Source organism: Primorskyibacter aestuariivivens, assembly GCF_028023675.1.
Taxonomy (GTDB): Bacteria; Pseudomonadota; Alphaproteobacteria; order Rhodobacterales; family Rhodobacteraceae; genus Marinovum; species Marinovum aestuariivivens.
On record NZ_JAQIOZ010000006.1, the window covers coordinates 1 to 223,123 of the forward strand.

Consider the following 223,123-nt stretch of genomic DNA (forward strand, 5'->3'; position numbering starts at 1 on the left):
CGGCAAACCCCCAGCCGTGGTCTACTGGCTAAGAAAAGACGAAACCCAATCAGGTCAGCAGGAGCAAAGAGTAGCTTAATTTACGCTGAACACTGTCCAAACACTGGGGAGTAGCTCAGTTATCTGGTTGCCTGTGATAAGCACGTATTGCACTCCAAAGGGACGCCGAAGCATGGAAATTTTCAACTGTGATAGATGGGATGCCCGGTTCTTTGCAATGGCAGACCTCGTCGCGTCGTGGAGTGAGGATCGCAGCAGACGGGTCGGTTGTGTTGTCGTCGGCGATGCCAACGAGGTCAGATCGACCGGCTACAATGGCTTGCCGAGAGGTGTGAATGCAGAACACTCGGAGCGCCATTCACGCGACAACGGCGAAAAGTACCTGTGGTTCGAACACGCCGAGCGAAATGCGCTGTTCAACATGCTCCGTGCTGGCGTGTCCACGTCGAACTGCCGGATGTATTGCAACAGCTTTCCCTGTGCTGATTGCGCTAGGGCAATTATCCAATCTGGGGTTGGCGAGCTTCGGACCTTTGCGCCAGATTTGAAGGACAAGAAGTTCGGCAGACACTTTGAGGTCGCCTTGGAGATGTTCAAAGAAGGTGGCGTGACTGTAAGATTTTACTCGCGAAACGACGATTTGATATCCGGTGTTTTTGGTGTCTTAGAGGAAACACGCAACCCAGACAGCGGTTTTTTTCGATAGTTTGTTCGGGCAACCACGCATCGAAATGCCTCTTTGAGGCTAAGTGCCTCTCGCTTGGTCAAACCAGATCAGAAAAGACGGGTAACAGAGCCTCCGCAATCTGCCGCGCAAGAAACGGCGGCACTGCATTGCCAACCTGCACGAACTGCTCAGTGCGATTGCCCATGAAGTGGTAGTTGTCTGGGAAGGTTTGCAGCCGTGCGGCCTCGCGCACCGTCAGGCTGCGGCACTGCGTCGGGTCGGGATGAATGAAGTAGTGCCCGTCCTTCGAGATGTGGCTCGTTACCGTCGAAGCCGGAGCATTACCGACCTGCACACGGAACCTGTCGTTGAACTTGCCCGTTTTCCAGTTCCTGTGGTTTGGCGCCAGGATGTCTGGAAACTGGTGCGCGCGCGGGCTCTGACCCTCGGCCTTCGCGAAACAGGCGGCATAGAGGTAGCGGGCAAGATCGGATGGCATATGACCTCGAGTTTGATGACCCGAAACTCCGATCAGGTTCGGGTCGTCGAGGAACGCGGCAAGCTCGGGCTGCAGTTTCATTGATAGGGGTTTTCGCGCGTGGTTCGTTCGGCCCATCTGCGACGTTGCCAGCAATCGCTCCTCGACACGATCCAACTCATCTCGAAAACTGCGAAAGTTCTCACCTGGGTATTCCCGAGTGATCTGACCAACGGCTTCGATCGCATCTACAACAGCGTCATACCAGGCATGTTCGTCGTCGCGTCTGCTCAATCCGCTTCTCAGCCGCGGCAATCCGGTCAACATGTCCTTGACCTGGACCATCGTGCTCCGCCGATGAAGTCTGGGCGCGGAGACCGCGTCAATATCCGATCTGATGCCAACGATGATCACCCTGTGGCGTGCCTGCGGCACTCCGTGGTGTTCTGCGCGAATGACGAAATCCTTCGGTTCGGGATGATCGCCCGGCTGGATGTTGGCCGTCAAGGACACGAGTCTGTAGCCGGGACCAGCATGTTGGAGATCAGACAAGACCTGTTCGAAGATCGCCAACCCCTCGACAGACGAAGAGAGCATGCCCTTGACGTTCTCCATTACGAAAACAGCGGGACTCAACTCATTCAAGACACGACAATATTCGCGGTAGAGGAAGTTGCGCTCATCGTCTTTCGGTCTGTAGTCCTCAATGCCTGCGTTACGTGAGCGCCCGGCAAGGGAGTAAGCTTGGCAAGGCGGGCCACCGATCAACAGCGTTCGATTGCCCGCCGTTCTTTTTGTTTCGGTAATCCTCTCCGACAGGAGCGCGGCGGTTTCTGGCTTCCCGAGCTCTGCGCAAACGGTCTCATTCTCGGCGGCATTCCATTCACGCGGATAGAGATTCTTCCAATCCGGGCAGTCGTGCTTCCCGGAAATCCATGAATAATACTCGGGTGGCAACTCGCTGAACTGGCGCAAGAACGCGCGAAGTCGGAGTGTCTTGTGCGCAGCACTATCCTTCTCAATCGAGACAGAAATCTCGTAGGCACGAGAACCATCCGCGTGCATGCACGATGAAAATCCCTCGCCAAGGCCGCCCGGGCCGGAAAATAGATCAATTATCTGAACGGGTTTTGACACTGCATTACTCCTCGATCTCCTCTTTCCAGGTTTTCGGACTCATGGCAAGGAGTAGGAATGGTAGACATCGTTGATGCCAGAACCCGCTCACGGATGATGAGCAACATTCGCGGCGAGGATACAAAGCCCGAGCTTGCTCTCAGAAGGGCTCTTCACGCGCGAGGATTTCGATTCCGGTTGCATGTGAGGGATGTCCCCGGAAGGCCTGACATCGTGTTTCCAAGGTATCGCGCGGTCGTGTTCGTTCATGGGTGCTTCTGGCACCGTCATGCCGGTTGTCGATATGCAACCGTTCCCAAGACCCGCGCGGACTTCTGGAACAAGAAATTTGCCGCAAACGTATCCAGAGACGCTGCCGTCCACGAGAAGTTGACCAGCAAGGGGTGGCGAGTTGCGACCGTTTGGGAATGCGCTGTCCGGAACCCTGACGCATTGACGCAAACGGCAGAGAAGGTGGCAATTTGGCTCAAGTCAGATGAGCTTGGAATGGAACTCGGCGAACTTCAGGTTGAGCCGGATTAGACAATGGCGCACCGGGCCGTTGTTGTTGCCCTGTCAATATGCTTGAAACATCTGGATCGAACGCCGCCCCATAAGGTTGTCGATTGACAACTTAATTCAGAAAGCCTATATCATGTCCCGAAAGCCGCACAAGTCCAAGGAGATCGAGGCGGTCTTGCGTGAGCTGGAAGCCTTGGGGTGGACGGTCACTCTGCGTTCCGGGCGCGGGCATGCCTGGGGCCTGATCAGGTGCCCGAACAACGATCCGGACTGCCGGTGCGGTGAGTTTTGTCAGATGGGGGTCTGGTCGACGCCCCAAAATCCGAGCCGGTTTGCCCGGCAACTGAGGAACCGAGCGCTAGGCTGTACGAAGCTCGACAATGCCGATGATGGCGCTCAAGAGGATGAATGAGATGGCAGAAATCGAATTCGAACTGGTCTTCGCTCTTCCCGAAGGCGATCACGACGCATTCGATCTGATGGACGCTGTCTTCGAGGCCGGGTTCGAGGACGCCATCGTTGGCACTGGAGTCCCTAGTATGATCGGGATCGCACTGGAAGCAGCCAGCGATAATGCCGAAGACGCCATTCTAGACGCTGCACGCGCGATCCAGAAACAGCTTCCCGCTGGCTCTGTATTGCGCGAAGTGCGCCCGGACCTTGTCAGCCTTGCTGATGTCGCAAAGCGGCTCGACGTGACACGCCAGTCGCTCCAGAAGCGTAAAATGCCGTTGCCCAGCCAAGGCGGCCTTTTCCGCATGGAAGAGGTTGCCGTCGTCATCATGGAAGCTGCGCAAGGTAAGGGCGCAGGAACCCGCAAGGGGCGTTTCTCCGTCGAGAAGGCTGCTAGATGGCTGAGTGCTGGCAAGCCCGCGCGCAGGGTCAACGCTGGTCTTGCCGTTGGCGTCATTGACGGTACGACGCTGGAAATCCGTGAAGATGCCAAGCACCTCCTCTACGCGGACAATCCGGCAGGCGACTCACTGAATAGTGCTGGTGCGGCCTGAACTTCCAAAAGCTCGTGTCGGGGGAGGCGCGCTTGCTATACCGTAGTTTGGCAAACGGTCCCCATTTGCCAACCCACGGCTTGGCACCAAACTCAATGCGTCAGCCCCCGGTCCATGTCCCGATCCCGCGCCTCTAGCTCTGTCTCAGCCACTCTTCGGCGTGCCTCGCTAAGCTCAAGCTCTCGTTCAACTTCGCGTCCAGCGCGTTGTAGGTGGCCTCTTCGCTCAGCAAGCCACGCAACGCCTGCATTGACGCGATCTGCGAGCGTATGAGCAACGTCGCGCAGCCCGCGATACCATCCAACTGGGCTTGCAGCCTCTTCGTCGAGCGCGCTTCCAAACCGCTCAATTCCTGCGCTGAGGTTTCGCAGGCCGTCACCAACCGTTCGACGCAGGCGAGCAAGTCGCGCTCCAAGGCTGTCAGGGGTGTCGTCATTCATTTCTCCTCGATCTTGATGCAGATGACCGGCGTCCCGGCCAGTGTGCAGGTCTTCAACTCGGTCCTGGCGGGGTCCAGCGTCAGCCAGGTCTGCTCCCCCTGGTCGATCCGCGTCAGGCCCAGTTCCGTCAGCTCCGAGCGCGTCAGCAGCGACGTCCAGAACCAGCTCGCGGCCATCATCGAGGCGATCCCCGTTACGATCAGCCCCGAGATCAGCCAGGGCGAGATCGTCAGCCAGCGCCTGATCTGCTCGGTCCGCGTCTCGAACAAGCTCCTGTTCTCGTTCAGGAAGCGGCGCGTATCGTTCTCGATGATACGCCGCGCGTCGTTCGCAATACCCGTCAAATCGCTCCTGAAGCTCTCCAGCTGGGATGCCATCGAGGCGGCGTAGTCCTGGCGTATCGTGTCCAGCTCCGCGTTCAGTTTCTCGCTCAGCCGGGTCGGCTTGCCAGTCTTCATGGAAAATCTCTCCTTTCAGGCGCCAGCGTTCGCCGGTTTCGGGGTCCTGTGCGGTCAGGTAGGCTTTGCCGACGCGCGGCAGGTCGAAGCCTGCGTCCGTGAGCACGTCGATCATGCTGGCGCGATCCTCGATCAGACCCACCGATATCTGATCGAGGATCCACGCATGCAGCTCGTCGCGGCCTTGGGCGCGGGTCGGGGCCTCGATGGTGTCGCGCACTTCTTGGGCGCGTTCCAGCTCCATCGGGTCGGCCCAGCCGTGGCGCTGGTTCATCATGTCGCGCAGACTGTCAAAGGCGTCCTGGTAGCCCGGGGGCGCGATATTGAGGCTGCGCCCGGTGGTCAGCTCAAGGCGCGGGGTGCAGAAGTGCAGCTCGATGCGGTCCTCGTGGCTGTGACGGACCCAGAGCATGTCGTATTGCTCGCCGTCCAGCCCTGCGAAGGCGAGTAGCTCGAAGGCGTCCATCACCTCGGCCTGCTGCGCCTCGCTGGGGGCGTCCTGAGCGGCGAAGCTGATCACGCCTGCGCGGTAGGTCCATCGGTGTCGGCTGGCGTCGATCAGCGCCTCGGTGCGGCTGGGATCACCTCGCAGCACCTCGGGCAAGGGATCGCGCGTCACCATGAGGGGCTGGCCCTCGGCATCGCGTATCAGGTCGCGGTTGTCGTCATAGGCCAGCACACGCTCGGCCACGAGATAGCCGACCGGCCCCGCGCCCGCGCCCTTGCCGTTTGGGAAGAACTTGATCAGCACCGTCGCGCCTCTTCGAGAAGCTGGGCGAGCTGGCGTTCGATCACCAAAAGGCGGCGCGCGACGGTCAGACTGTCGAGGTCGGCGCGGCCCACCAGCATCGCGCGGTTCAGCCAGCGCGCGATCTGGTTGAGGTTGCCGCCGATGCGTCCGACGGCCAGCACCAGCGCCGGATCGACGCGCGGGACCGGCTTGCGTCGGCGCGCTTCGGTCAGACCAAGCGCCTCGCGCAAGAGCGTTGCGGCGGGCAGGCCTGCGGCTTCGGCCTTGGCGCGCAGCAGGGCCTTCTCTGCCGCCGTGCACCGGAAGACGAAGGTCTCCGTCAGCGGCTCCTTTGCGCGGGCTTTTCCCGCGCCGGCGGGGTTCGAAGGGGAGGCTTGCCGCCCCTCGCAAGGTCCCGTGTCAGAAGCGCCAGCGTGTGACATGGGTCGCCTTGCTGTTTCCTCAGACCGCATGGCGGTTCTCCCCCACGGTCGGGGCGACATCCTGCGGAAGACGTGAAGCGCGATGCATCTGGCGTGGTGCAAAGGACGTGATGCGGGGTGCTGACGACGCGGCGCATGCACCAACCTGCGCCTGACGGATGACATCCCGCAGAAGACGCAACTGCGCCTGCCATGCCGCGCTGTCCGCCGGGGCCGGTGTCCGTGCTGGAAGCCAATAGCCCAGGTGATGCTCATGCGGTGACAGGGGCAGGCTGCGCTCCAGCGTGGTCATCCCTTCCCGGGCCAGCCGTGCATCCCAATCCCGGACAAAGCAGATGCCCCTTGGGACAAAAACCAACTCCGGGCGCGTTCCGCCGGATTGCCCTTCATCGGGCAAATCCGGCGCGGACGCGGCCCCCTGTTCTTTTCTAAGTTCTTGATCTCTGTTCGGGGGGCGATCCTGTCCCCCTTTGCCGGACAGGTCTGTCCCGCTTTGCGGACAGGATTGTCCCCCTTTGCCGCGGCTAAGCGGGACAACCTTGTCCCCCTCCCGGCGGCGCTCGGTGGCCATTCTCAGGGCCGCTTCGGTCGGGCGGTAGCGCGAGGATTTCCCCTTGTTGGTCCCGCGCTCCACGGTCATGTAACCCGCCGCCTCGACCTTGTTCAGCGCGCGTTTGACTGACTTGGCGTGCTTGCCGATGGCTGCGCCGATAGTCTCGAAGGACGGGCGGCTCTCGCCGGTCTCGTGGTCGGCATGGGCCAGCGCCAGGTAGAGGGCCACGCGCAGGGCGTTGTCGTCCAGCTCGTGGTCGGTGACCATCTCCAGCAGATATTGCAGCTTGATCTTGCAGAAAGGCAGAACCTCAGACATCAGCCCCTCCCGCGATTGCGATCACGGGCGCGATCTGGTATTCATACCGTGCAAACTTTTCGATTTGGCCGTTGACGGGGGTTCCAGCCCAGTCAGCGGCTTTTCGGTTTCTGAGGCGAAGAGACTCACGAAACCGCCGCCGAAAAGCCGCATAATCCGGATCAAATCCGGACCGGCCCTGACTGAAGGCCGGAACAGCACACGCTAAATCATTGAAATTATTGGTCGGAGTGAGAGGATTCGAACCTCCGGCCCCTGCCTCCCGAAGACAGTGCTCTACCAGGCTGAGCTACACTCCGACCGTGACGCGCGGAGTATATAAACTTCTGCCCTTTGGCAAGGGTCAGTTTGGCGTGTTTTTGTTGCGCAGAAATGGCGAGATCCGGAATGACGTCGGATAGGCGCGGGAGCGGGTGCGCAGCACCGGGGTTTGCGAGTCCGGGCCGCGATGGCTTTCGCGGGCGACGATGTAGATGCCCGAGGCGATGATGATCCCGGCACCGATGACCGTGGCCACATCCACGCTTTCGCCAAAGATGAAATAGCCAAAGATCGTGGCCCAGATGATCTGGGAATATTGCATCGGGGCAACCAGCGCGGCCTCGGACCGTTTATAGGCTCCGATCAGGAAGATACCGGCGATAAAACCCATCACCGAGATCAGTCCGATGCCGCCCATATCGAGCAAGGGCATGGGTTCGTAGACCGGGATCATCAGCACCGCCATCAGCAGGAAATTCGCCGCCAGCGGGTAGAGCAGCAAGACCACGGAGCGTTCTTCCCGCCCGACTTTGCGCACGATGATCGAGGCCATGGCCCCGAACACCGCTGACCCCATCGCCGCGAAATGGCCCGATGACAGCGGCGCCGATCCCGGGCGCAGCACCACGATCACACCGATCAGACCGACGAGTACGGCCAATCCACGCCGCCAGCCGACCTTTTCCCCCAGCATCGGGATCGACAGCAGTGTGATGAGCAGGGGTGACGCAAAGAGAATCGCGTAGGTCTGGGCCAGAGGCAGTACCGAAAACGCATAAAAGGCGCACATGCCGTTGATCACGGCGCAGGTAGTGCGAATGATGGTCCAGCCGGGATGAACGGGGCGAAGATTGGCCTGCGCCGTGTCCTTGATCAGCATGAAGGTGACCAGCGGAAAAGACATCAGCGTCGCGAAAAAGATGATCTGAAATGGTGAATAGGTGGCGCCCAGATGCTTGATCACCACGTCATGGGTGGCAAAGATCGCAAAGGCGATAAGGGCGAAGAAAGAGCCTTGCATGGGGCGCGTCCGGAGAATGAGATCACGTTAGCGCTACCTCATACATCATGAGGGGACAAGGCGTCCGGTCAAATGATTTCGCTTATGGGCAGGGATCGACCTGCCAACCGGTCATGTCCCTACGCCCGCATTTCTGGCGGAAGCCATAGGCGACAAGTTCCCAACGCCAATCCTCGGTGCGGCGCAGATCAAAGCGTTTCTGGATCGCGCTGACGGAATCGTCCGCCACCCCGTTTTCGGTGACTTCAACAGTCAGAAGCCCATCGTCGGAGAACCCTGCAGTCACCTGGAGGGACGCATTGCCGCCTTCTTCCGGGAAGGACATCACCCAGTCCTGCACGTAGCTCATGGGCTGGTCGACAATCGTGGTCTCGGGGGTACGGAAATTGGAATAGCCGGGAAGTGTGGGGATGCCATCCGCAATAGCAGGCGTGGCAAGGGTGGCGCAAATAATCAGGGTGCGGAACATGGACTACCTTTCGAAAATGGGCTGGCCCAAGCCTAGCCCATCCCCGAAAGGCAATCCGTGTTTAGATCACAGTCTCAGAGCGATGCGTCCAGCGCGCCAAGGATCGCGTCGCCCATCTCGGACGTGCTGACCGGGGTCACGCCCTCTTCGCCGAGCAGGTCTGCGGTACGCTTGCCGTCGGCCAGCACCTGTTCCACGGCAGCTTCAAGCCGGTCTGCCTCGTCACCTTGGTCGAAGGAGTAGCGCAGCGCCATGGCGAAGCTGAGGATACAGGCGATCGGGTTGGCCTTACCTTGTCCTGCGATATCGGGGGCGGAGCCGTGCACCGGCTCGTAAAGCGCCTTGGGACGGCCATTGGCCATCGGCGCGCCCAGAGAGGCGGAGGGCAGCATGCCGAGCGAACCGGTCAGCATGGCGGCGGCGTCGGACAGCAGATCGCCGAACAGGTTGTCGGTCACGATCACATCGAACTGTTTGGGCCAGCGGCAGAGCTGCATGGCACCTGCGTCAGCATACATGTGGCTCAGTTCGACATCGGAATATTCCGCCTGATGCACTTCGGTCACCACGTCGCGCCACAGGATGCCGGATTCCATCACATTGGCCTTCTCCATCGAGCAGACCTTGTTGCTCCGCTTGCGGGCCAGTTCAAAGGCAGACCGCGCGACGCGGGCAATCTCGGATTCGGTATAGCGCTGGGTGTTGATGCCGACGCGCTCATTGCCTTCCTTGATGATGCCGCGCGGCTCACCAAAGTAGATGCCGGAGGTCAGTTCGCGCACGATCATGATGTCGAGCCCGGCGACCACGTCTTTTTTCAGCGAGGAGAAATCGGCCAGCGCGTCAAAGCATTGCGCGGGGCGCAGGTTCGCGAACAGGTCCATTTCCTTGCGCAGGCGCAGAAGGCCGCGCTCAGGCTTTACGCTAAAATCCAGATTGTCGTATTTCGGCCCGCCCACGGCACCCAAAAGGACGGCGTCCACTTCCTGCGCCTTGGCCATCGTGTCATCATGCAGCGGCGTGCCGTGCTTGTCATAGGCAGAGCCGCCGACGAGATCGTGGCTCACCTCAAACTTCAGCCCACGTTTGTCGCCGTACCAGTCGATGATGCGGGACACTTCGGCCATGACCTCGGGGCCGATACCGTCACCGGGCAGGATAAGAAGGGAAGGCGTGCTCATGGGCTTTGGTCCTTTGTGTGACTACGTTGCGCACCGCCTAGCCAAACCCTGCCCCATGGTCAAGAAACGAAGGGCAGAAGCCCGTCCCGCAGCCGGTCCCAGATCAGCGCGATACGCGGCGATTTTCGCAGGCTCTGATGCGCCGCGAGCCAGAGCGGCAGGCCAGGCAGCGGCATCTCGGGGAAGAGTCGCACAAGGTCAGGATAGCGTTTGGCCACATTGCATTGTGCAAAGCCAACGCCGCACCCCGCAAGCACCAGTTCGAAATAGACCGAATGCAGGTCGCAGCGCGTCGAGAACCAGTCACGGTCCACGTCCCACCCGGCCTGTCGCATGCCCCGGATGATCAGTTCCGAGCGATCATAGCCCACGAAATCCAGCTTGCTCAGGTCTTCCATGCTTTTGGGATGGCCGACATGGTCGAGATAGGCGCGGCTGGCATAAACCCCCAAGGGCGCGTCGCCCAGATGTTGGGTTACGATATCAAGCTGTTCGGTACGATACATGCGTACCGCGATATCGGCCTCGCGGAACAACAGGTTGTCGCTCGCGTCGCTGGGAGCCAGCTCGATCTTGAGCTCCGGAACCTCCCGCCGAAGCTTGGCGATAATCGGGGGGAGCAGGTGATGCGCGGTGAACACGCTGGCGGTGATCCGGACCGTCCCGGCCATGTCACTGGCGCGCCCGGCGGCGGTCAGTTCGATCTGCCGGGCCGCTTCGCGCATGGCCTGTGCCGGTCCAAGAAGCGCGGCCCCTTCGGAGGTCAGGGTCAGCCCCTTTGAGTGCCGGTCAAACAGGGTGAGGGACAGCGCATCCTCCATCTGCCGGATCTGGCGGCTAACGGTGGGCTGGCTGGAGCGCAGGGCGCGGGCCGCGGCGGAGAAAGACCCGGTATCCGCGACCGTCACAAAGGTCTCGATCAGGGTCCAGTCAAGTGAGGTGAGGGATTTATCCATTCATATGTGAATATCATAGCGTCATATTTTGGCAATATCCATTCATATGATGCGCACCTAACGTCTCCTGAGATTTTGCAGGAGAGCATAACATGTCTGGTACAGCACTCATTCTTGGCGGCTCGGGCCGTTTCGGGCGTCACATGGCGGCGGAGCTTTGGAACAAAGGCTGGACCGTTCGCCAGTTTGATCGCGCACGCGATGAGCTTGCGCAGGCGGCTCAGGGTGTTGATGTCATCGTCAACGGCTGGAACCCGCCCTATCACAAATGGCAGTCCGACCTGCCGGGACAGACCGATGCCATCATTGCCGCCGCACGCGCCAGCGGCGCGCGGGTGGTGCAGGCGGCAAACGTTTATGTGTTTGGCGAAGGCAATGGCGGCGCGTTCGGGCCGGATCATCCGCATAAGGCCACGAACCCGCTGGGGCGCATCCGCATGGAGATGGAAGCCAAGCTATACGCTTCTGACGTCCCGCTCCTGATCCTGCGGTCCGGTGACTACCTTGATACCGAGGCTTCGGGAAACTGGTTCGACCGTTTGATCACCAAGCCGCTGGCCAAGGGGCGGATCGCCTATCCCGGCGACCCGGATGTGCCACATGCATGGGCGTTTCTGCCCGATGTTGCGCGGATGGGGGCAAGCTTTCTGGCGCGGGATGACCTTCCCCATCAGCTTGAGGTCACAACGGCGGATTACACCCTGAGCGGTCGGGACATGGCCGCGGCCCTTGGCGAGATTTTGGGCCGCGACATTCGCGTCACGCCGTTTGCGTGGTGGCAATTGCATCTTGCGCGGCCGGTCATGCCGATCCTGAAGGGTGTGATCGAGATGCGCTATCTCTGGAGTCGACCGCACTGGATGGATGACAGCGCGTGGCGGGCATGGTGCACCGGCTTTCAGCCGACGCCATTGGTCGAAGCGCTGTCGCAATGCGCCGGGGTCAGCGATCTGTTGGCCAGACAAGATCAACCCAGACCAGCCCATGACGGCTTGCCTGTGCAGCAACGCTCTCAGGCTCCGGCCAGATAATACCGTTGTCACGCACGGTCAGATCTGCGGAAGGAAGCACATAGTCCACCCGCAGATCCCCGGGCGCGGGCTCGTCCCAGTTGGCGGTGTCGAGCGCTGGGTCGCCCGACTGGCCCGGCCCTTGCGGCGGGTCGGCGTGATCGCGGCGCGGTTCGGGGTCTTGCAGCCGTGGATCGCTGAGCAGCTCCATAATGGCTTCATGCCGTCCTTCACCGTCCACGGGATCAAGATTGGCGGTTCCCATCAGCGCGTAGGGACCCGGCAAGACCGGCCCAATCGCGCCATCGAGGTAATGCTGCCAGAAGCGGATTTCGTCATGATTGCGCCGCCCGTTGCGGTCCTCTGGCCCGTCAAAAACCGGCGGGGTCGCGTGAAAGGCGAGGATCGTAATAGGGCCGCCGGGGGTCTCGACCGGCACCACCCAATGCGCGGCGCTGGACAGGCGCTGCACGTCGCGCAGTTCGGGCGGAAGAACCGCACCCGTGATCAACGCATCGGGCAAGTCGGCCCAGAGAAAAGACGAGAAATCCTGCGCATGTTCAAGGTTCAGAGGATAGCGTGACAGCAAGGCCATTGCGCCATCACCGGTGAACCGCCCGAACCCGTGCGAATCCTCGGCCTCGCCCAGTCGTCTGTCGCCATCCAGATCCGCGCTGCTGTCCAGCCCGGCGTTTTGCGGGGGCGCGTAGGCATGGGAATAGTCCAGCCCGACATCCGTCAAGGCCGCCCGCAGGGCGTCGAGGGTCAGGTGACCCGCATCGTGATCAAGATCGGTCAGCAGCACGATGTCGGGCGATGCCTTTGCCATGATGTGGACGAAACCGATGATCTGTGGGTCATCTCCGCGCTGCAAGTCCCGCAGCAATAGGCCGGGGCCGTCCCGGCTCAGGTCAGTGTGATAGGTCGCGATACGAAGCGTGTCGGCCTGGGCAATCCCGCCCATCAGGCACAGCGCCGCGATCAGCCCGCGTGTTGTGCCCGCGCATAGGCGCGCCGCCGCTTTTCCTCGATAAGCTCGGCGACGCGGCACATGGCGATGCCGCGCATGATCATGCTGGCGGGGATAAAGGCCCATGCCACCATGGTCCACACAAAGCTTTGGGATTCAAGCAGGGAAAAGTCGTTCACCAGCCCCGAGGCCACGCGGAAGGCGAATGGCATGAGGTAGGGCAGCAGGACTCCCGCCGCAATGTTGACATAGCCATCCCGGCGCAACCGCGGCAACACATCTCCGCCCCGCGTCGGGTCGAACAGGGGCAGGTTCACCCAGACATTGAAGGCACCGTTGCGCGACGGCCAGTCATAGAGATGGACCAACATGACAAAGGACACCAGCGCACAGATCGACAAGGCATAGCAAAGCGCAGCCGCATCACGTGCCAGTTCCAGTTGTGCCACCGATGTATCCGCCGGCATGCCAAGAACAAAGATGCGGACCGGTGAATAAGGAATGTCCAGCAGACGCCCCAGAGTGGATGCGCCTTCGCTGACCACATGGCCAAGAAAGCCGGGAGCTACGGTATTACGGGCCAGAAAAGTTATGCTCAGCACGATCATGAGCAACATGGCAAACCGCATACGGTTGAACGGGGGTGCGTGCCGGAATTCGGTGAAGCTTGGATAGGATGACACGTATTCAAGAAACACGAACATCGCTGCCAGCATGGCCACAAGAACCGAGACTTGGGCCGCGTCAGCATCAATCATGGGCAACATCAGGGCCGGTATCATGACGACACATGCCACAAGCATGCCGCGTATGGCCGCACTGATGATGCGTGAAATCACTGCCCGTTCCCTTCGCAATGGACGGATGCGATACGATGCCGCGTCCTTGTTCCATAGTCTCGCCGCTTGGGTGCGCGGCCTGCCTCATTCTTGCCCAATTCTTGCCCCTTTTCGGTCGCTGTCTCAACCGTCCGTTAAAGGAAACGAAACTTTTGCGGCGATTTCATGGGGTAAGTGGTGCGCGATTGCATCATTGCCGGGGCAGAAAAATGTCAATGATATCAGCCCCCACCATATGTTGTGGGGGTCGTGCAGCTTGCTACAATAAACGATGGCGCAGCCTTGCCGCGCCATCGTCTGAATTCAGGTCAGGGATCAGACCCAGGGACGTGCCTGGCTGGCTTCGGCCTCGAACGCGTCGATCGAGGCGGCCTTTTCCATGGTCAGACCAATGTCGTCCAGGCCATTGAGCAGGCAGTGTTTCTTGAACGGGTCAACATCGAAATTGATCGTGCCGCCATCCGGGCCCTGAATCGTCTGGTTTTCAAGATCCACGGTGACCACGGCATTGGCACCGCGTTCTGCGTCATCCATCAGCTTGTCCACATCTTCCTGCGGCAGAACGATGGGCAGGATGCCGTTCTTGAAGCAGTTGTTGTAGAAGATGTCGGCGAAAGACGTGGATATCACGCAGCGAATGCCGAAATCGGCAATCGCCCAGGGCGCGTGTTCGCGCGACGAGCCGCAGCCGAAATTGTCGCCCGCGATCAGGATCTTGGTCTCGCGGTATTGCGGTTTGTTCAGCACGAAATCCGGGATCTCGTTGCCCTGACGGTCATAGCGCATCTCGTCAAAGAGGTTCACGCCAAGGCCCGAACGCTTGATGGTCTTGAGAAAGACCTTGGGGATGATCATGTCGGTGTCGATATTGACCAGCGGCATGGGCGCCGCGATCCCGGTGAGTTTGGTGAATTTTTCCATTGGTCTTGTCCTTGTCGGGCGGTGCGCCGTGAATGCGCACCCTACGGGGTGGCGTAGGGTGTGCGGTTCCCGCGCACCTGTTCCGTTACATCATCTCGCGCACATCGGTCAGGTGGCCGGTCACCGCCGCCGCCGCCGCCATGGCGGGCGAGACGAGGTGGGTACGGCCCTTGTAGCCCTGACGCCCCTCGAAGTTGCGGTTCGAGGTCGACGCACAGCGCTCACCCTCGGACAGCTGATCGGGGTTCATGGCAAGACACATGGAACAGCCTGCAAGGCGCCACTCAAACCCGGCTTCCTTGAAGATATCGGCAAGACCCTCTTCTTCGGCCTGCGCACGGACAAGGCCCGAACCCGGAACCACCATGGCGCGCATGCCATCCTTGATCTTCTTGCCCTTGAGGATCGCGGCCGCGGCGCGCAGGTCCTCGATCCGGCCATTGGTGCAGGAGCCGATGAACACGGTGTCGATCTCGATATCGGTGAGCTTCTGACCGGGGGTCAGGCCCATGTAGTCCAGCGCGCGGCGTGCCGCGTCCACCTTGCCGCCTTTGAAATCCTCGGGCGCGGGGACATTGGCGGAGATCGGCAGAACATCCTCGGGCGAGGTGCCCCAGGTCACGACCGGTTCGATCTCTTCGCCCTTGAGCGTGATCACCTTGTCGAAATGCGCGCCCTCATCGGTATAGAGCGTTTTCCACCAATCCATCGCCGCTTCCCATTGCGCGCCTTTGGGGGCGTGCGGGCGGCCTTTGACGTATTCAAAGGTGGTCTCGTCGGGTGCAATAAGTCCCGCGCGTGCGCCGCCTTCGATCGCCATGTTACAGACGGTCATGCGGCCTTCCATCGACAGATCGCGGATCGCTTCGCCGCAATATTCGATAACATAGCCAGTACCGCCCGCGGTGCCGGTGGCGCCAATCACGGCCAGCGTGATGTCCTTGGCGGTCACACCGGGATTCAGTTTTCCGGTGATCTCGACCTTCATGTTCTTGGACTTTTTCTGGATCAGCGTCTGCGTGGCCAGAACATGTTCCACCTCGGAGGTGCCGATGCCATGGGCCAGCGCGCCGAACGCGCCATGGGTCGCGGTGTGGCTGTCGCCGCAGACCACGGTCATGCCGGGCAGGGTCCAGCCCTGTTCGGGGCCGACGATATGCACGATGCCCTGGCGGATGTCGGACACCGGGTAGTAGTGAATGCCGAATTCCTTGGCATTGGTGTCAAGGGCTGCCACCTGAATGCGGCTGTCCTCGGTCATCTGCTCGGGGTTCTCGCGGCCCGCGGTGGTGGGCACGTTATGGTCCGGAACGGCAATGGTCTTTTCCGGGGCGCGCACCTTGCGACCTGCCATGCGCAGACCTTCAAAGGCCTGCGGGCTGGTCACTTCGTGAACGAGGTGCCGGTCGATATAAAGCAGGCTGGTGCCGTCTTCGGCTTCGTGGGCGACATGGGCATCCCATATCTTGTCATAGAGCGTTTTGGGGGACATGGCTGGTCCTCTCCCTTGGCTTGTGAAATTCGAATTTTCAGGGGCGGATTGGCAAAAGACCGCTCATAGGCGGGCGAGCACCGTATGTGTCGCACCGTAAAACCGCTCGTTCAGGCGGTCCCGGTCTTGAATATCCATCTGCATTTGCATAGCTGGCCCCTTACAGGTTGAGCGAGATTCTCGCAAGCCTTGGCGGATCTTTCGGACAAATCGTGATCTGGTACGCGCCTTGCGGCGTAACAATGGTGACTTGCCCAATGTTGGGCGGTATTTTTGATGGGCGAAACGACATGAAGAGCAAACTGAACGCCATCTATATGGTTCTCTGCGCCACGATCATTGTGGCCGGTCTCTCTGTGCATGCGTCTTATGCCCATGGTCACGATTCCCTGACGAGCGCGTCTGAAAATGGCGTGATCGCGTTGATCGAAGCTGCCACACAGGTGCACTGACGCTCTTGTTTGCCGTGGCAAACTTGTGCAAGCCTGTATGCATGGCTATGACCCGCATCCGCCGACATGGAACCTGAACCCGATCAGATCGGCGCTCCCGCCACTTTCGAGAATATCGTGACCCTGCTCTGGGCACAGATCGAGGCGTTGCAGGCCAATCTGCTGCGCCCCTGGAACGCGTATCAGGTGCTGATCGCGCTGGCTGTTTTCGTTGCGGCCCATCTGCTGGCCAAAGTCCTGCATCCGCGTGTCAGTGAATGGATGCGCGCGCGCGAGGGCTGGCCCAAATGGCGCATGCGGGTGCTGGTCGTCATCCGCCGCCGCATTCGCATGATCCTGTTTGTCGCGCTGATCTGGGCCGTTGTGCTCCTGATGCGCGAGCTGACCTGGCCCAGCCGCTCTTATCTTCTGGGCATATTGGCGTCGCTGGCCACCGCCTGGCTCTTTGTGACCTTTGCGACCCGGTTGATCGGCAATGCGCTTTTGCGATCGATGGTGCGCTATGGCGCGTGGATTTGGGTGACGCTGCATATTCTGGGTCTCAAGGAAGAGGCGCAGGCCGCGCTGGATTCCATGGCGTTTGAGATCGGGGAATCCCGCTTTTCTCTCTGGCTGGTCGTGCAGGCGGTTGTGATGGTGGCTGCGCTGGTCACGGCGGCACGGTTTGTCACCACCGCCACGGCCGCGCAGATCCGGCGCAATGACGATATCTCGCCCTCGATGCAGGTGCTGGCGGTCAAGATCCTGCAGGTGATCCTCTACACCTTCGCATTTGTGGTGGCGCTGCGGCTGGCCGGGGTGGACCTGACCGGGTTGGCGGTGCTTTCGGGTGCCATTGGTGTGGGGCTTGGCTTTGGCCTGCAAAAGGTGGTGTCGAACCTTGTTTCGGGTATCATCATCCTTCTGGATAAGTCGATCAAGCCGGGGGACGTGATCAGCCTTGGTGAAACCTTTGGCTGGATCAACTCACTTGGCGCGCGCTATGTCAGCGTCGTCACCCGCGACGGGCGTGAATACCTGATTCCCAACGAAGACCTGATCACCGGACAGGTGGTGAACTGGTCGCATTCGTCGGATTACGTGCGGCTCGATATCTTTTTCGGCACGGCCTACGGCGATGACCCGCATGTGGTGCGCAAGCTGGCGATCGAGGCGGCCAGCGGGGTCGAGCGCGTGCTGTCCCATCCCAAGACGCCGGTCTGTCACATCGTGGGCTTTGGCGACAGTTCGGTGGATTACATCCTGCGCTTCTGGATCAGCGATCCGACCGGCGGTCTGACCAATATCCGGGGCAACGTCTATCTGGCGCTCTGGGACAGTTTCAAAGAGCATGGGATTTCGATCCCGTTCCCGCAGCGCGAAGTCAGAATGCTGGAAGGGTCCCAGTTGCGCACTGGTGAAATACAGGACGGGTGACGCGTCCGCAGAGCAGGGGGGCTGACGCATGTCTTTTGAGGAATTCGGTCAACGCGAGCGCGATGGGTGGTCCGATGCAGCGTTGGCGCAAGGATATGTGACCTATTTCGGGCGCACCGCCGAGGAGATCGGAGACAGGCTTATTGCGCAGTGCGCGATTGATGACAGCATGAATGTGCTGGACCTGTGCTGCGGGCAGGGCGCGCTCACGTCACAATTGCTGGATGCGGGGCATCGTGTGACGGGGCTGGATTTTTCGCCCCCGCTGCTGGAAATGGCGCGCCGGGTGGCGCCCGGGGCGGAATTCATCGAGGGCGATGCGCAGGATATGCCGTTTGACACTGGGCGCTTTGACGCGGTGATGTGCAATTTCGGGATGATGCATATCCCCGATCAGGACAAGGCAATGGCCGAGATCACCCGCGTACTGAAGCCCGGGGGCCGCTTTGGCATGGCGACCTGGGCCACGCCGCCGGACAATCCTGCATTTGGCGTGATGATAGGGGCCATGCGGCAATTGGCCGATCTCACTGCGGCACCGAGCCAGCCGGACCTGTTCCGCTTTGCCGATGAAGCGCAGGCCCGCGACGGTTTTGCCGGGGCGGGGATCACGCTCGAGCAGTTCTGCACCGAAACCGACACTTGGTCTTTCGATGCGCCCGACGGTCTTTTCCGGTTGTTCGCGGAAGGTACGGTTGGGGTGGGGATGACTTTGCGGTCGCAAACACTCGAGGTCATCGAACAGATACGTGCACACGTGGCCGATATTTTGGCCCGCGAATATGCTACTGAGAACGGATTTGATGTGCCGGTGCGTGCGGCAATTCTGTGCGGCACTGCGACTTGAACATCTGTGATGCGGCACTGTCATTGAACTGAGACCACTCCTTTGCTACTTTAAGAGCATCCCGGCGCCGGGGATCTGCGGCGCGATTGAAAGGAGGACTGAGTCCTGACACCTACTGTCGATACGGCCAATCCGGCCGTGCAAGGCACGCCCCAAACGGGCATTCCCGCAGAAGTTTCGAGCGAAGAGCTTCTCGCGCGTATCCTGAAATCCCTCGATGACAGCAAAGCCGAAGACATCGTGCAGATCGACCTGCGCGGCAAGACCGCTATGGGCGATTACATGGTGATCTGTTCGGGCCGGTCATCGCGCCAGGTGGCGGCGATCTCGGAAAAGCTGGCCGATACGCTGAAAAGCGATCTGGGTCGTCTGTCCAAGATGGAAGGCAAGGACGCGGGCGATTGGGTTCTGATCGACACGGGCGATGTGATCGTCCATGTGTTCCGCCCGGAAGTGCGCGAATTCTATCAGCTGGAGAAAATGTGGCTGCCCGCCGAAGAGGCGGCGAAACTGGCGACGCCGCGCGCCTGAGCCCGGCTGATGAAAGTGCATATTTGCGCCGTGGGCCGTCTTCGGGCGGGCCCGGAAAAGGCGCTGATTGACGACTACTCCCAACGATTTGACCGTACGGGCCGGGCCTTGGGGCTTGGCCCATTGTCATTGCACGAGGTCGAGGACAAGAAGGGCGGCGGTATGGCGGGGGAAGCCCCACTGCTGCGCAAGGCCATGCCTGATGGCGCGGTGCGGGTGATGCTGGATGAGCGCGGCAAGGTGATGTCGTCGCCGGATTTCGCCAACATGCTGGCCCGGTTCCGCGATGATGGGCGCAGCGATACGGCATTCGTCATTGGCGGGGCAGATGGTATCGACCCCGATCTGAGACGCGAGGCGGATGTGACGCTGTCCTTCGGAAAAATGGTCTGGCCGCATATGCTGGTGCGGGTGATGCTGACGGAACAGCTCTATCGCGCTGCGGCGATTCTGGCAGGAACCCCCTATCACCGCGTTTGATCGCGTGTCCGATAGTGGAGAGGGTGACGTAAGGGAAAGAAAATTCCCCCTCATAGCGGTTTCGTGCAAAAATTCAGGGACATAAGCGCCTGAGCAGGTGATTTCGTTCCGAATAATTGTTGCGAGCCATTTGCAACTTGTGTCTGTACCCCGCACATACTAGCCATGCTGCGGCGCAGCGTCGCCGCGCATCTGAACCGTGACCAGAGAAGGAGGCCGCGTGATGAACATGATGAAATCCGCCGCCCTCGCCGCCCTTCTGGGGCTGACTGCAACTGCCAGCATGGCGCAAGAGGTGACTCTGCGCTTCCAGCATTTCGTATCGCCAAACTCGGCGAACCCGAAATACTTCATCGAACCCTGGGCCGAAAAGGTCGAAGCCGAGTCGGGTGGACGCATCAAGGTCGAGATCTATCCGTTCATGCAGCTTGGTGGCAAAGCCCAGAGCCAGTATGACCTGATCCGCGACGGTGCCATTGACGGCGGCTGGGTGATCCCCGGCTATCAGCCCGGCCGCTTTGCCGAGGCCGAGGCGCTGGAACTGCCCTTCATGGTCACCAAAAGCGCCGAAGAAGCCAGCCGCGCGGCGTGGAACTTCACGCAGAAGCATCTGGCCGACGATTTCAGCGACGTGCACCTGATTGCCGCGCATATGCATGGCCCCGGGCTGGTGCACAAGAAAGGCCCGGCCATTGAAAGCGTCGAGGATTTCAACGGTCTGAAACTGCGTGGCCCGTCGCGTCCCGCAACGCTGCTCCTGGACAAGCTGGGTGCCACGCCGATTGGTATGCCGGTTCCGGCCTTTCCCGAAGCGATGGCGCGCGGTGTTGTGGATGGCGGTGTGATCACCTGGGAAATGTCGCCCTCTCTCAAGCTGGACGAGTTGGCTGACAGTCACACCGACGTGGCGGGCGATCATTCGCTCTACAACCTCTATTTCATCTGGGCGATGAACAAGCAGGTGTATGAGGGTTTGCCGGATGACCTGCGCGCGGTGATTGACGCCAATTCAGGTTACGAGACCTCGGCCTGGGCCGGTCGTGCCCATGACACCGGCGACAAGGACGGCTTGGCCGCGATGGAGGCCAGTGGCAACGAGATTGCCGAGCTGTCCGAAGAAGTAACTGCCAAGATCAAGGAGCTGGGCGCGGAAGTGACCCAGGAATGGATCACCGAGATGACTGATCGTGGCCTCGATGGTGCCGGGCTTGTCCGGGATGCGCAAGGCATGGTCGAAGAAGCGCGGGGCGAGATGTAATCAGTCTTCGGACCGGTCGTCCCATCGCTGCCAGAGCAGGTGGAGCAATGTGCTCCCCTGTGCGGGTGCCACGGCATCGTAGATGAACACTGGCCCACCCTTTGGGGTGGGTCTTTTCGTATTGTCCCGCGCCGTGGCCTGCTGTGCCTGCGGCCACAAGGCCGCTGTGAGGGAGTGGCTTTGCATGAGACCAGCATATCATGTTTTGCGGCGCGTGTCGCGGGTCACGCGGAGGGTTCAAGCATGGTGATATGCGTGTCGCCGTATCGGCGGCTTTCCAGAAGGTCGAACCCGTCAGGCGCGGTTTGCGCGCTGGCTTCTTCCCAGACGATCAATGCATCCGGTGCGATCCAGCCCTGCGCCATCGCGGTGATCAACGCTTTTTCGCCCAAACCCTTGCCATAAGGCGGGTCGAGAAACACCAGATCAAAGGGTGCGCCCTCATTGACCGGCAGCCGCGTTGCATCGCGCGCGATCAGTCTGGCCCGCCCCTGTTCGCCCAGCAGGGCAATATTGGCGCGGATCAGCTTTTGCGATTTGCGCCCGTCATCGACAAACGCCACTTCGGCCGCGCCCCGAGACAACGCTTCCAGCCCCAACGCCCCCGTGCCGGCAAACAGGTCCAGTACACGCGTATCATCAAACGGGTTGCCGAACCGCCCGCCGCCCAGCATTGAAAACAGGCTTTCCCGCACCCGGTCCGTGGTGGGCCGCAGATGGGCGCCCGCATCGCCCTTGCCCACGGGGGTCAGCGCGCGGCCGCGATGGGTTCCGGCGATGATCCTCACCCGCGCATCAGGGCCTTCAGGTCCTTGTCGGACGCGTGAACCTGTTCCCGCGTGGGCGATTTGCCCATCTCGATCAGCCGCTTGCCGATCATGTAACCACGCGGATCGTTCATCGCATCGACCGAGACCAGCCGGTCGCCCTGAAAATACCAGAAGGACACGGAGCCGCCGCCGCCCTCGCGCGTTTCCACATGGTCATAGCCGGTGTTCAGCCCGGCGATCTGCAGTTTCACGTCATACTGATCCGACCAGAACCAAGGCGTTGCCACGTAGTCCAGATCAGCGCCCATCATGTTCTGGGCCACCACTTCTGCCTGATCGATGGCGTTCGGCACGCTCTCCAGCCGGATGCGCGCCCCGTGGAACGGGAAAGATGCGCAATCACCTGCGGCCCAGACATGGGGGGCCGATGTACGCCCGTGGCTGTCGGTCTTGATGCCGTTGTCGATCTCAAGTCCCGCCGCGTCGGCCAATTGCGTTGCCGGGGCAATGCCCACGCCCACGATCACAAGATCGACCTCCAGCTCGCTGCCGTCGGTCAGCCGCGCGCCGGTCACCTTGCCGTCACCCAACAGGGTGTCCAGCCCGACGCCTTCGCGGATATCGACACCGTGGCTGCTATGCAGGGCGCGGAAATAGTCCGAGGTCTGCGGGGCCGCCACACGTTGCAGGATACGGTCGGCCATTTCGACCAGCGTGACCTGCATGCCCTTTTTGGCGGCAACGGCGGCGGCCTCAAGCCCGATATACCCACCACCCACGATCAATGCCCGCGCGCCTTCGCGGACCTGCGGGGCCATCGCATCCACATCCGCCAGCGTCCGCACGACAAAGACACCGTCGAGCGTGCCACCAATCGCGGCAGGCAGGGTCCGGGGGGTGGAGCCCGTGCAAAGCGCCAGTTCATCGTAGTTCAGCACGTCATCGCCAATTGTGACGGTCTTGGCGGACGTGTCGATGCCAGTCACCTCTTCGCCAAGACGCAGAGAGATATTCTGATCCGCATAAAAGCTTTCGGGTCGAAGATAGAGCCGTTCCTGCTCCATTTCCCCAAGCAGATACGCTTTGGACAGCGGTGGGCGCTGATAGGGCGGCACCGCTTCGGCACCGATCAGCGTGATGTCGCCGTCAAAACCCGTGCTGCGCAGCTTGGCCACCAGCGATGCCCCCGCCTGGCCGCCGCCTATCACTATGAAATGCGCCATGGTTTCCCCCCCGTTCAACGAGCCACTTTCTCACTGGCTCTTTTCCGGTCGCAGCCTATATCTCGCTACTGGGAAAACGCAATTCCAATACAGGGAAGAACGGGAATGATTTCAGTTGGTGACAAGTTGCCCGATGCAACGGTGCTGCGCATGGGCGAAAAGGGGCCGGAGCAGGTGGCGCTGGGCGACAAGATCAGAGGCCGCAAAGTGGTGATTTTCGGCGTGCCGGGGGCTTTCTCGGGGCTGTGTTCAACCGCTCATGTGCCAAGTTTCATGCGGACCAAGCCCGAGTTTGACGCGCGTGGCGTCGATGAGATCATCTGCCTTTCCGTCAACGATCCCTGGGTCATGCACAGCTGGGGCGAGGCGACGGGCGGTTCCAACGCCGGTTTGACCTTTCTCGCGGATGCGGGGGCGGAGTTCACCAAGGCGATCGGCGCGGATTTTACCGCGCCAGTTGTCGGGTTCTATGATCGTTCGATCCGTTATGCGCTCTATGCCGAGGATGGCGTCGTCAAAACCGTGCAGCTCGAAGAAGGCCACGGCGTTTGCAATGCCACGGCGGGCGAGGGGCTCCTCGCCGCGATCTGAACTGCTCAGCCCGCAAGTTGCTCCATCTTGCGGGCGAGCTTTACGTCCAGCGACGACAACCCTCCCACATCATGGGTTGTCAGGGTGATCTTGACGGTCTTGTACACGTTGAACCATTCCGGATGGTGGTTCCACTTTTCCGCATAAAGCGCCACGCTGGTCATCCAGGCAAAGGCCTCGACAAAGTTTTCGAATTCGAATGTCTTGGACATGGCGTCGCGTGTCTCGTCTATCTCCCAACCGGCGTCGACGAAGGGCGCCAGCATGGTTTTCCGTCCGGTATCTGACAACTTCTCGGTCATTGCTGTTCCTCCTGTTGGTCGCGCCGGAAAGGCCCGTAGCTGGTGAGTATTTCGATATCATCATCAACCGCCGCGCGCTCGGCCTCTAGATAACGCGCGATGGCGTCGGCAAAACCCGGATCCGCCACCCAATGCAGGGAATGGCAGGGCACCGGAAGATAGCCGCGGGCCAGTTTGTGTTCGCCCTGCGCCCCGGCTTCGACCCGTTTGAGCCCGTGCTCTATCGCGAAGTCGATGGCGCGATAATAGCATGCTTCAAAATGTAGGCAGGGGTGATCTTCGATACATCCCCAATACCGGCCAAAAAGCACATCACGCCCGATGAAATTCAACGCTCCGGCCACGGGCACGCCTTCGCGTTCGGCCATCACAAGCGCCACGTCGTCACGCAGCGTCTCATGCGCGATGTCAAAGAACCGCCGCGTCAGGTACGGCGTGCCCCATTTGCGCGCGCCGGTATCCTGATAGAACATCCAGAACGCCTCCCAATGGGCGGGCGTAATTTCGTCCCCGGTCAGGTTGCGGATCGTGCCGCCAAAGGCGTTTGCCCGCGCGCGTTCCTTGCGGATCGTCTTGCGCTTGCGCGAGGACAGGTCGCCAAGGAAGCCGTCAAAATCGTGGTAGCCGTGGTTCACCCAATGGAATTGCTGGGTTTGCCGCCGCATAAGCCCCATTTCGGACCCGACTTCGGCCTCGTCTGCGGTACAAAAGGTGACATGCAGAGACGACAGCTCGCTGTTCGCCGCGATCTGGACCGCTCCCTGGACCAGCGCGGACATGCCCGTTTGCTCAAAGCCGGGACGGCAGAGGAAACGGCGGCCCGTGGCCGGGGTGAACGGCACGGCAATCTGCAGCTTGGGATAATACCGCCCGCCCGCGCGCTCATAGGCGTGGGCCCAGTTGTGATCGAAGATATATTCGCCCTGGCTGTGCGATTTCGCATAAAGCGGTGCGCAGGCAATGACCTGTCCGCCCAGCGATGCGGTCAGGTAGCTGGGCTGCCAGCCGCTGCCGGGACCAACCGATCCGCTGGCCTCAAGCGCATGAAGAAAACGGTAGGTGGTGAAGGGGTCGCGCGGCCGCCCGCCATCCGCAGTCTCGGGGCAGGCACAGGCATCCCAATCGGCCTGACCAATCTCGGCCAGCCGGTCAAATGTGCTGATTTCAATCTGTTGTTCGCTCATCGCACGTTGCCCCATGCGCGCAAACGTGGCGCATTCGCGGGCCGGTTCAAGGCAAATAGCCTTCAAAGGTGATGTTGTCCGCCACGCGCAGTGCTTCTGCCTCTTCTTCGGGCGACCGGATGGTCCAGCACAGGACGGGATGCCCGTCCTGTTTGATCCGGGTGACGGCATCCGAGTGCAGGTTTCTGGCGTGATGGCTGATGAAGCTGGCACCAGTGCTGGCGAAATCGGGGATGTCGCGCAACCGCCTGCGCGTGGCATCGGGGATCAGAAGCCAGTCGTCTTTGGGAAAGTCACAGGTTGTCAGGCCACGCGGAATGTCAGGTGCGAGCGTGCCCATCAAACTGACGGAATGCGGATTGAATGACATCACAGCGACAGGGCCGGTGTAACCGGACAGAGCCTCTGCCGTCGCGCGTTCCAGCGCGCCGACATTGGGCCCAAGCGTCCCGTCCTGATCCTTGAGCTCGATCAGCAGGGGCACGCGGCCTGCCACAAGGGTCAGCAGGTCTGTCAAAGTCGGAATGCCTTCGGTGCTGCCGGTCAGGGCAAGCGTCCGCAATTCCGCGCTGTCGCGTAGCGCAATCGGTCCCCGCGCCCTGGTCAGGCGGCGTAGGTCGTAGTCGTGAAAGACCATCGCCAGCCCATCACGGGAACGCTGCAGGTCGATCTCGATTCCGTAGCCGTTCTCAATTGCGGCGCGGACTGAGGACAGGGCGTTTTCGGGACGTCCGCGCTCCAGATCATGCAGCGCGCGGTGAGCGATGGGCCGCTCCAGAAATGCCGGGGGCAGCATCATATGATCTCGAATATGCCCTCGATTTCCACGGCAACCCCAAGCGGCAGGGCGGCGGCGGAAACCGCGGAGCGCGCGTGTCGGCCCGCATCGCCGAGGATTTCGACCATCAGGTCGGACGCGCCATTGACCACCTTGGGCTGGTCGGTGAAATCGGGCGTGGAGTTCACGAAACCGGTGAGCTTCACCACCCGTTTCAGGCGCGTCAGGTCGCCCTCGCAGGCTGCACGGACTTGTGCCAGAAGGCCAAGCGCACAGGTCTTGGCGGCCTCGGCGCCTTGGGCCACATCTATCGTGTCACCCAGTTTACCGGTGATGAACCCGTCTGCGTTCATCGAGATTTGGCCGGACACGTAGAGCGTGTCGCCGGTTCGGACAAAAGGCACATAGTTGGCCGCCGGGGCCGGTGCGTCAGGCAGGGTTAGGCCCAGTTCGGCGATCCGTGCTTCGATTGCGTTGGTCATGATGGTTCCCCGTTGCGTTTTTCGGGACGCTAACGGCGGCGCGTGGCGCAAGCAAGAGCCGTCAGCTTTCGCGGAAGGCATGGGCGAAATAGTCGGCCAGCGGCTTCATCAGGTAGGCGATGGGCGAGCGTTCGCCGGTCTGAACAAAGGCTTCGACCGGCATGCCGGGGATCAGGCGGGTGCCACTGGGCAGCTTTTCGATCTCGCCGGGACGCATGGTAATCTCGGCCCGGTAATAAGACAGCCGGGTTGCTTCATCCACGAAAGCATCCGCCGAGAGCGAGGTGACCTCACCTGTGATTTCGGGTGTGTTGCGCTGATCCAGCGAGGTGAAGCGCAGCAGCACATCCTGCCCCACATCCAGCTCGTCGATATTGATCGGCGCGACCCGTGCGGCGATGAGCAGCGGACGGTCCTGCGGGACAAGGAACATCAGCGGTTCGGCCGGGCGCACCACCGCTTCGCGACCGAAAATTGCAAGGCCGTAGACCACTCCCGAGACCGGTGCGCGGATATCCATGCGGCTCAGCCGGTCGCGCAGGCTGTAGATCTCTTCGGCAAGCTCGCGTTCGCGGACCTGAAGGTCGCGCAGCTGGGTGATCGCCTGTTCGCGAAGCTGCGATTGCAGCGACAGGATCGCGATATCAAGCTCGGCAATGCGCCCGCGGGCCCGTGCGCTTTGCGAGGTGAGTTCCCCGGATTGTCCCGCAAGCTGTGCCTTTTGCCGCCGCAAGGCCAACACGCGCGAGGCCTGGGCAAGACCCTTGTCCAGCAGGCTTTGCTGATTGACGAGTTCTTCTTCGATCAGGGCAAGTTGTTCCTGAAGGGCGGATTGCTGGGCTTCGATCCCGGAGATCTGGACCGTGATCTGCTCGGCCTGTTTGCGCAATTGCTCGGTCTCGCGGGCAAGCGATTCCTGCCGCGCGTGAAAGAGCCGTGTCTGGCCATTGACCAGATCGGCGACATCCGGATCGGTCGAGGCGCGAACGGTCAGGACATCGGAAAACTCGGGTTCGGACCGTTCGTCCCGCTCTGCCTCAAGCCGGCCGCGGCGGGCCAGGACCTCGTGATACTGATCCTCGGCGACGACAAGCTGCGAGCGCATGAGCGTTGGATCGAGCCGGATCAGAACGTCACCCTTAGCGACTGTATCACCTTCGTCCACGGTCAGTTCGGCCACCACTCCTCCGTCCGGGTGCTGGATCGCCTGTCGGTTTCGTTCCACCTCGATCTGGCCGCTGGCAATCACTGCGCCGGAGATCTGGCTGAGCACGGCCCAGGCCCCGAAACCGCCCAGAAGCAATGCCAGCGACAGGATGCCCAGAATGACCGGGCCGCGCAGAGGGAAGCTTGGCGTGGTCAATGGATGCCCCCCGATTGCGGGCGTTTAAGCTGCGCCGCGTTCTGCACCGTTTTGGCCAGAACCTCATCCCGCGGGCCAAAGGCGACGCGTGCGCCCTGATCCAGAACCAGCAGCTTGTCGCATTCCTGAATCGCGGCGGGGCGGTGCGCCATGATCAGAACTGACCCGCCCTCTTCCTTCACTTTGCGGATGGCCGAGTTGACAGCGTTGCTGCCCTCGTTGTCGAGATTGGAGTTGGGTTCATCCAGAACCAGCAGGACCGGGTCGTTATAAAGCGCGCGGGCCAAACCAATGCGCTGCATCTGGCCGCCGGACAATCGGCTGCCATGGCCGTCCAGCCGGGTGTCGTAGCCGCCGGGCAGTTTGAGGATCATCTCATGCGCGGCGGCCATCTGCGCGGCCTTGACCACCTTGTCGGCATCCGGGTTGGGCGACAGCCGGGCAATGTTTTCCGCAATGGTGCCGTCAAAAAGCTCCACTTTTTGCGGCAGGTAGCCGATATACTGGCCAAGCTTTTCCGGGTCATATTGCTCCAGCGTGGCCCCATCCAGCCGGATACGCCCCGATGCCGGTTTCCAGAGTCCGGTCAGGGTTCGGGCCAGTGATGATTTCCCGGCACCCGACGGGCCGATCACGCCAATGGCCTGCCCCGGATGGACATCGAAGCTGATCATGCGCAACGCCGCCTGTTGTTCGCCGGGGGCAATCACGGTCAGATTCTGCACATCCAGTCGCGCCCGTGGCTTGGGCAGTTCGGTGCGTGGCATGTCGGGCGGCACATTGCCCAGCAGTTCCGCAAGCGAATGCCAACCCTGATGGGCACGTTGCACAACGCCCCATTGCGAAATCACCAACTCGATCGGGGCCAGCGCCCGACCCAGCAGGATAGAGCCCGCAATCATCGCGCCCGGGGTCATTTCCCCGCGCAGAACCAGCCAGGCCCCAAGCCCCAGCATCGCCGATTGCAGGAGCAGGCGCAGCGATTTCGTCAGCGAGGTAAAGCCGCCGCTGACATCCGCGACGCGCAACTGACCGCTCAGGGTTTCGTTGCGGGATTTTTTCCAACGCGTCAGCGCGGCATTGCGCATGCCCATGGCCTGCACCATCTCGGCCTCGGCGCGGAGTTTTCCGGCCATGCTTTCGGATTGAAACGCCGCGCGGCCATAGGCTGTGGTTGGCCCCTTTTGCATCTGCTGGGAAATCAGCGCGATCACGACCAGCACCGCGCCGCCGCCAACCGCGAGAAACCCCAGCCAGGGGTGGAATAATGCAATTCCGGCAAGGAAGAACGGCGTCCAGGGCAGATCGTAAAACGCGATAAGCACCGGCGACGTCAGAAACCGCTGCACCGATTCCAGATCGCGCAGCCCGGTGGCCGCGGATTCGTCCTGCCGCGTTGCTGTTCGGCTGAGAGACGCGTTGAACACCCGGTCATCAAGCCGAGCCTGAAACCGCGCCCCGACACGCCCCATGATGCGCCCCCGCGTGAGGTCCAAGAGCGCCATGATGCCATAGAGAAAGACGACGATGAGCGACAAGGCCACCAACGTGGCCTCGGACCGGCTGGACAGGACGCGGTCATAGACCTGCAGCATGTAAAGCGGGCCGGTCAGCATCAGCAGGTTGGCAAACAGGCTGAACAGGCCAACGGCCCAGTAATATCCACGGCTTTCGCGCCGCGCTTTGCGCAGTTCAGTCAGCCCGGCCTGTTTTGCGCGCGTATCCATGCTATTGAAATACCTCAAAAACGAGATGCTATGCTACTATGCTATTAGCAGACATCGTCCTACTGTGTCGCCATTGGGTCACAGAGATGTGTGAACCTGATGCGGCCCATGGGCTTTGACGCTGAAATCACTACATGTCATTTATTGCTAACGAATTGAGATTGCCAGTGCTGCCCGAAACTCTCCTCCACTCGCCGATTGCATCGGCCCGCCGGATTATCGCCGGATTGGCCCTTGTTGCGCTTGCTGCCTGCACAACACCCGGACCGGGTGATGCGCCAGACGGAATCTTTGATCCCTATGAGGCGCAGAACCGCAAGGTTCACGAAAGCAGCAAGAAATTCGATAAGAACGTGCTGCGCCCGGTTGCCGTGTCCTATGCTGAATCCGTGCCCGAACCGGCGCAGGAGATGGTCAGCAATTTCGCGGGCAACCTGTCGGTTCCCGGTGCTGTCGTGAACCAGGTTTTGCAGGCCGATCTGGAAGGCGCGTTCCGCAACACGATCCGGTTTGGCCTGAACTCCACGCTGGGTTTTGCCGGGCTGTTCGATGTGGCACGGGAATTCGGCATCAATGAGGATGATGCCGATTTCGGCCAGACGCTTGCGGTCTGGGGTGTGCCAGAGGGGGCCTATCTTGAATTGCCGCTGCTGGGCCCGAGCACCGAGCGCGACGCCTTTGGGCGTGTGGTGGATTTCGTCATCAATCCGACGCGGCTGATCCCTGCGCCGGAATCCTATTACCTCACCGGTACGCGGATTGTTGCGAGGGTCGGGCAACGCGGGCGATTTGCTTCAACAGTCGATTCCATTCTGTATGATAGTGCGGACAGTTATATTCAGACGCGCTTGCTCTACCTGCAGAACCGGCGGCACGAAATCGGCAGCGACGCGGCGCAGGCCGAAGAAATTGACCCGTATGAAGACCTTTATGGAGAGTAAGATTATGGAACGCAGATCCTTTCTCGGAACAGCTCTGGCCGGCGTTGGCGCGACGATATTTGCCCCGGCGCTTCCAGCATTCGCGCTGACGACCGCGCGTGCCAAAAACCTTGTCGACAAGCTGGTGGGTGAGATCAACCGCGTGATCGCCTCGGGCAAGTCGCAAACCGCGATGTATGCGGATTTCGAACGTATTTTTAACCGCTATGGTGATGTTCCGACCATTGCTTTGTATGCGCTTGGGGTGGATGGGCGGCGCGCCACTGCGGCGCAGAAACGCGCATTCCAATCGGTGTTTTCCAGCTATATTTCGCGCAAGTACGGTGCCCGGTTCCGCGAATTCATTGGCGGTCGGATCGAGGTGAACGGCGTCAAGCAGGTCAAGAGCTTTTATGAGGTGAACTGCACTGCGCATCTGCGCGGCGAGGCACCTTTTGCGCTCGATTTCATGGTTTCCGACCGGTCGGGACGTGACCTGTTCTTCAACATGAAGATCGAGGGCGTGAACCTATTGCTGACCGAGCGCGCGGAAATCGGCGCGATGATCGACCGGCGCAAGGGCGATATCGACGCCATGATCCGGGATCTGAAATCCGCAGGCTAAGAAAACCGATGGCTGGGTGTCAGACCCGGCCCATCAACGCGTCTTCTTCCTCGGTGGGGGAGATCCCCAGCGCGTCAAGCCCCGCTTCGAGATTGTCCGACAGATGCGGTGTGCCCAGCAGGTAATCAGCCGTCGGCGTCGTGGCCTCGGCCTGCGCGGTGCGAATCGCCTCTTCAAGGTCCTCGGGTTCAAACGCGCCGCGACCAATCCACATCACGGCCACGAGCGACGTCTGTTCTTCCTCGTTCAACCGTTCGAGAAAGCCGCGCAATTCGCCTTCGGCGCGGCCCAGTTCGCGGGCCATCAGAATGACCTGCGCAACCTTGTGTCCGGATATTTCCAACATCTTCGCGTCTCCTGTCCAAGTGAGGGTAGCATTGGTCAAGCGTCAGGCAAGAGTCTTTGATCTTACGCAAAGAGCCGGTAATAGAGCCAGTCGGGCAGGAATTGCGAGCCGCGAAACACCCATGAAAAGAGCGTGGGGAAGCTTTTCTTGAATCGGTTCGATTCCATGTGACGGAACATGATGTCGGCTGCGTCCGCGGACTCCATGATAAAGGGCATCGCGAAATCATTTTTTTCGGTCAGTCTGGTTCTGATGAAGCCAGGGTTGACCAACTGGACCTGAACGCCGGTCTTGTGCAGGTCGGCGTAGAGGCTTTCGGCCATGGCCATGACGCCAGCCTTGGACGCGGCATAGCCCGTGGCTCCGGGAAGGCCCCGAAATCCCGAAAGCGATCCGGTCAGCACGATATGCCCCGTATTACGGTCTGCCATATCCGGCACCACCTGCGACAGCACCCGCGCCGCGCCGGTAAAGTTCACGTCGCACATGGCGTTGACCTCTTTGGCCTGCCACTCCTGTGCGGGTTGCGGCCAATACACCCCGGCAAGATAAACGAGGCCATCAATGGCCCCGGCCTGGCGCGCCGCCGCTTCGACCGAGGATTGATCGCTTACATCGCAGGGCACCACCTCGGACGGGCCGGGCAGCGCGTTGGACAGGGCGGTCAGCTTGTCTTCGGAGCGCGCCGACAGGATCAGATGCGCGCCCGCCTTGCTCATTCGGTGCGCCAGCGCCTGCCCCAGCCCTTCGCTCGCTCCCACCAGCCAATAGCGTTTTCCGGTCCAGTTCCGCATTATGCGCTACCTTGAAACGTCTTCTGTGGGCGGCAATGGGCGCGTGCGATAGTTTGCTCCCTTCCACCAGAGTTTGAGCGCTTGCCAGTGGATCAGGCCCAGTACGCGACGCGAGCCAAACGGGCGGCGCAGCAGCATGCCCAGCAGCCCCCGATTGGTCATTGGCGCGCGCCGACCGGTGAGCGTGGCGGTGACACCACCGCCGGAATGAGTCAGGTCGATCCAGATCCCGATACGCCTGTCCGTGATGTCGAAACGAAAGGCGTAGTCGCCCTCGATGGGCTGGAACGGCGAGACATGAAAGATTTTGTGCGCCTGTACCCGGTCATGAGGCCCGATGGGGCCGTGATCGGGGCGGTGGCACAGATAGCTGTGGCGGTCGCCAAAGGTGTTCGTGACCTCGGCAATCACGGCGCGCAGGTTGTGCCGCGCGTCATGCGCCAGCCAGAAGCTGACCGGATTGAATACATGGCCCAGCACGCGTGGCTGCGCCAAAAGGAGCAGGGGCCCGTCCTGTGGTATCTGATAGTTTTTCAGCACCTCCCGCGCCCATACGGCCCCCGCGCCATCGCCCGGCGCGCCGCCATGGTCGCGATCATGCAGCGAAACAACGCCGGAACCGTTTCGCTTGAAGAGCGATGGGGCCGCGACCTCTTGTTCGGCGTCGAGCAGCACGTAATCGACGGAATAGCGAAAGGCGTTTTTGATCGCGCCCTTGCGCCCGTGCCAGGTATGGCCGACGATATGTTCGGCCGGTGTCATTGCGCGGCAATCATCGGCTTTTGCACAGCACGCAGGCGTGTCGCCACGTCCAGAGCGCTGCTCAGCCCGTCCTCGTGAAACCCGTTTTTCATCCATGCGCCACAGAACCACGTGTTGTTTGTTCCGTTCATGGCGCGCGCCCGGTCCTGCGCGGCGAGCGCGGCAAGGTCATAGACCGGGTGGCGCAGCGTAACGCGATCATAGATCAGCTCTTCGCGGATGTCGCGGCGCGTGTTGAGCGTCACGAACATTGGATCATCCTTGGGGATCGGTTGCAGCTTGTTCATCCAATAGGTCAGGTCGATCCGGTCCGAGGCCATGGTCTTGTCTTCGGCATAATTCCACGAGGACCAGCACTGCCGCCGTTTGGGCATGATGCTCTCGTCTGCATGCAGCGTGATGTCGTTGTCCTGATAACCGATGGCGCCCAGCACGGCGCGTTCCTCCTCGCTCGGGTCGGCGAGAAGCGACAGGGTGTCGTCCGAATGCGTGGCAAAGATGACCTCGTCGAAATGTTCCCATTCACCACCCCAGGCGCGCAGTTGCACGCCCGGTCCATCGCGGCGCACCGTCTGTACCGGTGCCCGGGTGCGGATATCGGTCCCCTTGCGGCGCAAAGCTGCCTCCAGCCGTGTGACATAGGCCTGTGATCCGCCCTGAACGGTGTACCACTGATGTTGCCCGGTATGGTGCAGCAGCGCGTGGTTTTCGAAAAACTGGATCATCGCATGCGCCGGAAAATCCAGAATTTTTTCAACCGGCGTGGACCAGATCGCCCCGGACAGGGGCAACAGGTAGTAGTCCCGGAACCAATCCCCGGTGCCCAGTTCCTTGAGAAAGGCGCTCAGCGGCAAGGTCCGATCCTGCGCGACATCAAGCGCTTTGGCGTTGAAACGGAAAATATCGCGGACCATGCCAAGGAACCTGGGGTTCACCAGATTGCGTTTTTGGGCAAACGTGGCGGCCAGGGTTTCAAGCCCATACTCGAAATCTCCCCCCCTCAACGAGGCGGCAAAGCTCATATTGCTTTTGCAGACCGGCACATCCAGCTCATCGAACAGAGCCGCCAATGAGGGGTAGTTGGCATAGTTGAAAACGATGAAACCCGTGTCTACCGGTTGATCACCATTGCGGCCCGCGACGACGGTGCGGGCGTGCCCGCCAATACGCGCTTCTGCCTCGAAGAGTGTTACATGATGATCATCGGCCAGGGCGTGTGCGGCCCCCATTCCGGAAATACCTCCTCCGACGACGGCGATACGACGATGCGAGGCGGGGGCAGGGTCAAAAGGCATACGGGGTCCAGTCCATTTTGTCGTTCCTGCTTGTTACGGAACGCGCCTGCGTCCGGATGAAAAAGATTTTTGCCGTTCGAGTGATCCATCCAGCACGCGCCCGCGTAAACCTCACATGTTGGAAGTTCTGGACATTTCGGAAACGTTAGACAATCTGCCGCCTCCCTCCCGGGCCAGTAATGCTGTTAAGTGTCGGAAGGGGACAGGGAAAAAGCATGTTGCGATGACCGAACCAAACACCAAACCCGCGTGGGTGGACCATGTGACACGCATACGGGATCACAAGGATGAAACGGCATTTGCCGAGCTGTTTGCGCATTTCGCACCACGCGTGAAATCATTTCTGATGCGCGGTGGAGGTGACGCCACGATCGCGGAGGAATGCACGCAGGAGGTCATGGCGACACTCTGGCAGAAAGCGCATCTGTTCGATCCGTCGCGCGCAAGCGTGTCAACCTGGGTCTTTACCGTGGCTCGGAACAAGAAGATCGACCATTTGCGCAAGCAAAAGCGACCCGAGCCAGAGGATCTGCCCTGGGGTCCGGAAGTCGAGCCGGAGCAGAGCGACGTGCTTGTCATGCAGCAGGAAACCGAAGCTTTGGGGCGCGCGCTGTCCGAGCTTCCGGAAAAACAACGCGACCTCGTTGAAAAAGCTTATTTCGGCGACATGTCGCATACCGAGATCGCCGAGGTGACGGGGCTCCCGCTTGGCACGATCAAATCCCGAATTCGATTGGCGCTGGACCGTCTGCGCCATGCTATGAAGTGAAAACCAAGATGATGAAACAGATCAAACACCACCTGACGGATGAGCTGATCATGGGGTATTCCGCGGGCACGTTGCCCGAGGCGTTCAACCTTGCCATCGCAACACATGTGTCGATGTGTGATGCCTGCCGCGCCGCGGTGGAAAGCTACGACGCCGTGGGTGGCACCGTGCTGGAGCAGTGTGAAACGGTTGAGATGAGCGCACAGGCGCTGGCCGACACGCTTGCGATGATCAAACAGGATGGCCCGGCGGCACCTGTCGCAGCCACAAGTTCGCGCGCAGCCGACGTGCCGGCACCGCTGGCAGATTACATTTCTGGCTCTCTCGATGACGTGAAATGGAAGCCGGTTGGCATGGGCGTGAAACAGGCCATTCTGGAGACCAGCAAAGAGGCGTCCGCGCGGCTGCTCTATATTCCGGCGGGCACGGCCGTGCCGGATCATGGCCATAACGGGACGGAACTGACATTGGTGCTGCGTGGTGCGTTCTTTGACGAAGAGGATTATTTCGGTCCCGGAGATATCGAAGTGGCGACCGAAGCGGACGAGCATACACCGGTTGCCGATATCGGCGCGGACTGCATTTGTCTCGCTGTGACTGATGCTCCGCTGAAATTCCGCGGGCTGCTGCCGCGTCTGGCGCAACCCTTCCTGCGGATTTGATCAGGGTTTGGACAGGGGGACAACCTTGTCCGCTTCGTCCGGAGCCAGTTCCTCGAAATCGAAATTGTCAAGCTTGCGGGCGCGGCGTCCGGCCTTGTCGGCGCTGATCTTGATGTCCGAGATATCCTTGGACGCCTGATGGAAATGCCGGTCAAGGTTTTCGACCCGCGTGCTCAGCCGATCCACATCGGCAAAAAGTAACCCCAGTTCGCGGCGGATTGCGCCCGCCTGTTCGCGCATGCGGGCGTCTTTGAGGATCGCGCGCATGGTGTTCAGCGTGGCCATGCAGGTGGTGGGCGACACGATCCAGACCCGCGCGGCAAAACCTTCGCGCACGATCTCGGGGAAATTGGCGTGCAGCTCGGCATAGACCGCCTCGGAGGGCAGGAACATCAATGCTCCGTCGGCAGTTTCGCCGTCGATGATGTATTTTCCGGCAATGTCTTTGATGTGCTTGCGCAGTGAAACGCGCAATTGTTGGGCGGCACGTTGCAATCGCTCTGGGCTGTCGGCCCGGCGCAGCGCCTCATAGGCTTCCAGCGGGAATTTGCTGTCGATGGCGATCGGCCCAGGCGGATTGGGCAGATGGATCAGGCAATCGGCGCGTTTGCCGTTCGATAGTGTTGCTTGCATCGTGTAGCTGTCTGACGGCAGGGCCTTGTAGACGATGTCATTGAGCTGGATCTCGCCAAAGGCCCCGCGCGTCTGCTTGTTCGACAGGATGTCCTGAAGGGACAGCACATCGCCAGACAGTTTGGTGATATTGTCCTGCGCCTTGTCGATGGCGGTAAGCCGCTCCTGCAATTCCCCAAGGCTCTTGGCCGTGCGCCGGGCCGAGCCATGCAGGTTTTCATTCATATGCTGCTGCACATCCGCCAGCCGCTGTTCCATCATCTGCAACATCTTGATCTGGCTTTGCGCCTGCGCTTCCGACACGTGATGCAAGCCGCCCGAAAGCCGTTCCTGTCCCTCGCCCAACGCCTGCACACGCTGGCCCAGGGATCCAAGCTGATGGGCCAGCGGCTCGACCGCCTGCGCGGACCGACCCGCTGCGCGCACGGCGGTGATGAGCAGGGCAAGGATCAGAAGGACCAAGATCGCCCCGCCGAGAGCGGCCAGAACCAGCGGATCGCTGAAGGAATAGGATGTGTCGCCAATGGTGATCATGTGCGGCCAAACAGCCTTTCGATGTCAGAGAGCTTCAGTTCCACATAGGTGGGCCGCCCGTGGTTGCATTGGCCGGAATGGGGCGTGGCCTCCATCTCGCGCAGGAGCGCATTCATTTCCTCGGCCTGCATCCGACGACCCGAGCGGATCGAGCCGTGACAGGCGACACGCGACAGGATCGCATCAATGCGTTCGCGCAGCTGGCCGGATTGGCCCAGATCATGCAATTCATCAAGGATATCGCGGATCAGCGCTTCGGCATTCACCTCGCCCAGAATGGCCGGGGTCTCGCGCACGGCAACAGCGCCACCGCCAAAAGGTTCGATGGTCAGGCCCAGATCATGCAGCGCTTCGGAGTGTTCCAGGAGCAGAGCTGCGTCGATGTCGGACAGTTCGACGATTTCGGGGATCAGCAGGGCCTGCGCGGCAACGCCGGTGTCGGCCATCTGGGTCTTGAGCCGTTCATAGACCAACCGTTCATGGGCGGCGTGCTGGTCCACGATCACGATGCCGGTCCCGGTCTGGGCAATGATGTAGTTTTCATGCACCTGCGCCCGCGCGGCCCCCAAGGGGCGCTCTTCAAGCTCTTGCGGTGTGTCGTCGGTCCGGACCGGCTCAACCCGCGCGCTGTAGCTCTCGGTCATCTCGCTGAAACCGGGGGCTTGCGCGGCAAAACTGGCCTCGCGTGCGAGCAGGGAGGGGCGGTCCATCTGGTAGATGCGCGGTTGGCCCACGGGTTCAGGACGCATCGCGCCCAGCGTTGCACCGGCCACCGTGGTGGACGCGCGATGCCCGGCCTCGGCCAGCGCATGGCGAAGCCCCGAGATGATCAGCCCGCGCGCGAGCCCCGGATCGCGGAACCGGACCTCGGATTTCGCGGGGTGTACGTTCACGTCCACCAGATGCGGATCGCAGTCGATGAAAAGCGCCACGGAAGGGTGCCTGTCGCGGCTCAGAAAATCGGCATAGGCCCCGCGCATCGCGCCGATGAACAGCTTGTCGCGCACCGGGCGGCCATTGACGAAGAAATACTGCGCCACGGCAGAGCCGCGCGAATAGGTGGGCAGCGCGGCAAACCCGGTCAGGTGCAGCCCCTCGCGCTCGGCATCCAGCGGCACGGCGTTTTCGCTGAACTCACGCCCCAGAATCTGGCGCAACCGTCCTTTCAACGCATCGAACAGATCGCCGGTCTCGGCGTCGGCACGGAAGCTCACCCGTTCCTTGCCTTCGGTGGTCACGTCGCGCAGCACGAAGCTGACGAAAGGCTCGGCCATTGCGAGCCGTTTGACGGTGTCAGAGATCGCCTGCATCTCGGCCCGGTCGGAGCGCAGGAATTTCAGCCGCGCGGGCGTGGCGAAGAACAGATCGCGCAGTTCGACCGTGGTGCCGCGATTGCAGGCGGCGGGTTTGACCGGGGCCATGTCGCCGCCATCCACGCGGATCATCGCGCCGTCCTGGCCTTCCGCGCGCGTCGTGATGTTCAGCCGCCCCACAGCCCCCAGCGAGGGCAGCGCCTCTCCCCGGAAGCCAAAGGAATGGATGTCGAGCAGGTCACTGCCGTCGATCTTGGAGGTGGCGTGCCGCGCCAGCGCCAACGGCAATTGCTCCGGGCTCATCCCGCAGCCATCGTCGCGCACACGGATTAGCGTTTTGCCGCCCGCGGCGATGTCGATCTCGATCCGCGTGGCCCCGGCATCGAGCGCGTTTTCAACCAGTTCCTTGACGGCAGAGGCGGGGCGTTCCACCACCTCGCCCGCCGCAATGCGATTGACCGCCGCTTCATCAAGCTGGCGGATCACGGGGGTCGATCTGTCGCGGATATTGGGGGGCGTGTCCTTCATGCCCCCAGATGTAGCGGGGATGCGCGATTCTGAAAAGGGCAAAGAAAAACCCCGGGCGCGGACGCCCGGGGCCGTTTCGTCATGGAATGTAGGGGCTGCTCACATCAGCCTTTGGAAAATTCCGGATAGGCTTCCATACCCAGTTCAGCCATGTCGAGACCGTTGATCTCTTCTTCTTCGCCAACCCGGATGCCCATGGTGGACTTGAGGATGAACCAGACCACGCCCGAGACCACGAAGGTGAAGATACCCACCACGAGGATCGAGTAGAGCTGGGTGCCGATCGAGGCGTCACCATTGGTCAGGACCACGGCGATGGTGCCCCAGATGCCGGCGAAGAGGTGCACCGGGATGGCACCAACCACGTCGTCGATTTTCAGCTTGTCGAGGAACGGAACCGCGAAGACCACGATCGCGCCACCGACAGCACCGATCAGGGTTGCTGCACCAAGCGAGGGCGTCAGCGGCTCTGCGGTGATCGACACCAGACCGGCCAGCGCGCCGTTGAGCACCATGGTGAGGTCAGGCTTCTTGTACATCACCTGGGACAGGATCAGGGCTGCAATCGCGCCGCCTGCTGCCGCAGTGTTGGTGTTCGAGAAGATGCGGCTGATGTCAGCGACGTTGCCAGCGGTGTCCATGTAGAGCTGCGAACCGCCGTTGAAGCCGAACCAGCCGAGCCACAGGATGAAGGTACCCAGCGTTGCGAGCGGCAGGTTGGAACCCGGGATAGGAACGGTTTTGCCGTCTTTGTTGTACTTGCCGATACGCGGACCCAGGATCAGCGCGCCAGCAAGAGCGGCCCAGCCACCGACCGAGTGCACAACGGTCGAACCGGCAAAGTCGAGGAAACCCATACCGTCAAGGAAGCCACCGCCCCATTTCCAGGATGCCTGGATCGGGTAGATCAGCGCCGTCAGAACGATCACGAAGATCAGGAAGGGCCACAGTTTAATGCGTTCGGCCAGCGTACCGGACACGATCGACGCGGTGGTGGCACAGAACATCAGCTGGAAGAAGAAGTCCGAGCCAACCGAGGCATAGGTCAGGTCAGGTTCTGCCCCTGCCAGCCCAACGGGCTCAAGCGCGGCGAAGGCAAAGGCACCCAGAATGCCGTCAACCGACCAGCCGTCGCCCGGATACATCAGGTTGTAGCCAATCAGGTAGTAGAAGATCGCAGCAAGCGAGAACAGCGAGATGTTCTTGGTCAACTGCATGGTCACGTTCTTGGAGCGGACAAGGCCCGCTTCGAGCATGGCAAAACCAGCCGCCATCCAGAAGACGAGGAAGCCAGCCACGAGGAACATGAAGGTGGTGAAGATAAAGCCGATTTCAGAGTTCGGCGGCGTTACGTCGGCCTCTTGTGCAAGGCCAAGGCTCGGTGCAGCGATAAGTGCTGCGACAGGAGCCAGTTTCAGTAGCGTTTTCATAAGAGTAATCCCCTTTCGCGCAGCGCTTACAGCGCGTCTTCGTTGGTTTCGCCGGTACGCACGCGCACGGCCTGAGCCACATCCAGCACAAAGATCTTGCCGTCGCCGATCTTGCCCGTCTGGGCGGTCTTGGTGACGGTCTCGACGACCTGATCCGCCATCGAAGCGGAGACGACGATTTCGAGTTTGATCTTGGGCACAAAGTTCACGGCGTATTCCGCGCCGCGGTAAATCTCGGTGTGGCCGGACTGAGAGCCGAAGCCCTTGATCTCGGTCACCATCATGCCGCGCACGCCGATACCGGTCAGCGCCTCGCGTACTTCTTCAAGCTTGAACGGCTTGATCGTTGCAATGATGAGTTTCACGTCTTTCCCTTTCGGTGAGCAGGAGGAGCCTGCGGATTTCGCACCTGCAGAAAGCCGGGAAGACGGGATGTTTTGAAGGCTTTGCCGGGAAATTGGGCGCTCAAGGTGCAGCTAAATGCACAAAATCTGCACAAATTAACCGATTAGCATAAAAAATAGGCAGTAAATTAACCGTGCCTTGGGGAGACGCCCCTCTACATCTGCGCGCATAAAGGGTATTTTCGGTCAAAACAAAAGTACCGAGCAGGTCAGTGATATGAGTGATTCCGGTCGCCGCAAACCGCGCCTTGTCGCGGACAAGCGCTATTCCTCAGCCAAGCCCGCATCCAAGGGGGCGGGGACCAAGAAGCCTGTGCGCAAGCGTCGCAAAGCGCCTGCACGGAAACCCGTTCGGCGGGGGCCCATCGGATATATCGCGCTGTTTGTCGGGTGGATTCTGCGGCTCTTTCTGCGCATTGGCATGACGGTTACAGCCGTCATTGCGCTCCTCGTGGCGGGGGGCGTATTTTACTACTATTCCACGCTGCCGCCGCTGACCGACCTGCTTGATGGGCGCGCACGCGGCTCGGTCACGATGCTGGACCGCAATGGTGAGGTTTTTGCATGGCGCGGCGATCAGTTCGGCGGGATTGTGACCGCAGAAACCGTGTCGCCGCATCTCAAGAACGCTGTCGTGGCGACCGAGGACAAACGCTTCTATCGCCATTTCGGTGTCAGCCCGCGCGGCGTGGCCAGTGCAATCCGCATCAACCTGCGCGAAGGGCGCGGGCCGCTTTCCGGTCATGGCGGCTCGACCATCACGCAGCAGACCGCGAAGCTTTTGTGCCTTGGCACGGCCTATGACGAAACCAAGTGGAAAAGCGAACGGGCCTATGAACAGGACTGCCGCGAAGGGTCGCTCTGGCGCAAGATCAAGGAAGCCACCTATGCCATGGCAATGGAGGCCAAGTATTCCAAGGATGACATCCTGACGATTTACCTGAACCGCGCGTTCCTTGGTGAAGGGGCGCGGGGGTTCGAGGCAGCCTCACAACGTTATTTCGGAAAATCCGCCAATGAGGTGGACCCGGCAGAGGCGGCAATGCTGGCCGGGCTTCTGGTGGCGCCGTCGCGTTATGCCCCCACCAACAACCTCGAACGCTCGCAGCGGCGGGCCGCGACGGTCGTGCGGTTGATGGAAGAGCAGCGCTACCTGACACCTGACCAGGCGCGCCAGGCCCAGGCCAATCCGGCCGAATTGTCCGAGGCCGCTGAAGCAGAGGCTGGCGGCTATTTCGCCGATTGGGTCATGGCGTCGGGCCCTGAGTTCTTTACCCGCAACACGACCGAGGATGTGATCATCCGCACGACGCTGGACCAGCGCATTCAGGCTGCCGCGGAAGAGGCGATGAAATCGGTCTTTGAGAATAAGGTGTCCAAGACGTCCAAGGCGCAGGCGGCGATTGTCGTCATGTCTGCGGATGGTGCGGTGCGGGGCATGGTGGGTGGGCGCAAGACCAAGGTGTCTGGCGTGTTCAACCGCGCGACACAGGCGGTTCGTCAGCCCGGGTCGGCCTTCAAACCCTTTGTGTATGCCACGGCGATGGAACTGGGCTATGACCCCAATGACATGGTGCGGGATGAAAAATATTGCCTGAACATTCCCGGGTCCGGCGAATGGTGCCCCAAGAACTATGTCGACAAGTATCGCGGTATGGTCACTTTGACCGAGGCGCTCAAGGATTCGCTCAATATCCCGGCGGTCAAGATCAGCGAGGCGCTGGGGCGTGACCTTGTGCAAAAGGTGGCGCGCGATTTCGGGATCGAATCCACGCTGGCCGATACCCCGGCCATGGCACTGGGCGCTTCCGAATCCACATTGATCGAGATGGTGGGCGCATATGCCGGTATTCTGAATGGCGGGTCGTCGGTCACGCCTTACGGGTTGGTCGAATTGAAGCTTTTGGGTGATGACACACCGGTCATGGACACCCAGGGCGGCATTGGCGAGCGTGTGATCCAGCGCGAAGCCGCGGGCAAGCTGATCTATATGATGGAAAAAGTCGTGTCCGAAGGCACGGGCCGCCGGGCCCGGTTGTCCGACAGGCAGGCTGCGGGCAAGACCGGCACGTCACAAGCCGCACGCGATGCATGGTTCATCGGGTTCACCGCAGATTACGTGGCGGGTGTCTGGATGGGCTATGACGACAACACCCCGCTCAACGAGGTGACGGGGGGCGGGCTCCCTGCCGAGATCTGGCGCGAGACGATGGTGCGTGTGCACGAAGGTGTGCCTGTCAGACCGTTGCCAATCGTGCCGCCAGAACCCAAAGCCGCACCTCAGACCCAACCCCTGCCACAACGCGGCAGAGACCCCGTGCAGGACGTGGCCGAGACGGTTCTCGAACAGGTGCTGCGCGATCTGTTCGGGAGTGGGAACTGAGTCTCAGGCCCGGTGTTTCCGGTAGATTTCAGGTATATCCACAGGAATCCGGAACGCCCATAAGGTACGGCGCGATGATGGTGCGTGGCCAAGCGAGGTCTGAGCCCGTTGATATCTGAAATCTGATGTGACAAGGGCCGCTCCCTGGGAAGCGGCCCTTGCTCTTTGACGGTCTGGTCCTGCGGGATCAGATTCCCGCGTCGACAATCGCCTTGGCCAGAATTGGAACCGTGGTCTCGTTGAGCCCGGCAATATTCATCCGGCTGTCTCCGATCATGTAGATCGCGTGCTCTTCGCGCAGTTTCTGAACAAGCTCCGGCGCGGCCCCCAGCCGCGAGAACATGCCGCGATGCTGCGCGATAAAGCCGAACCGGTCCGAACCAGAGGCTTTCTGCAACTCGCTTGCCATCTGTTCGCGCAGTTTCAGCATGCCAAGTCGCACATCTTCCAGCTCGGCCATCCAGTCGGCTTTGAGCTCTGCATCATTCAGGATCATTGTCACCAGCCGGGTGCCGTGATCGGGCGGGAAGGAATAGTTCTGGCGGTTCAGATACGCCAAAGTGTCCTGATTGAGCCCGGTCTGCGCGGCATCCTGGGTGATCGCCATGGCAAGGCCCGCACGCTCCCGGTAGATGCCGAAATTTTTCGAGCAAGACGCCGCGATCAAGAGTTCGGGCACCGATTTTGCCACCAGCCGCGTGCCTGCCGCGTCTTCCTCTAGCCCGTCGCCAAAGCCCTGATAGGCGATGTCGATCATCGGCGTGGCCCCGGTCTTGAGCAGCAGGTCAACCACCGCCTGCCACTGGCTCAGGTTCAGGTTGGCCCCGGTCGGGTTGTGGCAGCAGCCATGCAGCAACACCAGGTCGCCGGGCTTGGCGTCCTTGAGATCCTCCATCATGCCGTCGAAATCAACTGCGCGGGTCTCATTGTCGAAATAGCGGTATTCGATCGTGGGCAGGCCCATGAATTTCAGGATCGACAGGTGGTTGGGCCAGGTCGGGTTGGACACAAAGACCCGCAGATCCGGATTGGCCATGCGGGCCATCTCGAAACATTGCCGCACCGCGCCGGTGCCGCCCGGCGTTGCCGCCCCGGCGATATTCTCAGAGGCCACCGCGTCGCCCAGGATCAGCCCGGCCAGCGCATCGCGATAGGCCGGATCGCCGATCAGACCGACATAGGATTTGGTTTCTTCTTCTTCCCAGAGCCTTTTCTCAGCCGCCTTGATGGCGCGCATGATCGGCGTCTTGCCCTCGGCGTTCTTGTAAACACCGACGCCAAGGTCGATTTTCTCGGGCCGCGGGTCATCGCGGTACATCTTCATCAGCTGAAGGATCTTGTCCGCAGGTTGTTCTTTCAGGTTGGAAAACATCAGGCCTCTCCAGTGGCCACGGGCACGGTGGGGAACTGCCCCCACTCGGTCCAGGAGCCGTCATAAAGCGAATGGTCGGTTTTGCCCAGGCGCTCCAGCGCCAGCGACAGGATCGCGGCGGTGACGCCCGATCCGCAGGACGTGATCGCGGGTTTCGACAGGTCCACGCCCGCCGCCTCAAAAACCGCGCGGCAGTCTTCGGGGGTTTTCATCGTGCCGTCGTCGTTGAACAGCGTGGCATAGGGCACATTGCGCGACCCCGGGATATGTCCCGCCCGCAGCCCTTCGCGCGGTTCCGGCACATCGCCCCGGAACCGTTCGGCGCTACGCGCGTCGATGATGGAATGGCTGCCCAGCTTGGAGGCGGCAGAGACCTGCGTCACGTCACGCACCAGTTGGTTCTGCACGCGCACCGTCATGTGGCGGTCGCGGATCATCGGCGGCAGGTCTTCCAACTCGCGGCCCTCGGCTTTCCACTTGGGCAGGCCACCGTCCAGCACGGCGACATTGTCCTGCCCCATCAGCTTGAAATTCCACCACACGCGGGCGGCGGAAAAGATGCCGGTCGTGTCATAGATGACAACCTGATGGCCGTCGCCCACGCCCAACGCGCGCATGCGGGACATGAATTTTTCGACGGGCGCCGCCATATGCGGCAGGTCGGACCGCGCATCGCTGACGTCGTCGATATCGAAAAACCGCGCGCCGGGGATGTGTTCGGCCTCGTATTCGGCGCGTGCATCGCGCCCCTCGGCGGGCATGTGCCACGACCCGTCCAGAATGCGAAGGTCCGGATTCTTGAGATGTTGCGCCAGCCACTCGGTCGAGACCAGCGTCCTGGGATCGTCTTGCGCCATGTGAGTGCCCCCAAAAGCCGTTGGCTCTCTGTACTCAAGGGGCGCTGCGGAAACAAGTGGCCGGGACGTGCAAGAGCCTGTCCCGGCCTGCAATCGCTGGTTATTTGCTCATCGCGCCGCGAATGGCGGAGACAATGGCCAGCACCACACCGCCGCCGACACCGCCGCTGGCGACCTGCCCGATGATTCCCATCAGGTCCATGCCGCCCTCGGCCATGCCGCCAGCACCCAGCATCGACAGCACGGTGCCGCCCAGCCCGCCGCCGACGATCCCCGAGATCGAGTTGATCAGCGTGCCCTGGTCAATCTTGCCCAGCAGTTTGCCCGCCACGTTGCCGCCAACGGCACCCGACAACAGTCCGATAATGAGTTCCATATCCATTCCCCTTGCTCTCCCGGCGCGTTGCACGCCGATCCGGAAACAGAATGCCCCCGGTTGCGCAGATGCTATGGACCGCGCGGAGCGCCCGAAACGGGAATGTATCTGAGCCGTTCCCCGTAACGTGGGATCAGCCGTTCTGCTTCAAAAGCCGCTGTTTCTGACGATTCCAGTCGCGTTTGGATTCGGTGGCGCGTTTGTCATGGATCTTCTTGCCTTTGGCGATCCCGATCTTGAGCTTGGCCAGCCCGCGATGGTTGAAATAAAGCACAAGCGGCACCAGCGTCATGCCCTTGCGCTGGGTATCAGCCCAAAGCTTCGACAGCTCTTTCCGGCTCACTAAGAGCTTGCGCCGCCGCCGCTCTTCATGGGCAAACATGGCGCGATTGTAGGGCGCGATATAGGAGTTGACCAACCACAACTCGCCGTCTTCGACAGCCGCATAGCTTTCGGCAATATTCGCCGAGTTTTCCCGCAGGGATTTGACCTCGGACCCGGTCAGGACGATACCCACCTCGATGTCATCCTCGATGGCATAGTCAAAGCGTGCCCTGCGGTTTTCCGCGAGCACCTTGTAATTCGGGTCTGTGGTTTTCTTCTTGGCCATGGGACTTCCCTATATCGGGCGGGCTTGCCTGTCCATCAAGCCCTTATGGTCGTCATCTCCTTACGAAATCGTATTTGCGACACGGGCGGTCGGCACTGCGCTGGACAGGGGCGCAAAGCCCTGCCAGAATTTGATCAAATTTTGATTCCGGAGGCCATCATGAAAGACGACAACTTCCTGCGTGAAAACAATGCCCGTCACCTCTGGCATCCGATGGGGGCGCCGGGCGTGGCGCAAGCCCATCCGCCCCGGATCATCAAGGCGGCCTGCGGGGTGGAGATCACCGATATCGACGGGCACAGCGCCGTTGACGCGGTGGGCGGGCTTTGGTGCGTGAACCTTGGCTATTCCAATCAGGCGATCAAGGATGCGGTCAGCGCCCAGATCCAGGAGCTGCCCTATTATTCGTCCTTCTTCGGCACGTCGAACCCAGCGGCCATCGAGGCGTCTTATCTGGTGCGTGAATTTTTTGAGCCCGATGGTATGACGCGGGTGTTCTTTACCTCTGGCGGCTCCGACGCGGTGGAAACGGCCCTGCGCCTTGCGCGCCAATATCACAAGCTGCGGGGTGAACCCGCGCGCACCAAGTTCCTGTCGCTGAAAAAGGGCTATCACGGCACCCATTTCGGCGGTGCATCCGTCAATGGCAACAATCGGTTCCGCATTGCCTATGAGCCGCTTTTGCCGGGCTGTTTCCACATCCCCAGCCCTTGTACCTATCGCAACCCGTTCAACGAAACCGACCCGGCCAAGCTGGCGCAACTGGTGGCGCAGGCCATGGAGGACGAGATCGCGTTTCAGGACCCCTCCACCATCGCGGCCTTCATCATGGAACCGATTCAGGGCGCGGGCGGTGTTATCGTCCCGCATGAAACGCTGATGCCGATGCTGCAGGAGATCTGCAATCGCCACGGTATCCTGATGATCGCGGATGAGGTGATCACCGGCTTTGGGCGCACCGGCGACTGGTCCGGGGTGCGGCACTGGGGCGTGAAGCCGGACATGATGACCACCGCCAAGGGCATCACCAGCGGCTATTTCCCGGTGGGCGCGGCGCTGATGAGCGACAAGGTGGCGGATGTGTTTGAGAATGCAGATCCGGCACAGGGCGCAATTTACCATGGCTACACCTATTCGGCGCATCCGGTGGGCGCGGCGGCGGTTGTGGCCTGCATGCAGGAAACCGTGCGGCTGGACCTGCGCGCCAATGCGGCGGCGCGTGGCACCCAGCTTTTCGAGGGCATGCGCGCCTTGGCCGAGCGCTACGATATTGTTGGCGATGTTCGTGGTGGCCACGGGCTGATGACCGGGGTTGAACTGGTCTCGGACGCGGGGGCCAAGACGCCGATGGATGCGGATACAATGAACCGTATTCACACAGCGGCCTATGACGCCGGAGCCATGGTGCGGATCGGAGGCAACAACATTCTGATGTCACCGCCGCTCACCATTTCCGAGGGTGAGGTGGATCGGGTGATTGCCGGTGTTGAAGCGGGGTTGGAAGCGGCCTGATCTCAGCCGTTCAGGGCGCGGTCCAGTGCCGCCTCAAGCGTCGCATCATCCGTGATCTGCAAGCGCACGGGCACGGTGAGAACCTTTTGCCGGAACTCCTGCGGCAGGCGCACGGCGTCTTTCTCGGTGCAGACCAATTGCGCGCCCAGTAGCGCGGCTTCTTTTTCAAGCCGCGCAAGCAGCGCGGGTGTCAGCGGCTGGTGGTCCTCCAGAGCCTCGCCGCGTTTCACATCGGCGCCGAGGCTGCGCAACGTGGCAAAGAATTTCTCGGGGTAGCCGATCCCGGCAAAGGCCAGAACCGGTAGCCCTTCCCAATCCATGCCGGTTTGCAACGGTGCGAGGTGGCCTTGAATATGGGGAACAGGGAGATCAGCCGCCCATTGCCGCGCAAAGCTGTCCTGTGCCGCCTCTTGCCCGATGCTGAGCACCAGATCGGCGCGGGCCAGCCCCACATCCACCGGCTCGCGCAAGGGACCTGCGGGCAGGCAGCGCCCATTGCCGAACCCTTTGACCGCATCGACGACGATGATCGACAGGTCTTTGGCCAGCCCCGGGTTCTGAAACCCGTCATCCATGACAAGGCAATCCGCGCCCTGCGCGATTGCATGGCGCGCGCCCGCTGCCCTGTCGCGGGCGATCACCACCGGGGCAAATGCGGCCAGCAGGAGCGGTTCGTCGCCGACATCTTCTGCAGAGTGGCGGCGCGGATCGACGGTTTCCGGCCCGGTCAGGCGCCCACCATGGCCGCGCGAAATCACGCAAGGATTGCGCCCCCGCGCACTCAGCCGCATCAGCAGGTCCATGACAGTGGGCGTCTTGCCCGTGCCGCCCGCGTTCAGGTTGCCGACGCAGATCACCGGGATATCCGGTGTGAACTCCGGCATTTGTGAAACGCGCCGTTCCGTCGCTCTGCGGGTCAGAGCGGCAAGCGGCGCGAGCAGCCGCGCGGCCCAGGTCGTGCGGTCGGGTGGCGTGTCCCAGAACCTCGGTGCGCGCATCACGAAACCTCGGCCAGATCGAGCGTGTCATGGATCAGGTCCATGATCCGGTCGGTGACCTGTGCGCCTTCGGATACAACCTCCCAGGCGGCCAACGACATCGCCGCCGCCCGGTCCGGGGCGATCAATTGCTTGAGCGCCGAGGCCAAGGTGTCCGTATCGCGCACGATGCGCGCTGCCCCTGCCTCGGCCAGTCGCGAATAGGCATGCAGGTGCCGCCCCGAGTTCGGACCATAGAGAATGGCCGAGCCCAGCGCAGCCGGCTCAAAAGGATCGCAGCCGCCATGACCGGCCACCAGCGAAGAGGCCATGAAGGAGATCGGGGCAATCCGGTACCATAACCCCATTTCGCCATAGGTGTCGGCCAGCAGAACCTCGCAATTGTCATCGGGAAATTCGCCGTCAGACCAACGACAGAACCCCATGTTTCCACGTGACATCCGGTCGGCCATGTCGCCGCCCATCTCGGGGCGGTCAGGGACGATGACCAGCAGCAGGCGCTGGGCAAAGCGCGACACGATGCGGTGGGCGCGCAGGATCGTGGCAAGCTCTTCGGGCTGCACCATTGCGGCAAGCCACACCGGCCGCGTGCCGATCACATCGCTAAGCTCTTCCAGATCGCTTTCATTGCAGGGCATGGCGGCGCTGCCTTCCTGCAATGGCCCGGTGATGGTGAGATCTTCCTCGGGGACACCGATCCGGCGCAACCGGCGCGCGGCATTGGCGTCGGAGGCCATGATCGTGGTGAACAGCGACAGGGCCGCTGCGGTTGGATCCGGCAGCAAGGGCACCGGTTTGCCGGGAAACCCGTCTTCGGAGGCGTCGATCAGGTAGAGCGGGACATGCGCCATGGCCGTGGTGACGATGATCGAGGGCACGAGGTCGCCGGATGTCCACAGACAGAGTTCCGGGTTCCAATAGTCGAGAAAGGACTGAACGTCATCAGGATGCGGACCGGGCAGGTCCCCGAACACGATGCCTTTCTTGGTGCGGGCAGGCGGCTGAACCGACTTGGCCGTCGTCAACAGAACCGAGATATGATCGCGTTGCGAAATCAGCCGCGCAGAAAGCTGGAGCAACGCGGGCAGACGTTCGCTGCGGGCCACGTGAATCCAGATCAAAGGACCTTGCGGACGCGGCGGATCGGTCCGTTCGATGCGGGGCCGCCGCCGCGCCCATGTCATATGGGCCTGAAGCGCGAATGGAAGCTGGATATCGGTCAGTTGTCGATCTCTTGGGTGGCAGAGCCTTCGGCCTCTTCATCCAGCATGCGATGCAGGTGGCTGATGAAATAGCGCATATGGGCGTTGTCCACGGTCTTTTGCGCGTTGGCTTTCCACGCGTCATAGGCCGTCTGGTAGTCCGGGAAAATGCCGACGATGTGGATGTCGTCTACATTCTTGAACGTGGTGCCCGAGGGGTCTTCCAACTCGCCGCCGAAGACAAGGTGCAGGCGTTGCGTCATGGGTCATATCCCTGTGTGTCCGAAGTTGGCCGCAACGTACAGGCCGCACAACACGGGTCAAGGCGTAATCAGGTCACGTCTTGAGCGCGCCCAGCAGTTCAGCATGCAGGACCGGATTGGCGGTGAGTACACCGGCGCTTTTCGGATCGCGTGTGTTAAAGACCAAATCCTGTCCGGAGGGATCTGTCACCCGCGCGCCCGCCTCGTTGGCGATGAGCGTTCCGGCTGCGATATCCCAGTGCCAGGCCGGGCGCAGCGTCAGCATCGCATCAAAACGCCCCTGTGCAATCAGGGCCATGCGATAGGCCAGAGACGGGCGATAGGCGCGTTTGACATCCGGCGGCCCGGCCTTCCACCGGTCGGGGTGAAAGGAGGGTTTGGGGGCCATGAGCGTCGCGCCGGTGACCTCGGTGCGACCGCCAGTGAGAATGGCGGCACCGTTCAACGTGGCCCCCTGTCCCAACGCGGCGGCAAAGGTGAGGTCGCGGGCGGGCAGATGTATCACAGCGGCTGTGACCCGCCCCTTATGCGCGATGGCAATGGAATGCGCCCAGGTCCCTGAGCCTTCGATAAAACTCCGCGTGCCGTCAATCGGGTCGATGATGAACACATGATCGCGGTCCAGCCGCTCGGGCGTGTCGGGTGTTTCCTCGGACAGCCAGCCATAATCGGGCCGCGCGCTGCGCAGAATGTCGTGAAAGACATCGTTGACCGCATAGTCCGCTTCGGTCACGGGTCCCTGTCCCGGTTTGTCCCAGGCACGCGCCGTCGGACCGGAAAAGCCAAGCGCGACCTCTCCGGCCACCTGCGCGGCCCGCAGCAGAAGATCGAGATCGGTTTCCTGCGCCAGAGCACCCGACATGATGTCAGTTTCCGGCAAGCGACATCCCCTCGATCAGGACAGAAGACACAACACGCGACAGATAGGGGCGCGCATCATTGGCGGGGATCATGCGCGCGAACATGTCGCGCAGATTGCCGGCGATGGTGATCTCGTTCACCGCATGGGTGATTTCGCCATTTTCGACCCAGAGGCCCGCAGCCCCCCGGGAATAATCGCCCGTGTTGGGGTTGATCGTCGAGCCGATCATCGAGGTCACGATCAGCCCCGTGCCCATGGCCGCGATCAGGTCGTCACGGCTTTGGTCGCCCTGCGTCAGTTCAATGTTCCAGTTGGAGGGCGAGGGCGGGGCCGATGTGCCGCGTGCGGCGTTGCCGGTCGGGGGCATGCCCAGCTTGCGCGCTGTGGCAAGGTCCAGCGTCCAGCCCGTCAGCACGCCGTTTTCCACAATGGCGCGGCGGGCGGTGGGCAGGCCCTCGGCATCAAACGGCCGTGACGCCGTTGCGCGGGGGCGATGCGGATCCTCGATCACGCTCAGCGTGTCGGGCAGGATCTGTTTGCCCAGATCGTCGCGCAGGAACGACGCACCGCGGGCAATGGCGGTGCCGGAAATCGCGGACAGGAGATGACCGATCAACGATGACGAGATGCGTTCATCAAACAGAACGGGATAAGTGCCGGTGGGCGGTTTGCTGGGGTTCAGCCGTTCAACGGCGCGCTCCCCCGCTATGCGGCCAATCTCTTCGGCACTGCGCAGATCGGCGGCAAAAACCCGGCTGTCGCCGTCATAGTCGCGCTCCATATGCAAGCCTTCGCCAGCAATCGCCACGCAGGACAGCGAGGACCCGGTGCGGGCATATCCGGCGGAAAAGCCATTTGTGGCGGCCATATGGACCTGCCGCGCGGAATAGGCGGCTGAGGTGGCCTGAACCTGGCTGACGCCCGACACAGCCTGGGCCGCGGCTTCGGCCCGTTCGGCCAGCACCTGAAGATACGCCGGGTCGGGTTCATCCGCAGGATCGGCCATCTCAAGCGCCGATGGGGACAGGTCCTTCGCCAGTTGCTCCGGATCGGCCAGTCCTACATAGGGATCGTCAGGCGCTTCGCGCGCCATGGCGACGGCGCGTTCGGCCATGGCTGTCATGGTTTCGGGCCTTGTGTCGGAGGCTGAGACATTGGCCTGACGCTGACCCACCAGAACGCGAAGGCCGATATCGGTTCCTTCGGCGCGTTCAGCCTGCTCCAATGCGCCTGCCCGAACATCCACCGTGACCGATGTACCCTGAAGGGCGATGGCATCGGCACTGTCGGCACCGGCTTTGCGGGCGGCGTCCAGAAGCGCGTGGGTCAGGGTGTCGAGCGATTGCGTCATTTGAAACCTTTCATGTCGCGCATGACCTAGGGCCGCGAAGGGCGTTGCGCAAGCTTGGCGCGGTACGTGCGGATCCTGCTATCGGCAAAGTTCCTTGATCCCTTGGGCAATCTCGGGCGTCGCGGCAAGCGTGTCGGTGGCCAGCGTGCGCGCCTCTTCCATGAGTGCGTCCCCCTCGACAATGCGCTCCACCAGACCAAAGCGCAAAGCCTCGTCCGCCGTCAGTTTGGCCCCGCCCATCAGGATCAACCGCGCCCGCGCCGGTCCGACCAACGCGGTCAGCCGCCCGGGATCGGACGGTTGCGGCAGAAAGCCCAGCTTCATCACCGGGTAGAAGAACTTGGCCCCCGGGACGCAGATCCGCAGATCACAGGCCAGCGCCATGCCGAACGCGCCCCCCGCCAGTGTGCCATTGAGCGCCGCGATGGTCAGGCAGGGCAGGGCGGCAATCGCCCCGGACAGCCGTTCCCAGACATCGGATTTCGCCAAACCCGCTTTTGCAGCCTCAAGATCAGCACCGGCGGAAAAAACCTTGCCGGTGCCGGTCAGGATCAGCGCACGCGCGTCCTGTGCCTCGGTGGCGATGCGGGTGAGCTCTTCCAGCATTTCCAGCGTCAGGGAGTTGGCCTTGTCCGGTCGGTTCAGGGTTACCGTCCAAAGCCCGTCTTCGCGTGTCAGTTCAATCATTCTGTCAGTCCCAGTTCGCGCCGCCAGTTCTCATCACGTAGCGACAATTCAGTTCCAAGATGCGCATCCGCCGCCTCGGAACACATCCACAAAAGCGCCTTGGCGGGCCAGTCGGGCGGAATGTGATCGGACCATTCCAGCTTGCTCACCGGGTTGATGCCGGACGCCTTGATCTCGCGCTGCATCTGTGTGGCGACGGTTCCGGGAGACAGGCCCAGCGCGCGAATGCCATGGGCGCGCCCCTCCTTGTCCGCGCAGCGGGTCAGCATGGCCGCACCCGCCTTGGCCGCGCAATAGTGGCTCCAGGCCTCGACCGGGCCGTTGGCAGCGCCCGACGATATGGACAGGATGGTGCCGCCGCCTGCCTCGATCATCACCGGCATGGCCGCGCGCATGCCGTTGTAGACGCCCTTGAGGTTGATATCGATCGTATGGCCCCAGCTTTCGGGGTCGGAATTGGCCAGAAGGGAAATCGGCTCGATCACGCCTGCGTTGTTGATCAGCACATCCAGCCGCCCGAATGTCTTGAGCGCGGCCTGCACGGCGGCGTCGACCTCCCAGTAGCGGCTGACATCGCAGGGCACGGCCAGCGCGGAGCGCCCGATTTCACCGGCCAGATCGGCAACCGCCTCTTCCGAGCGCGCGACAAGCACGACATTTGCCCCCGCAGCGACGAATTCCCGCGCGGCCGACGCGCCAATCCCCCGGCTTGCGCCGGTGATCATTACGCATTTTCCGTTCATATCCATGGTTTTGCCTCCGCAATCCCGAACCACCCGAATGGGAACAAGAGGTTTGGTAACGGCTTGGACGATGCGCGTCCAGAAGGGGAGGTCATGAATACCACACCATTGCGACCCTTGACGTTGCTCGAGGGGCGAGGGAAGCTGAGTTCAGGACTTTAGACAGAAAGGCGCATTTCAGATGACCTCTTGCAGAGCACTCACGACGACAACAGCCCTCGCCACACTCATGATGGCGCAATCCGCCGTGGCCGATGTCACGCCAGCCGAAGTTTGGGCGGACTTCAAAGGCTATATGGAAGGGTATGGCTACGCGGTTTCGGCAACCGAAACCGATACCGGCGATACGCTGACCGTGACCGACATCACCATGACCGTTCCGCTGCCCGAGGAAGAGGGCACGATGACCATGACAATGTCGGAAATGGTCTTTGCTGCCGATGGTGGCGCGGTGGATGTCTCCTGGCCCGCGGAGATGCCGGTCGCACTCAATATCGAAGCGGATGGCGAGACGGTCGATATCGGCCTGCTCTACAAATCGGATGGGCACCAGATGACCGTGTCTGGCGATCCGAACGCCACGCAGTGGGATTTTTCGGCGGCCTCGCTTGCGGTTGCGCTGGATGGGATCACCGTCGAAGGCGAGACGCTTGGCCCAGATGTGGCGCGGGGGGAGGTCGTGTTGGGCGATGTTGCCTCGACCACATCCATGGCCACCGACGAGATGCGCAATTTCGAGCAGTCGATGACAATCGGCGCGCTCACCTATGACATCGCGGCGCAAGACCCGGACAATGCGGAAAGCAATCTTTTGATGAAAGGCTCCATGGCCGGGGTCAACTACGGCGGTTCTGGCGCGTTGCCGATGGAGTTCGACCCCGAAGACCCGGCGGCAATTTTCCAGGGCGGTTTTGCTGTAAACGGCACGTTTTCCTTTGAAAGTGGCGAAAGCCAGCTCAACTTTGTCGACCGCAGCGATGCGTTTTCCTATCAATCTTCCTCGGCCGGGGGGGAGGGCGCTGTAACCATGGACGCCAAGGCCTGGGGCTATGATTACCTCATGCGCAATCTGGACCTGCAATTGTCCGGATCGGAAATCCCCTTCCCGGTGGCGCTCAAGGCGGCGGAATTCGGCGGCGCGGTGTTGGTTCCTGTGGGCAAGACGGAGGATGCGCAAGACGTGGCGCTTGGTCTGAACCTGACCGATTTCGAAATGAATGACATCATCTGGCAGATCTTTGATCCCGGTGCCCAACTGGCACGCGATCCGGCGACGATCAAAGTGGACCTGACGGGTAAAGCCAAGATGCTGTTTGACCTGTTTGACCCGGAACAGGCAGAGATGATGGCCCGTGCCGATATGCCTGCCGAGGTTTACGAGCTGACGCTGAACAACCTTATGGTCAAGGCGGTTGGCGCGATGCTGACCGGCAGTGGTGCCTTTACCTTTGACAATTCCGATCTGGAGACATTTGGCGGCATGCCCAAGCCGACGGGCGAAATCAACGCGGAACTGACCGGGGCGAACGCCCTGATCGACAAGCTGATCGCCATGGGGCTGCTGCCGGAAGAAGAGGCGATGGGCTTCCGCATGATGATGTCGATGTTTGCCGTACCTGCGGGCGACGATGTGCTGACATCCAAGATCGAGATCAACGAACAGGGGCACGTGCTGGCGAACGGACAACGCATCCAGTAACCGGCGATTATATGACATGAGACGGGGCGGGCCTTTGGGTCCGCCTTGTTCTTTCCGGGTCTTGGCGTTTCCCGGCCTGATTTGGACACCACGCGCTGCCTGTCGCCTTCGGCTCCAACGCTAATACTCCCCCAAGCGGGTCTGTGTTTTCTGGAAACGCTTTAAGCGTTGAAATATCCCGCCATTGCCCGATCCATGCGTTGCTCCAGTTCTGCGCTTGCGCCCTCGCCGCGGGAGATAGCCGTAACAGTGAGGGCGCGGCATATGGCAAGCATGTCTTCTGCGATGGTTTCCGGGGCGTCCACGTAATTCAGCGCGAGAACATCCACCAATTGCGCCGTAATTCGCGTGCGCATCAGGGTGATTTCCGGGGTGTTCCCAAACTCGGCAGCCACGCGCTCAAGCGCCTGTGTCCGTCCCGGCCGTCGCAAGAGCTCTCTCTGGCTGGCACGGGCCAGAGCCTGGAGCGTCTGCAACAGGTCTCCTCCCGTCTCTCCTGCCGATGCGTCGACACCTATATCGACCAGAGCGGCCTCCATGTCATCGACGATGGATTGATACATGTCACCGATCAGCGTGACCAAGATCGCGTGCTTGTTCGGAAAATACTGATAGAGCGCCCCGATCGACACACCTGCTCGGGCTGCGACGCGATTGGTGTTCAGGGCCTCTTGCCCGTCCTTGGAAAGAATGTCCGACGCGGCTTTCAGGATCGCGTCGCGCGTGGCCTTGCTGCGCGCCTGTATCGGTTTTTTCCTGAGTTGGGTTGCTTGTGGGCGGGGCATGGGATCCTCTGGAGCGGTATCGTTCAAGGATGTCCCTCAGCATGTGTCAAAGGCAAGAGGATCGAGCGTGGTAGATGGGCGCAGCGTTTCAGCGTTTGCGCCGCCCTCCGGCAGAGCGCGAGTGGAAATCGGCCGGGCGTTTGGACACCCAGCGAATGAATTTGGCGAGCCTCGGATGCCTACGCAGTGCTTCGGGCGTATTGAAGTCGCGGGCCAGTTCTGCCTCGGTCAGGGTTGCGTGGATTTCATTGTGACATATCTGATGCAACAATACCGTCGGCCCGCCCTTGCCGCCTTTGAGCTTGGGGATGAGATGATGCAAGGATTGTTTGGAATGCGGCGGAATCGGGCGTCCGCAAAGTGGGCAAATCGGGTGGTTTGTGTCTGCTGCGCACATCTGATTGAACGGTAGGCGGTTTTGTGGAGCGTTCAAGGAGTGAAGCAGAATTTCGCAAGGCAATATTGATTTTTTACGCGCGATAAGAAATTCTGAGAGTAGGACGAATGACGATAACACCCGCTTGGGTGTCAACTGGAAGAGAGACATGGGTCAGGTGAAGATCAGGAATATGGAGGAGTTCGCCGCGTTGAGCGGGATTTCCCGACCGACCGTGTCGAAGTATTTTCACGACCCGGACTCTGTCCGTTCGTCCACGCGCAAGCGGATCGAAGAAGCGCTTGAGCAATATGACTACCGCCCGAATGTCTACGCGGTAAACCAGAACCGCAAGCTGACCAAGACAATCGGGATTGTCGTGCCCTATCTCGCAGACCCGTTCTTTGCCGAGATCGCACGCAATATCGAGCAGCGCTGCATTGATGCCGGCTACCAGCCGTCGCTGTTCAGTTCGCATGGCAGCCAGGCGCATGAAAACGATATCCTTGACGGGCTGCGCGCGCTCAAACCCGCCGGGGTCTTGCTGGCGCCGCTTGGCCGGGCATCAGACCGCAAGCATATCGAACAATTCTGCGCCGATGTGCCGACCGTCCTGTTCGATTCGTATCTGGAGGGAATTGGCGAAGCGTTTGTCGGATCGGACAATTTCAGCTTTGTGCAGCAAAGTGTTGAGTATCTCTGCCGAACAGGTGAGGCGCCGTTTCTGTTTGAGATGCGCACCCCGGCGAACCCCAATGCGAACAAACGGCGCAATGCGTATCTGGAGGTCATGCAGCAACTGGGCCAGGAGCCGCATGTGGTCAAGATCGATGGCGAAGGCTGGGCGTTCGAAGAAATTGGACGGCGAGGTGCCCATCAACTTTTCGAAGAAAAAGCGCTGCCGACAAACACCATTCTGTGCAGCAATGACCGTTTGGCGATCGGTTTGCTGTCGGCCTGCTATGAGCGTGGATTGCGCGTAGGTCGCGGAGAAGGCTGCGCGCTTCGCGTAGCGAGCCACGACGATCATCCGTTCTCTCAATTCACTTGCCCGGCGCTTACCACCGTCGCGCATGACTACGATTCGGTGTCGAGTCGCAGTGTGGAAACATTGTTCGAGGTGATTGAAAACGACGGCAAGCTGCCTGAGCGGACCGAGACGCTTTTCCCTGCACGCCTTGTTTTGCGGGCATCCGCATAAATTTTACGCGCGTAAAAATTTAAATTGACACGAGGTAAGCGGCTCGGTTAGCTTGCTCGAGGTTACTCATCCATCACAGGGAGGAATAGGATGACTATGAAGCACGTACTTGGTGCCACAACGGCGCTCACGCTTGGTGCAACGGCAGTCTTTGCCGACAGCCATGCGAAGACCATCACGATCGCCACCGTGAATAACGGCGACATGATCCGTATGCAGGGCTATACCGACAATTTCACCGAAGCCACGGGCATCAATGTCGAGTGGGTGACGCTGGAAGAAAACGTGCTCCGTCAGCGTGTGACTACCGACATCACCACCAAAGGCGGCCAGTTCGACATCATGACCATCGGCATGTACGAAACCCCGATCTGGGGCTCGAACGGCTGGCTGGTGCCGCTGAACGGTCTGTCGGCGGAATATGACGTGGATGACATTCTGCCCGCGATGCGCGGCGGTCTGTCCCATGACGGAACGCTTTATGCGGCGCCCTTCTACGGCGAAAGCTCCATGGTCATGTATCGCACTGACCTGATGGAGAAGGCCGGTCTTGAAATGCCCTCCGATCCGACCTGGCAGTTCATCCGCGAAGCCGCGGCCGCCATGGACGATCCGGAAAACGACATCAATGGCATCTGCCTGCGTGGTAAAGCGGGCTGGGGCGAAGGCGGTGCCTTCATCACCGTCACCGGCAACTCCTTTGGTGCGCGCTGGTTCGACGAAGAGTGGAATGCCCAGTTCGACCAGCCGCAGTGGAAAGCCGCGCTGGAGTTCTACGTCAACCTGATGAATGACTACGGCCCCGAGGGTTATGCCACCAACGGCTTCAACGAAAACCTGTCGCTGTTCCAGCAAGGCAAATGCGGCATGTGGATCGACGCGACCGTTGCGGCGTCCTTCGTGACCAACCCCAACGATTCCACCGTTGCAGACAGCGTTGGCTTTGCGCTTGCACCGAACTCTGAGGGTGTTGAAAAGCGTGCCAACTGGCTCTGGGCATGGGCTCTGGCCATTCCGGCAGGCACCCAGCAGGAAGCCGAAGCCAAGCAGTTCATCGAATGGGCCACCTCCAAGGACTATATCGAACTGGTTGCTGAGAACGAAGGCTGGGCTAACGTGCCTCCGGGTGCGCGCACCTCGCTCTATGAGAACCCTGAATATATCAAGGTTCCGTTCGCACAGATGACGCTGGACTCGATCAACGCGGCTGATCCGACCGATCCGACCGTTGATCCGGTGCCTTATGTCGGTATCCAGTTTGTCGCGATCCCGGAATTCGCGGGTATGGCCACCGAAGTGAGCCAGGAGTTCTCGGCTGCCTATGCCGGTCAGCAATCTGTCGACGAAGCGCTTGAGAAAGCGCAGGCGATTGCCAACGAAGTCATGGAAGCCGCAGGCTACAAGTAAGCCGCAGCTTCTACTCCCTCCCGGGGGCGGCCTTGACGCCGCCCCCGGGGTCTCAAAACACTTCAACATCGTTAAAGTCGAGCAAGATGGTCCCGCATGTCCGTGGTCCGTCAACCGAGGAGATGCACCCAAATGGCAACCAAGGCTTCCCGATCCGCGGCCCGGCTTATGATGGCCCCGGCAGTTGTTCTGCTCCTGGGCTGGATGTTGGTCCCGCTGATCATGACATTGTGGTTCTCGTTCCGGAAATACCTGCCGCTGCGTGGCGGTGATCTGGGCTGGACCGGTTTTGACAACTACGTTCGTTTCGTGTCGTCCAGCGCCTTCTGGCCCGCGGTTCAGACCACCCTGGTCATCGTGTTGGGCGTTTTGGTCATTACCGTGGTGTTCGGCATTTTCCTCGCCATGCTGCTGGATCAGCCGATGTGGGGGCAGGGCGTTGTTCGTATCCTCGTCATCGCGCCCTTCTTTGTCATGCCGACCGTCTCTGCGCTGGTTTGGAAGAACATGTTCATGGACCCCGTGAATGGGCTTCTGGCGCATTTGTGGCGCTTCCTCGGGGCTGAGCCGGTCAGCTGGCTGTCCGATGCGTCGCTCTCCTCGATCATCATGATCGTGAGCTGGCAGTGGCTGCCCTTTGCAACACTCATCCTTCTGACGGCCTTTCAATCGCTGGACAGCGAACAGCTGGAAGCGGCCGAGATGGACGGCGCGCCCAAGCCGCAGCGGTTCATCTATATTATTCTGCCGCATCTGAGCCGTGCGATCACCATCGTGATCCTGATCCAGACCATTTTCCTGTTGTCGATCTTTGCCGAGATTTTTGTCACGACCGGCGGTGCTTTTGGAACAAGAACGCTTACCTACCTGATCTTCCAGCGCGTGTTGGAAAGCCAGAATGTCGGGCTCGGATCTGCGGGCGGTGTCTATGCAATCATTCTCGCCAATATCGTTGCCATTTTCCTGATGCGCATCGTCGGCAAGAACCTGGACGCGTGAGGAGGACCTGACCATGGCACGCGCCGTAAAAACACAACGCAAACTGATCAATACTGCGGTTGCATGGGCAATCGGACTGGTGATCTTCTTCCCGATCCTCTGGACCATCCTGACCAGCTTCAAAACCGAGGCACAGGCCATCGCCAGCCCTCCGATCTTCTTGGGCTTCGACTGGACGCTTGAGAACTACGCCATCGTGCAGGAGCGCTCGGATTATATGCGCTTTCTCTGGAATTCGGTGATCATCGCAGGCGGCTCAACGCTTCTGGGCCTCATCGTTGCGGTTCCTGCCGCGTGGTCCATGGCTTTCGTGCCCTCCAAGCGAACCAAGGACATCCTGCTGTGGATGCTGTCCACCAAGATGTTGCCAGCCGTGGGGGTGCTCTACCCGATCTACCTGATCTGCATCGAACTGGGCGTGCTCGACAACCGTGTCGCACTGGTGGTGATCCTGATGCTGATCAACCTGCCGATCATCGTCTGGATGCTTTATACCTACTTCCGCGAAATACCGGGTGAAATCCTTGAAGCCGCGCGGATGGACGGAGCGACGCTGAAAGAAGAGCTGCTTTATATCCTCACGCCCATGGCCATTCCGGGCATCGCGTCCACCATGCTCCTGAACTTCATCCTCGCATGGAACGAAGCCTTCTGGACGCTCAACCTGACGGCTGTGGATGCGGCCCCGCTGACGGCCTTTATCGCCAGCTACTCCAGCCCCGAGGGTCTCTTCTTTGCCAAACTCAGCGCGGCCTCGACCATGGCCATCGCGCCGATCCTCATCCTTGGCTGGTTCAGCCAGAAACAACTTGTACGCGGCCTGACCTTCGGCGCGGTGAAGTAAGGAATAAGAACATGGGACGTATTCAACTCAAGCAAGTGACCAAGAGCTTCGGTGACGTCGAGGTCATTCCGCCGCTGGACCTGACCATCGAAGACGGGGAGTTCACGGTTTTCGTCGGCCCCTCGGGTTGCGGTAAATCCACGCTCTTGCGTCTGATCGCGGGGCTGGAGGACATCACCTCGGGCCATATCGAGATCGACGGCAAGGACGCAACCGATGTGGTCCCCGCCAAACGCGGCCTGGCCATGGTGTTCCAGTCCTATGCGCTTTACCCGCATATGTCGGTGCGCAAGAACATTGCCTTTCCGATGAAAATGGCGGGCATGGACAAGGCCGAGCAGGACCGGCGGATCGAGGCAGCAGCCAAGGCACTGAACCTGACCGATTACCTTGACCGTCGCCCCGGCCAGCTTTCGGGTGGTCAGCGTCAGCGGGTGGCCATTGGCCGTGCGATTGTGCGCGAACCGGCGGCGTTTCTGTTTGACGAGCCGCTGTCGAACCTGGATGCCGCGCTGCGCGTGGGCATGCGCATGGAGATCTCGGAGCTGCACAAGAAACTCGACACCACGATGATCTACGTGACCCATGATCAGGTCGAAGCCATGACCATGGCCGACAAGATCGTGGTGCTGCAGGCCGGTGTGATCGAACAGGTGGGTAGCCCGCTGGAGCTATACCATTCGCCACGCAACACATTCGTTGCGGGTTTCATCGGATCGCCCAAGATGAACCTGATCGGAGGGGCCGAGGCGCAAAAACATGGCGCCCATACCATCGGTGTGCGTCCCGAACATATCGACGTTGTGGACGCAGATGCCGGAGAGTGGACCGGAACGGTCGGCGTGGCCGAACATCTTGGCTCTGACACGTTTTTTCATATCAACGGAACCGGACTTGCAGACACCATCACCGTGCGTGCGCCGGGCGAAGTCAGCTTCAATCACGGTGACCCTATCGGGCTGAACCCGCGCGCCGAGCTGATCCACAAGTTCGATGCGCAGGGGCTGCGGATCGAATGACGCGGCTGGCGGGAAAACGGGCGCTGATCACCGGCGCGGCGCGTGGTATCGGCGAAGCCTTTGCCACGGCCTATATCCGCGAAGGTGCCGAGGTCATGATCGGCGACATTGATATGGACCGGGCGCGCGAAACTGCCGCTCGCATCGGGGCCCGCGCGGTCCCGATGGATGTGACGGATCAGGACAGCATTGATGCGGCCGTGGCGGAAACGGTTGCGGAACTGGGCGGCATCGACATCCTGATCAACAATGCGGCGCTGTTTACTGCGGCACCCATCACCGAGATCACGCGCGCAGATTACAACCGGGTCTTCGACATCAATGTCGCGGGTTGCCTGTTTACCCTTCAGGCGGTCGCGAAACAGATGATCGCGCAAGGTTCTGGCGGGCGCATTATCAACATGGCGTCTCAGGCGGGGCGGCGCGGCGAGCCGCTGGTCGCTGTGTATTGCGCGTCAAAGGCCGCGGTCATCAGCCTTACGCAATCGGCGGGGCTGAACCTGATCGAGCACGGGATAAATGTGAATGCCATCGCGCCCGGTGTGGTCGATGGCGAACATTGGGACGGGGTTGACGCGTTCTTTGCCAAATACGAAGGCAAGGCACCGGGACAAAAGAAGAAAGAAGTGGGCGAAGCGGTGCCATTCGGACGGATGGGCACGGCTGAGGACCTGACAGGGATGGCGGTGTTTCTGGCCTCGGACGAGGCCCGTTATATCGTCGCACAGACGTATAACGTCGATGGCGGGAATTGGATGAGCTGATGGGATTTTCGCGCGAAGGAGCCAAGGTGATGAAACTGTCGAATGAGACATTGTCGATGTTGCCGGAGAACGTGAAGCGTCCGGCTTATGACCGGACGGCTCTGACGCCGGGGATCGTACATATCGGGCTTGGCAATTTTCACCGCGGCCATCAGGCATGGTATCTTCACCGGCTGATGCAGCAGGGTGAGGCGCTTGATTGGGCCATCATCGGCGCGGGTGTCCGTCAGTATGACGCCGAAATGCGCGGTCGGCTCTTGGCGCAGGATTGCCTGACAACGTTGATTGAGCTGGACCCGGCGGGCACCTCGACCGAGGTCATTGGTTCGATGATCGACTATCTTCCCATCGAAGAGGGCAACAGACCGCTGATCGACCGGATGTCACAATCCGATATTCGTATCGTTGGACTGACCGTGACCGAGGGTGGCTATTACCTCGACCCGACCAGCGGCGCGTTTGACACTGCACATACCGATATCCAGCATGATGTGGCCAACCCGGATCGGCCGAAGACCGTGTTCGGCGCCATTGTGGCCGCGCTCAAGGCGCGCCGCGCGGCGGGATTCACTCCGTTCACGGCGTTGAGCTGTGACAACCTTCAGGGCAATGGAGCGATCCTGCGCAGTTGTGTCGTTGGACTGGCGCGTTTGACGGATCCGGAACTTGCTGACTGGATCGATGGCCAGGGTGCCTTCCCCAATTCCATGGTCGATTGCATTGTCCCGGCCACGGGCCCCGATGTGATCGCCAAGGCAGAAGCGCTTGGCATTTCTGATGCCGCGCCCGTGTCGCATGAAAATTTCCGCCAATGGGTCATCGAAGATGACTTTTGCGCCGGACGCCCGGCATGGGAAAAGGTGGGCGTAACGCTGACTGATGATGTGCACAGCTACGAGTCGATGAAGATCCGCATTCTCAATGGCGGCCATCAGGTGCTTGCCAATGCCGGTGAGATCCTGTCGGTGCCAACCATTGCGGCCTGTATGCAGGATCCCGATATTTCCGCGTTTTTCCGCAAGGTCCAGGAAGAGGGTATTTTGCCCTATGTCTCTCCCGTACCGGGCATGACGCCTGCGGCTTATCTGGACCTCATCGAGCGTCGGTTCTCCAACCCTGAGATTCATGACACCACGCGACGGGTGGCCTTTGATGGCTCGTCGCGCCATCCGGGATTCATCCTGCCAACCCTGCGCGATACGCTGGCCGCCGGTGGGTCGGTCGAAGCGCTCGCGCTGATCGAGGCTCTGTGGGCACGCATGTGCGCGGGGACGCGTGAAGATAGCAGCACGATTGCGCCCAATGATCCGTTCTGGGATGCTTTGCAGAACGTTGCGCTGCAGGCGCGCGATACGCCATCGGCCTGGCTTGCGCAGCGCGACACCTATGGCGATCTGGCCAAGCAAGCTGACTTCGCTGAGGCGTTTAACACATGGCTTGTTGGCTTGTGGCGCGATGGCTGCCGGGCGACGCTTCAACGATACCTTCGGAGCTAGCATTGCCACAGTGTACCGCTGACAGGACGGCTGCCCTATCGTAACGTCCACATCGCCTTGCACCCCGGCCTGCATCGCGGCAACAGTGGTTTCGGGGATGTTTCGATGTAAGGACAGGGTATGGAGTTCGATCTCGAAAGCCAGCCGGAGATAGTACAGCAGGCCGTAGGCTATGCGCTTCAGGGATGGGATCTGGCGAAATCCTGGCTGCTCAGCCCGGAGGCATGGTCGCAATTTGGCTTGTTGCTGGTCGCGTGGTTTGCAGCCCGATATGCCAACAAGAAGTTGCAACCGCTTCTGACCAAGTGGCTGTCGCCCCTGGATGGTGATCTTGGCTATCTTGCCAAGGCGCGTCTGTTCATCCGGCAGTTCCTGCCGCTTTTGCTGCCGCTTCTGGCCTTTGCCTTTACCGGCATTGGCGAACAGGTGGTGCGCTCGATCTTTGAAAGCGGCGCGGTCATCGCGTTCGGCAAACGGGTTTTCCTGTTTATCGCGGTGCGGGCGCTGGTGCGCGACATCATCAAAGATCCGTTCTTTCGGGTGTTGGGCAAGTTCATCCTTGTCCCGATTGCCGCGATTTACGCGCTGGGTCTGCTTGATCTGGTGCAGGACAAACTGGCGGCGACCGTCATTCCCTTGGGCAACCTGTCCTTCTCGCTCCTGTCGCTGGTGCGGTTCATCATTGTCGGCGGCGTCATTTTCTGGCTGGGCCGGTGGTCGAATGACCAGTCCGTCGCCCTGATCAAGAAACAGGAAGACATGCGCCCCGCGACGCGGCAGCTTGCCGAAAAGGCGGCTGAAATCGCTATTTTCGGCGCGGCCTTCCTTGTCTTCATGAACATCATGGGCATTCCGCTCACGTCACTTGCGGTGCTGACCGGTGCTTTGGGTGTCGGGATCGGATTCGGCCTCCAGAAGATTGCGTCGAACTTCATCTCGGGTGTGATCCTGCTGCTTGAAGGTCAGGCCACGGTGGGCGACTATGTCGAGCTTGATGGCGGCGAGGCGGGAACCATCGTCAAGATGACCGCGCGGGCCGCGATCCTTGAGAGTTTCGATGGGCGCTGGATCGTGGTGCCAAACGAGGACTTTATCGTCACGCGGGTTGTGAACTACTCGGATCAGGGCAGCGCAAACCGCTATGAGGCGCCGTTTTCCGTCAGCTACGACACTGATATCAACCTTGTCCCGGACATCATCGAGGAAGCCGTTTCGAAACACCCGCGCGTGTTGAACGAACCCTATCCACCCGATTGCGAATTGCGTGGTTTTGGTGACAGCGGGGTCGATTTCGCGGTGGAGTTCTGGGTCAACGGGCTGGATGACGGGCCGAATAAATTCACCAGTGACGTGCTGTTCCTGATCTGGAATGCGCTCAAGGATAACGGCATCACGATTCCGTATCCGCACCGCGTGGTGGAACTTAAGGGCGAGTTGGTCACCAATAGTGCCGAAGGCGATGCGCCCGCCCGGGTCATGGCGGCCGCTTCCAAGCCGATGCCCAAGACGACACGTTCCGTGACGCGCAAGCGATGAGTGATGCGCGTGCGCTGGTCATTGGGGGCGGTCCGGCGGGATTGATGGCCGCCGAGGCCATGGCGCGGGCAGGTCTGTCGGTGATGGTGGCCGAGGCGAAACCGTCGCTGGCGCGCAAGCTCCTGATGGCTGGAAAATCGGGCCTCAACCTGACCAAGGATGAAACCCTAGAGACGTTTCTTTCGGCTTTTGGCGCGCGCGCCGCGATGTTGGAGCCGATGTTGGACCGGTTTGGACCTCAGGAGGCGATTGGCTGGGCCGAGGCGTTGGGGCAGGAGATGTTCACCGGCCCGACTGGGCGGGTGTTTCCCAAGGCGATGAAAGCCTCGCCCTTGCTGCGCGCATGGCTGGGGCGTCTGGACGGGCTGGGTGTCTCGGTTCGCACCCGCTGGCGCTGGACCGGGTGGGACGGAGCGGAGGCAGTATTTCAAACCCCGGACGGCGCGCGGAAGATTGCTTCCAAGGTGACCATTCTGGCGCTGGGCGGCGCAAGCTGGGCGCGGCTTGGCTCGGACGGGGCATGGGCCGATACTCTGGAAGGTGAAGGTGTCGAACTCGCTCCATTCCAACCGGCGAATATGGGGTTTTGCGTGGGCTGGTCCGACAAGATGCGCGCCCGGTTCGGCGCTCCGGTCAAGGGGGTTGCCTGGCATGCAGGGGCGAAGATGAGCCGGGGCGAGGCGGTGATCTCGGAGCGCGGGCTGGAAGGGGGCGGGATCTATGCGGTCTCGCCCGCGGTGCGTGACGGGGCTGCTTTGCACGTTGATCTGGCCCCGGACGTGGCAGCGGACCTGCTCGAACAGCGGTTATCGCGATCACGCGGCAAGATGTCGGTGTCGAATTTTCTGCGAAAATTCGCGCGTTTGTCGCCGGAGCAGATGGCATTGTTGATGGAGTTCGGGCGACCGCTTCCGGAGGGTCCGAGGGCCTTGGCCGGGTTGATCAAGTCTTTGCCTGTCCGACATGACGGACCGCGCCCGATGGATGAAGCGATCTCGGTGGCGGGCGGTGTGCGCTTTGACGCCGTGACCCCGGGGTTTGAATTGCGTGCCCGGCCCGGTGTGTTTGTCTGTGGCGAAATGCTGGATTGGGAAGCGCCAACCGGGGGCTATCTCCTGACTGCCTGTCTTGCTACGGGGCTCTGGGCCGGGGAACATGCGGCGCAAATCGCCTTGCCTGCGCGCAAGGGCGCTGTATAGCGGGATCAGGTGACAGGAGGCTTTGATGCGCGCCGGATTGGTCCTTTTGACGCTCAGCTATATCCTGAGCCAGTTCTTCCGCTCCTTCCTTGCGGTGCTGTCCGAGGTTCTGGAACAGGATCTGGGGGCATTGCCGGATGATCTCGCCACGGCGTCGGGTGTCTGGTTTCTGGTCTTCGCGGCGATGCAGATCCCCGTTGGCGCGGCGCTTGACCGGGTTGGGCCGCGGCGCACAGCGGCGCTGTTGTTTCTGCTTGGGGGCGCGGGCGGGGCCATTGCCTTTGCGTTGGCACAGACGCCGATGCATGTGATCCTGGCCATGGGCCTGATCGGGTTTGGTTGCTCTCCGGTTTTGATGGCGTCCTACTATATTTTTGCGCGAGTCTATTCGCCCGCCGTCTTTGCCTCGCTTGCAGCGACTGTGCTGGGCATCGGAACGCTCGGAAATCTGGCGGGCACCGTGCCGCTGACGCTGTTGGTCGAGGCGATTGGCTGGCGCGAGGCGCTTTGGGGGCTGGCGGCGGTGACGGCGTTGATTGCGGGTGGGATTTTCGTGACGGTCGAGGACCCGCCCAAGGTCGAAGGTGATCAGAAAGGCTCGGTTCTCGATCTTTTGCGCATGCCTGCTCTGTGGCTGATCTTTCCAATGATGTTCGTGAACTACGCCGCCTCGGGCGGATTGCGCGCCGTGTGGATCGGGCCATACCTGCGGGATGTGTACGGGCTGGATCCGCAATCCGTAGGGATCGCAACGCTGATCATGGGGGTGGCGATGATTGCCGGGACCTTCGCCTATGGTCCGCTTGACCGGATATTGGGCACCCGGAAATGGGTGGTGATCCCGGGCAGTGTTGGTGTTGTTCTGGGCTGCGCCGCGCTGTGGCTCTTGCCGGTGCCCGGCATGGCGGCCGCAGTCGTGCTGTTTTGTGTGGTGGGCTTCTTTGGCATGGCCTTTCCGCTGATCATTGCCCACGGGCGGTCATTCGTGCCGCCGCATCTGGCGGGGCGCGGCGTGACGCTGATGAACCTGTTTGGCATTGGCGGCATTGGCACGTTTCAGGTGGTGACAGTGCGGGTGCAGGACGCAGCCGCCGCCTCTGGCTCGGTGGCCGAAAGCTATGGCCCGGTGTTCGCGGTCTTTACAGTGATCACTCTGGCGGGGCTGATCCCCTACCTCTTCTCGCGTGACCGGCTGGACTGAACCGCACCTGCTGCGGCGCGGCAAATGGACCCTTCCAATGGCCGGGCGAAGCCTGTATCAGGCGCACATTTGAACCCTCTGATAAAGGAAAGGGAAAGATGGGTTATCGTATCGTCGTCGCTGGAGCCACGGGCAATGTGGGCCGCGAAATGCTCAATATCCTCGCCGAACGGGAATTCCCGGTTGACGAAATCGCAGCACTGGCCAGCCGCCGGTCGCTGGGCACAGAGGTGAGCTTTGGCGACAAGACCCTCAAGACCCAGGACATCGAGCAGTTCGATTTTGCGGGCTGGGACATGGCGCTGTTTGCCATCGGTTCGGACGCCACCAAGACATACGCGCCCATCGCGGCGGCGGCGGGCTGTGTCGTGATCGACAATTCGTCGCTCTATCGCTACGATCCGGACGTGCCGCTGATCGTTCCGGAATGTAATGCCGATGCGATCATGGGCTATTCCAAGAAGAACATCATCGCCAACCCCAACTGCTCGACCGCGCAGATGGTTGTCGCGCTCAAGCCGCTGCATGATCGTGCCAAGATCAAGCGCGTTGTGGTGAGCACGTACCAATCGGTGTCTGGCTCCGGCAAGGACGCGATTGACGAGCTCTGGGACCAGACCAAGGCGCAATACAACCCCACCGACGATTACGCGCGCAAGGTCTATACCAAGGATATCGCATTCAACGTGATCCCCCATATCGACGTTTTCATGGAAGACGGCTCCACCAAGGAAGAGTGGAAGATGGTGGTGGAGACCAAGAAGATCGTTGACCCAAAGATCAAGGTCACCGCGACCTGTGTGCGCGTGCCGGTCTTTGTGGGCCATTCGGAATCGGTGAATATCGAATTCGAAGAGTTCCTTGACGAGGACGAGGCGCGCGACATCCTGCGCGAAGCGCCGGGCATCATGGTGATCGACAAGCGCGAGGATGGTGGATACGTCACGCCGCGCGAATGCGTCGGTGATTTCGCGACCTTCATCAGCCGTATCCGTCAGGATTCGACCGTCGAGAACGGCATCAACCTCTGGTGTGTGTCCGACAACCTGCGCAAGGGCGCAGCGCTGAATGCAGTGCAGATCGCCGAGACGCTGGGCAACCGGGTGCTGAAAAAGGGCTGAGCCCTTGCTGACTTATTGAAACGCTTCAAGGAAGGCCTCCGGGCCTTCCTTTTCGTTTGGGCGGGGCGCGTTCGCGTTGTTCACGCTCTCCTCACATTTGCGTAACATCCTGTTGCCCGGTGCGGCTTTCGCGCAACATCTGAAAGGGGGCGCCCCGGTTTCGCCACATTTATGTGCAAGCGTTTCCGGATAAAAAGAGGATACGAGCATGTTGCATCAGTATGAGTTCAAGCCTCCGACACAAACCAAATGGAGCGGGTCCAAGATCAGCAACCGTCTGGATTGTGAAACCGGCGTGCTTTTGCGCTGTGCATTGCGGTCGGAATTTCAACAAGCCACAAGCTGGGTCAACCTGCGACGCAGGTTGGAAGGCAAGGGGTTTGACCTTGGGTTTTATGACGGGCGGCTGGTTCTGATCTGTCGTGACACAGGCGAACGGATTTGTTCCTGCAAATTCGTCGGCTACCCGCTGGCCAAGCTCACAGAGCGGTTTGGACGCGTCCGTGCCAAGGCGCCTGCTGGCGATAGCCATGTGGGGCAGCTTCTGATCTGATCTGCGGGTCCGGGTTACACCGGACGAAACTGTCCCGACGCCACGTCATATTCTTCCAGCGCGCCCTCACCGATGCCGGTCCAGAGACCGTGTAGGCTCAGCGCGCCGGTATCCACGCGTTCGCTGACAAACGGGAAGGTCATCAGGTTCTCAAGCGAAATCACGACCGAGCGCTTTTCAAGTGCGCGTGCCTGATCGGTCGGATTGTTTTCATCTTTCACCAGATCATAACCCGGTCGCAGGATATCCATCCAGCGCCCCACAAAGGAGTTGGGCTTTTCCAGTTCCGGGGCCTCGCCCTTGCACATGTCGATGCAGCCCTGCACCCCGCCGCATTGCGAATGACCCAGCACAATCAGATGCGCCACGTTCAGTGCGGTGACCGCGTATTCGACGGCTGCTGATGTACCATGGTGGTCGCCATCCGGCGCATAAGGCGGGATCAGGTTTGCGATGTTGCGGTGGATAAAGAACTCGCCCTGATCGGCGCCGAAGATCGACGTCACATGAACACGCGAATCGCAGCAGGATACGACCATGGCGCGCGGGCGCTGACCCTCGGTGGCCAAACGCCTGTACCAGGCCGCATTCTCGGCATACTCGGTGGCTTTCCAGCCATGGTAGCGCTGAACAAGGTATTTCGGCAGCGGCTTGGCGTGTTCCATTAGGAGCGTCCCTTCGTTCTTTGATCGAAGGTGATACGGCGAAACTTCTGAGAATTCGAGTGACTTCTTGTCCCGCCCGAAACCTTTTGGGAACCCTTTCGCGTCAGTTTCTCCTCAGCCGTGGGGGCGTGAGGAGAGGTAATACCTTGGAACAGGTAAAGATGCTGGCATATGACGAAGGGGTCCGATTGGATCAGGATCGTTTGACGGAACTCTATCGACAACTTGGCGACGAGGGGGCCGAAGATGTGGTGTGCCGCGCGCTGGAAGAGATTGCGGTGCGGCTATCCTATGCGTCCAAGCTGTTTGGCCGCGGGGATTTGCAGGAGATGCGTAAATGCGTGCGATCCCTTTCGGCGATTTCGGAACAGATCGGCATGGTCGCACTCAGCCGTGTGGCGCTTGATGTCTGCGCCTGCATCGATCAGGGCGACGAGGTCGCACTTTCGGCAACGCTTGCCCGGTTGACGCGGACCGGTGATACATCGCTGACTGCGATCTGGGATTTGCAGGAATTCATGATGTAGCCCCCTTGCGGGTGGCAATGGGCCGGGTAGGCTGCGGGCTGATCAAAGTCCGGAGGCACCCGAATGACCGCTCAAGACCCCAATCTGACTTTTGCCGATGCAAACGCCCCGTCTATCCCGCTGACGCTTTTGACGGCCGAGGCATATGACGCATGGCGCTTGGCGCAGGATCCTGCGGCCCGTGGGTGGGCCGAGGCCAATGGGTTCAAGGCCGGGCTGGGTCAGGTTCTTGTTTTTCCGGATGAAAACGGCGCGCCGGACGCTGCGCTGGGCGGTGTAGGAAGCGCCAGGGACCGGGCGCGTGGCCGATTTGCGCTGGCAGCGGTGGCGCAAAACCTGCCGGACGGCACCTATCAAATCGAAAGCGGATTGCCCGGGGATGCTGCGGATCTGGAGGCGGAATGCCTTGGCTGGCTGCTCACCGGCTATACGTTCAGCCGCTACAAGGATCAATCGGCCAAACAGGTGCGGCTGGTTGCGCCGGAAGACGTTGACGCGGATCGCGTCGAAGCGATTGCCGCTGGTGAGGCGCTGACCCGGGATCTGATCAACACCCCTGCCAATGATATGGGACCGGAGGCTCTGGAAACTGCGGTACGGGACCTGTCGCAGCTCTTTGGGGCAAGCTGCGCTGTCGTGACGGCGGACGCCTTGCTTGATCAGAATTTCCCGATGATTCACGCTGTCGGCCGCGCCGCGGATCAGGCACCGCGCCTGATCGATATGCGTTGGGGCGACACGGGGCCGAAACTGACCCTGGTGGGCAAGGGCGTGTGTTTCGACACCGGCGGGCTGAACCTCAAGCCCGGGGCGTCGATGGGGTTGATGAAAAAGGATATGGGCGGTGCGGCTACGGTGCTGGGGCTGGCGCGCATGATCATGGCGCTGGAGTTGCCGCTGCAATTGCGCGTGTTGATCCCGGCAGTGGAAAACTCTGTATCGGCGGGGGCATTCCGGCCCGGTGATATCTTGACATCCCGCAAGGGGTTGACGGTTGAGATCAACAACACGGACGCCGAAGGGCGGCTGGTGCTTGCTGATGCGCTCGCGCTGGCCTGCGAAGAGCCGAGTGATCTGGTCATCTCCATGGCAACGCTTACTGGCGCCGCACGGGTCGCCGTCGGTCCGGACCTGTCGCCGTTTTACAGCGATGATGACACCGCTGACGCGCTGGTGGCGGGGGGCCGCGCCGCGCATGATCCGCTTTGGCGGCTGCCCTTCTGGGACCCGTATGAATCGATGATCGAGCCGGGCATTGCCGATCTGGACAATGCACCCAAGGGTGGGTTTGCCGGGTCGATCACGGCGGCGCTTTTCCTGCGCCGCTTCGTGAACGAAGACACGCGCTACGCCCATTTCGACATTTATGGCTGGCAACCCGAGGCCAAGCCGGCACGGTCGAAAGGGGGCGTCGGCATGGGCGCAAGGGCGATTCTCGCCGCTCTGCCGGAGATGCTGGAGCTGTGACGGACCGGCGGCGGCTGAAATCCAACGGGCGTGTTGCTGACATTTCCCTGAAAGGAGAGGTCGAGGCCGCGCGTTTTGTCGAACCCACGGTCATGCGCGTCGCCGTTCCGGTCGCCCCGCTTTTTGACTCGGTCGAGCCGGGGCGCTGGCGGCGCGAGCGGGAACTGGTTCTGCACGAGGTCTTCAACGTTTTGGAAGACGGTGGAAGTTGGGTTTTTGGGTATGCTGCACGGGACGGTTATGTCGGTTATATGTGCTCATCCGGGCTGGGTCCCGCAGATATGATCTGCCCTACCCATACGGTGGCGGCGCGGCAGTCCTATCTGACCTCGGTTCCCGAGTTGAAGAACAAGGAAGAGATGATCCCGATCTCATTCGGGACGGCGTTAGAAGTCGTGGCGACCCACGAAAACGCGCGCTGGGCCGAGGTGACTACCCTGCGTGCCGGGGCGCATGAATTTAAAACGACATACACCGATTACGTACCCTTGGCGCATTTGCGCCCTCTGGCAATGCCCGAGACCGATCCGGTCGACGTGGCGGAAAGATTCATTGGCACGCCTTATCACTGGGGCGGGAATTCCGGATTCGGGATTGATTGCTCCGGGCTGGTTCAGGCGGCCTGCCTGGCCTGCGGGATCCGCTGTCCGGGGGATTCGGACCTGCAAGAGGCCGAACTGGGTGAGACATTGACCGAAGATGCCGCGTTGCAGCGCGGGGATCTGTTGTTCTGGAAAGGGCATGTGGCCTGGGTGGCGGGGGACAACCTGCTGATCCATGCAAACGCCCATCACATGGCTGTTGCCTATGAACCGATGGACGAAGCAATTGCGCGAATCAAGGCGCAGGGCGACGGTGCTGTGACGCGGCGGGCGCGTTTGGGAGGAATGTGAGATGGCCGAAGATTTCTTTACGCCGGTGTCAGGAATGGAATTGCCGCGATTTGCGGGCGTCCCGAGCTTTATGCGTCTGCCGGTTGTGCCGCCGGGACATGACAGGTTTGATGATGTCGATATCGGGATCATCGGCGTGCCATGGGACAGTGGCACCACCAATCGTCCCGGCCCGCGTCACGGTCCGCGGCAATTGCGCGATGCGTCGACGATGATCCGCGCCGAGAATGCCGCCACCCGGGTGCGGCCGTTTGAGTTGGTGAACTGCGCGGATTTGGGCGATGTGGGCATCAATCCCGCCGATATCGACGATTCGATGGATCGGATCACCGGTTTCTATCGCAAGCTGGCCTCGTCCGGCATCAGGCCCCTGACCGCTGGCGGTGATCATCTGACCTCGCTTCCGGTGTTGCGGGCATTGGCCGAGGATGGGCCGCTGGGCATGGTGCATTTTGACGCCCATACGGACCTGTTTCATTCCTATTTCGGCGGGACGATGTACACCCATGGGACGCCGTTCCGGCGCGCGGTGGAAGAGGAGTTGCTTGATCCGAAACGGGTCGTGCAAATCGGGATTCGCGGCACGGCCTATGATTTCGAAGACCGCGACTTTGCCGAAGCCGTGGGTATCCGGGTGATTCCCATCGAAGAGTTTTTTGCCCGCGGTGTGCAGGACGTGATGGCCGAGGCCGTGGAAATCGTGGGCGAGGCCCCGACCTATGTCAGCTATGACATTGATTTTGTTGATCCCGTCTATGCGCCGGGCACCGGGACGCCGGAAGTGGGCGGTCCCACCGCCTTTCAGGCGCTTCAGGTTGTACGTGCGCTTCAGGGGCTGGACATTGTCGGCGCGGATCTGGTCGAGGTGTCCCCGCCGTTCGATCAAAGCGGAGCGACCGCCTGGCTTGGCGTGTCTATCATGTTCGAGCTGCTCTGCGTTATGGCCCGCTGAGCGGGCGCGCCCGCATTACAGTTTGGAATCACGCTGGCGCAGCTGGCGCGCGCGGGTCAGAATCGCATCTTCGATGGCGCGCGCGGTTTCTGCGCTGACCGGGCCGGAGCGGGTTTGCAAGGCGACCGAAAGCGACCGCGCATCAAGTGCCGGATCGGTGATATAGATCGTTGCGCGATAGGCACGGCCACCGCCCGGAGGGTTGCCGTAGCCGGTCACGATCACGCCGGTAAACGGATCGACCGAGGTAACCGGCAGGAAATCAAGCACTTCCAGCGACGCATTCCAGATGTACTTGTTAACGCGCCCAACCTTGGAGCGGTCCTGGGGGCCACGAAGCAGATCAAGCAGCGTCGAACGCGGGCGTCCACGATCGCCGTAAAGTTCGTCATCAAGGATTTCATCCGCCGGGCGTGTATTGTTGAACTGTGCACCACAGCCTGACAGCAGCACGGCCAAGGCCAGACAGGTGGTCGCTTTCCTCAATGTGGCGGTCATGTTCTGCTCCTGGCGCGGCGGTGGGTCTTTGATTTGCTGACCCTTCAATACAAGCGCAGGCGAGTGACGACAAGATATTGTCTGGCATTCGGTTTTTTCCCAGTATTCACAGACGCACAGCGCGTTCTTGTCCTTGCGGGACTGTGTGGCTGAAAAAGCTTGTGGCAAATGCGCATCACTCCCTGCCTTGTTGCCATCCCGGTTTCGCCGCGCGCTTGCATCCCGGGGTGGTGTGGGTGCAAGACAATCCCATCAAAGCCGGGCAGCCGGTTTGGTAATGCCTTACAGACACATGAGGGAAACAATGAAAAAGATTCTTTTTGCAACCACAGCGCTGGTCGCAACCGCAGGCATCGCCTCGGCAGATGTTGCGCTGACCGGTTCGGCCGAAATGGGCATCATCGGTGGCGATTTCGACGGCGACGCAATCGAAACTCAGTTCCACACTGACATCGACGTCACCTTCACCATGTCCGGTGAAGCAGACAACGGCCTGACCTTTGGCGCGTCGATCGACCTGGACGAGTCGGACGGTTCCGGTTCGGCCGTTGGCGCGGGCTCCTTTACCTGTGAAACACGCACCGCAGGCGTTGACCTGAACGGCGGCGGCATCATCGGTATCGGCGACGACTACAGCCTTTGCGACGAAGGTACCATCACGTTCGACTTCGACGCAGTTGGTGCATCCGGCGCATTCGGCAACACCACCCAAGACGGCGAGACCATCTTCATCTCCGCAGGTGGCGCAACCCTGACCATGGGTGATACCGACGGTGCGTTCGACGCTGCTATGCGCGAAGTGAACTACGCCGCTGGTTCGATCAACGACGACGAAACCGAGCACGCCGGCTTCAACGGCAACGCAACCTTCGACGGCACCTTTGACGGTCAGATCGCTCGCTTCGACTACGCCTTCTCCGGCGTGACTGCGTCGCTGTCCGTCGAAATGGACGACACCGGCACCTTTGATCCGGTTTGGGGTCTGGGTATCCGCTACGAAGGCGACCTGAACGGCGTTGCTCTCGGCGTTGGCGTTGGCTACCAGTCGGTTGAAGATGTCCATGCAATGGGTCTTTCGGTTGACGCAGGCTTCTCCAACGGTCTGACTGTTGGCTTCAACTACTCCGATTGGGACCTGGACGGTACCGACGTGCAGCACGGCGCAATCGGTGTTGGCTACGAGATGAACGCTCTGGCCATCGGCGTGAACTACGGTCACTTCACCTCCGACGGCGACGAGATCTCCTCGGGCTTTGGTCTGGCAGCAGCTTACGACCTGGGTGGCGGTCTGGCCGCACAATTCGGCTACGGCGCTTCCACGATCGCAGCACCGGGCGACGACATCAACGTCAACACCTGGTCGCTGGGTCTGGCAATGTCGTTCTAAGAACGGCTTACGCCTTACTTAGGGAAGAGCGGTCCTTTGAGGCCGCTCTTTTCTTTTTGTGCTCCGTTTTCTTTTCGCGGTCGCGGTGCTAGCAGGGAAAAGATCACAATGGAGCAGGTCGGATGGTGCCGCTTTCCAAAGCACAGGTTGGTCAGCTGTTTCAGGAGGCGCAGACGCGTCTGAAATCCGGTGACCTGACGGGTGCGGAACGTCTGTTCCAGCAAGTGCATGATGCAGCGCCGAACGCGGCGGAACCCCTGTTCCATCTGGGCCGGATCGCCCGCATGTCCGGTGATCTGGACAGGGCGCGCGCCCGTTTCGAGCATGCGCATCGCGCCAAACCTGCGGAACCCGCGATTTTGCAGGCCCTTGCAGAGTGCCAGTCCATCATGGGCGATACAGACTCCGCAGCCGCGAGCCATGACACACTGATCGCGCTGCAACCCAGGCACCCCAAACCACTGGCCGATAAGGCGCTGTTCTTGCAACAACAGGGGGATTTTGTCGCGGCGGAACGGCTGTTCAGGAAAGCGCTGCGGCTGTCGCCGGGCAATGGCGAACTGTATCGCATGTGGCTGGGCGGCAAGAAGCTGGCCAAGGGTGATCCGACAATCCGCGAGATGCAGAAACTGTTTGCCTATCCCGGCTTGAACGATGCCGGACGGATTCACCTTGGTTTCGCGCTCGCCAAGGCGATGGAGGACAGCGGGCAGTTCGACAAGGTCTTCGCCTATTTGCGGCGCGCCAATGCGTTGCAACGCAAGGCGTTTCCCTATGATCCGGCCGCGCGCGATGCCGAGGTCGCCGCCATCATGGCCGCCTCGGATCAGATCGGGCCACCCCAAGACAGTGATGCCGCCCCGATCATCGTGACGGGCATGCCGCGCTCCGGCACGACGCTGATGGAACAGATCCTTGCCGCGCATGACGATGTCGTGGCGGGTGGCGAATTGGCCATCGGGCTCAAGCTTGCCTATGCGGGGTTCGGCGTGCCGCCGGATATCGCGCCGCTGGAGGCGATTCAGGCGGAAAAGCTGACGACATTCGCGGATGGCTATGCCCGCCAAACGGCGATGCGGGTCGATGTGCAGGGCCGTCGCGTGACGGATAAATCCATCCAGAATCACCTCATTCTCGGGCATCTTCACCGTGCCATGCCAAGGGCATCGCTGATTGTGGTGCGTCGTGATCCGCGCGATGTGGCGCTGTCGATCTACAAGAACTATTTCGCCGGTGGCACCCATCGCTATTCCAATGATCTTGGCGATATTGCCCGTTATATCAAAAGCTTCGACCGTATCGTCACCTTCTGGAAAGCGCGTGTGCCGGTGTTCGAGATTTCTTATGATGCCCTGATCGGGGCACCCGAAGAACAGGCGCGCGCCTTGGTGGCCGCTGCAGGGCTGGACTGGCAGGACCAATGCCTTGAGTTCTACAAGCGCGGTGGCGCGGTCAAGACGCTCAGCATCGCTCAGGTGCGCCAACCGGTTTACCAAAGCTCGGGTGGGGCATGGCAGAAATACGAGAAAGACATGCAACCATTCATTGACGCATGGGACGCAGAGCAATGGGTTTGAACGACATCCTATCACGCATGAACAAGGCTGAACGCGCCGCCGGTCGGCCCGAGGGGGCAACCAAGCTGATTGCCGTCAGCAAGGTGCAGCCCAATGACCGCGTGCGCGCGGTGCTGGAGCAGGGGCATCGTATCTTCGGCGAGAACCGGGTTCAGGAAGCGGCTGGCAAATGGCCTGAATTCCGGGAAAATTTTGACGGGATCGAGCTGCACCTGATCGGCCCTCTACAGACCAACAAGGCGCGGCAGGCGATGGAACTGGCGCAGGCGATTCATTCGGTGGATCGTCCGAAACTGGCCAAAACACTGGCGCGGCTGGCGCAGGAAACGGGCGCGTGCCCGGACCTGTTCATTCAGGTCAACACCGGGGAAGAGCCGCAGAAAGCGGGCATTCTGCCCGCGGATGCGGATGGGTTTGTGGCCGAATGCCGCGCACTTGACCTGCCGATCAAGGGGCTGATGTGCATCCCGCCCGTGGACGAAGAGCCGTCGCTGCATTTTGCGCTTCTGGCCAAGATCGCCGCGTGCAATGGGCTGGAGGGCCTGTCCATGGGGATGAGCGGCGATTTCGAACGCGCGATTGCGCTTGGGGCGACGCATATTCGCGTGGGCTCCGCGATCTTCGGAGACCGGGTGCCGCCCTCAGGATAAGGCGTCTTCCGCCGCGAGTTCCGTGATCACATGAAAGGCCGTTTCCACATCGGCTTCGGTGCAATCGAACTGCCCGACCTGAAAGCGGATGGCTTTGGTCCCGTCCACAAGCGTCTGGGTGAGGTAGATGCGCCCGTCATCATTGATGCGGTCCACAAGCGCCTGATTTTGCGCGTCGCTATGCGTGGCATCAAGGCGGAAGGTGAACAGCGACAGAACCGGTTCGGTGACGATCTCGAAGCCGGGCTCGGTGCGCAGCCGTTCGCACAGTGCCTGTGACCATGCCACGTGATTTCGCAACCGCATGCGCAACCCCTCCAGCCCATAGGCGCGGATCAGGAACCAGAGTTTCAACGCCCGGAACCTGCGCCCCAGCGGAATGGACCATTCGGAATAGTTGATGATCTCGTCCTCGGCAGTTGTCTTGAGGTATTCCGGCTGGATCGCCAATGTCTTGCGCAGCGCGTCGGGATCGCGAATGAACTGGATCGAACAATCGAACTGTGCGCCCAGCCATTTATGCGGGTTGAAGACGATAGAATCCGCGCGCTCGGCACCGGCCCAAAGATCCCGGAACTCCGGGCAGATCATCGCCGACCCGGCCCAGGCCGCGTCCACATGCACATAAAGATCATGCGCCTCGGCCACCTCCATCACCGCGGCGATATCATCACAGGCCCCGGTCGAGGTGCCGCCGGTGCAGGTGATGATCCCCGCGGGCTTCATCCCGGCGGCAATGTCCGCCTCAACCGCTTGACGCAGGGCACCGGCATCCATGGCGCGGCGTGGGCCGGTGGTGGGGATACGGACAAGATTGTCCTGCCCGATGCCGGAAAACCAGATTGCGCGGTCGATGGATGTGTGCACCTCTTGCGAGCAATAGACCCGCAGGACCGGCTGGCCCGAAAGCCCCTGCTCTTTGCCCGCCCAATCCAGCGCGCGTTCGCGCATGGTCATAACGGCGGAGAGCGTGGCGGAGCTGGCGCTGTCCTGAATGGCACCGGTAAAGGCATCCGGCAGGCCTATGGCCTGTCGCATCCAATCCACCATGCGCGTCTCGATCTCGGTCGCGGCGGGAGAGGTCTGCCAAAGCATGCATTGCGGGGCGGTGATCGTGGTCAGGAACTCGGCCAGCATGGATTCGGGGGCCGCGTTGGCGGGGAAATAGGCAAAGAAACGCGGGTGTTGCCAATGGGTCAGGCCGGGCAAGGCGATGTCGTGGAAATCCTGCAGGATCGCATCCATCGGTTCGCCCTGCTCCGGCGGCGTTGCGGGCAATGCGTTGAAGATGCTTCCCGGTTTCGTCTGGGCTCTGACCGGCCTGTCGCGCAGTGTTTGGTGGTAGTCCGCACCCCAATCCGCAATGTCGCGCGCGTGCCGGGCGAAACTGTTCCAATCCATGACGTTCTCCAATCCGGCTCGATCCGTGGCTCGGACCAGAAAAACACCGGAACGCCAGGGCTGGCAATCCGGTGTTGCTGGGATTCGCGAATTGCCGCGACGTGACTGCTATTGGCCGCGTACCTCACGCACCCACGCCACAATGGTGCGGCGCGCCGCGTTGTCCATCTGGATGGCATTGGGCGGCGGCATGGCGTGGCTCAGCCCCGCCTGCAGGTAGATCTGATCCGCATGGCGCGCGACGTCACCGGGGGTTTCCAGATAGACCCCCTTTGGTGCCCATTGCATATTGCCCCAGACAGGTTCGCGGGCGTGGCACATGGAACAATTGCCCAGCACCGTGTCGTAGGCGTCCTGAAACCCTTCGGCCGAGGCGTATTTCTGTTCGTATGCCGTCAGTTCACGCGCCTCGGCCTCTTCCCATGTCTCGCCGGTTTTAATCGTGGACAGCCACGCGATGATGATCATCAAAAGCACGGTCACACCCCATGTCCAATGCGGCCCCTTGCCGGTCTTGTGCATGGTGTTGAAATAGTGCCGGATCGTCACCCCGGTCAGGAAGATCAGCGATGCGATGATCCAGGCATATTCCGTGCCAAAGGCCAGCGGATAGTGGTTCGACAGCATCAGGAACACGACCGGCAGGGTCAGATAGTTGTTATGGGTCGAGCGCACCTTGGCAATCTTGCCGTATTTGGCGTCCGGCGTGCGGCCCGCCTTGAGGTCTTCAACAACGATGCGCTGGTTCGGCATGATCTGAAAGAACACGTTGGCGGTCATGATCGTGGCCGTGAAAGCACCCAGATGCAGCAGCGCGGCACGGCCAGTGAAGATCTGGTTATAACCCCAGGACATGATCACGAGGATCACGAACAAAAGCAGCATGAGCAGGGTCGGGTGGTCGGCCAGCTTGGATTTGCACATCTGGTCATAGAGCAGCCAGCCGATGGTCAGCGATCCGCCGGAAATCAGGATACCTTGCCACAGCGCAAGATCGGCCTTGGTCGGGTCGATCAGGTACAGCTCGCCCCCCACCCAGTAGATGATCATCAACAGCGCCGCACCAGAGAGCCAAGTCGTATAGCTCTGCCATTTGTGCCATGTCAGATGCTCGGGCATGCGTGCGGGCGCGACGAGGTATTTGACGGTGTGATAGAACCCGCCACCATGCACTTCCCATTCCTCGCCATACGCCCCCTGAGGCAAGTCGGGGTTGGGCTTCAGCATCAAATCCAGCGCAATGAAATAGAACGACGCCCCGATCCACGCCATCGCGGTGATCACATGCAGCCATCGCACAGAAAATGCGATCCAGTCCCACAGAATTGCCAGATCATACATGGCGTTTCTCCCCAGTTTCGATGTTACGGCCACCCTAGGCGAGTTCAGTTTCTTCTGGTATTGCTATCAAACGCCAAGCAGCATCAAAATAATCAGAAAAATGTCCTATATCGACAATATCCGCACATTCGTTCGCGTCTATGAGCTTGGCAGCATGTCCGCTGCGGGGCGAGATTTGCGTGTCTCTCCAGCGGTTACATCCTCCCGGATTTCGCAATTGGAGGAACATTTGGGCGTTCGATTGTTCCAGCGCACAACGCGCAGCCTGACGCCGACAGAGCAAGGGCAGAGTTTTTATCGTGGTGCCATTGAGATTCTGGAGGCGATCGAGACCGCCGAGGCGCAGATCGTCAATATCACTGAAAACCTGCGCGGTTCTCTCTATGTGGCCGCGCCTCTTGGGGTGGGGCGGAGGTTGATCGCGCCACAGGTGCCGGATTTCCTTGCTGATTATCCAGAAGTGAATGTGCGGCTGCGGCTGACCGACAGAAAGGTGGACCTGACCACCGAGGGTCTGGACCTCGCCTTTTTCCTGGGCCAGCCGGAGGACAGCAACCTGCGCATTCGCAAGATCGCCGATGTGGAACGGGTTCTCTGCGCCTCGCCGGACTATGTGGCCAAACGCGGCATGCCTGCCAGCGGCGATGATCTTGTCGCGGACAATCACGAATGCCTGAGTTTGCGTTTCCCCGGGGCGACCGAGTTTCAATGGCGGTTAACCACCGCTTCCGGGCCGAAACGGTTCCGCGTGTCCGGGCGCTACGAATCCGATGACGGGGATGTGCTGACCGATTGGGCGCTGGCCGGGCATGGCGTGGCGATGAAACCCATTTTCGAGATTGCCGACCATTTGCACGATGGGCGGCTTGTTCCCGTGGCCACACAAACGCCGCCGGAGCCGATTCAAATGGCCTGCCTGTTCACGCATCGGCGCAGGCAGGACCCCAAGACCCGGCTGTTCATGGAGTTCATGGTGGACCGGATCGCCGCGACCATCAAGGCGACGGATCGGGGCGCGCCTTAACTGCCGCGATAGGTGGAATAGCCAAAGGGCGAGAGCAACAGCGGCACGTGGTAGTGCGCATCGGGGTCGTCCATGCCAAAGCGGATCGGCACCTGATCCAGGAACAGGATATCCTCTGACACCTGCCCAGTGTTGCGCAGATACGCTCCGGCATAGAAGATCAGCTCATATGTGCCGGTTTCAAACGAATCGGCGGGCAGGATCGGCGCATCGGTGCGCCCGTCATCATTGGTGACCGTTTCCGCGATCTTTTTATGCGAATTACCCGAGACTCGGTACAGTTCGATCCGGATGCCTTCAGCCGGGCAACCGCGCGCTGTATCGAGGATATGGGTCGTCAGGTAGCCGGACATTGATGCGTTCTCCTGTTCCTGTTTCCGTATCTATGCCTGAGCGCGCCTGACATGACAAAGAGCGCTTCTCCGAAGCTGTATTTTGGTTTTTTTGAAAAACATTGACCATTTTATAGTTTAAAGAGAGGCAAAAGGATGAGGGTCCGAATTTGCAACGCTATCCACGAGACATGAGCGGCTATGGCCCGCGGGTGCCATCGGCCAACTGGCCCAACGATGCCAAGATAGCGGTTCAGATCGTTCTGAACTACGAAGAGGGCGGCGAGAATAACATCCTGCATGGCGATGCCGCATCCGAGGCGTTCCTGTCCGAGATCACCGGGGCCGCACCCTGGCCGGGGCAACGGCACTGGAACATGGAATCGATCTATGAATACGGCAGCCGCGCCGGATTCTGGCGTGTGCATAGCCTGCTCAAGGATCTGCCCATTACCGTTTACGGTGTGGCCACCGCGCTGGCCCGTGCGCCGGAACAGGTGGCAGCGATGAAAGCGGCGGGTTGGGAGATTGCCAGCCACGGTCTGAAATGGATCGAGCACAAGGATATGACGCCGGACGAGGAACGCGCCCAGATCGTTGAGGCGATCCGCCTGCATACGGAAGTCGTCGGGGCACCGCCGCGCGGCTGGTACACCGGGCGCTGTTCGATGAACACCGTGGATCTGGCGGCGCAAGAGGGTGATCTGGCCTATATCGCCGACAGCTATGCTGATGATCTGCCCTATTGGGTCAAGGCGGGCGGCAAGGATCAGCTGATCATGCCCTACACCATGGATTGCAACGACATGCGCTTTGCGATTCAGGCGGGCTACACCAATGGCGACCAGTTCGAGAGCTATCTCAAGGACAGCTTCGACATGCTCTATGCCGAGGGTGTCGCAGGCGCGCCCAAGATGCTGTCCATCGGGCTGCATTGCCGTCTGATTGGCCGCCCGGGCCGGGCCATGGCACTGAAACGCGCACTGGAGCACTTCATGGCGCATGACGGCGTCTGGTTCGCCACCCGCGAAGAGATTGCCGATCACTGGGCGCGCGAGCATCCTCCCGTCGCGTGGGAGCGCCCGTCCGAAATGAACGAGGCCCGCTTTGTCGAACTCTACGGCGGCATTTTCGAGCATTCCCCATGGATTGCCGAAGGTGCCCATGCGCTGGAGCTTGGCCCGACGCATGACAGCGCGGCGGGGGTGCATAACGCGCTCTGCCGGATCTTTCGCTCTGCCAGCGAAGAGCAACGGCTTGGCGTGCTGACCGCGCACCCCGATCTGGCCGGTAAACTAGCCGCTGCGGGCCGTCTGACCGCCGAAAGCACGTCGGAACAGGCGGGCGCGGGGCTGGACATGCTCACCGACGAGGAGCGTGAAACATTCACCCGGCTCAACACGGAGTATGTGGCGAAACACGGCTTTCCCTTTATCATCGCGGTGCGCGATCATGACAAGACGTCGATCATGGCGGCGTTTCAGCGCCGGATCGGCAATGACCGCGATACCGAGTTTGCCGAGGCCTGCCGCCAGGTGGAGCGCATCGCGGAATTCCGGCTGATGGACATTCTGCCGTGAGCCAACGGATCACCATGGAGCCGATCACGGCAGAGGTATTTGCCCCCTTTGGCGATCTCATGGATTGCTCCGGGGATCCCGACAAGATCATCAATCAGGGGCTTTGTGGGCGCTTTCATGACCGCGCGGTGCTTGATTTCGACGGAGGCCGTGCGGGCATCAGCCTGTTTCAGGCCAAGTTGCGGGAATTGCCGTATAAATTGGACATGATGGAGCGCCACCCGCTGGGCTCTCAGGCCTTTATTCCGATGTCGATGGAGGCATTTCTGGTGATTGTCGCCCAAGATACGGGCAATCGCCCAGGGGAGCCGAGCGCTTTCGTCACGCAGCCCGGTCAGGCGATCAACTTCCACAAAAATACGTGGCACGGGGTTCTCACACCGATCGCTGGATCGGGGCTGTTTGCTGTGGTCGATCGGATCGGCGCTGGTGAGAACCTGGAAGAACACTGGTTCGACACTGCCTACGAGGTGGTGGAGAACTGAAATCCAGGGCCGTCAGGAGGAGAAACGGCCCATCCAACAGCTATGATGGGGAGACAGAAATGGCTGACACTTCAATCGGGACACCGGAGCAACTCCGCGACCCGAATTACACACCACCTATCGCCAAGGCGATCCCGCTCGGGCTTCAGCACGTGCTGGCGATGTTCGTGTCCAACGTGACACCGGCGATCATCGTCTGTGGCGCGGCAGGCTTCGGCTTTGGCTCGAACAGCCCCGATTTCCCGCAGATGATCTACATGATCCAGATGTCGATGTTCTTTGCCGGTATCGCGACGCTGATCCAGACCATCGGCATCGGCCCGGTCGGTGCGAAACTGCCCATCGTACAGGGCACCAGCTTTGCCTTTATCCCGATCATGATCCCGCTGGTTGCGGGCAAGGGCGTGGACGCTATCGCCGTTCTGATGGGCGGGATCGTCGTGGGCGGGTTGTTCCATGCGGTACTCGGCCTGTTTATCGGCAAGATCCGCTTTGCCCTGCCGCCGCTGGTCACCGGCCTTGTGGTCACGATGATCGGTCTCGCGCTGGTCAAGGTGGGCATCCAGTATGCCGCCGGTGGTGTGCCCGCGATTGGCAAGCCTGAATACGGCTCGCTCATCAACTGGAGCATGGCGCTGATCGTGATCTTCGTGACTCTCGGTCTCAAGTTCTTTGCCAAGGGCATGCTGTCGGTCTCGGCGGTTCTGATCGGTCTGCTCGTGGGCTATGTCTTTGCCTTCGCAATGGGCGAGGTCAGCCTGGCCAATGTGGGTCGCGCGGCACCCTTTGCCCTGCCCAACCCGTTCCACTTCGGGATTGAGTTCTCGGTCGCGGCAATCATCGGCTTCTGCCTGATGTCCTTTGTCTCGGCGGTGGAAACCGTGGGTGACGTGTCCGGGATCACCAAGGGTGGAGCCGGTCGCGAAGCCACCGACAAGGAGATTCAGGGCGCAACCTTTGCCGATGGTATCGGTACGGCTGTGTCCGGTCTGTTCGGCGCGCTGCCCAACACCTCGTTCAGCCAGAATGTGGGCCTGATCGCCATGACCGGTGTCATGAGCCGCCATGTGGTGACCATCGGTGCGATCTTCCTGATTGCCGCCGGTCTGGTGCCGAAAATCGGTGCCGTGATCTCTTCGATCCCGATCGAAGTGCTGGGCGGCGGCGTGATTGTCATGTTCGGCATGGTGGCCGCGGCCGGTATCTCGATGCTGTCCGACGTCAACTGGAACCGCCGCAACATGGTCATCTTTGCCATCGCTCTCAGCCTTGGCCTCGGCCTGCAGCTTGAGCCCGGCGCCCTGCAGCACCTGCCGGGAACCATCAAGGTTCTGGCAACCTCGGGTATCCTGCCCGCAGCGCTGATCGCCATCGTGCTCAACCTGATCCTGCCCGAAGAGCTTTCTGCGGAAGCAACCGAGGAAGTTTCGGGCGGTATGGCCGGACACGGCTCGGGCTCGATGCCCGGCGAATGACCGGAGAATAAACCGGGCGGGCAGACATGCCCCCCTCACAACCAAAAGACCCCCGGGTATCTCGCGATGCCCGGGGGTTTCCTGTTGGCTTGCCTGGAAAGTGTCAGGTCAGAAATCGACCTCGATCGCGATGCCCTTTTCCACGGCAAGGTCGACCACCGCAGCCGCCACAGCAAGGTCCTGAAGGCCGACGCCGGTGCCATCGAACAGCGTGATCTGATCGTCCGAGGTGCGTCCCGGATGGGTCTCGTTGATCACGGCGCCCAATTGGTTGACGTCGCTTTCACGGATCAACCCTTCGGCCACCGCGTGCTGCGCCTCGCCGATGCTGACGGATTGCGCGACCTCGTCGGTGAAAACGGTTGCACGGGCCAGCAGCGCGGCCTCGACCTCCTGCTTGCCCTTGGTGTCGGTGCCCATGCAGGCGACGTGGCAACCGGGGCTGACATGGTCAGCCATGAGGGACGGCGAAAAGGCCGAGGTGATCGAGATGATCACATCCGCTTCGACCATGCCGGGCAGATCGACTGCCTCGAACGGCACACCGGCCTCGGTGGCGACCTTTTCGATATTGGGCAGCATCTCAGGATGATAATTCCAGCCGATGACTTTCTCGAACTGGCGCTGCTCAAGGGCTGCGCGCAGCTGGAACGTTGCCTGATGCCCTGCGCCCACCATGCCCATGACCTTGGCATCCTTGCGCGCCAGATGCTTGATCGACACCGAGGACGCCGCAGCGGTCCTGAGCGCGGTCAACAGGTTGCCGCCCACCATCGCCGAGGGTTTCCCCGTGTCCGGATCAAACAGGAACACGGTGGATTGGTGATTGATCAGTCCGCGTTTTTCGAGGTTGTTTGGCCAATAGCCACCGGCCTTGAGGCCCAGCGTCAGGCCCGCGCGATCAAAGCCGCCCTTGAAGCCATAAAGCGCATCTTCATGCCCGATGGCCTCGCGCACGACGGGGAAGTTATAAGCATCCCCCGCTGCCATGGCGGCAAACACTTTCTCCACGGCATCAAACGCCGCTTCGCGGGTCATCAGACCCGCGATCTCTTTCTCAGGAACAATCCACATCGGGTTCTATCAGGGCGAAACCCTGCCTCTTCTTCTGTTTGAAAATACCTCGGGGGCCGTTCATTGCGGCGCCATTGGTTCAAGCCCAATGGACGGGGGCAGAGCCCCCGCCCGGTCGGACAGGCAACGCCTGTTCGAAATCAGTAAGCCCGCCCGCGCGCCGACACAGGCCAGACGCATTCGACCTTGCCGCCGCGCACGCCAACGTACCAGTCATGCACATTGGCGGTCGGATCGCAGTGGCCGGGCACCAGCTTGAGCTTGTCGTTGACCTTGAGAGCGCCGGTGGGGTCCATGACAACGCCATGTTCGTCCGAACACTTGATGTATTCGACATCATCGCGGCCATAGACGGTGGGCAATCCGCTATCGACCGATTGCGCCTTGAGACCCGCATCCACGATGGCCTTGTCCGCCTTGGCGTGGCTCATCACGCTGGTCAGGATGAAGAAGGCGTTTTCCCATTCGCCTTGGTCGATGCGCTTGCCATCCTTGTCGAGGATGCGACCGTAATCGGCATCCATGAAGGCATAGGAGCCGCATTGCAGCTCGTTATACACGCCCGAGTTCGACTCGAAGTAGTAAGACCCGGTGCCGCCACCGCCAACGATGTCGCAGTCCAGACCCTCGGCCTTGAGCGTGTCGACCGCGTCCCTGACCATGGCCACGGCCACGTCGATCTTGGCCTTGCGCTCGTTATAGTCGTCCAGATGCTGCATCGCGCCCTGATAGGCCTGAATGCCCGCAAACTTGAGACCCTCGGCCGCGTCGATGGCCTTGGCGATCTCCACGACTTCGGGCGTGGTGGTCACACCGCAACGGCCCGCGCCACAGTCGATCTCGACCAGGCATTCGATCTGGGTGCCGTGCTTGACAGCAGCGGCGGACAGGTCGGCCACATTGGCCAGATCATCGACACAGCATATCGTGCGCGCGCCCAGTTTCGGCATACGGGCCAACCGGTCGATCTTGGCCGGGTCACGCACCTGGTTAGACACCAGCACATCGGTGATGCCGCCCCGGGCAAAGACCTCAGCCTCGGATACTTTCTGGCAGCAGACGCCACAGGCGCCGCCCAGCTCTTGCTGAAGCTTCTGCACATCGACGGATTTGTGCATTTTGCCATGGGTGCGGTGGCGCATGCCATGATCCTTGGCATAGTCGCCCATCTTCTTGATGTTGCGCTCCAGCGCGTCGAGATCCAGCACCAGCGCCGGTGTCTGGATGTCAGCCTCATCCATTCCGGGCTTGGCCGGGATGTCGAAACCCACTTCGAAATTGTCGAGATTGTCCATATCTTTCATTCCCTTGCTCCCTTAGGCCGCCAACCACGGCAGTTTGTCCAGATCCACATTGCCGCCAGTCACGATGATGCCGACGCGCTTGCCGCGGAACGCGTCCGGGTTCTTCAGCACACAGGCCAGCGGCACCGCCGAAGACGGTTCCATCACGATGCGCAGATGCTTCCAGGTCAGTTTCATCGCGTCGATGATCTCCTGTTCCGAGGCGGTGTAGATCTCGGACACATGGTGCGACACGAAATGCCAGGTCCGCTCTTTCAGCGGGACCAGCAGGCCATCCGCGATGGTCTTGGGCGCGTCATCGGCGATGATGTGACCGGCCTTGAAGCTGCGATAGGCGTCGTCGGCCTGTTCGGGTTCAGCCGCGATGACCTGCGTTTCGGGGGCCAGCGTCGACAGGGTCAGGCAGGTGCCGGAAATCATCCCGCCGCCGCCAATGGGCGCAACCACCATGTCGAGCCCGCCGGTCTGTTCCATGAACTCTTTCGAACACGTCCCTTGCCCGGCAATGACGCGCGGGTCGTTATAGGGGTGCACGAAATCGCCGCCCGTCGCGGCCTGCACCTCGGCAAAGGTCGCCTCGCGCGAGGTGGTCGACGGCTCGCATTCGGTGATGACGCCCCCATAGCGACGCACCGTGTCCTTCTTGGCTTGCGGCGCGGTGCGCGGCATGACCACGTTGCAGGGGATGCCGCGCAGCATGGCAGCGTAGCTCAGGCACGACGCATGGTTGCCCGAGGAATGAGTCGCCACGCCCTTGGCCGCCTGTGCCTCGTCCAGCCCGAACACCGCATTCGTGGCGCCGCGCACTTTGAACGCACCCGGCTCCTGGAAGTTCTCGCATTTAAAGAACAGCTCCGCCCCGGTCAGCTCATTGAGGTAATCCGAAACCCGCACGGGCGTGCGCCGGATATGCGGTTTGATACGCTCATGGGCTTCGAGCATGTCCTGATAGGTTGGGATATACATGTCCATGTCCTTCATCATGCGGCATCCTTCTGAACTTCGATACCATGGCCGCGGTAATACTCCTGCGCTGCGGCCACACCGGACCCCAGTTTGATATCCAGCCCCAGATCCACCATACACATCTCGGCGGTGGCGATCCCGGACAGCGCCATCACATCGGTGAGCGATCCGAGATGGCCGATGCGGAACACCTTGCCCGCAACCTCGCCCAGACCCACGCCAAAGGCGACGCCGTATTTCTCCGCCGCATGGGTCACGATATCGGTGGCGTTGAAGCCGTCGGGCGTGCGGATCGCGCTGACCGTGTCGGAATAAACCGAAGGATCGGCGGCGCAGAGCTCCAAACCCCATGCGTCCACCGCCGCGCGCACGCCCTCGGCAATACGGGTGTGGCGGGCGAACACGTTTTCCAGCCCCTCGTCCAGCAACATGCGGCAGGCTTCGTTCAGCCCGTTCAACAGGCCCACTGCGGGGGTGTAGGGATAGGCGTTGTTCGCATAGCCTTTGGCCATGTCATGCACGTCAAAAAAGGTGCGGGGCAGTTTTGCGGTTTTCGTGGCCGCCATCGCCTTGGGCGAAAAGCCGACAATGGCAAGACCGGCGGTCAGCATAAAGCCCTTTTGCGACCCGGTCACCGCAACATCGACCCCCCATTCGTCCATGCGGAAATCCATGGATGCGATGGAGGACACGCCATCGACAAAGAGCATGGCGGGATGGCCAGCTGCGTCCAACGCGCCGCGCACCGCAGCGATATCGGATTTCACGCCGGTTGCAGTCTCGTTATGGGTGGCCAGCACCGCCTTGATCTGATGGCCTGTATCGGCGGTCAGGATTTCCTCATAGCGATCCGCCGGGAGGCCATGGCCCCAAGGTGTCTCAACAACCTGCACATCCAGCCCGTGACGCTGGCACATGTCGATCCAGCGATGGCTGAACATGCCGTTGCGCGCAGCCAGGATCTTGTCTCCGGCGGACAGCGTGTTGGTCAGCGCGGTTTCCCAGCCGCCTGTTCCGGTCGATGGGAAAATGAACACCTCGGCCTGTTCGCTTTTCAGCACCTTGCGCACCCCGTCGCGGGCCGGATGCAGGATCTGCCCGAACAATGGCGACCGGTGGTCGATGGTTGGCATGTCACAAGCCTTGCGCAGGCTTTCGGGAATGTTGGTCGGGCCCGGGATGAAAACGGGGTTCTGAAAGCTCATGGCGGTCTCCTTGGATCGTTGGAGGGGACACTAGCCAAGCATCAGGTCGCGCGAAATATTTTTGAAATTGGCTTTCAAAATGGCCACGCGCTTGTTTTTACATTATTGTCAGTAGGTTAAATTTTTTATATTGTGAAAATGGTTTTCAATTATGGAGGCGCCGCCCATGTCCCCGGCAGATTCATCCCAGCGTCGACAGCGCGGCCGACCCCGTGGCTGGCATGACAAGACCGAGCAGAACACCATCAAGTCGCTGGATCGGGCCATGGCGGTGTTCGATCATCTGAGCCAGGGGCCGGGCAAGGCATTGACCGCGCTGGCCGAAGAAACGGGGCAGTCCCCGGCCACGGTTTACCGCATCCTGATCACGTTGGAAGGGCGCGGGCTTGTTGAGTTTGAGCCGCAGGAACAGCTTTGGCATATCGGCCCACAGGCTTTTGTCATAGGCGCGCGCTTTCTGCGCCGGACCAGCCTTGTTGAGCGCGCCCGTCCGATCCTGCGCTGGTTGATGGAGGAAACCGGCGAGACCGCAAATCTGGGTGTCGAACGCGAAACCGCTGTGCTTTTTGTCAGTCAGGTGGAAACGCCCGCCACGATCCGGGCGTTTTTTCCGCCCGGGACTTTGTCCCCCATGCATGCGTCGGGAATTGGCAAGGCGTTGATGGCGCAGATGGACAAGCCCCGGCTGGCCCGGGTTCTGCGGGGGCGTGGGCTGGAGGCGTTCACGCAACATACGCTGACCGACCCTGCATTGCTGGGGGCTGATCTGGCTGCTATCCGGCGGCGCGGATACGCGCTGGATGACGAAGAAAAGAACGAAGGCATGCGGTGCATTGCTGCGCCCGTGTTCGACATGAACGGCGAAGCGGTGGCGGGTATTTCCGTGTCCGGCCCCACCAGCCGCGTGCGGCGTGAAGACGTGGAACGCTTGAGCCGCCCGGTGATCGAAGCAGCCCGGGACCTGACAAAAGCAATTGGCGGGGAGCCCGCAGATTAACGCAGGGGCCGCAGCGGCATGTGCCGGTTCACGTCCTTGTAAAGCAGGTAGCGGAACCGGCCCGGCCCGCCCGCGTAACAGGCTTGCGGGCAGAAGGCGCGCAGCCACATGTAATCTCCGGCCTCGACCTCGACCCAGTCGGTATTCAGCCGGTAGGCGGCCTTGCCTTCCAGAACATAGAGCCCGTGCTCCATGACATGGGTCTCAAGAAAGGGAATCACCGCCCCCGGCTCAAACGTCACGACGGTGACATGCATGTCGTGGCGCAGGTCGGCGGGGTCCACGAATCGTGTGGTCGCCCATTTGCCGTCTGTTCCGGGCATCGGCGTGGGCGCGATATCGTTTTCGTTCAGGATAAGCACATCCGGCGCGTCGAGCCCGTCCACCGCCTGATAGGCTTTGCGAATCCAGTGGAAGCTGAGCGCGTCCGTGCCGTGGTTGTGAAGAGTCCACGCGTTCCCGGCGGGAAGATAGGCATAGCCGCCGGGGGTAAGAACATGGGTTGCGTCCCCAACGCTCAGCGTGGCTTCGCCGCTCACGACAAACAACACACCCTGCGCCTCGGGGTCCGTCTCGGGCCGGTCCGATCCGCCGCCGGGCTGCACATCCATGATGTAATGCGAAAAGGTTTCGGCAAACCCGCTCAGAGGCCGCGCGATCACCCATAGCCGCGTTTCGTTCCAAAACGGAAGAAAGCTGGTGGTGATATCCCGCATCGTGCCTTTTGGGAGCACGGCATACGCGTCGGTGAAGACCGCCCTGTCGGTTAAAAGCTGTTCCTGCCCGGGATGTCCGCCGCGCTGTGCATAGTAGCTGTTATTCATGAGTGCTCCCGGAGGCGATAATTCTCTCCGAATTATATGCGGTTCCGGGCATGCCCGATCCACCCGGAAAGACGCGACAGCTCTTTTCTGAAATGTTTGAAAATAGGAGTGATCTGCGAAAAGAACGGAATAAAGGGCGCGCGGAATGGTGCTGAGGCGCGCAATCGAACCGAATGCGGCGGCGTCAGTAGCAGTCCTCGATTTGGGGGGGATTTGGTGGAGCCTAGGGGAGTCGAACCCCTGACCTCTTGCATGCCATGCAAGCGCTCTCCCAACTGAGCTAAGGCCCCGATCCGGTCGCACGCTGCTGCGTGCCCGTGGCGTGCGGTTTATGCAAAGGCGCGGGCAGGATCAAGCGGAAATCTGCACCGCGCCTCTACTTTTCTATTGATCAGCTATCGTCGTCATCCGACGCGACATCTGCGATTTCGTCGAGCGAGACATTATCCTCGTCGTCGTCGTCATCCAGAACGTCATCGCCCAGATCCACATCGACCGCATCATCATCATCATCGTCCAGAACCACGTCGTCTTCAGATGCAGTGGATTTCTTGACCGATGCGGCATCTTCGGCGTCTGCGGCGATCATGCGGCTCTTGCCGTTTTCCATTTCAACCGTTTCGCCGGTATACGGGCTGACGATCGGATCTTTGTTCAGATCGTAGAACCGCTTGCCAGTGGTCGGGCAAACGCGTTTTGTACCCCATTCTTCTTTGGGCATCGGAACCCCTTTCCATCTTGGGTCTTGCGGGTGATCGCGGCGTCCTGCCATAAGTCCGGAGCGCTGTCAAAGCCTTTGGCACGATACCTGCACATGCATGTTTCAAGGACCTTCATATGGGCTATCTGACCCTCCCGGGCAACCCGCCTCTGACGGTAAAGCTGCGCCGCTCCGCGCGGGCGCGGCGCATGACACTCAGGATATCATCACTGGATGCCACGGTCACGCTGACGGTGCCGGACATTGTGCGGGATACCGAGGCGCAGGCCTTTGCCCGAGACAAGGAAGCATGGTTGCGTCGGCATCTTGATGCCCAGGGTGCTCCGGTTCAGGTTGCGCTGGGACAGACGCTTCCCATTGAGGGGGTGCTGCACGAGATTGTCGCGGGGCAAGGGCGTTCGGTGATCCGCCGGAATGGCAAAATTCATGTGCCCACAAAGGATGACCGTGTGGCGGCACGCTTGCAGGGGTTCCTGAAAACGGAGGCGCGTGCACGTCTTGCCGAAGCCTCTGATTTGTACGCGGCGCGATTGGGACGGTCCTACAACCGCATCACACTGCGCGACACGCGTTCGCGCTGGGGATCGTGTTCGTCCCGGGGGGCGTTGATGTATTCCTGGAGGTTGATCATGGCACCGCGTGATGTGCTCGACTATGTCGTGGCGCATGAGGTGGCGCATCTGGAGCAGATGAATCACTCATCCGCCTTCTGGCAAACCGTTGAGCGGATATACGGGGACTATTCCGCGCCGCGGCGCTGGCTGCGCCAAGACGGTATGGAACTTCACCGCATTCGTTTTGATTGATCAGGTCGCCTCTTGCGGGTCTGCGTTTTTGTGATCACAATGGCGCAATGCTGATCAATCCGAAATCCGATGCCGCCCCGTCCGCCCATGATCGGGTCTATCGCGGTTTGCGGTCGCAAATCATGTATGGCGAGCTTGCCCCCGGTGTGGCGCTGACATTGCGGGGCATCGGGACGGAATTCGGCGTCTCCATGACGCCCGCGCGCGAAGCGGTCCGGCGACTTGTGGCTGAAGGTGCGCTGTCGCTGTCCAGTTCGGGGCGGGTCAGCACGCCGGAACTGAGCAACGAGCGAATCGAGGAGCTCGCCGCGCTGCGCGCATTGATCGAGGTCGAATTGGCCAGCCGGGCAATGCCAAGGGCGCATATCGCGCTGATCGACCGGCTGCAAAGCATCAATGGCACGATTTCCGAGGTGATCTCGAACCGGGATGCGGTTGGCTATATCCGGGCCAATCTGGAGTTTCACAGGACGCTCTACCTGCGTGCGCAGGCCCCGGCGATGCTGGCCATGGCGGAAACCGTCTGGCTGCAACTGGGACCGACGATGCGGGCGCTTTACGGGCGGTTGCGGCGAACAGAGGCTCCGCATTACCACCGGCTGATCATCGCCGCGCTGAAAGCGGGCGATGAGCCGGGGCTGCGGCTTGCCGTGCGCTCGGACGTGACGCAAGGGTTGCGCATGCTTGCGGCGTAAGTCGCCGAAATCTTTGAAAGATTTCGGATCGATTTCCTAGGAGGAAATCGCTACGCGGCCAGACCCTTGGACCCGAGTTCAAGGAATTTCCGCCGACGGTCCGCCCGCAGCGTGCCCGCGTCCTTGCCAGACAACTCGTCCAACAGCTGCTTCAGCGCCCGGCCCACTGTACGGATCGTACCTTCGGGATCGCGCTGTGCACCGCCCAGCGGTTCGGGAATGATCCGGTCGCAGACCCCCAGCTTGTGCAGGTCCTCGGCGGTCAGCCGCAGCGCTTGCGCGGCTTCGCGCATTTTCTCGGCGTCTTTCCACAGGATCGAGGCACAGCCTTCGGGCGAAATCACCGAATAGACCGAATGCTCAAGCATGGCCACGCGGTTGGCCGTGGCAAAGGCCACCGCGCCGCCGGAACCGCCTTCGCCGATGATCACGGAGACAAGGGGCACGCCAAGGCTAAGACAGGCTTCGGTCGAACGGGCAATCGCTTCGGACTGGCCGCGCTCTTCCGCGCCTTTGCCCGGGTAGGCGCCGGGCGTGTCCACCAGCGTGATGACCGGCAGGCCGAATTTGTCAGCCATTTCCATCAGGCGGATGGCCTTGCGGTAGCCTTCGGGGCGCGCCATGCCGAAGTTCCGGCGCAGGCGGGATTGGGTGTCATGGCCCTTTTCATGGCCGATCACCATCACCGGAGTATCGTTCAGCCGGGCAAGCCCGCCCATCACAGCCTGGTCCTCGCCAAAATTCCGATCCCCGGAAAGCGGCGTAAATTCGGTAAAGAGCGCGTCGATATAGTCTTTGCAATGCGGACGCTCGGGGTGGCGGGCAACCTGGCATTTGCGCCATGGGGTCAGCTCTTTGTAGAGCGATTTGAGCATGTCCGCGGCTTTGCGGTCCAGTGCGTTGGCTTCCTCTTCGACATCCATCGGATCATCGCTTTGCCGGGCAATGGCGCGCAGCTCTTCGGCCTTGCCTTCGATTTCGGCGAGCGGTTTCTCAAAGTCGAGGTAATGCGCCATCTGTCGCTCCGTGCTTGGTCTGGGCTATATGGCGCGGGTGGGCCTCGGATGCAACATCTGCGCTACCCGATCAGAACCGGGATCATTGACGCAATCAGTAGGGCCGCCATGGTCCAGTTAAAGAGGCGCAGTCGTTTCGGATCGGCCAGAATGCGCCGGACGCCAGTGCCGAGGGTGACCCAAACCAGCGCAGAGACGGTTCCGAGAACGGCGAAGCTTCCGGATACCCAAAGGATCGAAACCAGATCGCGGCTGGCCGCATAAAGCGTGATCGCCCCCAGCGCCATGGACCATGCCTTGGGGTTGACCCATTGGAACGCCGCTGCCTGAAGAAAGGTCAAGGGCCGTGCCTCGGCATCGGCGTGTTCCGGGGGCGCTGCGTTGGCGATCTTCCAGGCAAGATAGAGCAGGTAGAAAACCGACGCGGTCATCAGGATCGTGTAGGCGGGCGGCCACAGGTCAAAGACTTTCATCACGCCCAGCCCGACGGGGATGATCATCAGCGGAAAACCCAGCGCAACTCCGGTCAAATGCGGCAGGCTGCGATGCAGTCCGAAGTTTGCTCCCGATGCCATCAGCATGAGGTTGTTGGGCCCCGGGGTGAACAGCGTGGCCGCGCAAAAAAGAGACAGGGCAATAAGAAGGTCGAGTGTCATGTCGCAACAATACCGCGTTTCAAGTGGCTTTAGATTGCGAAAATCCTGTTATTTTGAACAATTTCACAACATAATGCTGTCATGGATCAAATAGACGACATGATTGTGCGCGAGCTGTCGCGCGACGGGCGGATCACGAATATCGAGCTTGCAGATCGGGTTGGGCTTTCGCCATCGGCCTGCCTGCGCCGGGTGGCGGCCTTGGAACGCGACGCGGTGATCGAGGGGTATCGCGCTGTGGTCAATCGCGCAAAGACGGGTCGTGGTTTTGTGGCCTATATCGGTGTCGGCCTGTCGGACCATTCCAAGGCGTCACAAGAGGCGTTTGAACGGTCCATTTCGCGCGCGCCCGAAGTCTTGGAGTGCCACAATATCACCGGCTCAATCGAATACCTCCTGCGGGTCGAATGCGCCGATCTGGCCGCCTACAAAGTGTTTCATACGGATGTCCTGGGCACGCTGGCGCAGGTGAATTCCATCACGTCCTACGTGGTGATGGGATCGCCTAAGGATGAGCGCGCCTAAAACAGCTCCAATGCGGCGCGCAAGGCCAGTTCGGGTGACGCCAGCACGCGAGCCCCGCAACCATCGAGCAGATGTTCGGCACCGGCCATTGATGCCTGGGCCAGCACGACGGTCTCGAAATCAGGGCGCGCGGCCAGGGCCTCGATCACGGCGGCGGCGATGGCGGCACAGAAATTGGCGGTGTCGCCGCGCTCGAACAGCGGCCAGAATTCTTCCAGAACCAGCGTCGTGACGGGGGCGGTATTGCCCGCGTCCTTCAGATTCGCTGCCAGCAGATCGCGGCTTGGTTCAACGGTGCTGTGCAGGGCGCAGACCAGCAGGATGGCCCCATTGCCCTCTGCGGCTGCGGCCATCATCGGCTGGTCGATCCGGATCGCGCCCGCCTCGACCGCGGCCTCGCCCAGCGTGGTGCAGGTGCACAAGACCCGGCCGGGGGCCGATTTCACAGCTTTGCGAATCTCGGCGGCAAGCTGCTGCGTCATCCCCTCATGCCGCGCCCGGGCCAGCCAATCGGCGCGCACCTCATGGGTGATCCGTGCGCTGGGGGCGATGTCGTTGCGGAGATCGTCAAAGGTTTTGCAATGCACTTCGGCGGAGTGAAGGAGCGTGAGCGGTGGTGTCATGACGTCGGTCCCCAAAACCCAAAAGCGGCCCGGAACTGGTCCAGGCCGCATGGTGTTAAACCAAATAATCTAAGGATCGGTTATCAGGATGCGGCGATCATTTCGGCCTGACGTACGATCACTTCGGCCTGTTTGATCGAAGCGATATCGACCAGACGCCCCTTGTAAACGGTGGCGCCTTCGCCATTGGCCTTGGCCTGTTCCATAGCGGCAAGGATTTCGCGCGCTTCGGTCACGGCCTCCTCCGACGGGGTGAAGACCTCGTTGGCCAATGCGATCTGTTTCGGGTGGATCGCCCATTTGCCCACCATGCCCAGCGTGGCCGAGCGCAGCGCCTGCGCGCGGAACCCGTCATCATCCGAGAAATCGCCAAACGGTCCGTCCACCGGCAGCACGCCATGGGTGCGGCACGCAGCAACGATGGCGGCCTGCGCCCAGTGCCACGGATCGGACCAGTGTTTTTCGCCGTCGCGCAGCATGTAGTAGTTTTCCTGCGTCCCGCCGATGCCGGTGGTCGCCATGCCCATGGAGGCGGCGAAATCGGCCGCGCCAAGGCTCATCGCCTCAAGACGGGGCGAGGCAGCGGCGATTTCTTCGACATGGGCGATGCCCGCGGCGGATTCGATGATCACCTCAAAGGAAATTTTCTTTTTGCGGCCCTTGGCGGTCTCAATGGCGGTGACCAGAGCGTCAACGGCATAGATGTCGCCCGCACAGCCCACCTTGGGGATCATGATCTGGTCCAGACGCTCATCCGCCTGTTCCAGAAGGTCCACGACATCGCGATACCAATAGGGCGTGTCCAGCCCGTTGATGCGTACACTCAGCGTCTTGTTGCCCCAGTCATAGGCGCCAATCGCTTCAATTACGTTGGCACGGGCCACGTCTTTATCCGTAGGGGCGACGCTGTCTTCGAGATCAAGGTTGATCACATCCGCTGCCGAGGCCGCCATCTTGGCAAAGAGCTTGGTGTTCGACCCGGGGCCAAACAGCTGGCAGCGGTTGGGGCGGGCAGGGGCGGCGGGTTGGATGCGGAAGGACATGCCGGGGCTCCGATGTAATGAAATTGCGTATTTCTCGGCGCTTTCGATATTAAATTACGCTGCGCTGCGCAAGTGGATTTTGCGGATGCAGAAAAATGACGGCTGTCCTCTGTTCCTCCGGATCGGTCACAGATTCTGACGTTGATCCTTGTCCTGTGTGCAAGAATTTCCCGAAAAATCGCAAACTTGCGCAAGAAGCTTGTGAATTGGTCGTCAGGGCTGACGTATTCGGCCATGACTTGCGCGGCAGGAATGCTACCGTTGGGCTATGAAACCGCGACCGGAGGCTGCCCCAATGATCCAGACACCTTACCTGCTTTTCCTCGGCGACGCGCCGGACCAGCTTGCCGCCAAGGTGGCACAGGGCATCAAGGATTGGCGTCCGGAAAACGCTGTTGGACAGTTCCGCATGGAGGGCTGCGGGGCCGATATGGGTCTGACCGATATGACGCTTGAGGAAGGTCTGGCCGCCGGTGCCAAGACGCTGGTCATCGGCGTGGCCAACCGAGGTGGCGTGATCTCGGCGGAATGGAAGGCGGTTCTCGTGAAGGCGCTTCAGATGGGCTATGATATTGCCGCCGGTCTGCATAACCTCCTGCGCAACGAAGACGAGTTGCAGGCCGCTGCGCGGGTGAATGGTGGCACGCTGCACGATGTGCGCATCCCGACCGTGGCCTACCCCATCGCCAACGGCAAGAAACGCAGTGGCAAGCGGGTGCTGGCCATCGGGACCGATTGCTCCTGTGGCAAGATGTATACGGCCATGTCGATGGATGCGGAGATGGTCAAGCGCGGGCTGAAATCCGATTTTCGCGCCACTGGTCAAACCGGTATCCTCATCACCGGCAAAGGCGTGCCGCTGGATGCGGTGATTGCCGATTTCATGGCTGGTGCGGTGGAATACCTGACGCCTGACAATGATGACGATCATTGGGATCATATCGAGGGGCAGGGGAGCCTGTTCCACGTGTCCTATTCCGGGGTGACCATGGCGCTCATCCATGGGGGCCAGCCCGACGCGCTGATCCTGTGTCATGAACCCACCCGGACCCATATGCGCGGGCTGCCGGATTACAAACTGCCCACATTGGAGACTTTGCGCGACACCGCGCTGCCGATCGCGCGCGTGGCGAACCCGAACTGTCAGGTTGCGGGGATTTCTGTGAACACCAAGGCGCTGAGCGAGGATGAGGCCCGCGCCTATCTGGCCGAGGTCGAAGAACGCATGGGGCTGCCCGCAACGGATCCGTTCCGCTTTGGCGCGGACAAGCTTGTGGACGCCTTGCTCGCACTTTAAACCAAGGCGCTTATGGAGCCGCCGGGTGCCTCCGGCGGGGATATTTATCAAGCCAGAGAAGGGGCAGGCATGCTCACAGTCACCAAGGACAGGTTCCCGCTGGCGCAGGTCTTTACCATTTCGCGGGGGAGCCGGACCGAGGCACAGGTGCTGACGGTGTGTGTGACGCGCGGTGGCGTGACCGGGTGGGGTGAATGCGTGCCCTATGCGCGCTATGGCGAGACGCTCGATTCGGTGACAGCCCAGATCGAACAATTGCCGCAAGACGTCACGCGAGAGGCCCTGCAACGGCTGTTGCCCGCCGGAGCGGCGCGCAATGCCGTGGATTGTGCGCTTTGGGATCTTGAGGCGAAACAGGCCGGGTGCCGGGTCTGGGAGCTTGCCGGGTTGCCCAAGCCGGGGCCAGAGATCACCGCCTATACCCTGTCGCTCGACTCACCGGACGCGATGCAGGCACAGGCGGCCCAACATGCGCAGCGCCCATTGCTCAAGATCAAGCTTGGCACGCCGGATGACATGCCCCGGCTGGAAGCGGTGCGCAAAGGCGCGCCAAAATCGCGTATCATCGTGGATGCCAACGAGGGCTGGAGCACCGAGGCCTACGCGGACCTCGCGCCGCAACTGGTCCGGCTTGGCGTGGATCTTGTGGAACAGCCGTTGCCCGCCGGTGAGGATGACGCGCTGATCGGCATGTCGCGCCCGGTGCCGGTCTGTGCCGATGAAAGCTGTCATGACCGCGCGTCGTTACCCGCGCTCAAGGGCAAATATGACATGGTCAACATCAAGCTGGACAAGACCGGCGGGCTGACCGAGGCGCTGGCCCTGCGTGAAGCGGCGCGCGCCGAAGGCTATGACGTGATGGTGGGCTGCATGGTCGGGTCGTCGCTCGCCATGGCCCCGGCAACGCTGGTGGCGCAAGGCGCGACAGTCACGGACCTTGACGGCCCGCTGCTTCTGGCCGAAGACCGGGACAATCCCCTGCGTTTTGATGCGCAAGGGGTCCATCCCCCCGAAGCGGCCTTGTGGGGCTAAGCAAGCGGCCAAGAGAATATTGGAGATGACCATGACCCGTACCGTTTACGTCAACGGAGAGTACCTGCCCGAGCATGAGGCCAAGATCTCGATCTTTGACCGGGCCTTCCTGATGGCGGATGGCGTTTACGAGGTCACCTCGGTGCTCGACGGCAAGCTGATCGATTTCGACGGTCACGCGGTCCGGTTGGAACGCTCTCTGAAAGAGCTGGACATGCCGACGCCCTGTTCTAAGGACGAGTTGCTGGAGATTCACCGTGAATTGGTGCGGATCAACGGGATCGAAGAGGGGCTGGTTTATCTTCAGGTCACGCGCGGCGCACCGGGGGACCGGGATTTCGTGTTCCCCGATCCCGAAACGACCGAGCCGACGCTGGTGCTGTTCACCCAGAACAAGCCGGGCCTTGCCGATAGCCCGGCTGCGAAAGAGGGGATCAAGGTGATCTCGATCGAGGATGTGCGCTGGGGCCGCCGCGACATTAAAACGGTACAGCTTCTCTATCCGTCCATGGGCAAGATGATGGCCAAGAAGGCCGGTGCCGATGATGCCTGGATGGTCGAAGACGGGTTTGTCACCGAAGGCACATCGAACAACGCCTATATCGTGAAGGGCAGCAAGATCATCACCCGCGCCCTGTCCAACGATATCCTGCACGGGATCACCCGCGCTGCCGTTCTGCGCTTTGCAAGGGAAGCGCAGATGCAGGTGGAAGAGCGCAGCTTTACCATTGACGAGGCGAAAGAGGCGGATGAGGCCTTTGTCACCTCGGCCTCGGCCTTTGTCATGCCGGTGGTGGAACTGGACAGTGTGACAGTCGGGACCGGAACCCCCGGGCCGGTGGCGCAGCGCCTGCGCGAAATCTATCTTGAAGAGAGCCGCAAGGCCGCGATCTGATCACTTTTTCGGCGGAAACCGGACAGGGAGAAACCGTTTTGCAACGGTTTCTCGCGCATTTTCCGTTGCCGTATGGCTGACCCTTGCCCAGGGCCGCAACCCGACTGCTATGACTGGTCCTGACACATCCGGTGAGAAGAGGCACTGGATTGGGGGGAGTTATGGTGATTGTGTTTGGGGCCAAACCACGTGGCCAATGTCATTCTTGCATGGGCATGACCCGGAAAACGGGGCCGACATGAGCGTTGGGTCGGTTTTGTGGCTGCTGGCCGGGTTGGTTATGGGCTTGTGCGCAGGATGGGCCATGTGCGCGCGCCGCAATATGGCGCAGGTGGTGTCACGGCAGCAGCAGATCGAGCGGCTCAAACAAGAGCTGTCTGACAGCGTCGCCGCCACGGCGGACCGGGACGCCCGCATTGCCACTCTTGAAGCTGAACAGGAACTGGCTGCGCCCCGTCAGGCATCCCGCGCGCGCTGACCGCGCGGCTTATGGCGTTTCCCGGCCCAACTCAGGCAACATGCGCGGTCTGCCGTTTTCGGCTCCAACGCGCATACGCCCGCTGACGATACAGTGTTTCCAGGAAACGCTTCAGTCCCGCGTGCCTGCAAACCGCTCCTGCCATTCGGCGCGTTCATCATCGGTGATCTTGCGGAACGTGACATCCGGAACCGTAAAGGCATGGCCGGGTTCCAGCGCGGTTAATTCCACTGCAAGATCCCCGGGCCAGCTGGTCTTGTCGGTTTGCATCGCCGTCAGAAGCTCCGCCGAAGCATCGGGGATGAACGGGGATGAAATCACCGCGTAGAACCGGATCAGGTTCAGCGCCAGACGTATCTGCGCCGCCGCTTTGTCAGGGTCTTCCTTGAAGGTCGACCAGGGGGCCACCTCTTGCAGGTATTCGTTCCCGGCAACCCAGATCGCGCGCAGCGCCGCGGCCGACTTGCGGACTTCCATGGCTTCCATATGGGTCTCGTAGACACGCAGCTTGTCGGCCAGATCGGCAATCAGCTTGTGCTCCGCATCGCCGTAATCTGCGCCCGCGGGCACCTCTTCGCCAAACTTGGAGCGGCAGAATTTGGTCACGCGTGAAGCGAAGTTGCCCAAAACATCGGCCAGATCCTTGTTCACCGAGCTCTGGAAATTTTCCCAGGTGAATTCGCTGTCCGAGCTTTCGGGCGCATGGGAGAGCAGCCACCAGCGCCAGTAATCCGCAGGCAGGATTTCCAGCGCCTGATCCATGAACACGCCACGCCCGCGCGAGGTTGAGAACTGCCCGCCATCATAGTTCAGGTAGTTGAACGATTTGATGTAATCGACCAGCTTCCATGGCTCTTCGCTGCCCAGGATCGTGGCGGGGAAGCTGAGCGTGTGAAACGGCACGTTGTCCTTGCCCATGAACTGGGTGTAGCGCACATCTTCGGCACCCTTGTCGGTGCGCCACCAGCGTTCCCAATCGTCGCCCTTTCCGCTGTCGACCCATTCCTGGGCCGAGGCGATGTATTCGATGGGCGCATCGAACCAAACGTAAAAGACCTTGCCCTCCATACCGGGCCAGTCTTCGTCCCCCTTCTTGACCGGGATACCCCAGTCCAGATCGCGGGTGATACCGCGGTCCTGCAACCCATCGCCGTCGTTCAGCCATTTCTTGGCAATCGAGGTGGTCAGGATGGGCCAGCCTTCGCGCGTATCGATCCATTGCTCAAGCTGGTCCTTCATCTGCGACTGGCACAGGTACAGGTGCTTGGTCTCGCGCTCTTCCAGATCCTTGGAGCCGGAAATGGTCGAATAAGGCTCGATCAGATCGGTGGGATCGAGCTGCTTGGTGCAATTGTCACACTGATCACCACGCGCGCTTTCATAGCCGCAATTGGGACAGGTGCCTTCGATATAGCGATCCGGAAGGAAACGGCCATCGGCCTTGGAATAGACCTGGGTCTCGGTGACTTCGCGGATCAGCCCTCTGTCGGCCAGAACGCCCGCGAAATGCTGGGTCAGCTTGTGGTTCTGCGGGCTCGAAGAGCGGCCGAAATGGTCAAAGGACAGCCGGAAGCCTTCGGCAATACGCGCCTGTACCTCGTGCATCTCGGCGCAGTATTCGGCCACCGGTTTACCCGCCTTGGCCGCAGCCAGTTCGGCGGGCGTGCCATGTTCATCGGTGGCGCAAAGAAACATCACCTCATTGCCGCGCGCCCGCTGATAACGGGCAAAGAGATCGGCGGGCAATTGAGAGCCAACCAGATTCCCCAAATGCTTGATTCCGTTGATGTAGGGAATTGCGGAGGTAATGAGATGGCGTGGCATGGGCGTCCCCGTGAAGTGCGTTTCGCCCGGTTTAACGCGAAGCCGCAGGAGGGGCCAGCCTCCATCACGAATCGGGGCCGTTCACCATCTCTTCTATGAACAGGCTCAGAAGCTGCGAGCGCCCGGTCACCCCGGCCTTGCGGTAAATCGCATTGGTCTGTGCTTTGACGGTGCCTTCGGATGTGTCGCGCAGCACGGCGATTTCGGCAGTGGAAAACCCCTTGATCGAGAACAGCGCCACATCCCGCTCGGCGGGTGTCAGCCCCCAGCCGTCAAACCGTTCTTCCACCACTTCCATGAACGCGCCCGATGCCAGACGCAGCGCATCTTCGACCTTGCGATGTTGCCGTGTCACCCGCAGCAAAACCGCGCCACTGACGCCGGTCCCCAACAACAGGCCGACAATGGCTCCGATTTCGAACAGTTCCAGTACGGCCCAGGACACCGGGGCGACTTTCACGCCGATCAGTGGCGGCAGGATATTCCAGATCAGAAAGATGCCACAGCCAAGCTGCAGCACCGCCAGAAGCGCGTATCCGACAAAGCCCTTCAACAGTCGCGCCTGGCCAGTCTGGGATTAGTCATCATCATCATCGCCGCTGTCGTCACGATCATCGTCCCTGTCGTCGTCCCGGTCATCGTCGTCGTCATCATCGTCGTCATCGTCTTTCTGATGATCGTCGAATTCGTCTTTGTGATCGTCCGACCCTTTGTCGTCACGATAGATATAATCCCTGAGAATGGCGCCGGTTGACGGGTTGAGGACGATTTCGCGCCGCCCGTCCGGACCAGTGGCGACGATACGCACACGGCCAAGCAGGGTACGGCGGACAACAATCCGCCGATACCCCTGACGCCTGAGTTGGGCGACAATCTGGTCCGTCGCAGTCTGGGCGTTTGCGGCGGTCGAAACCGCCACAAACAGACTGGAAATACCAAGAACAAAATGTCTTCGTTTCATCCGTCCTCCTGAGATCAAGCGACCCGGACCAATGCCGCGGAACATCCGTCGGCCAGTTTAGCCTAGGTTGTCTTAGTCATCATCATCATCATCATCATCATCATCATCATCATCATCATCATCATCATCGTCATCATCGTCATCATCGTCGTCGTCGTCATCATCGCCGTCATCGCCACCGCGGTCGTCGTCGTCATCATCGTCGTCATCGCGGCCACCGCGCTCATCTTCTTCGATGAAGTCTTCCTCTTCGGTCTTGATCTCGACGCCGGGGGCGGTGTCATCGCCCGGCCCGACGGTTTCGGTTTCCTGCTCCAGGATCTGGCCGGTCGCGTTGTCGTAGATGATTTCCACCTTCAGCGTACCGCGGATCGCTTCCACCTTGGTCTGGGTGGGACCTTCCTTAATCTCGATCGTCTCGAATCCCTGCGCCTGCATCTCGTCAACGATCTGCTGCGTCACGGATTGCGAAAACACTGCGGTCGTCGTCAGAAACGTCGTCGCGGCGATGGCGGTCATCATTTTGATTTTCATGGCTCTCTCCTTGCATGGCCGGGTCGCGTCCGTTTGTGGATCGCGTAGGCTATTGAGAGCCGTGGAGAGATGAAAAGATATGCAAGCAAGGTTTAGGCGGGGTGCCATAAACCCCGGTTTGTGTAAATAAACTGTGGTTTACGGCGCGACACCGGACCAGCCCCGCATCGCCCGGTCCGGAAATCGCCGCGTGACAGAGTTATTCGACCGAGCGGCCCTCGGGGCCTGACATGTCGAAGCCCAGATGGCGGGCGACGGTGAAGATGTCTTTGTCGCCGCGGCCGCACATGTTCATGATGATGATGTGATCGGCGGGCAGCTCTGGCGCGATCTTGGTCACATGGGCCAGCGCGTGGCAGGGCTCCAGCGCGGGGATGATGCCCTCGGTCGCGCAGCTGAGCTGGAATGCTTCCAGCGCTTCCTTGTCCGTGACAGACACATATTGCGCGCGGCCCGTGTCATGCAGCCAGCTGTGTTCGGGCCCGATACCCGGATAATCGAGACCGGCAGAAATCGAATAGCCTTCGAGGATCTGTCCGTCGTCGTCCTGCAACAGGTAGGTGCGGTTGCCATGCAGCACGCCGGGTCGCCCGCCAGTGAGCGAGGCGCAATGCTCCATCTTTTCGTCCACGCCTTTGCCGCCTGCCTCAACCCCGATGATCGACACCTCCTTGTCATCGAGGAAGGGAAAGAACAGGCCCATCGCGTTTGACCCACCGCCAATCGCCGCAATGATCGTGTCGGGCAAACGGCCCTCAGCCGCCATGATCTGTTCCTTGGCTTCCTTGCCGATGATCGACTGGAAATCGCGGACCATGGCCGGGTACGGGTGCGGGCCTGCGACGGTTCCGATGCAGTAGAACGTGTCGCGCACATTGGTCACCCAGTCGCGCAGCGCGTCATTCATCGCGTCCTTGAGCGTGCCACGCCCGGAGGTCACCGGGATCACCTCGGCACCCAGTAGGCGCATGCGGAACACATTGGGGGCCTGACGCTCCACATCATGGGCACCCATATAGACCACGCATTTCAGCCCGAACTTGGCACAGACCGTGGCGGTGGCCACGCCATGCTGCCCGGCACCGGTCTCAGCAATGATGCGGGTCTTGCCCATGCGCCGCGCCAAAAGGATCTGACCCAGCACGTTGTTGATCTTATGCGCGCCGGTGTGGTTCAGTTCGTCACGCTTCATATAGACCTTGGCTCCGCCCAGATGCGCGGTCAGGCCTTCGGCAAAATAAAGTGGGCTGGGGCGGCCCACGTAATGGGTCCAGAGGTGGTTCATCTCGTCCCAGAAGCTCTGGTCGGTTTTGGCCTTTTCGTATTCTTCCTCAAGCTCAAGGATCAGCGGCATCAGCGTCTCGGACACAAAGCGCCCGCCATAGATGCCGAACCGCCCCTTTTCGTCAGGGCCGGTCATGAAAGAGTTGAAAAGGTCGTTGGACATGGATGCCCCCTGATTGCGGTTCCCACTGCGTTTACTGCCTCATGAGATAGGCGTAAAGGCGGCGCGGGCTATGGGGGGCGGGAAAAAGTCCGGGATCAGGAAATCACCCAGTCATCCTCGCCCGCCACTTCGCCCATGGCGGTCCAGTCGGCGCGCATCCGGGCAACCTTCGTGTCGCCCCAGGTGCGGAAGACGATCTCGAACCCGGTTTCGGTCACTTTCTCGGACGACAGGTCGGCACGGATATTGGCGCTTTTGTCCATGTCCCAGAGTGAGAAGGACAATTGCACCACTGGAGGTGAGACAAAGGCTTCGGAAAATGTCACCGATTTGCGGATCTCGCGCGGGCCTTCGCCGGTCCACATTTCACCACCGGAGGCGTAATGGGAAAACAGGATTTCCGTGCCCTGATCGACACCTAGCAATCCTCTTTGAAACTTGCGCATTGCGCTCCTCATCAACAACAGGGTCGACACTCCCTGTTTCAAATCAATCTTAATGTGACCTTAAACAACAAAAAAGGGCACGCCCATGACAGGCGTGCCGCGATTTCCTGTCCATGCTGCTGGACGATCAGAGATTCGGTTGATTTGCCGAAAGTCCGATATGATCACCCATAGCGACCATATCAGCCACCAGCTTGACCGCGTCGTCAACGGCGCCGTGATCGGCCTCGGCCGCTTCCTTGACCGCCTTGTGAGCGGCTGCCGCGTCGGCGATCATCTCGTCGAGATGCTCTTGGGTCATCTCGCTGCGCGGGATGGCGCGTTCGGCCAGCACGGACACACCATTTGCGCCGATTTCAGCGAAACCGCCGGTCACGACATATTCGGTGGTACCGGACGGGCCTTCGGCCTTGAGTACGCCGGGGCGCAGGGTGGTGATGGTCGGGGCATGATCGGCCATGGCCGTCATGTCACCATCCGCACCGGGGATCTGAACCGCTGTCACCTTTTCCGAGGCAAGCATGCGCTCGGGGCTGACGAGGTCGAATTGCATTTCATCTGCCATGTGTAGCCTCCTTTGGGGGCGGGGTGGGCGCGCGATCACTCACGCGCCCGAACCGCTTAGGCCGCGTCGGCAGCCATCTTCTCGGCTTTGGCGATCACTTCGTCGATGCCGCCAACCATGTAGAAGGCGCCTTCGGGCAGGTGGTCGTATTCACCGGCGACAACTGCCTTGAACGACGCGATGGTGTCTTCCAGCGGAACCTGAACGCCGTCGGAGCCGGTGAAGACTTTCGCCACGTCGAACGGTTGCGACAGGAAGCGCTGGATCTTACGCGCACGTGCCACGGTGAGTTTGTCTTCTTCCGACAGTTCGTCCATGCCGAGAATGGCGATGATGTCCTGCAGCGACTTGTAGCGCTGAAGGATCTGCTGAACGTCAGAGGCCACCTTGTAGTGCTCTTCACCCACAATCTGCGGGTCCATCAGACGCGATGTCGAGTCGAGCGGGTCCACGGCTGGGTAGATGCCCAGCTCGGAGATCGCACGCGACAGAACGGTTGTAGCGTCAAGGTGCGCAAAGGTGGTTGCAGGCGCGGGGTCGGTAAGGTCGTCCGCGGGCACGTAGACCGCCTGGATCGAGGTGATCGAGCCGTTCTTGGTCGAGGTGATGCGTTCCTGCATCGCGCCCATGTCGGTGGCCAGCGTCGGCTGATAGCCCACAGCGGAGGGGATACGACCCAGAAGGGCCGACATCTCGGAGCCCGCTTGTGTGAAGCGGAAGATGTTGTCCACGAAGAACAAAACGTCCGTACCCGTCGCATCGCGGAACTGTTCCGCCATGGTCAGGCCGGTCAGGGCGATCCGGGCACGCGCACCCGGAGGTTCGTTCATCTGGCCAAAGCACAGGGCAATCTTGGAGTCGGTCAGGTTGTCAGGCGTCAGAACGCCGGATTCGATCATCTCGTGGTAGAGGTCGTTGCCCTCACGGGTCCGTTCACCCACACCCGCGAACACCGACAAACCGGAGTGCACTTTGGCGATGTTGTTGATCAGTTCCATGATGAGAACAGTCTTGCCCACACCGGCACCGCCGAACAGACCAATCTTACCACCCTTGGAATACGGGGCCAGCAGGTCAACGACCTTGATGCCCGTCACAAGGATTTCAGATTCTGTCGACTGCTCCGAAAAGTCGGGCGCCGGGGCGTGGATCGGGCGGTACTCGTCCGCTTCGACCGGGCCTTTTTCGTCAACGGGCTCGCCGGTGACGTTCAGAATGCGGCCCAAAGTGGCGGTGCCAACCGGCACCGAGATCGGTGCGCCGGTGTCGGTCACTTCCTGACCGCGAACGAGACCTTCGGTCGCGTCCATCGCGATGGTGCGGACTGTGTTCTCGCCCAGGTGCTGAGCAACCTCAAGAACCAGTTTCTTGCCGTTGTTGTCGGTGTTCAGAGCGTTCAGAATCGCCGGCAGCTCGTCGTCAAACTGTACGTCGACAACGGCGCCGATGACCTGAGTCACTTTGCCTTGTGCGTTTGCCATGTTTCGTCTCCGGTTCTTAGAGCGCTTCAGCGCCCGAGATAATTTCGATCAGTTCGTTGGTGATGACGGCCTGACGCGAGCGGTTGTACTCGATCGTCAGCTTGTCGATCATTTCGCCAGCGTTGCGGGTCGCGTTGTCCATGGCGGACATCCGCGCGCCCTGCTCCGAGGCGCCATTTTCCAGGAGACCCGAGAAGATCTGGGTCGCCACGCCGCGCGGCAGCAGGTCGGCCAGGATGGCCTCTTCGCTGGGCTCGTAATCGTAGAGCGTGGAGGCTTCGTCGCCTTCCTGCTCTTCGAACGCCGCGGGAATGATCTGTTGCGCCGTGGGCGTCTGGGTCACCACGTTGACGAACTTTGAATAGAACAGTGTGGCCACGTCGAACTCGCCCGCATCGAAGCGGCCAAGAATTTCGCGTGCGACGCCTTGCGCATCGGCATAGCCGATCCGCTTGACTTCGCTGAGGTCCACATGCCCCACTAAATTGTCGCCAAAGTCGCGTTTCAGAACGTCGCGGCCTTTCTTGCCGACGGTCAGGATTTTGACCGTCTTGCCCTTGGCCTTGAGCTCTTGTGCGCGGGCGCGGGCCAGCTTGGCGATGTTGGTATTGAAACCACCGCACAGGCCCCGTTCGGCTGTCATGACCACAAGCAGATGAACATCGTCGGCGCCGGTGCCCGAAAGCAGTTTCGGCGCGCTGTCGCTGTCCCCCACCGAGGCCGCGAGACCCGCCATCACGGCATTGAACCGTTCTGTATACGGGCGCGACATTTCGGCGGCTTCCTGTGCCCGCCGCAGTTTTGCGGCGGCCACCATCTGCATGGCCTTGGTGATCTTGCGGGTCGATTTGACCGACTCGATCCTGTTTTTAAGGTCCTTAAGACTCGGCATTGCCTCGTCCCTCCCTTAAGCGAAGTCTGCGGCGTATTCGTCGATCGCTGCTTTGAGCTTGTCCTCGGCATCACCCTTGATCTTGGGATCTTCGTTGGTGATCCAGTCGAGCACGTCGGAACGCTTGCCGCGCATGTGGTTCAGCAGACCTGCTTCCCAGCGGCCAACTTCCTTCAGGTCCACCTTGTCGAGGTAGCCTTTGGTGCCGGCATAGATGACGCAGACGATTTCCGCGTTGGTCAGCGGCGAATACTGCGGCTGTTTCATCAGCTCGGTCAGGCGTGCACCACGGTTCAGCAGCTGCTGGGTCGCGGCGTCGAGGTCGGAACCGAACTGGGCGAAGGCTGCCATTTCACGGTACTGCGCGAGCGACAGTTTCACCGGACCGGCGACGGATTTCATCGCGTTGGTCTGGGCCGAGGAGCCCACACGCGACACCGACAGACCGGTGTTCACAGCCGGGCGGATACCCTGGTAGAACAGTTCGGTTTCAAGGAAGATCTGACCGTCGGTGATCGAGATCACGTTGGTCGGAATAAAGGCCGAAACGTCGCCGCCTTGGGTTTCGATGATCGGCAGAGCCGTCAGCGAGCCGCCGCCATTGTCTTCGTTCAGCTTGGCCGAACGTTCCAGCAGGCGGGAGTGGAGGTAGAAAACGTCACCCGGGTAAGCTTCACGGCCCGGCGGGCGGCGCAGCAGCAGGGACATCTGACGATAGGCAACCGCTTGCTTGGACAGGTCATCATAGATGATCAGCGCGTGGCGGCCATTGTCACGGAAGTGCTCGGCCATCGCGGTCGCGGCATAGGGGGCAAGGAACTGCATCGGCGCCGGGTCGGACGCGGTCGCAGCCACAACGATCGAATAGTCGATCGCGCCGGATTCTTCGAGACGCTTCACCAGCTGCGCCACGGTGGAACGCTTCTGGCCCACAGCGACGTAGATGCAGTACAGCTTCTTGCTCTCATCGTCGCCAGCGGCTTCGTTATAGGTTTTCTGGTTCAGGATCGCGTCCAGAGCAACGGCGGTTTTACCGGTCTGACGGTCACCAATGATCAGCTCACGCTGGCCACGGCCAATCGGGATCATCGCGTCAACCGATTTCAGGCCGGTTGCCATCGGCTCATGCACCGATTTACGCGGGATGATGCCCGGGGCTTTCTGGTCGGCGATGGCGCGGTTGGCGGTCTTGATCGGACCTTTGCCGTCCAGCGGGTTACCCAGACCGTCAACAACGCGGCCCAGCAGTTCGTCGCCCGCGGGCACGTCCACGATGGCGTTGGTCCGTTTGACGGTGTCGCCTTCTTTAATGTCGCGGTCCGAACCGAAGATCACGATACCGACGTTGTCGGTTTCGAGGTTCAGCGCCATGCCCATGATGCCGCCCGGGAACTCGACCATTTCACCCGCCTGGATGTTGTCGAGGCCGTACACACGCGCGATACCGTCACCGACGGAAAGCACGCGGCCCACTTCGGCGACTTCGGCTTCTTGCCCGAAGTTCTTGATCTGGTCCTTTAGGATCGCAGAAATTTCGGCTGCTTGGATACCCATTTATCCGACCTCTTTCATTGCATTCTGGAGGGAATTGAGCTTGGAGCGGATCGACGTGTCGATCATCTTCGAGCCCACCTTAACGACAAGACCGCCAATGAGGCTTTCATCGACGGTCGCATTGATTTTGACTTCTTTGCCCACAGAGGACTTGAGCTGCGCGGCAAGCGCCTCGGCTTGTGCCGGGGTCAGGGCCTGCGCGCTGGTCACGTCAGCGGTCACTTCGCCCTTGTGCTCGGCAATCTTGGCGCGCAGTTGCGCGATCAGTTGCGGCAGCACGAAAAGGCGACGCTTGGAGGCCATCAGGCCCAGAGTCTGCACCAGCACGGGGCGCAGCTTCATCTTCTTGGCAATGGCAGTGATTGCTGCCCCCTGCGCTTCGCGCGAATAGAGCGGGTTACCGATCAGGTCGCGCAGCTCGGCACTGTCAGACAGCGCAGCGGCAAGGTCATCAAGATTGGTCTCAAGCTCATCGAGCTTTTTGTTCTCTTCGGCGATCTCAAAGACCGCCGTGGCATAGCGCTCGGCAATGCCAGAGGAAATCGAAGCTGGTTCGGACACGTCCACCCTTCCGACTATCTGGCCCCGATTTGCCACCCAGAAGGCGGGGTTCGGGGACGTTGGTTCGCCCCGAAATGGCTCGGGGCGTGAAAATCAGGGGGGATGTAGCAGAGCAATTGGAACCTCGCAACACACTTGGGTCACTTTGCGACCAAGTACATATCGAGCGTTTTCAATGACTTGCTGCGTGTGCGACCTAATGCGCTAGGCTCGTTGGCACAAAACAGACCAAAAAACGTGATTTTTTACGATTCCTTATCACGTCAGCGCGGCATGCAATTGCATACAACAGTGCGGGTCAGCGCCACCTGCGCCTCCTGTTCCGCCCCGCTCCACGGCCAGCGGTATTGGCGTTCAAACTGGCTTTGCCTCTTTCACCGGTTTGGGGCTGAGCACACCCAGCGGGTTGCGCACCCGGATGCGTTCGCCGGGGCCAGAGGGCGCCTGCACCCGTTTGGTCGCCTCAACCAGCAGCACGCCGCCTGCCATGACCATGCCAAAGCGCTGGCCAAAGCGTTCCGCCATGGCACCGGTCTTCATCCAGAAGCGTTTGGTTGACGGGGGCTGGTAGAGCGCCGCGGCATGGCGTTCAGGCATGAAGCCGTGAATGCGCAACTGGGTTTCCAGCTGTCCCTGCGAATAAGGACGGCCAAAGCCAAAAGGCGTCTTGTCGCTCCGTGACCAAAGCCCGGCGCGGTTGGGGACGATGAAGACAACCTTTCCACCCGGTCCCAGAACCCGGTAGCATTCTTCCAGCAATTGCGACGGCCGTTCCGAGGTTTCCAGCCCATGCATGAGAACCAGTTTGTCGGCGCGCCCGGTTTCGATGGGCCAGAGCGTTTCCTCGCAAAGACAGGCCACATTGGGCATCCCGGCGGGCCAGGGCATGACGCCTTGCGGTCCGGGCATGAGCGCCATGACGCGGCGCGCATCGGCGAGATAGGGGCGCAGGAGCGGCGCGGCAAAGCCGAAGCCGATAACCGTCTGACCATGTGCTTCGGGCCAAAGGGTTAACAGCCGGTTGCGCACGGCACGTTGCGCGGCGCGGCCCAGCGCGCTGCGGTAATAGAAGTTGCGCAGGTCCTGTACGTCCAGATGCATTGCGGTGCCGGGTCCTTTGGTCCAGACTTGACCCTCAATCTAGCAATGGAGCCGCGATTTACCATGCCCCTTGAGCTTGTGACGATCCCCTGCCTGTCGGATAACTACGTTTACCTTGTCCATGACGAGGCCAGCGGTGACACCGCAGTGTTCGATGTCCCCGAGGCCGGGCCGATCCTTGAGGCGTTGAAGGCCCGGGGCTGGACGCTGAGCCATGTGTTCCTGACCCATCATCACTGGGACCATGTCGATGGGCTTGGCGATCTGCTGGCTCAGGCCCCGGCAAAGGTGATCGGGGCCGCAGCGGATGCCCACCGACTGCCGCCACTCGATATCCAAGTGTCCGAAGGCGACAATATGATCATCGGAACCGAGCAGGTCGAAGTGCTGGAAGTGCCGGGTCATACCACGGGGCATGTGGCCTATTATATGGCGGGATCGGGCATTCTGGTGACCATGGACAGCCTGATGGCGCTGGGTTGCGGGCGGTTGTTCGAGGGCACGCCCGAAATGATGTATGCGTCGCTGCAGAAAATGGCCGCCCTGCCTGCCGACACGCTGGTCTGTTCCGGGCATGAATACAGTGAAACCAACGCCCGTTTCGCGATGACTATTGAACCTGAGAATTCTGCGCTTATCTCTCGAACAAACGCAATTGCAGAGGCCCGCGCGAACGGGCAGGCCACTGTTCCCACAACCCTTCAGCTTGAACTGGACACGAACCCGTTTCTGCGCGCCGACCAACCGGGGGTGCTACAGACGGTGGGCTTGCCCGGTTCCGATCCGGTCGCGGTTTTTGCCGAAATCCGCAAGCGTCGCGACAGTTTCAAATGATGCAAATCACGGCGCGATGTCACGGTTGCCAACATTTGTGACTGTCAAGAGGCAGAAAAAACTTGAAGCCCGGGACGGATCGACCAAACTTTAACCTTATGAGGCCATGGTTGGTGACGTTGCACAGACGCGCTGGCCCAGATCAGAAGGAGCACTTATCGTGCCTTCATTCTCAAACAGCTTGGAACAGGCGATCCATTCGGCGTTGGCGCTGGCCAACAGCCGATCCCACGAATTTGCGACGCTCGAGCACCTGCTGCTCGCGCTGATCGACGAGCCGGATGCGGCCCGTGTGATGAAGGCATGCTCGGTCGATACCGAGGAGTTGCGCCAGACGCTTGTCGAATATGTCGATGACGATCTGTCCAATCTTGTCACCGATATCGAAGGCTCCGAGGCGGTTCCGACAGCCGCCTTCCAGCGGGTGATCCAGCGCGCTGCGATCCACGTGCAAAGCTCGGGCCGGACCGAGGTGACCGGCGCCAATGTGCTGGTGGCGATCTTTGCCGAACGCGAATCCAATGCCGCCTATTTCCTGCAGGAACAGGACATGACCCGCTATGATGCGGTGAATTTCATCGCCCATGGCGTGGCCAAGGACCCCGCTTATGGCGAAGCGCGGCCCGTGACCGGCGCGCAGGATATGGACGAGGAAAGCCAGACGACCGAAACGGCGCAGGAGGCCGATCAAAAGGAAAGCGCGCTTGGTAAATACTGTGTGGACCTGAATGAAAAGGCCCGCACCGGCGATGTCGATCCCTTGATCGGGCGGTCCTCCGAAGTGGAGCGCTGCATTCAGGTGCTGTGCCGCCGCCGCAAAAACAACCCGCTTCTGGTGGGTGATCCCGGCGTGGGCAAGACCGCCATCGCCGAGGGGCTGGCGCGCAAGATAGTCAGCGGCGAAACCCCCGAGGTTCTGGCCGAGACCACCATCTATTCGCTCGATATGGGCGCGCTTCTGGCGGGCACCCGTTATCGCGGTGATTTCGAAGAGCGGCTCAAGGCCGTGGTGAACGAATTGGAAGAGCATCCCAATGCGGTGCTGTTCATCGACGAGATTCACACAGTCATCGGTGCTGGTGCCACTTCCGGCGGGGCGATGGATGCGTCCAACCTGCTGAAACCTGCTTTGCAGGGCGGCAAGCTGCGCACCATGGGCTCCACCACCTACAAGGAGTTCCGCCAGCATTTCGAGAAGGACCGCGCGTTGGCCCGCCGGTTCCAGAAGATCGACGTGGTGGAACCGACTGTCGAGGATTCGGTGAAGATCCTGAAAGGGCTGAAACCCTATTTCGAGGATCACCATTCGGTGAAATATACCGCTGACGCGATCAAGACCGCCGTGGAACTGGCCGCGCGCTATATCAACGACCGCAAGCTGCCGGACAAGGCCATCGACGTGATCGATGAGGCCGGGGCGGCACAGCATCTGGTCGCGGAAAGCAAGCGGCGCAAGACCATCGGCACCAAGGAGATCGAGGCCGTGGTGGCCAAGATCGCCCGTATCCCGCCGAAAAACGTCTCCAAGGACGACGCCGAGGTGCTCAAGGATTTGGAGAAGAGCCTCAAACGCGTGGTCTTTGGGCAGGACAAGGCCATCGAGGCGCTGTCATCAGCGATCAAACTGGCCCGTGCGGGTTTGCGCGAGCCGGAAAAACCCATCGGCAACTACCTGTTCGCCGGCCCCACCGGCGTGGGCAAGACCGAGGTCGCCAAGCAATTAGCCGATACGCTGGGTGTGGAACTGCTGCGATTCGACATGTCGGAATACATGGAGAAACACGCGGTCTCGCGCCTGATCGGCGCGCCTCCCGGCTATGTCGGCTTTGATCAGGGCGGGCTGCTGACCGATGGTGTGGACCAGCATCCGCATTGTGTGCTGCTGCTCGACGAGATCGAAAAGGCGCATCCGGATGTCTATAACATCCTTCTGCAGGTGATGGATCATGGCACGCTGACCGATCACAACGGGCGCACGGTGGATTTCCGCAACGTGATCCTGATCATGACGTCCAATGCGGGCGCCGCCGAACAGGCCAAGGCCGCCATCGGTTTCGGTCGCGACCGCCGCGAGGGCGAGGATACCGCCGCGATCGAGCGGACCTTCTCGCCGGAATTCCGCAACCGTCTGGATGCGGTGATCAGCTTTGGCGCGCTGCCGAAAGAGGTCATCCTGCAGGTGGTCGAGAAATTCGTGCTGCAGCTTGAGGCGCAGCTCATGGATCGCAACGTGACCATCGAATTGACCAAACCCGCGGCCGAATGGCTGGCCGACAAGGGCTATGATGATCGCATGGGCGCGCGCCCGCTGGGACGCGTGATCCAGGAGAACATCAAGAAGCCGCTGGCCGAGGAATTGCTGTTTGGCAAGTTGGCCAAGGGCGGCGTGGTCAAGGTCACGGTCAAGGATGGCGAGCTGAAGCTTCAGCTGTCCGGCCCGGACAAACCGCGCCTGACTGGCAAGAAGCCGCCGCTGCTGACGGCGGAATGATCCGCGCGGCCTGCGCCGCTGTTTTTGTCGCCTCGGCCCTTCCCGCAGGGGCCGGGGCGTTTTCATTGTCGCTCCCCATTGATTGCGATTTGGGGGCAACTTGCTACATCCAGCAATATGTTGATCATGATCCCGGCCCGGGCGCACGGGATTTTACCTGTGCCGGGCTTACCTATGATGGTCACAAGGGCACCGATTTCGGCATTCCCACGCTACAGGACATGGCGCGCGGCGTGACGGTGCGTGCCGCTGCGCCCGGTGTTGTGCGCGGGGTGCGCGACGAGATGGAAGACCGCATCTATAAAGGCCGTGATCTTGGTGGCCGGGATTGTGGCAATGGCGTCGCGATCCGGCATGAGAACGGCTGGGAGACGCAATACTGCCACCTCAAGCGCGGCAGCGTGACGGTTCAACCAGGTCAGCGTGTCGAGGCCGGTGCGCAGCTTGGGCTTGTGGGCCTGAGCGGGCGGACGCAGTTTCCGCATCTGCACCTGTCGGTGCGGCGGGATGGTCAGGTTGTTGATCCCTTTTCACCCGATGGGGGCGCGGCCTGTGGATCGGATCGGGACCTTTGGGATGTGGCGCCGGTGTATCAAGCGGGCGGGGTGCTGGATCTTGGGTTTTCGGATCGCATCCCATCCTATGATGCGGTCAAGGCGGGGACCGCCAATGATACGGTTCTGACGCCGGGCGCGGCCGCGCTCGTCGGATATGGCTATGCCTTTGGCGGTCGCGCCGGGGATGTGCTTCGGATCGAGATCGACGGGCCGGGCGGGTTCACGCATCGCGGCAATGCGACGCTTGAGAAAGACCAGAGTCTGTTTTTCCGGGCTTCCGGCCGCAAACGCCCCGATGGCGGATGGCGGGCGGGCCGGTATGCCCTCATGGTCAGCCTGCTCCGTGGGGGCGACGTGATCAGTACGCGGCGCATGGAAATGGTTCTGGAGTGAATGCTTCGGCGCATTCGCATGAAAAGATTTGAGAACATTTAGCGAACATATATAATCAGCGGCATGAGTCTCCCCGCTGCCCTCCTGTCCCGCGCGCCGCATCGCGACAAGCCGCTGCTCTCGGTCATGGGAGAGCTGTCGCTGGCACGTATGCGCGTGCATGAGCTCTGTGGTCAGGCGCGGCGCACATTGGCGCTCTGGATCGCGGGCGCGGTGCAGCGGGCCGAGGCCGGGCCGGTGATCTGGGCCGCACCGGCATGGGAGCCGGACGGGCTTTTTGCGCCGGGGATGGCCGCGCTGTGCCAGCCCGAACGCTTTCTCTTTGTCCATGCCCGCCGCCCCGAGGATATCCTCTGGACGCTGGAAGAGGTGCTGCGCTCGGGCGCGGTGCCGCTGGTGGTGGGCGATTTGCCGGGCTTGCCAACGCTCACGCAGGTGCGCCGCATGCATCTGGCGGCGGAAACCGGCGCGGCGGAGCTGGGCGGCGCGCCGCTGGGGCTGTTGCTCACACCGGGGGCCGAGGGGGGCGCGCCGGGGGGGGAAAGCCGCTGGGCGCTGGACCCGGCGCATCGTCCCGGGGCCGAGCGCTGGCGGCTGACCCGGCTGCGCGCGCGCACCGCCCCGGTCAAGGGTTGGGATGTGGCGATGGGCAGCACCGGGGCCGTCGTGACATCCGCGCGCGACACTGCGCGCCCGGGATAAAACGGTCAGTCGCGCGACACGGCCCCCGAAACCGACGACATCCGTCGAAAACCGGCAAGCATTGCCGCCCGGGGCTGCAAGGTTGGGCGCATTATGCGCATGTTGATCTCTTTTGCCGCCCTGTTCCTGTCCGTGATCCTGCTGCAGCTCTCATCCGGGGCTGTGGCGCCTCTGGACGCGCTCTCGGGGCTGGCGCTGGATTTCAGCACCGCGCAGATCGGGCTTCTGGGCTCGGCACATTTCGTGGGCTTTTTCATCGGCTGCTGGTGGGCGCCGCGGCTGATGGGGGCGGTGGGCCATTCGCGGGCCTTCGCCGCCTTTACCGCGCTGGGTGCGATCGGGCTGATCGCCCATATGATGTGGGTTGATGCCTATGCCTGGGCGGTGATGCGCATGGCGACGGGGCTTTGCGTGGCGGGCAGCTACACGGTGGTCGAGGCCTGGCTTCAGGCCAAGGTCACCAATGAGACGCGCGGGCGCACCATGGCGCTCTACCGCGTGGCGGATATGGGCGGATCGCTGGTGGCGCAACTGATGATCGGCGTGCTGGCCCCGGCGGCCTATGTCTCCTACAACCTGCTGGCCATCCTGTGCTGCGCGGCGCTTCTGCCGCTGGTCCTGACACGGCAAAGCCCGCCCGAGATGCCCGCCGCGCCCCGGCTGCGCCCGATGCTGGCGGTCCGACGCTCGCCGCTGGCGGCTGCCGGTGTGCTCGTGGCGGCGCTTTCGGGGGCGTCCTTCCGCATGGTGGGTCCGGTCTATGGCACGCAGGTCGGGCTGGCGGTGGAAGAGATTGCCACCTTCCTCGCGGCGTTTGTTCTGGGGGGCGCGCTGGCCCAATACCCGGTGGGCTGGATCGCGGACAAGTACGACCGGCGCTGGGTGCTGATCTGGCTGTCGGTGGCGGCCATGGCTTCCTGTGCGCTGACGGCCGGGCTGCAGGAGGGCGGGACAGTCACCATCCTGTTGACAGCGGGGGTGTTCGGGCTGACCACCTTTCCGATCTATTCGGTGGCCGCCGCCCATGCCCATGACTTCGCCGAGGCCCATGAACGCGTCGAACTGTCCGCTGCGCTGATGTTCTTTTATGCGCTGGGGGCCATTGCCGCGCCTCTTGTGGCGTCGGTTCTGATGAATGCCTTTGGCCCGCTGGCGCTCTTCGGTTTGATCGCCGCGGGCCACGCCGCCCTTGTGGTGTTCGGCCTGCTAAGGATGCGCGCCCGTCCAGTACCCCAAGACAAGACCAATTACGTCTACGCGCCGCGCACCACGTTCCTTATCGGGCGGCTTCTGGGCGCATCACGGGACAAGAAGGACTGAGCCGGTCCTTCTTTGGCTTGAAAATATCCTAGGGGCTGAGGCGCGCCCGGAGGTTGATCCGGGGGATCAACCTCAGCGACGAAGGGTCGGAGACCGCCGCAAGGCCGAGGGGGCAAAGCCCCCCTGTCTCCTGTCAGCCGCAATAAAACTCGTACAGCAGGCCAATCATCCGGCGCGTGCGTTCATCGGCCAGCGAATAATAGATCGTCTTGCCATCGCGCCGCGTGGTGACAAGCCCCTCGTCGCGCAGCCGCGCCAGCATCTGGCTGACCGCGGCCTGCCGCATGCCAAGCGTCTCTTCCAGCGCGCCCACAGACATTTCCCCTTGCCCCAGATGACACAGGATCATCAACCGGCCTTCATGGGCCAGCGTCTTGAGGAAACCGGCGGCGGATTGCGCGCTTTGGGCCAGCTGGTCCGGGTTGGGTTTGACCTGTGTATCTGTCACGACATCGTCTCGGGTGAACGTTACTGCCCCAAGACTTACCATGGCGGGCGCGGAGCGGGCAATGCGGTTTACTCGTCTGACGGTGGCGGCGGCGCGCCCCCGGCAAAGACGTTTCCGTTGACATAGTCACAGGGCTCTTCCTGCATCTGTAAATGCAGCCCGTTGCCGGTATAGGGATGCGCGCGGGCAAAGGCCTCGTCCACTTCGATGCCCAGTCCCGGTGCCGTCGGGGCGGGAACGAACCCGGCCTCCACGGTGATGGCTCCTTTGATCAGCGTGCTGTGGAACTCCGTTTCAATGGTTTCGATCATCAACAGGTTCGGGATCGACGCGGCGAGGTGGATATTCGCCGCCCATTCCACCGGCCCGGCATAAAGATGCGGGGCCATCTGCGCATTATACAGCTCGGCCAGCGCGGCGATCTTGCGTGCTTCCCAGATGCCGCCCGCGCGGCCAAGTGCCGGTTGCAGGATCGACGCGCCGCCGGTCTGCAGAACCGCGCCAAACTCGGCCCGCGTGGTGAGCCGCTCGCCGGTGGCAATGGGAATGCGCACCGCATCGGCGACCTTGCGGAATTCCAGCATGTTGTCGGGCGGAATTGGTTCTTCGAACCACAGCGGCTGAAAGGTCTCGATCGCCTTGCCCAGCCGGATCGCGCCCGAGGTTGTGAATTGCCCGTGGGTGCCAAAGAGGATGTCGGCGCGGTCCCCCACCGTATCGCGCACCGCTTCGCAAAAGCTCATGGACATGGAAATGTCCGACAGTGCCGGCTGATGCCCGCCGCGCATTGTGTAGGGGCCGGCAGGGTCGAATTTCACCGCCGTGTAGCCGCGCCGGACCAGATCGGCAGCACTTTCTGCGGCCATCTCGGCCGAGGTCCAGAACTCCGGCAGGGAATGATGCTCCAGCGGGTAGAGATAGGAATAGGCCCGCAGCCGTTCATTCATCAGCCCGCCCAGCAGCGCCCAGACGGGCCGGTCCCGCGATTTACCCAGAATGTCCCAACAGGCAATCTCCAACCCGGAAAACGCCCCCATCACCGTGAGGTCCGGGCGTTGCGTGAAGCCCGAGGAATAGGCGCGGCGGAACATGCGTTCGATGTTTTCCGGGTTTTCGCCTGCCATGTGCCGGTCGAACACATCGCGGATGACCGCTTCCATGGCGGTCGGCCCGACTGAAGACGCGTAGCATTCCCCCCAACCGGTGATCCCGTCATCGGTGGTCAGCTTCACGAGGATCCAGTAACGCCCGCCCCAGCCCGGGGCCGGGGGCGATGTCACGATCACGTCGAGATCGGTGAGCTTCATCGCGGTCTCCTTTCGGGTCAGTCTTAGCGGAACAGGATCACATTGCGCCGCGCCGCGCCAGATTTGGTGTCGGCAATCGCCTCGTTGATCTGCTCCAGCGTCCAGCGCCCCGAGACCAGCTCATCCAGTTTCAGCCGCCCCTGCCGGTAGAGATCGGCCATCCAGGGAATGTCGCGCTGGATCACCACATCGCCCATCTTGGACCCCACCATGGACGATCCCATAAAGGCGTTTACCACCGGTTCATATTCCGCCATCGCGCCGGTATGGGGCATGCCCACCATGACCATGCGCCCGCCCCAGCCGAGGTAGCGCTGCGCGTCGTTATAGGCTGGGATCACACCCACCGTCACAGCGACCACATCGGCGCCTCGGCCACCCAGTGCCTTGAACGCCGCTTTCCACGGTTCTCCGTCGGTGGCCAGAACCCCATGGGTGGCGCCGAATTCCATGGCCATGTCCAGCTTGTCCTGGCTCATGTCCACGGCGACGATGCGGCGCGCGCCGGCGATGGCCGCGCCCTGAATGGCGTTCAGCCCGACGCCGCCCGCGCCGATCACCACCACGTCCTCGCCCGGCTTGAGCGCGCCTGCATTGATCACCGCACCGATACCGGTGATCACCCCACAGGCCAGCAGTGCCACGCTTTCCGCAGGCATGTCCGAGGGCAACCTGACCACCTGAGAGGGCTCCACGATCACCCGTTCGGCAAAGGCACCGCAATTCATCGCCGCCTCTACCTCGGCCCCGGTGCTGTCGGTGAGTTTCGGGGCCACCGGCGTCGGGGTTTCACAGATCGTCGGCTTGCCCGACCCGCAATTGCCACAGGTACCACAGGGCCGGATGAGGGTGACCACGACGCTGTCGCCTGTCTTAAGCCCTGTGACCCCTTCGCCCAGCGCGGTGACCTTGCCCGCTGCCTCGTGTCCGTAGACCGCAGGCAGGGTGCCGCCCCAACCGCCCCCGGCATAGGAAATGTCAGAATGGCAGATCGCCACCGCGTCCAACGTTACCTCGATCTCGCCCCGGCCCGGCGCGCGCAGCTCCAGCTCTTCGATCTGCAGATCTGCGCCGAACTCGCGGCACACGGCGGCTTTTATTTTTGTCATCCGTCCCTCCCGGTTTCCGGCCAGACAATCAAAGCAGGGCCGGGCTGACTAGTCGGAAAGCGGCATGAATGGCGCGGAAAGACGTTAGGTCACCCTGCGATCAGCCGGTCGATCAGTGCCGCAAGCGTCGCTGGGGCCGAAAGGAACGGCGAATGCCCGGTGTCCAATTCATGCACATCCGCGCGCGGCCATTCCGCCACCATCATCGCCTGATGCTCGGGCGGAATGGTATTGTCGCGGGTGCAGCGGATGTAGCTGCGGGGCAGGGCGGTGGCGCGGCTCATGTCCTCCAGCGCTGTGGCTTGCGGGGAAATGGGCTGTGGCCGCAGGCGGGGCAGGGCATAGGCGACCTGATCCTCGGTGCAATCGTTGTAGAACACACCTGCTGCATGTTCGGGCAGCGCGGAAAAGGACAACCCGTCTGCACTGCGTTCAATGGCGTGCAGCAGCGGCTGGCGCGGGGCTTCGCGCCGCATGTCGACCAGCGACTTGCCGGGCGCGGGCATATAGGCGCAAAGATAGATCAACCGTTTGATGCGATCCGGCATGCGTTGGGCGGTAGCGGTGATGGGAAATCCGGCCATGGAGTGCCCGACCAACACCGTCTCTGGGCCAAGCGCATCACAGATTGCATCGACGTAGCTATCCAGTGCGATGGTTTCGAGCGGCGTTTGGTCTTCGCCCGCGCCGGGCAGGTCGATCGCGCGCGCGGAATGGCCCAGCGCCTTCAGTTCCGGGATCAGCGCCGCCCAAGCCCAGGCCCCGTGGCAGGAGCCGTGCACCAGAAGGATGTCAGACATGGCCGGTTTCCGTCAGGAACGCGCTGAGAAGTCTGCCAAAGGTCTCGGGTTGTTCGACACAGGGGATATGCCCCGCGCGGCGGATCAGATCGAACCGCGACCCGGGGATCAGGTCAACAGTTTCGCGCACGAGGTCAGGCGGGGTTGAGCCGTCCTCGGACCCTGCGATGCCGAGACAGGGCAGGCGCAGCCCGGACGTGGGCGTGTAGAAATCGGTTCCGGAAATGGCCGCGCAGCACCCGGCATAGCCTTCGGCCGGTTGCCGTTCCAGCATGTTTTGCCACAGAGCCAGGTCCGGTCTGGCCCGGAAATCGCGCCCGAACCATCGTTCGATAATCGAGTCCGACAGCGCGGCAATGCCGCCGGATTTCACCGCGTCGATCCGCTCCTGCCACATATCGGCAGTGCCGATCTTGGCAGCGGTGTTGGACAGCACCAGTGCACGCACCTGATCCAGCCGTTTCACGGCCAGCCCCTGGGCGATCATGCCGCCGATGGACAGCCCGACAAACATCGCGTCCCGTACGTTCAGCGCATCCAGCAACGCCTCGGCATCACGGACAAGCGCACCCATGGAATAAGGGCCGGGCGGGCATTCGGACAGACCGTGGCCGCGTTTGTCGTAGCGGATGATGCGCAGGCCGTCGGGAAGGTGCGGCAGGATCGGGTCCCAAAGGCGCAGATCCGTACCAAGCGAATTGGCAAAGACGACGGGTTTGCCATCCGGGTCGCCGTCAAGGGCGACATGCATGCCAATTCCGTTGGCTTCGATATAGCTGTGCATGGGGGCTCCGGTTTTGCGTTTGCAAGCCTTATCAAGGAGCACCCCGCCCGGCAAATGCACAATCAGTGTGACACGATCAGAAGCCCGGCCAGGATAAGAACGCCACCAACGGATTCACGCGCGGTCAGACCTTCGCCGATGCTGAACGCAAAGGACAGCACGATCAACGTCTCGAGCGCGATGATCATGAAATACAGCACACTCAGCGTCATGCTGCGCATCAGTATGATTTCGGCCTGCGTTGCCGCAACAAAGCCGATCATGATCAAACCCATCGCTCCGGCAGACCAACCGTCCGAGGCCAACTTCATTCCTATGGTGGCCACGCCGTAGCCGGTGGCCGCGAGCAAGGCCAATATGCCGAGCCGTGCATCAAGAAGTTCCATGTCAAAACATCGATGACCTGCCCGCAAGCAGTCATTACAGCGGCGGTTCCGTCACCGACCCTCAAAAAGAAATTTGTGATTTATGAGGGTTATTCTACCTGCGACAGGAGATTGGCACAGTCAGGAATACCTGCCTCAATCATTCAACCGCATATGCGCAATGATCTGGCCGTGATCCGAGGCCAGCTTGTTATAGGGTGCCTCGGGATGCGAGCCATCGGTCAGGTGATCGTTCAGCGCGCTGAAATACTCCATCTGGCCGATCCGCGCCTCAAAATCCGGGTGGAAATGGCGCGACATGTAGATTTGGTCGATCGATTCAAAATTGCCGCCAAAGGCCGAGGTATAAACCATGTCGCGGAGGGATTTGCGCACGAAGAGTTTCTCCGCCGAATGCAGGCGGACGCGTTCGACTTCTTCGGTGATCCGGAGGTTTTCCTCTTTCGTATAGCGATCCGAACGGTCCTTGGCGTCATGGCGCAGCATCCAGGCGTAGTTCTTGAACGGTATCTCGCCCGAGATGATCTCGGAACTGACCGCATCCTCGCCATCGTTGAAATCGCCCAAAACCATGACCGGGTGGCCCGCGCGCAGTTCCGACAGGATCTCGCGGCGCAGCACCCAGGCCTCGGCCATACGCCGGACAGCGGCGCGCAAACTGCCGATGGCGCGACCCAGCGGATCATAGCGGGTCAGGTCGGCCTCGGGGGCGAAATCGGCCCCGGCGGGTATGATATATTCACCCAGCTTGGATTTCAGGTGACAGTTGAAAACGGTGATGGTCTGGCTGCCCACGCGAATGCGCGCCTTGAGCACCGGGCGCGACAGGCGACGCAAGGTGAAATGCCCGGTCTCTGCCGCCTCTAGCCCGCGCAGTGGCTGAAACGGGATGGTGAGCGGTGTCTCAAGGTCCTGAATGACCTCCGGCTCGCCGACAAAGCCAAATCGCGACAGGATCGCCACGCCGGGGCGCCGCTTGCCGGGAATGCTCTCATCGGCGGCATTGGGGGCAAAGGCCAGTTCCGCATTGTCATAGGCGCGATAGGCCAGTTTCCGAAAGATCGCCTTCTTGTGGTAGCGTTTGGTCTTGTCCGGGATGGACGCATCATTGAGCGCCGCGCCACGCGCATCGGCCTCTTCCACAACGTCGGTCAGCGCGTCTTCCTCGAAAATCTCCTGAAACCCGACGATGTCGGCATCCATGGTCAGGATCTGATCGGCCAGCCAATCCTTTTTCCAGGCGTATTCCTCGGGCGTGTAGGCCTGGAATTCGTAATATTCCTTGTCCGGCCCGATGAGGTTTTTGACATTGAACGAAGCAATCGTGAAATTGGTCATGATACGGGGTGTCCCTGCTGGCGCGTCTGTCTGAGGGAAGCATTTGAGCGCGGGCCGCGCAAGGGGCGGGTGAGTGGCCCTTACCCCGCCTTGGGGTGGGCGGCGTTGTAGACCTCAAGAAGCCGGGCCGTATCCACGGCGGTGTAGCCCTGCGTCGTGCTGAGCGACGCATGGCCAAGCAGTTCCTGGATCGCGCGCAGATCACCGCCTGCGTTGAGCAGGTGGGTGGCAAAGGAATGGCGCATCGCATGGGGTGTTGCCGTCGCAGGCAGGCCAAGCTGCATGCGGGCCTGCTGCATCACTTTCTGCACCAGCCGCGGATTGAGTGCGCCGCCCCGCGCCCCGACAAAAAGCGTGCGCGTTGGCTCAACCGGAAAGGGGCAGAGCGTGAGATAGTCATCAACCGCCCGCGCCGCGGCGGGCAGCACCGGCACGACCCGTTCCTTGCCGCCCTTGCCGACGATACGCAGGCTTTCCCCCAGCGGGGCCTGTGCGCAGGTCAGGCCCAGCGCCTCGGAAATGCGCAGCCCGCAGCCATAGAGCAAGGTAACCACGGCAGCATCCCGGGCTGCAATCCACCCGGTCTGGGATTGCAACTCGACCGTGTCGATCATCTGCTTGGCGGCATGCTCGGCCAGTGGCCGGGGCAGCTTGCGGGTGTATTTCGGCGCGCGGGTGGACAGCACCGCAGTGGGTTCAAACCCTTCCCGCTCGGCCAGCCAACGGTAAAAGCTCTTGACCGCGCTGAGTTTCCGCGCCAGCGACCGGGGGCCCACATCGCCGCCGCGCGTAAGGGCCATCCACGCCCGCATGTCACGCACCGTGATACGTGAGATTGGGCCAAGCCCCTGACCGCCGCCATGGTAGTCGGTCATGAAGGCCAGAAAGCCCAGAACGTCGCGGCGATAGGCCTCGATGGTGTTTTCCGACCTGCCTTTGAGGGCGCGGGTCTGTGTCAGCCAGGTGTCCAGCGCGTCACGCGCTGCCGGGGAAATGAATGTGGTCTCGCCGCTCACGCCAGCCAGCGGCGCATGGAGCGCTCAAAGACACCGGCGAAAAATGCCAGAAGGTCAGTGCCCTGCTGCGGGGTGAATTGATGCGGGTCTTCTGCTCCCAGAACCAGCATGCCGGGCTGGCGTCCGGGGCCGAAATCCAGAACCAGACAGGCCTCGGACCGCTGATCGGCGGCTTTGTCGCCATAGATCGCCGCATCACCACTGGCCAGTTGGCGCAGTGTCACCGGGCGTACGCCGCCCATCTGCCCGGCAGTGATATACTCGGCAATAAACCCGGGTTCCGCCACCATGAGCACATCGCCCAGCTTGCGAATGGCCGGGTCATCATCGGCGCGCTCCCCGCTTTCCAGAACCAGCCGCACCGCATCCACACGCAGGATATCCGCCACTTCGCCACTCAGATTGCGCAGGAAGGTCTCGAAATCCGTGGGGTCCAGCATGCGCAGGATGGCGCGATGCACCTGGTTGGTACCAGCAAGGTTTTCGTAAGCTGCAGCAATCACGCTGCGATGGGTGTCCTCAAGCCGGTCAAGACGCGATTCCAGACGCTCCATGGCGATGCCGCGCAGGTCGACAATATTGGTGCCCATGGATTTCTCATTTGCCGCGATCAGCGCATGCATGACGTCTTTGTCATCCAGAATTACCGAAGGGCGCGAAATGATCTTGGCGCGCAGGTCGTCATCAATCTTGAGCGTGGAGGTCATGCGATTCCCTTTTGCAGTTGCCAGACCCTAACAAACCCGGCCGCGCTTTTGTTCAAAAATTTAAATGGCTTTTGCGTGTTTGTTGAAGTTGATGCAGTGAGTCAACGCTGAGGGCAGGTGCCTGTGGATAGAATCATGGGCGGTGTCCTGAAGGCCACAGAATTGGAAAGGGTTTGTTAACGTTCCCCCCAAACGAAAAGACCCCGCCACACTGGGCGAGGTCTTGCAATACGCAGTTGGGTCGCGGTCAGACGATCTTGATGCCTGCATCCGCCGCGTCCTTGACAAAGGCGTCCAGGCCCTTGTCGGTCAGGACGTGATTGGCCATCGCCTTGATCACGTTCGGCGGCGCGGTGGCCACATCGGCACCGATCTTGGCGCATTCACTCATGTGATTGGCCGAACGGATCGAAGCGGCAAGGATATTGGTTTCGAAACCGTAATTGTCATAGATCTCTCGAATATCTGCGATCAGGTCGAGACCGTCGACGTTCAGGTCGTCCAAGCGGCCGATGAAAGGCGAGATAAAGGTCGCGCCGGCTTTGGCCGCCAGCAGCGCCTGATTGGCGGAGAAGCAGAGCGTCACGTTGACCATCTTGCCTTCACCGGTCAGGACCTTGCACGCCTTGAGACCATCCCATGTCAGCGGCACCTTGACGGCGATATTCTCGGCAATCTCGGCCAGCTTGCGGCCCTCGGCGATCATGTCCTCGGCCTTGAGCGCGACCACTTCGGCGCTTACCGGACCTTCGACGAGGTCACAGATCTCCTTGGTCACTTCCAGGATATCGCGCCCGGACTTCTTGATCAGCGACGGGTTGGTCGTGACCCCGTCCACCATGCCCAGTTCGTGAAGTTCGCGGATCGCGTCAATTTCCGCAGTATCGACAAAGAATCGCATCTCTCGGCCTCCTTGGCTCGCTTGGCTTTCTGTTGCCCGTGTCATACCCCAGAGTGACGCAGAGAAAAAGCCCGCATTGTGAGCGCTAACAGGAAGTCGGATGCCGCGTAGCTATTTTGACGAAGGCGACAGGATTGGTGTTCTGATCACCCAGCAGATGGGCGATCGGTCCGGTGTGCTTGACTATTTGGCTCCTGAAGGCGGTTGTCATCTGGGTGCCTTTGTCGAGGTGCCGCTGGGACCACGCAAGATGCTGGGCGTGGTCTGGGGCGAGGGCGAGGGCAGCTTTGACCGCGCCAAGCTGCGGCAGGTGATCCGCGTGCTGGATGTGGCACCCATGGGTGAGGGGTTGCGCAGCTTCCTGACCCGCGCCGGGGCCTATACGCTCACGCCGTTGCCTGCGATGCTGCGGTTGGCCACCCGTGCGCCGGGTCTGGGCGATCCGCCGTCAATGCGCAAGATCTACCGGCGCGGCGAGGGGCTGCCCGACCGTGACACCAAGGCGCGGCGCGCGGTGATCGAGACTTTGGCGGAGTATGGCGATCTGGCCTTTACGCTCAAGGAACTGGCCGAGATGGCCGGGGTGTCCGCCTCGGTGGTCAAGGGGCTGGTGGCGCAGGGCGTCGTGCGCGAAGAGGAAGCGCCGCGCGATACACCTTATCGCACACTGGACCCGGCCCGCCCGGGCAAGACCCTGACCGGGGATCAGGCGCAGGCCGCCGAACATTTGCGCGGCGCGTTGCAGGGCGGCTATTCCACCACGCTTTTGCGCGGCGTCACCGGATCGGGCAAGACCGAGGTCTATCTTGAGGCCGTCGCCGAATGCCTGCGTAAGGGGCGGCAGGCGCTGGTGCTGTTGCCCGAGATCGCGCTGACACAGGAATTCCTGACCCGGGTCGAGGCACGGTTTGGCGCGCAGCCCGCCGAATGGCATTCCGGCGTGACCATGACCGAACGCCGCCGTTGCTGGAAAATGGTGGGGCAAGGCGGCGCGCAGATGGTGGTCGGCGCGCGCTCCGCGCTGTTCCTGCCGTTCCGCGATCTGGGGCTGATCGTCGTCGATGAGGAACACGACAATTCCTACAAACAGGAAGACGGTGTGCTCTACAACGCCCGCGACATGGCCGTTTTGCGCGCCGCGATCGAAGGCGCGGCGGTGGTGCTGGCCTCGGCCACGCCGTCGCTGGAAAGCTGGGCCAATGCGGAATCCGGGAAATACACCCGCCTCGACCTGACCTCGCGCTTTGGCGAAGCCGTCATGCCCGAGATGCGTGCCATCGACATGCGCGCCGAAACGCTGCCGTCGAACCGCTGGATTTCCCCCAGCCTGCAAAAACTGGTCGAGACGCGGATGCAGGCCGGTGAACAATCGCTCTTGTTCATAAACCGTCGCGGCTATGCGCCGATCACACTGTGTCGGGCCTGCGGGCATCAGATTGGCTGTGACCATTGCGATGCGCGCATGGTCGAACACCGTTTCCTCAAGCGTCTCGTCTGCCACCAATGCGGCGAGACCAAACCCATGCCCAACGCCTGCCCCTCTTGCGAGGCCGAGGATAAGCTGGCCGCCGTTGGCCCGGGGGTGGAGCGGTTGTCCGAGGAAGCGGTGGCGCTGTTCCCCGACGCGCGTGTGGCGACGCTGTCATCTGACATGTACGGGTCCGCACGCGCACTCAAGGAGCAGATCAGAGAGATCGCCGAGGGCGGGGCCGATATCATCATCGGCACGCAGCTTGTGGCCAAGGGGCATAACTTTCCGCTGCTCACGCTGGTCGGCGTGATCGACGCGGATCTGGGGCTTCAGGGCTCCGATCTGCGCGCGGCTGAACACACGTTTCAGCTTATGCGGCAGGTGGCGGGCCGGGCGGGACGTGCGGAGAAGCCCGGCACTGCGGTACTCCAGACTTATCAGCCCGAGCATCCGGTGATCCGCGCCATCCTGGCCGGAGATGAAGAGGCGTTCTGGAGCGCCGAGGCCACCGAACGCCGTGGCGCGGGTGTGCCGCCCTATGGCCGCATGGCGGGGATTATCATCAGCTCGACCGACGCGCAGGAAGCCTTTGACCTCGGCAATGCGCTGGCGCGCAACGATATGGCGCTGCGCCGCGTGGGCGCGCAGGTCTTTGGCCCCGCGCCTGCGCCCATTGCGCGTGTGCGCGGACGGCATCGGGTGCGGTTGTTGGTCAAGGCGGACAAGGGCACGGCGCTGCAACCGGCGCTGGCCGAATGGGTGGGGCAATTCCCGCTCAAGGGACAATTGCGCCTTGCCGTCGATATCGACCCCCAGAGTTTCTACTAGAAACAAGCCCTTGGCGGAGAGTACGGTTTCTGAGACGCTACTGTTAAGATTGGTTAATGAGTGTCCTGGGTTAAGATGCGCGCGCGCACGAACCTCGTTATCCATGATGCCGGGCGGTTCATGCGGTGTTGCATGGATGCCGGGGAGCGGTTCGATTTCATCGCGATCCTTGGCTTCTACTACCACACGATGGAGCATTTCCGCTTTCTGGACCTTGCCCGACAATTGCAGGCCGACACCATCATGACCGACAACCCCGTCATTCGACTGGCGCAGCAATCCACCGACAAGGTCAGCAAAGCGGTTGCAAGCTTTCAGGGGCAGGACAGCAACGTGATTGGTATCCCCAGCGCTGGCGCGCCGCAGCGTCTGAGAAAAAGCGAATTGTTTTTTTTAAAGGCAAGGCGTTACCTTTGGGGCAACATGAATTGGAGGCCGTCTTGCTGCTCAGACCTTTGCTTGCCCTTTGCCTTGCGCTTCTTACAACTCCGGCCCTTGCCGCGACCGTAAGGCCCGTCGATCACCCGCGCTGTGATTTCAAACTGGAAGGTCAGATCGAGGTGGGCGACACCGCCCAGCTTGATCAGATCCCGGGCATGCATGACGGACAGACGCTGTGCCTCAACAGCCCCGGCGGCTCGCTGGGCGAGGGCAAGCGCATGTTCGATGTGATCTGGGCGCGCAACATCATGACGCACGTCCTGGCGGGCGAACGCTGCGAGAGCGCCTGTGCGCTGGCGTTTCTGGGCGGTTCGATCAATACCGGGACGGCCAATATCCGGTTTTCGGCACGCGTGATCGAGGCGGGCGCGCGGCTTGGCTTTCACGCGCCCAAGCTGGAGTTGCCCGATGACCGGAGCTATCCGGCGGGTATCGTGAACAAGGCTTTCGAGACCGCGTTGAAATCGGCCGAGGATATCCACGCCATAAAGCTACACGAGGAACATGGCGTCGAGGCGATGCAGGATTTCCTCTATCAGCGCATCCTCTCCACCCGTCCCGAGTCGATGTATTATATCGAAACCGTGGGTGATGCGGCGATGTCCGGTATTTCGGTTGAGGGGCTAAAAATCCCGACCCAGGTGACCGAGCAGGTGATTGCCAATTTCTGCGACAATGCCTGGGTTGCCAAGCGTGCCGATATGCGCCCCGGCTACCGCAGCGCGGCGGAGTATTATGACGAGATCGGCGACGGCTTCTATGGCCAGCGAAAAGTGACCTTGCGCCGCGAGGGCGGCACGCTGATCGGGCAGGTGTCTGATTATTACAGCGCGGTGAAATTCGGGGCGTTTGGCTGCGAAGTTCGGATGGGCGAGGATCAGTTCCGCCGCGCCCGTAATGGCAGCGGCGGGTCGATCTATGCGGTGTTTTATCCCTATTTCGGGGATGAGCCATTTGGCCAGGAAACCGGCAACAAACAATTCTCCGATGAGGTTGCCATACCGCTATGGTTCGCCATGGATCCGATCACGCCCTTGCCCGCCATGACGGCGGCGGCGGACACAGACACCCGAGTGACCCGTGATGATTTCGTGCCGTTTCGCGGGATCGACCTGTTCGGGGGCGATCTGGCGGATGGAATGATCCGGGGCATGGGATCGCCCAATGCCTGTATCGAGCGCTGCATCGGGCGCGCGGGCTGTGATGCGGTGACTTATGACCGCTGGAACAATATCTGCTACCTGAAATCCGTCGACCGGTCTGACCGCACGCTCTACGTGCTGTCCAAGGCCACCACCTATGTCAAAGCGCCGCGCGATGGCGACGTATTCCCGGCGCGTCGCGGCGTCATCAAGACCTGGACGCGCAACGGCAAAGGGTTTCGTGACGTTCCCTATGACACCCGCATTGTGGAGAACCAGCGTGCTTGTGAACGGGCCTGTTTTGGACGGGAGTGCCACGGGTTCAACTATGTTCCGGCCAGCCGGATGTGCTTTCTGTTCTCCGAGCCGGATGAGTATTTCGACATGAACGGCGTGGTCGTGGGGTTCCAGCAACAGGATCGGGTCGAGTAACAGACCAGACACGCAGAGTGACAATCCCTGGTGTGTCACCTGCGTGTTTTGTATTTCGGCGAAATTCGGCCTAAACTCCCGTGACTGCTTGATTCTTGCCGAAAGTGCTCATGATGCGAAACGCTCTGCCCCCCTTGATTTCTGCGGCCATTCTGGTGGGAGGCACAGGGTTCGCCCCGGCACAATCCGTGATCACTTTGGATGATTTCGATCTGGGCGGCGATGCGGCGCCGCGGGATATGGAGCGCACCGGCAACAATCGCATGGAGCTGTGCCTGCGTGACCCGTCACAGTGTGATGACGGTGGCGTGGATTTCTCCATCGACGATGTTGTCAACCTTGGCATCGTGGATCGTGAGGAAGTGGCTGAAACCCCGGCGTCCTCGGATGGTCAACCGGTGCGCAACACCGATCCATTGCCGTCGGTCGATCTGGAGGTGCTGTTCGATTCCAATTCGTCCGACATTCGTCCGGATCAGATGGGTCAGTTGCTGGAACTGGCCAATATCCTGCGCGGTGGCGAATTCAGCAGTTACAAGCTGATTTTCATGGGCCACACGGATGCCAAGGGATCAGCTGAGTACAATGAGTGGCTGTCTCAACAACGCGCCCGCAGCGTCGCCGATTTCGTTGCGGCGGCCGCCGACGTTCCGCGCAGCCGCCTTCAGGCTGTTGGGCTGGGATTCCAGAAGCTGGCAGATCCAGTCAACCCCTACAGCGAAAAGAACCGCCGCGTGCAGTTGGTTCTGCTGCCGAGCAAGGGGTAACGGCTATGCGGCGCTTCGGGTTCTTTCGACATTGCGCGCCGCTTGCGATGATCCTTTTGGCCAGTGGTCTGCACGGCCAGCAAACGATCACAATGGACGATCTGGAGCCTGACAGGACCGGCGACAATTCTTTGGAACGCTGCCTGCTGGACCCTGAAGATTGTGCGCCCAGAACCGGAGGCGGCGCGCCGCCGGCACCTCCGCCGCCAGCCGAACCGGTCCCGGAGCCCGCGCTGCCGGACTGGAAAGAGCAGAGCTTCGATTTTGGTCTGATCTCGCCCCCGGCGGGCGAAATGGCCGAGGCCAAGGTCCGTGTTCTTACGCTGGATTTCAGCTTTGACAAGGGATCGGCGCGCCCCGATGCAGCGGGAATTGCCGAAATGATATTGCTGGGTGATGCGTTGCAGGGCGATCCCTATCCCGCGCATCGCTATGTCTTTGTGGGGCATTCTACCCCTGACGAAGGCCCCGAGGGCAGGGGCCTGTCCTTTCGGCGCGCGGCGCTGCTTGCGGATTTTGTGTCCCGGTTCGTCGGGCTGGAGCAGTACAGGTATCAGGTGGCCGGGCTGGTCGCCGCTGTGCCACTGATCAAAGACGCGCCCAATGACAAGCGGAACCGCCGCGTGGAGGTGATACTTGCGCCCCTATAGAAATGATCGCTCCGTAATGCCTTTGTCTGTCCTGGCGTTCGTGCTGTCCATCGGAACGGCAAGCGCCGACACGGTGATCCCGCTTGAAGAAAAGGACATTGGCCGCACCGGTGGCAATGATCTGGAACGCTGCCTGCGCGGGGACGCGACCTGTGACGATGGCGGGGTCGATTTCACGCTGGATGATGTGATCAATCTCGGGATCGTGGATCACGAAGAGGTGGCTGAAACCCCGGCCAGTGAAAGCGATACGCCACGCAACCGGACCGACCCGCTGCCATCTGTCGATCTCAACGTGGTTTTCGACTACAAATCCACCGATATCCGCCCCGATCAGATGGGCCAGTTGCTTGACCTGGCGCAGGTGCTGCGCGGCGAGGATTTTGCCAATGTCATCCTTGTGTTCATGGGGCATACGGACGCCAAAGGCTCTGAAAGCTACAATCTCGATCTGTCCCGGCGCCGGGCTGAAAGCGTTGCGGCGTTCGTGGGGGATGTTGCGGACATACCGAACCACCGCATTCGCACGAAGGGCTTTGGGTTTTCGCAATTGGCCGATCCTGCCAATCCCCTGAGCGAACGAAACAGGCGCGTTCAGTTGTTGCTGATACCGGGAGGCGCGTGATCCATGACACGATCAACAGCATGTATTGCATGTCTTACCCTTGCCCTGATGCTGTTGCCGGTTGTGTCGGTGGCGCAAAGCGATCCCGTCACTATTCCGCCTGAGGACAGCACACCGGGCCGGACCGGCAACAACTCTCTGGAAACATGCCTGCGTAACCCTGAGGGCTGTCCGAATTTTTTCAAGGAGGACTATGCGGATCCGAATGCCGCCCCGACGCGCGGAGACGATGAGGCCCTGACGCCGGATGAAAAGCTGCAACGCTTTATCCAGCAATTCGAGTGCGGCGATACCGATGCCGGGATTTGCGTCGAGGCTGCGGAGTAGGGCTCAACCGACTCTTGTAAACGTAGGAACCGGTTCCGATGCGAACCGCTTTAGTCGATCTTAAAGGGGCGCACCTGAAAGCCCGTCTCGACACCACCTGCCGCGACCGATCCATCTTCTTCCCCGGCACGCGCCGCGTCCACCGCTGCACGAAGCAACGCCTTGAGTATGTCTTCCGGGGTGCCCACAGGCGGTTCGCACAGATAGCCAATATGATTGGTGCCCTTCTCGTCTTCTGGCAGAACCTTGAGCCCATAACGTGAGCCCGGAGAAATCTCATATCGCGTCTGCCCCGACGCCAGCGCCACGGTCCTGAAGAACCGTCTCGGGATCGGCGTGAACCGTCCGGACGGTGCCAGTGCAAAGAAGAATGGCGTGCAGCTTGGCGGCAGGTCAGCGATCATCGCGACCTCGTCATCCACGCTCACCCGCCCGGGATAGACCGACAGGATCGGGTCCAGCTTATTGCGCGGGGCGGGCGTGGCCTTGCCAGTGAAATAGAACTCGCGTTGCATCTGGCTTAGCTGCTGCGGACGCTGGTCGCCGCCGGTCTCTGACACCACGTCCTTGGTCACGCGTTTCATCATTACAGACACTTCGATGCCCGGTGTGGGGATGTGCCGCGCCAGCGCCCGGGCAAAGGGGGAATTGCCCTGTGTGCCGTCGCTGGCCACTGTGTCGGGCAGGGTGGCAAAGGCCACAAGCTGGTCGCCCTGCGCCTGCACCACGGCCAGACCCCGCGTGACATTGGCCGTTCGCCCCTCGGCGCGGGCCTCGGCCATCAGCTGTTCGGCAAAGGGATTGTTGCGACAGGCGTCCAGAAAGATGAGCGAGACAGGCACCGGCGTCAGCGCATCCATGATTTGATCAAGCGCAATGCCCTCACGCGCAATCGCCGCCGCCGAGTTCAGCCGCGCATCCACCGGCATCAGGTAATTCACCCGCTCATATTGAATGCCATGCCCCGCGAAATAGACTGCCGCCACATCCGCGGTCATCGCCGCCCTGGTAAAGGCGTCCAGCGCCTCGCCCATGGCGTCTTCGGTCAGGTCGGTCAATGCCGTGACCTCGAACCCCGTGGCGCGCAGGCTGTCCGAGATCAGCACCGCGTCATTGGCGGCATTTGGGAGCACGCCGATCCGCTCATAGCCGGAGTTGCCGATCACAAGCGCGATGCGTTCTTCAGCAAGGGCGGGAAAGGCCAGCATTAAGAACGCGGAGAGCAGGGCAATCAGGCGCATGGGCAATGTCCTTTTCATTCAATCGGTTTGCCACCATCGTGGCGGGGAAATCGGGAACAGACAAGGTGGCCATTATGCGTGTGAACAGGTTTCTATGTGCGGTCCTTGCTGCCGTAGCACCGGTGCTGGCAACAGCTGCGCCCATGGTCTTCGACCACGGCTGCATCGGCAACGCGGTCGAGGGCTGTTATCTGGTCGGTGTGGGCGAGATTAGTCGCGATACACCCGAGGAATTGGCGGCTTTCATTGATGTCCAAGGGGTCGAAGGTAACCAGATCCTGCTCGACAGCAATGGCGGCAACCTGGGCGCCGGGATTCGGATGGGCCGCATCATTCGTGAGAATGACATGACGGCCATCGTTGGCGCGGTCGAGCCGCGCAAGCCCGGCGGGCGGTTCCCGTTGGATTTGCCAACCGCCGGCACCTGTGCCAGCGCCTGCGCCTATGCCTTTCTGGGTGGCACCACCCGGCGGCTGGCCAAGGGCTCAAAGCTGGGCTTTCACCAGTTCTACATGGGCGTGCAGGGGGCCAGTTCCTCGGCCCAACAGGTCTCGGGCCAGTTGGTCAGCTATCTCGTGGAAATGGGGGTGGACCCGCGCATCTTTGCGAAGGCCAGTTCGCAAGGGGCAGAGAGCATGTACTGGGTTCCCGAGGACGAGGCCGAAAGCTTCGACCTGATCACTCCCTATGGATACGATGATTTCTTTCTTGAACCCTATGGCAAAGGTGTCGTCGCCGCTGCCAAGCGCAAGACGCCCACCGGGCCCTACGATCTCGTTCATCAGGTCACGGCCTACTGTCGCAAGGGTACAGCCACGCTGCTGTTTACCGCCGATTTCGCGCCCGAGCGAAGCAGTACCTTCAACTTGTCTCTGGACGGTCGAAAGCGTGTGATCAATGCAGCGAAAGTGGCATCGCGTAGAACCGATAATGCGGGTTATCTTGAAGTGCGCCTGTCGTCGAAAGATGCCGTAGATCTGACAAAAGCCACTCTTGTCGAAACCTATTTTGACTATTCCCGCGCCGAGGGCTGGGGCTATGGCACCCGTCTCGAACTCAACGACATGGATCGCAAGATGCTCGACGCCGCCTTCCGTCTCTGCCTGTAGGGTGCGCATTCACTGCGCACCGCCCCTATTTAAACAGATCGCTCTGCCCCGGAGCCTTTGGCGCGGCCATTCCCAGATGGGTCCAGGCCTTCTGCGCCAGCATCCGCCCGCGCGGGGTGCGCTGGATCAGCCCCTGTTGCAGCAGGTAGGGCTCGATCACCTCTTCCAGCGCATCGCGGCTTTCCGACAGCGCCGCTGAGAGCGTTTCAATCCCAACGGGCCCGCCCGCGTAGTTTTCGGCAATGAGCCGCAGGTACCTCCGGTCCGCCCCATCAAGGCCCAGCTTGTCCACCCCCAGCCGGGTCAGCGCATTATCCGCCAGGTCCTGCGTGATCCGCCCGTCGCCATCGACCACGGCGAAATCCACCACCCGGCGCAACAGACGCCCGGCGATCCGCGGTGTGCCGCGCGCGCGGCGTGCAATTTCGCGCGCACCGCCTGTATCGGCAGGAACGCCCAGCTTGGTGGCGTTGCGGGTGACGATCTCGAAAAGCTCATCCACCGTATAGAACTGCAGCCGCGTGGGGATGCCGAACCGGTCGCGCAACGGCGTGGTAAGCAGGCCCAGGCGTGTCGTTGCCCCCACCAGCGTGAAGGGCTGCAATTCGATCCGGACGGTGCGCGCCGCTGGCCCTTCGCCGATCACGAGGTCCAGCTCGAAATCCTCCATTGCGGGATACAGCACTTCCTCGACCGAGGGGTTCAGCCGGTGAATCTCGTCGATGAAAAGCACATCGCGCGCCTCCAGATTGGTCAGGATCGCCGCCAGGTCGCCCGCCTTGGCCAGCACCGGGCCGGAGGTCATGCGGAAATTCACCCCCAGCTCGCGCGCCATGATCTGCGCCAGTGTGGTTTTGCCCAGACCGGGCGGGCCGTGAAACAACGTGTGGTCCATCGCCTCGCCACGTTGGCGGGCGGACTGGATGAATACGCGAAGGTTGGCGCGTGCCTCGGCCTGTCCAATGAAATCGCCAAGTTGTTGGGGGCGCAGCGCACGGTCATTGTCCCCGGTCATCGTTTCCGGGCGCAGGGTGGGGTCCGGTTCGTTCATTGCGCCGGGGCCAGCAGTTTGAGCGCCGCGCGGATCAGCGCCGCAGTGTCCGCCTCGGGCGCGTCGCCCGCCGCCTGTGCCACGGCGCTGGCGGCTTCACCCGGGCCGTAGCCCAGGTTGCCCAGGGCTGACAGCGCTTCGGCCTGAGCATTGCCATTGTCGGCAACAGGGGGCGCAGCGGACATCGTCGGGGACGCGACCGGCTCAATCACCTCAGCCCCGCTATCGGCCGGCGCTGCAGCGGGTCTCGCCGCACCCATGGCCATGATGGTCGGGGCCTTGTCCTTCAACTCGTTGACGACGCGCTGCGCCGTCTTGGGACCGATCCCCTTGGCGGCTTTGATCGCGTTCCAATCACCCAGCGCGATGGCCCGGCTCACGCCTTCGGGTCCCAGCGTGCCCTGAATGGCCAGCGCGGCCTTGGCCCCCACGCCCTGCACGGTGAGCAGCAAGCGGTGCCATTCCTTTTCTACCAGCGAGGTGAAGCCATAAAGCTGCAACAGGTCCTCACGCACCATCAGGTCGGTGTAAAGCGCCACCGCTTCACCCGGGCCGGGCAGGGCGGCAAGGGTGCGCTCCGAGCAATAGACCACATAGCCAACACCGCGCACATCGATCAGCACATGATCGTCACCGCGATAGTCGATCCGGCCTGAGAGCTTACCGATCATGACGCGCGCACCTCCCGCATTCGTGTTGCGGGCGATTGTGCATAAAAGGCGTGGGTGATGGCAATCGCCAGCGCATCCGCCGCGTCCGGCCCTGCCAGTGTCACGCCGGGCAACTGCATCTTTACCATGTGCTCGATCTGTTTCTTGTCGGCGTGGCCGACGCCTACCACCGTCTTCTTGACCGCGTTGGGGGCGTATTCACCCACTGTCAGCCCCGCCTGTGCGGGCACCAGAAGCGCGATGCCCCGTGCCTGGCCCAGTTTCAGCGTCGCCACCGCGTCCTTGTTCACAAATGTCTGCTCGACAGCGGCCGTGGTGGGGGCGAAACGCTCGATGACCTCGGTCAATTGGCGGTGAAGCGAGACCAGTCGCAGCGCAAGATCGCCGCCGGTCGAGTGGCAAATGCCGTTTGCGACGTGGCTGAGTCGGCTCCCCGAGACGTCGATCACGCCCCATCCGAGGTTTCGTAACCCCGGATCAATGCCCAGTACCCGCATGGCTGCCCCTGATGTTGCTTTTTTGCGTCGGTAGCACGAAACGGGAACAAACGCCAAGCGAAACCTTTTGTGATGTCCGTTTGCGACATGGGGTTTCCACGGGCGACATTGTCGGGAAAATTGCGCCGCTGCGGAGCCGAAAAGCGACATGCTGCAACTGCGAATTGCATTGATATTTAAAGAAAATGCGCCGATTTCAGCTATGTCGTATTTGCATGTGACCCATGCAAAAATCGCTATTGTTAGCGGCATATGTGCCTATTAATTGCGCTCTATCGAAACACCGCGCCCCCGGGCGCCTTCAGCTAGGGAAAAGAGATATGGCTGCATATGACCTCACCCGCTCGCAGTTTGCATCTGCTGGCATCGCCACCTTCGCCGGCCGTATCGGCGCTGGCATCGTATCCGTCTGGACCGCACTGGCCGACTGGAACGACGCCCGTCAGACCCGCAAGGCGCTGAGCGCACTGAGCGATCACGAACTGGACGATATCGGCATGGTCCGCGGTGACATTGACACCGTTGCGCGCCGCAACTGGTAAGCATCCGGCAATCGCCAAAAAGAAAGGCCGCATCCTGAGCAGGGATGCGGCCTTTTGTATTGGGAGCGTGGCAATCAAACATGCAGCGTGGGGTGCATGTTGAAAACGACGCCTCTGCCCCCAAAATCAGGAAAATGGTGTTGCTGACCCAGCGGCTGCGACTGCACGCTGCATGTCAGACGAAATTGGCAAAGAACCCAGCGAAACGCTGTGTGATCGGATCGATCTGCATCATCCAGGCACCGGCACGTTCGAATGCCATACCGTCCTGAAGGATCTGCAAGCGGTCGTCGTAACGCTCCGGGCCTTGTGCGGCGAGCAGAAACCCTTTGAATGCGAAAAAGCTGAACGCAACCAGAAAAAGGCCTTTGAACGGGATAGCAGAGATGCGGGCCGTGGGGCGTTCGCGCACCACGCCGACAGCGTCGATATATTTTCGGGATCCGCGCGCAAGACGTCGGTTTCGGCGGGAGATCTTGCGCACGCGTTTGTCGAAATGTGAGAGCGTATCCGACATGGCAACCTCTAGAATCTGGCCCCCACCAGATTAGGATTCCAAGCTAAGTTCGAATTGTGGCAATTTCGGGGCAAACGCCGCAAATTGGATGCAAAAGCAGCTAAAATCAGCCCATTTTGGTCAACGTCAGCGTTGTCCACTCAACAATCTCTTCGCGATGGACAAGATTGATCCCGTTTTCTGCATAAACCTCGATCACCTCGTCGGCCTGCTCATTCAAGATGCCCGAGAGAATCGCATGGCCGCCGGGTTGCAAATGGGAAGCCATGTCAGGTGCGAGTGCGATGAGCGGGGCTTTCAGGATATTCGCGAAGACCAGATCAAAAGGCGCTGCTGCGGCCAAGCTGGCGTGATCGAATCCCGTCGCTTCCAGACAGATCACGCGCCCCTGCAGATCGTTGGCTGTGACATTGGCCTCGGCCACCTCAACAGCGACTTCGTCAATATCCGAGGCCAGCACCGGGTTGGGCCAGATACGCGCGGCGGCCATTGCAAGGACGGCAGTGCCGCAGCCGATATCAGCCACGCTTTGACCAACAAAGCCGCCACTGGCGAGCCGGTCCAGCGCCCTCAGACAACCCAGCGTCGTGCCATGGTGCCCGGTGCCAAAGGCCATTGCCGCTTCGATCAGCAACGGCTCGGCCCCCTCGGGCACCTTGTCGGCATCGTGGCTGCCATAAACAAAAAACCGCCCTGCCTCGACCGGGGCAAGCTCGCGTTTGACCTTGGCCACCCAGTCGGTTTCGGGAAGCTCCGAAATCACGAAAGCTTTCGCACCAAAAGCCGATGCCAACACTGCCAACGCGGTCTCATCCGGGCGCTCGGTAAAATAGCCGCCGATTTCCCAAAGCCCCGAGCCGTCCTCCATCTCGAACACGCCAATGCCCGTGGGTTCGGGCACAAGCCGTTCCATGGCCAGCCCAAGCGCTTCGGCCTGTTCCTTGCCGGTGAGAGTTGTGAAAGCGGTGAAGGTGGGCATGACGCAGCTCCTGAAAGGCTTGCCGGGTCTCTAGGCGCAGGGCGCGTGTGTTGCAAGTGGCGGCGTTTCCGCCCGCATCGCCATAAGCAGGATCACTCGGCGGGCGCGGGGGCCACAAACCGCGCGAACACGGTTTCATTTCCGGGCTCCGGGTGGCGCGGAATGAGCAGCGCCAGCGCCAGCGATGTGGCTGCCATGCCCGCCGCAGCCATGAACACGGCCCCGGGCGAGACCAGCCAGATATAGCCCAGAAGTGCGGGCAGAAACACCGCCGCGATATGGTTGATGGTAAAGGCCACAGCGGCGGTCGGGGCGATATCGCCGGGGTCCGCGATTTTCTGGAAATAGGTTTTGATCGCCAGCGCGAGCGAAAAGAAGATGTGATTGAGCACATAGAGCACCGCGCCCGTCGTGGCCCCCCAGTCGAGATAGTAAATCCCGGCATAGGCCAGGAAGATCCCGAACAGGCCAATATATTCGAACACCAGCGCCGCACGTTCGCCGAAAAAGCCCACCGCGCGTCCCAGCAGCGGCGCGGCGATCATGTTCACCACGAGTGTCGTCAGAAACAGCGCCGTGACCTCATGCACCGCAAAGCCAAAGCGCTCGACCATCATGAAGGCGGCGAAAACAACAAAAATCTGCCGCCGCGCGCCGGACATGAACTGCAAAAGGTAGTAGAGCCAGTACCGCCGCCGCAGCACCGTTTTCTTGGTCTGGGGGTTGGGGGATTCGAATTGCGGATAAGCGACCATGCAAAACAGCGCCAGCGCCGCCGTGATCCCACCCGCAATCATATAGACATGGGTATAGCTCAGTCCCAGCGCTTCCCATGTCAGCACAATGGCGACATAGGCCACCAGCGTCGCACCGGAACCTGCAGCTATGATCAGGCCAAGAATGCGCGGCGCATCGGCCTTGGGCAGCCATTGCAACTGCAGCGACTGATTGACCGTCTCGTAGTAGTGAAATCCGATGGAGCTGAGCATCGTGATGGTCAGGATCCCGGTCAGAGACGGGAAATAAGCGGTCAGCGCGGTGGCCACCCCCAACAGCAGCAGCGACACCAGCCCCAGCACCTGTTCGCGCATGAATATGATGATGGCAATTACGCCCACGGCGAAGAAACCCGGAATTTCGCGGACCGTGTGCAGCCAGCCGATGTCAGACCCATCGAAGCCCGCAACCTCGATCACGAAGTTATTGAGCAGGGCCGACCATGTCGCAAAGGCGATCGGCATGGCTGCGGCCATGACAAAAAGCAGGGTGGTCGGACGGCGCCAGAGCGGGAGGTTCCGGGCCTCGTGCAGGGGGATCGTGCGTGACATGGGCACGAATTACTCCTGCCTGCCGCAAATGGCGAGAAAAAGATGATCCGGTTCAGGGCACAGCCCCTCTGCATCCCCGCACCACTGGAAGCCGTCGGGCTGCAATGCTAGATCGCCGGTCAAAGGAGAATGCCCATGTTGTCCCCGGATCAGGTCACGTCGCTGTTCACCCGCTCTGACGGTTCTTATGTCTTTGCCCGCTGGGGTCGGCCCATCGCACCCATCGTGTTTGGCGTGACCGAGGGGACGTTACCGGTCATCAAGGGCGCGCTTGAGGCGGTGGTGGCCATGGCAGGGCATCACATGGCCGAAACCGACCCGGAACTGGGCAGCAATTTGATGATCTTTTTCTTTCGGGAATGGGACGAATTGCCGGAAGTGCCGGATCTGGACAAGCTGATCCCGGATCTTGGCCCGCTGGTGGCGCGGCTCAAGGAGGTGGGCGCGAACCAGTATCGGGTGTTCCGCTTTGACGAGGCGGGTGCAATCAAGGCGGCGTTTGTGTTGCTGCGCATGGATGACCAGCTGGGGCAGGTGCCGGCCGAGACACTGGCGCTGGGCCAGGTGGTGCAGACCATGCTTTTGTGGTCCGACACGGCGTTCCGCGAAAGATCGCCGCTTGCTGTGGCCGGGGACAAGACGATCCTGCGCCCCGAGATTGGCGCGCTGATCCGCGCGGCCTATGATCCGGTGATGCCCGTGGCGGCGGCGGATGCCAGCCATGCTTTTCGTCTGGCTGCGCGCCTGCCGGTGGCCGAGGGGAATTGAAGCGCACGGCGCACCGGTGATTTGGTCTCTTTAACAGGACATTACATCGCATCCGGCCATTTGTTCGGCGGCGTTGGCGGCCGCTGCTCATTTTGGCGGCAACGGCTGTTGCTAACCCTTTATCCGGCACGCACGGCTATGGCCATTCGCGATGGCGGTGAATTTTGTGCTAAGCAGTTGGTCCGATGCCCGTCGCCGCCTGTTTGGCGGCAGGCGGTACAAAGTGCCCATGCGATGACGCGAAAGGATGACCGATGCTGAAAGTTCTGTCCGGGGTCTGGGCCCTGCTGCTTGGTATCGTGTTCATCATGCTGGGCAACGGCATGCATTTCACCCTGATCGGCCTGCGGGGCGGGATCGAAGGGTTTTCGGCGGCGGCGCTGGCGATTGTCACCTCGGGCTATTTCGTGGGCTTCCTGTCCGGGGCGCGGCTCACGCCTCTGATGATCCGCCGGGTCGGGCATGTGCGGGTATTTGCGGCGCTGGGCAGTCTCATGTCTGCGGGTCTGATCGCCTTTCCGATCATTGCGGACCCATGGGTCTGGACCATCCTGCGGATCATAGTCGGGTTTTGCATGTCGGGCATCTATGTCACGGCGGAAAGCTGGCTGAACGACGCCGCCAATAATGAAACACGGGGCAAGGTGCTGTCGGCTTACATGATCGCACAGACGTTGGGAATCATTGGCGCGCAGGGGCTTTTGACGCTGGGCGATGCCGCGTCCGCCACGCTGTTCATCGGGGCGTCGATTCTTGTCTCGCTCTCGCTCACGCCGATCCTGTTGTCGATCACCCCTGTACCTGCCGCCGAGGTGGCGCGCCCGATGCCATTGCGCGACCTGTTCAGGGGATCACCGTTGGGCACGGTGGGGATTTTCCTGTTGGGCAATGTCTATGCGACTCAATCGGGTATGGGCGCTGTGTTCGGTTCTCAGATCGGGTTGAGCGCGGCTGAGGTCGCGCTTTTCGTGGCCATGCTCTTTGCCGGGGCGCTGGTGATGCAATACCCCATCGGCTGGCTGTCGGACCGGATGGACCGGCGCAAGTTGATCTTTACCTCTGCAGCTCTCGGGGCGGCGTCCTGCGCGCTGGGGTGGCTGAGCGATGGTGACTTCTGGCCGCTCATGGCGTCGGCCTTTTTCGCGGGCGGGGTGACGACGCCGCTCTACGCCTTGTTTCTGGCCTATACCAATGATGCGCTGTCGGTCGAGGAGATGCCTGCGGCCTCCGGCGGGCTGGTCTTTACATTCGGTCTTGGCGCGATCGCCGGACCTCTGGCCACCGGCTGGGCGATGCAAGGAGTGGGGCCGTTCGCCTTCTGGCTTGTGCTCGGCGTGACCTTTGCAGCGATTGCCCTTTATGCGCTTTACCGCATGACTCAACGTGCCACAGCACCGGTCGAAGAAACCGAAAGCTACCTTGGGGTTCTGCCCACCGCGACACCGGTGGCGGTGGAGGCCGCCGGTGCCTGGGCCGCAGAGAATGCGGAGGCCGAAGCAGACGCGCAGAACTAAGCGCAGCCCTTACGCCGCCTTATCCACCTTTGTCTCTTCATCGGCGATTGGCCAGTCTTTCATCAGGTCCTTGAGCAGCGGAAAGGCGGTGTGCATCGTGGGCATCTGATCGGCCTGCACCAGATCGTCGGAAAACTGCGCGCGGCTGTCATTGCTGTCATGCACGGCGCGGATATAGTTGGGCGCGCGAGTGTAAATGACCCGCACGGGGCGGCGTTCGAGTATTTTCTTATGCGCGATGCCAAAGGGCTGGCGGCGCGACATGGTGGGCGCCACCACGGCAAGTCCCAGATTTGTGGCGGCGTTGATGCGGTGCCGCAGGCTCATCTTGCCATCGCGGAACACTGCCGAAATGCCGCGCGCGTGGGAGATAAAGCAATAATCCTCGCGCTCGGGGCGCAGGCGTTTGGCGGCCATGGCCTCGGTGCGCAGCTTTTCAGTGAAATCGGCCGAGACCGCGTCATCATCATCCAGCACGATCTGACAGGTAAAGGGGTCCTTGGTGAAGGTCTGCTTGCGGTAGCGCTGAAAACAGGCACCCGCACTGTCGGGCCCGCGAAAGATCACATGGGCATGCTCGCCTAGCATGTCGCCGCAGACCTGCTGCAGCCGGTCCTTGTGTTTTTGCGGCATATCCTCGGAGCTGAGCACGATCAGCCCGAAATCGCCGTCCGTCTGGTCGGCCAGCGAGCGGAGCGCGATCTTTTCGAGGAAATAATGCCGCCCGTCCAGACGCGCATCGTCGAACAACAGCGCCTTGTCGGTGCTGGTCTTGGAGCGCCATCCCGATTGGCCGAAATAGGAATAGCGCATCTCGTAGATCATGTGCATCGCGGGGGAGCCTCATCCAAGTTTGAGGCAAATTGTAGGGATCAAGGAATTGTTAACCAAGGGGTTTCAACGCGAGCGATCCGCTTGCGTCCCCTTTCTGTTGCTGATTTGAATCAAATCGTTGCTGAACCGGAGAGCCATACATGACCCACCGCCTGCCCCTGCGCGTCTATTACGAGGACACGGATATGGCGGGGATCGTCTATCACGCCAATTTCCTGAAATTCATCGAACGCGCCCGCAGCGATTGGGTGCGCGGACTGGGTGTTGACCAGCGCGCGATGAAGGAAGAGCAGGGGCAGGTTTTTGTCGTCCGGCGCATCGAATGCGATTATCTCGCGCCAGCGCATTACGACGATGAACTATTGGTCGAGACTACTACGGAACAGGTCACCGGTGTCCGGCTGACCATGCGGCAGGTCGTGACGCGGGGGGGCGCGCCGCTGTTTTCGGCGCTTGTGACCGTAGTTGTGGTGAACGAGGCGGGCCAGCCCGTGCGGCTTCCGGCAAATATCCGCCGTCAGTTGCATTAAAATGGCCGTCATTGAGGCGTGATGACGCGTTCGTGTTGGCTTTCCCCCTGTATTTCCGTTAACCTGACCTGCAAACAGGCCATATAAAAAACGGCCGCAGCAAAGAGCAGGCAGATGGAAACAGAGACCCTTGCCCTGGCGCAGGAGATTGATTTCTCCATGTGGGGGCTGTTCGCGCGCGCCACGATTACGGTGAAGTTGGTGATGATCGTGCTGATCCTGGCCAGCTTTTGGTCGTGGGCGATCATCATTCACAACCTTATTCTGTACCGTAGCGCACGCCGCGAAGCGCGGGAGTTTGACCGCGCTTTCTGGTCCGGCGAACCGCTGGACGAATTGTTTGAACAAATGGGACCCGAGCCCAAGGGGCGGTCGCAGCGTGTCTTTGCCGCCGGTATGCTGGAATGGCGGCGGTCGCATCGCGAAAGCGGTGAGTTGATCCCCGGGGCGCAGGCCCGTATCGACCGGTCGATGAACGTGGCCATCGCCAATGTGAGCGACGAGCTTCAAAAGGGCCTGAGCGTTCTGGCCACCATCGGGTCCACCGCGCCTTTTGTCGGTTTGTTCGGGACGGTCTGGGGCATCATGAACGCCTTTATCGAGATTGCCGAACAACAGAACACCAACCTTGCCGTTGTGGCGCCGGGGATTGCCGAGGCGCTTTTGGCCACCGGTCTGGGCCTGCTCGCGGCGATCCCGGCGGTGGTGTATTACAACAAGCTGAGCGCCGATGCGGACCGTATTCTGGCGCGCTACGAGAGCTTTGCCGACGAGTTCGCGACCATCCTTAGCCGCAATCTGGACGCCTGAGCGATGGGTGCGGGTGTCATCAAGTCTGGTGGGGGTAATGGACGGGGCCGTCGCCGCAGGAGCGGGGCCAAGCCGATGTCCGAGATCAACGTCACGCCGTTTGTCGACGTGATGCTGGTGCTGTTGATCATCTTTATGGTCTCCGCGCCGCTTCTGACCGTGGGCGTGCCGGTGGAATTGCCGAAAACCGCCGCGTCGCCGCTGGCGGGCGAATCCGAGGAACCGCTGACTGTTACGGTGACTGCCGAGGGCGCGATCCTGATCCAGACCACCGAGACGCCACGCGCCGAGCTGATTGGCAAGCTGCGCGCTATCGCGGCAGAACGCGCCAGCGACCGGGTGTTTTTGCGCGCCGACGGCGCTGTGCCCTATGAGCAGGTCATGCAGGTCATGGGTGCGCTGAATGCGGGTGGGTTTTCCAATATCGGGCTGGTCACGGATACCGGCGGCCCGCGCCTTGACGGGCGAGACGACGGTTAGGCCGGGTGATCCCAGGTGCATATCGGACATTATATCTCAGGTGCGGGGCATGTCGGGCTGATCGGCTGGTTGCTGTTGGGCCCGCTGTTCAATAGCGAGCCTTTGCCCTTTGAGGTGACCAATGTGTCGATGGTCACTGAAGAGGAATATGCCGCGCTGGTGGCCGCCGAGCAATCGCCCAACGCCACCGATACGGCAGCACAGCCGCCCGCGCCCGACGTGACCGAAGAAGCGCCGCCGCCCGCCCCGCGCGAGGAAACCCCACCACCCGAGACGGCGCAGCCCGCCGAAACGGTCCCGGCCCCCGCGCCCGAGGATGCACCGGAGCCTGCCGAAGATGCGCCGCCTGTGGTGGCGCAGCCTGAAGACACGCCGCCACCTGCACCCGCTCCGCCGGGGCAAGAGGATGTGGCGGTGATCCTGCCGGAAACCAGCGCCCGACCGCAGCCGCGCCCGGCCCCGCGTGTCGCACCGGAACCCGTGGCACCGTCCGAGCCGGATGTGCAGGTGGATGAACAGGTCCAGCCCGAGATCACGCCGGATGAAAGCGCCACAGAAGAGACCCCGCAGGACCCGCAGGAGGCCACCGCCCCCGAGGAGGCCGCGACCGAGATTGTGACCGAGGCTGAAGAGCCGTCCGGCGCACCGGAGCGTTCCATGCGCCCTCGGGTGCGCCCCCGTGCGCCCGCGCCGCCGCTCGCGACAGAAACGGCAGAGACACCGGAACCCTCCGAGGACACAAACCCCACCGCATCAGCGGTGGAAGATGCGCTGGCCGAGGCGCTGGGCGGTGGGACTGAACCCAGCGCAGCACCGAGCGGCCCGCCGCTGAGCGCGGGCGAAAAAGACGCGCTGCGCGTCGCAGTTCAGGGATGCTGGGTGGTCGATGTCGGGTCGCCTTCGGCAAGCGTCACGGTTGTTGTGGCCATGCAAATGGAGCAATCCGGCAAGGTCACACCGGGAAGTCTGCGCATGGTGTCGAGCGAAGGCGGTGACGCCACCGCCGCGCGGGTCGCCTTTGAAGCCGCCCGCCGGGCAATCCTGCGGTGCCAGAAAGACGGCTATAATCTGCCGATCGACAAGTATGATCAGTGGCAGGAAATTGAAATGACCTTCAATCCGGAGAGAATGAGGATCAGATGATGGAACGAGTGAAAACCTTCTTTGCGGCGATGGTCGCGGCGCTGGGGCTGATATTCGCAGCGGTCGGTGCGGCATCGGCTGCTCCTCTTCGGATCGAGATCACCGAGGGTGTGATCGAGCCTGTGCCCTTTGCGGTGCCCGGCTTCGTGGCCGAAAGCACCGGGGCTGAAGAGTGGGGCGCGCGATTGGCGCAGGTTGTGGCCGATGACCTGACGGGAACCGGGCTGTTCCGGCAAATCCCGGCCAGCGCTTTCATCTCCCGTCCGACAAGCTTTGCCGCGCCGGTGCAATATGCCGACTGGAAGGCGATCAATGCACAAGCCCTGATCATGGGGGCCGTGGCCGTGGCGGATAACGGGCGGTTGACCGTGAAATTCCGCATCTATGACGTGTTTTCCGGGCAGGAGCTTGGCAAGGGGCTGCAATTTCAGGGCACCACCGATGGCTGGCGCCGCATGGCGCATAAGGTGGCCGATGCGGTCTATAGCCGGATCACCGGGGAAACCGGCTATTTCGACAGCCGGGTGGTGTTTGTCTCGGAAACCGGTCCCAAGGATGACCGCAAGAAGCGGTTGGCGATCATGGATTATGACGGCGCGAATGTGCAATACCTGACCGACAGCCAGTCCATCGTGCTGGCTCCGCGTTTCTCGCCCACCGGCGACCGGGTGCTCTATACCTCTTATGCTACGGGCTTTCCGCGCATTCATGTGCTGGATGTGGGTAGTGCGCAGAGCCGCATTCTGGAAAGCCAGTCGGGCACGATGAGCTTCGCGCCGCGTTTCGCGCCGGATGGGCGCACCGTGGTCTTTTCGCTGACGCAAGGCTCCAACACGGATATCTATTCGATGGATATCGGCAGCGGCGGTGCGCAACGTCTGACGAATACTCCGGGCATCGAGACCGCCCCGTCCTACAGCCCCGATGGCAGCCGCGTGGTGTTTGAAAGCGACCGCTCGGGCAGCCAGCAGCTTTACGTGATGCCTGCGGGCGGGGGAGAGGCGACGCGGATTTCCTTTGGGCAGGGTCGCTATGCCACTCCGGTCTGGTCACCGCGCGGGGACCTGATTGCCTTTACCAAACAGACCAAGGGCCGGTTCCATATCGGCGTGATGCGCACCGATGGCAGCGAAGAGCGCCTGCTCACGGCGTCGTTCCTGGACGAAGGTCCGACATGGGCCCCCAATGGTCGGGTGATTATGTTCACGCGTGAAACCCAAGGGGCCAGCGGTCAGGCGAGCCTCTATTCGGTGGATGTTTCGGGACGCAATCTCAAGCGGGTGCGCACACCGGGCGGCGCATCGGACCCGAGCTGGGGGCCATTGCAGTAACGAGGATTGGGGAGCCGGACAACCTGTGCTAGGGTTGCGGCAACAACAAGGGCCAAGAGGCCCAAGGCAGAGCGGGAAACAGGACATGAAACTTACAACCAAAGCCGTACTTCTGGTGGGAGCGCTTGCGCTGGCCGCCTGTACGAATGCAGGGCGCTTCGACAATGCCGACAGCGTCAATCTCAATGACCAGCCGGGCAGCGGCGCGGGCGGGGCACCGGGGTTCGACGATCCGTCAAGCCCGGCTTATTTCCAACAGGCGATCGGCGATCGCGTGCTGTTTGCCGTGGACCAGCACACGCTGAGCGCGGAGGCGCGCGCCACACTGGACGCGCAAGCAAACTGGCTTGCCCAAAACCCCGATTACAGCGCGGTGATCGAGGGCCATGCCGATGAACAGGGCACACGGGAATACAACCTCGCGCTAGGCGGGCGCCGGGCCAACGCGGTCTATGAATACCTGATTTCAAAAGGCGTTTCGGCCAGCCGCCTGAAATTTGTCACATACGGCAAGGAACGCCCGATCGAGATTTGTTCGGAAGAGGCCTGCTATGCCAAGAACCGCCGGGCGGTTACGGTGATCGCGGGCAGCGTCACGAGCTGATCAGAGACGCCGGAGGTCTCCCATGCAAAGAATTCTCGCCATCTGTTTGTTGTTGGCTGTCCCGCTCGGGGCACCGGCTCAGGACCGCGACCAGACGCTTGCTGATGTCCGGCAGGATCTGAACGTGCTCTATATCGAGATCCAGCGGCTGAAGCGGGAATTGTCCACCACCGGCGGTTCTTCGGTCGGCGGAGCGGGCGGGGACCTGTATGACAGGGTTGCGGCCATGGAGGGCGAGGTTGCGCGCCTGACCGGCAAGACCGAAGAACTGGAATACCGCATCAACCAGATCGTCGCCGACGGGACCAATCGCATCGGGGATCTGGAATTCCGCCTTGTGGAGCTTGAAGGCGGCGATGTCAGCACGCTGGGCGAAACTACTACCCTGGGCGGTGATACCGGTAGCGGCGAGGCGCCGGTGGTCGCCGCCACGCCGCCACAGGCGGAGCAGCCGGAAACCGGCATGGCGATGAGCGAGGAACAGGACTTCCGGCGAGCCGAGGAGGCGCTCGCCGAGGGTGACTTTCGCCGCGCCGCTGAGCTCTTTAAGACCTTCAATGAGGCCTATCCGGGCGGACCGCTAGGCCCCGAGGCCGCCCTGCGCCGGGGCGATGCGCTTGCCGGGTTGGGTGACACGCGCGAAGCGGCGCGCGCCTATCTGGACGCCTATTCCATGGAGCCGGGTGGCACAGTGGCCCCCGAGGCGATGCTGAAACTGGGGCGTGCGCTGGGCGCTTTGGAACAGATGGATGCGGCTTGTCAGACGCTTGGACAGCTGGAAACCCGTTTCCCGCAGGCGGGCGAGGTGCTGGAAGCGCGCGCGGAGATGCGCAACCTGGGCTGTTTCTGAGACACATGGCCGGGGCAGGCGTGGACCTACAGGCGCGCTTTGCCGAGGCTATGGGCCAGTTGCTTGGCCCGGACTTCCCGGAAGACATTGGACTGGCTGTCTCGGGCGGCAGCGACAGCATGGCCATGCTCACACTGGCCCATAACTGGACGCGGGAATTCGGTGTGCGCCTTTGGGTGGTGAGCGTGGATCACGGGCTGCGGCCTGAGAGCCGGGCCGAGGCCGAACTGGTGGCCCGGACCTGCGCCGAGTTGGGGCATACTCACAGTATTCTCGAATGGCAGGGCTGGGATGGAAAGGGTAACTTGCAGGACGCCGCGCGCGATGCGCGGCTGCGGCTGATTGATGGCTGGCGGGGGCGGGTGCGCCATGTGCTGATGGCGCATACGGCGGATGATCAGGCCGAGACTTTTCTGATGCGGCTGGCGCGTGGGTCGGGCGTAGATGGATTGGCGGGCATGGCGGCCCGACGTTTTGTGCCGCGCAGTGAAACAGCCGAGGAAACCGGTGTGGGGGCAGCGCCGCCCGCCGCGCTCTGGTCCGATGAGGGTTTCTGGGTGATCCGGCCACTGCTGTCTATGCGGCGCGAGGATCTGCGCCACTATTTGAAGGTGCTCAAGGGGGACTGGGTCGAAGATCCCTCCAATGACGATCCGCGCTTTGACCGGGTGCGCATGCGGCAGGCGATGGAGCAACTTGAGGTGCTGGGGCTGGGGGTAGACCGGCTGAGCGAGACGGCTGTCCGTATGGCTCGGGCGCAAGAGGCGCTCAGGCGGCGGGCGGTTGACGTGGCACAAGAGGCGCTGCGCCAGGAGCATGGCGATATCCTGTTGTCGCGCGACGTGCTGGGCAAGGTCGAGGTCGAGACCCGCCTGCGGCTGATGGCGGGGGCTTTGCAATATATCTCGGGGGCCGATTACCGTCCGCGTTTGCGCGCGCTGGAAGAAGTAACCGAGCGGGTTTTGTCCGGGGGAACGGCCACTTTGCATGGTTGCCTGATCAGGGCGGAAAAGCACGATCTGCGCATTTGCCGGGAATATGGCGCCGTGCGCGACGCAACGGCAGAAACCGGTGCGCTTTGGGATGGGCGGATTCGCATCACCGGCGAGGGGATTGGCGGGTTGCTCGTGCGTGCGCTGGGCGAAAGCGGGGCGGCGCAGCTGCCCCAGCGGCCCGAAAACTGGCCTTTTCAGAGCCTTATCGCCCATCCCGCGGTGTTCGACGGTTCTCGGTTGGTGGCGTTTCCGCCTGCGGGTTTCGGGCCCGATGCTCAAGTTGATTACAATGCTGGGCAGGGAAGCCTTCACAGCTTTCTGTTATCGCATTGAATGTGCCGTCATAACCTCTATTTTAAAGGCAACGCCTCCGGTATAGCCGGAATGAACCCCTGACTTCGGAGACTTTCCTTGGGCAATCTTCGCAATATCGCCTTCTGGGTCGTGCTGTTTGTGCTGATCCTGGCGCTTTTCAATCTCTTTTCTGGCGGTGGCAACACGCTGCAAAGCCGTGAAATCCCCTATTCCGACTTCGTTGAGCTGGTGGAGGGGGATAATGTCGCCTCTGTCACGCTGGATGGCGAAAACATCCGTTTTCGCGGCAAGGACGGTAATGATTATGTCACCATTCGCCCCGAAGACGCGGAAGTGACCAATCTCCTGATGGAAAACGACGTGGCCATTCGGGCCGAGGCTCAGGAGCAATCGGGCTTTCAGGCATTCATCCTGAGTCTTCTGCCCTTCCTGCTGCTCATCGGTGTGTGGATCTACTTCATGAACCGCATGCAGGGTGGCGGCAAAGGCGGTGCAATGGGCTTTGGCAAGTCCAAGGCCAAGATGCTGACCGAGAAACATGGCCGCGTGACTTTTGACGATGTGGCGGGCATCGACGAAGCCAAAGAAGAGCTGGAAGAGATCGTGGAATTCCTGCGCAACCCGCAGAAATTCTCGCGCCTTGGCGGCAAGATCCCCAAGGGCGCGCTGCTGGTGGGCCCTCCGGGCACCGGTAAGACGCTGCTGGCGCGCGCCATTGCGGGCGAGGCCGGCGTGCCGTTCTTTACCATCTCGGGTTCTGACTTTGTCGAAATGTTCGTGGGTGTGGGTGCCTCCCGTGTCCGTGACATGTTTGAACAGGCCAAGAAAAACGCGCCCTGTATCGTTTTCATCGACGAGATTGACGCCGTGGGTCGCCATCGTGGTGCCGGTTATGGCGGCGGCAATGACGAACGTGAACAGACGCTCAACCAGCTTCTGGTGGAGATGGACGGCTTTGAGGCCAATGAAGGCGTGATCATCATCGCGGCCACCAACCGTAAAGACGTGCTGGACCCTGCGCTGCTGCGCCCCGGTCGTTTCGACCGTCAGGTCACCGTGCCGAACCCCGATATCAAGGGCCGCGAAAAGATCCTTGGCGTGCATGCGCGCAAGATCCCGCTGGGTCCCGATGCCGATATGCGCATCATCGCGCGCGGGACGCCGGGCTTTTCCGGTGCGGACCTTGCCAACCTCGTGAACGAGGCGGCGCTGATGGCGGCGCGTGTCGGGCGGCGGTTCGTGACGATGGAAGATTTCGAGAACGCCAAGGACAAGGTCATGATGGGCGCGGAACGCCGCTCCATGGTGCTGACCGATGACCAAAAGGAAAAGACCGCCTATCACGAGGCCGGGCATGCTGTGGTCGGCCTGTCGCTGCCGCAATGTGACCCGGTCTACAAGGCCACGATCATCCCGCGCGGTGGCGCGCTGGGCATGGTTGTCTCGCTGCCCGAGATTGACCGGTTGAACTGGCACAAATCGGAATGCGAGGAAAAGCTGGCCATGACCATGGCGGGCAAGGCGGCCGAGATCATCAAATACGGCGCGGACAATGTGTCGAACGGTCCGGCGGGTGACATCCAGCAGGCATCGGCACTTGCGCGCGCCATGGTGCTGCGTTGGGGCATGTCGGACAAGGTCGGCAATATCGACTATTCCGAGGCCCATGAAGGTTATAGCGGCAATACTGCGGGTCTGTCCGTATCGGCCAACACCAAGGAGCTGATCGAGGATGAGGTGAAACGCTTCATTCAGGAGGCTTATGATACCGCGTTCAAGATCCTGACCGAAAAGAACGAGGAATGGGACCGTCTGGCGCAGGGCCTGCTGGAATATGAGACGCTCACGGGCGAGGAAATCCAGCGCGTGATGCGCGGTGAGCCGCCTACCATGGGCGAGGATGAGGATGACACGCCGGATCAGGGCAGTGCGCCCAGCGTCACGGCCATTCCGAAAACCAAACCCAAGGCCAAACCTTCGGGCGATATGGAGCCGGAACCCTCGGCGTGACAACGTCCAAAACTGGAAACGACTGGAACCCCGGGGCCTATGACAGGTTCCGGGGTTTGCGTTTGCGCCCCGTGCTGGATTTGCTGCGCGCGGTGGGCGAGGTGCCGGAGGGCCCTTTGACTGATCTGGGCTGTGGGTCTGGCGCTGCGGGGCCGGTGCTTCGCACGCGATTTGGCGAAAGGATGATCACCGGTGTGGATGCGTCACCCGCCATGTTGCACAAGGCGCGCGAAACCGGGAGCTATGACCAACTGGTGCAAGCTGATGTGGCTGATTGGGAGCCCGAACAGCAACAAGCCCTGATCTTTTGCAACGCGGTGCTGCACTGGCTGCCGGATCACGCAAAACTGATCCCGCGTCTGGCAAAGCAGCTCGTCCCCGGTGGCGTTCTGGCGGTGCAGGTGCCGGGTATGAACGACGCGCCGTCCCATGCCACATGGCGGGCGCTGACGGGGCGGGCCGAGGCGGGGCCGGGCATTCTGGAGCCGCGCGCCTATCGGGAGATTTTACAACCGCTTGGACAGGCCGAGATCTGGGAAACGCAATATTACCAGGCGCTCCCTGCTTCTGATGAGGGCCATCCCGTTCGGATGTTCACGCAATCCACCTATGGAAGACCGTTTCTCGATGCGCTGGATGGCTCGGCGCTCGCCGCGCTGCGACGGGCCTATGACGACGAGATGGAAAAACACTATCCGTTCGAGCGTGACGGAACGGTGCTGTTCCCTTTTCGCCGCGTGTTTTTCCTGCTGCGAAAACAAGGTTGAAACACTGTGTGAAGCGCGGCGGCTTGCCTTGGTCGCCATATCTGGGCAGGTCTTGGGAAAACCACCACAGGAGAGACCATGCCGGCCCTGATCGCTACGTTGTTTTATGGCGAAATCACCTGGCTCGGCGCGGTGACAAACCGTGGCGCCGGGTTGCGGGCACAGGGGCGCGAGACCGTCAAAACCGGATTTGAGGGCGAATCCCATGGCGGCTTGACCCGCCGGGCCTGTGCGCGGGTCAGCAATCTCTATCCCCGAGGCACCGAGATCCGCAATGTGCGGCAGCTCTCCGTCCTGTCCGAGGAAGAGCTTGCCACCACTGCTGCGGAGCTTGGTATGGAACGGATTGATCCGACCTGGGTCGGGGCGTCGCTGGTGCTGAGCGGTATCCCCGATTTTACCCATGTGCCCCCGTCGTCACGATTGCAGGGCGAGAGCGGCACGGTGCTGACCATCGACATGGAGAATCTGCCCTGTTCGCATACCGCGCGGGAGATCGAGGCGGAACAGGCGGGCGCTGGCACCGGCTACAAGGCGGCGGCGCGGGGGCGGCGTGGCGTGACTGCCCGGGTGGAACGCGAAGGGGTGTTGCGACTTGGCGAGAAACTGCGGCTCTTGATCCCGGCTCAGCCCTCTTGGTCGCATGCGGAGCGGGCGCGCGTCGCGGGGCGCTGAGCGCTATCAATCGGCACGCCCGTTTCCGATCCGCGACGGATCGTGTCGCATCCCGCCGCAAGTTTGCTCTGGAATGTCGGATTCACGTCTGGGCGCGACGGCCTGTCGCGGTAAGGGTGGCGCAAATCCATTGGGAGTCACCACCATGTCCTACAAATCCGACATCGAAATCGCCCGCGAAGCGAACAAGAAGCCGATCCAGGAGATCGGCGCCAAGCTGGATATTCCCAGCGAGCACCTGCTGCCCTATGGCCATGACAAGGCCAAGGTCAGCCAGGACTTCATCAACTCGGTGCAGGACCGTGAAAATGGCAAGCTGATCCTTGTCACCGCGATCAACCCGACGCCTGCGGGTGAGGGCAAGACCACCACAACCGTCGGTCTGGGCGATGGTCTGAACCGTATCGGCAAGAAGGCGGCGGTGTGCATCCGCGAAGCCTCGCTCGGGCCGAACTTTGGCATGAAGGGCGGCGCGGCCGGTGGCGGCTATGCGCAGATCGTGCCGATGGAGGACATGAACCTTCACTTCACCGGCGACTTCCACGCCATCACCACCGCGCATAACCTGCTGTCGGCGATGATCGACAACCACATCTACTGGGGCAACAAGCTGGGCATCGACGAGCGCCGGGTGGTGTGGCGCCGGGTGCTGGACATGAATGACCGGGCGCTGCGCGATGTGGTGACAAGCTTGGGCGGTGTGGCCAACGGTTTCCCGCGTCAGACCGGGTTCGACATCACCGTGGCGTCCGAAGTCATGGCGATCCTCTGCCTCGCCACCTCGCTTCAGGATCTCGAGCGCCGTCTGGGCGATATCATCGTGGCCTATACCCGCGACCGCGAGCCGATCACCTGCCGCGACATCAAGGCCGATGGCGCAATGACCGTGCTGCTCAAGGACGCGATGCAACCCAACCTGGTACAGACGCTGGAGAACAACCCGGCCTTCGTGCATGGCGGCCCGTTTGCCAATATCGCGCATGGCTGCAACTCGGTCATGGCGACGACGACGGCGCTCAAAGTGGCGGATTACGTGGTGACCGAGGCGGGCTTTGGCGCGGACCTGGGTGCCGAGAAATTCATGAACATCAAATGCCGCAAGGCAGGTCTTGCGCCCGATTGTGTGGTGCTGGTGGCCACCGTGCGCGCGATGAAGATGAATGGCGGCGTGGCCAAGGCCGATCTGGGCGCGGAAAACGTCGAGGCGGTCAAGGACGGCTGCGATAACCTCGGGCGTCACATCCAGAACGTGAAGAGCTTTGGCGTGCCGGTCGTCGTGGCGATCAACCACTTTGTCACCGATACTGATGCCGAGGTGCAGGCGGTCAAGGATTACGTGGAAACCCAAGGCTCGGAAGCGATCCTGTGCCAGCACTGGGCCAAAGGCTCGGAAGGCACCGAAGAGCTGGCCAAGCGCGTGGCGCAGATCGCCGATAGCGGCATTTCGCAATTCGCCCCGCTCTATCGGGACGAGATGCCGCTGTTCGAGAAGATCGAACGCATTGCCAAGTCGATCTACCGTGCGGACGAAGTGCTGGCCGATGCCAAGATCCGCAATCAGCTGCGCGAATGGGAAGCCGCCGGGTATGGCAACCTCCCGATCTGCATGGCCAAAACGCAGTACAGCTTCACGACCGATCCCAACCGCCGCGGTGCGCCGGTCGGCCATTCGGTGCCGGTGCGCGAAGTGCGCCTGTCGGCCGGGGCCGGTTTCGTTGTGGTGATCTGCGGTGAGATCATGACCATGCCGGGCCTGCCGTCCGTTCCTGCGTCGGAAAACATCCGCCTGAACGCGGACGGCCAGATCGAAGGCCTGTTCTGATCAATGGGCGGGTTGGCCGGGGCATCGAACCCCGGCCAACCCGGTCGCCGCTTTGGCGGTTCCTGCCTCCGGCGGGGATATTAACAAAGCCAGAGAAGCCCCCGGGTTTTCTGCTTAACAGGACGTATCCATGAGTGATGTCATGCAGCGTGCCGCGTTGATTGATGGCAAGGCCATTGCCGCCCGCATGCGCGGCGAGGTGGCCGCCGACGCGGCCGAGCTGGCGAATGAGGGCTGGGCACCGCGGCTTGTGTCGATCTCGGTCGGGGATACGGCGGCGGCAGAGCTTTACGTGCGCAACCAGCAGCGCAGCGCCGAAGCCGCGGGCGTGCAGTTCGAGGCGCGGGCCTATCCCGAGGAAACCTCGCTTGAGCAGTTGATCGGCATCCTGCAGGGCCTCAATGGCGACCCGCGCGTGAACGGGATCATCATTCAGCGTCCGCTGCCTGTACATATTCCGGTCAAGGTGCTGCAAAAAGCCGTGCATCCGCTCAAGGATGTCGAGGGCATGCATCCCGCGTCCATCGGCAATATCGTCTATAACGATCTGGCGCTTGGCCCCTGTACCGCCGTCGCGGCGGTGGAGATCCTCAAGACCTTGCCGCTGACCCTCGAAGGGTTGGACGTGACCGTGATCGGGCATTCCGAGATTGTCGGCAAGCCGATTGCCTTTCTGCTCATGGGGCTGGGCGCGACGGTGACGGTGTGCCACCACATGACGCGCTCGGTGGCGATGCACAGCCGGGCGTCGGATGCGGTTTTTGTAGCGGTGGGCAAACCGGGGCTTGTGACCGGCGATATGATCAAACCCGGCGCGGCGTTGATTGACATTGGCATCAACCGTGTGGACACCCCCGAGGGGCCGCGCACGGTTGGGGATGCGGATTTTGCCAGTTGCGCCGCGGTGGCGGGCTGGATCACGCCGGTACCGGGTGGCGTGGGACCGGTGACGGTGGCCACGCTGATGAAGAACGCGGTGCTGGCCACGCGGATGCAAATGGAGCATTACCGGGACAGCTATGCCCGGACGGAATTTTGAGAGGACGAGACGATGACGGCTGAGATCATTGACGGCAAGGCGTTTTCCGCAAAGGTGCGCGGCGAGGTGGCGACCCATGTAGCGCGGCTCAAGGAAGAGCACGGGATCACCCCGGGTCTTGCCGTGGTGCTGGTGGGCGAAGACCCCGCCAGTCAGGTTTACGTGCGCTCAAAGGGCAAGCAGACCGTCGAAGCGGGGATGAATTCCTTTGAGCACAAGCTTGATGCTGACACGTCCGAGGCCGATCTGTTGGCGCTGATTGACCAGCTCAACAATGATCCGGCCGTGCATGGTATTCTGGTTCAGCTGCCGCTGCCGGGGCATCTGGACGAGGATCTGGTGATCAATTCGATCAACCCGGACAAGGATGTGGACGGGTTCCATATCTCCAATGTCGGGCGTCTGGCCACCGGGCAGAACGCGATGGTGCCCTGCACGCCGCTCGGCTGTCTCATGATGCTGCGCGATCACCACGGGAGCCTGTCGGGGATGAATGCGGTGGTAATCGGGCGGTCGAACATCGTCGGCAAACCGATGGCCCAGCTTCTGCTTCGAGACAGCTGCACCGTTACCATCGCCCATAGCCGCACCAAGGACATCGCAGATGTGGTGCGCGGGGCGGATATCGTCGTGGCCGCAGTGGGCCGGGCGGAAATGGTGCCGGGCGACTGGATCAAACCGGGGGCAACGGTGATCGACGTGGGCATCAACCGTATTGACGCGCCGGAAAAGGGCACAAATGAGGATGGCAGCGTCAAGACCCGGCTGGTTGGGGATTGCGATTTTGCAAGCTGCGCCGAAGTGGCCGGAGCCATCACCCCGGTGCCGGGCGGGGTGGGGCCGATGACCATTGCCTGCCTGCTGGCCAACACGCTGACCGCCTGCTGCCGGGCCAATGGGCTGGAGGCTCCGCAGGGGCTGACCGCATAAGATAAGGCGAGCGGATCAGGCGGGAATCATCGTCCCCTGAAGCAGGGCGACATCGGTTTCCCGCCCGTTCTCGACTGCGGTGACAACGGACCTGACCACCAACAAACGTCGCCCGGGGCGGACAACTTCGCCTGTGGCGCGCAGCATGTCGCCCTTGGCGGGCGCGATCAGGTTGATCTTCATCTCGACCGTCATGACATCCTGCCCTTCGGGGATCCATGTCATCGCAGCATAGCCAGCCGCACTGTCGCCTAAAGTGAAGGTCAGGCCAGCATGCGCAAATCCGTGCTGCTGCAATGCGCCGGGGCTGATTGGCGCTTCGATCACCACATGGCCCTTGTCCAGCTCCACCAATTCAGCGCCGAAAGTTGCCATGATCGTTTGGCGCGAAAAGCTGTCTCGCAACTCTGCTTTTCTTTTAGGGGATATTTGCATCTCTTTCCCATGACGGTTTTCATACACGCGCTGTAAAGGTAAATGGATACTTGCTTTCACAGCAAGTCCGGCATCAACCAAAGCGCTTTGTTACGAGTAATATGATTGACGAGCAGAAAACAGCGGCACCCCAGGCTCAGGACGCCACTCTGGCGCAGACACTAAAGGCGCGGTTTGCGAACCTCATGCGTTCCCCCATCGCGCTGGTGATTTGGATTTGCCTCTCCGTCTTGGGGGTGGTCTCTCAGCCCTATGACAGTTACGGAATCCTGCCGATTTGGGCTCGATTTCTTTACTGGGGCGGCATTGTCGCAGGGGGGATCATTCTGGCGGATATGGTCGATTGTATTGCCCGAAGGCTGACCCCGGACGGACACATGTTCAAGACCGCGGCCAAGGCGGTTGGTTTGGTGACCGTGATCTATTCTCCGGTTCTCATTGCCTGGAATGAACTGTTCGTTCTTGGGTTTCCGGATATGGATGACAGCCCGTTCCTGATCGCGTTCCGGGTGTTTGCCACGTCCATTCCGGTGTTTGCATTGCTGGAAACGCTGCGCCCGACGGTCGCAAATGGCTCGGTGGTCGCGGCCTATGTGGAGCCAGCGCCAGAGCCCTGCCCCGACGCTCTGCGCCCGAGACTGGCCTCACGACTGCAATGCCCCGAAGCAAGAATACTCCGCTTGTCGGCCAACAATCATCTGATCGATGTGATTTCCGCACAGGGGTCAGAGCAGATCCGAATGCGGTTTGCAGATGCGGTGCGTGAGATGGAGCCGGTTCCCGGCTGCTGTGTGCATCGATCGCATTGGGTGAATCTGGACGCGATTGACGGGCTGACGCGGCGCAAGGAGAAGCTGTTTGTTCTGCTGAGCAATGGTGACGAAATTCCTGTGAGCCGAACCTACCGCCCCGAGCTTGAAGCGGCCCGGCCCGACCTGTTCTGACCACGTGGCATGGGCACGGCCAAGGCACGCGCGCCCGTCAGGATCGCAATCGCCTCTGGCCCCATCAGGTCACAAAGCGGCGCATCCTCGCAACGCAGGCCGCCCGTGTAGGTGCCAAAGGCGGGCAGGATCAAACGGGTGTTGTCCAACAGGAAACAGGGGCGCGAAACCATGCCGGCCCGGGTGCGCAACCGCGCCTTGGGATGGAAGTGGCCAGAGATTTCGGCGTTTTGTTCGGGATCGGCTTCGTGGCGGAATGTCAGCCCTAACACATTCAATTCGGCCAGATGTGTCCCGCCCAAAGACACAGGGCCGGGATCGTGATTTCCCTCGATCCAGATCCAGTGTCGCCCGGCCTGAAGCCGTGTGATCCAGAGCCGCGCCATGTCCGGCAATTCGTCCAGAGCCATCAGGTCATCGAAACTGTCGCCAAGGCAGAGCACAGTAAGCGCGCCGGTTTCGTTGATCTCGCCCTCAAGCCGCGCCAGCGTGTCCTGCAGGTCATAGGGCGGCAATTGCGCGCCATTGCGGCGTGCTTGCCGGACCGATTTCCCCAGATGCAGATCAGAGACACAAAGCAGCTTTCGCTCAGGCCAGTAGAGCGTGCCCGAGGGGCGCGCCATGAGCGACTGACCGGCCAGGGTGAAGCTGTGTGTGTTCATGATATGTTCATGTTGGTTTGTGATCCTGAGATCAAGCGCTTTTGTCCGTGGGCGATACGAAACAGCTATATCTTATCAATGCCGGCCTCTGCCATCAGGGCTGCGGCTTCTTCTTCCAGCATACGCTCTTGAACGCTGCTCTGAACCGGGACACGCCCGGCTTCCAGAAACAGTGGCGCGGCCAGCGGTGTGACGCGCTGTAATCTCAACAGGTCCACGCGCCCGCCGATGCGCTGGGCCATGTCCCGGATGCGGTCGAAATCGACCAGTCCGCGCATCGCCTCGGTTCGGGTGATCCGCATCAACAGGTGATCGGGATCGTATTTCAACAGCGTGTCATAGAGGATATCGCTTGAAAACGTCGCCTGCCGCCCGGATTTGCGCTGGCCGGGCGTATTGCGCTGGATCAGCCCGGCAATGGTGGCAGAGGCGCGAAAGGTGCGCTTCATGACGGCATTGCCCGCAAGCCACCCATCCAGACCGTCCTCCAATGCTGCAAGGTCGAACAGCGGTGCCGGATCGGTCAACGGCTTTAACCCCCAGATCAGAGTGGCGTAATCGGTGGAGACAAAGCCCAGCGGATCAAGACCCAATTCCTCCAGTCGTTTACTGAGCAACAGCCCAAGCGTCTGCTGCGCGTTGCGCCCGGCAAATCCGTAGATACAGGCATGCTCCCGCCCATCATGGGGAAAGCTCTCGATGAGCAACCGGCCCTTTTGAGGCAGCTTGCTGACCTTGCGTTGCAGCTGCAGCCAGTGTCGCGTGTGATCGGGCAGAAAGGGCCAGTCCTCTGCCTCGAACATGGTGAGGATGCGCTGGCTCAGCTGGGTCGAGGTGGCGAATTTCGTGCCGCTGAACGTGGCGATCTTGGGCTTGCGGGTGGCGGCGCGGCTGACCTCGACCGTCATCTCGCGCAGCCCGTCATAGCGCACGATTTGCCCACCAATCAGGAACGTATCGCCTGCGGTGAGCGAGGCGGCAAAACCCTCTTCCACCTCGCCCAGCGGCTTGCCGCGCCCGCGCCAGCGTACCTTGAGCAGGTCGGCGTCCTGAATGGTGCCGATATTCATCCGGATCAGCTTTGCCGCGCGCGGATCACGCAACTGCCAGCGCCCGTCCGGTACCTGTTTCAGACGTTGCCATTGATCATAGGCCCGCAACGCATAGCCGCCCGTGGCGCAGAATTCGAGACAGGCGTCAAAGGCGTCGCGCGAAAGCTCCGCATATGGCCCGGCGCTGCGCATCTCGTCATAGAGCGCATCAGCGTCAAAAGGCGCGGCGCAGGCGGCGATCAGGATATGCTGGCACAGCACATCCAGTGGCCCGGGCCCGCGCGGCTCGCCATCCAGATCGTGATCTCTCGCCGCCTGCAAGGCGGCGTGACATTCGACGATCTCGAACCGGTTGGCGGGCACAAGCCGCGCCTTGGAGGGCGCATTGTAGCGGTGATTGGCCCGCCCGATCCGCTGTATCAGCCGCTTCACATTCTTCGGCGCGCCGACCTGGATCACCAGATCCACATCGCCCCAGTCAATTCCCAGGTCGAGCGACCCGGTGCAGACGATGGCGCGCAACTCCCCCCGGACCATAGCGGCCTCGACCTTTTCGCGCTGCGCCCGGTCCAGCGATCCGTGGTGGATGCCGATGGGCAGGCCCTCATCATTGGCGAGCCACAGGTTGTGAAAGAAAATCTCGGCCTGGGCGCGAGTGTTGTGAAAGATCAGCGTGGTCTTATGGGCATGCACGGCTTCCAGCACCTGCGGAATCGCATAGCCCCCGCCGCCTCCCGACCAGGGCGGCGGATCGGGCAGGTCCAGCATGGCGATATCAGGCTCGGGTCCGGAATCGGCCTGAATGATCGGGCAGGGGTCGGGGTGACGCGCGAGGAAACGGGCAATCGCTGCCGGATCTTCGACCGTGGCCGACAGTCCCACGCGGCGCAAGTCAGGACAGAGCGTCTGAAGCCGAGCCAGCGACAGCATGAGTTGATCCCCCCGCTTGCTCTCGGCCAAGGCGTGAATCTCATCCGCCACGATCCGCTGGAGCCCTTGAAAGATGCGCGGAGCGTCTTCGTAGGAGATCATCAGCGCAAGGCTCTCTGGCGTGGTCAAAAGGATATGCGGCGGGTCGGCGCGCTGGCGGCGCTTGATGCTATAGGACGTGTCGCCGGTGCGGTCCTCGATCCGGATGGGCAGGCCCATCTCTTCGACCGGACGGCTCAGGTTGCGGCGAATATCGGCGGCCAACGCCTTGAGCGGTGAGACATAAAGCGTATGCAGCCCGTCATGTCCGCCCGCTGCCAGTTCCGCCAGCGTGGGTAAGAACCCGGCCATGGTCTTGCCGCCGCCAGTGGGCGCAATGAGCAACGAGGCCGGCGTATCGGCGCGCGCCACCATCTCCCGCTGATGCGGATGGATGGTCCAGTTGCGCGCGGGAAACCAGTTTTCGATTATGGAAGGCAGACCAGACATCCGCCAAATCTAGCGCGGAACCTGGCAGGTCAAAACCACTATGTTCTTCTTCTGTTCAAAAATACCTTCGGGGGTGTTTGAGGGGGCAGACAGCCCCCTCATTCCGCCGCGAAGCGGCTCAAACAAGCGCGCCATAGGCGCTCCTTCTCAAAACGCAATTCCAGCAAAACTGGCGCCCACTTTTGCTGGAATTGCTCGCCGGTATCACTTCACGATCTTTTCGTCCTTGACGAACATATTCGCCCAGGCGCGTTCGACGAATTTCGGCGTCATCTTGGGCGCGACACCCTCAAAGGCACAGATCGACAGGATCTGGTCGATCAGGAACACCGGCTGGTAGTTCGCATAGACATTCTTGATCGTCGGATATTTCTTCTGAAGCAGGTAGATCAGGCTGTCTTCATCCAGCGGCAGGCCCTTTTTCCTGGCCACCATGGAGAAGATGCGCAGGAAATCGCGTTGGTCCGGTCCGTCGATCTTGATCTTGAAGAAGATCCGGCGCAGTGCCGCTTGGTCGAAAATCTCGTTCGGGTGGAAGTTGGTGGAAAACACGACCAGCGTGTCAAACGGTACTTCGAATTTCTCACCCGATTGCAGGGCAAGGATATCCTTGCTTTCCTCCAGCGGCACGATCCAGCGGTTGACCAGCGCTTGCGGCGGTTCTTCCTGACGGCCAAGGTCGTCGACGATAAAGATGCCGCCGGTGGATTTGAGCTGCAACGGCGCCTGATAGGTCCGCGCGGTGGGGTTATAGACAAGGTCCAGCATCGACAGCGACAATTCCCCCCCGGTCACCACCGTGGGCCGTTCGCAGCGCACATAGCGCGTGTCATAGCGGTTGGCGGTGCGGCGCAGTTGGTTGGGGTCGTCAAATTGCTCTTCGGCCTTGGAGTGCACGATCGGGTCGTAGACGGTGATCACCTGCCCGGCATATTCAATGGCGCGGGGCACATAGATTTTGTCCCCCATGGCGTTGCGAATGCCGTTGGAGATCGAGGATTTACCATTGCCCGGTGGCCCATACATCAGGATCGAGCGGCCCGCACTTACCGCCGGGCCAAGCTGGTCCAGTAGGGTGGGCGGCAGGATCAGGTCGCCCATGGCTCCGGTGAGTTGGTCGCGGGTGATCTGGATATTGCGGATCGACTGGCGTTTGACCTGTTCGCGGTAGACATCGAGCGGAACCGGCATCGCGCCGTAATACTCCGATTGCGCGAGCGCATCGAGCGCGCGTTGTTTGCCCGCATCGGTCAGCTCATAGCCCATCTCATTGCCGGAATTGGCATTCAACGTACCGGTCGCCTGCAACAGCCGTTGGGACCGCGCCATGTCCACCAGTTCCTGTGTCACCGGCACGGGCAAACAGATCGCGCGCGCCAGTTCCGTCACCAGATCAAGGTTCTTGCGGAACATCGTCTTGAGCAGGATATCCCGCATCATGACGATGGGCAGTTGCATCTCCTCGATCCGTTTGGGCGCCGGGGGGGCGATGACAGAACCGACCTGCATATTCATGGGAGTGATCCTCTTTCATCACGGGCTTGCGCCCGGTGCTAGCACCGAAATCGGACTGAATAATGGCGATTGGATGCCTTTTCGGGACGCTCAGGCCCCGAACACAGCCCCAAGCATGAGGTAGAGCCCCAAAGTCCCGCCCAGCGCCAGCCCCATCGGGAAATCGCTTCCGGTGTCCCAGCTTTTCCACTCGGGCGCGACGCGGCGCAGGGGGGTGTATTTGCCCAGCCGGTGCGCGGCAAAGGCGGCCAGCAAGGTACAGGCAAAGAGGATCATCAAAAACAGCGTGTCACCGGGATGGATGAACGGCGCGGCGGCAGCGGCAAATTTCGCGTCTCCGGCTCCGATCAGGCCGGTGGCATTCATCACGAACCCGATGACCAGAACGATGACCAGTTGCAAGAGCCGCCAAGGGTAATCGGCCAGCGGCACGGCGATCAAACCGATGACAAGAAAGATCGCCGCCAGAACCAGCACAGCCTGATTGGGAATGCGCATGGCGCGCATGTCGGACCAACTGACATAGAGACAGACAGGCAAAACGAAGGGCAGGAACCACAACGCTGCCCAGACCGGGATCTGAAGCGCCATTGGATCAGTTCGCCACGTTTTCTTCCAACGCCCGCAGCGACCGGACGGCTGCTTCGAAATACTGCGGATGGGTCTCGATTGCGTCGCGGAACAGGCCCTTGCCGGTTTCGACATCGCCGCGTTTCACCGCCGTCAGGCCGAGCGAATAGAGCAATTGCGCGCGCTCTTGCTGGCTCATCGGCATGACCGGAAGGGAATAATTGCCCTGAGCCCCGCGTGCGAGCACGAGGTTGTTCTTGGCGGTGAACAGGCTGTCATCCTGGCGGATGGCTTGGATGAACAGCTTTTCGGCGTCTTCGTAATCGCCCCGCGTCAGTTTGGAGTATCCCCAGTTGTTCATCACGCTGGCAGGGGTCGTTGTCAGACCGACCGCGGTTTCGTAGAAACTATCGGCCTTTTTCCATTCCTTGTGGCTGTCGGCGACCATGGCTTCGAGCCGGTAACGTTTGAACGTTTCATGGGTGGGCGGGATGCTGTCGAGCATCGTTTCGGCCGCTTCCCATTGCCCATCACGCAGCAGCGCATCGGCCAGTTCGACCTTGTCCCCGTCATTGGCGCCTTCAAGCTCCAGAACACGGCGCCATGCTGCAACGGCTTCGGTCGGGCGCTTGGCGCGGATCAGGGATGTGGCCAGGCCGCGCTGCAGGTCGATCCGGTCCGGTTTGCCCTTTGTGGCGCGCTGGAAGTAGGCGACGGATTCATTGGGATCCGACGAGGTCAGCATCAGGTCGTTGAGATCACTCTCATCGATGACGTTCAGGTCCTGCAATTTGCGATCGACGGCGTTCTTGTCGATGCCTTTTTCACAGGCCGCTGCACCCAGCATTGCCGCCAGGCCAAGACAAACAAGGATGGGATGGCGCATTTTTGCGTCCTTTTACTGCTCTTGCCTCTGAAGCGCTTTGCGCTCCTTATTGTTATTTCTGAAGCGTCCTGCGCTTCCTGTCGTCCGTGTCGCATGCCCGGTTGCTCAGACCGGTGCCCATCAAAGAGCAACATGCTTTATGGTGTCTTGCGGATCAGATAGTCGGAACTGCCCCTGCGCACCAATTTGTATTCTTGTTGTTCATCAGCACCATACTGCACATTTTCCAATTTTGCGAGAGCTAAGCGCAGATTGTCCCGAATTGCTTCACTTTCGCCATTGTCCAGCGCATAGGCCTTTTCGAAAACGCGCGCGGCCTCGCCGATTTTGCCGCGTTCCATCAGCACGACCCCAAGATTGTTCCAGACCTCTGGCCATTCGCCTTCCATTTTGACGGCGCGCCGCAGCAGTTTTTCGGATTGGTTCAGACGCCCCAGCGCAAGATTGGCGGTGCCCAGGGCGGACAGCACTTCGGCATCCAACCCCCGCTCCAGCCCGGCCCGGTGAAAGGCGTCCAGTGCAAGTTCGTTTTCCCCGGCGGCCAGCAACCGGTGGCCGACCAATAGCTGGTCCACCGGATCGGCGCGGCGATTGACTTCGGGGGCGAAGGGGCTGGACTTGTCACGCGAAAACCCCCCGCCTGAACAGGCGGTAAGCGTGGCGGCAAGTGCCACGAAGACAGCGAGTTTGTGGATGACCACCTGACGTCCTGTGTTCTGCTGTTGCCTCAATGCGTTGGTCGCCACGGGTTTTCCCGCATCCGACCTTATCAAGATACCGCACCAGCGATAAAAGTCAGCCGGGCAAATGCAAAATGCGCGGGATTTTCCCGCGCATCGTTGCTGAATTGCCAATGATGGCCGCTACTGCAGGTTGCCAAGCTGCATGATGCCATGCGCCGAAGGCCCGACCAGAATGATCAGAAGCGGCGGCACGGTCAGCGCCATGGTGGCCAGCGTCATCTTGGTCGGAAGCTTGTTGGCTTTTTCCTCGGCCCGCATGACGCGTTTGTCGCGCATCTCGCCCGCATAGACCCTGAGCGCTTCGGCCACCGATGTCCCAAAGGTTTGCGACTGGACAAGAACGGTCACAAAGCTCTGGACGTCCTGCACGCCGACACGTTCGCCCATGTCGTTGAGCACCGAGGCCTTGTCCTTACCGGCCTTGATCTCATGCGCCACGACCTGAAATTCATAGGCCAGTTCGGGATAGGATGACTGGATCTCGTTTGACACCCGGATGATGGACTGATCCATGGATTGGCCTGCTTCGACACAGACAAGCATCATGTCGAGTGCGTCGGGAAACCCTTCTTCGATCTGGTCGTGCCGCGCCTGCGCACGCCGGGTAATCCAGTATTTAGGTAGATAATACCCAGCGGCACCGGGGCCAAGGATATACATGACCATCTGTTGCGTCGTGGCTTTGTCAGGCCCGAGTACAAAGTTGTAATAGGCCCAACCCACAGCAAGCGCCGCGACACCCAGCACCACCTGAGCAGCATAGAAATACCGTACCGCCTCCTTGCCGCGATAGCCCGCCTGCATGAGCTGATGTGCGATCTGTGAATAGGATTCCGCATCCTTGGGCTCAAGAAACGCAGCGTATTTGTCCAGCTTCTGATTGCGCGAGCCATGGCGCAACACCGGGCCGCCAGCCGCGGCACTGCGCCCTTGTTTCTGGCTTTCGAGCAGCTTGTCGAGCGGATCCTGGCGTTGCTTGAGCAGCATGGAAATGGCCAGGAGCAAAAGCACCATGCCGAGACCGCCAACGATAATGACTGGCGCAAGGGGGCCCATGAGTTCGTAAAAGAGTCCGCCAGGTTCAAACATCAGACTGGTCCTTACACCTTGATATTTACAAGCATCCGCATGACCACAAGGTTCGCGGCAAGAAAGCCGAACACCACAAAGCATGCCGGAATGAAATATGGATGGTCGATCACATCGTCATAGTAATGGGGGTCGGTCAACTGGATGAAAATCAGACAGGCGATGGGGAAGCCCGACAGGAATTTGCCCGACCATTTGGCCTCGGCGGTGATGGCCTTGACCCGGCGAAACAACCGGAATCGCGCGCGGATCACCTTGGATAGACCGGCCAGCACCTCGGCGAGGTTACCACCCGATTGCTGCTGGATGGTCACAGCCACGGCAAGAAAGCGCATATCCTGCATATCCAGCCGCTCGGCCATTTCCTTGAGCGCTTCGCCCACGTCGCGGCCATAGGCGGCTTCGTCCGAAATGACGCCAAGTTCTGACGCCAGCGGATCCTTGACCTCTTTCGAGACAATGGTCAGCGCAGATGAAAACGGATGGCCAACGCGGAGCGAACGCACGATCAGTTCGATGGCGTCGGGCAGTTGCTCCTCGATCATGGCCATACGTTTGTTGGCCTTCATGTTCACCCATGTATAGACGCCACCAACACCCATCGCGATGGCCGCCACGACGCGCGTGGCCAGACCTGTTTCGGTCCCGACGGTCAGCCCGACATAGGCCATGAAGGACAGCCCCGCCATGATCAGCATGAGCTGGCGCGGGGTAAAGGCGATCGCGGCTTTCTGGGCCTTGGCGGCCAAAAGCGCGTAAAGCGGTATTTTGCGCGATCTTCGGTGCTGGTTCATCTCCTTGCGGAGCTTCTCCATAACCTCTTCGCGGCGCGTGCCCTTGTCGAGCATCTCCAACCGGCGGTTGACCCGACTGTTGAGGCTGATGGATTTGCCGAAAACGGTCAGGTAAAGACCTTCGACCAGCACAAAGACCGCGACGAAGATCAGACCGTAGATGATCGGTTCTGCACTGATTTCCATGATCTACTCCGCAGCAAAAGGTTCAAAGATGGCGGGCGGCAGGTCGTAGCCCCAGAGCTTGAAGCGCTCGGAATAGTGGCTGCGCACACCGGTTGCCGTGAAATGGCCGATGATGCGGTTGTCAGGGGTCAGGCCGACGCGCTGGTAACGGAAGATCTCCTGCATGGAGATCACGTCGCCTTCCATCCCGGTGACCTCGGTGATCGACACCATGCGGCGCGAGCCGTCCTGAAGACGACTGGCCTGTACGATCAGGTTCACAGCGGACGCGATCTGCGAGCGCACTGCCTTGATCGGCATTTCGATGCCGGCCATGGCGATCATGTTTTCCAGACGGCTGACACCGTCGCGGGCGCTGTTGGCGTGGATCGTAGTCATCGATCCGTCGTGGCCAGTGTTCATGGCCTGGAGCATGTCGATGACTTCCTCGCCCCTCGTCTCGCCGACGATGATGCGGTCGGGGCGCATCCGAAGCGCGTTTCGCAGACAGTCCCGCTGGCTCACCGCGCCCTTGCCTTCGACGTTGGCGGGGCGGCTTTCCATCCGGCCCACATGGGTCTGTTGCAGCTGAAGTTCCGCCGTATCCTCGATGGTCAGGATGCGTTCGCTGTCATCGATGAAGCTGGACAGCGCGTTGAGCGTGGTGGTTTTACCTGAACCGGTACCGCCCGAGACGATCACGTTAAGGCGACAGGCCACTGCGGCCTGAAGATACGCTGCCATTTCTTCGGTAAAGGCGCCGAAGCTGACCAGATCGTCAACGCCCAGCTTTTCCTTTTTGAATTTCCGGATGGAAACAAGGCTGCCATCCACGGCGATGGGCGGCACCATGGCGTTGAAACGCGACCCATCGGCAAGACGGGCGTCAACATAGGGGTTCGATTCATCGACACGCCGACCCACGGCGCTCACGATCTTGTCGATGATGCGCAGAAGGTGGCGTTCGTCCTTGAAGGTCACATCGCTGAGTTCCAGCCGCCCGGCGCGTTCCACGAAGATCTGGTTCGGGCCGTTGACCAGGATATCGTTGATCATGTCGTCCTGAAGCAGTGGCTCAAGCGGGCCAAGTCCCCTGACCTCGTGATAGAGTTCCTGATTCAGCGTGGTGCGATCCTCGCGGTTCAGGACGATACCCTGTTCGTTCAGGTATTCCTGGGCGATGTCATTGATCTCGGCCTTGAGATCGGCCTCGGTCGCGTGTTCCAGCGCGGCAAGGTTCAGGTTGTCCAGAAGCGTGCGGTGCAGTTCGAGCTTGATCTCGCCCATCCGCTCCTTGCGCTTTTGTTCCTTGTCGGTCGGCGCGGCCCGCGCGGGGGACGTCTTGGCCACCACCTTGCGGGTCACGGACGGTTTCTTCTCGGACGACTGCGGCAGTTCCGTGACATTGTCGGCCTTGGGGGCCACGGCTGCGGGAGACGCTTTGCGGTATTTGGAAAACATCTGTGACTATCCTCAGGCAGCTTCGGCGTCGTCGCGGCCCAGCTCGATGAGCGACGCGGCGAGCTTGTTGATTTCCTTGCGCAACGGGTTCTTGGCCGCGGCGGTGGCCAGCGGCAGACCGTGATCGCAGGCCTGCAGCACCGGTTTGCCGCCGTCGGGGAACTGAACTTCGATGGCGATGCCAAGGCTTTCGGCCATGCGTTTCACGCGGCTCTTGCCGGACAGGTCGGTGAATTTGGGCGCGTGGTTGAGAATGAACCGCAGCTTGTCAAACGGCAGGTCCTCGGACTGCAGGGCGCGCTTCATGCGCAGCGCATTCTGGGCCGATCGCATGTCCAGCTCGATCATCGCGAAATACACATGCGCGGCGTGCAGCACAGTTTCGGACCATTGCACCAGCGTTTTGGGCATATCCACGATCACGTAGTCGAAATGCGCGCGGGCTGTGTCCAGAAGCTTCTGAATGTCTTCCGGGGGCAACAGGTCAAGCGGCAGCATGTCGGCCGGGGCCGTCAGAACCTCCATCGTGTCCTCGAATGTCATCAGTGCCTGGCTGAAACTGTCCTGGTCCATGCTTTCGATGTCGGAGAGCAATTCATAGACCGAGTCGCGCCGCGGCAGGTCGAGATAGGTCGCGACCGAGCCGAATTGCAGGTCGAGATCCAACAGGCAAACCTTGGGCGCGTCTGTTTTTGTAACGGTGGCCAGTTCCCATGCCAGGTTGGTCGCGAATGTGGTCGCACCAACGCCGCCGGCCAGGCCGTGGATGGCGAGAATGGCACCTTCGCGGGATGCGCCCTTGTGCAGTTTGACCTGCGGCGCGACAGCAGGGGCTTCGACGGGCGCGGGAACGGCGGCTTCCACCACCGGTTCGGGCTCGGTCGCGCGCAGCCGGTCAATGGCGAATTGCAGCTCGCTCTCGGGGAGGGGATAAGGGACGAATTCATCCGCACCTTTCCGCAATAGGTGGTGCAGGGCGGCGGGAGACACGTCTTCTGCAATCAGGATGACCTTGATTCCACGCTCCTTGGCTGCACCGATGATGTCCGACAATTTGTGCAGTTCTTCTTCGTCCTCGGCATCCATTGCGATGGCAATGAATTCCAGCGGTTCGCTGTCTTCCTGTTCAAAGAAGGGCAGGGCTTCGTCAAACCCCAGATCCCCCCATTGCTCACCAAGAGCGTTTTCCATGTCCTCGATGAGAAGCTCGAACTCCTGCACGTCGCGGCTGATCGTACAGGCAACAAGGGGTACCATTTCCATTTCGAGCGCTGTTTCGTCAGTCATTGCCACGCATCCTTTGCCTGTTCCCCGAATGCCAGTCCTCTTCTGCGGTCCGGAGTTGCTCGGCTCCGGGACGCGGTCTGAAATCGGAGTTTGCGTCACCGGGTTTACGTCCGGCGGCACAGATTTGATTGGTAGGAAGTTGCGAAACAATCTGGGCGAGATTGCGGCTAAATTTCCGTCTTTTCGCGGTTTCGCTTTGGTTCCGTGAACAATGCCGCCCAGTACAGGGGCAACTAAAGAGGCCGGTGGGCGGCAAAAATTCCGCGGATCGGCACGCGGAAAAATGAAAAATTGAAAAGAAAAAGGGCGGAGAAAACCGCCCTTTTCGCATTGGAATATGCAGATTCCTAGTCTTCGGTGAAAACCTGTTCGCCCGACGATTCGCCGCCGGAAAGACCGGTTGGCGCGGTGGCTGATTCCACGTATTCCCGGTAGACCACGGCCGCGTAGTTACCGTCCAGAAGATGCGGATGCCCCGCCACGAAACCCGACACTTCGGTCACGGTGCGTCGGTTGCGGCGTTCGCGTCCCTCGGTCACGATGAGCGGCTGCGATTCCCCAAAGGAAACAACGGCTTCGAGACGCGATCGCGAGATGCCCTGTGAAGCAAGGAAGGCGACAACCGCTTGTGCGCGGCGCATGCCGAGATGCTTGTTATACGCGTTGGATCCAACCGAGTCGGTATGACCGTAGACGCGGAAACGAACCTCGGGGAATTGCCGGATCCATGCGGCCTGTTCGCGTAGCGTATCCCGGGCACCTGCGTCCAGCACCGAACTGTTGAAGGCAAAGTTGACCGTGGTCAGGACCTCGTTGGCAAAACGTTGCGAGAGGTCATAGACCCATTTCTTCTCGCCGGTCATGTATGCAGCATTGTTCATGCTGGCTGTGCCGAAATTCCCGGTGTCGATCAATGCCCCCGCTTCGCGGTAGAAGGACCCCTGGACCGGGCCGTGGCCGGGGGAACACCCCACCAGCGCGCCCAGGGTTACGATTGCCAGAATATGTTTCATGTGCCCCCGCATCCGATCAATCCATCACATAGCCATAGGAGCCGGAAAAGTCCTGTTTGGCAACTTCCGCCACCGGGCCTTTTTTCTTGTAAGCCGTATCGCTGGCCACGCGACCATAGAGGAACAGGTCCTTTTCCGATGGCGGGCGGACCCGGTCCGTCGGGAGGGCCAGCGCTTCGCCACGGGTCGGCGTCACGAGATGTGGTGTTACGATGATCACCAGTTCGGATTGTTCACGCCGGTATTCAGCCGACCGGAACAAGGCACCCAGCACCGGCACATCGCCAAGCCACGGAATTTGCCCATTGAGGTCGGTGAAGTCATCTTCGAGCAGCCCGGCAATCGCAAAGCTTTCCCCGTCGCGCATTTCAACGGTGGTCGATGCCTCGCGGCGGGTGAAAGCGTCCACCTGGAAGTCGTTGTTGACGAATCCTCGAGTATTGTCGATCGAGCTGACCGCAGTTTTGAGTTCCAGATTGATGATGTCGCCGTCAACGACGCGCGGGATAAAGGCTAGCTCGACACCAAAGGGTTTCCATTCTATCCGGATCGACCCGTTCTGGTCGGCTACCGGCACTGGGTATTCGCCACCGGCGAGGAATGTTGCTTCCTGACCCGAGAGGGCGGTCAGGTTCGGTTCCGCAAGCATCCGGACAACGCCTTTGGATTCAAGGGCTTCCAGAAGCAGGGAGACCTCGACGGCACCAGCATTGAAGCCGATATTGAACGAGGCCTCGTTATCCGTGCTGCTGTCGAATGCACCGCCCAGAATCCCTTCATGGGCGCCTCCAACAGCCGCCTGTCCGCCGCCGAATTTCACTCCGACTTTGTCGCCGAGAATGTCGCCGCCCAAGGCCAGGGACGAGGCCAGCTTTTTCGAGACGGTGCGCGACATTTCCGCAAAGCGGACCTTGAGCATGACTTGGTGAACCCCACCGACGCTCATCAGGTTCGAGACGCGTTCGATATTGTCGACGTTTCGGTTGCCGCCCGCCTGTGGAACATACATCGCCGCCAGTTCGAGAGCGCGCTGCATCTTTTGCTTGGACGACACGACGCCGGACAGGACCAGCCCGTCATTGGCCGTGCGTACTTCGATCTTTTCGCCGGGTAGAACCTGGCGCAGCCGCTCCTTGAATTCCGTGATGTCCGGGGTCACGCGGACATCGACATTCGTGATCAGACGCCCGGAGGCGTCCAGCAACGTCAGGGTTGTGGTGCCAGAGCTTTTCCCAAGCACATAGATGGTCCGGTCCGACAGGGATGAGATATCCGCGATGGTCGGGTTCGCGATCGAAAGTTCCGCAAAGGGAACTTCGCTTTCGACCACGACCGCCCGGTTCATTGGGACACTCAGATCAGATGACGTTCCCTGACGTACCACGCGAAGCGTATCCGCATAAGCGGTACTTGTTACGGTGCCACCAGCGAGAACCGCGCCCAAAAGGGCGGCTTTGAACAGCGTCGTAATTTTCATGTGACCTGCCTTTCCGATCACGCCTCATTTTGTGGGTCTACTGCCCACATTTTGATCCAGCATGCGCGATTTCGAATTTATTTTCAAGAATCAATAGCTTCTTGCGTTCTGTTTATGTGGGTATCTCGCAACAGGTAGCAAAAGATGAACGCCGCATCACGAGATGCGGCGTTCGGAATTCGTCGAGATACCAATTGTGGTATCAGTTAGTGCAGGGTATCGGGATCTCGACCACCTCAGCTCCTTTGCGGGTCCGGATGGTGCAGACCTCTTCCTTTTTCTGTTCGACGACTACTTCCTCTTCGGGTGCTTCCAGTCCCAGAAGGCTCATCTGGTCGACTTCGACCGCGCCCACGTCGCTGTCATCGTTGGTTCCGACAAGCGCGAGTGACAACCGACCTGTGGATTGCGCCTGAGCCAGGGCCGCCACCTGTTGCGGTCGCGCGGCCACGGTCACTGTTCGTGCGATGGTAGTGGTTGAGTTGTTCCCGTCCGCTGTTTGGTCTACGGCGATCAGCTGCACGCCGGTTTCGATCAGCTTTGTGACGTCTTGACTGCCCCTTCTTTGTTCTCCGATCTGCTCCACGCGCCCCGTCCAATAGACATCCACGCGGTCGCCGGGCCGAAGAAAACCGGATACGCCCGAGGCAACGTCAACCTTGATTGCAAAGGCCCGCATGCCTTTGCTGATGCGCGAAGTGATGCCTGCATCCTGTCCCGGTTCGGTGACTTTCATAGCAAGAATCGATTCGCCCTTTTCGATCGTGCGAAGGATGAACCGATCCTGGCCGTTTTCGGGGAAGAGATCATCTATGCCAGATACGCGCAGCCCGTCTTTCACAGCCCGCATTTCAGGCGAGAGTGTCTGTTTCATTTCGTCGAGCGTGTCCTCGTCGAACTCATCCCAGGGTTTGTAGTAGGGCAGGGCCCCCCCTTCGAGCAGGAAGGCACCATCAGGAACCGCACTGGTTGGGTAGTTGACGACGCGCACCATGGATTTTTCAAGCTTTTCGCCGTATTTCAGCTTTTCTTTGGCAACAAAGATTTTGACCATATCCACGCCGCCTTGCGACTTGGCCTTGCTGAGAGCGGTACGGTAGGAGTTCATATAGCCATTGGCCATGTACACGGCTAAACCGGCTAGCGCGACGCCGGCGACGAGTACCAATCCAAACACAACTCGCATTTTCTGCCTCTTTCTTTTTCACTTCCCGTGAACGGGAGAAACCTCGGTCAAACCATGCCGGGGAAATGTGGTGAAAATTTGCTCGGGGCGTGAAGCATTTCCGACGATTGGGTCAAATTCGATCGGGGTGTGGCGCTCGGAAAGCGGCTTGGGTCTTCTGGTAGCCTAAACGTGGCAATCCGCGCCACCAAGCGGTTGGGCGCGGACATGCGAAATCAGTCATGTGGATAGATCAAAAGTCGTTTTCGCCACCGATCGCGCCTGCTGTCGCTTCGCCAAGCAGATGGGTTTGGTTTTCGATTTCCACATAGGCGACAATCGCTACCCCCACGATAGCTGCGGTCAAAACGACCCAGTCGACAGTCACGGCGCCGTTTTCGCGGCGGATAAAATTCCTGAGAAGCTTGCTCATGGCTCTCTCCTAAACCTGGTTACCCCCGATTGTGCCCTGCTGCCCGCGTAACGCGGCGGGCCTTCAGGTTTGGCATGCCCCCCAGCGGGCGTAGTGCCACAGCGATGATCGTTACATTCTGTGCAGCAATGGTCCCTGAAAAACGGCCAGGGTGCCGGTGTTCAGCAGATACCCGGTCGCGGTGCGGCGGGTATCTGCTTTAAGTCAACGGAATGACTTAGAAGTCGTTTTCGCCGCCGATTGCGGTCGACGTCGCTTCCCACAGACCTTGGGTCTGGGTTTCGATCGACTGGTAGGCTGCGATGGCGAGGCCAACGATGGCTGCGGTCAGAACAACCCAGTCAACCGTAACGGCGCCGTCTTCGTCTTTGCGGAATTTGTTGATGAACTTGATCATGGTTTTTTCCTCGGATCGGCCATCTAGGCCGGTAACATTTAGGAGGCCTTTGCCAAGTGGGTCATGCCACCGGCAAAGGCGCAAAGAAGGGTGCGATCAAACGACTTAGAAGTCGTTTTCGCCGCCGATTGCGGTCGACGTCGCTTCCCACAGACCTTGGGTCTGGGTTTCGATCGACTGGTAGGCTGCAATGGCCAGGCCAACGATGGCTGCGGTCAGAACAACCCAGTCAACCGTAACGGCGCCGTCTTCGTCTTTGCGGAATTTGTTGATGAACTTGATCATGGTCTTGGTCTCCGTGGTTCGATTTGCTTTCCAACCTCGCCGGGATATCGAACCTGCCTCTCACCTCAGGTCTGTCCGACTTGGTATGCCGATAATAAGCCAGCGGATTGGGGCGGGAGTTTGGCGGCAATCGAACGATTTTAGTTTTCGTTAATAAAAAGGCGGGGGTGTGGGTTATGGCATTGAAAAACAGGTGTAACTTTCTCTGTAAAATCTGTTTTTTGCGGATTTGACCCTGGGTCAAGGGCGGCAAATATGGCGCGCTGGCCTTGAACTCTTGGAACAAAACTGGCGTTGGCGCCGTTTTTTTGCGAGACTGTAAACAATAACCAACCCCGCCAGAGGCAGAGCAGACGCCCATGGGATACCTGACACGACTAATCGCGAGTCTTGGACTCGCGGGCGCGCTATGTGTGGGCCCGGTGGCGGCTCAGAACACGTCACCGGTGCAGGATTTCACGTTCAAACGCGTGAAACCCCCGAAAAAGGGCGCTGGAAAGAGAATCACGGTGCAAATCGCTCCGGCCCCGGCCCCCAAGGCGGTGGTTCCGGGGGCAACGACGCCCGCGCCGGGCACCACAGCCCCTTCTGATCCGTATCCGTGGTTTTGGAGCCGTGTCTCACCCGGCCTTGAAAACACAGGGGCCTGGAGACTGGATCCATCGTTGGCTGCGCTCACATATGCCCCACCGGGACAAGGGGTCCCGGCCCCGCGACTTCAGGATATCCAGTCCATTGTGCAATCCAGGGGCATCGACCTGTTGAAATCGACCATTGGCACCCGTGTGTCGCCCGCTCTGGCGCTTGCAGTGATCGCGGTGGAAAGCGGCGGTCGGGTGGATGCGGTGTCAACGGCCGGGGCGCAGGGGCTGATGCAGCTCATGCCGGACACGGCAAAACGCTTTGGGGTGACCGACGCGTCCGTGGCCGCCGACAACATCAAGGGCGGTGTCGCGTTTCTTGATTTCCTGATGGAAAAATTCGATGGCGATCCGGTTCTGGTTCTCGCGGCGTATAATGCCGGTGAGAATTCGATCGCACAGAATGACGGCGTGCCACCCTTTGCGGAAACACGGGCCTATGTCCCCAAGGTGTTGGCGGCTTATGGTGTGGCCAAGGGCTTCTGCAAGACACCGCCGCAGCTGTTCTCGGACGGTTGCGTATTCGTGACGATGAACTGACCCCCGCCCGTCAACGAAAAACGCCGCCCCCAATGGAGCGGCGTTTCCCGATCAGCAAGGCAGGCGCTCTTAGAAGCCCAGGCCTTCGTATTTCTTCTTGAACTTCGACACGCGGCCGCCCTGGTCCATCAGGCGGGTGTTGCCGCCGGTCCATGCGGGGTGCACGGTGGGGTCGATATCCAGCGACATGGTATCGCCTTCCTTGCCCCAGGTGGAACGCATCTGAACAACGGTGCCGTCGGTCATCTTGACGTCGATGACGTGGTAATCGGGATGGATGTCTTTTTTCATCTCGCCGGTCCTTACGCTTGAGCGCCCGATTTGGGCTTGTAGTTGCTGTCCTCTGCGATCCGGGCCGATTTGCCGCGACGCGAGCGCAGGTAGTACAGTTTGGCGCGGCGGACACGGCCACGGCGCACCACGGTGATGCTGTCGATATTGGTCGAGTAGAGCGGGAACACACGTTCCACGCCTTCACCAAAGGAGATCTTGCGCACGGTGAACGAACCGGCAATGCCTTCGCCGTTCTTGCGAGAAATGCAGACGCCTTCGTAGTTCTGCACCCGGGTGCGCGACCCTTCGGTCACTTTATAGCCGACGCGAATGGTGTCACCGGCTTTGAAATCGGGAATGTCTTTCCCGAGCGAAGCGATTTGTTCCGCTTCGAGCTGTGCGATCAGGTCCATCTGATCTACTCCTATGTCACTCACGGTTTGGTCCGTGAAGGTGGTCGGCCTCAGAACTCTTGGTCTTCTACCGGGTCCGCGCATATAGCGCCCGCCAGAGGGTCAGGTCGGCTTTGCTTTATTTGGTTCCGCGGCCTTGCTTGTTGGGTCCGTGGGCCCCTGTCAGAAGAAGACAGGAATCACATCAGACCCAGCGTGGGGCGGAATGGGCGCGGTAAACCAGAACAAGTCCTGTATTTCAAGAGACAATCGGCAAAGGGAAAGCTAGCCGATAACCTCGCCCACGAGCATCTGGGGCTTGGTATTGGTGAAATTCGCGATATCGGCAATCACCGGCGGTGCAGCGGCCATCGCGGCATCAAGCGCGGCCTGATCGGCAAAAGTCATCGTGGCGACGGCGTAAATCGGTGGCGGCACGTCCGGGCCACCGGCCAGCCCCTTGGTCACCAGAACGTTGTCGATATGTGCGCCCATATGTTCACCTACCATCGGCATGTGGGTGCCAAGGTAGTAGTCATAGTCGAAATGCGTCTCATCGGTGATCGGATAGATGACCTGAAGTGATAGTGGCATGGCGTGATCCTCCCTGAAAACGCAAACCTAGCACGGATTCACCTGCGGGCCGGGCAAAAAAGAAGCGGATCACAGCTTGTGGCGGCGCGTCCAAGCCTCCCACAGGTCCGGGCGACGCTTTTCGGTTATCTTTTGCGCCTGCTCATGGCGCCACTCGGCGATCTTGCCGTGATGGCCGGACATCAGCACGTCGGGGATTTTGTGGCCCTGCCATTCAGCGGGGCGGGTATATTGGGGATGCTCCAGAAGCCCGTTGGAAAAACTTTCCTCTTCAGTCGAGTCCTGATTGCCCAGCACTCCGGGCAATAGCCGCACGGTGGCGTCGATCATCGCCTGCGCCGCGATCTCTCCGCCGGTCATGACGAAATCACCCAAAGAGACTTCGGTGATGCCATAATGGTCGATCACCCGCTGGTCCAACCCTTCAAAGCGGCCACAGATGAACACCGCGCCGGGGGTGGTGGACAGGCTCTTGGCCATGGCCTGATCAAAGCGGCGTCCGCGCGGGCTGAGATAAATGAGCGGTCCGGGCCCCTTGCGCATCGCGTGTTCGATGGCGCGGCCCATCACATCGGGGCGCAGCACCATGCCCGCGCCGCCACCGGCGGGCGTGTCATCGACATTGCGGTGTTTGCCCTCGCCGAAATCGCGCAGATTGACGGTGTCCATCTGCCACAACCCGTCCTTGAGCGCCTTGCCGGTGAGCGATCCGCCCAGAACGCCGGGAAACATCTCGGGGAAGAGCGTGATGATCGTGGCCCGCCAGACATTGTGCAGGTCGGGCGTGTCCGTCATCAGGGGTTCCGGTTTCAGCGTCAGCCGGACCGCTTTACGGCCATGGGATTTGGTTGGTGATGTCATGGCGCGGTCATATCGCGCCCTCTGTCTGCGGGAAAGAGGTTAGCGCTTGGCCCTGCCGGAATTTCGCGCAACAAAGGCGTATGCTTGTCGAAGATTTCCCGCTTGAAGCCTGGTACGCGCTGAACCCCGATGAACCGCCAGCCGATATCGAGCTGTTCGGGCCCGCGATCTGGCGGGTTGGGGACCGGGTATTCAAACGGTTCCCCGATGCACCACTGTCGCGGTTCCGCCGGATTGTGCGCGCCCATCGTCAGGCCGGGCGGTTGCTGCGGGACGTGCCCGGACTGGATGCCCAGAAGCTCCTGCGATTTGACGAAGACCACCGCGCGCTTCTGCTGTCCCTCGTGTCCGGGCGATCAGGGCGCATGGAATTGCTGGCCGGAGCTGCGCCGGAAGAGGTGTTGTCACGTGCGGCGGACTGGTTGCGCGTGCTGCATGCAGGGCGCGAGACGTCGACCGCCACATTCGATGCGAAAGCACCGCTGGAGCGACTGGACCCTGCCCCGGATTGCGTGGATGAGGTCATGTACAAGCGCGCGGTCGTGGCGTTGCAAGAGGAAGCGGCGCGGCTACAGGGCCGCGCGGTGACGCGCGCGGTGCTGCATGGCGACATGACTTTAGCCAATCTGCTTTTCAGCCCGGGCGCAGTGACCGGGATCGATTTCGAGAACCTTGCGCAACACGCGGTGGCTCGCGATGTCGGAGAGCTTTGGGCGGATACGCTGTTGCATGTGCCCGCGATGCCCAAGGTCTGGGGACTTGTGCCCCTGGCGTGGGAGGAGGCCTTTGTCACGCGCTACGGGAATTGCGATGTTGAGGTTTGTGCCTTTTTCGCGCGTCACAGAATGCTTTTGGCCTGGGCAGGCATCCCGGCCGCCGATATGAAGCGTGGCCCCAGCGGTGATCGCAAACGCGCCCGGCTGCACAAGTTTATCGGAAACGGCGGGTTCGGCGTGGGGATACTGGATTGATCCGGGGCTAGCCGGTGCGCTCATCTTCGCGCTTGGCCTCGATCCGCCGCGCCATGCGCAGAATGGTCTTCTTCAACGAGGCAACCTTGCCATCGGGCAATCCGGTCTTGTTCAGGGCCAGAAACACGTCGTCCAGACCCTGAGGTTTGGAATTGGCGGACGGTCCGGGATCAAGCCGGGCGCAGACATCATCGGGAATATTCAGCCAGTCCAGAATCGGGGTCATCGGCCCCTGTGGCATGCCAGAGAGATCTTCCAGCGTGGCGACGTGCACCGGGAACGGATCAACGGCTTCGGCGACCGCTTGGGTCACAGCGTCAAAATCCGCAGCCTGTTTGAACAGTTTCGCGAATTCTTCGGGGCCTTCGACCCGGCGCGCGGAACGCAGGATTTGCCAATAGGCCGAGCGGAACCATGGCTCGGGCAGGCGGGTCGAGAAATGAAACGTAACTTGGGTGGTTTCGCCAAATCGCTCGACGCAGGCGGCGGCGAGTTGCGCCATCAGCGCGGGTGCGGCGGAATAGCAGCGGATATTGTGGCGGCCCGGAAGATGGCCCGAGAGGTCCTCGCTCAGAAGCGCGATGGGGCGGGGATCATTGCCATCAAGTTTGCGTAGAAAAGCGAGCGCCGCATTGAACACCGCGTCGAGTGCGTCGGCGCGCTGTGACACGGAATAGGCGCGCGCGGCATCTGTCACGGCCCGGAAATCATCGCGGAGGTAAATGCGCGCATGCGGCGCGAGCAGTTTGGCATTACGCGCGGCCATGGTTTGAACAGATGTGGTGCCGGTCTTGTGAAACCCGGCATGGATGATGAGACTCGTCACGGGGTCATTGCTCCGCCAGCCATCTCAGAACAACCCTTCGGGCGGGTCGGCCACGATGCGGCCCGCGCCCAGATCGACCGTCGGCACCGCCGCACGGGTAAACGGCAGCAGCACGGTGTTCTTCAACCCCGGCCCGTGGATTTCCAACAGATCATCGGCCCCGTTATTCATCACTGTCTTGACGCGGCCAAGCGAGGCGCCGCCGGTGTCAAAAACCTCCAGCCCGATCAGGTCGGCATGGTAAAATTCATCATCCGGCAGGTCCGGCAACCGGTCGCGCGGGGCAAAGAGCTGCACGCCGCGCAGAGCGTTGGCCTCTTCCTTGGTCAGCACGCCGGACAGGCGCGCGGCATAACCGCCTTTGACCTGCCGACCCAACGCGACATCGAACTGTCGACTGCCATCTTCGGTGCTTAGCGGGGCGTATTCGGCAATGGCCGTGGGATCGGTGGTAAAGCTCTTGAGCCGCACCTCGCCGCGCACACCAAATGCGCCCGCGATTGCACCCACACATACCATTTCCGTCATGCGTCACTTTTCTCCGCAATATCCGGCCTGCAGCCATTGGCCGCCCGACTGGCTGCACAGCTCTTTCTGATGCGCCCGCTCGAACAACATGCCCGCAACAAAGGCCAGCATGGTAAATATGATCAACCGGATCAGGCGCATAAGGCAAGAGCCAAGAAAAAGGGTCCGGAACGTTTATGTCCCGGACCCTGATCAGAGGCTTATTCCTCGGACGCTGCTTCTTCGGCAGGGGCCGCAGCAGCTTCAGCGGCTTCTGCTGCCTTGGCTGCTTTTTCTTCGGCGCGGTCCTGGGCTTTCTTGCCGGGCTGGGCCTTTTTCATGTTGGCGCGCTCTTTCTTTTCGACAACGCCGGCGGCTTCGAGGAAGCGCGACACGCGGTCGGTGGTTTGAGCACCCTGGCTCAGCCAGTATTGCACGCGCTCCATGTCCATTTTGACGCGCTCTTCGCTGTCTTTCGGCAGCAGCGGGTTATAGGTGCCCAGCTTTTCGATGTAGCGACCGTCGCGCGGCATGCGCGAGTCGGCAGCAACGATGCGGTAGAAGGGGCGCTTTTTGGAGCCGCCACGGGCGAGACGGATTTTGATGGCCATTGTGTTTTCTCCTTTATGGCGTTCGTTCGTCTGTTCTTGGTGTTTTGGTTCGGTATTCGGATCGGGAAGCTGCGCAGTGAATGCGCACCCTACGATTGCTGTTGTTTGTGGTGCTGAATGACCTCGGCGATGATGAAATTCAGAAACTTCTTGGCGAACTCCGGGTCGAGATCGGCCCGACGCGCGAGGTTTTCCAAGCGTGCGATCTGCACCGCCTCCCGCTCGGGATCAGAGGGGGGCAGGTCATGCGTGGCCTTAAGCTTGCCCACGGCTTTGGTGTGTTTGAAGCGCTCGCCCAGCGTATAGACGAGGATCGCGTCCAGCCGGTCGATGCTTTCGCGATGCTCTTTCAGCACCTCTGCGGCGCGTGTTGCTGCGTCATCAGTCAAGGGCATATCCTTTCGGCTTGAAGAGCGGGTCTGCGTAATGGCTGATTTCCATGTCGATACCATGGGCCAACTGGCTGTCTTTCAGCGCGGCGGGGGACGGATGGCGATAGACCACGTCATGGCCGTCCACGGTGGGTGCCTCTTTGTCCTTTTTGGCGCCAAGGCGCTCGGCCAACCGGATGCTGTCAAGGTTCTTGGGGTCGAGATAGCTGACCGCGCCTTCCCAGCCCATCGTGCCATAAAGGTAGTTGCGCACCGCGTTGGTCGCTTCCAGCGCGTATCCCTGTCCCGCCTTGTCCGGCCAGATGATCCAGGCGATCTCGGCCTCGGGCCATTTCGCCGGTTTCCAGCCGCCCGCCATGCCGTATGTCTCATCGGTCTCGCGGTCATGGATCATCCACATGCCATAGCCACGGATTTCCCAATGGCCAATTTCGGCGGCATAGAGCATCCACGCCTCATAAGCATTGAGCGGCCCGCCCATGAAACGCGAACGATAGGACGAGAACGTGGCCTTGAAATCCGGGTAATCCTCGGCCTCGGGGCCGCGCAGGACAAGACGCCGGGTCTCGATCACAGGGATCTTGGTGGCGGGCATCACAGGGCCTCCCTTTTGGTCTTGCGAAGCCTCATGCATAGGCCTCCGGGCTGCCGTCATCATCCAGCGGATAGGTAAAGACCAGTGCACCGTCCAGCGTGCCGGATTGGGTGCCCCCCAGCTTGGACACAAGCTTTTGGCTGGCCGCATTGCCCGGCGCGACATAGCTGACGATCTGATCGGGGCCGAGGCTTTTGAGATGGACAAGCGCAGTGCTTGCGGCCTCAAAGGCAATGCCCTGGCCCTGATGCTCGGGCGCGATGAAAAAGCCCAGCTCAATCGCCTGATCTCCCGGCTCAACGCCTGCAAAGACAAACCCCACCGCTTCGCCGTCCATGCAGACGGTGAACATCCCGTCGCCGCGCAGCACCCAGCCCGCTACGTAATTGGTGAACTGCGCCCAGATCGTCTCGTCATCCGGCATCTCGCCCATGAATTTGGCGGAAGGCAGTTGGAACAGCCGCTTGAACAGCGCGAAATCCTCCACCTCGGGCGCGCGCAGGAACAGCCGCTGCGTGACAAGCATCGGCAGCGTGGCGCGCGCAGCGGCGGCGATATGCGCGCCGGGGCAGGGAAGGGTGGTGGGGGTGATCATCAGGGCTTATTTTTTCTTGCCGAAACCAGAGAGACCCGGAGGCAAAGCCGTGCCGCTGCCCATGCCACCCAGACCGCCGGGCAGGCCACCGCCCTTGCCCATGGCTTTCGCGGCTTCCTCAAGTGCCTTGGGGTCCATGCCTTGTGCCATCTCAGGGGGAAGGCCGCCCTTGCCGCCGAACATGCCTTTCATGGCTTGTTTCAGCATGCCGCCTTTGCCCATCTTGCCCATCTTCTTCATCATGTCGCCCATCTGGCGCTGCATCTTGAGAAGCTTGTTGAGGTCGCTGACGTCCATCCCGGCCCCCGCCGCGATGCGTTTTTTGCGGCTGGCTTGCAGGAGTTTGGGGTTGGCGCGCTCTTTTTTGGTCATGGAGTTGATGAGCGCGATCTGCTGGCGGATGACTTTGTCATCCATGCCGCTTTGCTCGACCTGTTTCGCCATCTTGGCCATACCGGGCATCATGCCCATCATACCTTCCATGCCGCCCATCTTGAGCATCTGCTCCATCTGCATTTTCAGGTCGTTGAAGTTGAACATGCCCTTCTGGAAGCGCTTCATCATGCGCTCGGCCTGTTCCATCTCCAGCGTTTCCTGGGCCTTCTCGACCAGCGCGACGATGTCGCCCATGCCCAGGATGCGGCCCGCGATCCGGTCCGGCTCGAAGGTTTCGAGCGCGTCCATCTTTTCGCCAAGGCCCACGAATTTGATCGGTTTGCCGGTCACCGCGCGCATGGACAGCGCCGCACCGCCGCGCCCGTCGCCATCCATCCGGGTCAGGACCACGCCGGAAATGCCGATCTTGGCGTCGAACTCTTCGGCCACTTCAACGGCGACCTGACCGGTCAGACCATCGACCACCAGAAGCGTTTCGCGCGGCTGGACCACGTCGCGCACATCCTCGACCTCTTGCATGAGCGTCTGGTCGATCTGCAACCGGCCCGCGGTGTCGAGCATATAGACGTCATAACCGCCCAGCGTCGCCTGTTGCTTGGCGCGCTTGGCAATCTGCACGGCGCTCTCGCCCTTGACGATGGGCAGTGTGTCCACGCCCACCTGCGTGCCCAGCACCGCCAACTGATCCATCGCCGCCGGGCGGTAGATGTCGAGCGAGGCCAGAAGCACCTTCTTGCCCTCGCGTTCCTTGAGCCGCTTGGCGAGCTTGCCGGTGGTGGTGGTCTTACCCGAGCCCTGCAGGCCGACCATCAGGATCGGCGCAGGGGCATTGTCGATCTTGAGCGCGCCGGGTTCGCCTTCGCCTTCCAGCACATGTTTCAGCTCGTCATGAACGATCTTGACGACTTGCTGGCCGGGTGTGACAGACTTTGTAACCGCAGAGCCAGTGGCCTTGGCTTGCACGGCCTTGATGAAATCACGAGCGACGGGGAGCGAGACGTCGGCTTCGAGCAGGGCAACGCGCACTTCGCGCAGGGCGGTTTTGACATCGTCCTCGGACAGCGCGCCCTGTTTCGTGAGCCGGTCAAAGACGCCAGAGAGGCGTTCGGACAGATTTTCAAACATGGGCCGGGCCCTTTCCTGCAGTTCCGTTGCTCCCTAGGTAGGGACGCGCGTCGATTTCCCAAAGGGCTAATGCGTGAAAGCCCCCGTGGGCATGACCAAAGCAGGTGCGCCCCCGTGGGCGCAACGCGCTGACGGGGGGCGATCCCGGCCAATGGCCATGGGACCGGAAGACTCGATGGCTTCCGGGTGTTGCGGCGGGAATTATAGGGAGTGGGAGGCCGAGTCAAGCCGGGCCAGGTGCGCGGGGACCGCGCACCCCGGGGGCCTCAGGCGGCCAGTTGTGCGACCTGTGCCTTGGCCGCGGTCAGCGTGGCGTCGGCGTCGATGGCCAGACGGTCGGCGGCCACGGTCTCGACCTCGGTGATGCCGATGAAGCCCAGCACATGTTTCATGTAGCGCAGGGCAAAATCGATCTCGGACCCGGCCTTAGTCCCACCGGATGCCACGGCAAGGATGGCGCGTTTGCCTTCAAAAAGGCCTTGCGGACCGTCAGCGGTGTAGCGAAAGGTCAGGCCGGCACGGGCGACAAGGTCGATCCAGGCCTTGAGCGCGGCAGGTACGCCGAAATTGTAGATCGGCAGGCCGATCACGATGGTGTCTGCGGCCTGCAATTCGGCGACCAGCGCGTCAGACTGCGCCAGCCGCGCTTTTTGCGCATCGCTGCGGTCGTCGGCGGGGGTGAAATTCGCGCCGACCCAGTCTTCGTCGATCTGCGGCAGCGGCGTGTCGGCCAGATCGCGGGTCAGGACGGTTTCGGGGGCCAGCTTGGCCACGATCTGATCGGTCAGGTCGCGGGTGACTGAGCCGGTGCGGCGGGCGGAGGCGTCGATGCGCAGGAGTGTCTGAGTGGTCATGGGAACCTCTGGTGTTTGTGTCTGGTTTGAATATGGCGATGTGCTGGAAAGTTGGAATTTGAAAAGATCGCGCAGTATTGGTGCGAATTTGCACATAACCGCCGCGCACCTTATTGATGGCGCGCACAAAGCCTGTAAGCTGTGGGGCGAAATGCTCACGCTTGCACAGGGGCAGACATGGATAACTGGGACGAGGTGCGCACCGCCTATCAGGTGGCGCGCAAAGGTACGGTCAGTGGTGCGGCTGAGGCGCTGGGCGTGCATCATGCCACCGTGATCCGCCATATCGACGCGCTGGAGGCGCGGCTGGGGGTCAAACTGTTCCAGCGGCACGCGCGCGGGTATACGGCGACCGAGGCGGGCGAGGATCTGTGCCGCGTGGCCCAAACCACCGAGGATCAGTTCAGCCAGTTGCAGGGTCGTATCCGTGGCCAGGGTGATGCGGTGACCGGCGAATTGGTGGTGACGTCACTGGTGGGTATGGCACCGCTGCTGGCACCGGCGCTGGCGTCGTTTCAGGAGGACTACCCGGATGTGGTTCTGCGGTACCTGACGGGCGACCGCCTGTTCCGGCTGGAATATGGCGAAGCGCATGTGGCGATCCGGGCCGGGGCCGCACCGGACCAGCCCGACAACGTGGTGCAGCCGTTTTTTCAGAACCAGTCGGCGCTTTATGCGGCGGAAAGCTATGTCAAACGCTATGGCCGGCCGAAATCCGACGAAGAGCTTGCCGCGCATCGCTGGGTCGGGCCGGACAATGCGCAATCGCGCGCGCCGATGTTCCGCTGGATGCGTCAGGCAGTGCCGCAGGCCAAATTCGTCTTCAAGAGCTCTGACCCGCGCGCCATGGAACAGGCGGTTGTCGCCGGGGCGGGGCTTGGCTTTCTGTCTGTCTATGAGGTGAGTAATTATCCGGGGCTGATCGAGGTTATGCCACCGCGCAAGGAATGGGAGGCACCGCTCTGGTTGGTGACCCATGTGGATCTGCACCGCAGCGCCAAGGTTCAGACGTTTCTAAAGCACCTGAAGAGCTGGATTCCAACTTGGGAAAACCCGCGGACCAGTGCATGACGGACGCGATGCGCGGCCATCTGGCCATGTTGGTTTTTTCCGCGACTGTGGCAGGGTCGTTTTCTCTTGGCGTGCTGGCGGCGAATGCCATTGAACCCGCTGCGCTTCAAGCTGCGCGCTTTCTGCTGGCAGGGCTGCTGACCGGGACGTTGGCCATCGCGCTGGGTCGGGTGCGGCGCGCGCATTTCGCGGCACCCTGGCGCTATTTCGTTTTGGCGGCGTTTTTCGGAACCTATTTCGTGCTCATGTTCGAGGGATTCAAAACCGCAGCACCGGTCAGTGCGGCCGCGGTCTTTACCCTGACACCCGTGATGGCGGCAGGGTTCGGGTACCTGTTGATGCGCCAGATCATGACGCCACGCATCGCATTGGGGCTGGCGATTGGCGCGGCCGGCGCGCTTTGGGTGATCTTTCAGGGCAGTTGGCAGGCGCTCGCCCGGTTCGATGTGGGGCGCGGCGAGATGATCTATTTTGTGGGTTGCGTCAGCCACGCGGTCTATACGCCGCTTTTGGCCCGGCTCGTGCGGGGCGAGCCGCCGCTTGTTTTCACCACGGGAATCCTGATGGCGGGATCGGTGATGATCGGGGCCTATGGCTGGCAGGACATCGTGGCGACGGACTGGGCAAGCCTGCCCGCGATTGTCTGGATCACGCTCAGTTATTTGGTGGTCTTTGCCACTGCGGTTTCTTTCATGCTGTTGCAATATGCCTCGGTCCGGCTGCCTTCGGCCAAGGTCATGGCCTATACCTACCTGACGCCAAGCTGGGTGCTGTTGTGGGAACTGGCGCTGGGACATGGGGCGCCTGCGGTGCTCGTGCTGGCCGGAGTGGGAATGACCGTTCTGGCGCTGGGTGTCCTGCTCAAACCCGAAGACTAGTCGCTGTCAGAGGCTGCCGGGGCAAGCTGGGTTTCCAGAAACTTCTCGAAAGCGTCCAGATTGACCGGCTCGAACTGGCCAAACCCCTGCATCCAGACCGACGCATCGCGCAGCGCGTCAGGCTCCAGCTTGCACCATTTCACGCGGCCGCGCTTTTCCTGAGAGATCAGGCCCGCGCGGGTCAGGATCGTCAGGTGTTTTGAAATCGCGGCCAGCGACATCTCGAACGGCTCGGCCACGTCGGTCACGGCCATATCGTCTTCGAGCAGCATTGACAGGATGCTGCGCCGGGTCGGGTCGGCGAGGGCCGCAAAGACGATATCGAGTTGAGCGCTCATGTCGGGCATTCACCACGGGCCGGGTGTTTCGTCAACCGATTGGTTGAATATGCGCAAACGCTCTGAATCCGGCATTTCACGCTGAATGATGCGGGTTCGGTCGGTGCGCGATGGAAAAATTACGCATCCAGATCAATATCTTAAACGCACTCCGCCTGCGGCATTCCGGGCATTGACTCAGGCGATGCCGCGCCGTAGCAACCTCCCAAGATTTCTGAGGGGGTCCCTTTGCCGGATCAGGAGCATCGCAAACGGCTCGACGCGCTTGATGACCGCATCGCCGCGCTGAAAGGCAAAGAGCAAAAGCCCCACCAGGAAGAACACTATTCACAGGCCAATATGGCCTGGCGCATGGTGATCGAGCTTGTGTCCGGTCTCGGGATCGGATTTGGCATCGGCTACGGGCTGGACAGCCTGTTCGGCACTCTGCCGATCCTGCTGGTGGTATTTACATTGCTGGGCTTCGCCGCTGGCGTGCAGACGATGATGCGCACCGCGAACGAGCTCCAAAGGACGAAATCGGCCGAAGCGGCCGGAGAGGAAAAGAGGACCGAAGATGGCGACTGAAGCGCACGGTGCAGAAGAAGGCGGGCTGGTTTTCCACCCGATGGACCAGTTTATCGTGAAACCGCTGCTGGGCGGTGACGCGGTGCATTGGTACACGATCACCAATGTGACGCTGTGGCTGTTCCTGGCCGTGATCGCCGTTGTGGTCCTGCTGGTCGTGGGAACTTCACGCCGTGCTGTGGTCCCGTCGCGTAGCCAGTCCATCGGCGAATTGGCCTATGGCTTCGTCTACAAGATGGTCGAAGATGTGGCGGGCAAGGATGCCGTGGGCTTCTTCCCCTATATCATGACGCTCTTCATGTTCATCGTCTGCGCCAACTTCCTTGGCCTGATCCCGATGTCGTTCACCACCACCTCGCATTTTGCCGTCACCGTGGTGCTGGCGCTGCTGGTCTTTGTCACCGTGACCGTGCTGGGCTTTGTCAAGAACGGCACCAAGTTCCTCGGCCTCTTCTGGGTCAGCTCCGCACCTTTGGCGCTGCGCCCAATCCTGGCCGTGATCGAGCTGATTTCCTATTTCGTGCGCCCGGTCAGCCACTCCATTCGTCTGGCGGGCAACGTCATGGCCGGTCACGCGGTGATCAAGGTGTTCGCGGGCTTTGCCGCCATCGCCGTGATTTCGCCGGTGTCGGTTCTGGCGATCACCGCGATGTACGGGCTTGAAGTGCTGGTGTCCTTTATCCAGGCCTACGTGTTCACCATCCTGACATGCGTGTACCTCAAGGACGCGCTGCACCCGTCGCACTAAGGACAATGGTGGGCAGACATGCCCACCCTACGAAATTCGGCGGGCTTCGGCGCGCCGCAGTGAAAACCCTGAATTCCAACTTCCAATCGTAAGGAGATACCCCCATGGAAGGTCAACTCGCACATATCGGCGCAGGTCTCGCAGCAATCGGTTCCGGCGCAGCCGCCATCGGTGTGGGCAACGTTGCTGGCAACTACCTGGCCGGCGCTCTGCGCAACCCCTCCGCCGCCGCATCGCAAACCGCGACCCTCTTCATCGGCATCGCCTTTGCAGAAGCCCTGGGCATCTTCTCGTTCCTGGTTGCTCTGCTGCTGATGTTCGCCGTCTAAGCCTTACGGAACACTATCCTTACGCCTCGGTTGGGCGGGCCTGTTCCGCCCGACCGATGGTAACCGGAAGTTCCCAAGGAGGACGACATGGCAACTGAAACAACAGAAGCCGCAGCCGGACACGGGGCTGACGCCGCCGCATCCGCACCCGGCATGCCGCAGCTCGACTTCTCGAACTGGGGTAACCAGATCTTCTGGCTCTTGGTCACGCTTGTCGTGATCTATTTCGTCCTGTCCCGTATCGCGCTGCCTCGCATCGCGGCGGTTCTGGCGGAACGTCAGGGAACCATCACCAACGACCTCGCCAAGGCTGAAGAGCTGAAGCGTCAGGCGGTGGAGGCCGAAGAGGCCTATAACCAGGCGCTGGCAGATGCCCGTGCCGAGGCACAGAACATTATCGCCGAAGCCAAGGCAGAGATCACGGCAGAGCTTGCCGATGCCACGGCCAAGGCGGACGCCGAAATCGCAGCCAAGGCCGCGGAATCGGAAAAGGCGATTGCGGAAATCCGTGCAAGCGCGATGGAAAACGTTGTCATCGTCGCCAAGGATACCGCTGCGGAAATCGTGTCGGCGCTGGGTGGCAAGGCAGATGCCAAGACCATCGACGCAGCCGTCGCAGAACGGACAAAGGGGTAAGGCCATGCGTAAGCTTATGACATTGGCTCTGATCGCCTCGGGCAGCCCGGCTTTGGCCGCGTCCGGTCCGTTCTTTTCGCTGGGCAACACGGACTTCATCGTGCTGCTTGCCTTCCTGCTGTTCATCGCGGTCCTGATCTACTTCAAGGTGCCGGGACTGTTGGGTGGTATGCTCGACAAACGCGCCGAAGGGATCCGCAACGAGTTGGACGAAGCACGCGCGATCCGTGAAGAGGCGCAAACGCTTCTGGCTTCCTACGAGCGCAAGCAACAGGAAGTCAAAGAGCAGGCGGCCCGCATCGTGGAGCACGCCAAGGAAGAGGCACGTCTGGCCGGTGACAAGGCTCAGGAAGATCTGAAAGCCTCGATCGCGCGCCGTATGGCCGCTGCCGAAGATCAGATCGCTTCGGCTCAGGCCGGGGCCGTGAAGGAAGTGCGCGACCGCGCCGCTGCCGTGGCCATCGCAGCCGCGGAGCAGGTGATTGCCAAGCAGATGACCGCCGCGGACGCGGGCAAGCTGATCGACGACGCCATCGCGCAAGCGGGTGCCAAGCTGCACTGATCACGGATCAGGCTGAAGAATTGAAATCGCCCGGGCCTTGACTGGTCCGGGCGTTTCTCTTTTCGGTTATCTGCCGTTCAGAACAGTGGCGCGTATTTCCAATTGTCGGCATCCGGCGTCACTTCGTCGAGGTCATAGCCCGCCGCCTGCAATCGTTTCGCTACCTTGAGGCCTTCGGCAGCGGCCTCGTCCACCAGCGCCCGCCCGCGTGCTTCGTCGCGCGCAACGCCATGGCCGCGCATCAGGTTGATGCCATAGTTGAACTTGCCCACCGGGTCACCGAGATCGGCGGCGCGGCGATCCCATTCGGCGGCGGCATCGGGGTTGTATTCCCCGCCCAGCCCGTTGTTGTCGAGCTGGCTCATCCAGGTCATTGCGCCGGTATAACCCGCGTCGGCACAGGCCTGAAACAGGGTGCGGGCTTCTTCGTGGTCGCCCTTTTTGGTGATGTAATAGCCAGAGGCACAGGTCACCATGTCAGGCTTGCCCTCGGCGATGTTCTGCAGCACGCGGTTATAGCCCATCTCGGGCGGGTTGAGCGTGCCGCCAAGATCGTCATCGTCGGCCAGCAAAGGCGTGGCCAGACAAAGAACCGGCAAAAGCGTGCGCAGCATTTCAATTCTCCTTTCGGGTCGCGATTTCTTTTGAAGAAATCGGTCCGAAATCTTCTGAAGATTTCGGTACAGGGCTATCCGCCTTTCTTACGGCGGATCAGTGCTCGGGACGGATCATACCCCCAAATCGCCAATGCACCAAATGCGGCGGTGGCGAGCAAAGTCCAACCCAGCGCCTGCAGATTGAAATCCGCATAAAGCGCAAAGCGGATCAGCTCAACCGCATGGGTGAACGGGTTGGCGGCGCAGATGTCATGCAGGAGCCGCGAGCTTTCGGCCATTTTCCACAGCGGGTAGAGCGCGGAAGACAGAAAGAACATCGGGAAGATCACGAAATTCATGACGCCGGCGAAATTTTCCAGCTGTTTGATGAAGGACGACAGCGCCAGCCCCAGCGCGCCCAGCATCAGCCCGGCAATCAGCAGGGCCGGGAAGGCGGTAACATAGCCCCAGGGCGGCAGGGTGATGTCAAAGGCCCAGGCGATGAACAGAAAGGCATAGCATTGCAGGATCGAGATCAGCGTCGAGCCCAGCAGTTTCGACAGGAGCAGCCACCAGCGCGGCAATGGTGCGGTGAGCAAGAGCCGCATGGAACCCATTTCGCGGTCATAGACAAGGCTGAGTGAGCTTTGCATGCCGTTGAAGAGCAGGATCATCCCGCAAAGCCCGGGAACGATATAGATCTCGTAGGTGATATAGGTCTGGTAGGGGGGCGTGATCGACAGGCCCAACGCAGCACGAAACCCGGCCGCAAAGACCAGAAGCCAGACAAGCGGGCGGACCAGCGCGGCAATGAAGCGTTCACGCTGATGGATGAAGCGCAGCGCTTCTCGGGCTACGATCGCCGTCATGGCAGTGAGGTAGGGGCGGAGCGTCATGCGAGGGGTTCAGAACTTTCTTGCCTCCGGCGGGGATATTTTTGAGCCAGAGAAGGGACAGGGTCAGGCGGGTTCAGACGTGAGCGACAGGAAATAATCGGAAAGCGATTGGCTTTGGCGGAGTTCGGCCGTCCGACCTGAGGTGAGAAGCTGACCGCGATGCAGGATGGCCAGTTGATCATGGTCTTCGACCTCATCGGTGAGATGCGTGGCCCAGAGCACGGTGAGATTCTTCTCGGCGGCGAGGGCGTGCACATGGGCGGTGATGTCGGCCCGGGTGGCGGCATCAAGGCCAACAGTGGCCTCATCCAGCAGCAGGAAACTGGGAGAATGCAGCAATGCGCGGGCAATTTCCGTGCGGCGTTTATGGCCGCCATTGAGCGTGCGGCATTTCTCAGACGCTCGGGCCGTCAGGTCCAACTGGTCCAGTGCGGCGTCGATCCGTCGGGAGGCTTCGCGCCCGGACAACCCATGCAGGGCCGCGAAATAGCGCAGGTTCTGGCGGATCGTCAGGTCGAGGTCGAGTGTCGTCTGCTGGAACACAACGCCCATCTGCGCCAGCGCGGCGCGCGGCGTTTTGGCAAGGTCATGGCCGCCGATGGTGATGCGGCCCTCTGCAGTCGTAAACAACCGGGTCAGCAGGGCAAACAGCGTGGATTTGCCCGCGCCATTGGGGCCGAGCAGGGCGCAGAACGTGCCCGGCGCGATGGTCAGCGAGATGTCGTCGAGAGCCTGTTTTGCCCCATAGGCAAAGCTCAGGCCCTCGATTTTCAAGCCGTTATTTGATTGTGATTTCAAGGCGCTGGGTTTCTCCGGTGGAGCCGGGGATCTTGAGGTAGTAGTTGCCCGGTTTGATTGCGACAAAGCCTATTTCCATTTCACCGGCTTCGTCAAACTCGATGGAGTCGAGCCCCAGCGGGCGGATTTCCAGCCCTTCGACTACAATCTCGTCGATCCAGATGGCGCGGAAGAATTCGGGGCCGACAAGTGCCAGTTCCTGAGAGCCGTCGCCCTGGATTTCGAACTCGTAATAGGCACCCGATTTCAGTTCCCACGGGGCCGAGGTGAGCGGGATGCCTGCGCCGAGCTGGATGGGTTCGAGGTCGTGCTTGTTGGAGGCAGAGAGGATGCCCGCCATGCCAAAGCCGCGGTCGTCATCGTCATCATCGGCCCAGGCTGTAAAGGGCAGCGCGGCGGCAAAGAGGGCCGTTAGAAGGATGTTTTTCATCAGATATGTCCTGCTACTTGGAAAGGGGAAGAGATCAATTTGTAGGGCGGAACGCCGCCCCCCAGGGGAAACGACCGACCTTGATGGTCTTGATCGGTTTGCGCGAGGCCACGTCGATCACCGTCACGTCACCGGAGACACCGTTGGTGGTGAAGACCTGGCTGCGGTCGGCGTTGAAATCCATGTGCCAGACGCGGCGGCCTACAAGGATGTAATCCTCGACCTCGTAGGTCTCGGCATTCACGACGGCCACGTGGTTCGAGGGGCCAAGCGCCACATAGGCGTGGGTGTCACCGGCGGTGAATTCAAAGCCCACGGGCTGCACGCGGTCAGGATGTACATTGGCCACCTCAAAGCTGATCTTGGCTTTCTCGGTCTGGGTTGCCACGTCAAAAACCGAGATGGTGCCGCCGATTTCGGCCGAGACCCAAAGCTCGGTGCCGTCCTTGACGAATTCCGCGTGGCGCGGGCGGGAATCCACCAGCGTGTTGGCAAAGAGCCTTTGGGTTTCCGTGTCTATCCAATGCGCCATATTGGTGGTCTCGGAGGTGGTGATGGCGATCTTGCCATCGGGGCTCACGGCCATGCCTTCGGGCTCGATCCCCACGTCGATCTGGGCCACCACGGTGCGGGTTTCGGTGTCCACCACAGTGGTGATCGCGTCATCCTCATTGGCGATGTAGAGGTGGCGGTTATCTGGGTGCAGGACAAATTGTTCCGGGTCTTCCCCCGAGGGCAGTTCATGCAGGATCTTGCCGGTTTCGGGGTCCATGACCTGCACCGTGTCGCTGTCGGAGGCGCAGATGTAGAGCACCGAGTAATCCTTGGAAAAGGTGATGCCGCGCGGGCGCTCGCCCACCTCGATAGTGCGCACCACCTCCATGGTTTCGATGTCAATCACGCTGAGCGTGTCGTCCTTTTCGTTGGAGATCCAGATTTCATCCGCCAGTACCGGGGCGGTGGTCAGGAGCAGGGCAGTGAGGATCGGCAGGGATTTCATGATGTCGGTCCTTTTTGAGATGTCGGACCGGGGGCGCTGCCCCCGGTCCCCCGAGGTATTTTTGAACAGAAGAAGATCATGGGGTTAGTTAGCGAAGGCGGTGCATTGGCTTTCGGGTTCATCAAGGCCCAGCGTGTCCAACTCGGTGCGTTGATGCAGGAACCCCTCAAGCGGCGCATTGGCGACCAGTGCGCGGGCATGGACAAGCGGGATGGGCTGGCGCAGCTGGCCGTTCCATTGGCGGAAGGTGAGCGGGCGGCCTTTGAAACCCGCCAGTTCGAAATCATCCGACAGCATGAAGGCGCGCAAAGTCGCGGGATCGCCCGACCCGGCGCGTGTCACGGCCTCTCCGATGGCGCGGATGGCGGTCCATGCGGCGTAGTCTTCGGGACGCATCGGGCGCTCGGCATGTTCCTCGAACCGGCTTTGCAACTGCGCCGCCCCCCATTGTTCCACCACCGGCGCCCAGGTCACGGCGGTGAGACCCTCGGAGCCGGTCACGGGGCGGGCTTCCCATGTGTTGTAGAGAATGTAGCGGCCGAAATCATGGATCTCATCAGCCACCACCAGAGCGTCGTAATCGCCGAACTCTTGCGTGAAGAGCGGCACTTCCTGGGCCGCGTTGCGGCGCATGTCGGCGTCAAAGCCCCAATCCTTGCTTGCCGCCAGATCGAGCCGGAATTTGGCCAGAGACCGTTCCATTGCGGCGGCATAAGCCAGATCCTTGGGGTTCTGGCCGCGAATCATCACGATGTCGGACCAGCGCTTTTTCACGAAGAACTGAACCAGAGCATCGGTGCGCATCGAAAGTGACGGTGCGGTATGCAGCAGGTTGGCGCGGCAGGCATCCGAGCGCAGCGCCGGGTCTTCGGAGCCGACATTGAACAGCAGCTTGCCCGCGGCCTCGGGCAGGTCGGCAATTGCCGTGACCACATCGGCGGGTGCGTCGATCAGCAGGAAAGGCGCATTGGCCAGCGCGCTCCGGGCGGTGGCCAGAGGATCATCGCCTTCGGGGACGCGCGCCACGTCGAGCGTATAGTTGTGACCCATGAAACGGCCCGTGGTGGCGTTGTCCTTGAGTGCCACATGTGCGCCCGCTTCGCCCAGATCGCCGGGAATCGGGTCCAGATTGGACAGGACCGGCGGCGCAGGCTCTTCGACAATCAGGTGGGTGATGGGCACGGAAATTTCCGCGTGCGCGGGCAGTGTGGCCCACAAGCACAGCGCACAGGCCGACATGAACTGCCGAACAAGCTTCATGGGCGTATCCTCCTTGGACCAGACGCTACGGTTCCCGCGTGAGGGGCGGAATAAGACCATGGTCGGAATGTCGCAGCTTTGAGTGCAGAATCGGAACCAAAGTCCAATAGGCCGGTGCTGCATGGCAGCGTAGAACAGCTCAAATCTAGTTTCTGCCATGGGAGAACGGGAAATGGCTATGAAGTTTCGCAAAGTGAGCCTTGCCGCACTGGTACTGGGTCTGTCGGCGTCGATGGCGGGTGCCCATGGGGATGTGGCGCCGCAGCCGGTGGACACGACCGGGCTGCCCGAACTGGGTGATGAATGGCTGATCGAAAACCCCTATCGCGCCGAAGCGGTGGGCGAAGAGACATGGAAACGCGCGTTGGAGATCGGCTCGTCCGGGTACAACCAGAACTGTGCGCGCTGCCACGGGCTTGAAGTGGTGTCGGGTGGTCTGGCCCCCGATCTTCGCTTTCTTGAGGCCGAGGAATACGGCGATGAATGGTATATGGAGCGCTACCGCCTAGGCTATACCCAGAATGGCATCACCAAGATGCCGGCCTTTGAAGAGCTCTTGGGTCAGGAAGCCGGTTGGGCGATCCGTACCTATATCGAGACACGCCCTGACACCGACATGATGGAAGAGGCGTCGCCGGAGCTGAAAGAAATCCGCGATCAGCTTGCCGCATGGGCCGAGGATGCGTCGGGTGCGGATAGCGCAGGGGCGCAGGCCCGCCTCGCCGAAATCGCGGCGGGTATCGAGACGCTCTCCGGCGCGCCGGTGGCGGATTCGGTGGCCTATCGCGCTGCTAACCTTCTGGCAGCCGAACCGGACGCCTATGGCGAGGCGGCAGAAATCTTGACGATCGGTCTGTCTGCGGCTCATTGATAGGGCATGATGACACGATTCCTTAGATCCTTAGGGATACTGGCCACGGCCCTGCTGATTGCGGGGCCGGGTGCCGTTTGGGCCGAAGACCCCTGTGCCGATTATGTCCCGCAACCCAAGCCGCAAAACGCCTCGCGCGATATTGTCGGGCAGGAACTGGACCAGATCATGGAGCAGGGGCATATGCTCTTTGCGGTCTACGAGGACAACCCGCCCTATTCCTGGGAGGAAAAGGGCAAGCCCATGGGCGTGGATGTCGAGATTGCCCGGCTGATTGCCGAGAGCATCGGCGTGGAACCACGATTCAATTTCGTTGGGGCGGGCGAGAACCTTGAGGCGGATCTGCGCTTCAATCTGTGGAAAGGCGCGCTGATCGGTGGGCGGATCGCCAATGTCATGATGCGCGTCCCCTATGACAGCAAGTTCAAGTGCCGCGTCGAGCAGGTGGTCTTTACAGGGCAATATGCGGGCGAAAGCATCGCCATTGCCTATCGCAAAGAAGCCTATCCGGAGGAAAAGCCGGTCCCGGCCTATTTCCGGTTTGATACGGTGGCGGTCGAAAATGACTCGATTGCCGATTTCTATCTGACCCAGCTGGTTGGGCCGGACAATGTGAAACGCTACCCCACGACAGCGCTGGCGATGGAGGCATTGAAGGCAGGCGAGACGATGGCCGCGATGGGGCCGCTGGCGCAGCTGGAACATGGGCTGGATGATACGGTAGGTGTGCATCAGCCGCCGCTGGTGGGGTTCGCGGTGAGCAAGTGGACGCTGGGCGTGGGGGTGCATTTTGCCTATCGCCCACTGAGCTACGCGGTGGATGACGCGATTTACGCGGCGCTGTCCGATGGTCGGATCGCCGGGATTTACGCGTCTTACGGGCTGACACATCTGGCGCCGGAGCGCTGATGTTCAGGGGGTGAAGGGGGCTGTCTGCCCCCTCACCGAAGGTATTTCAAACAGAAGAAGATGCGGGCGTGTCAGAGCGTTGTCAGGTCGCCTTCCGCTGAGACGAGCCTGACGCTGTGGATTCCGGGCATCCGCGCCAAATCGCGGGCTTGCTCCAGCGGGGCCAGCGTCAGAGCGGTCGAGAGGCCATCCGCCAGGGTTGCGCTATCCGCGACAACGGAAACCGTGGACCAGCGCGGGCGCGCGCTGACATGCAGGATATGGCCGCCGGGGCCCAGCGGCGTGGCGGCAGGGCTTGAGGTGGCAACGGCAGCGTTTTCCAGCGTGACATGTCCAAGATGGCCATGGCCCGGGTCAGACAGGCCCAGTCGGTAGGGGCCGCCAAGTGCGGCGAATTCGCCGATATTGATCAGGCTTTGGGTGAGACCTGCATTGGCCAGAAGCGCTCGAATGCGATCCGTGGCATAGCCCTGTGCGATGCCGTTCAGGGTGAGTTTCTGGCCTTTGTCCAGCACAAGCCGCGCGCCGTCCTGCCGGGTGCGGTGCCAGCCGATCAGGGCGCGGGCGGGGGCCGGGTCATGGCCCTTGGCCAGCGCTTCCCAGAGCGGTTGCACGGTGGGATCGAACAGGCTCTCCGTTATGCTGTGCAACCGGTCGATGGCGGGCAGGAGGCTTTGCCAGGCGGGGCTGAGCTCCAGATATCCGGTGGTGTTCAGGCGGGTGATCTCGCTGTCCGGATCATAGAGGGAAAAGGCGGCTTCGATGCTGGCCAGTTCCCTTCGGATGGCGGCGATCAATGGGGCAGGATCTTCAGGCGTTTGCAGTGAGACCGACACCTCAGCCCCCAACGCAAAGCCGCTCCATGTATGCGGGCGGGCCAGTGCCGGGGTCGCGGCCATAGCGGCGGAGATGGCAAGGAAACGGCGGCGGCTCAGGGTCATTCGGCGGCCACCTTTCTTGCACGACTGCGCGCGGCGAGGATCAGTGGCACGCATTGCGCCTCGTCATCATGGATCGTCACGCAGTCGAGGCATCCGAAACATTCAGTATAGTCGATCTTGCCGGATTTCTCGATGGCCCCGTATTGGCATTTCACCCGGCAAAGCTGGCAGGGCGAGCCGCATTCGGCGCGTCGGTCGATCCAGTTGCGCCCCCTGAGCCAGCCGCCGATAGCCATGAGCGCGCCCAGGGGGCACACATAGCGGCAAAAGCCCTTGAACAGCACCATGGAGAGCAGCAGCCAGAAAGCGGCATAGGCCACGTAGTACCATTCGCGGACGAAGAAGGTGGTGATCGCGGTTTTGAACGGCTCCACCTCGGCGGCCTTGTCGGTGAAGTCCGGCGCAAAGATCACCACGCCCATCAGCGAGGCGAGCAGCACGTATTTGAGGTATTTCAACCGCGCGTCCCAGCGAGCCGATGGTTCGATCTGGGGAAGGCGCAGGATGCGGCCGAGATGGGCGGCGAATTCCTGAAGCGCGCCAAAGGGGCAAAGCCAGCCGCAGAACAGCGCGCGGCCCCAGAGCACGAAGCCAAGGATCGTCACGCCCCAGATCACCAGCGAGAAGGGATCATAGAGCAGGAAACTGTAGGAGCCGCCATCTATGCCCGTGCGCAGCGTGGCCAGCGGGGTCACGATAGAGAGCTGTCCCTGTCCCCACCAGCCGATAAAACCTGTGACAAAGGCAAGGATGCCAAGACGGATCGGGGTGAAATACTGATGCCCGGCCAGACGGTTGAGGCTGAGCCCCAGAAGCAGCACAAGCGCAGCAAGGAACAGCCCCAACACCACAAGGTCCTCGGCCCGGTTGCGCAGCGCATCGAGCCAGGGGGGTGCGGGTTTGATCACCTCGGGGCGTTTGAAGAAGCGTTCATCGGTGACATGTTCGGCCTCAAGCGTGACTGTGCCGACCTCGGGCTGGAACATGCCGTGTTCGCGGATGGCCGAAATCTGCATCGTATAGGGTGAGGCCGGATCAAAGCCCAGCCGACGGTCGGTGCGCAGGATCAGAGCCGCTCCGAAATCGGCCGCCTCGTGCAGCGCGTCGGGAACGTCATCGGCCAGCCCGACGATCAGGTCCGCATCCCGCAGGGCCACCGGGAAGCCGGATTGCTCCATGCCGATCCAATCGGGCGAGGTGTTGCGCACGAACTCGTCCGAGACCAGCCCGTGGCGTGCGGTTTCGACCACCAGAAGCGGTTCGTCATTGTCCGAGATTTCAAGGAACCGTTGCAGGTCATTGTAGCTGTCCTCGGACAGGACGGCGCGCGCGATGGATTTGGGGCCAAGGTCGACGACCCAGAAGTCGAGGTAGAGGTCTTCGGGATTGTCCGTGGCCTCGGGATCGTCATCGTCCCAGACGGTGCCTGCGAATTTCTCATTCACCTCGGCGTTGGTGACCTGAAAATTCTTCACCAGCCCCTGCGCGACAAGGTCGTCCCAATTCAGCTCCTCGTTATGATCCGGATCGGGAAAGGCGGGTGGCCCGCTGTCCACATGGCCCATCTTTTCGCGCGCGATCTGCAATGCGGCGGCCAGTATCGATTCATGGGCTATGCGGACCGAGGCCGTGGCTTTGGTCACCCCGTCGAGATAAACCAGAGACGAACCGCTTCCCCCGCCGCCATAGGGGGTGCCGACCACCATGGAATCATTGATCGACAAGCCCCGGTATTGTTCGAAAAACGTGTGGAATGGTGCCTCGCCCAGCCCCGAGACAAAGATCGGTTCATTATGGGACAAAAGCCGTACATCGAGAAACCGGCCCTCCAGATCCAGCGTGACCAGCATGTTGATCGGGGCACCGGAAAAGCCGGGCAGGGGGGCGATGGGCAGGGTTTCAAAGACATATCCGGCCTCGGCCCCGCCGGAGTTCAGGAGAGAGTAGAGCCCGCTGTCATTGAGTTCCGGGCCCAGCTCCATCGGGGGTACGATCAGCGGCGCAATCTCTTCGCGCGGCAATGGCTCGGCCCAAACGGGAACGGCCGCGAAAATCCACGCGGCAAGCCATAAAAAGATGCGGCCAAGTCCTCCCATGGCGGCGAAGATACGCGCGTGCGCGGGCGCAGAGGAATGAGACGATGGTCGCAGGGCGGGCTGGCTCAAGCTGTGGCAGATTTCTGCCATGAAAAAGGATACCGGCAAGCAAACCCCATCGGCGCCTGTGTTGGCTCTATCTGTCGCGGCCCTGATCGTGCTGTGGCAGATCTCGGCATGGCTGACGGCGGATGCCACGATCATGCCGGCACCATTAGAGGTCTGGCGTACCATGCGGTCCGAGGCTGCGAGCGGAGAGCTGGGACACCATATGTGGGCCACGTTCCGCCGTGTGGTTCTGGCTTTCTCATTGGCGATGGTGTTGGGCGTTGCGATTGGCGTTATCTTGGGCCTCTCGGCGCGCGCCAACCGGTGGTTCGGGGCTTGGATCGTGGTGTTCCAGAACATCCCGGCGCTGGTGGTGATCGTGCTGTGCTATCTTTGGATCGGACTGAATGAGACGGCGGCGATTATTGCCGTGGCGGTCAACAAGACCGCAATGGTGGCTGTGACGTTGCGCGAAGGGGTGCAGGCGGTGGACCCGCGCGTGAATGACATGGCAAAGGTCTTTGGCATGGGCCGCGCCCGGTGGCTGATCCATGTGCTGATGCCACAGCTTTGGCCCTATCTGGCGGCGTCGATGCGCAACGGGCTGGCGATCATCTGGAAGATCGTGCTGGTGGTGGAATTTCTTGGCCGGTCAAATGGGGTAGGCTTCCAGATTCACCTGTATTTCCAGCTGTTCGAAACCGGTTATGTGCTGGCCTATGCGTTCAGCTTTGTCGCGGTCATGCTATTTCTGGAATATGCAGTCCTGCAAAGCGTTGAACGGCGCACCACGCGGTGGAGACGGCTGAGCGCGGGGCAGGCGGCCTAGAGTTTGCGCATCTGCTCATGCTCGAACCTCTGCCGCGCAATGCCCTCGTTGCGTTCAGCCCGGGCATGGTCACGCAGGGCGGCCTGGACATAGTCAAGATGGGTCTCAATCGCGGCGCGGGCGGCGGTGCCGTCGCGGGCCTGCAGCGCGTCGTTGATGGCGCGGTGTTGGGCCAGAAGCGAATCCCGCGTCATGCGCTGTTTGAACATGATCTGGCGGTTGTAGAAGACACCCTCGCGCAGCAGCTGGAACATGGACCGCATCATGTGCAGCATGATCACGTTATGGCTGGCCTCGATGATCGACAGGTGAAACTCCGCGTCCAGCGCTGCCTCGTCGCCCGGATCGCGTTTGGCATGGGCGGCTTCCATCTTGTCATAAATGGTCTGGATCACTTTGAGATCGGTGTCCGATCCCAGCCGCGTGGCGCGTTCCGCGGCCAGCCCTTCCAGGTCGCGGCGAAAGGACAGGTAGTCATAGACCGCTTCGTCGTGATCGGCAAAAAGCTGGATCAAGGCCGGTGAAAAGGCCGAACCCAACACGTCAGCCACAAAGATCCCGGCACCCGCGCGACTGCTGAGCAGCCCCTTGTCCTGCAGTTCTGCGACCGCCTCGCGGACAGAGGGGCGGGAGACTTGCAACCGTTCGGCCAGTTCCCGTTCGGACGGCAGCCGCTCACCCGGGCGCAAAATGCCGCGCAGGATCAGCTTCTCGATCTGGCGCGTCACGGCGGTGGAGAGTTTTTCGGGCTGAACGGGTTGGAAAGGCATGGGGCGCTCCGGCAATTGGTCAGATTATATGACCACCTTAACGGAGGGCCAAGCGGTTTTCCGGGGTCACCCTGTCTCGCCCGGAATGGCCAGATGCGCGCCACGGGTCATGGCGCTGACCAGCGCGCTGACCTCGGATTTCAGCGCCTCCATTGGCAGGCCGACAAACCGCCCCTGCAAAGCAAGCAGCACCACGCCATGCACAGCGGCAAATGTGGTGCGCGCGCGCAGGATCAGCGTCGCCTCATCGAGATCGGGGCGCAGGTCTTTGAGCGGTGCGATGATCACCTTGATCAGCACTGCGTGATCCTGCTTGTGCCAATCCGGTGCCTCGCGGCCCTGCGCCATACGATGGTCAAAAAGCGCGATCCAGAGCCGCTGGTTGGCGCAGGCGAAATCCACATAAGCCGAAGCCAGCGCCTGCATCACTTCTTCCGGTTGGGCGTCCGTCCCGGGTAGGGCACCGGTCAGCGCCGCCCCCAGCTTTTGCAGCGTGCGCGAGTTCACATGCATCACCAGCATGTCCAGATCCTCAAACGCATTATAAAGCGCGCCAAGGGCACATCCGGCTTGTTGGGTCACGGCGCGGGCCTTGAGCCCTTCGATTCCGTGTTGGGTGATCTGGTCTTCGGCGGCATCAATCAGCCGATTGCGGAGGTCAGCACGTTTTTTTTCTCGTTTGTTTTCCATGGCTTCCTCAAATTTCATGAACAGTGTTCAAAATAATTCTTGAACGCCGTTCATTTTCGCCTTACCCATAATTCATGAACAGCGTTCATAAATGAGGAGGCCATGATGTTCAAGACGATAACCACATTGCTTCGAAGCCGCAGCCATGATGTGGCCGAGGCGATCACGGATGCCAACGCCCTGCAGATCCTGCGCCAGCAATTGCGCGACGCCGCTGCCGGGCTGGAAAGCGCCAAACACGCGGTTGCCGTTGTCATGGCCTATGCCCAGCGGGAACGCAAAGCCATGGCACGGCTGGACCGTCAGCACGCAGAACTTGAAGAGCGGGTACTGGACGCGCTGCGCAAGGACCGCGAGGACCTGGCGGCGGAAGGGGCCTCGGCCATTGCAGAACTGGAAGCAGAGCGCGCCGCCTGTGCCAAATCCATCGCGCATTATGATGGCGAAATCCGCAAACTGCGCGAACAAGTAAGCCTTGCCGAACACCGCCTTCGCACGCTTCAGCGTGGCAAACAGATCGCCGATGCGGCGCAACGCACCCAAAAGCTGCGTGGCACCATGCCCGATGGCGTGTTGGCCAGCCTGCGCGAAGCCGAAGCCACGCTTGAGCGTTTGCAGGGGAGGCAGGACCATGCCGAAGAGGTGGAGGTTGCATTGGCGGAGATCAATGCAGGTTCCAGCGCCGAGGCGACCTCGGCCCGGTTGGCTGCTGCTGGCTGTGGCGCGCCGCTACGCTCCGAGGCGGCGGAAGTGCTGGCCCGGTTGCGGGCACAGGCCGCGCCGTCCACCTGATCCAATCCATCATCGACACATCCCCGGGGGCACTTCCCCCGGATACAGAAGGAGAGACCCCATGACCGAATACACCCCCAAAGTTTCGAAAGCCTGGAACAGCTTTACCTATATTATGTTCTCGATTGCCGTGGGCATGATGGCGGCGGGCATCTGGAACCTTGAGGCCAGCCTCACCGCCAAGGGATATTACGCGATGGCGGCGCTGATGCTGGTCTATACCACGGCGGCCATCACCAAGGCTCTGCGTGACCGCGAAGAGAGCGACCGCATCTACAACAAGCTGGAAGATGCCCGGACCGAGCGTATGCTGGCGGAAGTGTCTTCCAGGGACGACGCCTGATCCCCGGCACCCTGCGGGCCTGGACCTTTCCCGGTCCGCAGGGCGCACTGAATGCCTATGATGCCTTAAGAGGTTCGTTATGTCCCGGTCTCTTCGCTTTTTCTTGCACGCCATGTTCTTTGTAATCGTTTCGTCAGGGGCTGCATGGTCCGTCACGGCGATCTGGCTCAATCTGGACGGCTTGGCGCGCGCAGGCGCTCTTGGCCTTTTGGGGAGCGCCGTTTTGGCCACGCTCTTCGCCCGTTTCCGCCGCCGCCGGTTGGGATGGGCGGCGCTGGGGCTGTCGGCGCTGGGCGTGGTCGGCTGGTACCAGACGATTGAGCCGCGCGATGACCGGAACTGGGCGTTTGACGTGGCGCGCGGGGTCAAGGCGGAGGTGACGGGAGATCAGGTCACGCTGCGTGATCTGCGTGATTTCGACTGGCAAACCCAAACGATCGCGACGGAGCGCTGGATCACAAAGGACTATGACCTGAATCAGTTGCAAAGCGTGGATATGCTTACCTCGGTCTGGGATAGCCCGGACATCGCACATCTTCTGGTCAGTTTCGGGTTCAGCGATGGCGAGCGGGTCGTGTTTTCCGTCGAAATCCGCCGTGAGCTGGGTGAGGACTTCAGCCAGATCGGCGGGTTTTTCCGGCAGTTCGAGCTTGTCCTCATTGCCGCGACCGAACAGGATATCGTTCGGCTGCGCACGGATAAGCGCCGCGAACAGGTGCGTCTGTTCCCCGTTGATCTGACTCAGGAGCAAATGCGCACCATGTTCATGTCCTATGTGGAACTGGCGCAGGAACTGGATGCGGAGCCACGGTTCTACAATACCATCGCGGCCAATTGCACCACGGTGGTCTACGGATTGGCCCGCAGCCTGAAATCCGACCTGCCGCTCCGCAAGAGTCTGATCCTGTCCGGTCGGTTGCCGGAATACCTGGACGATCTGGGCGTTCTGGGGGGTGAAGGGTCGCTTGCCGACCGGCAGGCGTCCGCGTTGATCATGGCCGATGCGCAGGAGCGTTATCCCGAGATGAGCTTTTCCCAGGCGATTCGCGCGCGGTGACCTTTGGGCACGCAAGGAAAAGGGCCGCCCGAGCAAGGCGGCCCTTCCGTTCCGGTCGAGTGGCGAAGGGGTTGGTTATCACTCTGCCGGAATGGCGGCGGCGTCGACGCGGCGGAAATGCTGCCGGTTGAGCCGCAGGACCATGACGATGGCGATGATCTGGGCCGCAATGGCGATGGCGGTCACCGCCCAGTAGCCTGCGCCGAATTTCTCGACCACGCCGGCGCCCACCAGCCCCTTGTTGGCGAAGAAGTGCAGCAGGACCGAGAAGGCCACGGCGGGGCAGACCAGCGCATAGGAGCCGGGCGAGGTCTTGGACCCGATCACGAAGTCCTTGAAATAGCCCTGCGCTTTGAGCACCGCGCCGCCCAGAAGCAGGAAGGCAACCTGGATCGACAGCATCTGGGTCAGGAAGACCAGCGTTTCGCCGGAATTGGCATGGGCGTCAAAGGTGGTGTGCAGCCCGTGGCTCTGGCGCAGCATGAGAATGCTCAGCACGGTGACGATGGGGACGATGATCATCAGCGTCGGAGCAGCTTCCCGCGCCACGCCGTTTCGCAGCATCGAAGCAATGGCCGGAAAGGCCGCGGCCAGCACATAGACCACCGAGATCACGGCGAGGAAGGTGGACAGGATCAGGCTGGCCGAGACGGTGAGCTTGGCGGTGCTCATGGCGGCGGGGGCGGCAAAGCCCACGGCGATCATGGTCAGCGCGAAGGCCGGAACCATCTGCACGAAGGAATTGTTGGCCTCGGGGTTGAAGCCGCGCCCTTCGCCCAGCACGCGGGACAGGTAGCTGCCGATCATGCGGAAGGCCAAAAGACCGATCAGAGCAAAGGCAACCATGGCGGCGGGAAAGAGATATTCCACGATGCTCCAGAGCTGCGGCACAAAGACCAGCCCGACGATGAAGCCGACATTCACGGTCATCGCCATGGCCAGTGGCATGGCCAGCGCCGAGGCTTCGGCATTGGAATTGGTCAGCGCCTCATAGGCGGGCGTCTTGCGGAAGGCGGCCCAGCTTTGCAGGTTCCCGATCAGGCTTTTGATGTTGAGAAAGGCGAAGAACGCGATGCCCACCATGGCCACGGCAATAGTGGCCTGGGTGAGCGGCGCGCCAGTGGCCCAGGCGGCCATGATGTCTTCGAACACCGGGACGGGTTGGCCGGGATGGGGGATCCAGAACATCAGGAACATGAAAAAGGTCACAACGATCCCGCCTGCACCCAGCGAGGCGAGGAAATAGGTCGGGTTGTAGGTATCTGCGGGGCGTGAGGTCTGCATGACGCTCTCCTTTGCATTCGAAAATATGAATGTGAATATACATGCAGAAAGTTGAATGTAAAGGGTGGCGATGCCGAATGTTCAGTTTGTAAGGGGTTGTTAACCCTGTCGGTCCTAGCCTGTGGGTATGCGATGGCTTTTCATACTCTTGTTCCCCATCTTTCTTTCCTCGTGTGACACGCCGAGGCCGCGCCACATGGGCGTGACCCCGGTGCGTTCAGAGCAGGGCGGGATGATCTTTGACGTACGTATGCGCAATGGCCACGCCGAAGCGATTCGGCGCAACTTTTTCTGGCCGGTGCGGATGACCGACATTGCGAATAACGGCGGCCGCGCGATCGAGGCGGTAAACGGATGCCGGGTTGCCTGGATGCAGGGGGATCCTTCGGTGCTGATGGCTGGGGTCGATTGCGGAGCGGGCGCGCCGCGCAAGCCGCGCCGCAAGCTTGTATGCAGCGGTCGGGCTGGAGCGCCGTCGAGTACAGGCGAAAGCGACGTACAGTTTACCTGTGGCTAAACCCCATCAATAAGCAATGAATTGCCAATATAATGTGGATAACTCGCAAATTTACCCTAGATGCTGGGGTTCAAGATTGACAGATCCCAAGATCGGCCTCCAGACTGGCGCCAAGCCGGAATCACGGGCAGAACCACGGGGACCACGTCTTGCGCTTTCACAAACTGCGCCTCACAGGCTTTAAAAGCTTTGTTGATCCCACCGATCTGATGATCGGCGATGGGCTGACTGGCGTGGTTGGTCCGAACGGCTGTGGGAAATCCAATCTGCTTGAAGCGTTGCGCTGGGTGATGGGGGAAAACCGTCCCAAGGCGATGCGCGGCGGCGGCATGGAGGATGTGATCTTTGCCGGGGCGGCGTCACGGCCCGCGCGCAACTTTGCCGAGGTCTCTCTGCATATCGACAACTCGGATCGTCTGGCCCCGGCGGGGTTCAACGACAGCGACGCGCTTGAGATCGTGCGCCGGATCACCCGTGATGTGGGCTCTGCCTATAAGGCCAATGGCAAGGATACGCGGGCGCGTGACGTGCAGATGCTCTTTGCCGACGCCTCGACCGGCGCGCATTCGCCCGCGTTGGTCCGGCAAGGGCAGATCAGCGAGTTGATCAACGCCAAACCCAAGAACCGTCGTCGTATCCTTGAGGAAGCGGCCGGGATTTCCGGGCTGTATCAGCGCCGTCATGAGGCCGAGCTGAAGCTGAAGAGCACCGAGACCAATTTGACTCGCGTCGATGATGTGATCGAACAGTTGGCTGCGCAACTGGCGCAACTGGCGCGGCAAGCGCGTCAGGCGGCGCGCTATCGCGCGATTGGCGAAGAGCTTCGGCAGGCAGAGGGGCTTTTGCTGTACCGCCGCTGGAAAGAAGCGGACGAAGCGCGGCAAAGGGCCGAAGAGGCGCTGCGCGAAAAGCTGACCGGTGCGGCACAGGCGGAAAAAGCGGCGCGCGAAGCGGCCAAGCTGCGCGAGCAATGTGACGAAGCGCTGCCACCGCTGCGCGAGGAAGAAGCGATTGCGGCCGCGATCCTGCAACGGCTCAGCGTGCAACGTGACACTCTGGCCGATCAGGAAACCACCGCGCGTGACAAGATTGCGACGCTGCAAAATCGCATTGCCCAACTGGTGCATGACATTGACCGCGAGGCCGGGCTGAACCGCGATGCGGGCGAGACGATCGAGCGGCTGGAATGGGAAGCGCGGGAACTGGCCAAGGCCGGTGACGGTCATGACGACCGCATGTCCGAGGCCACCGAGGCGGCGCAGGAAGCGGCATCGGTCCTGTCCGAGCGCGAGGCCGATCTGGCCCAACAGACCGAGGATGTGGCGCGGCTGGCCGCGCGGCACCAATCGGCGCAGCGGATGCTGTCGGACAGCGAAAAGCAGCAGCAGCGCAGCGATGAGCAGGCACAAAAGGCACGCGCAGGTGTCGAGGAAAGCCGCGCCAGGCTGGAGCAGGCGGCGCAGGATCAGGTTACGGCAGAAGAGGCCGAGGCCCGCGCCCGCGAAATGGCGCAGCGCGCCGAAGACGCTCTGGCCGCCGCCGACGAGGCCCGCGCCGAGGCGCAATCGCGCGAGGCCGAGGCCCGCGCAGAACGCTCCGAGGCCGAGGGTGAGGCCAATGCGCTGCGCGCCGAGACTCAGGCTTTGGCGAAACTCCTGGAGCGTGACACCGCCGAGGGCGGGCAGATCATGGACCGGTTGCAGGTGGAGCAGGGCTTTGAAAAGGCGCTGGGCGCGGCTCTGGCCGATGATCTGCGCGCCCCCGAAGTGCATGGCGATGGCCCGTCGGGTTGGACCGTGCTGCCCGATTACGATGCGGCGCAGCCCCTGCCCGGGGGGGTAACTCCGCTGAGCAATCATGTCTCGGTGCCCGATGTTCTGGCCCGTCGCATGGCGCAGATCGGTCTGGTCGAGGCCGATGACGGGGCGCGGTTGCAGCCCCTGTTGCAGCCGGGGCAGCGGCTGGTCAGCCTTGAGGGCGACCTGTGGCGCTGGGACGGCTATCGCGCCTGGGCCGAGGATGCGCCCTCGGCGGCCGCGCTGCGGCTGGAGCAACTGAACCGGCTGGAAGTGCTCAAGCAATCGCTGGAGCAGACGACAACGCGGATGGACGCCGCGCGGGCTGCGCATGAGGCGCTGATCCAGCGTTTGTCGGACCTGAGCCGCGCCGACAAAGAGGCCCGCGAGGCACGGCGCGAAGCGGACCGGCAGGTCACAGAGGCGAGCCGCGCGTCAAGCCGGTCCGAAGCGGAAAAGAACCTCGCCGAGGGGCGGCTGGAAAGCCTTGGGCTGGCGCTGAAACGTCATGAGGAAGAGGCGCAGGCCGCCGCGTTGCAACTGCGCGAGGCCGAACGCGCGGTGGCCGACCTGCCGGATCTTGAGGCGGCGCGCGCACTGGTCGAAGACGTCAAGATGACAGTCGAAGCGGCGCGCATGACGATGATGTCCCGTCGCTCCGCGCTTGATGAGCTGCGCCGCGAAGGCGAGGCGCGCACGCGGCGGTCACAGCAGGTGACCAAGGATCTGTCGGGGTGGCGGCACCGTTTGGAAACGGCGGAAAAACGCAGTGCAGAGCTGCATGACCGCAAACAGGCCAGCGAAGATGAGTTGGAGACCGCGTCGCGAGTGCCCGAAGAGATTGCGGCGCAGCGCGAGGAACTGGCCGACGCCATTGCGCAGGCCGAAGATCGGCGGTGTCGGGCGGCGGATGTGCTGGCCAAAGCGGAGACGGCGCTGCGCACCGCAGAACATGCAGAGCGGGAAGCCGAGCGACTGGCCTCTGAAGCGCGCGAGGCGCGGGCCGGGGCGCAGGCGCGGGCGGAATCGGCGTCCGAGAATGCCAGCGCCGCGGCGGAGCGTATCCGAGAGGAGCTTGAGACGACGCCTGAGAAATTGCTGAACAAGCTCGATACTGATCCGGAAAAAATGCCCGGTGCGGATGCGATCGAAGCAGATGTGAACCGGCTGAAGCGGCAGCGCGATGCGCTGGGTGCCGTGAACCTGCGCGCCGAGGAAGACGCGCGTGAGGTGCAGGAAGAGCATGACGGGTTGGTCAGCGAAAAGACCGATCTGGAAGAAGCGGTGCGCACGCTGCGCAACGGGATTGCCAGTCTGAACCGCGAGGGGCGCGAACGGCTTTTGACCGCGTTCGAGCAGGTGAACAGCAACTTCTCGATGCTCTTCACCCATCTGTTTGGCGGAGGCGAGGCAAACCTCGTGCTGGTCGAAAGCGATGACCCGCTTGAGGCAGGCCTTGAGATCATGTGCCAGCCGCCGGGCAAGAAGCTGTCGACCCTTTCGCTTCTTTCCGGCGGGGAACAGACGCTCACGGCGCTGGCGCTGATCTTTGCGGTGTTCCTGGCCAATCCTGCGCCGATCTGTGTGCTGGACGAGGTGGACGCGCCCCTGGACGATGCCAACGTCACCCGGTTCTGTGATCTTCTGGACGAGATGTGCCGCCAGACCGAGACCCGGTTCCTGATCATCACGCACCATGCGGTGACGATGGCGCGGATGGACCGGCTTTTCGGGGTGACGATGCAGGAGCAGGGGGTGAGCCAGCTTGTCTCCGTTGACCTCAAGAAAGCGGAGCGCATGGTCGCGTAAACGTGTCCGGTGTGCCTGAGTGTTGCGGCTATGCTGTCGGCAAAAGGAGACCCCGATGCGCGCCACGATCCTGTTGACCCTGTTGTTTGCCAGTCCCGCATTTGCCGAAAGCTGGGTTTTGCGCGACAGCGATACAGGCTTTGATCTGGCGGCGTTGGATGCCCGGCTGCGCGGTGAAATCCTGACTTTCTATGATGGTGGGAAATCCGAGTTTTACGAGGACGGGCGCTATACCTACACGTACGCCGATGATGGTGGGACGGGGTATGGCTATTTCGAGGTCATGGAAGACAGCCGCGTCTGCATCGAGTTCGTCAACGGGTTTTCGCGCTGTGATGCCTATGTCACCGATGCACAGGATCGGTTGGTGGTGATCACCGAGGCGGGGGATCGGTTTCCGGTCAGGGAGTGAGCGCTGGGTTGAGACCTGGTTAAGAATTCATCTCTACTTTGATTCGTGTCGCAACAAATGTCGGCACAAGGAGGTGATGACACTGAGTGAAGGCACTTTTCGCAAATGGATGGTGATACTGGCAGCGCTTTCGCTGCTCATCGCAATCATCCGACTGTTGGCAGGGCCGTAAAAGTCCGAAAAAGAGAGGCCCGGCAGAGTAGCAGCTCTAGCGGGCCGTTTTTCGGTGATGACACTGAAAAACACTTTCGCAATTTCAAACTGTAGCACAATTCCTAAGAATTGGTAAGCAGATCGTTCACAAACGGTTAAGTAGCCCCGGTGTCGGCCAGGCATCGGCGGGCAAGCCCAGCTTGACCTGTGCGTCCTGCACGGCGGCGCGGGTCTTGGCTCCCAGGATGCCATCGACATCCCCCACATCATATCCCATATCCTGCAACTTGCGCTGCAACTGCTTCATCTGCTCGCCCGACAGGCCCTGTTCCGGATTGCCCGCGTCGAACACGGCTTTACCCTCCAGCCGGTTGGCAAAATAGGCGGCGGTCATGACGTAGACAAAGCTCTTGTTCCACTCGAAATAGACGTTGAAATTCGGATAGGCGAGGAATTTTGGCCCCTTGCGCCCCTGCGGCAGAACCAGCGCGGCGGGGAGTTCTGCCAGGTCACCCTCCCGGGGCTGAACGCCCATCGCGGCCCAGTCCGAGGCGGGGCGCTGTTGGTCCAGACCGGTCAGTGACCAATCGAAATCTGCAGGCACCTGCACCTCCTGAATCCATGGCTCGCCCGCGCGCCAGCCCAGATCGCGCAGCATATTGGCCCCGGACAAAAGCGCATCAGGAGCAGAGGTTTTGAGCGTCACATGCCCGTCGCCGTCCCCATCAACGCCGTTGGTCAGGATGTCCTCGGGCAGCATCTGCACCATGCCGATCTCGCCCGCCCAGGCGCCGGTCGTGGTTCTTGGGTCGAAATCGTCGTTTTCATAAAGCTCGAGTGCCGCAAAGATCTGTGGCCGGAAAAGTTCCGGGCGACGACAGTCATGCGCGAGCGTGACCAGCGCGTTCAACGTGTTGAAATCGCCCTGGACCTGGCCGAAATCGGTCTCGAACGCCCAAAAGGCCAGCAGCACCCCGCGCGACACACCGAACTCGCGCTCCATCCGGTCGAACACCTCTGCATAGCGCCGGGCATTGGCACGGCCGTTATTAATACGGTTCTGGCTGATCAGGCGGCGGGCAAAATCGACAAAGGGAATCTGGAATACGCCCTGCCGCCGGTCGGCGCGCAATACGCTTTGATCCTGCCTGACGGATGAAAAGAACCGATCCACGGTGGCGGGTGCGTGACCTTTGCTGATTGCCTCGTCCTTCAGAGCGGCGACAAATCCCGAAAAGGACCCTCCGCATTGAGCCGACGCTGCCGAGGGCAAAGCGGCTGCAAGACAAAGGGAAAGCGCCTGAATATGGCGAAGAAACGTCATGTAAACACCTGTTGGATCGTTGGTTTGGCGCAGCCTAGCATCCGTGGGCAGGCTGGCAAGCCGTGTTGTCGGCAACCGCAAAAACCCTGTGGCGGATTATCGCAGGGACCGCTTGGAAACGGGGATGTTTACCATTTGTTAGGGAAATTTCGCAGATAAATGGTCGTGGGACACGCTGAATAAATGCCGGGTTAATCGTCTGGAGGGCGGAGACATGCGTGTACTGATCGTCGAAGCAAATCTCAGCTTGGGATCGCTTTGGGCGCGCCATCTGGAACGGTTCGGCGCGCGCGTGGTTCTGACCCAAGGGCAGAGCGACGCTGTGCAAGCGCTTCAGGACCAGACATTCGAAATCATTGTGCTGAACCTGCAAATCGGGGATGGTGCGGCCTTTGCCGTGTCCGACTTTGCCAGTTTCAAGCAACCCGACGCGCGCGTGATCTTTGTCACGAATTCCCGGTTCTTCTCGGACGGCTCGATCTTTGAATTCAGCCCGAATGCCTGTGCGCTCGTGCCGGGAACAACGCGACCAGAGGATCTGGCCGCGTTGGTCGAACATCATGCTGCGGTGGGCAATACAGCGTCCCGGCCATGCGGGGCGTCATAGTTCAGCTCCGGACCAACCGGCACGATGCGATGCGGGTTGATGCTATTGTGGCTGTAATGGTAGTGACGCGATATGTGATCGAAATCCACGGTCTCTGCGACGCCGGGCCATTGGTATAGCTCGCGCAGATACGCCCAGAGCGCCGGGTAATCGACAATCCGGCTGCGATTGCATTTGAAATGCCCGTGATAGACCGGATCGAACCGGATCAGCGTGGTGAAGAGCCGCCAATCAGCCTCGGTCAGGCGGTCACCCATCAGATAGCGATTTGTGCTCAACCGCTCTTCAAGCCAATCCAGCGTTTCGAACAAAGGGTTCACCGCCGCGTCATAGGCCTCTTGGGTGGTGGCAAAGCCGGATTTATAAACACCGTTGTTCAGCGTGTCATAGATGCGCGCATTGACCGGCTCGATGGCCGCGCGCAGGGCCGCGGGCCAATAGTCCTCATGATTGCCAGTGATCGCGTCGAAAGCCGAATTGAACATGCGGATGATCTCGGCGCTCTCATTGCTCACGATGGTTTCGCGCTGCGTGTCCCACAAAATCGGCACGGTCACGCGGCCGGATGCCTTTGGATCGGCCTTGAGATAGATGTCACGTGCAAAGGGCAGGCCGTATAGCTGATCGCCCGTCGCGCCGGGATAGCTGTCGTCAAATGTCCAGCCATCGCCCAGCATGTCGGGATGCACAACGGAGACGCCGATATGGTCTTCCAGACCTTTGAGATTGCGGAAAATCAGCGTCCGATGCGCCCAGGGACAGGCAAGGCTGACATAGAGATGGTAGCGTCCGCTTTCAGCCTTGAAACTGCCCTCACCAGACGGGCCCGCACTGCCGTCGGCGGTAACCCAGTTGCGGTATTTCGACGTGCTGCGCTTGAAGGCGCCTCCGGTGGATTTGGTGTCGTACCACTGATCGCGCCATTCACCGTCAACGAGAAGTCCCATGAAATACCTCCTTTGGTTTCACTCAGGAGGTAACGCATCGCCGGGCAAAGAAAACCCGATTGAACGCGCAGGAGTTGCGCGTCAATGCACATTGGCTTGCGGCAGGGTTCTGTATGCGCGTTATTGCAGGTCGGCAAAGGCCTTTTGCAACCGCTCTACGGCCTCTTGGACATTGGCGCGTGGCGTTCCGATATTGAACCGCAGGAACGTTTCGCCCCCTTTGCCGAATGTCGGGCCGTGGTTGACGGCAATGCGGGCGTCCTTTTCCACCCGGCGCAGGAGTTCGTCCTTGTCCATGCCCGTGCCGCCGAAATCCACCCAGCTCAGATAGGTGGCCTCAAGCGGCATGGATGCCACGCCCGGAATGGCATTCAGCCCCGCGTCCAGCAATTTGCGATTGCCATCAAGATAGGCCACCAGCGCATCGACCCAGTCCGCGCCCTCGGGGCTATAGGCTGCGGTGGCCATGAAGACGCCAAAGGAATTGGGCGATTTGCCCAATGCCGCCATACGGCCCGCAAAGGCTTTGCGCAGTTCGGGGTCCGGAATGATCACGTTGCCGGAATGGCTGCCCGCGATGTTAAAGGTCTTGGTGGTGGCGGTCATCATGACCAGCCGGTCAAGGACGCTTTCGTCCACAGTGGTCATCGGGATATGCGTGGCCCCCGGATAGACCAGATCATGGTGGATTTCATCCGACACCAGGATCAGATCATGCCGCTTGCAGAAATCGGCCACCCCCTGCAATTCCTCGCGCGTCCAGACGCGGCCGCCGGGATTATGCGGAGAACACAGGATGAGCATTTTCTCATTGCCTGTCATCTGCGCATCCCAGCTCTCGAAATCCATCTCGTAGCGGCCCGCATTATTCACAAGCTGGCATTCCACGACCTCGCGCTCGGCGGCGCGGATCACGCGGGCAAAGGCGTGGTAGACCGGGCTCATGACGACCACCCCGTCGCCCCGCCGTGTGAAGGTGTCGATGCACATGGCAGTACCGTTGACCAGCCCGTGCGTTGTAAAGATCCAGCCTGGGTCAATCTCCCATCCATGGCGGTTTTTCATCCACCAGCCAATGGCCGCGCGATAATCGGTCTCGTCGCCAAGATAACCGTAGATTCCGTGATCCAGCATGGTCTGCAAAGCGTCCTGCACCACGCTGGGCGGGCGGAAATCCATGTCGGCCACCCACATGGCCAACCCGTCATCGGGCGAGACGCCATAGACCTTTTCCATCATGTCCCATTTCGAGGAATGGGTGCCGCGGCGGTCGATGATCTCGTCAAAATTGGGGGACATTGGCAAACTCCGGTCGTTTGGTGCGACGCTACTCATTTTCAAACTGTGATCAAGATCACTGCTTACGCAAATAGTCCATCACTGCGGGGCGGACCGATTGTTCGCCCGCCTCGCGCGCGTTTTCGATCACCTGGCGCAGCTCATCCAGGTTTGTCTTGCGCAACAGGTGCTTGACCGGACCGATCGAGGCCGGGCGCATGGACAGCGACCGCAGGCCCATGGCAGCAAGACAGACCGCTTCGACCGGGCGACCCGCGTCTTCGCCGCAGAAGCTGATCGGGGTGCCATGGGTGTCGCAGCGCGAGATGATCTGCTGGATATAGGTGAGGAAACTGGAATTCAGCGTGTCGTAGCGGCGGCGCACCCGTTCGTTTTCGCGGTCGGCGGCAAAAAAGAACTGTTTGAGGTCATTGCCACCGATGGACAGGAAATCCACCTCGCGGAAAAACGCATCCGGCGCAAATCCCAGCGATGGGGTTTCCAGCATCGCCCCGACCTCAAGGCTTTCAGGGATCGGGTGACCCAGAATGCGTTCGCGTTCCAGCGCCTTGTCCATTTCGGCACGTGCCTGGGTGTATTCACTGTATTGCGCAATGAACGGAAACATGACCGACAGAGGGCGCCCATTGGCTGCGCGCAACAAGGCTTGCAATTGCATGCGCATCACGCCCGGCCGGTCCAGCGCCACCCGGATTGCCCGCCATCCGAGCGCCGGGTTCGGCTCATCTGTGGCCTTCATATAGGGCAGGACCTTGTCGGAGCCGATATCCAGCGTGCGGAACACCACGCGCTTGCCGTCCGCCGCGTCCAGAACGCGCGCGTACAGCTCGGCCAGCTCTGTCCGTTTGGGCATCTGGCTGCGCACCAGAAACTGAAGCTCTGTCCGGAACAGCCCCACACCTTCGGCCCCCGACCCCGCGAGCGAGGGCAAGTCTGCCATCAGACCAGCATTCATTTGCAGCGAAATGGTTTTCCCACAGAGGGTCTCTGCCGCCTTTTCCCGGATCGACGCGTAACGCTCCTGCGCCTGGGCCATCATCGCCATCTTGTCGCGGAACGCGGCAACAACCGTATCGTCGGGCCGCAGATGCACGACCCCCTGATCGCCATCCACCATGATGTGATTGCCGTTCAGCGCCTCGGTTGTGACCCGGCCGGCGCGGATCACCAGCGGAATGGCCAGCGCACGCGCAACAATCGCCGCGTGCGAGCCGACCGAGCCTTCCTCAAGCACGATGCCCTTGAGCTTGCGCCCATATTCCAGCAACTCGCCGGGGCCGATATTGCGGGCAATCAGAACCGGGTCGTCCGGCATCTCTGCCCCTGTCACGCTGCCCTGGCCGGTGAGGATGCGCAACAGCCGGTTAGACAGGTCATCAAGGTCATGCAACCGTTCGCGCAAATACGCATCGGGCACCTGGCTCAAACGGGTTCGGGCGGTGCTCTGTTCTTTCTCGACTGCAGCCTCGGCAGACAGGCCGCGCGAGATGTCTTCCTGCATGCGGCGCATCCAGCTGCGGGAATTGGCGAACATGCGATAGGCTTCGAGAACTTCAAGCTGCTCCTTGTCGCCGCCGCGTGCCCCCGCCAGCATCTGGTCTACGCCAACGCGCAATTGCTCGACGGCCTCGTGAAGGCGTTCCATTTCCCGGTGCGGATCATCGGCAATGGGGTTGGTCACCACAACGCGCGGTTCATGCAGCCAGACATGGCCTTCTGCGGCACCTTCCTGACCCGTCACGCCACGGATCAGATAGGGTTGCGTATGGCGCGCGGACATGGCCGCGCCTTCACCGACAAAGGCGCCCAGTTCGGCCATTTCAGCAAGGACCATGGCAACAACTTCCAGCGCATAGACCTCGTCATCGATGAATTTGCGCGCTTCCTTGGACTGCACGACCAGCACGCCAAGCGTTTCGCCCAGCCGCTGGATCGGAACCCCGAGGAAGCTGGAATAAATCTCTTCGCCGGTTTCGGGCATGTAACGGAAGCCCGGCGCAGAAGGCGCGTCGGCAGTGTTGACCCGAGCGCCCGATTTGGCAACACGGCCCACAAGCCCTTCACCGACCCGCATGCGCGTCTGGTGCACGGCTTCTGCCTTGAGGCCTTCGGTGGCGCAGAGCTCAAGGGTCTCTTCATCGCGGAAGAGATAGATCGAGCACACCTCGCAGCCCATGGAATTGGCCGTGAGATGCGTGATCTTGTCGAGCCGCTCCTGCCCGGCCGCTTCTTCGGCCATGAGGTCGCGCAGGCGACCCAGCAGCTTGCGGCTTTCGCTTTCCAAACCGTCCGGCATACGCCTCTCATCCCTCAATACCCGCACCCCTTATACGCGCGGGGTGGGGGGAACGAAAAGGCCCGTTTGTCCCTGTTTTACAAGGAATTCGTGCTGCGATGCGGCATGGATTTCCTTGGGTCGCAGGCCCTGCCTGTCAGCTATCGCGCGCACGCCTTGGGTGACTGTGTGTCGATTTGCGCAATTATTGCATGCAGCTTCGGGCGGAACACCCATCACCGCACACTGCCGGATGCGTTTATACCCGGACCAAACGATGACAGCGCCAACGAGGCGCACAAATCCAAACGCTGCACCCGCAGTCTGATTCGCGAAAGATGATCGGGCCGCGCCGACCCGCGTCGGCGCGCCGTGCTCAGGCCGCTTTCTCCAATTCGAAAGCGTCATGCAGCGCCTGAACGGCAAGTTCCATGTATTTCCGGTCGATCAGCACCGAGATCTTGATTTCCGAAGTGGTGATAACCTTGATGTTGATCCCCTCGTCCGAGAGCACCTTGAACATCTTGGCCGCCACGCCCGCGTGCGACCGCATGCCGATGCCGACCACAGAGACCTTGGCCACGCCTTCGTCCGCCACGATGTCATGGAAGTTGATTTCGCCTGCGGCTTTGGCGTCGGTCATGGCCTTTTCGGCACGCCGCACCTGATCGGTGGGGCAGGAAAAGGTCATGTCGGTGCGGCCCTCTTCCGAGATGTTCTGCACGATCATGTCCACGTTGACACCCGCCTCGGAGAGCGGGCCAAAGATGGCGGCGGCAATGCCGGGGCGGTCGGCCACGGAGATGAGGGTCATCTTGGCTTCATCGCGGCTATAGGCCACGCCGGATACAACATTCAGTTCCATGATTTCCTCCTCATCGCAGACGAGCGTTCCGGCGTCGTCCGATTGTTCCTCAAAGCTTGAGAGCACGCGCAGTTTCACATTGTAGCGCATGGCAAGCTCGACAGAGCGGGTTTGCAGCACCTTGGCCCCCAGCGAGGCCAGTTCGAGCATTTCCTCGAACGCGATCTTGTCCAGCTTGCGGGCTTTTTCGCAGATGCGTGGGTCGGTGGTATAGACGCCGTCCACATCGGTGTAGATATCGCAACGTTCGGCCCCGAAAGCCGCAGCAAATGCGACCGCGGTGGTGTCCGATCCCCCCCGGCCCAGCGTGGTGATACGGCCATCGGGTGCGATCCCTTGGAAACCGGCGACGACGGCAACCCGCATGCCCTGTTCGAACTTGGCGGTGATGTTCTCGGTCGGGATTTCCACGATCCGCGCTGCGGCGTGGGTGTCTGTCGTCTTGAGCGGCACCTGCCAGCCCTGCCATGAGCGTGCGGGCACGTCCATTTCCTGCAGCGTCAGCGCCATCAGCCCGGCGGTCACGTTTTCGCCCGATGACACCACGGCGTCGTATTCGCGTGCATCAAACAGCGGCGATGTTTCATTGACAAAGCCAACCAGCTTGTTGGTCTCGCCCGACATGGCCGAGACGATGACGATCACGTCATAGCCCTTGGCCACCTCGACCCCGACACGCTTGGCAGCGCGTTTGATACGGTCCAGCGTGGCCACGGATGTGCCACCGAATTTCATGACGAGAATGGGCATGACTCACCCTTATGCAGTCGCGTTCGGCGCGGTTTACGCAAAGGGAAGACAAAGGGCAAGCGGGGTGCGGCGCGGCGAATTAGTCCGGGCAGGATGCGAGGCCGTCCCGCCCGATATTGTCATTGTGCTGAAAGATCGGACCGTCGGTAGCCGCCGCTCAGTTGCTTTTACGGTTGGGGCGGAAGGGCAGGGGCGCGACAGGCACGCCGTCTTCGATAAGTTTGCGGGCCTCTTCGGGCCGTGCCTCGCCATGAATCGCGCGTTCCGGCGCGCTGCCTTCGTGCATGGCGCGGGCTTCTTTTACGAAATCCCGCCCGACGTAATCGGAATTCTTCTCCACATGCGCCTTCAACTCGGCCAGCGCCTGTTCCGCGGGAGAGGCTGGTTGCGAAAGCGGACGGTCCATCCTTGCCGGCGCCTTGGTGTTCTGCGACACGCGCGGCGACATGATCGCCTTGTCCACGTGCGTCGAGCCGCAGACCGCGCAGGACACCATGCCTGCCGATTTCAGCTTGTCAAAAGCATCCGCCGACTGGAACCAGCTTTCGAACCGGTGGTCCTGGTCACATTTCAACGCGTAATTGATCATCCGCATGGTCCATTCAGAACTGAGGCAGAGATAACCATCCTGAGGTAAAGATCAACTCAATATGACGAAAGAGCGGGTCACCGCCGTAGCAGCCGGGGATCGAAATTCCGAAGGATTTCGCGGAGTTCGGGTTCGATTACCATCTTGGCGGCTTTCTTGGGGCTGGCCCATTTAAGGCGTCGTTGCCCGGCTTCGGGAAAGTCATCGGAAAGTTTCTTGACCTTCACCGGATAGACTAGCGCAAGGCAGGGTAGTTTGTCGCCCGGCTCTCCGACCTTGTAGTAGGAATAGACGCCAAGGCAGATGTCGATGGCCTGCCCCTTCACGCCCGCCTCTTCCCAGGCCTCGGACAATGCGCCTCGGGCCGGGGTGAGGCCGGGTTTGGGCCAGCCTTTGGGCAGGATCCAGCGTTTGCTGCCACGGGACGTGATGAGCAGGATTTCGGGCTTGTCACGCGTGATGCGGTAGCACAGCGCTGCGAATT

234 protein-coding genes, 2 tRNA genes and 1 pseudogene (1 of these 237 cut by a window edge) are annotated in these 223,123 nt (G+C 61.2%); 100 read left to right on the forward strand and 137 right to left on the reverse strand.

Annotation, left to right across the window (positions count from 1 at the left end; translation table 11 throughout):
• Window positions 1-172 precede the first annotated feature (172 nt).
• Window positions 173-706 (forward strand): deoxycytidylate deaminase, encoded by a 534-nt coding sequence (locus PGB28_RS07320; RefSeq protein ID WP_271420854.1) that lies wholly within the window; start codon window positions 173-175, stop codon window positions 704-706.
• A 58-nt stretch (window positions 707-764) separates the two neighbouring features.
• On the opposite strand, the gene PGB28_RS07325 is transcribed toward PGB28_RS07320, so the two are convergent.
• Window positions 765-2,282, reverse strand: a complete 1,518-nt coding sequence (locus tag PGB28_RS07325) for a DNA cytosine methyltransferase (protein WP_271420855.1) — start codon at window positions 2,280-2,282, stop codon at window positions 765-767.
• A gap of 57 nt (window positions 2,283-2,339) precedes the next feature.
• On the opposite strand from PGB28_RS07325, the gene PGB28_RS07330 reads away from it, so the two are divergent.
• The 3 genes from PGB28_RS07330 to PGB28_RS07340 all read left to right on the forward strand — a co-directional run bounded on the left by PGB28_RS07330 (window position 2,340) and on the right by PGB28_RS07340 (window position 3,790).
• On the forward strand, window positions 2,340-2,804 hold the full coding sequence (locus PGB28_RS07330; protein WP_271420856.1) for a very short patch repair endonuclease: 465 nt from the start codon (window positions 2,340-2,342) through the stop codon (window positions 2,802-2,804).
• A gap of 76 nt (window positions 2,805-2,880) precedes the next feature.
• On the forward strand, window positions 2,881-3,195 hold the full coding sequence (locus PGB28_RS07335) for a hypothetical protein (RefSeq protein WP_271420857.1): 315 nt from the start codon (window positions 2,881-2,883) through the stop codon (window positions 3,193-3,195).
• 1 nt (window position 3,196) lies between these two features.
• The gene (locus tag PGB28_RS07340; protein ID WP_271420858.1) at window positions 3,197-3,790 is read left to right on the forward strand and encodes a hypothetical protein; all 594 of its coding nucleotides are present in this window, start codon (window positions 3,197-3,199) and stop codon (window positions 3,788-3,790) included.
• Window positions 3,791-3,882: 92 nt separating this feature from the next.
• On the opposite strand, the gene PGB28_RS07345 is transcribed toward PGB28_RS07340, so the two are convergent.
• The 8 genes from PGB28_RS07345 to PGB28_RS07380 all read right to left on the reverse strand — a co-directional run bounded on the left by PGB28_RS07345 (window position 3,883) and on the right by PGB28_RS07380 (window position 10,620).
• Window positions 3,883-5,439, reverse strand: coding sequence for a relaxase family protein (locus PGB28_RS07345; protein WP_271420859.1), 1,557 nt, complete (start codon window positions 5,437-5,439; stop codon window positions 3,883-3,885).
• Window positions 5,433-5,861 (reverse strand): plasmid mobilization protein, encoded by a 429-nt coding sequence (locus PGB28_RS07350; protein WP_271420860.1) that lies wholly within the window; start codon window positions 5,859-5,861, stop codon window positions 5,433-5,435. The genes PGB28_RS07345 and PGB28_RS07350 overlap by 7 nt, the downstream gene beginning before the upstream one ends.
• Before the next feature lie 19 nt (window positions 5,862-5,880).
• Entirely contained in the window at window positions 5,881-6,732 is an 852-nt protein-coding gene (locus PGB28_RS07355) for a helix-turn-helix domain-containing protein (RefSeq protein WP_271420861.1), read from the reverse strand.
• A 222-nt stretch (window positions 6,733-6,954) separates the two neighbouring features.
• Window positions 6,955-7,031, reverse strand: a tRNA-Pro gene (locus PGB28_RS07360).
• Between the two features lie 44 nt (window positions 7,032-7,075).
• Entirely contained in the window at window positions 7,076-8,014 is a 939-nt protein-coding gene (locus PGB28_RS07365; protein WP_271420862.1) for a DMT family transporter, read from the reverse strand.
• An 82-nt stretch (window positions 8,015-8,096) separates the two neighbouring features.
• Window positions 8,097-8,483, reverse strand: coding sequence for a hypothetical protein (locus PGB28_RS07370; RefSeq protein ID WP_271420863.1), 387 nt, complete (start codon window positions 8,481-8,483; stop codon window positions 8,097-8,099).
• 74 nt (window positions 8,484-8,557) lie between these two features.
• Complete coding sequence (gene leuB, locus PGB28_RS07375; protein WP_271420864.1) at window positions 8,558-9,664, reverse strand: 3-isopropylmalate dehydrogenase; 1,107 nt, start codon at window positions 9,662-9,664, stop codon at window positions 8,558-8,560.
• A gap of 59 nt (window positions 9,665-9,723) precedes the next feature.
• A complete protein-coding gene (locus PGB28_RS07380) occupies window positions 9,724-10,620 on the reverse strand; it encodes a LysR family transcriptional regulator (RefSeq protein ID WP_271420865.1) in 897 nt (298 codons plus the stop codon).
• Window positions 10,621-10,712: 92 nt separating this feature from the next.
• On the opposite strand from PGB28_RS07380, the gene PGB28_RS07385 reads away from it, so the two are divergent.
• The gene (locus tag PGB28_RS07385) at window positions 10,713-11,651 is read left to right on the forward strand and encodes a Rossmann-fold NAD(P)-binding domain-containing protein (protein WP_271420866.1); all 939 of its coding nucleotides are present in this window, start codon (window positions 10,713-10,715) and stop codon (window positions 11,649-11,651) included.
• Here PGB28_RS07385 and PGB28_RS07390 read toward each other — a convergent pair.
• The 4 genes from PGB28_RS07390 to leuC form a co-directional block, all read right to left on the reverse strand.
• Entirely contained in the window at window positions 11,563-12,726 is a 1,164-nt protein-coding gene (locus PGB28_RS07390; protein WP_271420867.1) for an endonuclease/exonuclease/phosphatase family protein, read from the reverse strand. The genes PGB28_RS07385 and PGB28_RS07390 overlap by 89 nt on opposite strands.
• Window positions 12,612-13,358: a hypothetical protein gene (locus PGB28_RS07395; RefSeq protein ID WP_271420868.1), complete on the reverse strand. Its 747-nt coding sequence runs from the start codon at window positions 13,356-13,358 to the stop codon at window positions 12,612-12,614. Before PGB28_RS07395 ends, PGB28_RS07390 begins: the two co-directional genes overlap by 115 nt.
• A gap of 396 nt (window positions 13,359-13,754) precedes the next feature.
• Window positions 13,755-14,360 carry a 3-isopropylmalate dehydratase small subunit gene (gene leuD / locus PGB28_RS07400; protein WP_271420869.1) on the reverse strand — a complete coding sequence of 202 codons (606 nt, stop codon included), beginning with the start codon at window positions 14,358-14,360 and terminating at the stop codon, window positions 13,755-13,757.
• 85 nt (window positions 14,361-14,445) lie between these two features.
• Window positions 14,446-15,852: a 3-isopropylmalate dehydratase large subunit gene (gene leuC, locus PGB28_RS07405; RefSeq protein WP_271420870.1), complete on the reverse strand. Its 1,407-nt coding sequence runs from the start codon at window positions 15,850-15,852 to the stop codon at window positions 14,446-14,448.
• A 167-nt stretch (window positions 15,853-16,019) separates the two neighbouring features.
• On the opposite strand from leuC, the gene PGB28_RS07410 reads away from it, so the two are divergent.
• From PGB28_RS07410 to PGB28_RS07435, 6 genes are all read left to right on the forward strand, one after another.
• Window positions 16,020-16,304 (forward strand): hypothetical protein, encoded by a 285-nt coding sequence (locus PGB28_RS07410; protein WP_271420871.1) that lies wholly within the window; start codon window positions 16,020-16,022, stop codon window positions 16,302-16,304.
• Between the two features lie 66 nt (window positions 16,305-16,370).
• A complete protein-coding gene (locus PGB28_RS07415) occupies window positions 16,371-17,720 on the forward strand; it encodes a mechanosensitive ion channel family protein (RefSeq protein WP_271420872.1) in 1,350 nt (449 codons plus the stop codon).
• A gap of 28 nt (window positions 17,721-17,748) precedes the next feature.
• Window positions 17,749-18,567, forward strand: coding sequence for a class I SAM-dependent methyltransferase (locus PGB28_RS07420; RefSeq protein ID WP_271420873.1), 819 nt, complete (start codon window positions 17,749-17,751; stop codon window positions 18,565-18,567).
• A gap of 138 nt (window positions 18,568-18,705) precedes the next feature.
• Window positions 18,706-19,098, forward strand: a complete 393-nt coding sequence (gene rsfS, locus PGB28_RS07425) for a ribosome silencing factor (protein WP_271420874.1) — start codon at window positions 18,706-18,708, stop codon at window positions 19,096-19,098.
• A gap of 9 nt (window positions 19,099-19,107) precedes the next feature.
• Entirely contained in the window at window positions 19,108-19,578 is a 471-nt protein-coding gene (rlmH, locus tag PGB28_RS07430; protein WP_271420875.1) for a 23S rRNA (pseudouridine(1915)-N(3))-methyltransferase RlmH, read from the forward strand.
• Window positions 19,579-19,801: 223 nt separating this feature from the next.
• A complete protein-coding gene (locus tag PGB28_RS07435; protein ID WP_271420876.1) occupies window positions 19,802-20,836 on the forward strand; it encodes a TRAP transporter substrate-binding protein in 1,035 nt (344 codons plus the stop codon).
• A gap of 224 nt (window positions 20,837-21,060) precedes the next feature.
• Here the strand turns inward: PGB28_RS07435 and rsmD are convergent, their stop codons facing one another.
• Both rsmD and PGB28_RS07445 read right to left on the reverse strand, forming a co-directional pair.
• The gene (gene rsmD, locus PGB28_RS07440) at window positions 21,061-21,624 is read right to left on the reverse strand and encodes a 16S rRNA (guanine(966)-N(2))-methyltransferase RsmD (RefSeq protein WP_271420877.1); all 564 of its coding nucleotides are present in this window, start codon (window positions 21,622-21,624) and stop codon (window positions 21,061-21,063) included.
• A complete protein-coding gene (locus tag PGB28_RS07445) occupies window positions 21,621-22,829 on the reverse strand; it encodes an NAD(P)/FAD-dependent oxidoreductase (protein ID WP_271420878.1) in 1,209 nt (402 codons plus the stop codon). The genes rsmD and PGB28_RS07445 overlap by 4 nt, the downstream gene beginning before the upstream one ends.
• A 105-nt stretch (window positions 22,830-22,934) precedes the next feature.
• Here PGB28_RS07445 and PGB28_RS07450 point away from each other — a divergent pair, with 105 nt between their 5' ends.
• Window positions 22,935-23,420: a peroxiredoxin gene (locus PGB28_RS07450; protein ID WP_271420879.1), complete on the forward strand. Its 486-nt coding sequence runs from the start codon at window positions 22,935-22,937 to the stop codon at window positions 23,418-23,420.
• 5 nt (window positions 23,421-23,425) lie between these two features.
• Here PGB28_RS07450 and PGB28_RS07455 read toward each other — a convergent pair whose 3' ends face one another.
• The 6 genes from PGB28_RS07455 to PGB28_RS07480 all read right to left on the reverse strand — a co-directional run bounded on the left by PGB28_RS07455 (window position 23,426) and on the right by PGB28_RS07480 (window position 29,256).
• Window positions 23,426-23,722 carry a 4a-hydroxytetrahydrobiopterin dehydratase gene (locus tag PGB28_RS07455; protein WP_271420880.1) on the reverse strand — a complete coding sequence of 99 codons (297 nt, stop codon included), beginning with the start codon at window positions 23,720-23,722 and terminating at the stop codon, window positions 23,426-23,428.
• Window positions 23,719-24,906 carry a GNAT family N-acetyltransferase gene (locus PGB28_RS07460; protein ID WP_271421174.1) on the reverse strand — a complete coding sequence of 396 codons (1,188 nt, stop codon included), beginning with the start codon at window positions 24,904-24,906 and terminating at the stop codon, window positions 23,719-23,721. Before PGB28_RS07460 ends, PGB28_RS07455 begins: the two co-directional genes overlap by 4 nt.
• A gap of 46 nt (window positions 24,907-24,952) precedes the next feature.
• Complete coding sequence (locus PGB28_RS07465; RefSeq protein WP_271420881.1) at window positions 24,953-25,705, reverse strand: glycerophosphodiester phosphodiesterase family protein; 753 nt, start codon at window positions 25,703-25,705, stop codon at window positions 24,953-24,955.
• Window positions 25,702-26,166 (reverse strand): RidA family protein, encoded by a 465-nt coding sequence (locus tag PGB28_RS07470; RefSeq protein ID WP_271420882.1) that lies wholly within the window; start codon window positions 26,164-26,166, stop codon window positions 25,702-25,704. Before PGB28_RS07470 ends, PGB28_RS07465 begins: the two co-directional genes overlap by 4 nt.
• 61 nt (window positions 26,167-26,227) lie before the next feature.
• Window positions 26,228-27,529 carry an HlyD family type I secretion periplasmic adaptor subunit gene (locus tag PGB28_RS07475; protein ID WP_271420883.1) on the reverse strand — a complete coding sequence of 434 codons (1,302 nt, stop codon included), beginning with the start codon at window positions 27,527-27,529 and terminating at the stop codon, window positions 26,228-26,230.
• Window positions 27,526-29,256, reverse strand: coding sequence for a type I secretion system permease/ATPase (locus tag PGB28_RS07480; protein WP_271420884.1), 1,731 nt, complete (start codon window positions 29,254-29,256; stop codon window positions 27,526-27,528). The genes PGB28_RS07475 and PGB28_RS07480 overlap by 4 nt, the downstream gene beginning before the upstream one ends.
• 134 nt (window positions 29,257-29,390) lie before the next feature.
• Here PGB28_RS07480 and PGB28_RS07485 point away from each other — a divergent pair, with 134 nt between their 5' ends.
• Together PGB28_RS07485 and PGB28_RS07490 are read left to right on the forward strand one after the other, a co-directional pair.
• Window positions 29,391-30,197 carry an MlaA family lipoprotein gene (locus PGB28_RS07485; RefSeq protein WP_271420885.1) on the forward strand — a complete coding sequence of 269 codons (807 nt, stop codon included), beginning with the start codon at window positions 29,391-29,393 and terminating at the stop codon, window positions 30,195-30,197.
• Between the two features lie 4 nt (window positions 30,198-30,201).
• Window positions 30,202-30,801, forward strand: coding sequence for an MlaC/ttg2D family ABC transporter substrate-binding protein (locus tag PGB28_RS07490; protein ID WP_271420886.1), 600 nt, complete (start codon window positions 30,202-30,204; stop codon window positions 30,799-30,801).
• Window positions 30,802-30,820: 19 nt separating this feature from the next.
• Here the strand turns inward: PGB28_RS07490 and PGB28_RS07495 are convergent, their stop codons facing one another.
• The 4 genes from PGB28_RS07495 to PGB28_RS07510 all read right to left on the reverse strand — a co-directional run bounded on the left by PGB28_RS07495 (window position 30,821) and on the right by PGB28_RS07510 (window position 33,998).
• Window positions 30,821-31,147 carry a DUF3775 domain-containing protein gene (locus PGB28_RS07495; protein WP_271420887.1) on the reverse strand — a complete coding sequence of 109 codons (327 nt, stop codon included), beginning with the start codon at window positions 31,145-31,147 and terminating at the stop codon, window positions 30,821-30,823.
• Between the two features lie 62 nt (window positions 31,148-31,209).
• On the reverse strand, window positions 31,210-31,941 hold the full coding sequence (locus tag PGB28_RS07500) for an SDR family NAD(P)-dependent oxidoreductase (RefSeq protein WP_271420888.1): 732 nt from the start codon (window positions 31,939-31,941) through the stop codon (window positions 31,210-31,212).
• 6 nt (window positions 31,942-31,947) lie between these two features.
• Window positions 31,948-32,703: a DUF1365 domain-containing protein gene (locus PGB28_RS07505; protein ID WP_271420889.1), complete on the reverse strand. Its 756-nt coding sequence runs from the start codon at window positions 32,701-32,703 to the stop codon at window positions 31,948-31,950.
• Window positions 32,700-33,998 carry an NAD(P)/FAD-dependent oxidoreductase gene (locus tag PGB28_RS07510; protein ID WP_271420890.1) on the reverse strand — a complete coding sequence of 433 codons (1,299 nt, stop codon included), beginning with the start codon at window positions 33,996-33,998 and terminating at the stop codon, window positions 32,700-32,702. The genes PGB28_RS07505 and PGB28_RS07510 overlap by 4 nt, the downstream gene beginning before the upstream one ends.
• 223 nt (window positions 33,999-34,221) lie before the next feature.
• Here PGB28_RS07510 and PGB28_RS07515 point away from each other — a divergent pair, with 223 nt between their 5' ends.
• Both PGB28_RS07515 and PGB28_RS07520 read left to right on the forward strand, forming a co-directional pair.
• On the forward strand, window positions 34,222-34,767 hold the full coding sequence (locus PGB28_RS07515) for a sigma-70 family RNA polymerase sigma factor (RefSeq protein ID WP_271421175.1): 546 nt from the start codon (window positions 34,222-34,224) through the stop codon (window positions 34,765-34,767).
• An 8-nt stretch (window positions 34,768-34,775) separates the two neighbouring features.
• The gene (locus PGB28_RS07520; RefSeq protein ID WP_408636229.1) at window positions 34,776-35,429 is read left to right on the forward strand and encodes a ChrR family anti-sigma-E factor; all 654 of its coding nucleotides are present in this window, start codon (window positions 34,776-34,778) and stop codon (window positions 35,427-35,429) included.
• On the opposite strand, the gene PGB28_RS07525 is transcribed toward PGB28_RS07520, so the two are convergent.
• From PGB28_RS07525 to PGB28_RS07540, 4 genes are all read right to left on the reverse strand, one after another.
• Window positions 35,430-36,596, reverse strand: coding sequence for a DNA recombination protein RmuC (locus tag PGB28_RS07525; RefSeq protein ID WP_271420892.1), 1,167 nt, complete (start codon window positions 36,594-36,596; stop codon window positions 35,430-35,432).
• On the reverse strand, window positions 36,593-38,437 hold the full coding sequence (gene mutL / locus PGB28_RS07530) for a DNA mismatch repair endonuclease MutL (RefSeq protein WP_271420893.1): 1,845 nt from the start codon (window positions 38,435-38,437) through the stop codon (window positions 36,593-36,595). Before mutL ends, PGB28_RS07525 begins: the two co-directional genes overlap by 4 nt.
• Before the next feature lie 104 nt (window positions 38,438-38,541).
• On the reverse strand, window positions 38,542-39,867 hold the full coding sequence (locus PGB28_RS07535) for an ammonium transporter (RefSeq protein WP_271420894.1): 1,326 nt from the start codon (window positions 39,865-39,867) through the stop codon (window positions 38,542-38,544).
• A gap of 26 nt (window positions 39,868-39,893) precedes the next feature.
• Entirely contained in the window at window positions 39,894-40,232 is a 339-nt protein-coding gene (locus PGB28_RS07540) for a P-II family nitrogen regulator (RefSeq protein WP_271420895.1), read from the reverse strand.
• 256 nt (window positions 40,233-40,488) lie between these two features.
• Here PGB28_RS07540 and PGB28_RS07545 point away from each other — a divergent pair, with 256 nt between their 5' ends.
• Window positions 40,489-42,654 (forward strand): transglycosylase domain-containing protein, encoded by a 2,166-nt coding sequence (locus PGB28_RS07545; protein WP_271420896.1) that lies wholly within the window; start codon window positions 40,489-40,491, stop codon window positions 42,652-42,654.
• A gap of 187 nt (window positions 42,655-42,841) precedes the next feature.
• Here PGB28_RS07545 and PGB28_RS07550 read toward each other — a convergent pair whose 3' ends face one another.
• The 4 genes from PGB28_RS07550 to smpB all read right to left on the reverse strand — a co-directional run bounded on the left by PGB28_RS07550 (window position 42,842) and on the right by smpB (window position 45,869).
• Entirely contained in the window at window positions 42,842-44,026 is a 1,185-nt protein-coding gene (locus PGB28_RS07550; RefSeq protein ID WP_271420897.1) for an amino acid aminotransferase, read from the reverse strand.
• On the reverse strand, window positions 44,026-44,883 hold the full coding sequence (gene sseA / locus PGB28_RS07555; protein ID WP_271420898.1) for a 3-mercaptopyruvate sulfurtransferase: 858 nt from the start codon (window positions 44,881-44,883) through the stop codon (window positions 44,026-44,028). Before sseA ends, PGB28_RS07550 begins: the two co-directional genes overlap by 1 nt.
• A 100-nt stretch (window positions 44,884-44,983) precedes the next feature.
• Window positions 44,984-45,259 carry a hypothetical protein gene (locus tag PGB28_RS07560; protein ID WP_271420899.1) on the reverse strand — a complete coding sequence of 92 codons (276 nt, stop codon included), beginning with the start codon at window positions 45,257-45,259 and terminating at the stop codon, window positions 44,984-44,986.
• A 133-nt stretch (window positions 45,260-45,392) separates the two neighbouring features.
• Window positions 45,393-45,869 (reverse strand): SsrA-binding protein SmpB, encoded by a 477-nt coding sequence (smpB, locus tag PGB28_RS07565; protein WP_271420900.1) that lies wholly within the window; start codon window positions 45,867-45,869, stop codon window positions 45,393-45,395.
• A gap of 159 nt (window positions 45,870-46,028) precedes the next feature.
• On the opposite strand from smpB, the gene PGB28_RS07570 reads away from it, so the two are divergent.
• Complete coding sequence (locus PGB28_RS07570; RefSeq protein ID WP_271420901.1) at window positions 46,029-47,381, forward strand: aminotransferase class III-fold pyridoxal phosphate-dependent enzyme; 1,353 nt, start codon at window positions 46,029-46,031, stop codon at window positions 47,379-47,381.
• Window positions 47,382-47,383: 2 nt separating this feature from the next.
• On the opposite strand, the gene lpxK is transcribed toward PGB28_RS07570, so the two are convergent.
• The 7 genes and pseudogenes from lpxK to PGB28_RS07605 all read right to left on the reverse strand — a co-directional run.
• Window positions 47,384-48,379: a tetraacyldisaccharide 4'-kinase gene (lpxK, locus tag PGB28_RS07575; RefSeq protein ID WP_271420902.1), complete on the reverse strand. Its 996-nt coding sequence runs from the start codon at window positions 48,377-48,379 to the stop codon at window positions 47,384-47,386.
• Window positions 48,379-49,563, reverse strand: coding sequence for a 3-deoxy-D-manno-octulosonic acid transferase (locus PGB28_RS07580; RefSeq protein ID WP_271420903.1), 1,185 nt, complete (start codon window positions 49,561-49,563; stop codon window positions 48,379-48,381). Before PGB28_RS07580 ends, lpxK begins: the two co-directional genes overlap by 1 nt.
• Window positions 49,564-49,598: 35 nt before the next feature.
• Window positions 49,599-49,844 (reverse strand): DUF4170 domain-containing protein, encoded by a 246-nt coding sequence (locus PGB28_RS07585; protein WP_271420904.1) that lies wholly within the window; start codon window positions 49,842-49,844, stop codon window positions 49,599-49,601.
• A gap of 73 nt (window positions 49,845-49,917) precedes the next feature.
• A complete protein-coding gene (locus tag PGB28_RS07590) occupies window positions 49,918-50,724 on the reverse strand; it encodes an inositol monophosphatase family protein (protein WP_333908227.1) in 807 nt (268 codons plus the stop codon).
• Entirely contained in the window at window positions 50,711-52,057 is a 1,347-nt protein-coding gene (locus PGB28_RS07595) for a TldD/PmbA family protein (RefSeq protein WP_271420905.1), read from the reverse strand. The genes PGB28_RS07590 and PGB28_RS07595 overlap by 14 nt, the downstream gene beginning before the upstream one ends.
• Before the next feature lie 78 nt (window positions 52,058-52,135).
• Window positions 52,136-52,744: an enoyl-CoA hydratase/isomerase family protein gene (locus PGB28_RS07600; protein ID WP_271420906.1), complete on the reverse strand. Its 609-nt coding sequence runs from the start codon at window positions 52,742-52,744 to the stop codon at window positions 52,136-52,138.
• A gap of 56 nt (window positions 52,745-52,800) precedes the next feature.
• Window positions 52,801-53,493 (reverse strand): annotated as a pseudogene (locus PGB28_RS07605) (SDR family oxidoreductase); the annotation flags it as partial.
• 223 nt (window positions 53,494-53,716) lie between these two features.
• Here PGB28_RS07605 and PGB28_RS07610 point away from each other — a divergent pair.
• Window positions 53,717-55,186 carry a DUF2125 domain-containing protein gene (locus PGB28_RS07610; RefSeq protein WP_271420908.1) on the forward strand — a complete coding sequence of 490 codons (1,470 nt, stop codon included), beginning with the start codon at window positions 53,717-53,719 and terminating at the stop codon, window positions 55,184-55,186.
• Between the two features lie 161 nt (window positions 55,187-55,347).
• Here the strand turns inward: PGB28_RS07610 and PGB28_RS07615 are convergent, their stop codons facing one another.
• Both PGB28_RS07615 and PGB28_RS07620 read right to left on the reverse strand, forming a co-directional pair.
• Window positions 55,348-55,971, reverse strand: coding sequence for a TetR/AcrR family transcriptional regulator (locus tag PGB28_RS07615; protein WP_271420909.1), 624 nt, complete (start codon window positions 55,969-55,971; stop codon window positions 55,348-55,350).
• An 88-nt stretch (window positions 55,972-56,059) separates the two neighbouring features.
• Window positions 56,060-56,368 carry an HNH endonuclease gene (locus tag PGB28_RS07620; protein ID WP_271421177.1) on the reverse strand — a complete coding sequence of 103 codons (309 nt, stop codon included), beginning with the start codon at window positions 56,366-56,368 and terminating at the stop codon, window positions 56,060-56,062.
• Between the two features lie 148 nt (window positions 56,369-56,516).
• Here PGB28_RS07620 and PGB28_RS07625 point away from each other — a divergent pair, with 148 nt between their 5' ends.
• From PGB28_RS07625 to PGB28_RS07680, 12 genes are all read left to right on the forward strand, one after another.
• Window positions 56,517-57,548, forward strand: coding sequence for a LacI family DNA-binding transcriptional regulator (locus tag PGB28_RS07625; protein ID WP_271420910.1), 1,032 nt, complete (start codon window positions 56,517-56,519; stop codon window positions 57,546-57,548).
• Window positions 57,549-57,638: 90 nt separating this feature from the next.
• Window positions 57,639-58,955 carry an ABC transporter substrate-binding protein gene (locus PGB28_RS07630; RefSeq protein ID WP_271420911.1) on the forward strand — a complete coding sequence of 439 codons (1,317 nt, stop codon included), beginning with the start codon at window positions 57,639-57,641 and terminating at the stop codon, window positions 58,953-58,955.
• A 132-nt stretch (window positions 58,956-59,087) separates the two neighbouring features.
• On the forward strand, window positions 59,088-59,954 hold the full coding sequence (locus PGB28_RS07635) for a carbohydrate ABC transporter permease (protein WP_271420912.1): 867 nt from the start codon (window positions 59,088-59,090) through the stop codon (window positions 59,952-59,954).
• Window positions 59,955-59,967: 13 nt separating this feature from the next.
• Window positions 59,968-60,798, forward strand: a complete 831-nt coding sequence (locus PGB28_RS07640; RefSeq protein ID WP_271420913.1) for a carbohydrate ABC transporter permease — start codon at window positions 59,968-59,970, stop codon at window positions 60,796-60,798.
• Between the two features lie 11 nt (window positions 60,799-60,809).
• Entirely contained in the window at window positions 60,810-61,817 is a 1,008-nt protein-coding gene (locus tag PGB28_RS07645) for an ABC transporter ATP-binding protein (RefSeq protein WP_271420914.1), read from the forward strand.
• Entirely contained in the window at window positions 61,814-62,581 is a 768-nt protein-coding gene (locus PGB28_RS07650) for an L-iditol 2-dehydrogenase (protein WP_271420915.1), read from the forward strand. Before PGB28_RS07645 ends, PGB28_RS07650 begins: the two co-directional genes overlap by 4 nt.
• Window positions 62,582-62,610: 29 nt before the next feature.
• Entirely contained in the window at window positions 62,611-64,077 is a 1,467-nt protein-coding gene (locus tag PGB28_RS07655; protein ID WP_271420916.1) for a mannitol dehydrogenase family protein, read from the forward strand.
• Between the two features lie 120 nt (window positions 64,078-64,197).
• Window positions 64,198-65,613, forward strand: coding sequence for a mechanosensitive ion channel family protein (locus PGB28_RS07660; RefSeq protein ID WP_271420917.1), 1,416 nt, complete (start codon window positions 64,198-64,200; stop codon window positions 65,611-65,613).
• On the forward strand, window positions 65,610-66,812 hold the full coding sequence (locus PGB28_RS07665; RefSeq protein ID WP_271420918.1) for a TIGR03862 family flavoprotein: 1,203 nt from the start codon (window positions 65,610-65,612) through the stop codon (window positions 66,810-66,812). Before PGB28_RS07660 ends, PGB28_RS07665 begins: the two co-directional genes overlap by 4 nt.
• A gap of 25 nt (window positions 66,813-66,837) precedes the next feature.
• A complete protein-coding gene (locus tag PGB28_RS07670) occupies window positions 66,838-68,013 on the forward strand; it encodes an MFS transporter (protein ID WP_271420919.1) in 1,176 nt (391 codons plus the stop codon).
• A gap of 98 nt (window positions 68,014-68,111) precedes the next feature.
• The gene (locus PGB28_RS07675; RefSeq protein WP_271420920.1) at window positions 68,112-69,134 is read left to right on the forward strand and encodes an aspartate-semialdehyde dehydrogenase; all 1,023 of its coding nucleotides are present in this window, start codon (window positions 68,112-68,114) and stop codon (window positions 69,132-69,134) included.
• Between the two features lie 208 nt (window positions 69,135-69,342).
• Entirely contained in the window at window positions 69,343-69,687 is a 345-nt protein-coding gene (locus PGB28_RS07680) for a hypothetical protein (RefSeq protein WP_271420921.1), read from the forward strand.
• Between the two features lie 14 nt (window positions 69,688-69,701).
• Here the strand turns inward: PGB28_RS07680 and PGB28_RS07685 are convergent, their stop codons facing one another.
• Window positions 69,702-70,352: a carbonic anhydrase gene (locus PGB28_RS07685; RefSeq protein WP_271420922.1), complete on the reverse strand. Its 651-nt coding sequence runs from the start codon at window positions 70,350-70,352 to the stop codon at window positions 69,702-69,704.
• A gap of 146 nt (window positions 70,353-70,498) precedes the next feature.
• Here PGB28_RS07685 and PGB28_RS07690 point away from each other — a divergent pair, with 146 nt between their 5' ends.
• From PGB28_RS07690 to speB, 4 genes are all read left to right on the forward strand, one after another.
• A complete protein-coding gene (locus tag PGB28_RS07690; protein WP_271420923.1) occupies window positions 70,499-70,879 on the forward strand; it encodes a hypothetical protein in 381 nt (126 codons plus the stop codon).
• A gap of 63 nt (window positions 70,880-70,942) precedes the next feature.
• Entirely contained in the window at window positions 70,943-72,346 is a 1,404-nt protein-coding gene (locus PGB28_RS07695; protein WP_271420924.1) for a leucyl aminopeptidase family protein, read from the forward strand.
• Window positions 72,343-73,239 carry a C40 family peptidase gene (locus PGB28_RS07700; protein WP_271420925.1) on the forward strand — a complete coding sequence of 299 codons (897 nt, stop codon included), beginning with the start codon at window positions 72,343-72,345 and terminating at the stop codon, window positions 73,237-73,239. The genes PGB28_RS07695 and PGB28_RS07700 overlap by 4 nt, the downstream gene beginning before the upstream one ends.
• A 1-nt stretch (window position 73,240) precedes the next feature.
• Window positions 73,241-74,191, forward strand: coding sequence for an agmatinase (gene speB / locus PGB28_RS07705; RefSeq protein WP_271420926.1), 951 nt, complete (start codon window positions 73,241-73,243; stop codon window positions 74,189-74,191).
• Between the two features lie 15 nt (window positions 74,192-74,206).
• Here the strand turns inward: speB and PGB28_RS07710 are convergent, their stop codons facing one another.
• Window positions 74,207-74,689, reverse strand: a complete 483-nt coding sequence (locus PGB28_RS07710; protein ID WP_271420927.1) for a DUF3576 domain-containing protein — start codon at window positions 74,687-74,689, stop codon at window positions 74,207-74,209.
• 304 nt (window positions 74,690-74,993) lie between these two features.
• Between PGB28_RS07710 and PGB28_RS07715 the strand changes: the two genes are divergently transcribed.
• The 3 genes from PGB28_RS07715 (at window position 74,994) to PGB28_RS07725 (ending at window position 78,303) form a co-directional block, all read left to right on the forward strand.
• Complete coding sequence (locus tag PGB28_RS07715) at window positions 74,994-76,076, forward strand: porin (RefSeq protein ID WP_271420928.1); 1,083 nt, start codon at window positions 74,994-74,996, stop codon at window positions 76,074-76,076.
• Between the two features lie 122 nt (window positions 76,077-76,198).
• Window positions 76,199-77,653: a tetratricopeptide repeat-containing sulfotransferase family protein gene (locus PGB28_RS07720; protein WP_271420929.1), complete on the forward strand. Its 1,455-nt coding sequence runs from the start codon at window positions 76,199-76,201 to the stop codon at window positions 77,651-77,653.
• Window positions 77,644-78,303, forward strand: coding sequence for a YggS family pyridoxal phosphate-dependent enzyme (locus PGB28_RS07725; protein ID WP_271420930.1), 660 nt, complete (start codon window positions 77,644-77,646; stop codon window positions 78,301-78,303). The genes PGB28_RS07720 and PGB28_RS07725 overlap by 10 nt, the downstream gene beginning before the upstream one ends.
• Here PGB28_RS07725 and PGB28_RS07730 read toward each other — a convergent pair.
• Together PGB28_RS07730 and PGB28_RS07735 are read right to left on the reverse strand one after the other, a co-directional pair.
• Window positions 78,295-79,704, reverse strand: a complete 1,410-nt coding sequence (locus PGB28_RS07730) for a pyridoxal phosphate-dependent decarboxylase family protein (RefSeq protein ID WP_271420931.1) — start codon at window positions 79,702-79,704, stop codon at window positions 78,295-78,297. The genes PGB28_RS07725 and PGB28_RS07730 overlap by 9 nt on opposite strands.
• Before the next feature lie 108 nt (window positions 79,705-79,812).
• Complete coding sequence (locus tag PGB28_RS07735; protein WP_271420932.1) at window positions 79,813-81,045, reverse strand: urate hydroxylase PuuD; 1,233 nt, start codon at window positions 81,043-81,045, stop codon at window positions 79,813-79,815.
• Between the two features lie 100 nt (window positions 81,046-81,145).
• On the opposite strand from PGB28_RS07735, the gene PGB28_RS07740 reads away from it, so the two are divergent.
• Window positions 81,146-82,069 (forward strand): LysR family transcriptional regulator, encoded by a 924-nt coding sequence (locus PGB28_RS07740; protein ID WP_271420933.1) that lies wholly within the window; start codon window positions 81,146-81,148, stop codon window positions 82,067-82,069.
• Here PGB28_RS07740 and uraH read toward each other — a convergent pair.
• A complete protein-coding gene (uraH, locus tag PGB28_RS07745) occupies window positions 82,066-82,422 on the reverse strand; it encodes a hydroxyisourate hydrolase (protein ID WP_271420934.1) in 357 nt (118 codons plus the stop codon). The two genes, PGB28_RS07740 and uraH, sit on opposite strands and share 4 nt — an antisense overlap.
• A gap of 170 nt (window positions 82,423-82,592) precedes the next feature.
• Here uraH and puuE point away from each other — a divergent pair, with 170 nt between their 5' ends.
• Genes puuE through PGB28_RS07760 form a run of 3 tightly spaced genes read left to right on the forward strand, consistent with a single transcriptional unit; the run spans window position 82,593 to window position 85,941 of the window.
• Window positions 82,593-83,981, forward strand: a complete 1,389-nt coding sequence (gene puuE / locus PGB28_RS07750; RefSeq protein WP_271420935.1) for an allantoinase PuuE — start codon at window positions 82,593-82,595, stop codon at window positions 83,979-83,981.
• Entirely contained in the window at window positions 83,978-84,466 is a 489-nt protein-coding gene (locus PGB28_RS07755) for an ureidoglycolate lyase (RefSeq protein ID WP_271420936.1), read from the forward strand. The genes puuE and PGB28_RS07755 overlap by 4 nt, the downstream gene beginning before the upstream one ends.
• 59 nt (window positions 84,467-84,525) lie before the next feature.
• Complete coding sequence (locus PGB28_RS07760; RefSeq protein ID WP_271420937.1) at window positions 84,526-85,941, forward strand: uracil-xanthine permease family protein; 1,416 nt, start codon at window positions 84,526-84,528, stop codon at window positions 85,939-85,941.
• A gap of 108 nt (window positions 85,942-86,049) precedes the next feature.
• Here PGB28_RS07760 and bhcD read toward each other — a convergent pair whose 3' ends face one another.
• From bhcD to bhcA, 4 genes are all read right to left on the reverse strand, one after another.
• Window positions 86,050-87,015: an iminosuccinate reductase BhcD gene (bhcD, locus tag PGB28_RS07765; protein ID WP_271420938.1), complete on the reverse strand. Its 966-nt coding sequence runs from the start codon at window positions 87,013-87,015 to the stop codon at window positions 86,050-86,052.
• 140 nt (window positions 87,016-87,155) lie between these two features.
• On the reverse strand, window positions 87,156-88,319 hold the full coding sequence (bhcC, locus tag PGB28_RS07770) for a 3-hydroxy-D-aspartate aldolase BhcC (protein WP_271420939.1): 1,164 nt from the start codon (window positions 88,317-88,319) through the stop codon (window positions 87,156-87,158).
• Between the two features lie 12 nt (window positions 88,320-88,331).
• A complete protein-coding gene (gene bhcB, locus PGB28_RS07775; RefSeq protein ID WP_271421178.1) occupies window positions 88,332-89,300 on the reverse strand; it encodes a beta-hydroxyaspartate dehydratase BhcB in 969 nt (322 codons plus the stop codon).
• Complete coding sequence (gene bhcA, locus PGB28_RS07780; RefSeq protein WP_271420940.1) at window positions 89,300-90,490, reverse strand: L-aspartate--glyoxylate aminotransferase BhcA; 1,191 nt, start codon at window positions 90,488-90,490, stop codon at window positions 89,300-89,302. The genes bhcB and bhcA overlap by 1 nt, the downstream gene beginning before the upstream one ends.
• A 166-nt stretch (window positions 90,491-90,656) precedes the next feature.
• Here bhcA and bhcR point away from each other — a divergent pair, with 166 nt between their 5' ends.
• Window positions 90,657-91,487, forward strand: coding sequence for an HTH-type transcriptional regulator BhcR (gene bhcR / locus PGB28_RS07785; RefSeq protein WP_408636231.1), 831 nt, complete (start codon window positions 90,657-90,659; stop codon window positions 91,485-91,487).
• Here bhcR and PGB28_RS07790 read toward each other — a convergent pair.
• The 3 genes from PGB28_RS07790 to PGB28_RS07800 form a co-directional block, all read right to left on the reverse strand.
• A complete protein-coding gene (locus tag PGB28_RS07790; RefSeq protein WP_271420942.1) occupies window positions 91,484-92,311 on the reverse strand; it encodes a bifunctional allantoicase/(S)-ureidoglycine aminohydrolase in 828 nt (275 codons plus the stop codon). The two genes, bhcR and PGB28_RS07790, sit on opposite strands and share 4 nt — an antisense overlap.
• 214 nt (window positions 92,312-92,525) lie before the next feature.
• Window positions 92,526-92,601: transfer RNA gene (locus PGB28_RS07795), tRNA-Ala, on the reverse strand.
• 101 nt (window positions 92,602-92,702) lie between these two features.
• Window positions 92,703-93,032 carry a TIGR02300 family protein gene (locus tag PGB28_RS07800; protein WP_271420943.1) on the reverse strand — a complete coding sequence of 110 codons (330 nt, stop codon included), beginning with the start codon at window positions 93,030-93,032 and terminating at the stop codon, window positions 92,703-92,705.
• 116 nt (window positions 93,033-93,148) lie between these two features.
• On the opposite strand from PGB28_RS07800, the gene PGB28_RS07805 reads away from it, so the two are divergent.
• Together PGB28_RS07805 and PGB28_RS07810 are read left to right on the forward strand one after the other, a co-directional pair.
• A complete protein-coding gene (locus tag PGB28_RS07805) occupies window positions 93,149-93,838 on the forward strand; it encodes a M48 family metallopeptidase (protein ID WP_271420944.1) in 690 nt (229 codons plus the stop codon).
• Window positions 93,839-93,885: 47 nt separating this feature from the next.
• Window positions 93,886-94,533, forward strand: coding sequence for a GntR family transcriptional regulator (locus tag PGB28_RS07810; protein WP_271420945.1), 648 nt, complete (start codon window positions 93,886-93,888; stop codon window positions 94,531-94,533).
• Window positions 94,534-94,583: 50 nt separating this feature from the next.
• Here the strand turns inward: PGB28_RS07810 and PGB28_RS07815 are convergent, their stop codons facing one another.
• Together PGB28_RS07815 and PGB28_RS07820 are read right to left on the reverse strand one after the other, a co-directional pair.
• Entirely contained in the window at window positions 94,584-95,549 is a 966-nt protein-coding gene (locus PGB28_RS07815) for an acetyl-CoA carboxylase carboxyltransferase subunit alpha (protein ID WP_271420946.1), read from the reverse strand.
• A 62-nt stretch (window positions 95,550-95,611) separates the two neighbouring features.
• Window positions 95,612-96,205, reverse strand: a complete 594-nt coding sequence (locus PGB28_RS07820; RefSeq protein WP_271420947.1) for a LysE family translocator — start codon at window positions 96,203-96,205, stop codon at window positions 95,612-95,614.
• Between the two features lie 81 nt (window positions 96,206-96,286).
• Here PGB28_RS07820 and PGB28_RS07825 point away from each other — a divergent pair, with 81 nt between their 5' ends.
• Window positions 96,287-96,730 (forward strand): Lrp/AsnC family transcriptional regulator, encoded by a 444-nt coding sequence (locus PGB28_RS07825; RefSeq protein WP_271420948.1) that lies wholly within the window; start codon window positions 96,287-96,289, stop codon window positions 96,728-96,730.
• On the opposite strand, the gene PGB28_RS07830 is transcribed toward PGB28_RS07825, so the two are convergent.
• Together PGB28_RS07830 and PGB28_RS07835 are read right to left on the reverse strand one after the other, a co-directional pair.
• Complete coding sequence (locus PGB28_RS07830; protein ID WP_271420949.1) at window positions 96,727-97,353, reverse strand: hypothetical protein; 627 nt, start codon at window positions 97,351-97,353, stop codon at window positions 96,727-96,729. The two genes, PGB28_RS07825 and PGB28_RS07830, sit on opposite strands and share 4 nt — an antisense overlap.
• A gap of 83 nt (window positions 97,354-97,436) precedes the next feature.
• Window positions 97,437-98,396, reverse strand: coding sequence for an L-malyl-CoA/beta-methylmalyl-CoA lyase (locus PGB28_RS07835; protein WP_271420950.1), 960 nt, complete (start codon window positions 98,394-98,396; stop codon window positions 97,437-97,439).
• A gap of 295 nt (window positions 98,397-98,691) precedes the next feature.
• On the opposite strand from PGB28_RS07835, the gene dgcN reads away from it, so the two are divergent.
• From dgcN to PGB28_RS07855, 4 genes are all read left to right on the forward strand, one after another.
• A complete protein-coding gene (dgcN, locus tag PGB28_RS07840) occupies window positions 98,692-99,693 on the forward strand; it encodes an N-acetyltransferase DgcN (protein WP_271420951.1) in 1,002 nt (333 codons plus the stop codon).
• Window positions 99,694-99,762: 69 nt separating this feature from the next.
• A complete protein-coding gene (gene dgcA / locus PGB28_RS07845) occupies window positions 99,763-100,725 on the forward strand; it encodes an N-acetyl-D-Glu racemase DgcA (RefSeq protein WP_271420952.1) in 963 nt (320 codons plus the stop codon).
• A 31-nt stretch (window positions 100,726-100,756) separates the two neighbouring features.
• On the forward strand, window positions 100,757-101,620 hold the full coding sequence (locus tag PGB28_RS07850; RefSeq protein ID WP_271420953.1) for a D-amino-acid transaminase: 864 nt from the start codon (window positions 100,757-100,759) through the stop codon (window positions 101,618-101,620).
• 196 nt (window positions 101,621-101,816) lie between these two features.
• On the forward strand, window positions 101,817-102,098 hold the full coding sequence (locus PGB28_RS07855) for a hypothetical protein (protein ID WP_271420954.1): 282 nt from the start codon (window positions 101,817-101,819) through the stop codon (window positions 102,096-102,098).
• Window positions 102,099-102,209: 111 nt separating this feature from the next.
• Here the strand turns inward: PGB28_RS07855 and metG are convergent, their stop codons facing one another.
• The 12 genes from metG to PGB28_RS07915 all read right to left on the reverse strand — a co-directional run bounded on the left by metG (window position 102,210) and on the right by PGB28_RS07915 (window position 113,464).
• Window positions 102,210-103,922 (reverse strand): methionine--tRNA ligase, encoded by a 1,713-nt coding sequence (metG, locus tag PGB28_RS07860; protein ID WP_271420955.1) that lies wholly within the window; start codon window positions 103,920-103,922, stop codon window positions 102,210-102,212.
• A gap of 64 nt (window positions 103,923-103,986) precedes the next feature.
• Window positions 103,987-104,475: a helix-turn-helix transcriptional regulator gene (locus PGB28_RS07865; RefSeq protein ID WP_271420956.1), complete on the reverse strand. Its 489-nt coding sequence runs from the start codon at window positions 104,473-104,475 to the stop codon at window positions 103,987-103,989.
• A gap of 24 nt (window positions 104,476-104,499) precedes the next feature.
• On the reverse strand, window positions 104,500-104,883 hold the full coding sequence (locus PGB28_RS07870; protein ID WP_271420957.1) for a hypothetical protein: 384 nt from the start codon (window positions 104,881-104,883) through the stop codon (window positions 104,500-104,502).
• 72 nt (window positions 104,884-104,955) lie between these two features.
• Window positions 104,956-105,417 carry a PepSY domain-containing protein gene (locus tag PGB28_RS07875; RefSeq protein ID WP_271420958.1) on the reverse strand — a complete coding sequence of 154 codons (462 nt, stop codon included), beginning with the start codon at window positions 105,415-105,417 and terminating at the stop codon, window positions 104,956-104,958.
• Window positions 105,418-105,616: 199 nt separating this feature from the next.
• Complete coding sequence (gene trpB, locus PGB28_RS07880) at window positions 105,617-106,864, reverse strand: tryptophan synthase subunit beta (RefSeq protein ID WP_271420959.1); 1,248 nt, start codon at window positions 106,862-106,864, stop codon at window positions 105,617-105,619.
• Window positions 106,865-106,959: 95 nt separating this feature from the next.
• The gene (locus PGB28_RS07885) at window positions 106,960-107,310 is read right to left on the reverse strand and encodes an H-type lectin domain-containing protein (protein WP_271420960.1); all 351 of its coding nucleotides are present in this window, start codon (window positions 107,308-107,310) and stop codon (window positions 106,960-106,962) included.
• 127 nt (window positions 107,311-107,437) lie between these two features.
• Window positions 107,438-107,875 carry a F0F1 ATP synthase subunit epsilon gene (locus PGB28_RS07890; protein ID WP_271420961.1) on the reverse strand — a complete coding sequence of 146 codons (438 nt, stop codon included), beginning with the start codon at window positions 107,873-107,875 and terminating at the stop codon, window positions 107,438-107,440.
• Between the two features lie 56 nt (window positions 107,876-107,931).
• The gene (gene atpD / locus PGB28_RS07895) at window positions 107,932-109,356 is read right to left on the reverse strand and encodes a F0F1 ATP synthase subunit beta (protein ID WP_271420962.1); all 1,425 of its coding nucleotides are present in this window, start codon (window positions 109,354-109,356) and stop codon (window positions 107,932-107,934) included.
• Between the two features lie 16 nt (window positions 109,357-109,372).
• Window positions 109,373-110,248: a F0F1 ATP synthase subunit gamma gene (locus PGB28_RS07900; RefSeq protein ID WP_271420963.1), complete on the reverse strand. Its 876-nt coding sequence runs from the start codon at window positions 110,246-110,248 to the stop codon at window positions 109,373-109,375.
• A 15-nt stretch (window positions 110,249-110,263) separates the two neighbouring features.
• Window positions 110,264-111,802, reverse strand: a complete 1,539-nt coding sequence (atpA, locus tag PGB28_RS07905) for a F0F1 ATP synthase subunit alpha (protein ID WP_271420964.1) — start codon at window positions 111,800-111,802, stop codon at window positions 110,264-110,266.
• Window positions 111,803-112,363, reverse strand: a complete 561-nt coding sequence (locus PGB28_RS07910; RefSeq protein ID WP_271420965.1) for a F0F1 ATP synthase subunit delta — start codon at window positions 112,361-112,363, stop codon at window positions 111,803-111,805.
• A gap of 354 nt (window positions 112,364-112,717) precedes the next feature.
• Complete coding sequence (locus tag PGB28_RS07915) at window positions 112,718-113,464, reverse strand: class I SAM-dependent methyltransferase (RefSeq protein ID WP_271420966.1); 747 nt, start codon at window positions 113,462-113,464, stop codon at window positions 112,718-112,720.
• A 63-nt stretch (window positions 113,465-113,527) separates the two neighbouring features.
• Here PGB28_RS07915 and gloB point away from each other — a divergent pair, with 63 nt between their 5' ends.
• From gloB to PGB28_RS07940, 5 genes are all read left to right on the forward strand, one after another.
• On the forward strand, window positions 113,528-114,298 hold the full coding sequence (gene gloB / locus PGB28_RS07920; protein WP_271420967.1) for a hydroxyacylglutathione hydrolase: 771 nt from the start codon (window positions 113,528-113,530) through the stop codon (window positions 114,296-114,298).
• Window positions 114,299-114,458: 160 nt separating this feature from the next.
• Window positions 114,459-116,789 carry an ATP-dependent Clp protease ATP-binding subunit ClpA gene (gene clpA / locus PGB28_RS07925; RefSeq protein WP_271420968.1) on the forward strand — a complete coding sequence of 777 codons (2,331 nt, stop codon included), beginning with the start codon at window positions 114,459-114,461 and terminating at the stop codon, window positions 116,787-116,789.
• Window positions 116,786-117,739: a M23 family metallopeptidase gene (locus PGB28_RS07930; protein ID WP_271420969.1), complete on the forward strand. Its 954-nt coding sequence runs from the start codon at window positions 116,786-116,788 to the stop codon at window positions 117,737-117,739. The genes clpA and PGB28_RS07930 overlap by 4 nt, the downstream gene beginning before the upstream one ends.
• 63 nt (window positions 117,740-117,802) lie before the next feature.
• Window positions 117,803-118,441, forward strand: coding sequence for an ImuA family protein (locus PGB28_RS07935; protein ID WP_271420970.1), 639 nt, complete (start codon window positions 117,803-117,805; stop codon window positions 118,439-118,441).
• Window positions 118,442-118,534: 93 nt separating this feature from the next.
• Window positions 118,535-119,761, forward strand: a complete 1,227-nt coding sequence (locus PGB28_RS07940) for an MFS transporter (RefSeq protein ID WP_271420971.1) — start codon at window positions 118,535-118,537, stop codon at window positions 119,759-119,761.
• A gap of 133 nt (window positions 119,762-119,894) precedes the next feature.
• Here PGB28_RS07940 and PGB28_RS07945 read toward each other — a convergent pair whose 3' ends face one another.
• From PGB28_RS07945 to fsa, 10 genes are all read right to left on the reverse strand, one after another.
• Window positions 119,895-120,209 carry an ArsR/SmtB family transcription factor gene (locus tag PGB28_RS07945; RefSeq protein ID WP_271420972.1) on the reverse strand — a complete coding sequence of 105 codons (315 nt, stop codon included), beginning with the start codon at window positions 120,207-120,209 and terminating at the stop codon, window positions 119,895-119,897.
• A gap of 68 nt (window positions 120,210-120,277) precedes the next feature.
• A complete protein-coding gene (locus PGB28_RS07950) occupies window positions 120,278-121,516 on the reverse strand; it encodes a mandelate racemase/muconate lactonizing enzyme family protein (protein ID WP_271420973.1) in 1,239 nt (412 codons plus the stop codon).
• A 23-nt stretch (window positions 121,517-121,539) separates the two neighbouring features.
• Window positions 121,540-122,625, reverse strand: a complete 1,086-nt coding sequence (locus tag PGB28_RS07955; protein ID WP_271420974.1) for a zinc-binding dehydrogenase — start codon at window positions 122,623-122,625, stop codon at window positions 121,540-121,542.
• 89 nt (window positions 122,626-122,714) lie between these two features.
• Window positions 122,715-123,425 (reverse strand): alpha/beta fold hydrolase, encoded by a 711-nt coding sequence (locus PGB28_RS07960; RefSeq protein WP_271420975.1) that lies wholly within the window; start codon window positions 123,423-123,425, stop codon window positions 122,715-122,717.
• Window positions 123,418-124,209, reverse strand: a complete 792-nt coding sequence (pcaD, locus tag PGB28_RS07965; protein ID WP_271420976.1) for a 3-oxoadipate enol-lactonase — start codon at window positions 124,207-124,209, stop codon at window positions 123,418-123,420. Before pcaD ends, PGB28_RS07960 begins: the two co-directional genes overlap by 8 nt.
• Window positions 124,210-124,271: 62 nt before the next feature.
• Window positions 124,272-124,595 (reverse strand): 5-aminolevulinate synthase, encoded by a 324-nt coding sequence (locus PGB28_RS07970; protein WP_271420977.1) that lies wholly within the window; start codon window positions 124,593-124,595, stop codon window positions 124,272-124,274.
• A gap of 135 nt (window positions 124,596-124,730) precedes the next feature.
• On the reverse strand, window positions 124,731-125,933 hold the full coding sequence (locus PGB28_RS07975) for an endonuclease/exonuclease/phosphatase family protein (RefSeq protein WP_271420978.1): 1,203 nt from the start codon (window positions 125,931-125,933) through the stop codon (window positions 124,731-124,733).
• Between the two features lie 80 nt (window positions 125,934-126,013).
• Window positions 126,014-126,949: a tyrosine recombinase XerC gene (locus PGB28_RS07980; RefSeq protein ID WP_271420979.1), complete on the reverse strand. Its 936-nt coding sequence runs from the start codon at window positions 126,947-126,949 to the stop codon at window positions 126,014-126,016.
• Entirely contained in the window at window positions 126,946-127,656 is a 711-nt protein-coding gene (locus PGB28_RS07985) for a DUF484 family protein (protein ID WP_271420980.1), read from the reverse strand. The genes PGB28_RS07980 and PGB28_RS07985 overlap by 4 nt, the downstream gene beginning before the upstream one ends.
• 247 nt (window positions 127,657-127,903) lie before the next feature.
• Window positions 127,904-128,557 carry a fructose-6-phosphate aldolase gene (gene fsa, locus PGB28_RS07990; protein WP_271420981.1) on the reverse strand — a complete coding sequence of 218 codons (654 nt, stop codon included), beginning with the start codon at window positions 128,555-128,557 and terminating at the stop codon, window positions 127,904-127,906.
• Between the two features lie 100 nt (window positions 128,558-128,657).
• Here fsa and PGB28_RS07995 point away from each other — a divergent pair, with 100 nt between their 5' ends.
• The 7 genes from PGB28_RS07995 to PGB28_RS08025 all read left to right on the forward strand — a co-directional run bounded on the left by PGB28_RS07995 (window position 128,658) and on the right by PGB28_RS08025 (window position 135,240).
• Window positions 128,658-130,856 (forward strand): primosomal protein N', encoded by a 2,199-nt coding sequence (locus tag PGB28_RS07995; protein WP_271420982.1) that lies wholly within the window; start codon window positions 128,658-128,660, stop codon window positions 130,854-130,856.
• A 132-nt stretch (window positions 130,857-130,988) separates the two neighbouring features.
• The gene (locus PGB28_RS08000; RefSeq protein WP_271420983.1) at window positions 130,989-131,366 is read left to right on the forward strand and encodes a hypothetical protein; all 378 of its coding nucleotides are present in this window, start codon (window positions 130,989-130,991) and stop codon (window positions 131,364-131,366) included.
• Window positions 131,297-132,871, forward strand: a complete 1,575-nt coding sequence (locus PGB28_RS08005) for a PAN domain-containing protein (RefSeq protein ID WP_271420984.1) — start codon at window positions 131,297-131,299, stop codon at window positions 132,869-132,871. Before PGB28_RS08000 ends, PGB28_RS08005 begins: the two co-directional genes overlap by 70 nt.
• A gap of 197 nt (window positions 132,872-133,068) precedes the next feature.
• A complete protein-coding gene (locus tag PGB28_RS08010; protein WP_271420985.1) occupies window positions 133,069-133,638 on the forward strand; it encodes an OmpA family protein in 570 nt (189 codons plus the stop codon).
• 5 nt (window positions 133,639-133,643) lie between these two features.
• A complete protein-coding gene (locus PGB28_RS08015) occupies window positions 133,644-134,288 on the forward strand; it encodes an OmpA family protein (RefSeq protein ID WP_271420986.1) in 645 nt (214 codons plus the stop codon).
• A gap of 16 nt (window positions 134,289-134,304) precedes the next feature.
• A complete protein-coding gene (locus tag PGB28_RS08020; protein WP_271420987.1) occupies window positions 134,305-134,913 on the forward strand; it encodes an OmpA family protein in 609 nt (202 codons plus the stop codon).
• A gap of 48 nt (window positions 134,914-134,961) precedes the next feature.
• Window positions 134,962-135,240: a hypothetical protein gene (locus PGB28_RS08025; protein WP_271420988.1), complete on the forward strand. Its 279-nt coding sequence runs from the start codon at window positions 134,962-134,964 to the stop codon at window positions 135,238-135,240.
• Window positions 135,241-135,290: 50 nt separating this feature from the next.
• Here PGB28_RS08025 and PGB28_RS08030 read toward each other — a convergent pair whose 3' ends face one another.
• A complete protein-coding gene (locus PGB28_RS08030) occupies window positions 135,291-136,481 on the reverse strand; it encodes a caspase family protein (RefSeq protein ID WP_271420989.1) in 1,191 nt (396 codons plus the stop codon).
• Window positions 136,482-136,486: 5 nt separating this feature from the next.
• Here PGB28_RS08030 and PGB28_RS08035 point away from each other — a divergent pair, with 5 nt between their 5' ends.
• A complete protein-coding gene (locus tag PGB28_RS08035; protein ID WP_271420990.1) occupies window positions 136,487-137,590 on the forward strand; it encodes a COG3904 family protein in 1,104 nt (367 codons plus the stop codon).
• Window positions 137,591-137,615: 25 nt separating this feature from the next.
• Here the strand turns inward: PGB28_RS08035 and ruvB are convergent, their stop codons facing one another.
• The 3 genes from ruvB to ruvC are packed head-to-tail and all read right to left on the reverse strand — an operon-like array spanning window position 137,616 to window position 139,809.
• Window positions 137,616-138,641 (reverse strand): Holliday junction branch migration DNA helicase RuvB, encoded by a 1,026-nt coding sequence (ruvB, locus tag PGB28_RS08040; RefSeq protein ID WP_271420991.1) that lies wholly within the window; start codon window positions 138,639-138,641, stop codon window positions 137,616-137,618.
• Window positions 138,638-139,312 carry a Holliday junction branch migration protein RuvA gene (gene ruvA / locus PGB28_RS08045; RefSeq protein ID WP_271420992.1) on the reverse strand — a complete coding sequence of 225 codons (675 nt, stop codon included), beginning with the start codon at window positions 139,310-139,312 and terminating at the stop codon, window positions 138,638-138,640. The genes ruvB and ruvA overlap by 4 nt, the downstream gene beginning before the upstream one ends.
• Complete coding sequence (gene ruvC / locus PGB28_RS08050) at window positions 139,309-139,809, reverse strand: crossover junction endodeoxyribonuclease RuvC (protein WP_271420993.1); 501 nt, start codon at window positions 139,807-139,809, stop codon at window positions 139,309-139,311. Before ruvC ends, ruvA begins: the two co-directional genes overlap by 4 nt.
• Before the next feature lie 320 nt (window positions 139,810-140,129).
• Between ruvC and PGB28_RS08055 the strand changes: the two genes are divergently transcribed.
• Entirely contained in the window at window positions 140,130-140,351 is a 222-nt protein-coding gene (locus tag PGB28_RS08055) for a DUF1127 domain-containing protein (protein ID WP_271420994.1), read from the forward strand.
• A gap of 175 nt (window positions 140,352-140,526) precedes the next feature.
• Here PGB28_RS08055 and PGB28_RS08060 read toward each other — a convergent pair whose 3' ends face one another.
• The 3 genes from PGB28_RS08060 to PGB28_RS08070 all read right to left on the reverse strand — a co-directional run bounded on the left by PGB28_RS08060 (window position 140,527) and on the right by PGB28_RS08070 (window position 143,175).
• Window positions 140,527-140,868 (reverse strand): hypothetical protein, encoded by a 342-nt coding sequence (locus PGB28_RS08060; RefSeq protein WP_271420995.1) that lies wholly within the window; start codon window positions 140,866-140,868, stop codon window positions 140,527-140,529.
• A 106-nt stretch (window positions 140,869-140,974) separates the two neighbouring features.
• Window positions 140,975-141,847 (reverse strand): 50S ribosomal protein L11 methyltransferase, encoded by an 873-nt coding sequence (locus PGB28_RS08065; protein ID WP_271420996.1) that lies wholly within the window; start codon window positions 141,845-141,847, stop codon window positions 140,975-140,977.
• A 92-nt stretch (window positions 141,848-141,939) separates the two neighbouring features.
• Window positions 141,940-143,175 carry an MFS transporter gene (locus PGB28_RS08070; RefSeq protein WP_271420997.1) on the reverse strand — a complete coding sequence of 412 codons (1,236 nt, stop codon included), beginning with the start codon at window positions 143,173-143,175 and terminating at the stop codon, window positions 141,940-141,942.
• Window positions 143,176-143,310: 135 nt separating this feature from the next.
• Between PGB28_RS08070 and PGB28_RS08075 the strand changes: the two genes are divergently transcribed.
• Together PGB28_RS08075 and PGB28_RS08080 are read left to right on the forward strand one after the other, a co-directional pair.
• Entirely contained in the window at window positions 143,311-143,943 is a 633-nt protein-coding gene (locus tag PGB28_RS08075) for a hypothetical protein (RefSeq protein ID WP_271420998.1), read from the forward strand.
• Window positions 143,944-144,197: 254 nt separating this feature from the next.
• Complete coding sequence (locus PGB28_RS08080) at window positions 144,198-145,457, forward strand: MFS transporter (RefSeq protein ID WP_271420999.1); 1,260 nt, start codon at window positions 144,198-144,200, stop codon at window positions 145,455-145,457.
• 9 nt (window positions 145,458-145,466) lie between these two features.
• Here the strand turns inward: PGB28_RS08080 and PGB28_RS08085 are convergent, their stop codons facing one another.
• Complete coding sequence (locus tag PGB28_RS08085) at window positions 145,467-146,282, reverse strand: glycosyltransferase (protein WP_271421000.1); 816 nt, start codon at window positions 146,280-146,282, stop codon at window positions 145,467-145,469.
• 149 nt (window positions 146,283-146,431) lie between these two features.
• On the opposite strand from PGB28_RS08085, the gene ybgC reads away from it, so the two are divergent.
• The 14 genes from ybgC (at window position 146,432) to folD (ending at window position 160,592) form a co-directional block, all read left to right on the forward strand.
• Window positions 146,432-146,821, forward strand: a complete 390-nt coding sequence (ybgC, locus tag PGB28_RS08090) for a tol-pal system-associated acyl-CoA thioesterase (protein WP_271421001.1) — start codon at window positions 146,432-146,434, stop codon at window positions 146,819-146,821.
• 114 nt (window positions 146,822-146,935) lie between these two features.
• The gene (tolQ, locus tag PGB28_RS08095) at window positions 146,936-147,631 is read left to right on the forward strand and encodes a protein TolQ (protein ID WP_271421002.1); all 696 of its coding nucleotides are present in this window, start codon (window positions 146,936-146,938) and stop codon (window positions 147,629-147,631) included.
• A gap of 3 nt (window positions 147,632-147,634) precedes the next feature.
• Window positions 147,635-148,111: a protein TolR gene (gene tolR, locus PGB28_RS08100; protein WP_271421003.1), complete on the forward strand. Its 477-nt coding sequence runs from the start codon at window positions 147,635-147,637 to the stop codon at window positions 148,109-148,111.
• A 15-nt stretch (window positions 148,112-148,126) separates the two neighbouring features.
• Window positions 148,127-149,254: a hypothetical protein gene (locus PGB28_RS08105; RefSeq protein ID WP_271421004.1), complete on the forward strand. Its 1,128-nt coding sequence runs from the start codon at window positions 148,127-148,129 to the stop codon at window positions 149,252-149,254.
• A complete protein-coding gene (gene tolB, locus PGB28_RS08110; RefSeq protein ID WP_408636233.1) occupies window positions 149,254-150,585 on the forward strand; it encodes a Tol-Pal system beta propeller repeat protein TolB in 1,332 nt (443 codons plus the stop codon). The genes PGB28_RS08105 and tolB overlap by 1 nt, the downstream gene beginning before the upstream one ends.
• A gap of 85 nt (window positions 150,586-150,670) precedes the next feature.
• Window positions 150,671-151,189 carry a peptidoglycan-associated lipoprotein Pal gene (gene pal, locus PGB28_RS08115; protein WP_271421006.1) on the forward strand — a complete coding sequence of 173 codons (519 nt, stop codon included), beginning with the start codon at window positions 150,671-150,673 and terminating at the stop codon, window positions 151,187-151,189.
• 22 nt (window positions 151,190-151,211) lie between these two features.
• On the forward strand, window positions 151,212-152,039 hold the full coding sequence (gene ybgF, locus PGB28_RS08120; RefSeq protein WP_271421007.1) for a tol-pal system protein YbgF: 828 nt from the start codon (window positions 151,212-151,214) through the stop codon (window positions 152,037-152,039).
• A gap of 5 nt (window positions 152,040-152,044) precedes the next feature.
• Window positions 152,045-153,367 (forward strand): tRNA lysidine(34) synthetase TilS, encoded by a 1,323-nt coding sequence (gene tilS, locus PGB28_RS08125; RefSeq protein WP_271421008.1) that lies wholly within the window; start codon window positions 152,045-152,047, stop codon window positions 153,365-153,367.
• A gap of 78 nt (window positions 153,368-153,445) precedes the next feature.
• Window positions 153,446-155,359: an ATP-dependent zinc metalloprotease FtsH gene (gene ftsH / locus PGB28_RS08130; protein ID WP_271421009.1), complete on the forward strand. Its 1,914-nt coding sequence runs from the start codon at window positions 153,446-153,448 to the stop codon at window positions 155,357-155,359.
• Complete coding sequence (locus PGB28_RS08135; RefSeq protein ID WP_271421010.1) at window positions 155,356-156,126, forward strand: methyltransferase domain-containing protein; 771 nt, start codon at window positions 155,356-155,358, stop codon at window positions 156,124-156,126. Before ftsH ends, PGB28_RS08135 begins: the two co-directional genes overlap by 4 nt.
• A 78-nt stretch (window positions 156,127-156,204) precedes the next feature.
• On the forward strand, window positions 156,205-156,801 hold the full coding sequence (locus PGB28_RS08140) for an MOSC domain-containing protein (RefSeq protein ID WP_271421011.1): 597 nt from the start codon (window positions 156,205-156,207) through the stop codon (window positions 156,799-156,801).
• Between the two features lie 145 nt (window positions 156,802-156,946).
• Window positions 156,947-158,623: a formate--tetrahydrofolate ligase gene (locus tag PGB28_RS08145; protein WP_271421012.1), complete on the forward strand. Its 1,677-nt coding sequence runs from the start codon at window positions 156,947-156,949 to the stop codon at window positions 158,621-158,623.
• Between the two features lie 130 nt (window positions 158,624-158,753).
• A complete protein-coding gene (locus PGB28_RS08150) occupies window positions 158,754-159,662 on the forward strand; it encodes a bifunctional 5,10-methylenetetrahydrofolate dehydrogenase/5,10-methenyltetrahydrofolate cyclohydrolase (protein WP_271421013.1) in 909 nt (302 codons plus the stop codon).
• 12 nt (window positions 159,663-159,674) lie between these two features.
• Window positions 159,675-160,592, forward strand: coding sequence for a bifunctional methylenetetrahydrofolate dehydrogenase/methenyltetrahydrofolate cyclohydrolase FolD (gene folD, locus PGB28_RS08155; protein WP_271421014.1), 918 nt, complete (start codon window positions 159,675-159,677; stop codon window positions 160,590-160,592).
• A 15-nt stretch (window positions 160,593-160,607) separates the two neighbouring features.
• Here the strand turns inward: folD and PGB28_RS08160 are convergent, their stop codons facing one another.
• Entirely contained in the window at window positions 160,608-161,027 is a 420-nt protein-coding gene (locus PGB28_RS08160) for a PaaI family thioesterase (RefSeq protein WP_271421179.1), read from the reverse strand.
• A gap of 185 nt (window positions 161,028-161,212) precedes the next feature.
• Here PGB28_RS08160 and PGB28_RS08165 point away from each other — a divergent pair, with 185 nt between their 5' ends.
• Entirely contained in the window at window positions 161,213-161,971 is a 759-nt protein-coding gene (locus tag PGB28_RS08165; protein ID WP_271421015.1) for a LytTR family DNA-binding domain-containing protein, read from the forward strand.
• On the opposite strand, the gene pdeM is transcribed toward PGB28_RS08165, so the two are convergent.
• The 16 genes from pdeM to PGB28_RS08245 form a co-directional block, all read right to left on the reverse strand.
• Window positions 161,929-162,633 (reverse strand): ligase-associated DNA damage response endonuclease PdeM, encoded by a 705-nt coding sequence (pdeM, locus tag PGB28_RS08170; protein WP_271421016.1) that lies wholly within the window; start codon window positions 162,631-162,633, stop codon window positions 161,929-161,931. The genes PGB28_RS08165 and pdeM overlap by 43 nt on opposite strands.
• A gap of 65 nt (window positions 162,634-162,698) precedes the next feature.
• Window positions 162,699-165,104, reverse strand: coding sequence for a ligase-associated DNA damage response DEXH box helicase (locus PGB28_RS08175; protein ID WP_271421017.1), 2,406 nt, complete (start codon window positions 165,102-165,104; stop codon window positions 162,699-162,701).
• 204 nt (window positions 165,105-165,308) lie between these two features.
• The gene (locus PGB28_RS08180) at window positions 165,309-166,619 is read right to left on the reverse strand and encodes an ATPase (RefSeq protein WP_271421018.1); all 1,311 of its coding nucleotides are present in this window, start codon (window positions 166,617-166,619) and stop codon (window positions 165,309-165,311) included.
• 90 nt (window positions 166,620-166,709) lie between these two features.
• On the reverse strand, window positions 166,710-167,210 hold the full coding sequence (locus PGB28_RS08185; protein WP_271421019.1) for a prepilin peptidase: 501 nt from the start codon (window positions 167,208-167,210) through the stop codon (window positions 166,710-166,712).
• Window positions 167,211-167,214: 4 nt separating this feature from the next.
• Window positions 167,215-168,075, reverse strand: coding sequence for a tetratricopeptide repeat protein (locus tag PGB28_RS08190; RefSeq protein ID WP_271421020.1), 861 nt, complete (start codon window positions 168,073-168,075; stop codon window positions 167,215-167,217).
• Between the two features lie 137 nt (window positions 168,076-168,212).
• The gene (locus tag PGB28_RS08195; RefSeq protein WP_271421180.1) at window positions 168,213-168,749 is read right to left on the reverse strand and encodes a tetratricopeptide repeat protein; all 537 of its coding nucleotides are present in this window, start codon (window positions 168,747-168,749) and stop codon (window positions 168,213-168,215) included.
• A gap of 189 nt (window positions 168,750-168,938) precedes the next feature.
• Window positions 168,939-169,907 carry a type II secretion system F family protein gene (locus PGB28_RS08200; protein WP_271421021.1) on the reverse strand — a complete coding sequence of 323 codons (969 nt, stop codon included), beginning with the start codon at window positions 169,905-169,907 and terminating at the stop codon, window positions 168,939-168,941.
• Between the two features lie 11 nt (window positions 169,908-169,918).
• The gene (locus PGB28_RS08205; protein WP_271421022.1) at window positions 169,919-170,887 is read right to left on the reverse strand and encodes a type II secretion system F family protein; all 969 of its coding nucleotides are present in this window, start codon (window positions 170,885-170,887) and stop codon (window positions 169,919-169,921) included.
• A gap of 3 nt (window positions 170,888-170,890) precedes the next feature.
• Window positions 170,891-172,327: a CpaF family protein gene (locus PGB28_RS08210; RefSeq protein WP_271421023.1), complete on the reverse strand. Its 1,437-nt coding sequence runs from the start codon at window positions 172,325-172,327 to the stop codon at window positions 170,891-170,893.
• A gap of 12 nt (window positions 172,328-172,339) precedes the next feature.
• Window positions 172,340-173,614: an AAA family ATPase gene (locus PGB28_RS08215; RefSeq protein WP_271421024.1), complete on the reverse strand. Its 1,275-nt coding sequence runs from the start codon at window positions 173,612-173,614 to the stop codon at window positions 172,340-172,342.
• Window positions 173,615-173,961: 347 nt separating this feature from the next.
• A complete protein-coding gene (locus PGB28_RS08220; protein WP_271421025.1) occupies window positions 173,962-174,627 on the reverse strand; it encodes an OmpA family protein in 666 nt (221 codons plus the stop codon).
• Between the two features lie 16 nt (window positions 174,628-174,643).
• Window positions 174,644-176,104, reverse strand: a complete 1,461-nt coding sequence (locus tag PGB28_RS08225) for a type II and III secretion system protein family protein (RefSeq protein WP_271421026.1) — start codon at window positions 176,102-176,104, stop codon at window positions 174,644-174,646.
• 202 nt (window positions 176,105-176,306) lie between these two features.
• Window positions 176,307-177,290 carry a Flp pilus assembly protein CpaB gene (gene cpaB, locus PGB28_RS08230; protein ID WP_271421027.1) on the reverse strand — a complete coding sequence of 328 codons (984 nt, stop codon included), beginning with the start codon at window positions 177,288-177,290 and terminating at the stop codon, window positions 176,307-176,309.
• 232 nt (window positions 177,291-177,522) lie between these two features.
• Complete coding sequence (locus PGB28_RS08235; protein WP_271421028.1) at window positions 177,523-177,702, reverse strand: hypothetical protein; 180 nt, start codon at window positions 177,700-177,702, stop codon at window positions 177,523-177,525.
• Window positions 177,703-177,919: 217 nt separating this feature from the next.
• A complete protein-coding gene (locus PGB28_RS08240) occupies window positions 177,920-178,099 on the reverse strand; it encodes a Flp family type IVb pilin (protein ID WP_271421029.1) in 180 nt (59 codons plus the stop codon).
• A 105-nt stretch (window positions 178,100-178,204) separates the two neighbouring features.
• Window positions 178,205-178,384: a Flp family type IVb pilin gene (locus PGB28_RS08245; RefSeq protein ID WP_271421029.1), complete on the reverse strand. Its 180-nt coding sequence runs from the start codon at window positions 178,382-178,384 to the stop codon at window positions 178,205-178,207.
• A 665-nt stretch (window positions 178,385-179,049) separates the two neighbouring features.
• Here PGB28_RS08245 and PGB28_RS21300 point away from each other — a divergent pair.
• Window positions 179,050-179,565: a lytic transglycosylase domain-containing protein gene (locus tag PGB28_RS21300; protein ID WP_333908228.1), complete on the forward strand. Its 516-nt coding sequence runs from the start codon at window positions 179,050-179,052 to the stop codon at window positions 179,563-179,565.
• Window positions 179,566-179,634: 69 nt separating this feature from the next.
• Here PGB28_RS21300 and rpmE read toward each other — a convergent pair whose 3' ends face one another.
• The 4 genes from rpmE to trmD all read right to left on the reverse strand — a co-directional run bounded on the left by rpmE (window position 179,635) and on the right by trmD (window position 181,685).
• Window positions 179,635-179,856 carry a 50S ribosomal protein L31 gene (gene rpmE / locus PGB28_RS08255; RefSeq protein ID WP_271421031.1) on the reverse strand — a complete coding sequence of 74 codons (222 nt, stop codon included), beginning with the start codon at window positions 179,854-179,856 and terminating at the stop codon, window positions 179,635-179,637.
• 11 nt (window positions 179,857-179,867) lie between these two features.
• Window positions 179,868-180,251, reverse strand: coding sequence for a 50S ribosomal protein L19 (rplS, locus tag PGB28_RS08260; RefSeq protein ID WP_271421032.1), 384 nt, complete (start codon window positions 180,249-180,251; stop codon window positions 179,868-179,870).
• A 264-nt stretch (window positions 180,252-180,515) separates the two neighbouring features.
• Entirely contained in the window at window positions 180,516-180,824 is a 309-nt protein-coding gene (locus PGB28_RS08265) for an EthD family reductase (RefSeq protein WP_271421033.1), read from the reverse strand.
• A 69-nt stretch (window positions 180,825-180,893) separates the two neighbouring features.
• Window positions 180,894-181,685 carry a tRNA (guanosine(37)-N1)-methyltransferase TrmD gene (trmD, locus tag PGB28_RS08270; protein ID WP_271421034.1) on the reverse strand — a complete coding sequence of 264 codons (792 nt, stop codon included), beginning with the start codon at window positions 181,683-181,685 and terminating at the stop codon, window positions 180,894-180,896.
• 80 nt (window positions 181,686-181,765) lie between these two features.
• Between trmD and PGB28_RS08275 the strand changes: the two genes are divergently transcribed.
• Window positions 181,766-182,656, forward strand: coding sequence for a protein kinase family protein (locus PGB28_RS08275; RefSeq protein ID WP_271421035.1), 891 nt, complete (start codon window positions 181,766-181,768; stop codon window positions 182,654-182,656).
• A gap of 7 nt (window positions 182,657-182,663) precedes the next feature.
• Here the strand turns inward: PGB28_RS08275 and PGB28_RS08280 are convergent, their stop codons facing one another.
• From PGB28_RS08280 to PGB28_RS08320, 9 genes are all read right to left on the reverse strand, one after another.
• Window positions 182,664-183,482 (reverse strand): hypothetical protein, encoded by an 819-nt coding sequence (locus tag PGB28_RS08280; RefSeq protein ID WP_271421036.1) that lies wholly within the window; start codon window positions 183,480-183,482, stop codon window positions 182,664-182,666.
• Window positions 183,483-183,506: 24 nt separating this feature from the next.
• Window positions 183,507-184,010, reverse strand: a complete 504-nt coding sequence (gene rimM / locus PGB28_RS08285) for a ribosome maturation factor RimM (RefSeq protein WP_271421037.1) — start codon at window positions 184,008-184,010, stop codon at window positions 183,507-183,509.
• A gap of 3 nt (window positions 184,011-184,013) precedes the next feature.
• Entirely contained in the window at window positions 184,014-184,136 is a 123-nt protein-coding gene (locus tag PGB28_RS08290) for a hypothetical protein (protein ID WP_271421188.1), read from the reverse strand.
• 74 nt (window positions 184,137-184,210) lie between these two features.
• Window positions 184,211-184,600, reverse strand: coding sequence for a 30S ribosomal protein S16 (gene rpsP, locus PGB28_RS08295; RefSeq protein ID WP_271421038.1), 390 nt, complete (start codon window positions 184,598-184,600; stop codon window positions 184,211-184,213).
• An 89-nt stretch (window positions 184,601-184,689) separates the two neighbouring features.
• Complete coding sequence (locus tag PGB28_RS08300) at window positions 184,690-184,989, reverse strand: chorismate mutase (RefSeq protein ID WP_271421039.1); 300 nt, start codon at window positions 184,987-184,989, stop codon at window positions 184,690-184,692.
• Window positions 184,982-185,587: a GNAT family N-acetyltransferase gene (locus PGB28_RS08305; protein WP_271421040.1), complete on the reverse strand. Its 606-nt coding sequence runs from the start codon at window positions 185,585-185,587 to the stop codon at window positions 184,982-184,984. Before PGB28_RS08305 ends, PGB28_RS08300 begins: the two co-directional genes overlap by 8 nt.
• A gap of 31 nt (window positions 185,588-185,618) precedes the next feature.
• Complete coding sequence (locus PGB28_RS08310; RefSeq protein ID WP_271421041.1) at window positions 185,619-186,182, reverse strand: GNAT family N-acetyltransferase; 564 nt, start codon at window positions 186,180-186,182, stop codon at window positions 185,619-185,621.
• Between the two features lie 6 nt (window positions 186,183-186,188).
• On the reverse strand, window positions 186,189-187,703 hold the full coding sequence (ffh, locus tag PGB28_RS08315; RefSeq protein WP_271421042.1) for a signal recognition particle protein: 1,515 nt from the start codon (window positions 187,701-187,703) through the stop codon (window positions 186,189-186,191).
• 266 nt (window positions 187,704-187,969) lie between these two features.
• Window positions 187,970-188,557, reverse strand: a complete 588-nt coding sequence (locus PGB28_RS08320; protein WP_271421043.1) for an FMN-dependent NADH-azoreductase — start codon at window positions 188,555-188,557, stop codon at window positions 187,970-187,972.
• Window positions 188,558-188,734: 177 nt separating this feature from the next.
• Here PGB28_RS08320 and PGB28_RS08325 point away from each other — a divergent pair, with 177 nt between their 5' ends.
• On the forward strand, window positions 188,735-189,628 hold the full coding sequence (locus PGB28_RS08325; RefSeq protein ID WP_271421044.1) for a LysR family transcriptional regulator: 894 nt from the start codon (window positions 188,735-188,737) through the stop codon (window positions 189,626-189,628).
• Window positions 189,625-190,506, forward strand: a complete 882-nt coding sequence (locus PGB28_RS08330; protein ID WP_271421045.1) for a DMT family transporter — start codon at window positions 189,625-189,627, stop codon at window positions 190,504-190,506. Before PGB28_RS08325 ends, PGB28_RS08330 begins: the two co-directional genes overlap by 4 nt.
• Here the strand turns inward: PGB28_RS08330 and PGB28_RS08335 are convergent.
• The gene (locus tag PGB28_RS08335; protein WP_271421046.1) at window positions 190,503-190,844 is read right to left on the reverse strand and encodes an ArsR/SmtB family transcription factor; all 342 of its coding nucleotides are present in this window, start codon (window positions 190,842-190,844) and stop codon (window positions 190,503-190,505) included. The two genes, PGB28_RS08330 and PGB28_RS08335, sit on opposite strands and share 4 nt — an antisense overlap.
• Window positions 190,845-191,072: 228 nt before the next feature.
• Here PGB28_RS08335 and PGB28_RS08340 point away from each other — a divergent pair, with 228 nt between their 5' ends.
• The 5 genes from PGB28_RS08340 (at window position 191,073) to PGB28_RS08360 (ending at window position 193,686) form a co-directional block, all read left to right on the forward strand.
• Window positions 191,073-191,411 carry an AtpZ/AtpI family protein gene (locus tag PGB28_RS08340; protein WP_271421047.1) on the forward strand — a complete coding sequence of 113 codons (339 nt, stop codon included), beginning with the start codon at window positions 191,073-191,075 and terminating at the stop codon, window positions 191,409-191,411.
• Entirely contained in the window at window positions 191,401-192,159 is a 759-nt protein-coding gene (locus PGB28_RS08345; RefSeq protein ID WP_271421048.1) for a F0F1 ATP synthase subunit A, read from the forward strand. The genes PGB28_RS08340 and PGB28_RS08345 overlap by 11 nt, the downstream gene beginning before the upstream one ends.
• 104 nt (window positions 192,160-192,263) lie before the next feature.
• Window positions 192,264-192,488 (forward strand): F0F1 ATP synthase subunit C, encoded by a 225-nt coding sequence (locus tag PGB28_RS08350; RefSeq protein WP_022572950.1) that lies wholly within the window; start codon window positions 192,264-192,266, stop codon window positions 192,486-192,488.
• 87 nt (window positions 192,489-192,575) lie between these two features.
• Window positions 192,576-193,124, forward strand: a complete 549-nt coding sequence (locus PGB28_RS08355; protein WP_271421049.1) for a F0F1 ATP synthase subunit B' — start codon at window positions 192,576-192,578, stop codon at window positions 193,122-193,124.
• Window positions 193,125-193,128: 4 nt separating this feature from the next.
• Window positions 193,129-193,686: a F0F1 ATP synthase subunit B gene (locus tag PGB28_RS08360; protein ID WP_271421050.1), complete on the forward strand. Its 558-nt coding sequence runs from the start codon at window positions 193,129-193,131 to the stop codon at window positions 193,684-193,686.
• A gap of 77 nt (window positions 193,687-193,763) precedes the next feature.
• Here the strand turns inward: PGB28_RS08360 and PGB28_RS08365 are convergent, their stop codons facing one another.
• From PGB28_RS08365 to PGB28_RS08390, 6 genes are all read right to left on the reverse strand, one after another.
• Window positions 193,764-194,300, reverse strand: a complete 537-nt coding sequence (locus PGB28_RS08365) for a tetratricopeptide repeat protein (protein ID WP_271421051.1) — start codon at window positions 194,298-194,300, stop codon at window positions 193,764-193,766.
• 74 nt (window positions 194,301-194,374) lie between these two features.
• Window positions 194,375-195,178 (reverse strand): ABC transporter permease, encoded by an 804-nt coding sequence (locus PGB28_RS08370; RefSeq protein WP_271421052.1) that lies wholly within the window; start codon window positions 195,176-195,178, stop codon window positions 194,375-194,377.
• A gap of 63 nt (window positions 195,179-195,241) precedes the next feature.
• The gene (locus PGB28_RS08375) at window positions 195,242-195,952 is read right to left on the reverse strand and encodes an ABC transporter ATP-binding protein (protein ID WP_271421053.1); all 711 of its coding nucleotides are present in this window, start codon (window positions 195,950-195,952) and stop codon (window positions 195,242-195,244) included.
• Between the two features lie 4 nt (window positions 195,953-195,956).
• Window positions 195,957-196,406 (reverse strand): cupredoxin domain-containing protein, encoded by a 450-nt coding sequence (locus PGB28_RS08380; RefSeq protein WP_271421054.1) that lies wholly within the window; start codon window positions 196,404-196,406, stop codon window positions 195,957-195,959.
• 34 nt (window positions 196,407-196,440) lie between these two features.
• Entirely contained in the window at window positions 196,441-197,406 is a 966-nt protein-coding gene (locus PGB28_RS08385; protein ID WP_271421055.1) for a YVTN family beta-propeller repeat protein, read from the reverse strand.
• An 84-nt stretch (window positions 197,407-197,490) separates the two neighbouring features.
• Window positions 197,491-198,666, reverse strand: a complete 1,176-nt coding sequence (locus tag PGB28_RS08390; RefSeq protein ID WP_271421056.1) for an ABC transporter substrate-binding protein — start codon at window positions 198,664-198,666, stop codon at window positions 197,491-197,493.
• Window positions 198,667-198,844: 178 nt separating this feature from the next.
• Between PGB28_RS08390 and pedF the strand changes: the two genes are divergently transcribed.
• Entirely contained in the window at window positions 198,845-199,537 is a 693-nt protein-coding gene (gene pedF, locus PGB28_RS08395; protein WP_271421057.1) for a cytochrome c-550 PedF, read from the forward strand.
• 9 nt (window positions 199,538-199,546) lie between these two features.
• On the forward strand, window positions 199,547-200,446 hold the full coding sequence (locus tag PGB28_RS08400) for a substrate-binding periplasmic protein (protein WP_271421181.1): 900 nt from the start codon (window positions 199,547-199,549) through the stop codon (window positions 200,444-200,446).
• A 71-nt stretch (window positions 200,447-200,517) separates the two neighbouring features.
• On the opposite strand, the gene PGB28_RS08405 is transcribed toward PGB28_RS08400, so the two are convergent.
• On the reverse strand, window positions 200,518-201,387 hold the full coding sequence (locus PGB28_RS08405; RefSeq protein WP_271421058.1) for an FAD:protein FMN transferase: 870 nt from the start codon (window positions 201,385-201,387) through the stop codon (window positions 200,518-200,520).
• Window positions 201,384-203,483 (reverse strand): 4Fe-4S binding protein, encoded by a 2,100-nt coding sequence (locus PGB28_RS08410; RefSeq protein WP_271421182.1) that lies wholly within the window; start codon window positions 203,481-203,483, stop codon window positions 201,384-201,386. The genes PGB28_RS08405 and PGB28_RS08410 overlap by 4 nt, the downstream gene beginning before the upstream one ends.
• A gap of 88 nt (window positions 203,484-203,571) precedes the next feature.
• On the opposite strand from PGB28_RS08410, the gene PGB28_RS08415 reads away from it, so the two are divergent.
• Complete coding sequence (locus tag PGB28_RS08415; RefSeq protein ID WP_271421059.1) at window positions 203,572-204,360, forward strand: ABC transporter permease; 789 nt, start codon at window positions 203,572-203,574, stop codon at window positions 204,358-204,360.
• Here PGB28_RS08415 and PGB28_RS08420 read toward each other — a convergent pair.
• Complete coding sequence (locus PGB28_RS08420; protein ID WP_271421060.1) at window positions 204,357-205,130, reverse strand: FadR/GntR family transcriptional regulator; 774 nt, start codon at window positions 205,128-205,130, stop codon at window positions 204,357-204,359. The two genes, PGB28_RS08415 and PGB28_RS08420, sit on opposite strands and share 4 nt — an antisense overlap.
• 66 nt (window positions 205,131-205,196) lie before the next feature.
• Window positions 205,197-205,838 carry a TetR/AcrR family transcriptional regulator gene (locus tag PGB28_RS08425; protein WP_271421061.1) on the reverse strand — a complete coding sequence of 214 codons (642 nt, stop codon included), beginning with the start codon at window positions 205,836-205,838 and terminating at the stop codon, window positions 205,197-205,199.
• A gap of 87 nt (window positions 205,839-205,925) precedes the next feature.
• On the opposite strand from PGB28_RS08425, the gene PGB28_RS08430 reads away from it, so the two are divergent.
• From PGB28_RS08430 to PGB28_RS08440, 3 genes are all read left to right on the forward strand, one after another.
• The gene (locus PGB28_RS08430; RefSeq protein ID WP_271421062.1) at window positions 205,926-206,612 is read left to right on the forward strand and encodes a PspA/IM30 family protein; all 687 of its coding nucleotides are present in this window, start codon (window positions 205,926-205,928) and stop codon (window positions 206,610-206,612) included.
• Window positions 206,613-206,673: 61 nt separating this feature from the next.
• Entirely contained in the window at window positions 206,674-206,955 is a 282-nt protein-coding gene (locus PGB28_RS08435; protein ID WP_271421063.1) for a YiaA/YiaB family inner membrane protein, read from the forward strand.
• Between the two features lie 112 nt (window positions 206,956-207,067).
• Complete coding sequence (locus PGB28_RS08440) at window positions 207,068-208,012, forward strand: Lnb N-terminal periplasmic domain-containing protein (RefSeq protein WP_271421064.1); 945 nt, start codon at window positions 207,068-207,070, stop codon at window positions 208,010-208,012.
• Between the two features lie 78 nt (window positions 208,013-208,090).
• Here PGB28_RS08440 and PGB28_RS08445 read toward each other — a convergent pair whose 3' ends face one another.
• The gene (locus PGB28_RS08445; RefSeq protein WP_271421065.1) at window positions 208,091-209,296 is read right to left on the reverse strand and encodes a TsoY family (seleno)protein; all 1,206 of its coding nucleotides are present in this window, start codon (window positions 209,294-209,296) and stop codon (window positions 208,091-208,093) included.
• Between the two features lie 196 nt (window positions 209,297-209,492).
• Between PGB28_RS08445 and PGB28_RS08450 the strand changes: the two genes are divergently transcribed.
• From PGB28_RS08450 to PGB28_RS08460, 3 genes are all read left to right on the forward strand, one after another.
• Complete coding sequence (locus PGB28_RS08450; RefSeq protein WP_271421066.1) at window positions 209,493-209,813, forward strand: hypothetical protein; 321 nt, start codon at window positions 209,493-209,495, stop codon at window positions 209,811-209,813.
• A gap of 149 nt (window positions 209,814-209,962) precedes the next feature.
• Window positions 209,963-213,418: a chromosome segregation protein SMC gene (gene smc, locus PGB28_RS08455; protein ID WP_271421067.1), complete on the forward strand. Its 3,456-nt coding sequence runs from the start codon at window positions 209,963-209,965 to the stop codon at window positions 213,416-213,418.
• Window positions 213,419-213,473: 55 nt separating this feature from the next.
• Window positions 213,474-213,830, forward strand: a complete 357-nt coding sequence (locus PGB28_RS08460) for a hypothetical protein (RefSeq protein WP_271421068.1) — start codon at window positions 213,474-213,476, stop codon at window positions 213,828-213,830.
• 298 nt (window positions 213,831-214,128) lie between these two features.
• Here PGB28_RS08460 and PGB28_RS08465 read toward each other — a convergent pair whose 3' ends face one another.
• The gene (locus tag PGB28_RS08465; protein WP_271421069.1) at window positions 214,129-215,307 is read right to left on the reverse strand and encodes a lytic murein transglycosylase; all 1,179 of its coding nucleotides are present in this window, start codon (window positions 215,305-215,307) and stop codon (window positions 214,129-214,131) included.
• Between the two features lie 214 nt (window positions 215,308-215,521).
• On the opposite strand from PGB28_RS08465, the gene PGB28_RS08470 reads away from it, so the two are divergent.
• On the forward strand, window positions 215,522-215,914 hold the full coding sequence (locus tag PGB28_RS08470) for a response regulator transcription factor (protein WP_271421070.1): 393 nt from the start codon (window positions 215,522-215,524) through the stop codon (window positions 215,912-215,914).
• Here the strand turns inward: PGB28_RS08470 and PGB28_RS08475 are convergent.
• The 6 genes from PGB28_RS08475 to PGB28_RS08500 all read right to left on the reverse strand — a co-directional run.
• Entirely contained in the window at window positions 215,866-216,861 is a 996-nt protein-coding gene (locus PGB28_RS08475) for a glutathione S-transferase family protein (RefSeq protein WP_271421071.1), read from the reverse strand. The two genes, PGB28_RS08470 and PGB28_RS08475, sit on opposite strands and share 49 nt — an antisense overlap.
• A gap of 120 nt (window positions 216,862-216,981) precedes the next feature.
• The gene (locus tag PGB28_RS08480) at window positions 216,982-218,160 is read right to left on the reverse strand and encodes a MalY/PatB family protein (protein ID WP_271421072.1); all 1,179 of its coding nucleotides are present in this window, start codon (window positions 218,158-218,160) and stop codon (window positions 216,982-216,984) included.
• A gap of 55 nt (window positions 218,161-218,215) precedes the next feature.
• Window positions 218,216-220,456 (reverse strand): phosphoenolpyruvate--protein phosphotransferase, encoded by a 2,241-nt coding sequence (gene ptsP / locus PGB28_RS08485; RefSeq protein WP_271421073.1) that lies wholly within the window; start codon window positions 220,454-220,456, stop codon window positions 218,216-218,218.
• 355 nt (window positions 220,457-220,811) lie between these two features.
• Window positions 220,812-222,050 carry an aspartate kinase gene (locus tag PGB28_RS08490; RefSeq protein WP_271421074.1) on the reverse strand — a complete coding sequence of 413 codons (1,239 nt, stop codon included), beginning with the start codon at window positions 222,048-222,050 and terminating at the stop codon, window positions 220,812-220,814.
• 157 nt (window positions 222,051-222,207) lie between these two features.
• Window positions 222,208-222,639: a DUF1178 family protein gene (locus PGB28_RS08495; protein ID WP_271421183.1), complete on the reverse strand. Its 432-nt coding sequence runs from the start codon at window positions 222,637-222,639 to the stop codon at window positions 222,208-222,210.
• A gap of 77 nt (window positions 222,640-222,716) precedes the next feature.
• On the reverse strand, window positions 222,717-223,123 hold the 3' portion of the coding sequence (locus tag PGB28_RS08500; protein ID WP_271421075.1) for an NUDIX hydrolase. Its footprint extends 46 nt past the window's final position; the window shows 407 of its 453 coding nt (coding positions 47-453); the start codon falls outside the window, past its right edge; its stop codon occupies window positions 222,717-222,719.

Bases quoted from the DNA above. Each gene is read 5' to 3' on its own strand.
- PGB28_RS07320 (WP_271420854.1), top strand. From the start codon at position 173: ATGGAAATTTTCAACTGTGATAGATGGGATGCCCGGTTCTTTGCAATG.
- PGB28_RS07330 (WP_271420856.1), top strand. From the start codon at position 2,340: ATGGTAGACATCGTTGATGCCAGAACCCGCTCACGGATGATGAGCAAC.
- PGB28_RS07340 (WP_271420858.1), top strand. From the start codon at position 3,197: ATGGCAGAAATCGAATTCGAACTGGTCTTCGCTCTTCCCGAAGGCGAT.
- PGB28_RS07350 (WP_271420860.1), bottom strand. From the start codon at position 5,861: ATGTCACACGCTGGCGCTTCTGACACGGGACCTTGCGAGGGGCGGCAA.
- PGB28_RS07355 (WP_271420861.1), bottom strand. From the start codon at position 6,732: ATGTCTGAGGTTCTGCCTTTCTGCAAGATCAAGCTGCAATATCTGCTG.
- PGB28_RS07365 (WP_271420862.1), bottom strand. From the start codon at position 8,014: ATGCAAGGCTCTTTCTTCGCCCTTATCGCCTTTGCGATCTTTGCCACC.
- PGB28_RS07370 (WP_271420863.1), bottom strand. From the start codon at position 8,483: ATGTTCCGCACCCTGATTATTTGCGCCACCCTTGCCACGCCTGCTATT.
- leuB (WP_271420864.1), bottom strand. From the start codon at position 9,664: ATGAGCACGCCTTCCCTTCTTATCCTGCCCGGTGACGGTATCGGCCCC.
- PGB28_RS07380 (WP_271420865.1), bottom strand. From the start codon at position 10,620: ATGGATAAATCCCTCACCTCACTTGACTGGACCCTGATCGAGACCTTT.
- PGB28_RS07385 (WP_271420866.1), top strand. From the start codon at position 10,713: ATGTCTGGTACAGCACTCATTCTTGGCGGCTCGGGCCGTTTCGGGCGT.
- PGB28_RS07390 (WP_271420867.1), bottom strand. From the start codon at position 12,726: ATGGGCCTTTATCCCCGCCAGCATGATCATGCGCGGCATCGCCATGTG.
- PGB28_RS07395 (WP_271420868.1), bottom strand. From the start codon at position 13,358: ATGATTGATGCTGACGCGGCCCAAGTCTCGGTTCTTGTGGCCATGCTG.
- leuD (WP_271420869.1), bottom strand. From the start codon at position 14,360: ATGGAAAAATTCACCAAACTCACCGGGATCGCGGCGCCCATGCCGCTG.
- leuC (WP_271420870.1), bottom strand. From the start codon at position 15,852: ATGTCCCCCAAAACGCTCTATGACAAGATATGGGATGCCCATGTCGCC.
- PGB28_RS07415 (WP_271420872.1), top strand. From the start codon at position 16,371: ATGGAACCTGAACCCGATCAGATCGGCGCTCCCGCCACTTTCGAGAAT.
- PGB28_RS07420 (WP_271420873.1), top strand. From the start codon at position 17,749: ATGTCTTTTGAGGAATTCGGTCAACGCGAGCGCGATGGGTGGTCCGAT.
- rlmH (WP_271420875.1), top strand. From the start codon at position 19,108: ATGAAAGTGCATATTTGCGCCGTGGGCCGTCTTCGGGCGGGCCCGGAA.
- PGB28_RS07435 (WP_271420876.1), top strand. From the start codon at position 19,802: ATGAACATGATGAAATCCGCCGCCCTCGCCGCCCTTCTGGGGCTGACT.
- PGB28_RS07445 (WP_271420878.1), bottom strand. From the start codon at position 22,829: ATGGCGCATTTCATAGTGATAGGCGGCGGCCAGGCGGGGGCATCGCTG.
- PGB28_RS07450 (WP_271420879.1), top strand. From the start codon at position 22,935: ATGATTTCAGTTGGTGACAAGTTGCCCGATGCAACGGTGCTGCGCATG.
- PGB28_RS07455 (WP_271420880.1), bottom strand. From the start codon at position 23,722: ATGACCGAGAAGTTGTCAGATACCGGACGGAAAACCATGCTGGCGCCC.
- PGB28_RS07460 (WP_271421174.1), bottom strand. From the start codon at position 24,906: ATGAGCGAACAACAGATTGAAATCAGCACATTTGACCGGCTGGCCGAG.
- PGB28_RS07465 (WP_271420881.1), bottom strand. From the start codon at position 25,705: ATGATGCTGCCCCCGGCATTTCTGGAGCGGCCCATCGCTCACCGCGCG.
- PGB28_RS07470 (WP_271420882.1), bottom strand. From the start codon at position 26,166: ATGACCAACGCAATCGAAGCACGGATCGCCGAACTGGGCCTAACCCTG.
- PGB28_RS07480 (WP_271420884.1), bottom strand. From the start codon at position 29,256: ATGGATACGCGCGCAAAACAGGCCGGGCTGACTGAACTGCGCAAAGCG.
- PGB28_RS07485 (WP_271420885.1), top strand. From the start codon at position 29,391: ATGTCATTTATTGCTAACGAATTGAGATTGCCAGTGCTGCCCGAAACT.
- PGB28_RS07490 (WP_271420886.1), top strand. From the start codon at position 30,202: ATGGAACGCAGATCCTTTCTCGGAACAGCTCTGGCCGGCGTTGGCGCG.
- PGB28_RS07495 (WP_271420887.1), bottom strand. From the start codon at position 31,147: ATGTTGGAAATATCCGGACACAAGGTTGCGCAGGTCATTCTGATGGCC.
- PGB28_RS07500 (WP_271420888.1), bottom strand. From the start codon at position 31,941: ATGCGGAACTGGACCGGAAAACGCTATTGGCTGGTGGGAGCGAGCGAA.
- PGB28_RS07505 (WP_271420889.1), bottom strand. From the start codon at position 32,703: ATGACACCGGCCGAACATATCGTCGGCCATACCTGGCACGGGCGCAAG.
- PGB28_RS07510 (WP_271420890.1), bottom strand. From the start codon at position 33,998: ATGCCTTTTGACCCTGCCCCCGCCTCGCATCGTCGTATCGCCGTCGTC.
- PGB28_RS07515 (WP_271421175.1), top strand. From the start codon at position 34,222: ATGACCGAACCAAACACCAAACCCGCGTGGGTGGACCATGTGACACGC.
- PGB28_RS07520 (WP_408636229.1), top strand. From the start codon at position 34,776: ATGATGAAACAGATCAAACACCACCTGACGGATGAGCTGATCATGGGG.
- PGB28_RS07525 (WP_271420892.1), bottom strand. From the start codon at position 36,596: ATGATCACCATTGGCGACACATCCTATTCCTTCAGCGATCCGCTGGTT.
- mutL (WP_271420893.1), bottom strand. From the start codon at position 38,437: ATGAAGGACACGCCCCCCAATATCCGCGACAGATCGACCCCCGTGATC.
- PGB28_RS07535 (WP_271420894.1), bottom strand. From the start codon at position 39,867: ATGAAAACGCTACTGAAACTGGCTCCTGTCGCAGCACTTATCGCTGCA.
- PGB28_RS07545 (WP_271420896.1), top strand. From the start codon at position 40,489: ATGAGTGATTCCGGTCGCCGCAAACCGCGCCTTGTCGCGGACAAGCGC.
- PGB28_RS07550 (WP_271420897.1), bottom strand. From the start codon at position 44,026: ATGTTTTCCAACCTGAAAGAACAACCTGCGGACAAGATCCTTCAGCTG.
- sseA (WP_271420898.1), bottom strand. From the start codon at position 44,883: ATGGCGCAAGACGATCCCAGGACGCTGGTCTCGACCGAGTGGCTGGCG.
- PGB28_RS07560 (WP_271420899.1), bottom strand. From the start codon at position 45,259: ATGGAACTCATTATCGGACTGTTGTCGGGTGCCGTTGGCGGCAACGTG.
- smpB (WP_271420900.1), bottom strand. From the start codon at position 45,869: ATGGCCAAGAAGAAAACCACAGACCCGAATTACAAGGTGCTCGCGGAA.
- PGB28_RS07570 (WP_271420901.1), top strand. From the start codon at position 46,029: ATGAAAGACGACAACTTCCTGCGTGAAAACAATGCCCGTCACCTCTGG.
- lpxK (WP_271420902.1), bottom strand. From the start codon at position 48,379: ATGCGCGCACCGAGGTTCTGGGACACGCCACCCGACCGCACGACCTGG.
- PGB28_RS07580 (WP_271420903.1), bottom strand. From the start codon at position 49,563: ATGACATGGGCGCGGCGGCGGCCCCGCATCGAACGGACCGATCCGCCG.
- PGB28_RS07585 (WP_271420904.1), bottom strand. From the start codon at position 49,844: ATGACGCAACGCCTGCACCTTGTCTTCGGCGGCGAGTTGGAAGACCCC.
- PGB28_RS07595 (WP_271420905.1), bottom strand. From the start codon at position 52,057: ATGACGCAATCGCTCGACACCCTGACCCACGCGCTTCTGGACGCCGCC.
- PGB28_RS07600 (WP_271420906.1), bottom strand. From the start codon at position 52,744: ATGATTGAACTGACACGCGAAGACGGGCTTTGGACGGTAACCCTGAAC.
- PGB28_RS07610 (WP_271420908.1), top strand. From the start codon at position 53,717: ATGATGGCGCAATCCGCCGTGGCCGATGTCACGCCAGCCGAAGTTTGG.
- PGB28_RS07615 (WP_271420909.1), bottom strand. From the start codon at position 55,971: ATGCCCCGCCCACAAGCAACCCAACTCAGGAAAAAACCGATACAGGCG.
- PGB28_RS07620 (WP_271421177.1), bottom strand. From the start codon at position 56,368: ATGTGCGCAGCAGACACAAACCACCCGATTTGCCCACTTTGCGGACGC.
- PGB28_RS07625 (WP_271420910.1), top strand. From the start codon at position 56,517: ATGGGTCAGGTGAAGATCAGGAATATGGAGGAGTTCGCCGCGTTGAGC.
- PGB28_RS07630 (WP_271420911.1), top strand. From the start codon at position 57,639: ATGACTATGAAGCACGTACTTGGTGCCACAACGGCGCTCACGCTTGGT.
- PGB28_RS07635 (WP_271420912.1), top strand. From the start codon at position 59,088: ATGGCAACCAAGGCTTCCCGATCCGCGGCCCGGCTTATGATGGCCCCG.
- PGB28_RS07640 (WP_271420913.1), top strand. From the start codon at position 59,968: ATGGCACGCGCCGTAAAAACACAACGCAAACTGATCAATACTGCGGTT.
- PGB28_RS07645 (WP_271420914.1), top strand. From the start codon at position 60,810: ATGGGACGTATTCAACTCAAGCAAGTGACCAAGAGCTTCGGTGACGTC.
- PGB28_RS07650 (WP_271420915.1), top strand. From the start codon at position 61,814: ATGACGCGGCTGGCGGGAAAACGGGCGCTGATCACCGGCGCGGCGCGT.
- PGB28_RS07655 (WP_271420916.1), top strand. From the start codon at position 62,611: ATGAAACTGTCGAATGAGACATTGTCGATGTTGCCGGAGAACGTGAAG.
- PGB28_RS07660 (WP_271420917.1), top strand. From the start codon at position 64,198: ATGGAGTTCGATCTCGAAAGCCAGCCGGAGATAGTACAGCAGGCCGTA.
- PGB28_RS07665 (WP_271420918.1), top strand. From the start codon at position 65,610: ATGAGTGATGCGCGTGCGCTGGTCATTGGGGGCGGTCCGGCGGGATTG.
- PGB28_RS07670 (WP_271420919.1), top strand. From the start codon at position 66,838: ATGCGCGCCGGATTGGTCCTTTTGACGCTCAGCTATATCCTGAGCCAG.
- PGB28_RS07675 (WP_271420920.1), top strand. From the start codon at position 68,112: ATGGGTTATCGTATCGTCGTCGCTGGAGCCACGGGCAATGTGGGCCGC.
- PGB28_RS07680 (WP_271420921.1), top strand. From the start codon at position 69,343: ATGTTGCATCAGTATGAGTTCAAGCCTCCGACACAAACCAAATGGAGC.
- PGB28_RS07685 (WP_271420922.1), bottom strand. From the start codon at position 70,352: ATGGAACACGCCAAGCCGCTGCCGAAATACCTTGTTCAGCGCTACCAT.
- PGB28_RS07695 (WP_271420924.1), top strand. From the start codon at position 70,943: ATGACCGCTCAAGACCCCAATCTGACTTTTGCCGATGCAAACGCCCCG.
- speB (WP_271420926.1), top strand. From the start codon at position 73,241: ATGGCCGAAGATTTCTTTACGCCGGTGTCAGGAATGGAATTGCCGCGA.
- PGB28_RS07710 (WP_271420927.1), bottom strand. From the start codon at position 74,689: ATGACCGCCACATTGAGGAAAGCGACCACCTGTCTGGCCTTGGCCGTG.
- PGB28_RS07715 (WP_271420928.1), top strand. From the start codon at position 74,994: ATGAAAAAGATTCTTTTTGCAACCACAGCGCTGGTCGCAACCGCAGGC.
- PGB28_RS07720 (WP_271420929.1), top strand. From the start codon at position 76,199: ATGGTGCCGCTTTCCAAAGCACAGGTTGGTCAGCTGTTTCAGGAGGCG.
- PGB28_RS07725 (WP_271420930.1), top strand. From the start codon at position 77,644: ATGGGTTTGAACGACATCCTATCACGCATGAACAAGGCTGAACGCGCC.
- PGB28_RS07730 (WP_271420931.1), bottom strand. From the start codon at position 79,704: ATGGATTGGAACAGTTTCGCCCGGCACGCGCGCGACATTGCGGATTGG.
- PGB28_RS07735 (WP_271420932.1), bottom strand. From the start codon at position 81,045: ATGTATGATCTGGCAATTCTGTGGGACTGGATCGCATTTTCTGTGCGA.
- PGB28_RS07740 (WP_271420933.1), top strand. From the start codon at position 81,146: ATGTCCTATATCGACAATATCCGCACATTCGTTCGCGTCTATGAGCTT.
- uraH (WP_271420934.1), bottom strand. From the start codon at position 82,422: ATGTCCGGCTACCTGACGACCCATATCCTCGATACAGCGCGCGGTTGC.
- puuE (WP_271420935.1), top strand. From the start codon at position 82,593: ATGAGCGGCTATGGCCCGCGGGTGCCATCGGCCAACTGGCCCAACGAT.
- PGB28_RS07760 (WP_271420937.1), top strand. From the start codon at position 84,526: ATGGCTGACACTTCAATCGGGACACCGGAGCAACTCCGCGACCCGAAT.
- bhcD (WP_271420938.1), bottom strand. From the start codon at position 87,015: ATGTGGATTGTTCCTGAGAAAGAGATCGCGGGTCTGATGACCCGCGAA.
- bhcC (WP_271420939.1), bottom strand. From the start codon at position 88,319: ATGAAAGATATGGACAATCTCGACAATTTCGAAGTGGGTTTCGACATC.
- bhcB (WP_271421178.1), bottom strand. From the start codon at position 89,300: ATGAAGGACATGGACATGTATATCCCAACCTATCAGGACATGCTCGAA.
- bhcA (WP_271420940.1), bottom strand. From the start codon at position 90,490: ATGAGCTTTCAGAACCCCGTTTTCATCCCGGGCCCGACCAACATTCCC.
- bhcR (WP_408636231.1), top strand. From the start codon at position 90,657: ATGTCCCCGGCAGATTCATCCCAGCGTCGACAGCGCGGCCGACCCCGT.
- PGB28_RS07790 (WP_271420942.1), bottom strand. From the start codon at position 92,311: ATGAATAACAGCTACTATGCACAGCGCGGCGGACATCCCGGGCAGGAA.
- PGB28_RS07800 (WP_271420943.1), bottom strand. From the start codon at position 93,032: ATGCCCAAAGAAGAATGGGGTACAAAACGCGTTTGCCCGACCACTGGC.
- PGB28_RS07805 (WP_271420944.1), top strand. From the start codon at position 93,149: ATGGGCTATCTGACCCTCCCGGGCAACCCGCCTCTGACGGTAAAGCTG.
- PGB28_RS07810 (WP_271420945.1), top strand. From the start codon at position 93,886: ATGCTGATCAATCCGAAATCCGATGCCGCCCCGTCCGCCCATGATCGG.
- PGB28_RS07815 (WP_271420946.1), bottom strand. From the start codon at position 95,549: ATGGCGCATTACCTCGACTTTGAGAAACCGCTCGCCGAAATCGAAGGC.
- PGB28_RS07820 (WP_271420947.1), bottom strand. From the start codon at position 96,205: ATGACACTCGACCTTCTTATTGCCCTGTCTCTTTTTTGCGCGGCCACG.
- PGB28_RS07825 (WP_271420948.1), top strand. From the start codon at position 96,287: ATGGATCAAATAGACGACATGATTGTGCGCGAGCTGTCGCGCGACGGG.
- PGB28_RS07830 (WP_271420949.1), bottom strand. From the start codon at position 97,353: ATGACACCACCGCTCACGCTCCTTCACTCCGCCGAAGTGCATTGCAAA.
- PGB28_RS07835 (WP_271420950.1), bottom strand. From the start codon at position 98,396: ATGTCCTTCCGCATCCAACCCGCCGCCCCTGCCCGCCCCAACCGCTGC.
- dgcN (WP_271420951.1), top strand. From the start codon at position 98,692: ATGATCCAGACACCTTACCTGCTTTTCCTCGGCGACGCGCCGGACCAG.
- dgcA (WP_271420952.1), top strand. From the start codon at position 99,763: ATGCTCACAGTCACCAAGGACAGGTTCCCGCTGGCGCAGGTCTTTACC.
- PGB28_RS07850 (WP_271420953.1), top strand. From the start codon at position 100,757: ATGACCCGTACCGTTTACGTCAACGGAGAGTACCTGCCCGAGCATGAG.
- PGB28_RS07855 (WP_271420954.1), top strand. From the start codon at position 101,817: ATGTCATTCTTGCATGGGCATGACCCGGAAAACGGGGCCGACATGAGC.
- metG (WP_271420955.1), bottom strand. From the start codon at position 103,922: ATGCCACGCCATCTCATTACCTCCGCAATTCCCTACATCAACGGAATC.
- PGB28_RS07870 (WP_271420957.1), bottom strand. From the start codon at position 104,883: ATGAAACGAAGACATTTTGTTCTTGGTATTTCCAGTCTGTTTGTGGCG.
- PGB28_RS07875 (WP_271420958.1), bottom strand. From the start codon at position 105,417: ATGAAAATCAAAATGATGACCGCCATCGCCGCGACGACGTTTCTGACG.
- trpB (WP_271420959.1), bottom strand. From the start codon at position 106,864: ATGTCCAACGACCTTTTCAACTCTTTCATGACCGGCCCTGACGAAAAG.
- PGB28_RS07885 (WP_271420960.1), bottom strand. From the start codon at position 107,310: ATGCGCAAGTTTCAAAGAGGATTGCTAGGTGTCGATCAGGGCACGGAA.
- PGB28_RS07890 (WP_271420961.1), bottom strand. From the start codon at position 107,875: ATGGCAGATGAAATGCAATTCGACCTCGTCAGCCCCGAGCGCATGCTT.
- atpD (WP_271420962.1), bottom strand. From the start codon at position 109,356: ATGGCAAACGCACAAGGCAAAGTGACTCAGGTCATCGGCGCCGTTGTC.
- PGB28_RS07900 (WP_271420963.1), bottom strand. From the start codon at position 110,248: ATGCCGAGTCTTAAGGACCTTAAAAACAGGATCGAGTCGGTCAAATCG.
- atpA (WP_271420964.1), bottom strand. From the start codon at position 111,802: ATGGGTATCCAAGCAGCCGAAATTTCTGCGATCCTAAAGGACCAGATC.
- PGB28_RS07915 (WP_271420966.1), bottom strand. From the start codon at position 113,464: ATGCATCTGGACGTACAGGACCTGCGCAACTTCTATTACCGCAGCGCG.
- gloB (WP_271420967.1), top strand. From the start codon at position 113,528: ATGCCCCTTGAGCTTGTGACGATCCCCTGCCTGTCGGATAACTACGTT.
- PGB28_RS07930 (WP_271420969.1), top strand. From the start codon at position 116,786: ATGATCCGCGCGGCCTGCGCCGCTGTTTTTGTCGCCTCGGCCCTTCCC.
- PGB28_RS07935 (WP_271420970.1), top strand. From the start codon at position 117,803: ATGAGTCTCCCCGCTGCCCTCCTGTCCCGCGCGCCGCATCGCGACAAG.
- PGB28_RS07940 (WP_271420971.1), top strand. From the start codon at position 118,535: ATGCGCATGTTGATCTCTTTTGCCGCCCTGTTCCTGTCCGTGATCCTG.
- PGB28_RS07950 (WP_271420973.1), bottom strand. From the start codon at position 121,516: ATGAAGCTCACCGATCTCGACGTGATCGTGACATCGCCCCCGGCCCCG.
- PGB28_RS07955 (WP_271420974.1), bottom strand. From the start codon at position 122,625: ATGACAAAAATAAAAGCCGCCGTGTGCCGCGAGTTCGGCGCAGATCTG.
- PGB28_RS07960 (WP_271420975.1), bottom strand. From the start codon at position 123,425: ATGTCTGACATCCTTCTGGTGCACGGCTCCTGCCACGGGGCCTGGGCT.
- pcaD (WP_271420976.1), bottom strand. From the start codon at position 124,209: ATGCACAGCTATATCGAAGCCAACGGAATTGGCATGCATGTCGCCCTT.
- PGB28_RS07970 (WP_271420977.1), bottom strand. From the start codon at position 124,595: ATGGAACTTCTTGATGCACGGCTCGGCATATTGGCCTTGCTCGCGGCC.
- PGB28_RS07975 (WP_271420978.1), bottom strand. From the start codon at position 125,933: ATGACCAATTTCACGATTGCTTCGTTCAATGTCAAAAACCTCATCGGG.
- PGB28_RS07985 (WP_271420980.1), bottom strand. From the start codon at position 127,656: ATGACCTCCACGCTCAAGATTGATGACGACCTGCGCGCCAAGATCATT.
- fsa (WP_271420981.1), bottom strand. From the start codon at position 128,557: ATGCGATTCTTTGTCGATACTGCGGAAATTGACGCGATCCGCGAACTT.
- PGB28_RS07995 (WP_271420982.1), top strand. From the start codon at position 128,658: ATGCCGCGTAGCTATTTTGACGAAGGCGACAGGATTGGTGTTCTGATC.
- PGB28_RS08000 (WP_271420983.1), top strand. From the start codon at position 130,989: ATGGATGCCGGGGAGCGGTTCGATTTCATCGCGATCCTTGGCTTCTAC.
- PGB28_RS08015 (WP_271420986.1), top strand. From the start codon at position 133,644: ATGCGGCGCTTCGGGTTCTTTCGACATTGCGCGCCGCTTGCGATGATC.
- PGB28_RS08020 (WP_271420987.1), top strand. From the start codon at position 134,305: ATGCCTTTGTCTGTCCTGGCGTTCGTGCTGTCCATCGGAACGGCAAGC.
- PGB28_RS08025 (WP_271420988.1), top strand. From the start codon at position 134,962: ATGCTGTTGCCGGTTGTGTCGGTGGCGCAAAGCGATCCCGTCACTATT.
- PGB28_RS08030 (WP_271420989.1), bottom strand. From the start codon at position 136,481: ATGCGCCTGATTGCCCTGCTCTCCGCGTTCTTAATGCTGGCCTTTCCC.
- PGB28_RS08035 (WP_271420990.1), top strand. From the start codon at position 136,487: ATGTCCTTTTCATTCAATCGGTTTGCCACCATCGTGGCGGGGAAATCG.
- ruvB (WP_271420991.1), bottom strand. From the start codon at position 138,641: ATGAACGAACCGGACCCCACCCTGCGCCCGGAAACGATGACCGGGGAC.
- ruvA (WP_271420992.1), bottom strand. From the start codon at position 139,312: ATGATCGGTAAGCTCTCAGGCCGGATCGACTATCGCGGTGACGATCAT.
- ruvC (WP_271420993.1), bottom strand. From the start codon at position 139,809: ATGCGGGTACTGGGCATTGATCCGGGGTTACGAAACCTCGGATGGGGC.
- PGB28_RS08055 (WP_271420994.1), top strand. From the start codon at position 140,130: ATGGCTGCATATGACCTCACCCGCTCGCAGTTTGCATCTGCTGGCATC.
- PGB28_RS08060 (WP_271420995.1), bottom strand. From the start codon at position 140,868: ATGTCGGATACGCTCTCACATTTCGACAAACGCGTGCGCAAGATCTCC.
- PGB28_RS08065 (WP_271420996.1), bottom strand. From the start codon at position 141,847: ATGCCCACCTTCACCGCTTTCACAACTCTCACCGGCAAGGAACAGGCC.
- PGB28_RS08070 (WP_271420997.1), bottom strand. From the start codon at position 143,175: ATGTCACGCACGATCCCCCTGCACGAGGCCCGGAACCTCCCGCTCTGG.
- PGB28_RS08075 (WP_271420998.1), top strand. From the start codon at position 143,311: ATGTTGTCCCCGGATCAGGTCACGTCGCTGTTCACCCGCTCTGACGGT.
- PGB28_RS08080 (WP_271420999.1), top strand. From the start codon at position 144,198: ATGCTGAAAGTTCTGTCCGGGGTCTGGGCCCTGCTGCTTGGTATCGTG.
- PGB28_RS08085 (WP_271421000.1), bottom strand. From the start codon at position 146,282: ATGATCTACGAGATGCGCTATTCCTATTTCGGCCAATCGGGATGGCGC.
- ybgC (WP_271421001.1), top strand. From the start codon at position 146,432: ATGACCCACCGCCTGCCCCTGCGCGTCTATTACGAGGACACGGATATG.
- tolQ (WP_271421002.1), top strand. From the start codon at position 146,936: ATGGAAACAGAGACCCTTGCCCTGGCGCAGGAGATTGATTTCTCCATG.
- tolR (WP_271421003.1), top strand. From the start codon at position 147,635: ATGGGTGCGGGTGTCATCAAGTCTGGTGGGGGTAATGGACGGGGCCGT.
- tolB (WP_408636233.1), top strand. From the start codon at position 149,254: ATGGAACGAGTGAAAACCTTCTTTGCGGCGATGGTCGCGGCGCTGGGG.
- pal (WP_271421006.1), top strand. From the start codon at position 150,671: ATGAAACTTACAACCAAAGCCGTACTTCTGGTGGGAGCGCTTGCGCTG.
- ybgF (WP_271421007.1), top strand. From the start codon at position 151,212: ATGCAAAGAATTCTCGCCATCTGTTTGTTGTTGGCTGTCCCGCTCGGG.
- tilS (WP_271421008.1), top strand. From the start codon at position 152,045: ATGGCCGGGGCAGGCGTGGACCTACAGGCGCGCTTTGCCGAGGCTATG.
- PGB28_RS08140 (WP_271421011.1), top strand. From the start codon at position 156,205: ATGCCGGCCCTGATCGCTACGTTGTTTTATGGCGAAATCACCTGGCTC.
- PGB28_RS08145 (WP_271421012.1), top strand. From the start codon at position 156,947: ATGTCCTACAAATCCGACATCGAAATCGCCCGCGAAGCGAACAAGAAG.
- PGB28_RS08150 (WP_271421013.1), top strand. From the start codon at position 158,754: ATGAGTGATGTCATGCAGCGTGCCGCGTTGATTGATGGCAAGGCCATT.
- folD (WP_271421014.1), top strand. From the start codon at position 159,675: ATGACGGCTGAGATCATTGACGGCAAGGCGTTTTCCGCAAAGGTGCGC.
- PGB28_RS08160 (WP_271421179.1), bottom strand. From the start codon at position 161,027: ATGCAAATATCCCCTAAAAGAAAAGCAGAGTTGCGAGACAGCTTTTCG.
- PGB28_RS08165 (WP_271421015.1), top strand. From the start codon at position 161,213: ATGCGTTCCCCCATCGCGCTGGTGATTTGGATTTGCCTCTCCGTCTTG.
- pdeM (WP_271421016.1), bottom strand. From the start codon at position 162,633: ATGAACACACACAGCTTCACCCTGGCCGGTCAGTCGCTCATGGCGCGC.
- PGB28_RS08175 (WP_271421017.1), bottom strand. From the start codon at position 165,104: ATGTCTGGTCTGCCTTCCATAATCGAAAACTGGTTTCCCGCGCGCAAC.
- PGB28_RS08180 (WP_271421018.1), bottom strand. From the start codon at position 166,619: ATGAATATGCAGGTCGGTTCTGTCATCGCCCCCCCGGCGCCCAAACGG.
- PGB28_RS08185 (WP_271421019.1), bottom strand. From the start codon at position 167,210: ATGGCGCTTCAGATCCCGGTCTGGGCAGCGTTGTGGTTCCTGCCCTTC.
- PGB28_RS08190 (WP_271421020.1), bottom strand. From the start codon at position 168,075: ATGCGCCATCCCATCCTTGTTTGTCTTGGCCTGGCGGCAATGCTGGGT.
- PGB28_RS08200 (WP_271421021.1), bottom strand. From the start codon at position 169,907: ATGTTTGAACCTGGCGGACTCTTTTACGAACTCATGGGCCCCCTTGCG.
- PGB28_RS08205 (WP_271421022.1), bottom strand. From the start codon at position 170,887: ATGGAAATCAGTGCAGAACCGATCATCTACGGTCTGATCTTCGTCGCG.
- PGB28_RS08210 (WP_271421023.1), bottom strand. From the start codon at position 172,327: ATGTTTTCCAAATACCGCAAAGCGTCTCCCGCAGCCGTGGCCCCCAAG.
- PGB28_RS08215 (WP_271421024.1), bottom strand. From the start codon at position 173,614: ATGACTGACGAAACAGCGCTCGAAATGGAAATGGTACCCCTTGTTGCC.
- PGB28_RS08220 (WP_271421025.1), bottom strand. From the start codon at position 174,627: ATGAAACATATTCTGGCAATCGTAACCCTGGGCGCGCTGGTGGGGTGT.
- PGB28_RS08225 (WP_271421026.1), bottom strand. From the start codon at position 176,104: ATGAAAATTACGACGCTGTTCAAAGCCGCCCTTTTGGGCGCGGTTCTC.
- cpaB (WP_271421027.1), bottom strand. From the start codon at position 177,290: ATGCGAGTTGTGTTTGGATTGGTACTCGTCGCCGGCGTCGCGCTAGCC.
- PGB28_RS08235 (WP_271421028.1), bottom strand. From the start codon at position 177,702: ATGAGCAAGCTTCTCAGGAATTTTATCCGCCGCGAAAACGGCGCCGTG.
- PGB28_RS08240 (WP_271421029.1), bottom strand. From the start codon at position 178,099: ATGATCAAGTTCATCAACAAATTCCGCAAAGACGAAGACGGCGCCGTT.
- PGB28_RS08245 (WP_271421029.1), bottom strand. From the start codon at position 178,384: ATGATCAAGTTCATCAACAAATTCCGCAAAGACGAAGACGGCGCCGTT.
- rpmE (WP_271421031.1), bottom strand. From the start codon at position 179,856: ATGAAAAAAGACATCCATCCCGATTACCACGTCATCGACGTCAAGATG.
- rplS (WP_271421032.1), bottom strand. From the start codon at position 180,251: ATGGACCTGATCGCACAGCTCGAAGCGGAACAAATCGCTTCGCTCGGG.
- PGB28_RS08265 (WP_271421033.1), bottom strand. From the start codon at position 180,824: ATGCCACTATCACTTCAGGTCATCTATCCGATCACCGATGAGACGCAT.
- trmD (WP_271421034.1), bottom strand. From the start codon at position 181,685: ATGACATCACCAACCAAATCCCATGGCCGTAAAGCGGTCCGGCTGACG.
- PGB28_RS08275 (WP_271421035.1), top strand. From the start codon at position 181,766: ATGCTTGTCGAAGATTTCCCGCTTGAAGCCTGGTACGCGCTGAACCCC.
- rimM (WP_271421037.1), bottom strand. From the start codon at position 184,010: ATGACGGAAATGGTATGTGTGGGTGCAATCGCGGGCGCATTTGGTGTG.
- rpsP (WP_271421038.1), bottom strand. From the start codon at position 184,600: ATGGCCATCAAAATCCGTCTCGCCCGTGGCGGCTCCAAAAAGCGCCCC.
- PGB28_RS08305 (WP_271421040.1), bottom strand. From the start codon at position 185,587: ATGCCCGCCACCAAGATCCCTGTGATCGAGACCCGGCGTCTTGTCCTG.
- PGB28_RS08310 (WP_271421041.1), bottom strand. From the start codon at position 186,182: ATGATCACCCCCACCACCCTTCCCTGCCCCGGCGCGCATATCGCCGCC.
- ffh (WP_271421042.1), bottom strand. From the start codon at position 187,703: ATGTTTGAAAATCTGTCCGAACGCCTCTCTGGCGTCTTTGACCGGCTC.
- PGB28_RS08320 (WP_271421043.1), bottom strand. From the start codon at position 188,557: ATGACCACTCAGACACTCCTGCGCATCGACGCCTCCGCCCGCCGCACC.
- PGB28_RS08325 (WP_271421044.1), top strand. From the start codon at position 188,735: ATGGATAACTGGGACGAGGTGCGCACCGCCTATCAGGTGGCGCGCAAA.
- PGB28_RS08330 (WP_271421045.1), top strand. From the start codon at position 189,625: ATGACGGACGCGATGCGCGGCCATCTGGCCATGTTGGTTTTTTCCGCG.
- PGB28_RS08335 (WP_271421046.1), bottom strand. From the start codon at position 190,844: ATGAGCGCTCAACTCGATATCGTCTTTGCGGCCCTCGCCGACCCGACC.
- PGB28_RS08345 (WP_271421048.1), top strand. From the start codon at position 191,401: ATGGCGACTGAAGCGCACGGTGCAGAAGAAGGCGGGCTGGTTTTCCAC.
- PGB28_RS08350 (WP_022572950.1), top strand. From the start codon at position 192,264: ATGGAAGGTCAACTCGCACATATCGGCGCAGGTCTCGCAGCAATCGGT.
- PGB28_RS08355 (WP_271421049.1), top strand. From the start codon at position 192,576: ATGGCAACTGAAACAACAGAAGCCGCAGCCGGACACGGGGCTGACGCC.
- PGB28_RS08360 (WP_271421050.1), top strand. From the start codon at position 193,129: ATGCGTAAGCTTATGACATTGGCTCTGATCGCCTCGGGCAGCCCGGCT.
- PGB28_RS08365 (WP_271421051.1), bottom strand. From the start codon at position 194,300: ATGCTGCGCACGCTTTTGCCGGTTCTTTGTCTGGCCACGCCTTTGCTG.
- PGB28_RS08370 (WP_271421052.1), bottom strand. From the start codon at position 195,178: ATGACGCTCCGCCCCTACCTCACTGCCATGACGGCGATCGTAGCCCGA.
- PGB28_RS08380 (WP_271421054.1), bottom strand. From the start codon at position 196,406: ATGAAAAACATCCTTCTAACGGCCCTCTTTGCCGCCGCGCTGCCCTTT.
- PGB28_RS08385 (WP_271421055.1), bottom strand. From the start codon at position 197,406: ATGAAATCCCTGCCGATCCTCACTGCCCTGCTCCTGACCACCGCCCCG.
- PGB28_RS08390 (WP_271421056.1), bottom strand. From the start codon at position 198,666: ATGAAGCTTGTTCGGCAGTTCATGTCGGCCTGTGCGCTGTGCTTGTGG.
- pedF (WP_271421057.1), top strand. From the start codon at position 198,845: ATGAAGTTTCGCAAAGTGAGCCTTGCCGCACTGGTACTGGGTCTGTCG.
- PGB28_RS08400 (WP_271421181.1), top strand. From the start codon at position 199,547: ATGACACGATTCCTTAGATCCTTAGGGATACTGGCCACGGCCCTGCTG.
- PGB28_RS08405 (WP_271421058.1), bottom strand. From the start codon at position 201,387: ATGACCCTGAGCCGCCGCCGTTTCCTTGCCATCTCCGCCGCTATGGCC.
- PGB28_RS08410 (WP_271421182.1), bottom strand. From the start codon at position 203,483: ATGGGAGGACTTGGCCGCATCTTTTTATGGCTTGCCGCGTGGATTTTC.
- PGB28_RS08415 (WP_271421059.1), top strand. From the start codon at position 203,572: ATGAAAAAGGATACCGGCAAGCAAACCCCATCGGCGCCTGTGTTGGCT.
- PGB28_RS08420 (WP_271421060.1), bottom strand. From the start codon at position 205,130: ATGCCTTTCCAACCCGTTCAGCCCGAAAAACTCTCCACCGCCGTGACG.
- PGB28_RS08425 (WP_271421061.1), bottom strand. From the start codon at position 205,838: ATGAAATTTGAGGAAGCCATGGAAAACAAACGAGAAAAAAAACGTGCT.
- PGB28_RS08430 (WP_271421062.1), top strand. From the start codon at position 205,926: ATGTTCAAGACGATAACCACATTGCTTCGAAGCCGCAGCCATGATGTG.
- PGB28_RS08435 (WP_271421063.1), top strand. From the start codon at position 206,674: ATGACCGAATACACCCCCAAAGTTTCGAAAGCCTGGAACAGCTTTACC.
- PGB28_RS08440 (WP_271421064.1), top strand. From the start codon at position 207,068: ATGTTCTTTGTAATCGTTTCGTCAGGGGCTGCATGGTCCGTCACGGCG.
- PGB28_RS08445 (WP_271421065.1), bottom strand. From the start codon at position 209,296: ATGCAGACCTCACGCCCCGCAGATACCTACAACCCGACCTATTTCCTC.
- PGB28_RS08450 (WP_271421066.1), top strand. From the start codon at position 209,493: ATGGGCGTGACCCCGGTGCGTTCAGAGCAGGGCGGGATGATCTTTGAC.
- PGB28_RS08460 (WP_271421068.1), top strand. From the start codon at position 213,474: ATGCGCGCCACGATCCTGTTGACCCTGTTGTTTGCCAGTCCCGCATTT.
- PGB28_RS08465 (WP_271421069.1), bottom strand. From the start codon at position 215,307: ATGACGTTTCTTCGCCATATTCAGGCGCTTTCCCTTTGTCTTGCAGCC.
- PGB28_RS08470 (WP_271421070.1), top strand. From the start codon at position 215,522: ATGCGTGTACTGATCGTCGAAGCAAATCTCAGCTTGGGATCGCTTTGG.
- PGB28_RS08475 (WP_271421071.1), bottom strand. From the start codon at position 216,861: ATGGGACTTCTCGTTGACGGTGAATGGCGCGATCAGTGGTACGACACC.
- PGB28_RS08480 (WP_271421072.1), bottom strand. From the start codon at position 218,160: ATGTCCCCCAATTTTGACGAGATCATCGACCGCCGCGGCACCCATTCC.
- ptsP (WP_271421073.1), bottom strand. From the start codon at position 220,456: ATGCCGGACGGTTTGGAAAGCGAAAGCCGCAAGCTGCTGGGTCGCCTG.
- PGB28_RS08490 (WP_271421074.1), bottom strand. From the start codon at position 222,050: ATGCCCATTCTCGTCATGAAATTCGGTGGCACATCCGTGGCCACGCTG.
- PGB28_RS08495 (WP_271421183.1), bottom strand. From the start codon at position 222,639: ATGATCAATTACGCGTTGAAATGTGACCAGGACCACCGGTTCGAAAGC.